Source organism: Acinetobacter sp. 10FS3-1 (genome assembly GCF_013343215.1).
Lineage (GTDB): Bacteria > Pseudomonadota > Gammaproteobacteria > Pseudomonadales > Moraxellaceae > Acinetobacter > Acinetobacter lwoffii_C.
Genome location: NZ_CP039144.1, coordinates 57,672 through 288,357, shown reverse-complemented (window position 1 = coordinate 288,357; position 230,686 = coordinate 57,672). Strand labels below are relative to the sequence as shown.

Below are 230,686 nucleotides of genomic sequence, written 5' to 3'. Positions count from 1 at the left end.
CTTGTTAAGCGTGTTCCTCCAAAGTATAGGTTCTAAGTGAATATTCAGAAAATGATTGCTTGGCTAAAATTTCTAGCCAAAAAATACTGTGTTAATGGTTTGAAAGGTATTTATGCTGAAAAGCTTGTTTCCGGTTATTTAAAACTCTTTTTTTCTCATTCTAAGCGTTTAAATAACGTCACCCTGCCCTACGGCTCCTATACTTCCCAGATCGACAATATTTTAATCAATGAATATGGGGTCTTTGTGATCGAGGTGAAAAACTATAAAGGTTTTATTACTGCCACCCAGAATCACGATAAATGGTTTGTACGGTACTCACCGCATAAAAACGCCAAAGTCTTTAAAATTAACTCTCCTTTCCATCAGAACATAGCTCACTGTAGAGCTGTAGCTTCGGTTTTACGTTTACCGCACTCGGAACCAGTTAATGTCGTATTCTTTACTAACCGGGCTGATATTAGCTTCGCTAACGGTGAATACTTCCCAAATATTTGTGTCGGTAGAGAAATAGTTGATTTTATAAAATCATTCTCTACTCCACGTTATACCCCAGAACAGGTTGAAGAATTTAGTCAGCTACTATCGTCGCACCGGCTGTCACCTTCACTATCAACAGATTTTTATCATGTGAACAACATTAAGAAGCGGATAACCGATCAGGAAGAAGCTCGCCAGGAACGTGAACGCCAGAAAATCCGCGATATTAACCGTGATGTACATGCAAAGGCTGATGCTAAAAGGTTGAACCATTTACGCGGTCAATATTCCCAATCTAAAGAAATACTACAGCCTAAAACTGACGTTCAGTTTCGTTGTGGACAACGCAATGAATAAGATCAGAAGGCTGATCTTATCCTGGATAAACAAATGGAATAAAATAGCACACTATGGCAATACGTTTAATCTACACACGCATAATCCTGACCAAGAAAAAAACCCGCATTAATGCGGGTTTTTTTCTGCTCTGGTGAGCTTAGTAGATGATATTAATGGCAGCCTTTTTCAAATCATCAAAAACGATTTTTTCAGCTTCATCAGCAGAGTTAGCTTTAATGGTATATACCTGATTCCAAGCAAAACCCAAGCCGTTTTCAGCCAATTCGTTTTCAAATGTACCATTTACGGTCACGAACCACTCTCCACCTGGCGCGACACGAGTATGGACACTGTTTTCAAAAGGTGCATATAAGCTTTTATCGTTATCGCCTTTCGCTACTTTAATCAGAGTTTTGATATCTGTTTCTTCACTACGAGCAATAAACTCCGGCTTTTCTGAAATCGTAACTTCACCGGCATAAAGGTTTGCATACATAATATTTTTACTCACAAACTCGTAATACAATATAATTCATTTGTATCATCAAAACATGGCATTAGTCAATATTATAAAAGACTGAATGAATCAGTCCTTTAGTTGAGTTTTTTTAATTAAAAATTCTTAATTCTTACATGCTTATTCGCATTAAGACAATACTGTAATACCGATGATATGTAGTGGCATGAGACAGAAGATCATCTTTTAATTTTAGTATTGAATCTACGGCGTTTTGATCATCATTTTTTTTTGCAGATAATATCATTCTATCCAAAATTTTATTCAAACCATTATGCTGTGTATCAAGTTGAACAATATTGGCGTTTAACTCATGGATTATTTGTCTGGTTGCTTCTGCTGATTGTGCTTCCTGGTGAACATTCGCAAGACCGGCATCAACAATTTTTGCAATTGGGTGAACAATCAAACCTAGCACAATGATATTGACTACAAAAAGAATCATGGTTGTAATTGTGATCGGTAGAATCCAGTCAAAGACCATATTGTTATGTTTACTTGCATGGATAGCAGAAGCCAGGTCCGTCATTGGTGGGAATAATTTGCCAAAGTCGAATATCCCTGCATAAACAATTAGAGCTGCTGTCACCAGGCAGATCAAAAGCGAACATAAGATTCGTTTCACTAGATTTCGTTTAGTACGGCTCTCTACTAAGAGCTGTAGTTTCTCAATCTGAATATTATGACGGCGTTCATGCAGCTCTTTGACATTCTCAAGGTTCTGGATATCCCCTTTCAAAAAATCATTAACCGTTGTGTAGCGTCTTTTTAATTCATCGACAAGAGCATTAGCTTGAGAACTATTAAATTTTTGATCAGCCATAACCTTAGTAGTCCTCACGGTTCAAGTATGCTTCACGACCACGATAGTTCAGTTTCAGGAAATACGCGATAAAGAACAGAACACCACCGGTTGCAATCACAAAGAAATCTTTTACTGCATCCAGACGACGACCTAAGATCAGGTCTGCTTGACGATTAGCAACACAATCCTGGAACTGTTTAATATTGCTCATACTGGTTTGACAGAACTCGGCAAGCTGACGCATATACACAGGATTCTTCACATAGAAGTAGTTTTGCATACTTGAGATAGTGGTGAAGTCATTAAATAGGTTCCACGCTCCCAAAAAAATCATAATCGCAGCAATCACCATACCGATTCGGAAGTAACTCTCTGCTGACTCATCATCTGTTAGGGCTAACAACTTGTAGATTTTAAGCTGCATACCGAAGAAACGATCTTCATGGTCATGGCGTTGGTGATACCCGGTATTTTCACCTAATAGGTTTTCATCATCGGAATACACAAGATCATCTTCTGCTTGTTTGGCAGCTACAGGAGTTGGAGCCGGAACAGGCGTTTGAAGTTGAGCAAGCGGAGCCGGTTCAATATTCACTTGCGCTGCTGATGGTGTTACAGGTTCTTGAGCAGTTTTAGCAACTTCAATCGTTTGCGGTTGTTCCGGTGGAATGACTTGTGCATATTTAGCACCCATATTGAATAGGAAGCTTGATTTCGCTTCTTCTAGTACGGGAGCGACTTCTTCTACGGCGTTATTTTCCTGTGGAGTTTCCTCTACAGGCTGAATAGCCATAAAGTCGAGCTGCTTATTCACCAGATTACCGATCTGTTCTTCTACTTCATTTCGGGCTTGAGTAATGGTGTGCTTAATATCTTCTGGATAATGAAGTTCGAGGTACTTAAAAATGATGCTTTCTAATTCATTTTGCATCTGCGGTGAAACACTACCATGCAATGTAGCTTCACGAATTTCAGCACTCATATTTTGGACAACGTAATCTTGGATTTCTTTACGTTTTTCAGGGCTAAAAGACCTGATTAGGTTTTGGATATTCGCATTCATAAATTAGTTTTTTAAAAACCCTGGACAAGTGGTTTATTTTTTCAATTATAACAGTATTCAAATAAAGCTCGTCATATATTGATCAATTTATTGACTATTTTGCTTCTCATTAGTTTGGTTTTCTGTATATACAGAAAAAGATCACACAGTATTCAATTGATAGAATCTGATTATTCAGGCATAATATCTACATCAGCTTCTAAGTGTCTTAGCAAATCCATTTAGTTGCAGAGCAATACCCATAAAAAAAGAAGTCTATGACTTCTTTTTTTTTGCCTGAAATTTCTTATGAGCAAGTAACGCCTGGTGCTTGCTGACCTACAGCTATAAAGTTCCCACGCCCTTGAGCGATCTTGAAGTTTTCAGCTAAAGCCTGATCGCGTAAAAGAATACCCTGCATTTGAGCAATCACATTACCGGCTCCTGTACGAGCAGCACAAGTAACCGCAGTATTGTAGGTTTGCTGAATACTAGCTACGTTCATGTTCTTAGGGTCAGAGATCATTTGAGATACGGCAGCGATATAAGAAAAGCCGTAATTCTTTTGAGTGTTATTCAAAGACGGCGTATTCAATAGACTTACAGCATTAGGCATAGCGTTTTGGATTGCACGAGAAACAATTTCCTGGTTTGCGGTTTCATTCGCCACCTGGTTATTTTGATGTTGCTGCTGTGGGTTATATACCTGAGGTTTATGATTCTGGGTTTTAGGTGGTGGTGTCACCTGACCTTGATGTTGAGGTTGTTGTGGGTGATATTCCCCCGGTGCGATCTGAGGACGCGGTTGTACCGGAGCCGGATGTGTTTGGCTTGGTAAAGTTTGAACCTGAGTATGACCTTCTGCCTGAGCTAATGTTGAACCAGTTGCAACTTGAGCCTGTGAAGCCTGTTCAATTTGTGGAGCTTGAGCAGCTTGTGTTGATTGTGTTGATGACGCTGCTTGTGAAGGTTTCTTTGCTATCCAACTACTCATATCAGCCGATACGTTAGTGGTTATAGCAAAAGTTGAAATTGCGCTAACAGCTACAAATAACTTTTTCATTTTAGTATTCCAATTTAACTAATTTGGATTGTGTATATAAAGCCAAGTAATTTTAAGCAGTTTTGGTGTTTTGGGATAGGTAAATTACAGGCGAAAAAAAAGGAACAATTAACTTGTCCCTTTTTCCCGGCTTAACACCTTTTGAAAAACCCCCTGGAGGGATGATTTTCAAATACTTCTTACCCACTTTTGGGATGTGATTAACACTCTTTGAAGTAATAATTGCCTACCCACCTAAGGGAATATTGGGCTAGTGCCGTTTCAAATCATTTTTTGATTTATAACGGTAACTGCTTTCTATTATGCACAATAAATGTTTATTTTCCACCTCTAAAACAATAAAAATTTAAAAAAAAGCCCATAAATCAGGCGAGTTATGGGCTATTTTTTATTTAACGAAATTTGCCGTAACTTGTACATTTTTCAGCAATGATTTTGGAAATAGTTTCTATATTAAAATTCTCTTTTTTCAGCAGCTTTTGGAGTTTTTCAATATCGTCATTGGCTTTTAGATAAAACCCTTCCTTTTGATTAAAACCGATCACACCAATATGTTTACGAGTTACATCAAATAGGGTTTCGCTATATATATCCCACTCAAATTCGATCTGACCATAACCCTGCCCGACCTTTCCACCAATAGGATGTTTGGATGCAGTGAATATAGACCAGACAAAAAATATAAAGTCTTTTTCAGAAGGATTATTTAGACGCATGGAGTGTTTAAGCACTACATTTTCGGCTAATGCCACTGTGTTATTTACTTTACGATGTGGACCTACACCTCTCTCGGCTTTTTCTAACTCACTCATTTTCGTTTCAAGACTTTTAATCGACTTTTGAATGAGTTTTTCTAGGTTTGGGTCAATGTCTGGCTTATTGAGTTTGGCTTGTAGAGCCTTAATCTCATTTTTGGTATCGCTCTTAATATCAGCCGATGCCACTTTCGCCAGTAATATTGAATCCAGTTCTGAAATTGTAGATGGGTCGATCTGTTGAAGTACATGCGGGTCGCTTTTCAGGATATTGGTACTACTTGAGCTGCCAATCTGAATCACGGCATCCTTCTTATTCGCTACGGCGTTATTCACGACCAGACGACCACCAGAAAGCCAACGTCCAAATACTGCAAAAAATGGATTCTGTTCTTTGAGATTACGGTTAATTTTCTTACGTTCCATCTGGGAAACTTTAGAAAGCTGATTGTGCACATCCAGACCTAAGCCCATAAAGTGATGTTCTGCCACATCGAAACTTTGCCCCTGGTGATTTGCCATAGCAGCAATTGCATTATGGACAGAGTGACGCAGCCAACCACGAATTGTTGAGCTTTGGATGATCGGCAGACCTTCCATGCTGTGCGGGAACACATTGTTCTTATTCGGGAGCTGCACAGTGAACGGTGTAACTGTCGTGATATTGCCTTCAAAACTTAAAATAGTGTTCATTTGCCAAATCCTTTTTTATTGCCTTTCTTCTTCACGTTGTTGAATGGGAGTGTATAGATCAATCGTTTCGGGATAATCACAGACGACTTGGATTGGGTATGGTATGGCGGTGAATAACGACCATAATCTTTATAACCATCCACTCGTTTGATCTGATCTGGTGTTAATCCGATATCTTTGACGACACGCATTAAACGACCATCAGAAATTACACTCTGGTCACGTTTAAGCTGAACAAAAGAGATCGAAGCGATTTCTCCAAACCCGGTATTGGTTAAACGACCAACGCCATGAATTTTCTTTAATAGAGCTTCGGCTTTCTCTTTGTCACAGGTGGCATTAAAAAATGCAGTTTTGGTAGCAATGGCATGAACTGATGCCATTTTGGTTTCACCCATTACTTTGTCATTGGTCCAGGCTTGCATATCCATGAGATTATCAATCATGGTGTCTGACTTGGACGTAACACCGCAACGAATGTATTTAGGCTTATCCTGAAAATACATAGCTGAACACAGATAAGTATCATCTTGCTTTTCTAAAACGGTATCCAGGATATCCAGAATTTCGTCATCGTTATCTATGAACTCACTTAGGAACCAGTAGAACAATGAATCCAGATGCAAAGGAAATTTGCCAGGAACAATGGGTGTCCTCATGGTGAGTGCAATACGGTATGGTTGGAACATACTCACCTCCTAAGTCTTATGACTTTAATTTCTCGATACGCAACATGCCAAAGCCCCACGTTTTACGACGACCAATTCCATTCTGGTAAGCGGTCAATAAAAGCTGTGGGTCGGTAACGGTTGCAGTGACACGAACTTCGTAGCTGAGAAGCGTTAAAGTCTGCCTGTTCTTGCGGAAGTAAATAGTTCGATTTTCGTTTTCAGTAAATTCGACCCTATCAAACTCAATACCGGTAGTTGAAAGCATGCGGGTGGCATACTCAAGCTTTTCGATATCGGAAAGGTACTTGCGGGGTAAAACCTCATATTCACCAAGTTCATTTTTTTTGAATGATCGACGGCGTTCATACACCGCAGGGAAATTAACGACAATTTCTACCTGGTCCAAAGGTTTCAGCTCAAAATAGGATTCTTTGTAATGCAGAGTGTTTGGCTTACAGCTCAGACGCGCAAAAATATAATCATCCAGTTCGACAAACTGGACCTTACGCTCTGAGATATTTTTTTCATCGGTAGGCTTGGTGAGCCATTTATTGACAGAGTTCTTTTTGTTCAGCTCGGCTGATTCAATCAGGCTATCTTGAACAAGAACCTTAAATAAGCTTTCGTGTGCATAGCAAACCTTCCCGCGCTGTTTTCTGAACGCGATTAGAAATGCTGAGAACACACATCCTTGCAGAATATTGTTCATCAAAAAAGACCATTTTTAAAACAAGCTGATTCTTTTCCACATCAGGCTTGCCGTCACATCACTGACGATTATTCTGTAAATGGGTATGCTACGCATTGCCCTCTAAGAGAATAAAATTCCTTCATAGAAACTTTCTTCTCAGTTTTGACCGCTTCGGCTAATTGCACGAATAGACCTCTCGTAAACATACGCTGTTCTGGTGAAATCTCAGAAGATTCAAAAAGAATCTCGGCTGTTTTCTCTACCATAAAGGCGTAAACAGAAGCCTGGTCATTACGCTGTTTGTAGGTTCCGTGGAACTTGAACAACGTCTGGAACACAATATTTAACTTTTCACGATACAAGTCAATATATTTTACATTTCTGCTTTGGAATTGCTTGTTGTCGTGTTCAATGATGTTAAGAATCGCTGTTAGATTGAACAAATCATAGAACAATGAATTGGCATCAGACTGATGATCGTCATTCATGTGTTCCAGATAATCATTCACCCAAACATAGTGATCTGTATTGCCGTTTACCGGCTGCAAGTGCTCAACCAGATTGTCACTATTGATGATGAACGTCTCTAAACCTTCCAGATCAAAATCATCACGGTTTATTTCCATGCTGACTTCATTCTCGCTATACGCTTCCCACTGAGCATCTTCAACTACAGGAGGTGGTGCAGAGAAGTTTGCCGGCGCATCAATGCGGTAATCAGTTTCCAGATTTTCAGCCTGTTCAGCCGTTGCCTGAGCAACTTCGTCTGCCATTCGGTCAGCATCCGAAAGAATATGCTCTTTAGGAAATACGATTACATTGTTTTTCGATACTGGAACTGGTGGTTCCAATGATTCAGGTGGAACCACTTGGGTATTTTCTTCTACTAAATCTGTATCCGTCTGACCCTTAGCTTCTTTCGCTTTTAGTTTCTCAGCTTCAATTTTTGCATTGTACTCGTCCAAAAGTTTTTTCTCTTTTGCAGAGAGCTTAGGCATCGTAACTTTAGATGGGTCTTTAGGTGGACGACCACGTTTTTTAGAGTGGACAATCTGAGCTGCCGGGCTTGAGAAAATCTTGGTTGCAGATTCACCTACAACAACCTTCTTCACCAGACGCGAATGTGAGCTGTAAGGATTTTCAATAAACATGGATGCTGCCAGTTCTTGCCAGTATTTTTGTAGGTCATCAGACAAGAATCGGCTGATCTGGGTTTCAACAGTCAAGTGGTCATATTTTTTAGAAAGACCAACTTTCTTTTGAGCACCAATAAACTTGCTATAGGCTGCATCAATACGAGCGCAAAGCTGCTCCACTGTACAGTAACGAATACAGCTAAAGATCAGCCAGTCATTTTTGAAGTTGCTGACATTGGTGGTCGCTTTGATGTGCTTCAAGATGGCTTTATGTGAATCAAGGAATGACCGCTTGATCACCACGTTAAATTTGATTAGTTTTTTCTTCAAACCACCTGGGGTTTTGATAGAACGTGTAGAAATATCTACGCTGTATTCGCAACCCGGCGTTTTACTCAGGTCGGCAACAACTTTACGGATTTTATCTCGGACAAAGTGAGCATCATTATCGGCATAGTGCGAATCCTGGATTACGCCCATAAACCGCTTGAGGTCATCTAATGAGTATTCAAAACTTGAGTGCTCACGCAAGACCGAATTGTTATAAATATTCGACTTGATAAACAGGTACATTTGGCGAAGGTTGTTACGTTGTGGCAAGAAATGTAAGAAGTGCCAGTCAATGCGCGTGTATGGCATGATCTGTCTGAGTTTACCGCCATCTTTCATTTCGCTCATTAGCATCAACAGCAATTTACGAAACTCTGCGCCAATCGTAAAACCTAAAAATTCTTTCTTGTCATGCTGCCAGTAGAAACAGTTTTCAAAAGCGTTAATTTCTACAGAATGTTCATCAAGGTCTTTCTCTTGACCCACAAAGGTTGTCAAAAGATTGATCTGCTCGCCTTTTACCTTATCCGTCTCACGGTTGAAGTATAAACGGAAGCAGAAAGTACGCAGTTCACTGGTAGCGCGACCAAATTTATCAGCTTCAAAGTCCTCAGAAATAGACCCGAAGTTCAATAGGGTGCGAACAAGTTGATATGGTAGGAAGAAGTAATTTTTTTCTACTGGATTTGTAGCAATGACCGCCTTAACCGCATCACTTGTAGGCGCGTGATCTTTTAAAGTTTTGGCTAATTTGTCAGTGTAGTTTTCAATCTGGTGATAGACTTGCGCAATCATAGCCACAACTAACGGTAGGCTATCTTGTTTTAATTGCTGAAAGCTATTGAGAACAATATTCGGTACAGAGATCGCAGCCTTGTCAAACTGTTTAGCGGATTCTTGATTTGATTTGAGACGCTGATTCAGCAAAAGAGGATTTTGCTCATAAACGGTCTGGAAAGCATAAGTATGAACGCTCTCCAAAGATAAGACTTTCTTTTGTTCTGCATTGGCAATCTCAGAAGCCACTCGTTCTAAATCTAAAACGACTTCTTGAGGTTTAGCTTCTGCAAGACCGCGTACTACAGCTTGCTTTAACATAATTATTTCCTGACCCGGATTCTCTCAGTAGACCATTAAGTAGGTGTCCAGCCCACAAAACGTCTTTTTTAACTAAGATCGCCAGATATATTCACACATACGATATTTCATAAAATAGAGATGATTTCACATGCGCTAGACCAGTCGCAATGTAGTTACTTTCTCTCAATTTCTTACGATGTTCTTACATCACGGATAGTTATAGCAAATAAAAAATAAAAAGTGGAGTAGGAAATATATAAAAAACTCCATTTTCCATCGAAAAATATGGGTTTTTACAAAAATATTGCTGTTTTGAGTGATTTGTATATACAGAATAAAAAAAGGCGGGAATCCCCACCTCTTATTTTCAAATCTGGATTAAGCAGTAGCGACTACCGAAGCATCAATGTCGAGCATGCTGTTTTGACCACCAACCACGTATTGAGAACGCGCAATATTGCGGATTTTTTCAATGTCTTGCGGGTTTGAATAGCTCTTTTGGGTATTTTCCACCAGGACACGGTAAAGTGTTTGTTGGAAATCTGGGTCCATACCACAAAAGCTACTAGCCAATGTCATAGCAAACTTCATTTCACCGCTTGTATATTGGCGTGTGCTCAAGGCATTAAACGTGCGGTAGAAACGAAACGGTAAACGTCGAACTTCATGCACGATTGATACTTTAAGAAGAGCTTTTAAAACTACTTCATAAGTATCTTTAGACATTTGCAGACCGGTTGCTTGGCACATTTCATCCCAAGTAAATTCGTTGTAGTTAGATTCATTGTCTAACATGCGTTGATACAGGTAGTTCCAGATCACAACACTCTCAAGGTATTTAAAACCCCGAATAACGTAATCTCTACCGTTGATCTTACAACGAATATCTTTTTTGACTTGCACATTGTCCACGCTGTACGCATTTGACAGTTCATAAGGTGAAGCAAGTGGGCTTTGTTCTCCCCCCGCTCCGTAGCTACTACTAGATGCTGCAAGGGAAGAAAACAACATAAGTTGTGTCATGTTCTTTTCCTGTTTCCTGTCTGTAAAGACAGTTGATCTGCCTAATTGTTTTTATAATACTAAAATTAAACTAAAAAAACAATTTTGTTAAAATAATTTTGTAACTAACAAATAAGTGTAAAACCATACAAATCAATAACTTAAATAATTCATAAAACCAATAATACTAAATTTCCGATATATTACTAAATAAATACACAAAAATAGGCGTGTTTAGAATAAAAGCTCTTAAATAAAACTACTATTTAAAATAGTTTTCTTTTCATGTATTAATAATACGTTTTCAAATTTAAAGCCCATAGAGTTATCCACAAAAATAAATTTAAAATCATATTTATATATACTTTTAAATTTATATGTATATCGACTGAAAGAGTGGCTTGAGAAAAATAGTGTAGTGCATTTTGCTATGTAAAACATTAACTTATAAGTGTTTTGGAGTAGAGGGCTTATCCACAGGAATTTACAAGCCTTCACTCCAAAATTAGCAAGCCTTCACTCCAAAAGAGTGTTCTAAGCCTTGTCTGATAAGGGTTTAAGCATTGCATGAATTAAATTTGAATTATTTGAATGATCATGTAAAAAGGCTCGATAATTAAGGTGTATGATCTGGCTTCTAGCCCAAGTATTTTCGCGCTATTCACGCTTTTTCAACAACTTAGAAATTCTGTGGATAAGTATGCTGATATAAACTCAAAATGGAGCAGAGGGTTTGCAAATTTAAGCCAAAACTACGGTGTTATGAAAAACCATAAAAAACCCTCTTCTCCATTTTTTCAGAGCCTTCTCTCCAAAAAATCATCATAAGGCTTGATATACGTGGATTACAGATCGAACAAAGATACATAAATCATATAGGGTGTATAAATGATAGTGAGAAGTTGATGAAATATTTGTCACTCTTTTTTTATTATTCAAATAAACAAATCAAACTAACAAATAAATAATCTGGTTTATATAATATCAAATCTAAATATTAATATAAACACATTAATCAATATTAATGAAAGAATTAATAATATCTCTATTATAACCAAGTTTATATATTTACGAGATAGTCTCTCTAACTGACAAGTTCAAATACCGCAGTTTGTTTTTCAGAAGGTACAGTAAACATATTCACTATCAATTAGACCAACAATGCTTGTAACCCTATCAACAGCAGCTTTTCCTTTGTGAAATGTTTTTACTGTTATAAATCAAAAAATGAATGAGCTTATTTTGACTACCCTTCCCTCTTTTAAATCTATGCTCTTTCTCTTTAAAACAAAGCTTTTCTATAATTTTTCATAAATTGAGTTTTTCCGCTAAATCCTGTATTTTTAAACGGCGTAAGCATGTTGAGTATTTAACCAACACCCACTGAAAAATAAAAAATTTCAGCTCACTGTTTTGAATGCTGAAATGAGGTTTAACCTATGGCTAAGAATGATTTTGTAAAACCTCTTGATCATCGTAAGTCTGAAATACAACGTCTGATTGTCAGCGTGAATGAGTTTTATAAACACGATGGCGACGATGTGACTTATGTGCACGGTATTGAGGTTCGCACCAAAACCCCTGTTCGTATTCGCTTATCCTCTCTGGAAGAACTTAGTGAGAATAACAACAAACTCAAAAGCACCTACTTTGGCAACAAGACCCCAGAAGAACAGATGGACTTAGTTCGTGGTCGCCGATCTCGTCAAAGTATGGAACGTCTTTCAAACAATGATTCTGTTGGTATTCGGAATGCCGAATTTCCTGACCGTGGACGTATTCTGGCATTTGATAAATGCCGTTTGAAGGAAGATGAAAACTTAGGGAAATACATGGCATTTACGGCTGACCGCGTGAATGAAATGTCTGGTGAACTGAGTGCTCAGGTCGTACATGGTTTGACTACCGTTAAAATGCAGCCATACATGAAGAATGGTGAAAAGCATCTTTACGCATCAGCGATCATTCTCGATAACGCCCACCGTTTACAGGCTCCTGATTCTTTAAAACTAGAACCGGCTCAAGCCCAAGCTGTTGCAGTTCAAAACTTGCAAGCCTTGTTATCAGGTTTGAATAATAAATCTGAATCTCAAGACGTAAAAATGCCTTTTGCTCGTCTGAATATCCGAAACATGGAAACTGGCAAGGTTCAAGGTTCGTTCCCCCTACTCCCCTCTCTGGAAACAGCAAAGCATGAGGACGTAGTTCAGGACCATAAGCCTGATACGATGCAAAAATACAAAGGAACCTCGAAAGAAGCTAAAAAAACTACAGTCAGCTATAAGGTTGCTGCTGACCCACAGGATAGTATTGCTGATCTATTGGCATGTAAGGACTACACAAGCCAACAGTTCATTGAGAAGTACGGAAACAACGCGACTTTTGCTCAACTTGAAAGCAATACGGATATGCGCTCTGCGTACCGTAATGTGCTTAAACAGGATGTAGCACGTATCATTGTTTCATCACTGATCGGTGCTAAATCTATTCCTACGGTCACAACTCAGCAGTTGAACCCACATGAGCACAAATCACTGCGGAACCTATATGCAGGTCTAAAAAACGGCAACTACACTGCTGAACTGTTCTCTGGTCAAACAATTAACCTGGGTTCTCGTTATACAGAGACGTTTGCAACCAAGTATCTGAACGACAATGCACCGCAATCTTCATTCCGTGATATTACCAATACCAAAGTGGACTTTGTTCGCGGTAAAGGAATTGATGGTATTGAAGAGCCAGATCGTAAACCTCGTGGCGGTAATTTCCACAAGCTAACTTATGATTTTATTCTTAATGCAGATGACAATGCCTTGAACCTGGTAACAAGCTATGCGAAGCCAGTGTTTACCCCGGCGTATGTCGCAGTACAGCCGTTGTCAAAACTTTCAACTGACAACCTGATTGCGGTCAACATTGAAACTCAAGAATTGGCTCGTTCTCATGCTATGAAAAAATCTCTGGCAATGAGCGATCTGACAGTTGAGTTCGTCAATGAGCATAAAACCAATGTTTATCGCCCTTCAAATCTGAATGAATTTGAATACGACAAACTTGAAAACGTCAAAGACCTGTATCTGGCTCAACGTCAAGCAGCAGAAGTTCAACGCGAAATGTCGAATGATGTAAAAGCTCCGGCGGTTCCAAGCCTGAATGACACACTTCAAATGCAGCGTGAAAAGGAAAAACAATCCCAAAACCAAGTGCAGCACGACGATTCGCCTATGCACTCGATTTAACTGTTAAAAATGAAGAAATTGTGCTAAAAAATGAAGCTGTATTTTTTCGGAAGTACAGCTTTTTTTACGTGCCGTGAGCCGTATTTGAGATAGAGATAAAAATGACGACTGAATCCGAAGTTAAAATGAAGTGGATTGATATGTCGAGCGCGGGAATTTATCTGTTCCCTCAGACGCTTGCCAATCAGAAAAAAGTTCTACTTCTCCTTGATTGCAATAAAATTCTATCTGCTGAAAGCCTTGCTACTTATGGGTTTGAGCGCGTTTATATAGAAAACCAAGACCAATTAACTGAACGCCTGTATATGCGGGATAAGAGTTCTGGAAGTATTCAACCTAATATCTTCGTCAAGGTCGGTGTATCGCATCAGATTATCCGTATCATCAGCGCAAGTCAGGAATATCTCACTGAACAGTTCACTACACAGTTCTCACGCTATACAAAATTTAGCCTATCCCAATTACTGAATACTAAGACCCCGCTTGGGCGTAACAGTCTGGGCGATATGGTTTACGCATCACCATTTGGTCGTTTTGCGGTGAATGAAGAAACCGGTACGATCTCAGTTGAAAAACGCGATATCAAAGGGAATATCATCAGTGACCCTCGCTTCTTACGTGCCAAATTGCGCGGTGAAGTGTATAGCTGCATTCAGGGATTCTTAGACTACAAAATCGAGCAGAAGAAGAACATCAGTAATGCTGATCTGGTGAGCTATACAGCTTTAATCACCCAGAAAGGCAATGCGTCTTTCGATGTTTCTCAAGTAACGTCTACTCAATTGGACTTGGTGCAAGATGCCCTGGAAATGGCGGTCGTTGCCAAGTATTCCATCCTTGATATGACTTCAAAAGAACATTTCGATGTTGCAGTACAGGTCTTTGAACAACTGCCAATTCGTAATCTAACGAATAACGTGGTGTTGAGCCTACAACAGATTACTACCCCGCTCCCTCTGGCTTTCATTGGTCAACGCCTGTTGGTTGATCAAGAGCAGCTTGAGGACCCTGATACTCAATTTTCTTTACTGGAACCTAGTCTGGGGCATGCAAGTCTTGTTGCCATGCTTTCAGCGCATAAGAACATAGATATTTTCGGTTTTGAGATTGATAACCACCGTTTGTCTCGTCTGCAAAAAACCGACCTGATCAAATCCATCCAGGTGTATTCGGGCGATTCCAAAGAAATCAATTTTATTGAGCATAACGGTTCCAAGCTATTTGACTTCGTAATCTCGAATCTGCCATGTGACCGTATTGAACGTACTGAGATTGGTAGACTACGCAGCCACCCGAATGAAACCTTCAAAACAACTCGCCTAGATTATTTGTTGCTGTTCCGGGCTTTGACAAGCCGTGAAGATGAAGGACGTTCTGTATTCTTCTTCTCGACTGACGCACCAATCAGCCACGGCGAGATTAAGGCATCAACTCAACTGATGCTGTACTACCTGTATGAGAACTATCATGTTGATGACTTGGTAGAAGTCAGTGGCGAGCTATATGCGCGTCAGGGCGCAAAGTACAACATCCGTATTCTGGTTGTTGGAAAGAAACGTGATGTACCAATCGCTGACCGTGATCTGTTAATTAAACTGGTTCCTACTCAGCTTAAATTCTTCAACGACTATCAAGACCTATGGCTGTGGTCTAGCCGTCTGATTGAAAAACGCTATGGTGAAGAAGAATTTGATCTGACCAAAGCCAAACAGATCAATGTCTACGGCGATTCAGAGACGAATCAAAACTTTAATGATCGCTATGTCCATGATCTCAATGATGATGAATCATTGGAACAAGTCGCTACCATCACACCGATTATTAGCCCAGATCAGCGCGAGATCGAGGATTACGACGATTCAACGCTACAAAACATCATGGGTAATGATGCCGAAGAAGCTGCTGCACAACAGGCGATTCAACCTAAGAATCAACCTGAGAAGGTTATCCCGGATGTATTCGCAACTGACGATCTCGATGACGATATTGACTTACTGGCAGACAAGGACGATGAAGCTAATGGATTTGCTGTAGGTAAAACATCACGCGAAGATGCGTTTGATACGATTGCTGCCACAGAAGAAAAACCGGTTGAGAAAACTGGTAATCCGTTCTTTGATGAAGAAACGGATGAAACTGATGGGCCAGGCGAGGACTTCAAATTTGAAGATGACGATGCTCCACCACCGGACGACGACTTTGACCCTGCTGCACTAGATAATGACTTTGACCCTGCTGATCTAAAAGGACCAGGGGAATCAACTGGTACTGGTGGTTTTGGCTCCGGCTCCACAGATAAGCAATTTTCTTATACTGAATCTCTGGATGATCAAGAGGACAAAGAAGAGAGCATTTCTACAGCGAAAGAAAGCACATCAACAGGCTCTACATCAACTGTAGTTGGCTCTTCTACAGTGATAGTCGTTGAAGAAGATGGTGAAGCGACTGAAACTGCTGCGGAACCTACCGAAGAATCAACTCCGGCTATCCCTGTATTCGGTTTTGATGAAGAAGAAATTGATCTGGAAGCGTTAGAGACCAGTGAAGTCACAGAGGAAATTGTAGAAGAATCTCCTACGACTGAATTGTTCACTGAGGAAACTGAAACTACTGCTGAAACCACGGATACAGAGGACAAACCGGAAGCTGAACCGGAAGCTGAGACAGACGATAAATCAACTGTAATTGAGACGGATAAAGAAATTGTCCGTGTCGTGGGTGATACCAACAAGCCAAGCTCTACGATCATCAAGTCTCTGGATGAAGCGGTACTGTACGAAGAAAACAACTACCAACAGAAATACATTTCAGAATCACGAGTATCTGAAACTATTTCAATGATTCCGAAAAACTTGGCTCCATCATTCTATCGAGCGCGTGATGCCCTGGTTGAATATCTGGAATTATCAACTCAGTCTGAAATTCAAGAAACCCTGACTGATGAAACTGGTACTGAACGTATTTTTGTTGGCTCCAACCGTTTCTACAACAAAGACTTTGCTGAATACGTTGAACGCACAAACTTCCAAAGCATGATTGATGCTTATGTCGGGTACATGCTGCAATACGAGTCTCACGAAGAACTTGCTGAATGCTTCGCGTGTGAACAGGTAGATGCACTGGCACTGGCTATTTCACAACATAAGTCTAACCGTGCGATCTGGATTGGCGACCAAACCGGTTTAGGTAAAGGTCGTGTAGCTGCGGGTCTATTACGGTATGCGAAACTGCAAGGTCTACGCCCTGCCTTCTTCACACTGAATGCTCAGTTGTTTGGTGATATCTGGCGCGATATTACAGCGATCAAGGCTGACAAGCTGTTTACTAATCCATTTATTTTTAATGCAAACGCAAGTATCAGTGAGTTTGGTACAACTAACGAGCTGTTTAAAGGCACGAACATTCCGAAAAGTCTGGACAAAATCTCAGACAAGCATGACCTAGTGTTGGCGACCTACTCTCAATTTGGTAAACCAGGTCAAAAGCCTGACTTGCTGATTGATGCGGTAGATGAAAATACATTCCTGGTACTGGATGAATCTCATAAGGCTGCCGGTGAAAAATCGCATATCAACAAGATTTTCACCCAAATCATCGGCAAGGCAAGCTCTCTGGCATATTCGTCTGCGACCGGTATTAAAACTGCGAACAACCTGCCGTTCTATTACCGCCTGTTCCCTGCATCAATTAGCCGTGAGGTCATTATGACCACGCTCAAAGACGCAGATGAAGCGGTACTTGAACTGGTATCACACAACTTGTCTATGGATGGCTGTCTGGTCCGTCGTGAACAGGACTTGTCAAAAATCGAGTTTGTGACACCGGAGCCAAACAAGGAATATAACGAATACGTTTATCAGCTCTCTGATGCGTTATCAGCAATTCTGCTCGATATGAACGAGTTGTCTACAAGCCTGATGGATGATCTGAACGATCACTTTGTTGATGCCGGCGACCCTGAACAGTTCATCGTTAATATGTTCCGTAAAGAACATCCAAACGCAAAGTTTAATTTTGATGATGCGAAGCTCGGCTTGAAAGTGAACATGCTTAATTTCGCTTCACGTTTATACGATGTGCAACGTCAGTTCCTATTGGCGATCAAGACTGGTTCCGCGATTGAGACTGCGATTAACTGCCTGAACAGTGGCAAGAAGCCTGTAATCAGTCTTGAAAGTACCGGTGAAGCTGTATTTAACCGTCTGATGGCTTACAAGCTGAATACCCCAGACGAAAAAGGTCAAACACTGGCTGATCTGGAAAGTGAAATTGCTCGTCTACAGATGCAAATTAAGCATGCAGAAGAAAGTGACAAAGTAACGACCAAGCTGCAAAAAGAACTTGATGAATACGTGAATCGTCGTAGTGAACGTATTAAAGAATATCTGTCTGACTTTGATCATCCACCGCTATTCAAAGAAATTCTGTTGATGATGCTCGACAACATGAATAAAGCGAAGATCACAGACCAGGACGGCAACTACATTGAACTGGTCGTGGGTGATGGCAACCCTGTTTATGATGAACAACGTGAGCTGATTCGTAAGAAGATCAATGACTATCCTGATCTGCCGTTCATGCCTATCGACATTATGCGTAATGAAATCCGTAAAGCCGGATATACGATTGATGAAATCGCGGGTACTACTGTTCGTTTATTGCAAAACCATGAAACCGGTCGTTGGCATGCTGAAACACGAAAGAGCAATGATATTGGCGACCGTGTACGCATTGTTGCTGACTTCCAAAGCGGTAAACTGGATGCCCTGATCATTACTCGTTCTGGCTCCACTGGTATTTCCCTGCATGCTCTGGAAAGCAAGAACCCGGACATTCCATCCGACCACTTGCGTCAGCGTGTTTTGATTGTGGCACAGCTTCCTTTAGAAATTGTGGAGTTCATGCAAACTCTGGGTCGTGTTGATCGTCGTGGTCAGTATAGTTCACCTCAGATCATCACCCTGTCCTCATGTATCCCTGCGGAAAACCGCATTAACATGATGCACATGCGCAAACTGGCACTGTTATCAGCGAACACTACGTCTAACCGTGAATCTCGCTATAAAGAGACGGATGACATGCCTGACATGCTGAATGAAGTCGGCAACAAGGTATGTATCGACTACTTGACTGAAAACCCTGAAATCGCTGCTACATTCGATATCGACATGAGCGACGACAAGGATAAGAAAAATGAGCGTGATAAGAGCAAGTACATCAACAAACTGCTCTCAAAACTCATTATGGTTCCAATCCATCAGCAAGAAATGATCTTCCAGGACTTGTCAGCTAAGTTCAACGAATACGTGAAAGAACTAGAAGCTGCCGGTCGTAACCCGCTACGTGTACAAGTGCTAAACTGGAAAGCCAAAGACCTGAGTGTGCATCAGCTTAAACGTGGTGCGCTCGATGTGTCTGTACGCAACCACTTTGGTCTTGAAACTGCATTTGACCATGAGCTGACCTACAAACAAGTGGGCTACAGTCAGGACATGCGCCCAATCCGTACCCATAAGTTCCCTGAAATCTACAAGGAAAGTGAAGAAGCAATGCTGAAACAGCTTGCGGTACTGCTTTGTAAGGAGCCTGATCAAGTTACTCACCTGTCTACAGCAATTCTTGAATATGCAGACAAATTAGATGCGCTGATTGTTGAAAAATATGTAGCAAGCTGCCGTAGCTCAGTGATCAATGCAGAAGGTGAATTTATCATCCTGGCGGGTAAAGAAACTGCTCGTTTAGTTCAGGAATACTTCAAGCGTGATACGGACCCAAATAATCATCGTGACTTGAACATCAAAGCGACTAAGCAATCTATCCGTGATGCTCTGGAAGTCATCAACAACCAGAAATTAATTGAATCTTTTGAGAATGCGCAACTGATTATCAAAACACTGAAAGACTTTGCTCGTTGTTACCGTTCAGAAGATGCCGATACAGCGAACCGTCATGGTCTGGTACTGCCAATGTACTGCCCGACCCTAGATGGCGAAAGCATGATTGCCGGTGGTGTTCTGGCGCGTATCTTCTTCCCGCCGATTCGTACCAACTCACTTATTCCTAGTGCATTCAAAATGGATGTGATTTTCCCAGGCGAAGATGAACTGGTACAAGTCAGCCTGTCTTACCTGTTCTCACAATCAAGTGCTGTAGTTCAAAGCTGCAAGTATGTGGAACCAAGTAAGGACGCTAAAGAGATTCGACTACAGATCATGGATAAACGTGCTGCGAAGGATAAACAGCGTGAATACGATGAACCTAAACAACCGGTCTACATGGTCTATTACAACATTGAGGACACACAAGAGACGCTGCTTAAAACAAGTTTCGACAGCGCACATGAAGGTCGTGTGAACCGTACTGCAAACATTGTGACTGGCAACCTGTTCAAAGCTAAAACGCTGATGGATAAGAACGTACCTCACTGCTCGGTGATCTATACGAATCAGTATGGTATCCGTGAGCGTGGCTTCCTGGTATCACCGAAATTCACCTATGCAGCTCTTGAAGATTCGATCTACCGTACTGCAACCACGGAGCAAATCAGTGTTTATCTGGACGCTCTCAAAGAGCATGCTGTGAATTATGAGCAATATCCGAAGATTGTATTTAATGCACGTAATACGAGCGTAACGATTGAGTTCCAAAGCCAAGTGAATGCAACCATGACTTTGAAAGGCGCAAGCTCTGAAATCAATCGCTTCTTAGAAGATGACACGATCTTCAAAACAGAAATGATTGATAAGCCAAACTCACTGAATATCATGATCTCTGGTGATGTGATTGCGCGTGGTGCACGTACCTTGCGTATTGCGAAAGTCAATTGGAATAACCTACCGAAGCTCATTAACCTGATGGGTGAGAATGGTCACTTTATCAATGCTGAGATTAGTCATTTCCATCCAAAACCTCTGCAAACCGCACGAGAAAGACTAGACAAGATGCTGAACAAGGATTTTGCGATCTTGTCTAAGAATCACATCGTCAGTGGCGGTACTGGTGGCAGCAAACTAGAGGAAGTGAAGCAAAGTGAAGATGGTGTCACTGATGCACTGGTGAACAATGTGGAAAGCTTGTTTACCACCTGATCTGTTTATACTGTAGAAACAAGAAACGCTTAATTAATTTAAGCGTTTTTTTATTGAGCCTGTTTATAAAAAAATAGAAAAGTTAATCCTGAAATTTAGCTTAAACATAATTATATCAATGCTTATTGATATAAAAAGACAACTATAAAAATAGGAAAATATTTTTATAGTAAAATATAAAAATAGTTTTATAGGAAACTAGGACAATGGGTTTATATAAAAATATAAACCTATTTTTTTCTGACCTTAGCTGAAAGCGGTTTAAAGCATGAGAAGTGACTAATATTGATTTCAGCAAGGTTATAGCGAACCCTGTCCGGGGTATTTAGTTTTTCGTCATAGTACACATTCAGACTTTGAATAAACTTCAACAGATTCTCTTTCAGATTAATTAACTCGCTAACAAAATCATTCAAGCTAAAAGTAAAAGCACTCCATTGAGGTGATTTTGCATCATCCTCTTTTGCTTTTGGCTTCACTTCTGGTTCATTCAGGGTCAGTTCTACCCGCAAATTAAAATTACGATACTTGTCATATCCAAAGAACACTCTGGTATAGATGGTCGATAGCGGATTTAACAGAGTGGCATTTTTTTTCAGGAATTGTGCGATAGCTTCTTCAATAGACCGTTGATCATCATTCAGCATTGCATAAGCCTGCCGCATTTGCTTCATGCGAGTTTCGGCAAGTCTGCGTAATTCTGGCTTGTAGATAATCGGTAGGCTATCGCGGTCGTGCCATGCAAACAAGGTCTGACGACTTAGTTTCCCGCCCTGTTTGTTTTTTAGTTGTTCGCAGATTTGAGACTGCCAGTTTTTTCCAAACAACCCTAATCCGATCAGTTCAATTTCAGAAGTCTTTACAGCATTTTGCTGATTCAGTTTGATCATGTTCCCCACGGCGATTTTCCATGCCCTATAAAACTGACTATGTATTTTGCATACATTTGTCTGCATTTAAACAACTATTTGCTTATGTGAAAAACTGGATAGGCGCAACCCCATTAGTGCAGAAATAGATAAAGCCAAACTTCAACCTGGTAAAAAATTTTTACTACGGCGTGAACTCTCCGGGAATACCGGATAGTTGCTTTAGGTAGGTGAACAAGGAAGGAATACTGCTTAGTTGGTTTAAGCAAGGTTAATCAAGCCTGATAACCAACTGATTTACAGTTAAAAAAACATAGATAAACAAGGAGTTGTTTAAGCAAACCAAACACTCTGCCCTAGTAAAAAAATTTAACTACCCCAAGACAGCAACAAAAAATCCATTTTTCTTTTATTAAATTCATTGAGAAACCTGTTAATAAATTAATACCTTATTTATTGATTTGTCACGGATAAAGTCGTCGCAAAGTTAGGCGAAATAAGGTATACAGAGGTATGGAAGGTTTTGTATATACAGCTCATTTTGCGTAGTTAATAAGCACTCTGAGCAATGCGCTAGTCAAGGCAAATTAGTAATATAAATCCTCTATCCGTGAGCAGTTAGCCACGGACCAATTTAGATCAAAAACAACCTATGTAGAAATAGGTGAAAGGAACCAAAATGCCAAAACTGCAATACGGCAATGTTGCGTCCGATCAACTGTACCTGGTTCGCGTTCAGGCGGGGCTTGAAGGTACTCAAGTTGATGGTGGCGATCTTCTTATTACTCGTACTCACGAAACAGTCAGCGAAAACTCAATGCGCAACACAGTTCACTTCACGCTTAATGGTGTGGTGAGCAATCATGCGTATAGCGAGTTCAACCATTTGTTTGTTTTCGTTTCCCCTCTGGAACAGACAAATGAAAAGAACAAAGGATTGTTGGCGGGTTTAAATCCATCAGACACCTTCTTTCATCAAAATGCGAATGACAACCTACGTCTTCATCAACCAACGCTCGTAGCACCAAATGGAGCTGAAATTCCTGCGCATATTCTGGATAGCGGAATCAATGTTGTTCGTTATGATGCGCCGGAAGTAATTAACGGTAAAACCTTGCAAGCAACCCGCGATATTGCTGTTGGTAATGTGCTTAAAGAATTAGGTGCGCCTGTTAATAAAATCGGCATGTGGGGATGGTCTGATACACCGGACCCAACACCAGAACAGCGTAATGCACTGATCGAAAGCCTGGGCTATGACAAAGAACATATTGCTACTGTGCACAACGGTTCACCAGAAGAAGAAATTGAAGCACTGATCGGTCGATATGTTTACCACAACAACAGGATTTTAAACGGTGAACGCTTAGACACTCTGGATTCAGGCTTACAAATTCCACATATCGAGCAGATTACACAAAATAGACAAAGCATCTTATCGACAATTGAAAAAATGCCGAATGAAGAAGTCCGTCAGAAGATGACTGACCGCTTCAACCAGATTGATCAACGCTTTCAGCAGAAACTAGCTGATTATGAAGCTGCGAATACTCAGCAATTTGGAACCATCAACAACTTTGATGATGACGACGATTTTGAATTTACTGGCTTCAACTCTCCTTCTAGTGATCAGCTAGATAACGATATTGGCATGGTGCAACCGCCCCCTCTTCCTGAGGAAGTCAAAGTGAGTGTACCTCCACCACTACCACAAGATTACTTGGATAGTTTAGACGCACGTTATGAAGATGTGGGTATACCTATGCCTGATCAATCGTTGGTGTCGCAATCCAATTCAGTTCCCCCACCACTGCCTGTTCAAGAGGAAGAACCGAATATGGCTATGGAAAACCAAGACCGTGAGAACGGCAATGTTCAGCCACAGTCTGCACCACAAGACTACGACCCATTCTGGGATGTAGGCATACAAGACCCTGTAGAGCCGTCAAATTATGATTTTGAAATGGGAAATCAGGATTTTGGCGAACCACCTCCGGGTCAAAGTAGCTTTGAGGGCTTTGATGAAGCGTATATGTCGCAAATCAACTCTCAGCCTGAACCTAACGATATAGGAGTACAACCTATGGCTGAAACCCAAAACGATTCAGTATTTGAGGGTACAACTGTTGATTTAAACAGCTTAACCCCGAATTACTTGCTGCACCCTACTCGCACAATGGCTGAAATCCATCAAGCATTTGACAGCTTTGCACAAGCACCGGCAGCACAAGTCAAAGCTCATTTTGATAAATGGAAAAAACAGGACATTGAAGAACTCAACAATCTGGTAACGAATGATGCTCGTGCTTTATTTGATCAAGAGCTGAATACCCACAATGCCGGTAAATCTTTGAATGAAGCAAAGTTCCCGACATTAAGCGGAGCTTGGTACAACAGTCCGAATGGTAGTGATGCTGCACTTAAAGGTTTGGATAGTAATGCGTTCCAACGTGTTCCTGTTGTTGCTTTCCAAAGCATCAATCCAAAAACTCGTGAGCTGCAAGAAGTAACTCGTTATGCAATGCAAGCGGTAGACCCTGCTCACCCAGACGTTGCGAAGTTCATTGATGCTCGTCAAGCAATGGTAAATGATAAAGTTGTCAAAAATACGGCGACCAACGCTCTGAAAAAGACTGATCTGGATAACCTGATTGCTACGGCTCCTGAAAATGGCATTTATCTAGGTATTGCTAAAGAAGGTTTACCGCTTAAATCAGCTTTGAATGTCGTTCAGCACCCATCTATTGCCGGTCGTGCAGAAGAAGTGAAATTGGGTGAAGATAACGAAATCGCTGTAGCACCAGATGGTCTTTCTTTTAATGAAACTCCACGCGAAGTTTATGGTATTCGTGGTACAGACCCGGAGCATCCGGTGACTGTTGAAGAACTGGAAGCAGCAGAAAATGACCGTAAGCGTGATTTTGCTGTAGGTATCACAGAAGGCTTAGATATTTCTAAACCTGAATTAGATGATAAAGAGCCGGAACAAGACCCTGCTAAAGCCCCTGAAAATGCTGTTAAACCTAAAGCAGAAGTGGATTCAGAGAATAAAGTAGAAGAAAAACCGGCTGTGAAGAAGCCGAATGGCCGTAATAACTTCAAGAAGAATACTGGTCCAGGTGTTGATACTGGCATGGCAAGTAATTTTGCCGGCAATGGTGGTCAAGGTGGACAAAAAACAAAAGGAAATAACTCAAAAGATTTAACTGATGATCTTGAAGAGCAACCTCGTAAACCTCGTAAAGCGGGTTCAACTGAGATTGAAACTCCAAGTGCTCGTTATCTGGTTGAACAATTGCTGCAAGCTGCTCAAAAGGCGTTCTTAGCCATCCTGAAAATGCTCGCCAAACTGCTCAAATTCCTCTTTAATGGTGCTAAAGCGGGTTATTTTGCGGGTAAAGCAGCTCTTCTTGGTCACAAAGGTTTAGACAACTTCGACGCAAAAATGAAACGCGATAATGCGATTATGAAAACTTTGGATACCTTGAGTTTTGATCGCACGAAAAATACTAAGTCGAAAAATAATGGTAAGGGAATCGCGGTCGCTAATTTACCGAACAGCTTAGGGGATAAAGACCCTGAAAAAAGCATATCGGCGCAACTCGACAAACTTAATGCTAAGTTTGCCGAAGGTACTGGACGTAAATATGACACGCTTGCTGCAAGTATTACGGACGGAAAAGTTGTGCCTGTAGAGCCTGTGAACGATGTTCAATTGGCTGAATTTGATAAGTTGGCGGGTACTGACACAATGTTCACTACTAAAAATGGTGAACGCTTTGTGATTTTGGGTGATGCACCGACCGAAGAAGGTGATAAACCAAAATATGAAGTAATCAAGCTTTCTGATTCAACTATTATTCCTATTGAACGTAATTCACCTGACTTCCAACGTCATGTTGTTTCTGTCTATAAAGATGAAGTAGCAGATCAATTGGAAGCCGTAGCCTATGATTCAAAAGTATTGTCACCTGACGTTGCTACAAATCGTAATGACTACAAATCTAAGCCGGATGCGTTCTTTAAGAAGTATCCAGATGAAAAAGAAAAACTGATCACTACAGATAAAGCAGTTCTGGAAGATCGTATTGGTCGTTTGCTTCAACATAAAGACACTGGCATGCCTCATGTCATTGTGGGCGTGGATACTTTTGCACGTAAAGATGGTTCACGCGCTGTCACCTACCAAACAGTTGAAATGACTACGGATACTCCTGCTGATCTCAACTTTTTGCGTGATGCAAAAATCCATACAACAAAGCCTACTGATTTTGCTAAAAACTCACTGTCTGCTTCGGATGTACTGGACCCGAAACTGAAAGATCGTTTAGTTGATCTGCAAATGAACGGTTTTGAAATTCAACGCAACGGTATTGGCTTAGACCTGGCTGACCTAAAAACTTTAGGTGCTTCCTTCCTTGAGCTTTCAAAAAGTGGTATCCATCGTTTAACTTCTTCTGAGTTAGATCATGTGATCAACACATTAGATGATCTTGCCAAGATTCATCCAAATGTTACTGCTTCTTCTAATGAAATTAAGTTTGACCCGGCTGCTGTTCAAGAGAAGTTACAAGAGAAAGAAGCTGTATATATTCAGGAATACTTGAGTAAGCAGAACATCGACATTAATGACCCAAGCATCAAGCAAGGCATTAACAGTCGTATTGGCTTCTTCGGTAAACAACCGCGACCAAAACTTACTCCTTTGGATACCCCATTGGATACGCCAATTCCTACGCTATCTGCTGATCAGGAAGTGGTTGCTCCAACGATCAAGTCAAATAAACCTGATCAAAAAGCAGTATTCAATCTCGATAATGATGGTATCGGCTATGCTGCCCCTGTTGTAGCAGCAGCAGTACCAGTTATGACGAATGCTGCACCTGGTCCTATTGATATTGACCCGGATGTGAATGTTGCGAATGACACCTTTATTCAAAGCAATGACACTTCGCTGAATTTCACAGATGAAACCTTTATTGGTCCATTACCGCAAGAAATAGAATTTAAAGATATTGCGATCAATCCGCATAACCAGGTATTTGTCCAAGCTTATGACAATTCAATTGACTACGACCGTGAGTATGACGGCGTTAAAGCCTTTGAAATGCCGGAATTTGAGCCTAAAGACCAAACCAATGAAGCATTCATTAATGATGTTTGGAATGATTCCCCTCGTGGTGCTATCAATGAGCAAGTTCAAAGTAAGGAAGTAGAGCTTATTCAGGTTCCTGACTTCAAATTTGAAATTCCACAAGCAGAAGCTCCGCAAGTTACTGATGCAACATTTGATAACTTTTTGAAAGATTTTAATGCTGCGAATCCTGTTGAAGCGGTTGCCCCTGCTGTTGAAGCTAAAAAAGAAGCTGAAATTGATTGGGGGGTGGATGCTCTCAAACTTGATCTGGCTGACTTGGCAAAACAAAACTTCGCACCAGAATCAAGTGTAAATACTCCTGAAATCTCGTATAGCACCGAAGATTTATTCAATCAGTTGCTTGAAGAACAGCCAGAAGTCGTTGCTGCGGAGCCGGCAGAAGTTCAACCGGTAATGCTTACACCTGAACAAGAGATGATTCTCGACAATGCTGTTGAGGATATGAAGGCACGTATCGAGGTTGATAAACAAGAAATGCTGATGGAGCTTGAACAGGAAGCTCAAGCACTTCAAGTTGAAGAACCAAATCTGGACACTGTTGCACATATTGTTGAGCAGCAAGAAGCAGCTATACAAAAAGAAATGGGGCGTGGACCACGTACCGTTATCACCGGTGAAGCTGTACCGGTGAAACTGAATTTCAGTCTTTCTGAAATTTCAACTATGCCAACAATGGGTACTTCGGACCTTATTGCTAATATCCGTAGTCCAAACTTTGCAGAACAGATGCAGCTTAAAACCCTCTCTACGTTTGCAGCTCGTAATCCAGATGTACAGACGTTGACTGCTGACGAGCTGAAAGCTGCAACTGAGCATGTCCGTTTAAGCGATACATCAAATCTGCTTCGATTACATCGAGACGAAGTGAATAGTTCGGGGTATGAGCAATCTGCTCTGTTTGCACCTGGCCTACGCAGTATCAACGGTGTTGAAGGTGATCAAAGCCTAATGGCTCGCCGTAACCGCCATGAGCCATTTGAAGCATTAAAAGAACGCATATTGCATGAACTTGAAGCAAGTGATAACCACCCTGCTACAGTTAAAATGTGCGAGCAAGTGCTTCAAACACGTATCAATAGTGATGTGACCAAACTTGGTCGTGCATGTGAAGCTGTAGGTCTATCGCTGAATAAAAGCTTCACGCAAAGTAATAACTTTGAAAACGTGGCCCAATTCCGCGAAACCTTCAAATCACAGTTCCCTGACACTGATCTCAAGATCAATGACTTGGTACTGAACGATAAAACTGGCGATATGATGACAGTGGTAGGTCGTCGTCTGGAAGATATCGAGAACAACGGTGTAAGTTCTAAAGCGGAACGTCTGCTTGTCGCTAAAGCGTCTGCAATTGGTCTTGTAGGTACACCAGAAGCCATTGACCCTGCTGATGTGAAACTTGCAGCAGAAGCCGGTGGTCGCTTAACTAACCGTCAGATCGAGCGTTTTGAGAACCTGAATCTCAATGACATTAATGGTTTGGATATCAAGTCTGCCCCAAGCAAACTTGATCTTAGCCATAACGCAGAGTTGGATGGTGCTAAAAACAACATTCTAGCTATGCTGACTAATCCACAAGAGCATCCAGACGATTCACTTGCATGTGAATTACAGGATATGCGCGATAGTCTTAACCAGGACCGTGACCGCTTCTTCGAGATTCAGCGTGAAGTGATGCACAACCCGGCTGTAGTTCAGTTTATGGCGAATGTACAAGAGCGTCTGGCTGAATCCAAAATGGATGCTTCGCTTATTTCTATTGTACTCCCTGTTCAAAATGAACAAGGCGCACTGTTGAAGTATGAAAATGTGGTGAATTTTGACACTCTGAACATGCTTCGTGAAATGAACTCGACCAATAAGGCTGATGAAAACGGCTTCTACAAACAAACAGACTTTGCCAAAGTCCTGATTGAAGCAAACGACCCTAAACTCAACGCGCAAGTGGCTGAGTTAGGGCGTGTGAGCCGTAACATTGCTGACACTATGGGTAGCATTGACGAAATTCGTGCGGAAATGGTTACTCAGGTGTTTAACGATGCTGAGAATCAAGGCAACTTCACCAAAGAAGATATTACTCGTTTGCACCAACAGGTGACTAACGATACGATCAGCACTCGTGAAAGTTTGCCGGCAATTCTGGGTTCAGTTGCACAGTACAGTGAGGTAGCAAATACCATTGAACAAAACCGTAACAACCCTACTCCAATGACCAATGAGGAAATTGTGAATGAAGGTAAGGGGAAATTCGGCAAGTTTCTGGATAAGGTCAGCTCAATGTTCAAACGTAGTGACAATGAGCAAGAAGAAGCGATTACCGCTAAGTCGAATGATCTGTTTGCTCCGAAGGCAGAAGTGAAAGTTAAGGTTGAAGTCGAGAAAGACAAACGCCGTGACAATAACAATGACAGTGCATTGTCTATGTAATTTCTAAGACATTAGAAGTATGGGGATGCAATATCCCCCTACTTTCGCTATAAATTACGGCGATAAATTCAGGAAATTGAAATGGTAGATTTTTTAAAGTTAGCAAAAGGTCAAAATCAAAACCGTGGTGCAGAACCACTTGTAACCAATAGCAATGTTATTGGTGGTAGTGATTTATTCAAAAACTTTGACCAAAAAATGTCGGAAATCAATCTAGGCGGGTTTGACGGCAATCTTCGCACTGCGAATACTTTAGATAAGCAATCTAAAGTAGCTCCACAGCCTGAGTATTATGTTGCTGCACTGGAAAAACAGGATATTCAACAAACTACTAATGAAATCGAAATCAGCATGGATTACATACGCCAGAATGAACAATACATTCAATACAAACAGCGTATCAAAGACCTGTTGCGTGAGAATGATTGTGAAAATGTTGGCGAGTTATTAGCTAAACATGGTGATAGCCGTAAAGTTCTGGGTGCAATGGCTACATTGCAGCGAACTTTTGAAGCTGACCCTAAAATGAAACAGCATTACCAGAAAACGCTTACAAGCTTTAAGCAGCTCAACCACCGCTTTAATTCAATGCGTGGTCATATTAATAGAGGTGAATTAGATGGTCATGGTGCTGTACAGAATATTGCGACCACTGAGTATAATGGCAATGTGGCACAAGCAGCAAAAGCCTATCAAAGCGATATGGTTGAACTGAATGAAATGCGTAATAATGCAATCAGTAATATTAATGAAACGATGATTCCTTTTGTTGATGATCATGGTAAATATGTTGTAGATGATTTGCATGCTGATCTGAAAAAGGACCAGGCTTCTGTTCAAGCAGCAACAGTGGCAGCAGCCAAAAATGATATGAATAAACCTGAACCAAAACCGGAAACTACTGTAGAATCAACTCCACCTACCCCGGAAGCGCGTGTACAAAAACGCGAGAATGAAAATTCGGGTCCAAGTTTATAAGTGTTTCGTGAAGTCAAACCATGTTCGAGCTTTTAGCCGAATTTTGAAAAAGAGACAACAATATGAATCAAGCTACTAATGCTGAAATTTTAAGTCAAAAGTTCTTCATACACGAAGCCACTGGTGATCGTGTTGTTTTGAACCCTTTTGAACAAGAGCGCAGTATTCTCAATCCACACGGATTTGTAGATATGCAGCCTATGTTTGAACTATTCAAATCCCTTTATGAAGAAGCTGAACGTGAAAACTTCCACGCTCACTTTGAAAATAATCGCAACTTCCTAACAATCAGCAGTCAGTTTGAACCTACTCTACAGGCATCAATCAGTCTAGTTGAAATCACTTATGGCTCTATCCGTCAGATTCCAAGCCGTAATGACCTGGAGCCAATCGTGCGTGAGAATGTACTTGGTGTGATGACTTGTGCTTATTACCGCAAGTCTGACGTTATTACAGTGCTTGCATCAAAAGATGGTAAGGACCGTACACTACTCCCGCACTCCTTCCTTCGCTCTCTTAGCAATAATGGCATCTTGAATTTGCCCCGCAAAGAATTTGAGCAAAAGCCAATTTTAAGCCTGGTTTAAAACATTGAAACCTACAGCTCTGTAAAAGGAGCTGTACTTTTGTGCAACAAAAAATTTTGCGCCCCCCGCGAAAGCCTTTTTGTTTTGTGAGTTTTTTGTTTTAATATACGGTGAGAGAATCTATGTCTATTTTTATAGTCAGGTGAAACCACCTTTTAGGGGTTTTTGAAAAAGCAATAAGAGTGCAATTATGGGCGCATTACAACAAGTAGCTGATACAGAGATAAAAGAGTTTAGTTTCGATTTGAAGCTAAACCAAGTAGCTCATGCTATTCGTTTTATCCAAGAATGCTGCGACAACAAATATCCGTTTTTAAAAAACCAGAATCATTATTTTGATAAAACCGGTAATGGTGACTTTACTCTCTCCAAAGCGAATTGCTTTAAATTCGTTGGTGATGTTTTTGGAAACATATCGCAAGCTGTGTTGATCGCTGAAAGTCAGCAAATAACTAATAAATTTGACTTGTTTATTACTAAACAAGAATTTGAGCTGCGTAATTATCCAGTCAACTATTCCTTTTATCTGCAACAAGTCAGCAAGGTATCAAACTACCTCGTAGAAGGCTGTCAGCCGATCTTCCCTGACGAAGTTGTAAATCAAATTTGTTCTAAAAAAGTGAGTGAGATCACTGAATCACGCATTGATTTAGAAAAAATCGGTGAGCAACAAATTCACCAAATTCTTGATGCTGTTAATTACTTCTGTCGCCTGATGAATCTACTGAATAGCATTCAGTTCCTATTTATTGCGTCAGTTGCATTATCAGTGAATAGAGGTTTCGCGGTTTTAGTAAGTGAATTTTCAAAACTCGAAACGAGCGAATTGCAGAAATTCGGTATTAAAGAAGAGCAGTACAAAGACCTATTTTTGTTCTCCACTAACTTGATGCGTTTCTTCAATCGCCTGTTTTCAGTCTTTCTACTAGACCATGAAAATACGTCGAAAATTCACTTATATATGAAAAACTTTAGATCAATTGGGTGATTGTATGAAACAACAACCGAAAAATATGCGTGAAGCTCGGCTTCAACATCAAACAAAAAAATCTGGCAGCCGTGTCGGTGTGGGCTTTAGGAAAAAAGCTGCTGCTTCTACTGTTGATATATCAACTGGTAATGATAAAGGCTTTATAAAAACTTACTTGAATCGTGGCACGGTGATTGGTGCATTTGTAGGTACAGCTTTAGCGATTTCAGTACCAACAATTGCCGAAGAAGTTAAATACCTTGATACCCATGAAAACATTGTGGCTAAGACGAATCAAACAGGTTCTCAACCAGGTACAGGTTCAACCAACGTATTGACCACTGGTGGTACTTCTGCTGCCGATGGTAGTGAAACTGCGCAAGCCAACCAAAATCAGGTTGCTCAGGTGATTGGTACTACTGATTCAACTGTAGCTGCTGATGTAAAAGCTTGTGCTGAAGGTGAAAACGGTTTGGTTAAGGCTGCTGCTGATGCCCTAAACATCCGTACTCAGGTGCTTTCAAAATATGTTGATGTGAACCAGATTTTCCAACCTAAGAAACAAGGTGGCTGTTTTGCTGATCTAGGCGATATCCCTGACCTGTCTATAACAATCCCTACTTGGAGTGGTATGGCAGACAAGTTGATTGGTGCGCTGAAAGACTATGCAAGCAAGAAGGTTTGTGACGCTGTTTATGAAGCTTCTGAACAGGTGATTGGTCCAATTCGTGAATCAATGAATGAAATCCAGAACTATTCTCAATCTTATGATTTCGCAAAAGAGTTTGCGGAAGTGACTGGTGATAAGTGGGGTATTGATTCAGGTATCTTCATGCCCGATAAGACCACAATTACCTATGACATTGACGGTTATACCATCAAAACTGACCCGTCTAATGGTGGCAGTGTAACTGGTGGTGCAGGTGGCTCTGATGGTTCAAATGGTCCTCAGACTGATGACCCTTATGCGGAAGCTGCTAAAGCGAGCACTGCATCGGTTAAGAGTAATAGTACAGCCAACGCTTCTAACTTCTTTGGCAACTAATCAATAAGAGGGTCTACTATGAGTTTTCACCGTTCTCGTAACCGTTTAGCTGAACAACGTCAAAAGCGTTTACAGCAGCAACATAACTCAGAAAAGCTCTCTGGATTGGGTAAATCAACTGCGGTTTTATCTGTAGGCTCATTGATTGTTGGTGGCTCCTTGTTTCTGGGCTACCAACAAAATGCGTATGCGTTTGCTTGGCTAACACCAGTGAAAGAATTTCTTTCACAACAGCTATACACCAATAGCTTGAGTGCAACGACCAAGCAAACACAGGTAGTTGGTGTAGCGGTAAATGACACCATTAACCGTAATGCAAGTTCTCTGGCTGCTACACAGCAAACCATTGATCAGGCAATGGCAGTCAAAGATATGATCATGGACCGCAGCCTGAAAGGTGCTTTGCCAGATTCCGCAGCCTGTACCCAAACAGCAGAACGTAGAGCTTTTGATTCGCAGTTAAAACTTAAAGATATGATTGTCAGTGACTTTAACAAAGTGACTGCTGCACTACCGAAATTTAACTCTGTAGATAAAAAATCTGCGCCATTGGCTTTCCATCTTGAATTTGCCTGTAGTGCTACAGAAAGTGCACAGGGCTTATGTAACATGGGGATCAACGGCGATCAGTTCATGGATGTGGATTACGCCATGTTCTCTGCTAAAGATAATCTATCTCCTACTAAATTTGATGTAGCCAAAAACTACCTAAACTTTATGAATAACGTAGGACTTCCTGAAAATATTGCTACGTGTAACTTTGAAGATTCGTGTGTGAATGATCAGGTGCGTTCAACGATTCGTGCTACAGCCGGCTCGCTTGCTAACTTTGTTTTGAGTAACCAAATGCAAAGTCGTATGACGTATAACGCTGATTACAAGCCGACTGTGGAATAAGGACAAAAGGCGACTGATATGAGAAAAAAATCAACTCCAAAAAAACTTAACGCTTGGTCGAAGTTATCACCGAAATTGCGTCGAAATATCATAGCTGCTTTTGTGATTTCATCGTCTATTCCTGTGGCTTACACCGCAGACAGTAAATTTATTAATTCGCAAGCGAACAATAATGCTCAGTCTAAGGTCTACAGCAATACTGTGGAACAAGCAATCAACACCATGACCACTTCAATGTCTATGATTATCAAGCAGAATACGCAAGAGATCACGAAGGCGTTGTCAGTAACTACCAAGCAAGAACAGGTGGTGGGTGAAGAAATTACGGATTCACTTGTGCGTAATGCTCAATCGTATATGTCTGCTGTTCAAGCTGTAGACCAAAACAATAAGGCTAAAGAAATAGCATTTAAGTACGGAACACTTGGACAAGGTTTTAAAGCATGTACTGTTGTAGCGCAGAACAAAGACTTGGCGAAAACACCACAAATCGTTAATCAGTCTGCTGCTTCTATGGTAGGCAACACTGGCAACCAACCAGGTTCACTTGCACAAGATTCAACGTCTGAACGTAATGCTCGTATTCAAGAGCACCGTGAGAAATTCTGTACAGTAACAGAAGCTCAAACAGGGGTATGTCGCTTATCCGATTTACCAGGTGGTGACACAAACTCTGCCCTATTGTTCCAGTCTGTTTACCCAGATTCAAAAGAAGCGGAAGCGCGTGTTGCAATCCGTCGAAACATTCTTGGTGAAAAAGATTTAGCAATTCCTGTGGCTGGCGGTCGTACACCTCAAGGTCAGGAGTATCTATTAGCTTTAAACCATAAGGCTTCAATGCTTGCGTTCCCTGCTTATTCTCTTGCAATTATCGAAGCTCAAAACCTTAAACAGTTTGGTGATGAAAATGGTGATTTAAAGTCTGCAAATGACATTCTTGAGAAAACAGTAGCTCGTTACTACGGCGGTAAAGAAGCTTTGGAATGGCAAAAATCTATGCTCGCTCAAGAACCTCGTGGTTTACTTGTTGAAGCTGCACGTATTGAAGGTTTGGAAGTTTGGATGGACCAACAATCCTATGAGCAAAGTTTGCGTATGGAAGGTCTATTGGCAACATTGGTATTAGCAACTGCTGAACCATTCAAGCATAAGACGAAGGAAGCGGAAAAACGCGCCCTTGCTTTCCAAGCCAAAATTTCAATGCCTGATCTTTAAGAGGGGGATGACTTATGAAGAGTATCAAACAAAAACCCACTCAGAACATGAAAGACCGTATGCGTGAGCTACGCGGTGTTCGTAACGGTGAAGGTCAGCAAAAATCACGTAATCCATTCCGTCGTCTATCTGTCATGGTGACTTCGGCACTATTCTCAGCTTCCATTTTTGCTTACTACTGCCCTCCATTCAACGATATTACTTTCAAAACGTACATTACGCAGCACTATACCAGTCTGGCTTCACAAAACTTGCAATGGTTGTCTAAGCACGATCAGCAAGTTTCCCAAGATTTGACTGAACAGCGTAACGATATCATTGATGCGATCAAGGTTCTGACTAAGCAAAAGAACGTAGTTGGTACGGCTATCACCGATACCATAACACGTACTACACAAAGCCAGGCATCAGCCTATCAAGCGTTTGAAGTCAATGAGAAGCAAAAAGAACTCATGTTAGAGTATGGTGCAACCGGTCAAGGTTTTAAAAACTGTACGGTTCTGGCACAGCGTAACCAAGCTGCTGCAAACCAGAAAGCAGCTCGTGATTCTGTGGTTACTCGTATTTCTACTGAAATTAAAGCTGCTCCGGGTACTTATGCTGACCCAATCAAAGCTCAAAAAGAAATGTTGGCAGAACACCACGAGAAGTTTTGTACACCTGACCAACAGGCATCGAACCTTTGTGGTTCTGGTTCTGCACCAGGCTTGAGCTTACAGGCAGCAACACTGTTCACAGAAGCAGTTGAAGGTAATGACGTTCATGCTGCGCAGAATGCGTTGATCAACAACATGGTTGGATTGCCTGACCGTCCGATCAATGATCGTGTGGCATCTACGCCTGAGGGTGAAAAATACCTGGCAGAGAAATTGTCTAAAGATGCAAAAATCTCTCCGGCAATCAATTCTCTGAAAGCAATTCAATCTGAATTTACTTCTATTAAAACAGATGATGCGCACAGCTCTAGTGGCGTACCTGTAATTGCTCAATTCCGTAAGGAAGTAAACCGCTATCTAGGATTCGATGAAGAATATAAAGAGTGGAACAAAGCCTTAACATCACAGGAAGAGCGCGGTGTCCTGAAAGAAATCCTACAGGTTAAAGCGTTAAAACTGGCGATTGGTGAGCGTATGTATCGTTCTAATGAGCGTAAAGAAGCTCTACTTGCTTCACTTGTTTCAATGGAACAAGAATTAGCAAGCGGTGATTACGATCTGCAAGCGATCAGCAAAGTTTCTGATGCTGAATACAAGCAACGTATCGCGCTTTCTGACAATCTAAGATCATCAGTTGATAAAAAAAATGAATAATCTTTTTTAAAAAGTGGGGGCTTCGGCTCCCATTTTTTTACCTATAAGAAGCGGTTTGTCACTGGTGAAAAAAAATATATTGGCTAATGTGCAGCATGGTATTTTTCCACCATTTGTATATACAGAACATTCCTATATACTGTGATTGCGACCCTTTAGGCGCACGTTTAAGAACGATAATTAGAGGTTTATATGGCAGTTAAGAAGTGGATTGACCTCACTCAATTTGGAGTGCGGGCTGTCGTTTCATCAGCGACACAGCAACGTGAAAAGGTAGGCTTACTGGTAGTTCAGGACCCTGCACTATTTACGCAAAAAACCAACATTAGCATTGGTGATTTCCTTAAAAATGCTCAGTCAAAAGGCGCAACTATCGTTGAATCTGAATTTCCAGATTCCGATATGACTCTGATGCTTGACCCAAAGCAAAACTCATTCAGTACCAAGCTGCTCAAACAACTCATTCCAGGTATCGAAGCACAGCATCTTCGTGATATGGATACGAGCGAAATCTATATCAACCATGATGCCAATATTGCAGAAGGTCGTGTTGCACATTGGACTAACATTGTGTCGCAAGGCAAAGATGCACCTAAGGTCGGCTATGTTGATTCCAAAGCTGCCCCTCTATCTTCTTCTTTAGTACAGGCTTTTCAGGAGCATGATCACGAGAAGAAAGCAGAAATGTTTTTTGAACATTACGAAGCTGATGCTTTCCCTCTGGCGCAGCTTGAAAAGTACGGCTATACCTCTGACAAGAGCTTAGTTGCATACTACCCAACAGAAGAAATTGCGATTGCTGCCGGTGTGGATTTAATGAACTTAAAACCGGTTCAATTGCCAAATACAAGTCTACCAATCAAGAGTAACAGTCAAGGTCAAATCCTTGCGTTCTCTGATATTTCCCAAATTCCCGAAATGCTGAACTATGACGTATCGGCACATAAGGGATGGAGTTCACTTTATCAGTTACCAAATGCTGTGACGTTGAATCACAATGCCCTCGTCTACTTTGATAATCAGTTCCGTGCTTTAAACAAGTACAGCCAAAACCTGAATGAAGAGAATGTGGGTGTGATGCTTTCTGGCATTGCTGAAACCAATAGCTACGTCAATAAAGTGCTGTATGAGCGTTATCCTGATCTAAAACAACAGTTCTCTATGAACAGTCGTTTTGACGTTGTGAAAAAAGACGGTCAATTCAAAGTTCAGCATGCAATCTCGGATGCAGACGGCAAATGGTCTGTGACCGCAGAAGAGAACGTAAACCGCACTAACTTCTCTGCTGCACTGAATGATATGTACGTGCGTTTAAGCGAAATTCACGCACCAATTAACGCTCTGCGTGGCAACTTGCGTAGAGACTTCAAAAATGTGGCAAACAACCTGACTGTTGCCTACTCTAACCTTGAAACAGAACTTGAAGCTCAACTAGCTTACCAAAGCTCTTTAGTTGCTGAACCAAGTGATAATCTGGAAGATGGTCTGGACCCGAAACAAGCAACTGCAACTGTTGAAGATATTGAAGATACTGCATCTGCGGTACTTTCAGGTGAAATCACTGTTGAACCTGGTAAACCACTGCATGAAGCAATCAAAGTGGTGGAGCCGGAAGTTATTGACGTTGCGCCCAATGATATTGCCCCAGAAGTCCTAATCGACGGCGTTGAACCAACTCCATTGTTACGTGATCTGCATCAATTAGATCAGCATATCCGTCTGCAAGCGATTCCAAACATCCTAAATCGAATCAAACAGGGTGAAAAAGACCGCGACTTACTGGTTAATGCGCGTCAGAAATCTGTCGTATCTAACATGATTGTTGGTATGGGTGGTGTGCCAAGCCAGATTAATAGCTTGGCTCCGTATGCTGCACACATGCTGCACCCAACTACTGATCTTGTATTTGCACAAGGGCGTTTACACGCGGTAGAGCAACAGAACTCAACCAACCTCTCTTATCTGGCGTATCTAAATGATCTGCGCGAGCACATCCATGATTACAAATCAGACTTCGTTAAGCCTGAATATGTAGATAACCTTTTACTGCATAAAGCAATGACCGAACATGAGATTGAAGCCGGTTTTGAAGATGCCAAAAATGAAATTAAAGCTAACTTCACCAATGAAACATTTGGCTTCGGCAATATCGTTCACGAAAATGCTGATCTGGTTCAGTTCGTTCAAAATGTTGAAGCGCGTACTATCACTCGCCAAAACATTGCGTCTGAACCTCTGGCTCCAATCAGCTTTGAAACATTGCCACATTCAGGCATCACCGTGGTTAAACTTCCTGATTTTGACAATGCTCAACCTCAAGAAAACATCAACACTGCGGTAGCTGATTTTGTTATTCAGGAACGTCTACGTGAATACGCTAAATTGCTGCTGCAAAATGGCGCAGAGCTATATGCTGAATTGGAAAACTCTTCTCCAAATAACATTCTTGCTGATACACGTATCTTCGACAACCTGACCAAAATTGCGCGTGATGCTCACATGATTGAACGTGCATCAGGTCAAAGTATTATTCCGATGCTGTCTAGCAATAAAGCTGTACAGGACTGGTTAAAACTACAAAGCAAAGAACAATACGGTATAACTAACCCAATGCTCGGTGTTGGTGATCATATTCAGTTCAAGGCACAGGCAGCAGCAGACATTTTAAGCCACATCGTTCCAGGTGTGATCGCTTACGATCAGTCCTTGAAGAACCCAACACTTGATGTAACCCAAGTGAAAACTAGCTATGTTGAAGCTCAGGCAGCATGCGTGAATTTTAATGAAAGCTACTATCGCTTAGGTGCGAGCGCGACACATCAACAAGGTAAAGCCCTGCACTATGTTCAGAACTTTATCCCTTCGCTAAATCACGATGACTACCCTGCTGACCGTAAGCATGTCTGGGTGATGAACCGTGCAAACAGCGATAAACCATTCCAGATCAACAGTATCGAATTGGGCGACATTAAGCCTGACACTCAAGAAGAGTTGAGTGTACGCAATCTGCGTGATGCTGCTGCACTCGGTTTTGCTGCATATAGCCGTAATAAGCTCTATACAGATTTAGGCTTTAGCGGTGATGTGGCAACCAACATGGAAAACCTGATTGCCGTCCACAAAAAACAGCTAGAAGCAGAAGATGAAGAAGCATTAATTGAAGCTGCTGAACGCTTGTTTAAGAGCATCAATGACAAGACTGCGAACTATTACAAAAATGGTGTGCCATCTTTAGATGACTTTACTGTAGACAGTGCAAACCTGAAACTCAGCCTGATTTCGGACCCAAGTGTTACTACGCAATTCGATAACGCCCTGGACTACCAGACTGCTTTAACTGCGATTCAAGCTGCTGATGTGTTGTTCCATAAGAATGTATCAATTGAACCTTATGACAACTCTACAGGCAAAGTGCCGGATTACATTGCCAACACCTTGAACTCTGATAAACAATTCAGCCAAGTCTTTGAATACATGCAGCCGACGATTCGTGAACGCCGTTATGAAGTTCAGCCGAACCCACAAAGTCTGTCTGATGTTACCCATGACTTCATTGGCACTGCGGTAAATCAGTTCAAAAACAACTTAGGCATGTTTGAAAGTTCTGAATTTTCGTATCAACAGAACTTGGATGTGGTGACACGCACTAATGCAAATCTGTCGTACATGCGTATTCTTCCGGCTGATCTAAACGATATCGCTAAACAACTGGCATACCGTGATGGTCCGGGTGCAAACCGTAATACTGATACTGACTTGGCGTGGGAAAAAATCAACAGTGCTCGTTTAGGTACAGTCGATAACCTACATGAAATGTCTTTTGATGCGCTAAACAAAGAGATTACTGCAAAAGTGGTTGAACTTGATGTAGCTCGCCCAAGCAGACGTTTTGAAGAGGATGACCAGGACGATTACCTGGACAAACGCGAGTATGAAGATTATCTCGAAAGAACTGGTCAGGAAATCCCACCGGAACCGTATCGCCCGGTAGATGCTGCAATTCCTCTGTCTATGACAGCGAAGATTGATTTGCACGACCTACCTTATCCTACGGCGGGTATGCTTAAACGCTTGGATAATACCGATCTTGAGATTCGTTCTAGTGAAGTCTTTAAGGGCTTAGATGATGCGTATGGCAATATTGCCTTAGCTTCAATGCGTGAAAACGTGTTTGCTATGCCACCTCAAATGATCTTGGATGCCATCAATCTTTCTGATCAGAAGGAAGCGAAAAAGCAAAACCCTGATCATCCTAACAATCATCAGTTCAACCGTGCTGACCTCTTTGTTTATGAGATTCCACCAAAAGGCAAAGAGCATGGTGCGTATGTGTTGTTGCCGGAATTTGTGAAACCGCCTGAGGATGCAAAGCTTAAAGGTAATTATCAGGTCAAATACCTTGAAGAGAAAAATGCTCTTAAAGCGCAACTTGAAAATGAAATTGCGACCAAAGGCAAGGAAGTTGCCCCTCTCCGTGCAGCTCTCTCAGATCAAGCAGCTTATAACACTGGTATCTACTACTCTCTAGGCACAGATATTGTTAGTCCAATTGCTGACAACAGCAAAGCTTTGATGACGATTGTGGACGTTCAACATGAGCTGTCGGCGCATACTGTTCGTTTTGGTCAAGCCAACATTGCCAGTGTTGATGACTTGCATAAATTCTTAATGCAAGACGTTCAAAACCAAATGGAAGCTCTTGGCAGTCCTGATGACTACAACGTGGTTCGCTTGACTGGTAATGAAGAACTGGTTGGACGTTTCCTGGTGGTTCCACCTGATCTACCAGTGGAATACACCAACCGAATCGACACAGCTTTTTCTTTTGGTCATGTCTACAGTAAAAAAGAGTTTAAAGACCAGGTGGTTGAATCTAATCGCCGTACCTCAGACAGTGCTTATTTCGCGGGTCCACGCGCAGTTAGCCAAGTCCTGAACAATGCTAATAATCTGGCAAACATTCAAGGCACTACGCTTCCGGTAGCTCGTACACACCGTATTGGCCCTTATCAACAGGTAATAGCATCACGCTTGATTAAAGAGGGCTATGAAGCGACTAAGGCTGCTTTACTGCCAAGCATGGCTGATCATAACCGCAAACCGCCTGAAAGCGTCCTGAACCCGCACAATGCTGTTATGGCATACCAACCGGCAACAGAAACCAAGCATGCGTCAATTGCTGTGCTTCCGTCTGTGCACGAGTTCAACAAGCAAAAGTTGTCTGATGGTTTTGTTTTACTATCTGTTCCAACCGCCTTGCCAGACGCGCCACATAACATCCGTAATGTGATTGAAGGACTGGATACGAGTATTCTAAATGACAAGAATGCCACACTGAATATGATTGCATCAGACTGTGAAGCCGGTGCTGATCTGGAAGAGCAAAAACACGCGGTTGAAGTGATTGAAGCAACAAACAATCAGGAACATATTTCACCGCCTGTACCGCCAAAAGAACCTAAGGAACCTGTAGTAAAACCACAACCACAGCCGGAACCTGTTGTAGAGCCTAATGAGCCGAAGGAGCCTGTAGTAGAACCTACAGAGCCGAAGGAACCTAAGGAGCCGAAAGTTGAACCTCCTAAGATTCCGCAGCCTACTTCTGAACAGCAAGAATCAGCTACTCCGATTGCCCCTGCTCCACGTAAATCTTCAACGCCAAAAACCCCAAGTGGTGATCAAATTGAAGATACTGGCTACAAGATTCCTGGTGCGAAAAAAGACCTGTATAACGTCACATTGACTGTTTCTCAGATCGAAGCTATGACACTGAAACAAATGGAAGGTATTTTGAAACTGAATAAAATGTGGAAAAAGACCTCCGTTGAATATGCTCAGGAAAAAGGTATTGATGTTCGCGCATACTTGATCACTGACTGTCTGCGTAAAATCATGCCTTCACAGCCTGATTTTCCAACTGCTGTAAACACTAGCCCAGAACAGATTACTCGTGTAGGTGTAGTTTATAACCAGGTTGTAACGGATATCCGTAATGCGGTGATCGACAAGACCAACCTGACCGATATTCGCAAGGCATTAAGTGATGTGTATTCATCATGGGAAGCAAACCCTAAATTCCATGAGGAAGTTCAACGTAACTTCAAGGCTCCGTACAGACAGATTCAGCAGTTCTGGAAAGAACAGCAAAGTTTTGATGTGGTGCTAAAAGCACGAGATCGCCTTGCTGATCAAGACCCTGCTCGTCTCAAGGATGTTGATACTCTTGCGCAGAATTTTAGCAAGATCACTGATCTTTCTTATGAAATGGGTAAAGCTTATTCACAGGTATTCCGTCATTCAAGTTTCCGTGATCGTTTACCAAAGGGTGTTCACTATTATTCACTGCTTGAAAACAAACAGCTAAAAGCTTCTTTGAATGATGATCAGTTGAATATGGTGTACAAAGCACTAAATCCGAAAACTGAAACAGAAGAAACACTACGCAAAAAAGAATGGCAAGAACGCCGTCGTAATGCTCGTGAAGAACTAAACGAGATTATGAATAGCATCAACAACGAAATGAAGGAAATGTCGTCGAAGAAATCCCTTATGCCGACTGTTGATGACCCGAAACTTATGGTGAATGACTTTAGCGACCGTAATGGGCGTAATGTCACAGCAGAAGAGCTGCAACACCGCTTTGGATTCAAGGCATGTGAGTTTGGTAACTATTTGAACCAGAAAGACCGTCAGGAAGCTCTTAACCTAGCTTATGACGGCTGTGCTGCCCTTGCTAAGATGATCGACATTCCTGACCGTATGGTGGGCTTTGACGGCTTAATGGCACTGGCAAACGGTTCTCGTGGAAGTCAAAGTGCATTGGCGCACTATGAAAGCGATTTCCGTGTGATCAACTTGACCAAGAAGAAAGGCTACGGCTCATTTGCTCACGAATGGTTCCATGCTCTCGATAATGCCATGATGGATATTGAGGTTCAGAAAAACCCTAAACTTGAACGCTTTATGCGTAATCGCTTCTTGTCCGAAGAGCTAGGAAGCACTCGCTCGGAGGCTGTTAGTGATGCAGCAAAAGTAATGGGTGTGATGATTGAGAATATTCGTCGTCCAAACTACGAGAAAGTAGACCTAGATGGCGTGATTCGTAATTTGCGCGAGAAGGAAGAACATTACAAGATGCGGGTAATTGCTATGGCACATAAAGCGGGTGCTCATTCACCTGAATATGGCAAAGCTGCTGCTGATGAAATCGTTAAAGTGTTCAAAGCGCGTGAAGCAAACCGTAAAAACTATTTCTACGATAGCTTAACGGAGCATGTCATGGACCAGAATCTTAATGATAAATCCAAGCGTAACATTAAGATGGAAGAGTACCGTGAAAAAGCGGTTGGTTGGATTTTTGGTAACAAGGATACAGCCTATAACTATGAACTGCCTGAATATCGTAAAACTATGGCAGAAGAGTACGAAGCTGCGGGTATGGATGAAAAAACATTGAAAGCAAGATTCAATGCGTTTAGCCAAACTGCACGTTCTCACATTGCAAAAGTTGTTATCCCAGACTTGGTTGAGGATGTGGATGCACTTGCAGCAACACGTTTCTTACTGGAAAAAATGCGTGATCAGTTCCCTGAAAAAACCATTCAGGCTGAAAACGGTAAGGGTCATGCACTGGACGTATTCAATTACATGGCTCACCGCCATACTGTACTGAATACTACTGTATTCCATCGTGACGCTCTTTATCTCGACGCTATGCAAGGACGTAGTACAAACTACTGGTCTACCATTCTGGAAGAGTTTGCTCGCTGTGGTGAAGCTGTCACTATCGAAGGGCAAAAAGAAAAGAACATGGGTAACAACGACTGGTTGGTACGCCGTGACCGTGGTGATAACAACGCTCTTGGCTTTGAACAAGAGAGAATCATGGGTAATGCTCGTCCAATGGGTACAGAGCGTGAACAGATCGTTACTTCCTACAAAGATTTCATCAATGTGGCAATGGACCACATTAAAGAAAACTTGCCGGAAATGCGTTTACGTGACCATCTGCTTTACATCAAACATGAACTTTCTGAACTGCAAAGCCTGGATGTGCGTAATGTTGAGCGTGAAGAAGAACTGCGCGGTAAGCTCGATGTGATTGAGAAAATGACACCTCAAGAGTTCGATGCTCATTACAAGAAGGAATATGAGAATTTCTTGAAGCAAGACCCTCAACGTCTGGCAATGGCAGAGCGGTTAGAGAAGGTATCAGCAGCGAAGAAAAAACCAGAAGAAGAACAGTTGGGAATGGCACTTTAATTCCTAGTTGTCACAAAAAGTCACCTTAGGGTGGCTTTTTTTATGGAGTAAAACCCTTCACTCCAAATAATTTGTAAAATACTGATATTTAAAGGGAAACTATCTACATTGATTTTAAAATTAAACTAAAAACCCTTCACTCCAAAAGTTATGTAAATTAATGATATTTATGGAAAAAGTACCTACATTATTTTTTATTATTCCTTCTGTTGTTAGGTGAATAGCAAAGTAAGTTTCTTGATGAATTAATTTTTTTTATTAAAAAACCCTCTACTCCAAAAACTTTATAAGCACATGATAAATATAAGAAAACTATTATCATTAATTTCTAAAATTAAATTAAAAACCCTTCACTCCAAAAAATAAGTAAACTATTGATATTTAAGCTAAAAGTATCTACATTGTTTTTTTATTCTACAATAGGGAAGTTGGAGGTGGTGATTTATGGTAGACCCAGACTGGTAGCAAATTCCAAAAAATAAATTCTCTAAGCTTATAAAAACCCTTCACTCCAAAAACTAAGTAAAGTTATGATATTTATAGGAAAACATTCTACATTAATTTTAAAATTAATTAAAAAACCCTCTACTCCAAAAACACTGTAAGACAATGATAAATAAAGAAAAGCATTGAATATTATTTTTTCTTGTTTAAGAAATGGAGAAATCTTAATTTTTAATGCTCTACTACGGCGAATTTCCCCCGGTGAAAAACGAGAAAAATAATCAAAAAACTTGTCTGTATATACAACTTCTAACCTATGGGAATGCAGGGTTTTGATATAAACTTGATGGCATAGGCTCATTTCGACCTATTTGATAAATCAATTATAAAAGTGGTGAAACGTATGGCTTCACAAGATCAGATTACCTGGCTTGACTTGAGACGTTTCGGTGCTGATTTGGCTTTGTCTGAACAGAACAAGTACCGCGAGCGTTTGAGTGTCCTACTCATTAACGATGTTCAACAAGCTATTGCGCTTTCTAATCAAAAGCCCGATGACTTCTATGCAGCATTGAAAAACAACGGATTCAAAATCATTCCTTCTGAAATTCCAGAACATCGTAACCGTATGGCGTTGGTCTATAACAACCCTAATGGCAGCTCTGGTCTGAATCCTCGTAACTTCCAGAATGTCTTTCTAAATATGGGGCGTGGTGATATTAAGAGTATCCCTCGCAGTGAGATTACCCCTTTTACGGCTCCGCAACAGTCTCATACAGAATGGCGCAATCTATTCCTGAATAACCGTACTGCGTACCAAAAAGACAATAAAGATTACTATGTGGTGAGCTGTAATCAGGAAAACACGCTCAAGCAAGAATATGATGATTTTGTTCAAAACTCATCTTCTCTGTATGTACGTGCACACCAGATCGACAGTATGCCAATGGAAACCCTTTCTGAATTTGGTTACAAAGGCAATGCCCTAATCAAAGTATATCCGTCACAAGATGCTGCTTATGCTGATGGTCACGATGATTCTGTCATTCGCAAAGAGAAGCTGTCTCCATTTATGCAAGCGGTGTCTGTTCAAGAGAACGGAACCATACTGGCATTTGAAGATTTACGCGAAGTACCTGAAATCTTCAATCATTTACCTAGTGAACACCCTACCTGGGGTGATAAGGCGGTCCTATTCGCTGATGCAGATTTCACGCTGAATACTCTCAACCGATCTGCACATAACACGCTGAACCAAAATAATGTCCGTGAAAATGGTCTGAGTAAAGAAAGCATTGAAGCTGAACTCGAAAAACTCAGTCAAGACTTGCGCGACCTAAACCGTATTTCCCTGTCATTGCTAAGCTTCCGTGAGCCGATAAAAGGTCCTGGTGCAGACGATAACCTGTATTACTTACGAAAAAATCAAGAAGATCAGCAATGGTACTTCCTGACACGCGATAAGGACGGCGAGTTTGAAAAAGAGCTGCTTAATCCGAACAACCTTTTCCGCTTAATGAAAGAACGCCAAGACTATGTTGAAACGTATGTTCACAACCTCTCTGGCAACCACCCTCTTTCTGCTGAAAACAATAAATATAGCGTTGCAGATGCTCTACAGTTTGCTCGTGATTACCAAGCGGTCTATTTGAAACAAGAGCCTGTTCAGGAAGCTCAAGTGGAACCTGTTGCGCCAACTCCGGTTGCAGAGGAAGAACCGCTTGATTTTAACCTCGATACTGCGCCACCACCTTATGTAGAGCCAGAATTACCGGTAATCGACAATGATGCTATTGATGAAATGGAACCAACATCACTTGAGGAATTGATTGCCAAAACCAATCTACGCCCTGCTTCTGAAATGTCGGCTCCACAAGCAACCATCACTTCGGGTCCAACAGATGCTCAGGTGAATGAAATTGTTGAAGGCATGTATGCTCAGATTGAAGAAGAAGTTGAGCAGCTTGAAAATTCAGACGTTCCGGCTCCGGCACAAGCTTCACTGGATGTAGACGTAGATCAACCAATCAGCGTAGAAGCGATCTCAAATTCAATCGACAATGATGCCCTAGCATTCATTCAACAAGTCGGTGCAGAAGAGCGCAAGAAAACATTACTGGCGCGTGAAGAGTATATCCAGAACATGCAAGCTGCCTTGAATGGCGCATTTGGCAAAGTGGATGTGAATGCCACTCTGGATGAAGCTCTTGAACAGATCGCTCCTATTGGTAGTCAGGGAAACGATTTAGACCAGGACAACAACCCCGAACCTAATGCTTCTGCCACGGATAGCACTCTGGAATCCGAAGTTGTATCTATTTCTGGTGAACCGGTGACGTTTGCAGAAGAGCATCAAGAGTTTGTTGAGTACATTGACGATGAAGCAGTAGAGCCGATTTCATCAGACGTAATTTTGCCAGTCACTCAAGATGGCACACAGCTTGATACTGTGGCTGAATCTGGTGCAGACACTCTGGTTTTTGAGAATCCAAACGAGCTATACAGTGAATTGGAGTTGGTGGTTCAGGAAGCGACCTACGTTCCTCGTCAATTCATCAAATCTGATGACCCAAATATGGTAAAGCAAGTACAAACGGCGCAAAGCTATCGCTTGTATGCAAAGCTATTCCTGTTACCTGAAATCGAAAAAGAGATTAAGTCACTTAAAGACCTGTCAGTAACGCTGAAAAACGAGCGTGATGCGGTCTATGAACGTGAAATGGTCAATAACATGGGTCTGACAAAAGACCTCTACCCTTACACCATGCCAGAATCTCGTTCACTGGTTGAAATTCAGGATGAATGGAAAAAAGTTCAAAATCAACTCTCGATTTCCCTAGAGAACCAAGATGCAATCCTTAATCGTATCAACCGCATTGAAGTGGCTTTTGATCGCTCTTTAGAATCTTCGCGCCTGGTATATTCGGAAAACGAGAAAGAAGATCAGCAAGCACTAGATGATCGTGTGACTAAGGCATATCAAACCTTATTCTCCAATGAATCATATCGTCAGCCGGAGAAACTGGATTTACTGGTTGATCATGCGACCCGCACAATGATGGAATCTCAATATCCATTACGCGATATCACTGTTATTAATAAATCGCGTCTGCCACGTTTTAATCGTGCATTCGGTCGTCGCTATCAGAACAGCCGTTTCCTGAAAGCAAAACTGCGCATTAAGAAGGCTAAAAAGCACCACACCATTACCAATGAAATGCCGGCTTTAAAGATTCTCCATAATCAAATTGGCGATCATTTAAAAGGCTTTGGAAAAGCTGCGGGTATTGTTTCTGATGTGGCTGTGATGCTTAAAGGTCTGGAAAATATTACTGGTGAAAACCAATTTGATATTGATACCCCAACAAGCAACTTAACCCGCATGATGCGTGGCTTTGCGGATAAAGACCTGAATGACAGTGCTTCTACCAACTACATGAATGGTATTAAGCGCGGTAGTCAAGAAATTAAAGATACCTATGGTTTTAGATACTCTGACCAGGCATTTAAGGATGCTAAGGATAAGCTGAACTTATGGACTGCTGCTCAAGTTGAGGAATCAAACCCTAAACTGAAAGAGACGCTTCTGTTCAAAGATGGCAGAACAGTAGGTGATTTTGTTCAGCATGAGAACAATATCAATAACCAAGTTGCCCTAGCAGCTTATTTCACTACTAATTTCGTACCACCTGTACAACCTTCCCTAGATGGCGTTAAGTCAATTGGTTGGGCTATGGGTCGCCCAGGTCAGGTAGATCAATTCAAGGTGATTCCATACGATCTAAATGCTGATCTGGATACAGCCAAGTATCAGCCGATGAAATCCCGAAATTATGAAGTTGCTCTGGAAGAATCCTATGACCAGTTCCGCTTGAACTATGTATTCAGCCAACTGAATATTGAAGCGGAAGAAGCACCAAAGATCGAGCAGATTGCCAAACTCATTCGTTCATCCAAGCCTGAGAATGAAGCTGAATTTAAGGCGTTATCTAAAGAGCTGTGGTTCGCAGAACTTAGTTATGACGATTTTAAAGATGCGAATTTCAAACTGATTGAGCCTGAAACAGACGAACAGAAAGCTGATGTAGCCCATGATCTGACTGTAGGTAATACAGTGATTTCAGGTCTTTCAGGTGATGAAGTAGACCGCTTAACTCGTACAACGGTACTGGCAAAAATCCTTGCTGATGGACCAATTGAACGTCTGGACTATGATGTTCTACCTGAAAGCAGCATTGCGACTGTATACGCTAAAACTTTAGAGCCAAGCCAGGAGTTCAAAGCCCTACGCGAATACTTCCGTCCTAGCCTAGATGATCTCAGCATTAAGTTTGAGAACCCAACGCAGTACGTGAATGATATGAGTGAACGTGCTGTACAGGCTTGGAATGATTTAATTACTATGCTGCCACAAATCCAAAGCGACAAACTGGATATTGTCTTGCCAACAATGAGCAGCAATATGGATAGTCCAATCTATCGCTTGCTGCCAGAAACGATTAGCTACAAAGCATTAAAAGGGTTGAATAGCGATCTTGGTTTAGGTGCTGCTGCTGAAAACTGGAAAGTCAGTGAAGCGACGATTTACCTGACTGACTACATTGAAAACTTTGTCGGCTCGAAAAATATGCCGATTAGCCAAAATGATGCCCTTTTACTTAATGTGAATGGCTACATCAAAGCTCTGGCACGACATAACGGACGAGACGAGTACATTGATAAACCAATGATGTATTTCCCTCGTCTGGATAACAGCCAGTTAAGTGATGAATACAAGGCAAATATCAACTTCACACCAAAGCTGTTTGATTTTCTGAATAAGCAGAACAAACAAGTAGCGTCTATATCTTCATTCCCACAAGCACAAAGCTACAATTTGCGTAGTATCCAAGCTGATTTTCTGGCAAACCTAGACTACGGCGCAATAAAGCGTGATATCGCATTATTGGATACTAAACCGATGTTTGGGTCATTCAGTCACTTTGATAACTACACACAAAAGCCGGAATTTAAGAATGCGCAGTCTGTAGATGACCTAATCGACGCACAGCTTAAAGAGCCATTTGTGGGTGTGCCGATGGTGCTGTACAAGTCTCGCGGTTTTAATGCAAATGACTTGTCTCACTTACGCGCAGTACCAAGCTATGTGAAAATCCCGGATTCTAGTAATTTAGAGCCATTGGGTTCAAAAGCGGTGCTTGCTCAAAACTTACGACCAAATGCGTTCAATGAAAGATTTGACCTAGATCAGCATATTGAGGAATTGAAAAATGCTGAACCAGTAGATATTCCTCGCACTATCTTTACTGCATCAGCGATCAATCTTTTCAAAGATGAATTGGACAACAAGAACCATCCTTTCTATGACCCATTCACAATTAAAGCTGATCTGGATGAAGTTGCTATTCACGAAGATATGTCGAGTAAGATGATCACTGATCATAATAGTCTTAAAGACTACTACCGTGAAAGCCTGATATATCAAGCAGAACTATTGGCAAATGCTGTGGAGAAGATCAAAGCTGACCCGAATCATCCAAAACACAATATGCCACAATCAGAACTGGAAACTGCGAATGTGTACCTGGTGAATTATGCTGATGACAAGTTCCCAATACTTGTTGTTGACCATAAAGACACGAATCGCCATGCGATTTCTGCAAAGGGTTCTGTATACAGCGTCGGCTCAGTGGATTTAGGTAATAAAGCCAACCTTGAGCTACAAGCTGACAATATCACCAAAGCAACTGGCTTCGGGGCTATTGTTGAATCTAACAATCTGGTAGAGCGTTTGGTTCTTGATACCACAGAAATCACGCTGTCGCCGTTGAAGGCTCAAGACTTGGACCCGAATACAACTGAACTGGTTAAAGCTCGATGTGCTAGTGATCTGCAAAACAACATTGCTTGGCATTTCGCTAATATTCTTAATAGCAAAAAGTCTGCTTTAGGTCACGCCCTAGTAATGAAGCCTTCAACAGATACGGAGCTTGCACGTTTCAAATTGGTTGATGTACGCCAGTCAGACGCTCACAAGGCGGTGGAAGATGGTTGGAAAGTGATTACAAGCCACGGCTTTGATGATTCGGGTAATAAGTATCAAGAAGTTAGTCAGGCTGAAAAACTGAATACCATGCTTCAAGCATCTGATCTACTACCAAAAGATTTTGAAGCTACTCGCCAATTGTTGTCTGGTAAGGATAATGCAACCGGAAATGATAACCGGGGCTATTTCGGGGATGTAGGAACCAAGCTCAGAGGTGCACATAAAGACCGCTATGGCTATAACTTCTCTATTGACAATATCCGTCAAATGTCTAATGCCGAAGCTCAATCATTAGTGAACAAAAGTAAAATCTGGACGAAGCCAGACTTCAAAGAAGTTGCAGCGCGTACAGGTGATATGAAATTCGCTATCGTTGCTCAGGCTTTCTACGATATGTTGCCTGGAAAACCTAAATTGCTTGAGAGTGCTGAAAAAGACATTATGAAGCGCGTTTATAGTCTTGGCTTCTACAACGACATGGTATCAGGTGTTCGTAACGCGACAAACCTATCAAACAGCCTGACTGATTTCGCGTCAAAAATATCTCAGTTGTCTAGCGAACTGAATAACTCGTATGGTAGGTCACTTGGGGTACATAACCTTGAAAGATTGTACTCAACCAAAAAGAGCTATTCGGACCATTCCGTATCAAATATCTTATTGGATGCTCCTAGCTACATTAACCCACTATTTAGTGAACTGCGCGAACCAAATCTAAAAAGCTATCCGTTTCATCCACTTTTGAATACAGCACTTCAAAAGGCTACAGGAAAGCTGCTAAATCCGAAAAATAGTAAGTATGAGTTCCAGAACATCTATGAACACATAAATGACTTCTCTGAGGACCCTGTAAAAGACAAACAGATCAGCAAAGAATTTGCTCTGTATATACAGACCGGTGAGCTGACTACTAACCTGGTAGATAAGCTTGGTTATTATGCTGCCAAAGAGATTAAAGAAAGCAACGTACCTGTCCGTAGCTACGAAGAAGTGTTGGCTGAACTCCCTGAACCTACTCAGGAGAAAGAAGCTACACCGAAGCAACCAAAGGAACCTAAACCTTCTGCACCAGAAAACTCACTTGATCGTGACAGCAAGACAATGGCAGTAGTAACGCCTGTCGATGGTCGTGAAGGAGTTATTCATCAGGAAGTGAAATCTTCTCGTTGGGGTATGCTCTCTTCTACTCGTATTGGTGAAGATTATCGTCAAGGCAAAAATGCTGATGCGTTTGATCTGCGAAATACCTTCGGTATGAACGCCGTTGAGTTTGGTAACTCTACCCCTCTGTATGTCCGTCAAGAAGTAGCGAACCTTGCTTTTGATGCAATGCGTGATCTGGCGAAAGTTTTGAATCTGGATGAATCTAAGATTTCCTTAGGTACTGGACTGGCATTCGCTTCTCGTGGTAGCAAGGGCGCAGCAGCTCACTATGACCTGGCAAACAATATCATTAATCTGTCTGGTCAAAATGGCGCGGGTTCACTCGCCCATGAATGGTTCCATAGCCTAGACAATTACCTCGGCAAACTAGAAAAGAACTACCTCCTAGATAAGAAGTTTGATTTGCCAACCGCTACCGTGAACGCTACTCACTTTTTATCCGATATGGTTGCTCGTGGTTATGAACCACGCACACCTATGGCGAAAATGATGGTCGATATTATGGAAAGTATGCGCTTCAAATCTCCTGAACAGCCTAAAGCTGCTCCGGCAGAGGTAGAGCCAGGCAACCAGAAACTATCGTACCTATTGAGTGCTAAAAAGAGCGAGCTACAGCTTGAGTGGTATGACAAAGCATCCAAACTGCAAGGTACTGGACCAACTTTCAGTGTTGCCGGTGTGGAACCGAAAGGTAACGACCTTGAAGAGTATCTGAAATGGACGCTCAAAAAGTCTGAATCTATCGCGGAGAACTATAACAACAAAGTTGAGAAGGTATTTGCTAAGGATGCCAAGCATTGCAAGGATGATACTAATCTGAGTGGGTTTAAATATGCTTCTGATCAATTCTCTACCCTCATTGAAAAGAGTACACCACAGTTCGGTATATCGTCAGTCACTACCTTTGTTAAGACCCAATACCCACATTACAGTGAAAAGCAACGTAAAGAAGTAATTGATGGCTTGGTGAAGGATATTTCCTCTCAATCTATTGCTGATCAAATGGGTGGATTGCATTGTAAGTTGATGGCTGTCCAGTCTGCGCTATACATGCGTGATCAGATACTTAAATATGCTCCTGATCACCTCAAGAGCGAAGATAAGGTTAGTGAGTTTGTACGCAGCCATAGCGTTACAAATTTACTTGAGCTGCCTAAACCTACTCCGGCTGCGGTAGCGGTTGTTGCTTCTGCTGATGCTCAAGCCGTGGCTGAGAAAATTCCTACTGAGTTCTATCGTTTCGCTCAACGCCAGGACAAACGAGGTGGCAAGGACTATTGGGCTACGCCGTGGGAATTGTTTGCTCGTACCGGTGAAGCGTATATAAATAAAAAGCTTGAAGATTTGGGCTTTAAAAACACATTTTTGGCATCAGGTAACAGCACAATAGAAAGTCCGATCTTACCGGTTGGTCCTGAGCTAGAAGAAATCGAGAAAAAGGTGGATGCTCTGGTTGAATATATTGGTCAGCACATTCTACAATCAAGCAAAGTTAATGTTGCGGAAAATGAACTTTCTCAATCTAAAGAAAACACTCTTGATGCTGAAAAAGATAAAGAGTGTAAGAACGAGAAAGGTCAGGAGTTAGAACGTGAAGATGGGCTTACAATGTAAGCCCTCTCACACAGTAGAAGCAGTTAAAAACGAGGGTTCTGTTAGACCCTCACCTTTAAGGTACATATATGGAAAATAATACTCAACAAACGTCTGAAACACAGACGATTGAATCAATTGAATATGTCCAAACTGAACAGGACAAAGCTGTAATCAGCTCTTTACAGCACATTACGAACTCACTCATTACTGAATATTTAGGTGAGCATGAAGATCACTGCTTTATCTATAATAATCGTAAGATGCGTAATGCTAACCGGATTCAAAAGCTCATTTTCCCTTTTATTATACGAATGGTTGAGCATAAATTAGGGGCATTTACTGGAACCAAGCAAGATAACTTTATTTTTCAGTTCACGCACGAAAAACGTGCCGGTAATATGGTGAGCGTAGTAGGCATTAACCGTGAAAACCCACCAATGTTTATGTTGGTGTCATCAGCTCTTATATTTGTCTTTAATACATACTTCAAAGAAAAAGCGCATCGTGTAGATTTGCACAATTATATTGCTGCAATCAATCCATAAACAAAGGGGTGAAATATTCCCCCTTTTCAATTAAGTTTATTAAACGATCTGTCAGACGTTAAAGATAAAATTATATGAATAAACCTATTGTTATTCCTGATAAATTGAAAAATACAGTTAGTGTATTTTTAAATAAAGGTGATATTAAACCATCAGAAGCTCCTTTGCTATTATCCCTTGCTGCATTTCAAGAAATGTATATTAAGAATATTACTGTTGGTTCAAATGAAATAGATGAACGCATAATTAAAATATTAAAAGATTCTATTAGGCTAGAGTTTAAAAAAATATTAATTGAGGTTAATGATATTTCTTTCAACGAAAATTATAATACCCTTCGATATAATAAACCCACTCTTCGTCTTGTATATAATGATATTGAAAACGATGAAATATTTGAGCGTATAAACAGTATTCTTATTCAAGAAAATGATATTGATTATGAAAAGGTATTATCGCTTTTCTTATCTAAGAAAATTGGTATTGGCTTGGAAATTGATCTAAAGAACCTCAAAAAAGTTAAGGATTTAAGCTCTATTTTCAACCTCATACAGCAAGAAACCAAAGGTGTTTCTGTTCAGCGTTTGATTGATGCGGGTGAGTTTATTAAGGGTGTGCGCTTCTTTGAGGTAAACCCTTATGAAGAGTATATACCTAAAAATAAAAGCATTACTTTGATGTGTATTTGTATGAATAAAAATATAGAAAGTTTTATTCTAAAAAATACAATAAATCTTGCTAGAAAAGAGCTTGTTTATCTATATAAAGGAAAAGACCTAACAAAAGGCTTAAACGAAAATGGTGATATAATTATAGGAATTAAAATGAATAAAGTTTATAATATGGAATATGGTCAAAAAGCCTATATAAACTTGGAGTAAGTTACCCATGACGACCGAAGATAAAAAATATGCGCCATTGAGCTATGTATTGTTAAAAGAGTTCTCAGCAGAACCATTTATTGCTCAAGTATCTGTAGATGCACAAACACTTATTCTAAGTAATCGTGTGAATCTCTCACAAATTTTGGCTGTGGATGAAGTTATTGAAACTCCACTTGGTAGTCGTACCGATTGGTTGACTAAGTACCCATTAACTTATCGTGCTTTGGCTAAGTTCATTACAGAAGTTGAAGGAACTGATCTCAAAATAGAGAACCAAGCTTTAAGTGAACGTGCTGCTGATATTAAAGCTACAGATAGCCTTCTACAGATTCGTGCCTTGCATTTCCTTTCTACTCGTCACAATGCTGAACTCATTGCTGCCGAAAAAAAAGTACAAGAAAGTATCAGCGTTGCTTTGATTGAAAGTGCGGTACTTTATGCCCTACAAAATGACGATCTAATATGCGATCTTCATAGCCACTTCACTACGCTTTATCACAAAGCGCAAAGAGAAGAAGCAGAAACTTTCTCATTTGATTTAACGGAATAGGCTTATTCCTATTGGTGCTGATATGGATTATTTAATTTCACCGTTTGGATTTCCTCCTGTTGGTTATGAGCTACCTAAAGAAATAGACGACCAAATCAGCACTGAAAACATAAATGCTGCATACAAAGAGGTCTACGAGCTTCTTCAAAAGGTATGTGAGCAAAACTTATGGCGTAACCAATTCCAAGACCAAAATCGTGTCGAACAAACACGATTTTTTTCAACTGCAAAATACTATTATCTTTCTGGGTTCCAGATTCGCGGTTTAGCTGAACTGCACCTGGCTCTTAAATATCACTTAGATACCTGGGTAAAACTAGAAGAATCACGGACTGGTTATTCTGGTGCTTATTGTTTTGATCTACAAACACGAATTGATACATCCGAACCAATAAAAATTGTTTCTTCAGCAAAAGAGCCTGTTCTAATTGCCACTTGGACCAAAGCTGAATTTCATGCTGATCTATCAGTTCGTGAAGATGAAAAGCCATATACACATGCAAGTTATCCCCTGCACTATGTAAAGTTATCTCAAAATAATTCATTTAATCTGGTCAGCTACGAAGATTATTTTCCTCTATTTAAAGAATTAGGGGTTCAGGATTTCAAGACCAAAAAATATGTCTTGAGCTTCTTTGAATCTTATATCTTCGATCAGAACAAAATATTACGTGTAGACTACTCAGAAAAGCGTCTGACCAATGCCAAAATTATGATGATGCACATACTTGGTCGATTCCTCTGTATCGAAACACAAGTGGTCTGTGATTATCTGGATGCAAAGCTTTATACCTGGAGTGCGGAAGTAACTGGTGACTACACTATGTTCTTCTCAGCAGCTCTAAATGCTATTTTTGGTTTTATTGATGATCTGATCATTTTAAAAGAAAAGGCTACAGCCAAAGTTCACGGCACTAATTCTGAAAGCATATATCAATTATTTAAGGACGATTATTTTTATAGCTTTGAAAAAATGGAAAGCGCAGAGATCGTTGATCAGCTAAATGGTGTGAATTATCAGCCTGTAGATGATGATACTGACAGCTTTTTCAATACAACTGAAACAGAATCGGACTACAAAAAGATAGTTCCTGATCTAACTTTTGATTTAGATACGCCTATTGATTTTCCACAACAAGCAAATAGTGATGCAATTCAGTTTGTCCATGTTGAAGAGCTTAATAAAACAAGTAACTCTTTCAGTTTAGAACCTAAAGAGGAAATACCTAAAAAGCCCTTACTGCCAGATTTTAATTTTGATGATACAGCTCCTAAACAGCCGGTAAGTTCAGGCAGTCAAGCTAAGAAAATCTCAGCAGATGATTTTGGTATCTTGGACCTTGAAGATATAACTGAATGTGTAGTGATCGAAGTGGAATCCTCGGAACCAAATCAGTCAGCAGAACAAGAAAAAAATATCCCAGCTCTCGATTTTTTTAGTGTAAATAGCTCTACACGCAGACAGATTGATACTGCCAATGAAACTAAATCTACAGAAGTTGATAGCAGCCCTCCCCCGATTACAGTAAAAAATATTCCAGAACTAAGCGAAACAAGCATAATAAAAGCAATGCTTAACTCGCCTTATGATGAATCTGCAAATATTCGTATAGCCAATGCCAAAGGTAGTGTTGATCTAGTTCTAAAGCAGAAGGAACAAGAGGTAGAAACTCGTGCTAATGATTTTGATAGCACGTTTGACTTACGTTCTACAGAAACCTTTATCACTCACGACACAACTGTTCAGCATGACGATATTGTTAAAAAAGTAACTGAATCTCGTCAGTTAGTAAGCATTGAAGAGAAAAGAAAAGCGGTCGTAGCTATGCACGATGCTGTAAAAGTAAAACATCCTTTTGTACCGCGTTTAACTGATGTGGCTGCATGGACTGTCCTAACAAAAAAATGGCTACACTTGCTTTCTTTCGTTGAAACCAAAAGTATAGTCAATATTCCAATTGCGAACCGATCTACTTATTTTGATTTAATGTGCTTAAAGCAAAACGTACTTAAATCATGGAGTAAGTTGGAAAGTGGCTATCTACAGCATCAGTATTTAAAGAGCATTGCTTTTGATGTTTTTAATACGATTTACGAAACTTGGGAATATCGACAATATCTTGATGATATGTCTAAAACAGTAATTGATAAGGCAGTTTCTATAACTAAGATACGTTGTGCTTATAACCTGACTACGCATGAAACTATTGAGTGGGCGAAACTGACAGAAGAGCAACTACAAGAAAGCTTGTTCATAGAATCTTTCCAGTATAAATTCGACATTGTTCTACCAGAAATGCGAAAAGATAAAATTTCAGATTTAAAAACGGCATTTACTCAACTCTATGACAATGTTCAGTCTAATTATTTAAAGGTATTTGGCAAGTATCCAGGTGCAAGCCATATTTTCCGTCTAGCAGCGATAATCTTTGATTTATTAGTTTTGAATGCGCATGAGACAGCAGATTATTCATTAGAATTTCAGGATGATATTTTCTCTGTATTATCTGAATTTAAGGCAGACTTCCATGATGCACGTAAGCTCGATGGACTGAACGAAGATAAATTTTATGTCCAAGCAATCTTAATGGATATTGAGCCATTTGTTCGTAGAAGGATATCCCCCGAAAAACTTTTGTCATTCGCATAAAAAAGAAGCCCTGAACTTTCAGGGCTTCTTTTTTTGGTTAAGGGGATGGACTTAACCATTCATCAGGCTTGTTGTAATTTTCAGCATTATTCGCATCAAACTCTACCCCTGCTGTGCTATCTGGACCTTCACCAAATCGAACCGAGTTCTCATTAGTATTACCAAGATCAAGGTCACGGCGTTGACGGTTAAAGGCTTGAGTAGAAATCAGGCTTAAAGCATCATTTTTAGCTTGAACTGGAACAATATGATTGTCCATAAAGTCATTAGCGATCTCAAGCGGTAAGTTGTTTTCTAACGAAGCGGTTAGATTCTTACGTTGTTGACTTAAACAGTCCTGGGGGAAAATTGGCGTATCAGGCATCAAAGGTTCAGCAGCAACTAATTTGTCACCACAAGGGAATGTACTACCTGTAAAATCACGCAAAAAAACAGGGATACTTGTTTCATAAGTTGGTTGTGACATAGCAAAATCCTAAAATTAATATTTACATAGATATGTTTGGTGTTGAGACTTGACGGTGCTCATTTTGCTTATCTCTGGAAACATTATTTTCTTTAGCAAGCGTTTTGTCGAGTGTTTTTTGCTGTTGTGCAGTAATAGTATTCACTGATTCTTGCATCAAATCCAAAGTCAAACGCTGATCATTCGTAACAGATTCCAAACCGGCTTGAATCTGGTTTGTGAGACTGGCTTTCGTAGTACGATCAACAGATAAACCTTCAATTTGACTAATAGCATTAACTATTTTGTCTGTTACAACTTTTCTATTTGCATTGGAGAAGGTATAGGAATTGCTTGTCTCTGGATTCGGTTCTGCTAATAGTACGGCTGAGTTAAATGCTGCGTGGATGGCTTTACTAACTTTAGTCACTTTTTTATAAGTCAAAATTTCACGGTCGTTGATCTCTATTTTGCTCGGACTAAAGCTTTTATCCCACTCTTTTTCTGTTTTGAGATTGTTAGTTTCTTGCAAGATAAATTTGCGCAATTCTGCGCCTTTATGATTCGAGTTTTGGGCTAGATTCAGTATTACAAAAGCATCAAGCTTATGCTTCAAATCAGGATTTCTACTGGTTTGACTATCTAATATCTGCTTTACGCCTAGTAAACCGCCTGTTAGGTCAGCCGGTGATTTGTAAGCACTCATTTCTATTATCCTGCAAAGGTTAGCAAACTAAGCCTTTCTCTAAATACATCACTAACAAGCTCTTCAAAAAGTAGCACATACTATGTTGTCAAACTGTCGTAACACTATAAACCCTGTTTTGACTTCTATTTCAAGCTGTTAGGCGTAAACAATTGTAAAAATACAAGTGTGAAATCTAACATTTCCTTGTGCTATTGATTCCATGTAATAAAACAAAAGCAAGACAGTGGTAATTCAGGTTTTATTTTAATACGTTTTTGTAAGTTATTGATAGTGGTTCAACTAATCAGTAAACAAAAAAATAAAAAGGCTATACTTTGGAAAACACATATTAGTTAAAAGAAGTAAGTGTTTTTTCAAAATCTTTTTTAACAAAAGGAGCATAAAAAACACATCTTTAAGTAAGTAATTGAAAATACAAATTATATCAACCAAAAAGCTTAATAAAAACATTTCCGAATAGGTTGTTAGTAATCTAATAAATAGTATTAATATTTTTTTACCTATTTATTTTGAGATAGGCAAGTACACATATTAAACACCCTTTAATATTTAATATAAATTTGTTGAGAAAAAAACCATACAAAAGTTATCAGTTTTATTAGTAAAGCTTGGTGAAAATTGTTCTACCTCTGATAAGTAGAAATGACGTATATTAGAGGGGTCTATGTACATTCGATCTGTTAGACGAATGAAAGAAAATTGGTACAAAAACCAAAAATTTAAACAAATATCGTGACTTCATCCGATATGCCTTAGGACGATACGAAATGTCTATATATTGTCAGATCGCATCGAACCCTGACTGTAGTAATGACCAAGCCATTACGATGTTGGGGTCGATATTCGGGAAGAACTTTATAGATGCGTTTATATCTGGTTCCAGTCCGGCTAATGCACAGCCAGAAGTGGGAACCTTAGCACCTGTATTAATGGGTGGTATTGCGTCTATTGCGTTTTCTCTCTCGATAGTAATTGCGTCTTGCTTATTATTAACAGCACTACTCAACTCCGCACAAGATGGTGAAGCTTTTGGCACAGGCAGTTCCAAAGCAACCATTGTTATGCGTTTCCTATTTTCCTGGCTAATGCTTTTACCTACGCCTAGTGGTTATAGTGTTATTCAGGTTATTTTGATGACGTTTGTTTTATGGAGTAATGGCTCCACCAACAAGCTCTATCAAGATTCAATTAAAGAAGCATTGTTCTCCACAAGAGGTTTAAGTCAGCCAACTGACGCAACTCGTGATATTTGGGGATTACGTGCTACCGCAATTCAAGCATTGCGTCAGATTCACTGTGTCTCTGTACTTAATGCTGAATTTTATGGACAAGAGCCTAAAACAAATGTCTGGTTAGCCCGATCTTCAACAAATGCCAATATTTCTGTACCGCCGGGATGGACGGCTAATATAATTCCTAGTGATCGTGTCATGGGAACTTTCATGTACGGACATTATGATAAAGCCTATAACAAACAAAGTGTTGATGCCAGTGATACAAGAACTTTTACTAAAGCCACATTCTTCTACGCAACATCCGATAAAGGCGGGAAAATTGGAACCAGTACATCAGGAATCTGTGGTTATAGAACTCTGACAATTCAGCGATTTGATACGCAAGTACAAAGCTTTATTGACAGTATTAATAACCCAAATGATAAAGATTTAACTTATGACGGCGATCTGAAAAAAGCAGTTGGTCTGAGTTCTGATGAACAAAAAACTGCTTTAAATGCGATTGTTACATTGAACCAATCTATCCAGGCAAAAAAATACAACTTTATGATTTCGTATTTGATGCAACTGGAAAAATGGTACATGGACCAAAACATCATTGTGACTGCATCTGAAAACGTGGGGGAAAATCCATTTAAGAATGCAAGCATAGCGTCCTTAGATAATTTGGTGGACAGTAATATCACTCAAGCCAATACAATTGTTAAAAACCTTCTAAGTTCAGGACATGATGCTGCCTTTGGTGCTGCGCTTGATGCACTTTCAAATATGTTGGTAGGAAAAGGTTGGACACAGGCTTCGAGTATTCGCCAACGTGTCTTAGGCTTCCAGAATGAAATGCAGAAAGCGAATAAGGCGCAAGTTTTCACTTTCTCTGACCCTGTTTTGAATGAAACTGTCGTTTCGGGGGAACAAGGTAAAGCGATTCGTGCTTCTGTTGTGGAAGCTTTTGACGCATTTACAGCTAAAATCATTACCCGACAAGACTGGAACGTGGGATTAGGAGAACTTGGTGCTTCTCAGGGGCTTTCAAATGCTACTGATGCAGCAGCAGCCCAACGATCAGCAGAAAACTACATTGCAACAAACACCACTTGGATTAATGATCTTCAAACCGCAGTTGTTTATGCGCTATTACATGGTGGTAGTGGACCTAGCGAAAAATATGCACAGCAAAAATCAAACTCAGTAAACCCTTTGTCTAAATACAATTCTGAGACTGATGTAATTGCTAATATGCAAAAAGCCGGTGAATACATGATGGCTGCATCTGTAGCTGCCAATATGTTGAAAATCAGTGTTGAATCAGTTTATTTATCTGGAAGGTTATTACCAGGATTCTTCTTTGAAGATAAAAAGAATCAGGTACTTGATGCTGTTTATCACTTTGTTTCTAGTATCGCCTATCCAATTCTAACGACATTAATGATGGCATGTATGGCTTTAGGTCTATACATGGCTGTAATTATTCCATCAATGCCTACCCTGTTCTTTACCACGGCAGTCGTTGCATGGTTTATTCACATTATTCAAGCTATGGCGGGTCTACCGTTGTGGTCATTAATGCACATGATTCCTGAGCGAACCTTTGCCGGCAGCCAGACACAAGGCTATGTGACGATCATTGCGTTATTCTTACGTCCGATCTTGACACTTGTAGGTCTGTGGTTCGGTTTCATCTTATCGAACCCTATCCTGTTCTATGTTACTGATGCTTTCTGGGGTTCACAGTTACTTCAATTTAACTCGACACAGGGGGGTGATATTTCAGCCGTATTCTTCGGCTTTGTTACCTTCGCCGGTTGGATGACAGCTTACTGCACATTGATATTAGCTGTTTGCTATATGATCTTCGGTCTCTGCTCGCAACTACCAAACACTGTACTTGAGTGGTTGGGTAGTAGCTTGAACGCGGGTAACTGGGGTGAAAGCAACGCGCAAACTTCTATTCAAGGTATTTCTGGAAATACGCCTAAAGGTGGTGGCGGTGGTAAGGAATTGAAACGCCCTAACTCTAACCCTAAAAATGGCGGTAATGAACCTTCTGGCGGTGGTGGTTCAACCGCATATAGTGGAAAATCCCCTGCTAACGGCTTAACACAAATGCCAGTTAGCCATAGTCTAACAGGTGGCGGTAAGGGCGGTTCGGGAGCCACAGGTGGAGCCGGTGCTAATGGCACAACTTCAAACCCTACTGCGGGGGGAATTGGTGGAGCCGGAGCTACAGGCGGTTCGGGTGCTACAGGTGGTGCGGGTGCTACAGGTGGAGCGGGTGCTAATGGCACAACTTCAAACCCTGCTCGCACTCAGTCATACGGTGCTAACGGCGCGACTGTTGTTGGTGGTGGCGGTAGTTATGCGGGTGGAACAAGCAATGTCCAGTCAAGCAACACTGCAACGATGACAACTAGCTTAAATAGCCAAAAACCAAAAGGCATGAGCTTTAATGCTTCTGTAACCCCTCCTATGTCATCTGGCAAAACTTCATCTAGCGGTGGAGCCAGGGGGAAAACAGGTAACGGCAAAAAAGGCGGTTAATCTGTAAAATATAAAAAGGTCACTTTTTAAAGTGACCTTTTTTTTACCCAGATTATTAATTACAAAGACAAGTTCTGTAATTTTTCAAATAAAGGTTTATTGCTGTTTTCTAAATAGGCAAACGCTTCAACAGAGTTGGTTGTAGGAACTTGGTTTTTAGCAAAATCTACTTTTTTTGCAGCTTCTTTTAAAGCATTAATGAAGCCCTGTTTCTGATAAATTTTACCATTTTCCCAACTCCCCAGAACATTCTTTAAAGCGGTAGTTTGTGTACTTAAAATGGTATTAACAAGAGTGAAGGTAAATACAGTCTCACCTAAATTTTTAACCTTTGCTTTGGATTTTTGAAGTTCTTGATCTTTAATTTTTAATTGAGCTTTTAAAGACTGAATTTCATCATCCTTTTGAGAAAAAGCATTAGATAAATTTTGATTATCGTCCACTAACTCATTGTACTGTTGACTAATAGTTGAAATATGTTCCTGTAGAGACGCATTATTATTTTGCGCTTCACGATGAAACTGAGCCAATTTTTTAGCTTTAGCCAAAAGGACATTATAAGCATCGACTAATTCATTGTATTCATCATCATTAGCCTGTGCTTGCTTACGGACACTACGACCATGTTCGTAATCAGCATGAGCATTAAGAATTTCCATAGCGCAGTTATTCACCGCTTCTTGAACGGCGAAAATATTATTAGCATAGTTAAAGTTTGACATCTTAATCTGGCTCCATTTATCTTAACACTTTTACTGATTTCAATTGCAAATATACTTAACTGTTGCAACGGATTTAATTATAAAAAAAATAACCTAAAACATGGCATAAGTCAACACATATTGTTGTTTCAGTTGTATAAATCTAAATCTATCTTATTTAACAACGTAGATTAATTTTTTTTTAAATATAGGGTAATATTCAAACATACGAAATTTAACTAATTAGTTGTGTATTGGGACTTAGAGACGATAGCTGTTGCTTGAGTTGTAGCCCACTAAAGATACGGATTATAAGATGACCACACATCAACTTAGTATAGGAAGTGGGCTTAAATTTAGCACCTTATTTCTATCTATATTTATAGCTTCTTCAAGCTTATATGCTGCTGAAAATACGACGAGTTCTGTCAATACGGTGACAAAAAAGGTCGTAGAAAAAGCAGCAGAAGAAAAGAAAACTGAAAAAGCACCAACTACAGTGCCATTTACAGGACAGTCCAACAATAACTTATTCCCACTACAAACTCACTCTGTACGTCAAGGCGCGGGGCGTTTCGGTGAAAACCGTAATGGTCGTAGTCATGGGGGTGTAGATATAAACTATGCTACGGCGAATAAGAAAAATGAAAAGATGGTTGCCATCAATGACGGTAAGGTAACATTCAGGGGTGGTACTATGAATGCCCTGGTTATCACTTTGGATAATGGCGATCAGATTGCTTATCTGCACAACCAATCGAATTTAGTTAAAGTAGGGCAACGTGTAACTCGTGGTCAGGACGTTGCTATCATGGGTAACAGTGGTACTGGACCTGTGCATCTACACTTTAGTTATGCAGTGCCAAACAAACGTGCTTTTGCTCACCATTTAAAGTCAGATAATGTGGCTAACTCTTATAAAGGGTCAAGCTCACTCAAAGCTCTAATTAATAATGGGCATGACTATACCAGCAAGCAAATGTCCTTAACAAACCCTGCTCCCTACTTGCCTGAGGATGTATTATTTGTCTTTGGTAATGCAGCCGACCAAGCTATGAACCCTTATTTGGGTAATACAATGCGTACCCAATGGAACGCATTGTATAGCGGTGTAACTGGTACTACGCTCCAAGTTCCAAGTTGCATTCAAACTCGTGGTGGATGTACAAAAGTAATTCATGGCAAAAAATTTCCGAAGGTTGCCTTAGCTGGTGGACAGGTGGGAAACATGGATGCTTATGCAGCAGCTAATACCGCAATTGCACAAGGTATGGCTGACGGCTCTATCCCTGCTGAAATGGCTAACCAAGATTATGTATCCCCTGCTGATCTATCTCGTTATATGACACCGCGAACTATTTTTGGTGGTAATGCGGAAGAAGTGGCTCTGGATACAGGTGATTTTAACCTATCGCCTTCTGAGCAGATCACTAAGCTAGGTTTGTCTCGATTTGGTAATGAGGGGTGGGCTAAAAACCTATCAGCAATGTCTATGCGCGGTATGCTAACTGAATACCTCAATATGACTACTGCTAATAATTACCTCACTAAAGAACAATATAGACAGCAAGAACGTATTGAAGCTTTGATGGCAGCTTATGTTGCACAACGAGCGCAGCGTTTCTCTGGTTATGTTGATCGAGCGTATGCTGCTACTGAGGAAGCTCGCGTAAATGCTGCTGTAAGCGATATGCCTTTAGAGCGATTATTTACAGAGGATTTTGACTATACAACCGTGACTGATTCGGAAGATTTCAGTCAAATCTTAGCTTCTGCAAAAGGTGAAGTACCTCGTGTTTGTAAAGGTGGTATTGCTCAACACCGAAAATTACAACAATACCCTGACCTACTACCGGAAATCGAGCGCGTAGCATTAAAATTTGGTTTTAACCCGAATGACTTGGCTGCGGTGATCGGTTTTGAATCTGGTGGCTTCAATCCTAGAGGTATGAATCCGAATGCTTCTGCTACTGGTTTGATGCAGTGGACACGAATGGGTATTGCTGACATTTCACAATCATTATTCCAGAAAGTAGGTTTATATCCTAAATATGCACCATCAAAAAATAAAAAGGGTCATTGGGGTTTTGGTACAACTACTGAATCACATCGAAATACAATTCTATCAATGAGTGTCACTGAGCAAATGTCTCTAGGTGAAGCATATTTGACAGTAAAAGTAGCCCAGAATAGGCGGTGGCGTAATGAATATGGCAATATTGCTTTAAAAGATATTCGTCACCTGTACCCGCTTGTTTTAGGCTCCGCAACATACGTTAGCCCAAGTGAGCAATATCGAATTAACCGGGGTATGGATACTAATGGTGATGGCAAGATTACCCCTGCGGAAGCAGCAACAAGCCCTAAGTTTTATCCATACTTATGTCAATATTTCCCGAAATATCCTTAATAAAATTGTAGTGTAGCGGTGCAGATATGAAAAACTTAAAAACCGTAGTAACAATGGTTTTGATCGCAGCAAGTTCGCTGTCAGTTAGTGGCTTACAAGCCGGTGAAGCAACGCCAAAAACAAGTTTCTATCAATTTCAGACTGGTGATTTTAAGGATTACCATGCTTTTAAGCAGAAATATACCAACATTAACCTGGTGTTAAATAAGTGCTCGTCAGTTGATATGGATTTAACCTCTGAGAAGCAATATCGCTGTCTACAGAAAATCAACTCTGAATTAACTAATGCTAATTCAATGCTGTACTCGAAGTTAGATCAATATGATAGAAGTGATTACACGACTGGTATTGATTTGGGCTTTCAAAAAGCAATGAAAGGCTGTGAAAGTGCTTACCCTGCTCGAATGCAGAAACGCTTTAAGAACCAGATTTTAAGTTGTAAGTTACGTTTGCAAGTTGAACGCATCAATTTTATTGCTTTCCGTTCATTGCCTTACAGTTCATAAGGAGCACCTAGAATGAAACTTAAATTTTTTATGAGCTGTGCCATTGTCGGTTTGTTCTCTACTGTAGCTCATGCTGATTGTGCGTCTGAAAAAGCTCGCTATGATTCAATCAAAAATCAATTTGGTAGCTGTATTTCTACTACATTGAAACAAAATGGTGACGACAGTAAAAATACGATCCTGAATTGTTATGATTCAGCGCAAGATGCGCTAACCTCTCAGATTAAGAGTATTCGCACATCAAAGAAACAGGCGATAAATGAAGCTGAATGGAAAGAAATAAACCTGAATCATCAGAAGGGTGTCCAGGCTTGTACAGAAATTTCAAATTCAGTGCCATATTCAAATTTCACTGGCTATTTAGATATTGAATGTGAAGCTAATTTCTATTTCTCTTTAGCCGAAGCAGCAATTGAAATGCACTATCCTAAACCAAAAAAATAAAGCATAAAAAACCCGCATGATGCGGGTTTTTTATTATTTGGACTCTTTTAGTTTAATTAAATTGCGTTTGTATAGATCACGCATGATTTTCTCAACGTCAATTAAACCTTCGACCATTGCTACACTCATAAGGGTATAGAAGTCCTTATAAGACAGATTACGCTCATTATTAATGAGGGTGCTTCTTAGGTTAGAATGCAAAATTGCATCAATTCCAAAATTGGATTGAGTTATACGCCCCTCAGTTGTTAATCCCGCAAAGCGGTAGATCACATTGCGCTTTAAGGTGCGTTTTGAATCTTCTGTATCGCCCCCCTCCTGCTCTCCTGAATTGTCACTGAGATCGGAGGTTTCATTTTTTGTGTTCTCTTCCGCTTTAGCCTTAGCATCGGCAGCAGCCTTAGCATCGGCAGCAGCTTTAGCATCAGCAGCAGCTTTAGCTTCTGCCTGAGCTTTAGCATCAGCAGCAGCCTTAGCATCAGCAGCAGCCTTAGCATCAGCAGCAGCCTTAGCATCAGCAGCAGCCTTAGCATCAGCAGCAGCTTTAGCATCAGCAGCAGCTTTAGCATCAGCAGCAGCTTTAGCATCAGCAGCAGCTTTAGCTTCTGCCTGAGCTTTAGCTAGTTTTTCAGCGTCATCAGCAGCAGAAGTCTGAGCATTTTGTTTAATCTGTTGTGTAACAGGATTAGTTCGAGCACCACTTAATAAGCCACCGCCAATAGGCTGAACATTAGGTGTTCCGGCTTTGCCTTTATTATTGGTAGTCATATTATTCCCCTGCTTTTGCTTCTTGATGTGTTAATTCGTTATCAGTATCAGTGTTTTCATCTTCCTTAGACAGATCAGGTAAAACACCATGTTCTAAGTAATAGAAAATTTCTTTTATTAAGCTTTCTTGATCTTCAATACATGGCGCAACTGCGCGTTTAGGACCAGTAAAGTAAGGTTTACCTGCATCAGCCATGTCACCAAGCACACCAGAAAAAGTCATTCTACGATACTGTTGACGCTGCGGAATGACTGTTTGAGTGCAAGGTAATCCTGTCATATTTAAGACTTCCCGAATTTGTTTCACCATTGGGTCACGTTTATCACAAATATTAATCATTGAGATAATAGGAATGCTTGCCGGATTTACACCTAATGTATTTGCAGTATTTACCAAGCTGCTTACAAGACGACTTAAAGCCAAAATATCGTAGTTAGATGGCAAAACAGGCACAACGGTTAAATTAGCCAATAAAATAAGCTGTGTTAAGAATGGGTTTTCAATCCCCGGTGTATCAATAACGATAAAATCATTTTCTTCACGTAAATATTCAATTTCTGATAATAAAGCAAGTGGAACACGAACTTGCATTAATTCATCACCTGTATTACGCCCCGCTTTAGGTTCACTAACAGAGCGTCTCAAGTTCAGGCTCATCTTATTATAAGATTCTTCACTATTAATGATTGGGTCATGCTTAACTTTCAAACGACCATAGCCATCTTGCATATAATTTTGGAAATAAGAATTACAAGCAGATTTAAAATTACCTTGTTGATCGAGATCAACTGCTTGAACGCTATAACCATTGGAAATAAGAGTAGCGACCAAGTTCCCTGACGTTGTGGACTTACCACAACCCCCCTTCGGTGAATGGACAACAATTACATATCCCGGTCCATTAATTTTTTTACTAACTAAATTTTTCATAACAATACCCTTTGAAAATAACTTGCCTTAGCTACAAGTTGTTAAGGGCGATTATGCACTAAAAAATAAAACACAACAATATGTATGTACTTAATTTATGAAAAAAATTCATACACAAATAAAATTTAAAAAAATAAAAGTAAAAACTATAAAAATAGTTTTTATTAACTAAAATCATATATAAAACAGCTATATAGGATTTAGAAAAAAGTTAAAAATAAAACTATAAAACTAGGTAAATATAAAAATAGGTAAGTGTGAAAATAGAAAACTATGTGTGCTGTATGTGTGATTTTTAACCATTGAAAACTAGGTAAATAGGTATATGTGAAACTATAAAAATAGTTAAATAGCAAACTGGGTAAATAGTAAACTATTAAAATAGTTTTGTGCTCCTGTAGAGCTACTTGTGCTTGAGTGTTGCTATCAAACCCATGCTTTGCTTTATGAAAAAATTACAGGGAGTTTCTTCTTGTATTAAGGGATTTTGAGGTGATCTTTTAAAAGCCTTTAATGGGGTTTGTGCTTTGAAAATACTTTCTTAGCTGATCGCAAACTTCATTGATCTCGAAGTCTGCGAATTAAAATCTGCTCAATCGTGTGAGGTGTTTTTATTTGGTTGTATGCAGAATACTTTGAATGGGTTTGTTCAATCAGATTTTGCCTTGAGGACGTAAAGAATGTTGAGCACGGTTTTGTATTTTTGTTTACCAACCCAGGAAGCCAAATTGAAAGTTGGGTGTGAGTCTTTAAAAATAGACAACTATGAGGCTAGGAAGCCACTTAAATAGAAAGGTGGGTAACTACAAAAATAGCTAAATATAAACCTGTGAACCTACATAAATAGGTATCTATAAAAATAGATAACTATGAAACTAGGAAGCCACTTAAATAGGAAGGTAGGTAACTACAAAAATAGCTAAATAGAAAACTATGAACCCACATAAATAGGTATCTATAAAAATAGCTAACTATGAAACTGGGAAGCCACTTAAATAGGAAGGTAGGTAACTACAAAAATAGCTAAATAGGAAACTATGAAAATATATAAATAGGTATTTATAAAAATAGATAACTATGAAGCTAGGAAGCCACTTAAATAGGAAGGTAGGTAACTACAAAAATAGCTAAATAGGAAAATATGAAAATATATAAATAGGTATATATAAAAATAGATAACTATGAAACCAGAAAGCCACTTAAATAGGAAGGTGGGTAGCTACAAAAATAGCTAAATAGTAAAATATGAAAATATATAAATAGGTATATATAAAAATAGATAACTATGAAACTAGGAAGCCATTTAAATAGGAAGGTATGTAGCTACAAAAATAGCTAAATAGGAAACTATGAAAATATATAAATAGTTATCTATAAAAATAGATAACTATGAAACTAGGAAGCCACTTAAATAGGAAGGTAGGTAACTACAAAAATAGCTAAATAGGAAACTATGAAAATATATAAATAGTTATCTATAAAAATAGATAACTATGAAACTGGGAAGCCACTTAAATAGGAAGGTAGGTAACTACAAAAATAGCTAAATAGGAAACTATGAAAATATATAAATAGTTATCTATAAAAATAGATAACTATGAAACTAAAACAATCTTCGACATTGAAAAAATAGAAAAATAGAAAACTATAAAACTATGTTTTTAATCAAAATTCCTCGTAGGCTGATTGCAGATAACTATGAAACTATGAAACTATGAAACTAGCTTTTTATAGGAGTAAATTAGTAAACTATAGTGCTAAAGAATAAAAACCTATTTTTATAGTAAACTAGGTTTTTTGGATTCATAGTTTGGATTGTAGCTCTATTAGTCTTGAAAAATATAAGGGGGATATAGACCTATAAAAATAGTTTAATAGGTCTATAACATATTAACAATTAGATACTTAACGATATTTTGTTTTTAATTTTTTCTGGATTAACCTTAAAGCCAAAAGTTTCAGAAAGGTAGTTAATGCCATCAGTTACAAAATCTAAATTTTCTCTAAAATCTTCTAAATATGTCATGCTTAGAATAGGTACAATCTCTTCTGAACTCTTATCAATTACAAAATAACTGTAGATATGGGGAATGAATGAAGCGTTAAAATCTTCATTTGATACAAAATCAAAAGTAAAAAGAAAAGAACCAGAACACTCAGTAAAATGTTTACTTTCTCTGATAAACCCAGTAGTCCAGTAGGTTTGATATTGAAGTGTGTTAGGTTCGATATCGAGACAAACAATCATCTTTTCATTGAAGAAATAAACTCCTTGCTTGTACTCATAGTTCTCTGGATTTCCAGAAACATATAAAGATTTATCTTCTAATAAGACTTGTTCTAAAAGGATATAAAACTCAACAAGGCAAGGTATTTGGTTTGCAGTTTGTGAATTTTTTTTAGCAAATAATCCTAAAATACCATTAGGATTTGCATAACTTTCGATACACATTTTTAAAATTTGATCTTTATCTTTCATGGTAATCACTTGAATTTAATTGTGATGTTTGGATTTTTCAGGGCTTGGATTAAATCAAATACGCCTTGTAAATGAAGATTTTTCTTTGCTCTTGTTAGGGCAACATAGATCAGTCTAGCTTCTTCTTTTGACATTTGAAGCTCATTACCAATTAACTTATATTGAAAATCATCTTCGATACTTACACGGTCAAATTCAAGACCTTTTGCTTTATGGGCTGTAGTTACTAGGATATTTGATTCAATATTTTGCGACTTATTTATCAAGGATTTGATTTGTTCTGGACCATATTCATCAATAATTTTAACCAGTGTTTTTAAGTTTGCATCACCACTTTGCTCGATATAATCAAGTAGATCAAACCAAGATTGAAAGCCCATTAAGTCACCACTATCAACCGGAATATTAGCTTTCAATTTCTGAGCATCTTCTGTAAATTTCAAAATGGTATTTGTTTCAAAAGCAATTCTTGCCGGAATATTTTTCGAGCTTAATTCAACAAATTTAGCAAATGCTACGGCATTTGTTCTACACAAAATTCCATTAGAATTTTCAATATTCTTATCATTAAAGACTTTAGAATCTATTAGTTTGTTCCCTCGCATTGGTCTAGTTTCATTTAGTGCACGTTGCAAAATGATATTTGATACGGTAGCTATGCTTTCACCAAATCTAAAGCTTTGAGTTAAATATTCAGATTTTAAAGGTAGATTTTGCATGCTATTTACAGCTCCCCGCCATTCATAAATTTGCTGCGAACTATCTCCCACGTACACTGCTTGAGATTGCTGTTGTCCAATAAGAACTTTAAATTGTGTAGCTGATAAATCTTGAGCTTCATCAATTAATAAATAATCGTAATTTAAAATAGGGTTAGACAGACACCATTCTTTAAAATAAATATTATGATTTATTGCAAAACTACCTTTTTCAGATAAGAAATCACACCACAATTGATAAACATATTTGGTGAGATAATCTGCGATATCTGCATGCAAAATTTCAGGTATATGATTTGGCATTACACCTAGAACATTTTTATAGGTAATCTTAGTTCCACTGTAATCACAGTAATCATTAATAGCTTTAAGGATAAGGCTACTTTGTTGGTTGGGTGTCAATGTAAATTTGTCAGAACCATTTTTCAGTTCTATTTGTTTTAGTCCAAATTTATCGGAAATATGACTAGGCAATATTCGTGGGCGTTTAAGTTTTTCAGTCAACCATCTTGGGGTATTCCGAAAAGCAAAGGAGTGAAAGGTTGCGCACTGGACATTTTTAGGAAACTTTGTTTTAGCTTCATCAGCCAGTCTTTTATTGAATGCTAGATACAATCCTTTCCTAGAAGGCGATCTGTCACTGATCATTTTTAATGTCGTTGTTTTACCCGCGCCGGCAAAAGCCATAACTTTAAAACTCTCGCCGGACATATACCGGTCAACAACGCTTAATTGTTCTTCTGTGGCTTGTTTTTGCATGGTTGACTACTCATACTTATAGAAGTGAAAAAAGCCCTCGGAAGGGCTTAAAAGGGCATTCTGCATTAGTTTTTAGCTAACATTTTTGAACCTGGCATTGATTCAATTTGTAGAGCTTGAAGATCGCTTTTAATTTGAGCCATTTCAATACGCATTTGAGCAACTTCTTCACGTAGCTCTTTAACTTCGCTATTTGATGCTGTGGTATTGGCTATTTGCTCGTCATTGCCGATAGATTTATAACGTGTACTTTCACTGATTTTTGACCAGATATCGCTAGATTTCTGGGGGGCTTGAATATTTAAATCTGGACTTTCAATAGAAGTACGTTGAATGTTTTGGGTATTATGTGATGCTTGAGTCACATTCCCGGCTGTACTGATTTCTTTAAATGCAGTGTAACCAGTTTGGCACATAGCCCATGTTAAACACCCAATTACGAGTGCTTTCAAAGTAGTATTATTGGCTGTATTCATATTAGAAAGACCTCTTTTTGCCTTTTACGCTTTTATACGGCTTATCTGTGATCGGGATAGATTGGCGGTGAATCTCATTAAAAGTTAAATTGCCATTTTTGTTATCCATGCGGATTAACCATAAATGTTTTGCTTTTAATTTTGCATCTTTAAGTATTTCACGGTGCGTTTCTGCGAATGGGATTTTGATGGCAAGACCGGCTACATAAAAGCCGTTGGTTTTAAGCTCGCTAAGGAATAAAACCACACCATCTTCAAGAATAGTGGCTGATTGAATCTTAATATCACGCATCCAGAAGTAATCTGGTGTCTGGATAATTATTCCAAAATGTTCAGACTTACTTCTATTGTATGAGAAAGCGAATTGATTTCTTTGAGCAATATTTAGTTGTATATCTTCTAAACCATTACCTTTGCTGACTACTCGGCTAAATGAACTTAACCATGCCAGACAATAACGCCAAGCTGATAGTCGGGCGATCAAATCAAGAGTGTCATTGTCAATTTGTGTCCGAAGATCATTCAGCTTTTCAAGAGCTTCTTCTGAATATTTGCTTGATGCCATACGTTGCTAACCTTTAGTTTTCTTCTACAAAACAACCTAGATCGGCTGCAAGATCATCCGGGTTGATTCCCAGTTCGCGCAATTGGGCTTTTTTTGCTTCTTCTAGGCTCATAACATTTGTTGGAACCTGGAAGTTATTATTTGCTAATTGAGCTTGGTTTATAGAGTTACCTGGGAAGAACACTGACTTCACTAGGGTTGCAGCAATAACGAATAAAAATACAGCCGTAAAACCACTAATTGAATAGGCGAGTTTTCTCTGTTTGCTGTTTAAATTACCGAATAGTGATGATTCTTGAGAATCACCACTATTTGTTTTGGCATTAGTATTAGTGGAAGTGTGAAAAAGGGCAGTTTGCTCGTTATTCGCTTCAATTGCTTCGGCAATACTTTTAGCGTTGAACAAATTATAGCTTTGTACTAGGTATCCACTTAAAGCACTTGAAAACACATCAAGCCAATTGCTTTTAATTTGACGCGCAATATCTTCTGGCGAAGCCCAAATTGCCGGATGTTTTGAGGTCGCAGCCTTAACCGGTAAAACACGTAATTTTGGAGCAGCTAACTCGATCAATTTGTCTTGAACCGACATGCGTTCTGCAATATCGAGACGTTCACTCAGCTCATTGACCTTAGCAACCAAGATAACTTTACCTGAGATTAACTTCTCATTTTCTGAGCCACCTAAGAAGCTTTGAAAACCCTCAAATTTCAATGAAAAGTCATAAACATGAGGATGATCTAAAGAAATATCTGTAAGGTTGCGATTTAGATCATCCTCATCTGAATCGACAAAGATGGTGAGCTTTGTTGCTATGGGATTACCATTTTCATTCTTTTCAGTAATTAACTGGAAGTTTAAGAGTGGTAAATGTTGGAATACCTGATGATTAGATTTCATTGATAACCTCTTATTTGCCGAAAACCATTTCTAAATTAATGGATTCAGAGAGGGCATCAACTTTTTTGATTTTCCCGGTACGTTTATTGATGTAAAAGCCTGTTGGAACTGATACACGCGCACCTTTTCCATCAAAACCCGCCACTAAAGCAAGGAGGTGTTCAAGGTTGGTATCAATATTTTTCCGGCTTTTATCAGTAGGGTCTACTTGATAAGACGCATCACGGTTAAAGTTTTTTTCTAATGAATCAGCCTTAGGTGATTGAAGGATAGAAGCAGCCATTCGATAACCGCTTTCGCTTTGTCCTAACGCCAGGGTAGGGAGCCACTTAATTGTGAAACCTTTATCAACATATCTGCGAGTTTCGTAATAAGCTTGGTGACACCATTTGCAGCGTGGGTCATAGAATACATAAAGAGTATCCGTTGCATTCCCTTTGCCTTCCTTATAACCGGCAGCTTGATCTAATAATTTAATAATTTCTGGCACTGGACCATTAAACTTGCCAACGATTTCAGCAGTAAAGTTTTGCTGTATAGGCTGATTGGCATGTTTACCATTCGCTGTTGTAGTTTGGGTGGCTTTACCTAGTACACGTTGTTTAAATTCAGGAGAAGCGTAGTTAAGTGCTTTTAAGTTAATATCATCAGAGATATTTTTGCGATCTGCCGTTTTCCAGAGGTTGCCTTTAATTAACACCTTTTCATCAGGAGTGGTGTAAAAAACAGCAACTTTGCCAGACTTAGAAGATATGGTCCATGCAGTTAGTCCACCGTCAATAACTTGATGATTTTGCACTGTTCCCATTGCTTTCATACGGTTTTGCAGTTCAGCACTTGGAGCAGCATAAATAGTTGACGCAAACAATGACACTGACAACGCTAATAAAGCGTTCTTCATTTTTAAGTTATTCATTCTATAAAAGTCCGTTAAATACAGGAACAAACAGATATACTGTTAATTGAATAATAACAGTTTTTGATCACATTGAATAAGAAAAAAGAGCTGATAAAAAAAATTTTATCAGCTCTTATTAATTCCAATAAAAACAAAAAGTTAAGAGAACTTAATGTTTTCTTCTACTGGTGAAGATGCTTGTGATTCCTCCGACTTAATTTCATTAGTACCTAAAGAATCAAAACGTGTTACATCGAATGGAGAAACGTCAGCAATTTCACCTTTATGATTGAAGATCATTTCATTGATTGTGCCAACATTCAAATCAGCGAATTGCTCATTGTAGGAATAGAATTGAAGCTGATGCTCCCAACCTTTAATAGCTACTACAAAGTTAGGCTCGTGCATTGCTCTACCCATAATAGATTCAACAACATAATGAGCATTTGCACCTAAACATTCTGAGAACAAGGAAGGACGACCTACGTTTTCAATCATAGCCCATAAGGTACGATCATATAGCTTTAACCAACGAATTGAAGTTGGAGCTAGTACCCCTAATTTACGTGCTTCATAGATTACATCAATAATAAAAGTTCTAGCATAAGCATGTTTTTTAAGAAGCTTTTTAATTACCGGATACTCAATATAAGCTTTAATGTGATCTTTCAGATCGTCGATTGGAAAAGAATCAAAAGAATGAGGTGTCTCATACATATACGTTGATTCATCTTTTTCATCGTAAGCAAATTCTGGCTTATTTTTAAGGTCAATTGCTGCAATACTCCAATACATATCTTCAATTTCTTGGGTAGTTTTAGCGATTGCATAAAACTCTTCATCTTCCATTGTTTCTTGAGTGGAAGCTGCACGAGCAATGTAATAAGCCAAGATAATAACTTCACCATCTTCCAAGTGATCTACGTCAATCCAAAGCTCACCTAACTGCTTTTTCATAATTGTAGTTAGCTTTTCAGTGTTAGCTACAGGAATAACCTCTGTTTCATCAGTATGTTGTTGAGTTGTACCTTCTACAACATAGTCAATCTTACGGTGCTGAATCCCTTTAATTAACTTATGCTTAAAAGCAAATTCACGAACACTGTCCATTCCTCTATACCAACCACGCATATTGTCTCGGTCTAATAGATTTAATGGACCAAAAACAGATAGGTGAGGGTAAATCGGGGTCATTTCTTTAATGAAAGATTCCAGGCTGTGCGGTCTATTAAATTTACCGCTTGGGTGTTCATTCTGGATTCGGAAGAAGGTTTTACCCAAATAAAAGACAGCAATAATCGCGTAAATCCCATTCCACCAGAAACTTGCGAATTGGATTTCAGACCATGAAACTGTAGAAGGGTCACGAGTACACGCCCAGAATTTATATGAGCCGGCAGGGTTGCAAATTTCAGCAGTTGTTTGGACTAAATGATAAATGCCTGGTACAGCACCACCAAACAGCTTTGCCAGAAATACATTGAGTACCCAGATAGGGGAGGTAAATATGCCACGAATCCAAATTGTAGCTATTGTTAATTCAGTATGAAAGCGGAACCAAAGAACGATTGTCACAAACGACAGCATTCCGATTACGCATAAAAATACCACGATACCGTCATCTTGTTTAGGTTGTTGTGCGCCACCTTGAGCCATTACCTAACCTCATTGCTGCAAATTAAAGCCTTTCCAAAAAGAATTTGCTTTTTGACCGGCACTTTTATTGCTTTTGTCATCATCTTTTGGAGTTTTCTCTACCACGGTTGCAGGTCTAGAAATTGTTGAAGTCAGCTTATCATCAGTAGTTTGAGGGGTAGACGTATTTACAGCTTTGGTTGGAGCTGTTTTAGTATTTTGGTCTTTTTTCTCACTTACTGCCTGGTTAATAACTTCTGTTTCAATCACTGGAACCGGCATCTTTTGTTTCGTTGCAATAGCGTCTGACTGATCACCTTGTTTGCAAGTACGACTTACAAAGTCACTAAAACTTTGGAAGTTGGCATTAAATATTTCATTTATTGAAGTTTTATAAATATCAAAATAATACTTTTCTTCGGATTCCTTTATATCAACCAAGTTAATTAGAGTGAGAAGAAAAGGGTACAATCCTGATAAATAAATTTCGTTCTTTATCTCATTTTGCAGATTGACCAAAAGATATTTCTCGCTAAAAACATATCTTTTGCATGTCTCAATAAAAGCATTAAAACCACAAAATAACAAATAGTTGTATTCAGTGGTTCTTAGTTTTCCTTGCCTAAAACTAAGAATGTGATCGACAAAAATTTTATTTTCTTCACTGATCGGCATACTAAATTGATGTAGCCTTTCATTCGATGTATTGCCTACAAAGCTCGTGGTGAAGAAGTTGCAATCTCTGTCGCGTCGATTCATAAAACCATATGCAAGCAAACTATTTAAAAATGATCTTTCATTGTTGCTTTGTTCATTAGCCAAAATAGATTTAGCTAATGAACAGCAGTCATTTGGCAATCGAGACAAAGAAAGCGAATACCGAAGATGCTTAGTGCTCATAGATATGCTCTCTTTGAATTAAGTATTAGGATGCAGTTTTTTCTTGTAGTGCATAAATGTGTCGAGCCATCTTATAGAAGCCACGCGCATTAGCGAACTCGCTATCATCCACAAAAATTAGGTTTGGCATACATTCTTGAAGTTCTTTTTTCAGGAATGTAGCACCACCACCAACACAAATTACACCGGCTAAATCATTACCATCCCCAATATTCTTGTCAGAGAAGTTTTTGATATTGTTAGCCATAGTGAGTTTTTCTTCGGCAATGATATCTGACACATCAATACTGTTACCGGTTAAACCGTATTGACCTGTTCGGATAGCTTTTTCCAAAAATTTATTATTAATCGTGGCATTGTTACCTAGCTTATGTTTGATACGCTCACGGATATTATCGAACAAGGTTAAAACACCAAGCTCTAAGGTTTTGGTACGTTCACGATAAAAAGTTTGACCACCAGGAGCCGAAACAAGACAGTCAGTAGTACGACCACCGATATCCAGAACACCCGCGCCAAATTCTAATAAGTCAGCACCAATTTCGGTTAAACCACCTTCATCAGTCATGCAAGCATCAAAATATGCAGCTTGAGCTTCACAGAACACTTCATGTTCAATGAACTTAAACTGATTTCTGCCCTGACGTTCATCCAAGTGATTGTAGACTTGATCTTCATTTTTTAGAAAATCAATTTTGTTTTGAATCAGTGAAGTATTGCGTCCAGGACCGGAATAAAACAACTCCACTGGTAAGCCTGTGGCTGCAAATACTCTGCGATCTGTAGTAGGCAAAATACCTTTGCGCTCAGCTAAGGATAAGCATTGGTGAATTAATGCTTTATTGAAATCGCTTAACGGATAGTCGGCTGTACGAGTATCAATAGGGTGGGTAACGATATCGGATACAGTGAAGCTATTTTGATTAACAGACACAACCTGACCATCGACGTTATCTTGTTTGTCACTTGTTAAAGTGATACCGATAGCAGCCTTTGATGGGATTTTAAAAATAATCGGCTCGTTAGTCAGTGGGTGTAAGCCACCATAAATTTTAATATGGGAATGTCCATCATCTATCCCTAGCAAATGGACATATTCTGATTTATTGCCGTGTTCATCAATGAGGTAAATAACACCATCCTCAATCACAGCGTTAGTTTTTGTAGACATACTTATCTCGATACCCGAATTATAAAACCAAATTAGAAATTGAAGTTACGGTTAGCTTTTTTGGTGCGCTTATCCGCCCCAAAGAAAAATTTACGCAGCCCTGCGGGAACGTAACGGAATTGGTATTTAAAAAATCGCGTAATAATGACAATAATAAGCATCATTGAAAGCGCGATTAGCCACCATTTAAGGTGAGGAAATCTGAACAGAATGATCATAATAGGGAAAATAACTGTCGCATCCATCCCTAACATGAGAACCGGTTGTCGCATTTGCGACCAATGATTTACAGCCATAAATGCCCCTTTTATGTAGTAAGACGGCGGTAGCCATCATCATTAATGATTCCTTGTTGCAGAAAGATTGCTGCTTGTTTTGCAAAACTTAAACTTGCATACCCTTTACCATCAGATTCGTGCATGATGCGAGTGATTTCATTGTTGATCGCAATAGGATTGCCTAATGATTTCAACTTCACACGTAGATCAGCAGAAAGGTAAAGGTACTCACGAACACCAAACAGTCGATTTGTTTGAATGTTTTTCACAAGACGCTGAGAAATAAACACTCGTCCACAGTCAATTAAGTCGAAGCAAGCGCGAACTTGAGCTGATTCAGGGAATCGAGACACCATTCGCGGAATGATTGTTGAGACTTCTGTAGAGTGGACGGTTCCATATACCGGGTGTCCAGTAAGCGCAAGTTCAACAGCAGCTTCAATCGTTTCTTCATCACGCAACTCACCTAGCAATACAGCAGCCGGTTTACGGCGCATAGCTTCGCGGTTTGCATCTTTAAACGACTTGAAATTTTCTGGAATTTGGCTTTGGCTGATGATCGAATGCTTACTAAAGATCGAATCATAGTTGAACTCAATCGGCTCTTCGTGAGTAAGAATATTCCCTTTGATCAGGGTGTCACCCTCTAAGATTTCACGAATGATAGAAGCAATCGTTGTAGTTTTTCCTGACCCTGTTTCACCGGCAATAATTACGATGCCGTTTGTAGGGCAACAAGAATAGACGAACTCTTTATCTAAACCGATTTTTGTATAGTGCAAAGGTTCAGATGGAATAGCTCGCATTACAACCTGGAAGCTTTCACGCCCGGCAATTGTGATTGCAGATGCGTTTACACGAAAGCTCACACGAGCCGGTGCGCCCATTTTTGTCTTTTTACTCCTATCAACATCAAGCATGGTAAAGCACGAGTTTACTGGTTTACCACCATTAAGCTCTGATACTGCACTGGCACGAGTAATGTGCAGCAGAATGAAATCGGCTTCACCACGGTCAATTGTACGGCGTGTAATACCGTATAAATCACCGTTCTTTTTGATGATGATTGGATACAACTCTGAAATGTAAATATCAGATACGTCTTGATGCTGAATTTCACGGAATAAAGCGTCAACATGATCTGATGTTTCAAACCGATCTGGGTCTTGATATTCAGATTTCCAATCTACAGCGTACAGACCACTGTTGTTAATCCTATAGAGGTTATCACCCTCAGAGGTCTTTAAAGCCACCTCATAATTACGATGGCTTGTAATATGAGTTTCGCCTAGATATTCACCATCTTTATTCAAGCCGTTAGCAGAGGATATAACCTCTGCTGCATTAACAACGGCAGTTTGAGCAGAAGATGATGCAGTATCCAATGATTCACTTAGTGTAATCTTCATCTTTTAGCCCAAAACCTATTTTTAATCTTCGGCTTTATTCACGCGAATTTGAACTTCACCTGGTTTAGCCTTAATTGGAGTAATCCAAGATTTCCATGTATCAATATTGCTATTGAAGGATGGCAACTGAGTGATAGTTAAAAGGTTTTGATCTAAAGATAGAGAGTTGCCTGTAGATGCAACAGCAAGTGTTTGACTAGCAAAAGCCGGCATAGTCAGCTTACCCGCCATAACAAATTCATGGAATTTGATCATGCCAGTGTAATCACGATTCAACTTATTGAATGCGTATTGGAAGATATCAACACCTTGAGCTTGACCATCTTTAAAACCACGAATGATCTCTTTTTTGACCTTCTCGCGCTCAAGGCGGTTTTTAGGTGCTAAATCACCGGAAATAGTTTCATTAGTACCAACTTTATAGCGATCTTCTGGGAAGGTCAGGTAAGTACGCCAGTTTGGGGGGAGCGTGGCAAAACGAGCTTGTTGGTCAATCTTGTACACTGCACCAGTAGTTTTGATTGTCAGACTATCCGGGTTCTGGATAATGTCACGACTTTCAGTGATTACCGGTGGAACAATTTTGGATTGAATCATTAATGGCTGAAAGTTGTAGATCGCATCAAACTGGCGTTCATTTAATGCAACAGCTTGGCGAACTTCGTTCATTTTGCTTTCAATACCACGAGCAACAGCATGGTTATAGGCATGTTCCATGATGATTCTTAGGCGTTCTTCTTGCTTTAACTGCGTAGCAACCTCATTCACTGTAATAGGATTGTTTGCTTGCATTAACAGTTCTTGCAGTTCCGCATGACTATTATCTACGATCATTTCTTATGCTCCGTAAATCATTCTTTGACGTTTATTTAGCAAACTGAGGTTTGATTAACGGTAAGAAAGCAAGATGGTTTTGTTTTGGTGATCAAGAGTGATATCAGCCTGACCATCAATGAACGTAGCAATGTCTTTAACCAGTTCAGTACCAGTAACTTTACGGTTTGTGAAATTTACGACTGGAAGCGCACGTTTTTTACCACTTTCAAGGTAGCGATAACCAAAGTGTTGAGCGGTGCTTGTAAGCAGTAGCTCTGGCGCACCGATATAGTCAACCAGGATAATGTCGTGATTAATTTTTGATTGTTGAACACGCAGTTTTTCTACTTGAGCTTTTTGAGCATTTTTAAGCGTTTGTTGAGCTAACAAAGCCTTTTGAGATTCTTCGGTAACAATGCTTAAAACGCTAAGTTTAGCAGCATCATTATGAGTGATCAGTGCAGAAGTATTTGATGTGGTTTGGCAACCAACAAGTGCTAGAGATGAAACCGCAATAGCGAGGGCTAACGTGGTTAAATTACGTTTGTTCGGCATTTTAAGCTCCGGTTTTTCATTATAAATTTGGGCGTAAGGCTCCAACCATCCAACGCGGTTAGCATTAACTATGACTAGGTGCGTTGGTGCATGACTAAATTGAGATTTAGGCAAGCTGACAAATCTTAATCTATTTTCCTTGTTTTTGTAGAGAAAAAGATTAAAACAGGCATCTTTATTTTTACTGAAATCCTCAGTGCCTAAAAAACAACTAATCGACGCTATCAGCATATAGAATAAACCAAGCTTTTTCCAAAGAAAAAGCACAATTTATGCCGAGATATACAAAATAAATGCAACCTCAGACATAATTCGCCATTTTTTTAGCAAAAAAAGTGCAAAATAAAGTTAATTTTCATGTAGTATTTTTTTAAACAAAATTGGTAAAGCTGTGCGGATTAAAGAATTTTTTATGAATGAGGAATTTGGGAAAAAAGCTTAAATTCCTGTTTAAAAGATATTCAGAAATTTCATTTATAACAGTATACTCAAGACGGTTTTAAGGAGTTGCGACCTATTTATCATAATAATTGACCTTCAAAGACGCTGTTCTTTTGGATTTCTTTTTAATAAATGATAGATTAGCAGTTCCAAATTGTTCGTGCTTTTAGCCGAATCCAAGAGATAAATATTAAAATTACTGGTGGTTTACTGTGACTGACGCAGAAATCGTTGAGGTGGTTAATCCTATCGACACTAAGGAATTTAGTGTAGAGGAATATCCGCAAAGACTTAGAGACTATATGCTCCATAAGTTCACTCAGTTGGAAGATTCAACTCAGATGGACTATCAGCGTAAGTTTGAAATTAACTTTAGCAAGTTTTCACACTTGCCTATTGTTGATGCTTTGTCTGCAACAGTTTCAGACGTATTTGATCGCTACAATCAATCCGAACTCACTTATGCAACTTTCCGTATATACAGAGCAGCCCTTTGTTATGGTATTGCTTCGTATTATGAAAAATGGCGCAGAAATGAATTAGATCAAGAAGTCAGCGCGTCATTATCAATGATGGTATTGAATGACATATACCAACTAGCTATCCGAAAGATTGACTTCACCGATGAAGAAGTTGCTGCATTTGATAAAAAGCCGGAAACATCATCATTAAAGGCAAAACGCTTTGAGCAGGGCTTTTATGAATACCTAGTAAATATCCCTAAACGTCAATTGACACGGACACCCAAAAAGCCAAAGCCAGTTCCATTAGTCAGTCTGAATTACGATAAGCCTATCCGTATCATTGATTTATTAAAATGCTTTGTTAAAGCGAACATGCTTGTAGGTCTACGACCGATTGAATGGTTAGAAGCTACTTTCCTTTGTGACATTAAGACAAAAGATTTAATTATGCGCGTCAAAAATGCAAAGCATACACATGGTCGCGCTAATGGCACACACCGTATTTTGGTTCTCAGCGATATTGATGAAACCGAAACCCGCTATTTGATGGAATACTACTGTTTTTACCAAGTTAGTCTTGAAAGGAAAGCTATGGATTTCCTTTATAAGAATAACGAATTTTTCTCTCAACAAAGTTTATTCGCTGATTCTGGAATCAAATCAAATGACGCAGATCAGCTAACAAATATCCCTGTTAATCTGGCTGCAACTCATACCCAGACGTACCTAAAAAATACGACATTAGAGCAAATGATTGATGCCAACGGCGTACCTCAAGCGGGGTGTGCCGATAAGTTAAATCGTGCACTGCAAAATGAGTTGTACAAGAAATATAAGGAATACCTTACTTCTATTGGTCAGGAATTAATGGATATTTCTAAGCGTCCAACGCTATATAGCACTCGCCATCAATGTATTGCGAATGCCAAAGCGGGGGATAAAGAACCACATGAAATTGCCGGATTCTTTGGTCACGCGAGCATCAAAACTAATCGTGATCATTACGGTAAAAAAGCTCACGGATGGAGTGGTTGGGGAGACTTTAAGTTCAGCCCAACCGCCGAATCAATATTACAAGTGTCGGGTGGATATGAGTTTTTAGAAACTTGTGAAAACGATTACTACTCTACGATTGATCAAAATTTAAGTGAAGCAAACGTGGTAAATGAAACCACAACTCACTATGATAAGCGGAGCGAAAACAATGGTCTAAATTTATAAATCTGTTTTCACACTGATCGGAGCATTTAGCCCGGTTAATGGTGCTTTTAGCCCAGGATTGAATAGGTCAAAAACTATGTCAAAAGACGAAAGTTCAATAAACGAAATGCGTCTAAGCGACCCTAAAGAAACTACATGGGGTAAATCCCTAACTTACAGTGATCTTGACCCGAATGTTAAGCGTCGATACACCAAATTCCTCACTGGTATGGGTGCTGCATTCCGATGGTTTGGACTGTTAAACGTCATAGTTTTCATTGGTTGCATTTGCGTCTTTCTTTTTATTAAGAACCAATACGAAGTAATTATTTTTGATGACGGCACAGAAGCAGTGTGTGTGCTTGAGCCAAATACAGGGGAGTTAAAACAGCATGTCTACCAATAATGACAGCAATGAAAACCCACTAAATCATGCAGAGCAAGCTCTTAATAACGAAATTGAATTAGCTGAACAGGCTCAAGCAGAAGCAAACGAAATCGAAAACGAAAACGACGATCAGATCGTGGACGAAGAACCTCAAGAGCCTTTATCTTATGAAGAAGCACTTGAGCAGCTATCTAATCTTGAAAAACAGCTATTTGGAGCTGCATCACCGGCTATTTTAACGGTACACAAAGAAAATTTACGTGTTGAACAAAACCTTTATCAATCGCGTAAAACAGTTCGATTGAGTATGGTTATTGCTGCTGCATCACTTATTGGTAACATCGTATTATTGTCGGCTTTCTTCCAGTATCCAAAATATAAAACTGTTCAGACAATCGACAATAGTGTGATATGCGAATTGAACCCAGATACCAACCCTGAGTTTTCTCATGTTGCCCTGGAAGATTTCGCTAAAAACTCTGTACTCGCAGCTTACTCATTCGACTATGTGAACTATGCTGACATGCTTCATACAGCAACGTCTAAATACTTCACCGAAGAAGGTAAAGAGCTGTTCAACAGAGCGTTAAACAACTCTGGTTTTGTAAACCATATTTTAGCCAACAAGCTTTCTATTAAAGCTGTCGTCCTCTCTGCTCCAAAGTTAGAGAATCAAGGTCGTGACAAGTATAACAACTTGTATTGGATTGTCCGTGTGCCGGTCAAAATTGACTTCTATGCCGGTTCTGCAATGCCTAAGGCAAGTGAGCGTTATATCGCTCAAATTCGACTTGTTCAAACCAAACGTAATGCGTTCAACCCTCGTGGTGTTGGCGTGAAAACTCTAACTCTGCATCCAGTGGATTAAGGTGGATGAATATGTTTAAGAAACTTTTATTATCTTCGGTTGTTGCGCTTACTACTGCTACTGCATTTGCGGAAGAGCCACAAAATACATTCCAATCAGCTTCACAGCTTATCAATGTGCCTGGTAGTTCTTTTGATACAACCGCAGAAATTGATCGCAAGGTGCAAGAGATCGGTAAATTGCAGCTTTCGCCTGAACAGGTCCGTTTGCTCAAGCAATATATTATTGATCAACAACGCCATGTTGCTTCACCGTATCCAACAACTGCAAAACCAGTAACGCGCAGTGTTGGCTTGTCACTAAACCCTGGTGAAGCACCCCCGGCATTACGTTTAAGTGCAGGGATGTTGACAAGTATTGTATTCACAGATAATGCAGGGCAGCCGTGGAATATCGAAAAAATCTCGTTAAACCGTGCCTTATTTAATGATGGTATTGGTGCAGCATCAGCAAGTTCAAAAGAAGATATGGTTGAAACAAACGTCCTATCTTTAGAACCACTTACGCCAGTCGCATACGGTAACGTAGCAATCACTTTAAAAGGTTTAACTACTCCAATTATCTTCTTACTTACTACAGGTCAGAATGATGTTGATTTCCGTGTAGATGCGAAAGTACCTGGTATTAGCCCAGATACCAAATATAGCGGATTCTCAGGTTATTCAGCTTCTCGCATTTCAACAACTATTGATGATATGGCTTTAATGTTTGTTGATGGTGTACCGCCAGCAGAAGCCATTGAGCAGCAAACTAAAAACCCTGATGTGAAAGCATGGGTCTACGGTGATGATGTGATTATTCGCACTATGAACCAAGTGATCTATCCGGCTTACCGTACTTCTGTACGCGCTTCAAACGGCATGACGGTTTATAAGTTTGATGGTGATGTTCGCAATATCACATTAAGCAAAGAAGGTAAGCCAGTGACCATTTTCGTTGAACAGCCATAAGGGGAAAAACAATGGAAGGAAATAAAACAAATCTGCCTGAGACAGCCCCGAATGCTGACAATGCTCAAGTGACAGAGAATGTTCATATTGAAAATCAAACTGCTTCACCAGTGGATGTAGGTGCTGATGTTAATACAGCGCATTCACAGGAAATGGCAGACGTATTGGCAAACATTAATAATGACCTAGATGAACCTCAACAGGGTTTGACCCAGGAAGAAATTGACGAGAAGAAGCAGCAGCAAGCAATTGAAGCTCGTACACAGGCATTTCGTAAAAAGACATTGGGTGACAACGCTTCGCGTGTTGCATCTAACGGTATTAGTCGTGTGGCAATTGCCGGAGGTATCGCTGCTGTTCTTCTTGGTGGTGGTGCTTTACTTTACTTTTCTGGGAATGATGAACAGGTACAAGCTGATATGGCGGGTGCTGTTGATCTACCAAAAGCCAATGTTGCCGGCAATGCAACATTAACCAAAGAGCAAGCTGAATTTGAACGTCGGAATCAACAGGCTCAAGCATCAAACGCTGAACAAAATGGTGAAACATATATTCCATCCGTAATCGTTGAGCGTGACGCTGATCAACAATATTTAGTTGGTGATGGTGTGGTTCCAGGCGTAAAAGTTGAAGTGGATGCTAATGGTCGTCCAGTGAATCCAAATAACTTTGCTGCTGATTTTGACCCTGCTTTAGCACATAACGGCGGTGCTACAACTGCTGCATCGGATGGTTCTCGTCAAGAACCTGTAAATAATTTCCAAAATGGAAATGGTCAGCAACAAGCTTATGGAAATAACCAACCGGTCAATGGTGGTCAGCAAGCACAAGCAGTTCCAAAAACTCCAACTGTTCCACAAGACAAATATGCAGGGAATATTTCTGCATTAGAAGCTGCGGGGAAGAATGTTGAAGATTGGCAAAATGGTACTGCTGATTATTGGTTGAAGAAAGCTGCTCAAACAGAAGAGGTTGCTCAAACTGCATTTACAGAGCAATTGAACAACTTACTTTCATCTAAGCCTAAGCGCGACCAGGCTTCGGTAGGTAACAGTAACCGTCATGTTCAATATAATTATATGGCGCGTGATAAGGAAGGTGAAAATGGTAGTGGCAGCTCTTCAAATGGCAAATACTCAAATCAAACAGAGCAATACCAGAATATTAATAGCAGCAATGGCCCGTATAGTGTAAGTGATTCAAAGAAAGTTTTAATCCGTGCGGGTACATCCTATGTTACTCAACTGGTTTCTGAGGTAAATACTGACGAAGGTGCGGAAGTTTTAGCACGTATCACAAGTGGTCCTTATAAAGATGCTCAATTAATTGGTACGGTTCGACAAGCCAATAAGAACATTCAATTTGTTTTCACTCGCCTAATTCCTAAAAAGGGTAAAGAGTTAAAAATTGAAGCTATCGCTCGTGAAATTGGTACGAACAAAATGGGAATGGCTGATGACATTCAAACGCATACGTTTAAACGCTATGCTGGAATGGTGTTAGCGAGCGGCATGCAAGGCTACGGTGAAGCTTGGAGTGAGATCGGAACAACTGTTAATAATGCAAACGGTTCAACAATCCAAGTCAAAACTAAGCCAGATGACAAGGAAATTGCTGGTCGTATTGTAGGTCAAATGGGCGAATCTGTTTCACAAGACATTTTGAAGCGTACTAATCACCCAACAACTTACATCACTTATTCAGGCAAAGTATTTAATCTTTACTTTAACCAGAACGTAACCGAAGAAGCTAACCAGTAACGACTATTTAAGCGTTAAGCAAACGACTATTTAAGCGTTTAGAAAGAATTTGGAGAAATAAAAATGGCAATAGACACAAAAGCTGCCGTTAAAACCGCAGCAGATAAAACCAAAGGTACTGCTAAAGGTACTGCCGGAGCCGGTGGTGGCGTAAAAAAAGGTGGTAACAGTGGGGGTGTACCTAAAGCTGTTTATATCGTAGGGGCTATTCTCGTCTTGCTCGTTATTGGCGTGATTATAATGGCGTTCAGTGGTAAGAAAACTGAACAACAGCAAGAACAAGCTACTCAGCAGACCTATACAGATGCAACGGCTACTGCTTCTGCTAGTCAGGGTGTTGATGTTTACCAGACCAGTGAACGAGATATTGTTACGCAAACTGCCGAAGTAGATTACAGCAAAGAGCTTATTTACTTTACTGACCCTTCTACCGGCATGAAGATGGTTGAAACACCAAATGGTCCACTTTTGGTAGGTTCAGCAGAAGGCGCAGCATATATCCAGGATTACGATGCGAAACGTGCTGAATGGTTGGCGCAAAACCAAGCTGCTACAGAGGGTCAAGCAAATGGTCAAGGTCAATTAACTGCTGCTCAACAGCAACAGGAACTTGTGAATCAACAACTCGCTATTCAACAAGCGCGTATTGATGCACTTGAGCAAGAAAAAGTAAATCTGCAAAGTACGCTTGAGCAATTGGAAGCTTATGCAGACAAGCAAACTCAAACGATTACAAACCTGACGAACCGTGTAACTCAAATGCAGCCTGTATTTGAGCATGCTGCTCAACAATCAAAACCAAAAGTACAAGTGGCTTTAACAGGTAAGAACCGTTCGGTAGAGGTTGACGCTGTTTCTGGTGACATGGCATGGGTAAGCCATGAAGGTAAATCTATTCCTGTACGTGTGGGTGATTTATTACCTGGTTCCAACGTGCGTGTGAAAGCGATTGACTCACTACACAACAAAGTGATCTTGGCTAAATAAGTTGAATAGGTAGGGGGAAACCTCTACCTCACTTCAAAAGGAGTGCTATATGTCTCAAGCAAATGCTCCATCCGCACTATCTACAGTATTGAGCCTGATCGACCAGATACCATATATTATGATTATCGGTCAGGGCGCATTTATGTTAATTGCGCTGTGGTGTTGTTATTCAGCTTTCTTAGACTCAGCTTGTATGAGCAACAAAGGGCAGAAGTATTTCTCGTCCAAGCAACAACCGACTATTGGTAGCGTGATTGGAAAGGTTTTACTCGCTGCACTTTTATTCGTTACGGCTGATGGGTTGTTTACAATCGGTGTGGTAACTTCAATGCTTGATGATGGGTCTTTTACATCAAACTCTTTAATTACTCTGGAATCGTATAGTAATTCAGTAGAGAATTTTGAAGCTCGTGCCGGTTTAACTCTGATTACTATGGCTGCTCAGGTCGTTGGTATCTTTGCGGTATTACATGGTATTCGTATCTGGATTCAAGTTGCTGATGGTGTGTCTCAACACACGATTGGTCGTGGTTTTGCATTCATTTTCTTCGGCGTATGTTGTTTCCAAATCCGATTCATGCACCAACTTTTATCGGGTGTTCTTGGTTGGGATTTAGCACAACTATTCGCTATGTAGAAATTTGAATTGTTGTCTAAAGTGTAAGCAAAATAAAGTGATTCAGTTGCTTTATTTTGTTTACTTTAAAAAAAAATGTGATTATCATTGCGTCAAATTACCAACATTCTTGAGTAATAATTGCGAAAGCAAATTAAGGTGCATTTAGCCCTTATTTTGAAATATAGAAAAAAGTGCTTTTTGGAGCAACCTCATGTTAGCTAAAATCAAAAACAGCTACGCAAAATTCCTTTGTTTTTTAACTCTGCTTTCTTTAGGCCCAACAACTGCTGCTCTTGCTTCTAATGGTGTAGGCGCATCAGACTTTGGCTCTAACAATGCGCAAGCACAATATGGTGCGGGTGCGAACTTAACTAAAGTTTCTAACAACGCAACCAAATCGTTTGAAATGGTGTGGATTGTTCTTTGTTCTCTTGCAACTTTGGTTGGTCTGGGCTTCGCTTTCAGTGGCTTTATGAAGCTTAAAAAGTCTCAAGACCCTTCTTCTGGCATACAAGCATCTAGCGGTTGGTGGTTAATCGGTATTGGTGCGTGTCTAGTTGTATTGCCGTGGGTTCTATTCACAGCAGCCAACACGATTACAACTACTTCGTAATCTGTTTCTGGTCACGAAAAAGCGGGGTTCAAACCTCGCTTTTTTTTACTTTAAACAGCAGTTATTTAGCATTTTTTTCGCAAAAAAAGTGCTTCTTTACTGTTATAAATAAAGTATTATTGAATGCACTGTATTAGTTAAAGCAGTTTTAGATAATGACACAACAATTACATCAGGTTAAACAACCTCGAATGGGTGTATTGCGCCACTCCAAAAATCCTGATCTCTGGAAAAGAGACGGCGTAATTCATCGTGGCATGAAAGAATTGCCTGAAATCCAAGCTATCTTAAAAACACACGATCATCGTTGCTATTTCTGTGGATTCCATGACCCTCTTTTTATTGAGCCGCATCACCTGAATGGCGACCATACAGATCATTCAGAGAAGAATGTTGTACCGGCATGTACGCTGTGTCATGCACCACATCACTTATTTGCGATAAGCCAGAACCAAAGTGCTGTTTTCGGTTTGTTTAAGGATAATATTACCCAAACAAACCTCAATCATTTACAGCGTTTACTTCTGGTTCTAAATCATCATCAAAGCGACAAAATACGTGCTGTCTACAGCCGTAAAGGGCGTTTAGGTAGTCTATGTTTTGATGACCCTATTTCCCTGCATGAACGTCGTCGATTCACTGATTTTACTGATTACGACTTCCAAACAATGATGTTGGAGGACGTTAAGAAATACAAAGAAGCTATGCAACGAATCAGTGAGAAGAGTGCTAAAGCTCCTATTGGTTCTAAAGAAGAGCCTTTGGATTTAGAAGTTTATTTCAAAGGTGAATTTGACGATCTGGAAGCCATGAAGCGACAGCCTGGCGAAGATGATGAAGTCGTAAATGAACGTCAGGTTAAATTCCAAGATCAGTTAGCCGAATACAAAAAATGGTATCGGGAACGCATGAAAAACAATAAAAACTTTAGTGTTTTTCAGTTGGCTATGGCTCTTAAAGAATGCGAAGATGAAGCTTATAAGCAATTTCACTTCGGGCATCACAACATCCTTCTTTGCTTTACTGAAAATATCTTTACCTCAGAACAGATCGAATATTACAGCTCACGTTCTGATTTCGATATTTCAGAAGTAATGCAGACTTTTGATGCTTCCAAAATGATTCCTGATGTAGATGATCAGCTCCGTAAAATGAAAGTTGATCTAGGTTAAGGACACGGTATGAATACAGAAACTTCACTAGAAAGTTTCTTGGTAGAGCCGTCATCCTTAGCTGTAAAGCTACAGGGTATGGCTTTGTGCAAGAACACACAAAATATTGTTCATTCAGCAGTATTCTTTGAGAAGGACGTTCTAGGGCACGAGGAATTTGCATATCTACAGCATTTGTTTGTTCCCACATCAGCATCAGGTTCAGGCTTTCGCCGGGTTCCATATTTAGCGAACTCGGTTGCCCCTTATTATGATGAATCATTTTTACTGCAAGCCACGTACACCAAAGCGTTTGACGTACTATCTCATGCGGAAATCCCCTCATTAAAACCAACAGGTGAGAAGGTGAAGATCAGTGTTATAGAGCTGAAAAAGACCTTATTACCAACGGAAGTAGAGGTGAATCTCAGTGATGATTCAGGCGAAGATTACACGCAGTCTAAATGGCAAAAGATTCTGACGGTATTAGGTCTGGCAATCAATGAACCGGTAGTCGTTTCGGCTCCGGTGCTTCTGTATATACAGGAACAGCTTAGTGGTGAATTTGAGATACATCACCATAAAGAAATGTCGATGTACAAGAAAGAAATTGATCTGGTATCAGACTATAAATTTAAGTCGCCTTTTGACCTACTGGTTCTCAAGAACCTTGATGGTATTAAGACAAATGTTGAGTACGCATATAACCAATTCCCAAATATGCCGAAAAACCAAGCTCAATCAGCAAGTGCTTTAGAGCAAAACAGCTTTTGTTTCTACTACTTGCAGTCTTTCTTGCTGCACCAACAACTACGCCTAAGTCTAGTGAAGAAGCTCATGTCTTATGAATTTATTGATTCATTCGATATTGATTGCTCAACACTGTATGACGGTCAGCTTTTTACTAACACAGGGCTTAATTTTTATGTGTTTTCAAAGGATTTGAATGGTGAAAAAGCAGTTCTGGATAGCAGATTGTCCGGGCTATTCTGGCACTTGTATGAAGAAGGTTTCTTAATTTTAGGTGAAACACGTATTAAGGGGATGGATAGTAGATTAAGTTTTACGCCTAGCCTTCAACCTAATGCCTTCACCGAATCTACAAAAAAACAAGTTGATCTATTTGCTGCTAGTAAGGAGATCAGCGACCAGGCAAAAATCTACATTTTGCTTTTATTGATTTTATCGGCTAATGAGCCTAAGCCTATTTTTGATGAAATTTCTGAACTTATTAACAATCAGGACTATACCGCAGCAGTTAAGTCGATTATTCAACATTTGAAAGCTGCTTAACAGAGTAGATCAGTCAGACTACTAGGGAGTTTAACTACCGTGTCAAAAACTAAGAATAAGGGTGTTTCAAAGTTTGAAACAGCAATGTTGCTAATAGGTTCGGCACTCAAGCTGAACGTCGAAGATTATTGTGATCTGGAAACGATTGATGGTCCGGTATCACTTGTTACCAACAAGGGCGCTTTAGTCTCAGTCATTAAATACGAGGGTACACGTACCCTGGTATCTACGGATGATCTCTATGATCACGTAACTCGTATAACAGAAACGATGGCAACCTTCTTTGAAGAACGTGGTCATCATATCCAGGTCGTATTTAAGCGTGATATTAACCCTACAAGCGATCTACACCGTGTAGCTGATATTCAACGTGATTCAATCAAACAAACCAAACTCAACATGGGTTTTTTGATTGAGGAAGCAGTAAATGTCTATGCCAACCAAGTATGTGATGAATCTTGTTATTTTGTCCTAACAACTGAGCCAATGCGTTTAGACCCTAGTGAGATTGATCAAGATAAAAAGAAACGGTTTGATGAATTGCGTGGGTATGATCTGCCATCTATGCGTGATGCTCAAAACTTGTTGATGTGTGGTTCTGCTTTACGTGCTCAACATGAAACGTATGTAGACCAGTTCCTACAAATCGTGACGCATAAGAGTTTTAGTGCTCAAGCTGAATTATTGAACGTAGTAGACGCATTGCGTGTGATTAAGCAAGCGGTAACACCTAACTCTACACCTGTAACTTGGGAGCCTGAAATCCCTCTAGCGAGTAGCCGTCTGGCTTTACGCTGGAAAGGTCCCGGTCCTGAGGATGATCTAAGTGCTGTAATATACCGTACTATTCCAGATCAGATTATGACGCATGGTATCGTTTCTGGTGAGAAGCGTTCAGCATCATATCCTGTAGGCTCCGTGATTACAGATGATATTGTCTATGCGCCATTGATGATTGATATTCCACCGTCATCACGAGTGACCTTCCAAAACCTGTTTGATGCCCTGAATAGTGCTGTCACTATGGACGAAGATGGTGAGCCTAAAGTAATTCCTTACTCTCTAAGCTACAACATCACTGCTGATGGCATGGCGGGTACAGCTCTACGCGCTCAATTGGCTTCTATTCTGACTTTTGCTTCTTCCTCTAATGCAAACTTGAACGCAGCAGCGAAGGCATTGCGTGAGTATGAAAAAGAGGGCGGTATCATTGTCAAATTCCAGATGGGAATTATGACTTGGGCGAAAAATACAGAAGAAGGTCTTGCTGTATTGATTAATCGCCGTCAAAAGCTGTCTCGTATTGTTCAGGCGTGGGGTTCTGCGCGTGTAATGGAGCAGGGTGGCGACCCATTACTGTCATGGCGTTCTAATATTCCAGGTCTAAGCCACAAACACCACGCGCCACCATGTCCGGCACGTATGTTTGATGCGTTCTATTTACTTCCGTGGACGCGCCAAGCATCACCTTTCGACATGGGTACGGTATTCCACCGTACTATCGACGGTAAGCTGATCTGTCTGGAAAAATTCTCTGGCAAGCAAAATACATGGATTACGATTTACTCAGGTAAACCGGGTTCTGGTAAGTCAGTGGCAATGAACAATGACATTATCGAAGCCTGTATGATGCCTGGCTTGAAACGTCTGCCAATCATTTCCATTATTGACGTAGGGGTGTCGTCTCGTGGTCCTATCGACCTGTTACGTGACCACTTGCCAGAAAATCAACGTCACTTAGCGGTCTACGCTCGTATGAAGAACAACGAAGCGTTTGCGATTAACCCTCTCGAATGTTCTGTAGGCTTCTGTGAGCCACCGGCAAACGAAATGGCGCAAATGGTATCGTTTGTTACTTCACTGATCACCCCGGTTGAAGCTCATGGTGAGCCAGAAGAAGGCATGACAAGTTATGTGGACCAGATTATTCGTATTGCATTCCGTCAAAAACTAGATGGAACCACTACTGGTAATCCGCATTACTATCAAGCGTATCGTAATCAAGAGCTAGATAAACTCTTGGTGAAATACTCATTAGCCGACCCAACAGATAAAGGCACTACAAAGCCGACTTACTATGCTCTTCGTGATGAAGCACATCGTTTGTCTGAAATGTACGAAGGTGGAGAGCGTCTTGAACTTCAACGTGCGCGTGACCTTTGCCACCGTTATGCAATGCCGGTACTTGCTGACTTGACCGCAGCAGCACAGCACCCAGATATTAAAGCTAACTATGACACGACACGTACCAAACGTGGTGAAGCATTCGCAGCTTACTTCCAACGCAACATCACCGAAGCCGTTACGATGTATCCTGTGTTCTCACAGCATACTCGCTTCGACTTGTCATACGCTCGCGTAGTATCTATCGACTTACAGGACGTTATTGGTTCGTCTGGGAACACTAAACAAACTTCATTGTTCTTCCAGATCGCACGTATCTACTCTAAGAAGAAAGTTGCTTTCTCTTCTGAGGATTTACCTTTAATTCCTGAAAACTATCGTTCTTATTACGACCGTCTAATTAAGGAACTGGCAGAAGATCGTAAGATCATTGCAATGGATGAATTACACAACGCTGCAAAAGATAAAACTCTGTTTGCTGAGTTGGAACGTGATGGTCGTGAAGCACGTAAATGGGGTACTGAGCTTTGCTTGGCATCACAGATGCTTGATGACTTCGGTATGTTGATCAATATTGCCACCCGCTTCGTGATTGCCGATTCCGGTACTGCCGAAACTCGTCAATGGATGCGTGAAAAAATCTCGCTTAAACCAGAAGAAGAACGTGCACTGTCTATGTTCGTCGGTTTGGGTCCAGGTGGTTTGACTTACCTTTCTCGTATCGTATGTAAGACAGAGACATTTACTTCTCTACTAACTCTTACTATCGGTCCACAACGTCTATGGTCGTTGACTACAGACGCAGATGACCGACTCATGCGTGAAACGATGTACCAGGTATGTAATAACGACCGTCCATTAGCATTGCGTCTGTTAGCGAAAGCATATCCAGGTGGTGCTAAGAAAGCGATTACTGCTGAACGTCAACGTCTGAAAACAGAGTCTACTATGGGTTCGGAGAAGTTTGACGAGAACAAAGCATCAGCTTCGATTACTACGCTTATGGCAAACCGCATCATGGATGGCTACATTCGTGAAGAACGCGAGCGTTTAGAGCGTATGAACCGTGAAGCTAAACGTCCTGATGAACTGCTTACTCCACGCGAAATCGCTGACGCAAAACTTGAAGAGATCAAAGAACGCCGTTCTCGTTTGATAAATTCTGGCAAAGGTTCAGGTTTAGTTAAGTAATTTTACTGAGGTGGAGGGGATACCCTCTCTGCCTTTTTGTCGTCTAGCTAAGCGACTATTGGAGTTCTCGAATTGATAGCTACACTAATTAATCAATCAGAGATAAAGCAAATACTTATAAACGAGGTAATAGCCGGTCTTGGTTGTTATCCAATGAGCTTTAACACCATAACTTTACGTTTATTGATGCTTGCTGATCTGCCACACGATATTGAACAGGATGGAGTGATCACTATTCCAACTAAAAACTATATCGCGGTATATGGTGCAAGGAATGGCAACAATAGCGGTGCTTATCTTTCTATTAAAAAAGCAGTTATGGATTTAAAGGAGAGCAATTTTTTTAAGTCGGTTGTGTATTCAAGCGGAAATGGAAAAAAAGCGACCTTTACTCAAATTGGATTCTTCAAAGAACAGTTACAAGACCTGTCAAAATTTTTAAAAATTTCTGATCTGGCAAAGCTATGTGATTTTTCTTCACTAAGAAGTAATCACTCTCTACGTTTTTATTTGTTCCTGAATTATCTCTTAAAAAATTTCAAACCTTTGCATCACGGAAGGGTAACAGTCCATCTAAATGCTAAAGAAATTCGCACTTTTCTAGGTGTATCGGATGAAGATTACAAGGTAGTTGGTAACTTTTGGAGCCTTGTACTGCGCTTGTGTGAGCAAATCAATCTACAAACAAATATCGAAATTATTGAAAGTGGCTTCATTGGTCAGACGTTGCACAAGGAAATGTATCTGACTTTCAGATTTAAGCAGAAAAAGGATTAATATATGAGCTTCGTATCTAAAGGGTCGTCAGAACGCTTTAATCCTGGTTCAATCCGGCGTGATACCCGAAGCATAGGGCAGATTATCGACGAAGAGCTGTTTACGCTCGACGGTTCGATGTGGCTCCTGTTTTTGGGTGTTGCTATCATGTTTATTGGATTCTTTTTACCGTTCGGCGGTGAAATCGGTTTAGCAATCTGTTTCCTTTTAATTAAACGCTATGGTTTTCCAAAGAAGCGTTGGACAAATTTTCCCTGGCGTGTACCTATTCATGCCAAATTGCCTGATGGTTCCAGAAATGAGGCTATTTTGCCGTTTAAAATGGTTGATAAGCCTGAGAAATTCTATGGTGAGGGCGTAACTTATTTAGGGTTTGATCATCAAAAGAAATTACCGGCATATTCCTCTAATAGTGATGACCGTACACACATGGTTGTATTGGGTACAACCGGTTCAGGTAAAACAGAATTTTTACTTGGCTTAGTTGTAAATCAACTTGTCCAAAATGCGGGCTTTATTTATTGTGATGCTAAAGGCGACCCTTCATTACAACGACATATTTACCGTTTGGTACGCCGTTTTGGGCGTGATGATGACCTTTTAACGATCAACTTCATTACCTCTGGTCGTGACTTGATTAAGGCGCAACGCGATAAGATCACTAATACTTTCAATATGATGTCAAACACATCAAGCGGTATGCTTGTTGAGTTGCTGAATAACCTTCTCGACGATGGCGGTGGTGGGGGTGATATGTGGAAGGGTCGTGCAATGGCATTTATCGCTGCATTGACACCACCTTTAACGTATCTACGTGACCTCGGTTATATCCAGTTAAGCCCTAAAACGTACCTTGAATACATGGAATTAGCAGCTCTCGAAGAGCTTGTTTTTAACCATGAAGGTAAATACGGCAAAATGTTCGATAAGGTTTGTCAGTCTTTGACGGCTTATATTCGCACATTACCAGGTTATAACACCGACCCGAAAAAGCGAAAGAAGCAAGAAGCTAAAACACTTGAACAGCATGGCTTTATTTCCATGCAGCTTACTCGTGCGATTAACGACCTGACGTTCTCTTATGGTCACATTTTTGGTGTTGAACAAGGCGATATTGATATTTTCGACGTAGTATTGAATCGTCGTTGCTTAACAGTACCATTACCGGCTTTGGAACGTACACCAGAAACATTGAAAATGTTGGGTAAACTGATTGTGGGTGCGATTAAGCAGATGATGGCGGGTTCACTCGGAAACCGTATCGAAGGGCTTAAACGTGTAATCTTGGATTCACGACCAACGAACTCGCCAAACTCATGCAAACTCATTCTGGACGAATGGGGTTATATCGTAGTTAAAGGCGCGTCCGTGATGCCTGCTCAAGCCCGGTCACTCAATTTCTCTATCGTATTTGCTGCTCAAGACTTCTCTGATATCAAGCGTGGTTCGCAAGAAGAAGCCGAAGCAACATGGGCGAACTCTACTGTAAAAGTAATTGGTCGTCTTACTACTGGTGAAGATGGTGATTCATATAAAAAGATCGCAGGTTTTGCAGGGCAGGAATTACAATCAGAAGCAGTGTCCACAGAACGTCAAGTGGGTGACTTCTTCGATAAGCATGTTGTTAGTAATAATATTCAATACCACAAGGTTTCTCGCTTGCCGAATGAGGACTTAGCCGGTCAAGAGAATGGTGAATTTACACTCTTACTATCCAAAAAATCTGATGGGGGTAAGATTTCCAGTGTTTCTATATCACGTATCTACGGATTCTATACTGCCGGTCCAGAACCTAAATCACTGCGTTTGAATGACTTGGCTCCAATTCTGACAGTAGAGAAAGAGGATATTTTTAACCCTTATGATCAGATTTCAGAGTTTGTACGTCAAATCAATATTGACTACACTTTGCGTTCAGATAACACCAATTTGACGACCGAAGCTGTAAATTCTGATCTAACTGAAATCTTCTTGGCTGCTGAAAATAACTTGAGTTTGTTTCAATCAAGCCCAAGTCAGGCAATTATGGAAGCAGTGGCTTCATACCAGATGCCAGAAATGCAGTTGAAGATTACCCTTTCTAGTAGTGCACAGCTTTCTGAGGATATGTCTGTAAACTTTGGTGGCTCTGATCATGGTTCAGCTATGGTATCTGAACACCGTGAAAAACTTGTTGAGATCATTCATGTAGGCAAAAACAAGCTACTTGATCAGCAAGAAAAAGAGCGTGAAATGCGTCAGCTTCACGATATTCTGAAACACGGCTCTGAACCGTCGTCATTAGTGCAAACAGGTCACTACGACACGCTACAAGAATATACTGATATTCACGGTAAAGAAATTAACCTGGCTACATTTGATAAACCCATAACGATTTTCAACGTAGATGCTTTTTATGACGATATTGCTGCGCAATTAAAGTCTGTGAATCTGACACCAGAACATATTTCTAAGTATCGCCTGATTCAAGGTGACTTTGAAAATGCTCATGGTGATACGCTTGATAAAATCGAGACGCGCATATTGGCTGCTGCTCAAGATTTTGCTCGTGCTGAAACATTAGAACAGCAAAACTTGGCAGCTACGATAGGTGAGAACGCTGATCACGTTGTTAGTACCTTAAAGGCTGCAACGCTTGTTAAAGAAGTGCACAAAACACAAATGTTCGCCCATGATGATAAGATTGAATTAGATAGCGTAATTCAAAATCTGTCAGACGCATTGAATCACTTGAATCAGTATGACTGGCAAGCATTGAAATCTCAGGTAGTCATCCAAAAGAAATAATACCCAATAAAAAAACCGCTCAAATGAGCGGTTTTTTTGGCTTGGTCTAAACCTTAATTTGATCGTTAGAATCCAATTCAGTCTGATTAGCTTTCCGTTTCTTCTTCCGATGTTTCTTAATACCGAAGTAATCTACTTCAACTGCCAATGATACAAAGCAATAAACCAATACCATCAACCAGATAAAAAGAACTGCCCGGTGAGATTCGTATGGAACCAACGAGTTTTCTATATTATTCGCATCTAGGATTCTTTTAACGCCGTAGGATTCAGCATATTCAGTGCTGAAACGCCCAAAGGAATATTCCTTGATAATGCTCTGGCTATATTGTGCAAGTTTCTCATTGTACTCAGCCTTAGGCATTTCATAGCGTTGTTTAAGTAATAGTTGGGCTAATACAAAATCCTTCTGTTCTGTAGACCAATATGTGTTTTTGATTGCCAACTGTTCAGCTTCTTTGAAGTCGCGTTTTTCAACAGCAGCTTCAATAGGGTGGGTAGGCTGATTAAGATTGTCAAAAAACTCAATAGCCGGACCTGTAAGATACATTAAGAGAGTGATGTAAAAAGCGGGAACAACCTTTCTAACTTTCTCTTGGGTTTCTGGATTAGTCTTGCGGTCTGGTTGTACTAAGTAATGAAATTTATTACCAATAATCAAATAAAGCATAAAGCCAAAAATGATCATTAAATACAGTTTAAATAAAACCTGATTTTTCGGTGATAAGACACTCTGGTTGATATCCATATACGGTAAGTAAATTGCCGGCTCCGTGAGTAAGCTCCATCCCTGAGGTCCGGCAAATGCCATAAGTGCGAAACTGGCAACTACTAGACCAATGTACTTGTAGCGATTCCACAGATCGCTAAACAGTAACTTTATTTCATGCCCTACAAATGGACGCTTTACAGCTTTGTAGAGTTGCTTATTTTCTCTACTTAAAGGCAGACCAAGCTCAACAGCAAGTAGTAACAGGATGATGCTCACATGGGTCTGGACAAACATATTGCGAAGTACGGTTTGCTCAAGTGGGGCAGACTTAGCAGTACCTAAAAGAACATCAGCAATTTGGTCAGGGGTATTCAACTCAAAATCAATACAGCGATTAAGAAATTCTGGAATCTTAAATGCTCGTGAAATTTCCGTTTTAAGTAGAGATCGAGGTGAATCAAGAATAGTTTTCTCTACAGCACCTTTCTTGATTACATCAAAAATATATTCCTGAAATTTCGTGTCAGTATCGTAGTCACCTGAACGATACACACACTTAGAAGCAGCAGCCGAAGCATTAATCAGCTCTAGTCGCTGTAAAATGGCTCCAAGCGTATCGCTACGCAGTTGACCGTCTCCAAAGAGGTAGTTCACAACACTTGCATAGTGTCGTGGTAATGTAGCAATCGCTGAATCAATGCTGTCTGCTGTTAAAGTCATATAAATTTTGCCCCGATCTGTCATTTCTTAATTTATTGATTGCTACCGTTCTCAAAAGTCTTTTTCGTGATGTATGACTGGAAAGCTGTAAACGCCATAGTAAAAGAAATAAGAACTAACAAAAACTGTAAGAATGATTTGTTCTGGTGAAATCCTGACTGATCTTGTGCAAATAGGGCAGTTTTAATTTCTTTAATTGCAATTCCTGGATAGTTAATGTCTACTTGGCTCCAAGATTTAACATCATCAATGTTGTCTACTGGCACGAAATCTTGAGCTAGATTACGAAGCTCGGTTTGAGTCGCAGTATCAAGCTGCTGACCTTTATTCATTGCTAGTAGCACCTGAGCTTTCATAAAACTCTGTTTTTCATAGGCATTGAAATTCTGTTCAATATAAGCAAATGCTGATTCTTTTTCATTTGCTTGAACCATCTGGGTCAGAGGATTCTTTTGTTCAAATGCTTGCATACTAAAATGAGATAAGCCTAGAGCACCAAAGAAGAGAATGCAGCAGCCAACCGTTTTATTGAATGCGTCATATACATGCTCAACACGTTTAAGTGGATGCAATTTATCAGTAAGGTAAAAGCCTAAACCAACCGGTAACAAGAACATGGCAAGCATTGAAGAACTGATAGCTAATAAATACAACGAGCGATATTCAGTAATAGGCGTAATCAACTGAGCTGTCATTGTTAGATTAAAAGGAGTGTAGACACCCTGCACAGCAGCAATAATAAAGCATGCAAGACCACCGACCAGTAAGGTACATAAGCTGATAAGGAAGCGATTTAAAGTTGGAGCTGCATAAGCATACACAGTGTCAGTTAAACAGGCTTCACCCAAACCAACAGTAGTTTTTTCAAGCTGAAAGCCTTTATTCAGCTCGATGATTTCTTCAAAGGTGTTAGAGATAGTGCGAGTCGCAATCGCTCGAAAAACGCGGTTAAGGTGATGGTCAATATTTGAAGAGTAAAGACCATTAAGAACAGCTAAAAGTTCATCAGGAGAGTTTACTTTCAAACGAATAAAATCAGCAGAGTTGTTATTGAACTGACGTACACAGAAATCAGCGACAGTTTCATTGCGACGAAGCATGGTATTAATAAAGTTCAGCATGATCTTACGCTGTTCTTCTCGCTTCTTGCTAAACATTGTATTTTGATAAAAGTAGTTTGCTTTTTGGCGTACTGTTTTGTTGTCACGCAAGGCAAAACGTGAAATCACGGAATGATCACTTGTGAAGCAACTAAGAACCTTCTTAGAAAACTGTGGGATTTGTAGCACTGCATCTACGTCATTCATATTCTAATTCCTCTTGCCAATGAATAAGGTTGGCTGCCCTTTTTTAGTTGATAAAATGGTATGTAAATAACCAATTTTCACATTAAAAATATATCATTAAAACATGGCATAAGTCAATAAATTGGGTGTCTACTTTGCACTGCATATACAAAAAAACGCAAAAAAAAACCTTGATAGAACAACCAATTGCATTGTTTATTCAGAATAAATACGGAATTTATGCAGAATTAAAGCAATGATCGCCATAATTTATATTTTTTTATACAGGTTTTACCCTTTTATATACAGTTATTAGACATTATCTTCCATTTAACACGCAGAAAATAATCAGACATTGCCATATTTTATACATTATTTTGACAAAAAATTCACGAATTTTTAGCATAAAAGAATCATAAAAATAAGCTAAAAATATTATAAATATAATATCTATTTATTAAAAATACTATCTGAAATGAATAATAAAATCAATAAAATTTATAATAAAAAATCCGAAAATATAAATTATTTTTAATGCAAAATATTGATTTATGTGGCTGTTGTATATTAATTAAACTTATATCGAGTGGTATATTATCATAATAATACACAAAAGGATTATCATTATTAGGATTTAACCTTTAAAACGTAACAATTCAAATTAACTTGATATAATGAAGATAAAAATTCCTATAGAAAAAGCATTAAGGTATCCAAAGGAGAAGAAATTAAAACCACAAAGTTTTACCCCAAAGATTATGAAATAGGAACTTTACAGACATAGGAAGAAGTATTAATTAAGGATAGAAAAAACATTATAAGTCCTTAATTTTTTTACATATTAAAAAATGACCAATTTTTCAAAAATACAGGTTTTGATGTGGTAACAGACCTTCAAATTACAGGTTTTGATGTGGTAACAGAAATTAAAAAAACAGGTTTTGATGTGGTAACAGAAAAATTTTGATGTAGTAACATAGTCCAGGTATAAAAAATGATCAAAAGTACGGACAAGACTATATAGATGATTTGGGTAGGGTATGGGGTTGTTATATGGGTATTATATTTGGGGTATTTTTTGATTTTTGGTGGTATTTTATCATTTACACAAAAACAATAAAAACAAGTTAAGTAAACAAAAAAAACTAATAATCTTTTTATATATAAAAGTTGGTAATTTAAAAAACCACATACATTCATATAAATAATTTTTTAAATAAAGATTAAATTTGGATATGAATAAAACTCTAATTATATAAGATTAATATTATATATAACTTTAAAAAATAAGTATTATATAAGAGTAGTAAATATAACTATTTAAATAAGAAATTAAGTGTAAAAACAAGATAAAAAAAGGGTAATAATAAAAATAGTAAAACATTGAATTATATTTATAGTTTGAATAAATAGAAGGGTTTTATTGTAGTTATAAAAATTTAAAAAATAGAAATAAAATACTGTACAAAAAGTAATCTACTTAAAATTAAAGGTGATTGTCTTTTTCTTCCCTTAAATCTGAATCCAATCTGACAAAAAACAGGAGTAAAAAAAACCACAAAGAATCAGAGGGAGTTACATCAAAAATTGAACTGGAAATAGGACTAAAAACTATAAGGAATCTAAGTTAAATAACCTCGAAAAGTGAACTGGAAATAGGACTAAAAAAACTACAAAGAATCAGAGGGAGTTACATCAAAAATTGAACTGGAAATAGGACTAAAAACTATAAGGAATCTAAGTTAAATAACCTCGAAAAGTGAACTGGAAATAGGACTAAAAAAACTACAAAGAATCAGAGGGAGTTACATCAAAAATTGAACTGGAAATAGGACTAAAAACTATAAGGAATCTAAGTTAAATAACCTCGAAAAGTGAACTGGAAATAGGACTAAAAAAACTACAAAGAATCAGAGGGAGTTACATCAAAAAAATGAACTGGAAAAATCAGAAAGAGTCCAAGTCAAATTACATCGAAAAGTGAACTGGAAATAGGACTAAAAAAACTACAAAGAATCAGAGGGAGTTACATCAAAAAAATGAACTGGAAAAATCAGAAAGAGTCCAAGTCAAATTACATCGAAAAGTGAACTGGAAATAGGACTAAAAAAACTACAAAGAATCAGAGGGAGTTACATCAAAAAAATGAACTGGAAAAATCAGAAAGAGTCCAAGTCAAATTACATCGAAAAGTGAACTGGAAATAGGACTAAAAAAACTACAAAGAATCAGAGGGAGTTACATCAAAAAAATGAACTGGAAAAATGAACTGGAAAAATAGGACAGGAAACGGAATAGGATACGAGTAAATGTTGAATCTTTTTTTTAATAAAAACTAACGTATACCATGTACCAGGATAGTGTTAAAAAAAGCCCCACTAATTTAGAGAGCTTGTTTCTTGTAGGCTAATAATATTTCTTTCCCGGTAATGGTAATCTCAGAGCGAAAAAAAGACCGCTTTCACGATCTTAATTTTCAGCCTTATTCATCTTTATAATATGGTTTTGCTATCTCGCCTAAACCATCATTGCCAAATTTATTAAGCAATCTCTGGTATTCGTCATAAACAAACAAGATAAATTCTCGAAGCTCTTTTTCATCAGCAATAATGCCATTAAAACCAGTTGCCAGATCAATAGCACCCGCAATCCCGCTTGTTTTTACTTCCGCATCAAACTTCAAGTTGAAATTGTGCAAACGGTTAAATTCACTAACTAGCTTTGGTTGGGAAGCATAAAACAGTAAGAGGTAACTGAATGATTTGTTATTGGTAATATCCTTCAAAATTTCTTCTGGTAGTCCCTTGTCTAAGGTAGGTTGAACCAGCATATAGTTTTATCCTCAAGTGATGGAAGCAATAAGGCCTAATGACTAGCATCAGGCTCCAAAATTATAAATTAATGTGTTGGGGCAAAAACGTATTTATACCCGCCAATGGTACTGATGATCAAATCAGACATATCGGATTCAGTTGGATGTAGCTTTTTCAACAGAGTAGCTAAACTGGTTTTATGTTTTGAAAGGTCAGCTTAATTCACTTCTACTTTCATTTTCTCTTTAACAAAGCTGTATGCCTGATCTGCTGTTAGGGCAGTGTTCACCAGATACGCCACAAGTACGGCATTAAATTGAAATCCCGCTTCTTCGGCCTTGTGATCTAGGAATAACTGGCACAAACATTTTGGGAATCCCTCGAAAATTGAGCAGTGATTACGGACGCTCTACCGCTTGAGCATTCTGCTCGTTCTCAATATTTTACACCCAATAAGAAAGACAGTCCTTAGACTGTCTTTTGATAAAAGTAGCTGCCTACTGCCATGATACCCGCTACCACGAAACCAAGCATGAACTTGTAGTATGTAGACTGGTCTGTACCATGTTCTGCTACCCACTCACGATGTTGAGCTACTGTAGTAATAGTATCTGGAACTGATGTATCGTACATACCGCCCCAAACCAAAAGAACAAAAGCGATAGTTGCGCAAACGATTGTGAATAGTGGAGAAGCGATTACATTTTTCATTTTATTTACCTTAAATTCTAAACCTTTAATCCAGTGGTTTTTCTGGTTGAGCTTTCTGCTCTCTATGTGTTCTATTATGGTCGAAAACCTGGCATAAGTCAATATAAGTGTATGTGAATCAATACCTTACAAATATTCAATCATTTTTTTATACTAAAAAATCTAACGCCTACCATGTTGCCAGGCTGCGATATAAATTGATGAAGCACCCGGTTAAGAGTGCTTATTGGCAACCACCTTATCAGAGGGCGTTAAAAAAGCCCCTTACGGAGCTTCGTGTTTTATGTTACCTAAATTTCTTCTCGTGTAACTCTTTTAGATCAGCTTCCAGGCTTGCGAACACATCCTGGTTAATTCGCTTAAATTCTTTAATGACTAAGTAAATTGAAAGATAGATTCCGATAAATGCTAATCCAGAAACAATTATTGATGGAATATATGTTTCACCTTGATTCTTTAGCTCAAGGGCGTGTTCAAAGATACCGACACAAGAAACTAAACAGATAACAAAAACGATGATGCTCACTACGAAACGTACAAGGGGGTGGGATACGATATTCGCCATAAATGTTCACCTAATTACAGCCGTTAATCCGGTGGCTTTGCCGTTTGGACTTTATGCCCTATGTGATAAATTATCTTTTAAAACATGGCATAAGTCAATGTTGTTGTGTGTAATCTAATCACAAGATGCAGAAAAGCATCAAAGGTCAAGGTCGCCTATTTAGACCGTATAAGAGTAATAAGTTATGAAATCATTTGAAAATCAAAACGGCAAACAAGAGGCATCAGAAGTTAGTAAACTGTATTACGAATGCTTAGAAGTTTCCAAAGAAAACGCTGAATCTGGCTCTAATGCTGCCATGTTCTCTTATGGTGATGCTGCCAAACGATTTGTAAGAGAGTTAAAAAAGAAGTTTCCTGAATGGCATGCCAAAGCTGTTGAATTGGCTGACACGGCAGAGTACACACGTTCAAGCCGTGGTTATGGACAATACCGCCAAAATCTCTACTATCTATCTTTCGGTGATACTGGTTATTACACTGACCCTTTCCCTGCACGACTAAAACGCTCAGTGTTGATTCAGGAAGCAGTATTCTGTTTATTGCTGCGCTACATCACGGCAGACCGACCGAAGGATAATCCTACTGCATAAGACTGAACATAAATAGCCTGGTTATGATGCCGGGCTTTTTATACCTGGTGATTTTGAGATTGAATTATTTTTTTATTTAAAAAATCTAACGTCTACCATGTTGCTAGGAGGGTAAGTGATCGGCATTACTACCGATCACTTTTAGGACCTTATTAGTTGCTGTCGTCCTTTTGCTTTACGCCCATAATGCGGGTGATTTGATTCAGCATGGTTTCCACACCTTTGAACTCGATGTGGAATTTGACCGTTTCAGTAGTGGTCACGCTATCAGAGGAAAGCAATTCAGTGACAATTTCAGGACTGAGTTGTGCTTCCGCTTGTTCAGCATTTGGAACAGGCTTGCCCTGTGCGGTAGTAGTGGTAGTAGTAGTGTTTTCAAGGGAGTAGCCTGTGGAGATCGAAGTTACGATAACGGCAATCAACATCAGAACTTTGGTTTTCTTGTTCATGGTGGTTTCCCAATTCTAAGCCTTTACTACGGTGGCATTTCCGCTCGAAACTAGCTGTTCCTATATTGGTTATTATACAATCAAAACATGGCATAAGTCAATCAGCAAAAACACCTCAAACCCACTGTTTATAGGGTATTCATGAGATTAATTACATCAAAATGTAAGTTGATCTGTGGTGATAAACCCACTAACTACGGCGCATATTACTGGTATTCGTGGAATTATTAAATCATTTTTTTATAATGTAAAAAATCTAACGCCTACCTTGTTCCTGGTTTGATCGGTTCCGGCTACCAACCACGGCGTAATAAAAAACCCCGCATAGGGCAGGGCTTCTGATCTGGACTGTTTATTTCTTTTTTTTGGGGTTTTGGGGCTTGATACGAGGTTTACAATGCTCATTAAGAGTTAGATGAAGTTCTTTTAGAAGGCGTTTTTCAGCCATCTTTTGTTTAAATTGCTCTAAAGCACCCATGAAATGAAAGACCCTTTAAATGTATCGCGGAATATTTATAACGAAAGTACCTTATGAGAAGTTCCTTTCAGTTGAATAGGTCATTTCACATTCGCCATTTTTCTCGATATGGCGTTGCAGCATGATTTTAAGTGCATATTTAATCAGTGCATAGTAACAAAATGGAATATCTCGCTCTTTTTTTACAAGTTCAATGAAGTTCTCATTGTTCATAGTGACGGCGTTAGCCAATTCACGGACACTCATAGAACTGAACATTTCAATACCGTTGTCCTTGACGTATTCGTAAACATTGTCGTAATTAAAAGCGTCAGCTTCATTGGCAAGCTCGCGCAGACCGAATTTAGCCAGACGGAGTAATTGAAGCACACTTGCTTTGTCCTTGATCTTAGTTTCGATCACACCATTAAGCTTAGTATCTGCTACATCCTCAGTGCGAATGTATACGCGCACGAAGTTTGGGGTTTTACGTTGCAGCAAGAACAAAAGGTTCCCACTGATTTTTTCGTCAGGCATTGCGCAGCCTTGAGATGATAAATCCCAGATTTGATTCTTCTGGACCGCTTTATCGCGTTTAGAATGGATACGGCTCACGTTAAGTAGTGAGATTGGGTTGAATGATGGCTTATTAGCAGCTTGGATAGCTTGAGTATTCATAGTATGTATTCCTGTTCACTTGCCGTATTAATCAGGTCGGCAATCCTGTTACAAATAACTGTTGTGTACATGCCGGTTATTATTATTTAAAACATGGCATAAGTCAATATTAGCCTAAATATTTTGTATATACAGACGGCGAATAATTCTAAAAAGAAATATGGTGTCTTATTTAATGTGTGTATGATGTGCTTAAAGGGTATCAGGGGAAAGGGTGTGGAATTAGACAAATTAGAGGTTCTGGACGCGGAAATCTCACAAATAAATGAACGCATTGAGTATGCCAGAAAAGGCCAGGGATTGAGTGTTGTATTGATGCTGGCTTATGGGATGTTGGTATCACTTGGACAATTTCAATTTAATGGGTTGGTCTTTGGTTCCATCGTCGCTGTGGCGTTAGGTTTATTTGCTTGGGTGCACATAATGGCACGAGAGCTATCATTGAAGTTTAATGAATGTGAAGGCTACTTATAAAGGGAAGTTTACTACTACGGCGTTCTGGTTGATGTGAATAATAAAGGTGCTTTGATAGCACCTTATTTGTTTGTATATACAGAACCTTTAGAGCCTGATGATCAACGGCGTTTCCCGCGTGGTTTCTTGGACCCAGAAGGGAGCTGTTCAGCATAAGCCTGTATTGGATTGTAAGGAAGCACAGCATCCGGTTTAGCATGTTGTTCTGCTCGTGCTTTCTGGTGGTTCTTTAGAGCTTCACTGAGAACGTCACTCATGCTCTTATTAGACATTATAGGCTCCATATCATTTGATGAATCATTGGCTGAATTATACACGTATGCTTTGGGATATATAGAAGGGTAAAATGCTTAATTTCTATTTTAATGAAACATGGCAGAAGGATAACTATACTCGACTGCAACTTATAATGAATTACTTGTTCCAGATAATGCCCCCATCCATATAAAAGAAGATTATAGATTTGTGTCTGAGCTATCAGCCAAACGTACCGCGTTGAAATGCAGAATGTTGGCAGCTTTGGTCAAGGGAGCGAGGGCCTGAACAATCGACCGAATCAGGACCCACAAAAAAGCACCCCTAAAATGGAGTGCTTTTTATTACCTGTAGGACCTGTATGGAAGGTCTGGCAGTTATACCGCGATAGGTTGGATGCGAAAGCTCTTCAACTCATTTTTGAGGAACGGAAAAATAGGATGCGCAGTTTCGATAATCGCTTCTTCACATTCCAGATCGGCAAGGGTTTCAGCCAGTTTGTAAGAGTTGCTTTGAAGGCAATACAAAGTGGTTTCTGTAAGAGCTGTTTTGATTAATTGGTTAAGAGCTTCATTACAGTATTTAGGAGCTTGAGAAGTAAGGTTGACTGTCTTTAAAGTCATACTGATATTCAATCCTGTATTTAAAGGTTTCGCACTACCGATAATTTTGCAAGATAAATGCCAATGGCATTGTGTTTTGTAAGCTTATGGAAGCGGGAACTCAAAACAAAATAATGCAATACGCCTATCCTTAGCGTTATGCGAAAACTAATTATATTCAGGAAGCGGTTTGAATGAAATACCTTGTATCGGATGAAAAGTACAACAGATTCGTATATACAAGGTAACGAGCAGTATAACCTGTGGGGAATTGTGAACACCTGTGGTCTTGTAGGCTTATAAAGGTCCTAATGCCGGCGACGACCACCGATTGACCACTACGGCGCATCTACTGGTCCTAGATAGGGCAGAATGATTAATGATTGATGATGGGTCAGGTGGTTTGTGTACGATGGTTTTTAATAACATTGCGCATAGGTCAATAACCCCATTACAATGATGTGTTACTTTGCAACTGATTTTATCCTGATTATTAATCAGCTCTACTGACTAAATATGGCATAAGGTCTGCATGTATCCATGAAAGCAAGGACCAGATATAGACTATTTAAGCTATGGGTCCTGTACGATTAAACAGAACAAGAGAAGTCTATGAGCCGTTTCATTGACATTGAAGAACTATCAAAGAATGCAAAGTTAAAGCTGCCACCGCAGATTGCTCAAACTGGTTATTATGGCATTAAGAGCTTGCCTGTGGGGAAGCCGAATACAATGCTGTCTGGTTATAGCGGTGTAATAAAGACCTATTCGGTGAATGGCATTGTCTATAAGGGTCCACATGAGATTCGTATGTTAGAAATCAAGACACAACAAGCCGATGATGTACCAATCCTGTATATGGCGATCTTAAAGGAATATCTGCTTTAAGGTCTGGACCATTCCAGTTGAATTAAGCATGCCAATAACTGCCAAAACGTACTGATGATGCGCCGTAGGTAGCAGGGATTGGTGTTTGTATATACAGAATAAATGGACACTGATATGACAACTCAAACGACAAAACAACCTAAAACTGAAAAGTACCCATTGCAGCTTGAGAATTGGGGCGACGACAGCTACATGATCATTAGCCGTGGTCATCATGATCTGGACGTATTTAAGCGTCTGGTGAATCAGGAATATGAACACTTTGGGAACTTCTTTGAAGCTGCTTATCACGGTTATTTCAAGGCAACACCGCATGACTTTGGCACTGCCTATTCACCTGTAGGTCCTAATACTCGTGGTGCTTTCCCCGCAACTATCGCACAGGAAGGGTGGCAAGCTGAGTTTGGCGATAAAGAATGGGAACGTGTGGTCTTTAAGAATGGTGATCTAGTGGTTCCACTGCATGATGAATTTGGTCCAAACCCGCCGTTGGAAACGTGTTATGGCATTTCCTACAAAGGGGAAACTGGCTTTATCACAGTGATGCCGGAAGCAGATGATCGCCCTCGCAAATATAACCGCGTTACAGCGCAATATCGCCTTGCCAATGCACAGGAACGCGCCGTTGGTCATCGACTGTAAATCCACCTGATAGAAATCCAGATTTAAGAGATTTTCTTTTAATGAATGTTGTGTCAGATAAAACTCAAGTAAATACAAGCGATCTTAGTATTGGCTTAATACAGTAATACAAGGTTATTCAAATTGCTTGTATATAGCACCACAATAAGAGGTAGGAATATTTTGAACCACTCCCAGAAGCATGCTTTAGAGCATAAATATACTTATTACGTGCACGGTAAAATAGCGAAGCTGCGGTATAAGGCAATGCTCGTATTTACAGCCTGGTCCGTAACATTGTTATTCCTCCACGGCGCACAACAACTGCTGAATGGGTCTGTGCTGTTTATTGTGGGCGACGAAATCTCTGATCTGGAATTTCTGCCCTACATTGTCAGTGCTCTGGTGACTTTAACGGTGGTGATTACGCTGCTTGCCATCCGGGAATATCGCAAGATTGTGAAAACAGTTGATGGTATATCACAGGGTAATTTACCTCCTGTGGAGGATAAGCCCCCATTCAGCATCTTAGGCGTTGTGATGATCTTTGTGGCGGTATTGGCTCTAATGATCTATGTGGGCGTTCTGGTGCATTCTATGTGGTCTAACTGGTCTTGGAACAGCTTTGCACTGCCAGCGTTGATCATAGCAATTGTGGCAACTCTGGTAGGTCATAGTGCGGGTATCAGTGCCTACGCATTACTACGCCGTCATAAAGGAGCTGCTGCATAAAGATAAGGAGCTGCTGCATAAAGATGAAAAAGTATTATGGTTATTTAGGTTCAGCTCCGCATCTGGCATTTACCTCAATTTTGATCGGGTCGGTGTATTGGCAGCAGTTTATGACCTCGATTTATAAAGATGATATTGCTCTACCTGGCATTGCTGCAACCGCAGTGGTTTTTGGATTGTTTCTAGGGTACTACTACAAAATTGCAGTGACGAATGACTCCCCGGAGCCACTGCGATTAAAGCCCTTGTCATTGAGTATACTCATTCTCAACCTGGTTCTTCTGGGGATGTCCTTTCCGATTATAGTGTTTGTATTGTGGTTTTCAGCAACAGGGCAAGCAAGCGACCATTCTAAATATGTAATGAGTGTGACTTATGTGCTTTCAATCGCCGTAGGCATATTTGCCATATTCTCGGCTCCACGCGATAAAATGAAACAATAGAGAATCTATGAACAAAAGGGCTTATGTCGGTTCCGCTCACTACTTGGCATATACATCAATGGTGTTGGGGGCAATTCCAATGATGTATTCCATTATTACGTCTGCCAATGGTTCTTATAGGCCAATCCAGATCGTATTTCTTTTGATTCTAGTGGGGATAATTCTGACATATTTCTATAACCTGTTCTCAACCATGTACCAGGACTGTAGCCAATATCATAGGCCACAGCCGATTCAACCGCTTTTATTGAGTGCACTACTTGTTTCGATGTTTTTCACCGGTATTTTGAGCCTGTTATGGTCAGTCATGATTCTCATGCTAGTAGACCGATATGAACCTCAGCCTGTACCATTAGAGGATTGGTGCATCACCTTTTTACTTTTGGCATCATTGATCACTGGTATAGTGGCCCTGGTCAAAATGGTGAAATCATCCAAGATATATCATGTAGAAAACGAATAGCTATAATTGACTTATGCCATATTTTGCGTAACAATTTGTATATACAAAAAGGCATTATGCCAACACGGAAATCTACCGGATTAAAAGAGCCTTGATAGATAAGATTATGTCTGACTATCTTGTGTGGAATTACGACAATACAAGGTTTTAAAAATGAATTTTGCCGTTGGTGTTTTAATTATTTTTTCACTAGGACTTGTCGCCGTATTCGGGATGGGGCCTGTTTTAGAAAGTGAAGGATTTTCTGAAAATGAGATTCGTATGGCTAAAGCAGCCATTATGTTTATTTTCATATTAATACCGCCACTGCTGGTCATCTTTGGGCGCAAAAGTAATGGAGAAACGCAACTTGAACAAGTAGGTAAGCCTGTGACTTCGTTCGTGGGATTAATTTTTTATGGGTTGTCTAGCCCTGTGGGTATGATTATTTTTCTACTCGCCACTATTGCAAGTATTTTGGTTTGGAAATAGCTACTTATAAGGAATTTGGGGAATGAATAGTCATGACCAATCAGTAAATATTGATACAGCGCAAAATATGAATGAACGTATGTACCTATTCTCAGCAGAAATGAATTTACGCACCATGAGCGTTATGGCTATAACGGCGTATTTTATGATTTTTTTAAGTGGTGCAATGAGTGTGCTCAATGGTAACTTAATTGTGCCAGGGGAGAAAATTAGTCCATTCTTTATTAACGCAACACTGGTGATCTCGTTATTGGTGATCTTTATCTCTTTAGGAAGGTATATTCGTACAGTAGTTAAAGCGGTTGTAGGTAAAGGTGGTGCAAGCTACTTTGCGCCCCAGGCCACTTCCATGCCGTCTTACCTCAAGATAGCTGTAATTCTACTGATATTGGGATTCTTTATTGTCATACAAAGCTCATTCATTATTAATGCGCCGTATACCTTAGATAATATGTCTATCCTAAGCTATATTATGATGTTTATAGGTTTTATATTTGGGGCAGTTGGACTGCTTCAAGCGATTGGACTACATAGACGTTATCTTAAAGAGCAATCCGTCTAAATAAAGTTATTCTGATGAAAAAAAGGCACAATTAATGTGCTTTTTTTGTGGACTGAAATAAAGTTTTTATTTAAAAGAATTAATTATCTAAACATGGCATAAGTCAGTATACAATAGGTGCATCGAAATTATAGGCTACTGGTATCAGAATGAGCCACGAAACAGAGCAAAATTATGAAGAAAATGAAGCAAAACTTAATCAGCGAACCAAGACGCTGATCGTTAAGACTTTAACGGCGCAGTTTTTGATCTGATAACTGCACAAAGAATTATCTTGTTTACGTCTTCCATATTTACCTGTCTCATGACTTTGGCAGCAATATGTGTAGCGGTCGGGAAGGCTAATCGCTACAAGGCTGAACAAGCCAGTAAATCAAAATAATCACGAGGTTGAATGAATGCGTCAGGATATAGAACAAACAGAAGCAAATTGAGCACCTACTTTGTCTCGGTATTTCAGTGCTACATTTTCCAATCTTCACCTTTTCTAATCAGGAAATAGCCTTAGTTCCAAAGACCCTTATGTTCGTGGCAGCATTGATCATGCTTACATCTACAATCTTTGCCATGTATCGCGCTATACAAAGCTCTAACCGATATAAGGCTGAACAAGCCAATAAATCAAATCCTCTGGTATGAATTATATGTAGTTGAGAACCAAGCATCATCCTTTGATGCTTATGAACCAATAGCATTTAAACTTGTTTAACGCCGTTGGTATATGCGGCAAAAACTGGTAGGCCAAGACCAAGTATGCTTTGACAATCAAGCCGTGAACTGGATATTAATGTCCTAAACTTAAAAATTCTAGTTGTAAACTACATATGTATTCTTATGAATGAAGATCAATATAAATATGCTTGGCTTGTCAGTTCTTCGCGCATCTGGCGAATCCGGGTCAGTTCTTCTTGGCTGTGCGGAGTACCACCACCATTAAACGCTAAGTAGTAGTCCAACAGGTCGGCTTTCTTCTGCATGTAGTAAATCTGGAAGCGTAGATGCTTAGTCGTCATTGAATAAGCCGTATAGTTGAAATACTGGTAATCCAGACCATCTTTCAGTTCTTCAACGTCAGGATTGGCAAACACACTGAACTTACCACCTATGAAGTCCAGTACCGCAGTTAAACGCTGTAAACCATCCAGACACACCATGCCGTCTAAATCGCTATCAGCAGCTTTGTCATGACCGGCAAAATCAGGACAGTTAAATGTGATTGTCCGTGCCTGTTCACCTACTGCACCACGAATCCACGATTCAATAAAAGCGATCTGCTGTTCACGGCTCCATACATGACCACGTTGGAAATCTGGGTTCAGGGTCAAGCCGTAGTCATTATCGTAATACTCAAGCTGACGATGCAATTGACGTAGCTCAACATCAATACCGTGTTCAGTTTTCGGGATTGGATGAATCAAAGAAGCAATGCGTTGATTGCGTAGGTGGAGCTGCTTGCGATCTGCCAGGTTTAGGGCGGTAGTTTGTCGAGTAACCATGATCAAGATTCCTTTTGGCACACACCTAAGCAGGGTGCGCCGTTGTACTTGTTATTAAAGACTTTGAGTGTTCAAAATGAGGGCTTGAACATCCTCAGGATGTACCGCAGCAGCCATCAATCCCGGAGCCATTGCAGCAGCGCGTTTGCGCATGATTCCGTAGCCAGATTCTTTCGGCAAACGTGCAGTAATGGTTTCTTTACTACCGCTTTTGTAATAAACGATGTGGAAGTCTGCATATTGTGGTGATTGGTGCTGAGTATTCATTGGAAAATCCTTCAATTCTAAACCTTTAATCCAGTGGTTTTTCTGGTTGAGCTTTCTGCTCCTGATGTGCTTAATTATGGTTTAAAACATGGCATAAGTCAATGTATTGTATATTTCTGATTAAAAAATATCTTTTATTGGTGATTGAACATCATTAAGTAACTGATTGGTGAGTTTTAAAGCTGTGCTTAATGAGCCTTTTGATTCAACTAGGATTTTGTTTAGCTCTGGGATAAGAGCAATACAGATATTCACTTTCAGGGCGGTGACTTCTTTATTTTCTTGACCTTTAGTTGTGACTGTAAAGGAAGGGATGATACGTGCCTTGCAGATCATCAATTTTTTTTGATGATATTTGTGGTAGTCAATATGGCGTTCAAAAATCTGATTTACGCCGTGGCTGATCTCTTGAAGGGTTAATGCTTTTAGCGGGGCTTGGCTGTATTCCTGATCTTTAGCTAAAGAATACGCTAGGAACTGATTATAAGTCTCTGGTGTGATTTTATAGTCGATGGATGGGCTAATAGGCTCACCAGTATTCAAGGCTTCTACGAATGCCACGTAAAGCACAGAAGCCAATGCAACTTTTTCTTCAAAAGAGAAGTCTTGAAATTCGCTAGAAATAGCACTCTGGAGAGTGTGCTGCATGGCGATATTATCTCTTTCAGATATTGTAGGTCTGGTTTTGTTCTCTATGTTGCTCATGTCTATAACGCCTTAGATAAAATTGATTGGTAACAATATGATCTGCCAGGTTAAAACGTGGCATAGGTCTAAATTTATTTATAATGCTTTATGGTCTAGCTTTAGGCCGGTGCGTTCCACATCAGCTTCAAATTGCTCTTTGGTTTTGGTTGGTAGGTTATTTGAATAGAACTTCTTTTCTGCCGGGAAGTTTTCAAAGAGATAACGCCACTCATACTGCCCCATGTAGACGATACTGCCAGTTTGATTACCATAATGATCAAATATGGCGTAACTCGCTTGATATACGCCGTCTATAGGCTTGACGTTGTTGTAATACTGGTGAAGCTGTAGTGGGTCAAATTGATCAGCCGAACCCTGCTGTTGAGTATAATGCTGCTCTAAAATCTTCTTAAAGTCGTCCAGAACTTCATCCGGGATAGTCTGATTGTGTTTGCGTAAATAAACCCAAGCATCCGATATATGTTTATTAATTTCAACGTCCATAAAATACCGATTATTACTCTGCAATGATGATTAAAATGTAGTATAAGTCAATGTGTTTAAACTATTAGAAATAGTCGTAAATTACACCTAAACCCAACTTTAATACTGTCAAAATATTCAATCATTTTTTTTATTTAAAAAACCTAACGCCTACCTCTTTTCACCGGGCTTTGGACACCCCAACCGCAGGGTGGCTGCGGTTGGGGTGTCTGGGAGAAATTATTTTCTCGCGTAAGCAGTAAAGAACTCGTCTAGGTAGCTACGGAGCAGCTTGCCGACCTTCGCACCGTGGGCGATTGTTTTGACATGAGGATTAGCTTCTGATGCTGTCAGAGGGCTGCGTTTGCTACTGTCCTTGCTTACCCAAGAGTTGTACAGCTCTGTTTCCATAGGGGTCATTTCCAAGTTGCAGATAGCAGCGTTAAACACGCTCTCTTGCGCTTCAATCTGGATAAGGTTCAACTGGTCATGCACGAAGTCTGCTTTTTCCAGGTCGGTGCTCAGGCGGTTTAGCTCGTCCAGTTTCAGGACAAAGATACCATTGGCAGCAATTTGTTGATCGCTGTCTGTCGGGGTGAAGAATGAAGTGTATTCAAAGTTGATGCGAGATACTTCTTCGCTGATGTGTGGCACTGTCACGGCTTCTGCGGTGCAAACCAAAGCTGCTTTAGCTTCTACCCAAGAGCGTAGAACTGAGTTGATTTGAGTGCATTTAGAGCTTTGGTGATAGTGTGCTGATAAGTCTGTAAAATTCATTTTTTATACCCTGTATCTTAAACCTTTAATCCGGTGGTTTATCCGGGTGAGCTGTCTGCTCTGTATGTATTCTATTATGGTCTAAAACATGGCATAAGTCAATATAAGCCTTATCGTAAATTATTGATAAGGAAGGGGAATACACCTTTAAGAAGAATAAACATATTCAACCATTTTTTTATTTAAAAAACCTAACGCCTACCATGTGCCAGGGCTTTAACATCCGGGCAGTGGAGCCGCCCAGACTAAAGCTGCTGATCTATCAGTGATAGATATTGGCATCCGTTGAGAATTGACCATTATTGCCGGTCGCTGATTTGATCTGGTTGGCTTCAAAGGCTACGACTTCTGAGTTCGCCCAAACACCATCAAAACCGCAGCCTTTAGAAATATGTGTGAATGACTGACCGCAATTCCCCATGTCGGTCATGTAGATAATGCGTACAGGTTCATCAAAGCCGTAAACTTTGGCATGCTCTGGAACCTCGCCAAAATGCTCATTGATGAAGTCCATGTTATAGCAGCCAATCGCCGTATCAATATTTTCATATAGGTCGCCCACGCAATTTAAGTCCAATACGTTGTCGTGGAAGTTGCCACCATTTGCGATAAATTCATCCCATGCGTTTTCGTATGACAAACCCTGAGCAAACAGGCGAGCCAATTGCCCTGCATGCTCGTCTTTAGCTGCGATCTGATCTGCAAGCCAGTCTTTGTCTACGGTGAGAAATTCTTTATAAATGCCGAATTGAGCTGCGATTGGCTCTAGGCATTCTGGACAGTCGAAAACAGGCTTTTTCAAGTTGATGAAAACAGGGTAGAGAAGGTCGCCATAGGTTGCAGCTTCCATCTGCTCTGTAGAGAAATAGAACCCTGCACCGTAATGACCATCATTGCCAGTATTGTTAGAAAGGCATAAATGATCGAATGATTCAAAGCTGTGGCGTGTGCCGTGATATACCACCTGTGGCTCACCGTTTTCGTCCACGATTTTAGAAGCCTGAGCCGGGTTAAACTCCCAATCACCAAACCACGCTTTAAACGCTGCTGTGCGTACTTGGAGCCACTGAGATTCAGTCAGGTTAGTTGGATTGCCATTAGGAGCTTTAAGCCATAAATCTGTACCGAAATACGCTGAACGAACATCGGTTTCAGTCGCAAAAAGAGAAGAGATTTCAAAACGTGCATTCATTGCTGTTTACCCTGATCTAAACCTTTAATCCAGTGGTTTTTCTGGTGTGAGCTTACTGCTCTATATGATAGGAATTATACCGTTAAAACATGGCATAAGTCAATATTAAAGAAACTAAAACCCTTGAAATATATAGATTTAAAACAAAAAAACCGCAGTGACAAAGCTGCGGTTCTGGGTGGGATATTGTCTGGCCTGAATTAATGAATGACGCGCTGTTGTAGGCGTTGTTCTTCGGCTGTGGCAGGGCGAATAAACTGCACACCTGTTTGATAGCGGTAGCCATTCAGTACCACTGTACGACCGTGAATACATGGTGTTTCACTGATCGAGTGAACTTGTGAATCTGCAATGCTGTCTACCATTACAACTAAATCGCCAATTTTATAATCGTTTTTAACTTGATTCATGTCTTAACTACCCTTGTCTAAGCCTTTATTACGGTGGCTTATCCGTGTGAGCTTTGTGCTCTTTGTATATACAGAATTATAGCTAAAGAAAATGGCATAAGTCAATATTTAGAAGCGATTTTGGTTCCCTCATTTATGAGGGTAGCATACTTCAAACCCTCGCCGTTAAAGGCATTGCCTTTAGGATTCACAGCAGCCACCTGGCGAACCACCAGGACATTCAATCATTTTTTTTATTTAAAAAATCTAACGCCTACCTGGTTCCCAGGCTCGGCAAAAAACCGCCCCACCGAAGCGGGGCAAGCGGGTTAAAGTTAAACTTCGTCAGCGAAGAATTTAGACTGATAATCACGGAGCAAAATGGTTCGCTCGTCAGTCTGCTTGCCATCCTCAAGCACTTGAACCGTTACCGTTATGTCTGGTTGGTTATAGCTATACGATTTAAGAGATTCAAGAAAATCAAACTGGTGGCTCATACCTAGCACAAGATCACCGGCTGTAAAGCCTTTTTCCTGAATCATCACGGCACATACACCACCATTACCTGTAATATCAAGAGTACGGTCTTGTCTGTCATAGGAAAGGCATAAACATTCACCAGAACCCATATCATTGCCGTCTAATACGTCTATTTGGTCTGGGTCCTCGTATGGCTTGTTTGTCTGGTACAGGCGAACATTATCCAGTCGAACTACTGCATCAATCAGGTCGTCTGCACTGTCAAAAGTGATCTGAGAAACAATCAGTTTAAAAGTCTTATTAGTCATGTCAGCTATCCCTTATGGCAATTCAGCAAGAATGTCTAACACTAAATCTTCATAGCGCGTATTAGCGTCCATAACCGCTTCAAGGAAAGGTTGGTAAATTGTATCTTCACGATTGCCCGGAACCTTTTCATAGTCATATTCGTATTCACCTAACACCTCTAAAGGATTATCGGAATACTCACCGTTGAAGCAGATTCGTTGGGAAATTTGGAAGTCTGGGAAATTTTTGTCGAAGTAAACAAGGAAGCCTTCTTTGTCAGCCGGATTCTGTAAAATAGCGTTTAGAATTTTAAAAAGGTCGTTGTTTACCTGTGTGCTCTTTACGAAATATTCAACAGCTTGAACTTCAACGCCTTGCGCGTTTAAGTCAGCAATGAAAGAAACTAGACCCTTTATTTGAGCAGCTTTGTAAGCGTTGTTTTGAACTAAATGTGACATGATTTTTATACCCTTTAATTTAAGCCTTTGATACGGTGACTTTTCCGTTTGGCGTAGTTCGCCTGAGCCTTCATTATAGCCTCAAAACATGGCATAAGTCAATGTAAATGATATGGAAATCATAAACTTAAAATAGGTCAGCATTTTTTTATTATATAAAAAACCTAACGCCTACCTGGTTCATAGGCATAAAATAACCGCAGTGGTTAGCTGCGGTTATTCAGTCATTCCAGGAGGATTACTTGAACTTTCTCTTCTTGTCATGCCTGTATACAGGCGTGATTGCACTGGTAGCCAAAACTTTTGATAGATTCTTTTCAATAGATTCTCGTAATCCATCAAACAATTGAACTTCATTGGATGTTTTTAAGTAGTCTGCGATCTGCTGCCCCATATACTCAATAATATCTTTGGCGTTCCTGATGCGAAATTCAGGGCTTTCAGCCAACTTCAACAGCTCTGCCTTAGTCGGGAATTGCTTGCTTCCATTGATTTTAAGTGCCAGTTGATCATCAATATTTTCATAAATAAGCGTATGAGTAATATCAAAAGGTGGTGACACGTAAATATCGCTCATATCTGGCGTGTATTGCAGGGCAAAGTTTTTAAGGTGAGCATCACCGTTCCCGATCAGGCAATTGAAAACGATGTACTTATACATTTTGGCGATTTCTGCTTCGCTCTTGGTGTATAGGTAGGTAGCTTTAAGCAAGGTTTCGTAGCTGCCTTTGTACTTCTCATTCGGGTCATTAGACCTTTTTAACAAGGTCGTGAAATCCTCATAGCCCAACTTAGTTCCATCAGCATCCTTATCAAATCGCTCGATAACATAGGTTTCCAGATTGTCCGATAGGTAAGTTTTTGGCGGTTCCAAACCACAATGTCGAGCTGCTTCCATGCAAACAAATTCATTGACCGTCAGTAAATCAAAGTCTGCATCATAAGACTTAACAATGAGGTCTTTTTGCTGAACAGTACGTTCCGTAACGCTAGTCACATTCGGAATGCTCACTTTAGGTTGAACGCCGGCTAAAGAGTTGCGTAAGTAATATTTCTCTAATAACTGAGGAAAAAGTGGAGCCTGGCTATTGTAGTTAAGAATCTCACTCAGATTAACTGATTCCACATCAGGCAATTGGAGTTCACTTCTATAGGACAGCATACCAATACCATTCGCTTCCTGTAGTGCCAACAAGTACATTTCATTCACATTGGCATATCTGGCAAGTTTACTGGCAATAAAATGACGATTATGACCCTCTGGTAAATTCTGGGAAAAAATAGGGTGCAACACCCCATGCGAATATCCTTGCATATCTGGTAAGGTCATGGTCAGAGAGACAAAACTTTGCTCTTGCACTGGCTGATAGTGATAATGAGAGCCATGCGTCAGCAAGCCTTGTTTCAAATCATCCGTGAATACTTCAATGGACCTGATCTCATTGGGTAATTGAAAGTTATCCATCAGTCATCCTCATTGAATAGCGTGTCGATCTCATTCCAAGCCGGCAAAGTTCGTTTTTTAGGGGTAACTTCAAACTGCAATCCAACTGCATCAATTAGACGTTCAAAAATATCGAATGAACCTGTGAAATGACCATTTTCTATTTCAGAAATAGTGGATTTATTAACCCCAGACTTTTTCGCCATCATTTGCTGTGTATAGTTTAATTTCTGCCTTGCTTCACGTATTTTTGCACCAATTTCTGCACGACTAGCCATAAAAGCACCTCATTTGTTCGCCATATAGCGAAAAACATGAATCTCTATATTGAAGTTTGCCATATAGCGAACAATTTACTACATTAATCTAATATTTGCTATATAGCGAACTTTTCTGAAATAAAGCTAATATTTCGCCATATAGCGAAGTTGCAGCAGAAGTCGATAAAATAAAGACCCCGCCGTAGCGAGGTCTTTTCTGATCTGTGAGATTCACTACTGGTATTCCGATAGCGTTCATTTGCCATATACGGAACATCAATCAGGAAGATTTTTAATTTGCTTCTCAGAGATTTTTTTTGAATAACGGCTCATTACTTCAAAAAGATCAATTTCATATAATTCACCCAATGCAGCAATAAGCGTTTCTATTTTTACTCGGTTATTGCTACCAACAAGCATGTATTCCTTATTTTCATCAAACTCAACATTTCGTAATGTCGTTCTTGATATTATTTTTGGTTTACGCTTAGATTTGGCTTTAGTTTTTAAATAAAGGTGTTGTTGATTTACATCACGAAAGCCATGTTCACCGCCTAAAACTTGATATATTTGTGATGCTTTTGCTTTAGTGAGATCAAGAGTTGTTTCAATTACTTTCTGATGCTCATCATAAGTCACAAATGGCAGTTTTTTAGTTTCAGCAACTTCGGCTTGTTTGTCCATTGGTAAGCGTGAAAGTGCTGATAAAAGCGTTTTATTGCCTGCAAATTCGACTACTAGCCTAGCGTCAAGCTGATTTGTTGCAATTAAAGGAATATATGCAAACAAGCCACTTTTTAACTCGGATAAGTCTACACCTCGCTTATTTAATTCATTCCAAATAATTGACATATACACCAAATAATCACTTGTGATTTTGAGTGATTTTGATAGTTCAGCTTTTAATTGCTCGATAGATGCAAGCTGAATATCATGATTACTCATTAATACTAATTCATTCATCATTAGTCACCAATTTTTCCAGGTCTTTTTGTAATTCAGCAAAGCGTTTTTCAGCTTTACGCTTGGCTGCTTTTTCACGTTCATGTTGCTGTAGTTCTGCAAATTTCTCAGGATTTTCGATTTTTAATCTCTTTCTTTCTTCTGAACGTTTAGCAATCCGCCTACGCTCAATTTCAGCAATAATTTCAGGATTTTCATCACGATACTTCCGCATTCTTTTAGCAATTAACTGCTTTGTTTTAGGATTTGACCTATACTTTTTATGGGATTTCTGGGATGATTCTTTGTAGCTCGGCATTTGCATTCGCTCATTTTGAGCAATGCGCTTAGCTTCCATTTTGTTAGGGTCGGCTTTAATTCGAGAATATTGTTTAGCTGATTGTTTTTTAGCATAATCAGGGTCTTTTGCCATTTGATTTGCATAGGATTTGCGATCAATATCTTTCACTTTTAAAGCATGGCATTCATCACTACACGTATTTTTCCGCGTTCTGAGTTCCCGAATATCTTTTTCACAAATCACACAATACGCCCACAATCCATGCGGTTTTTCAGGCGTAGCCCATACAATCTGATCTAATGATTTTTTTACCATTTTTCAAACTCAATGCGTGTCATAATTGCCTTTAAACCACTTCCAAATTCCCCAACTTTCAGGGATTTTAGTGTCATCACTCAACCTAACAATTTTGCCTGTTATTATTAGTTGACTAACGACACTTTGATAAATGCGCCAGTACACAATATTCTTAACTCCTGTTCTTTCTGAAAACAGTTCAAAAGAATGGAAAAAGGGCAATGTTGGACTGATACGCATTGGCTTGTTGGGGTTGTTGTCAGGATCAGTATTGCGCCATGTTGCCAACTCAACATCACTTAATAATAGATCGAGCACTAAGTTGTATTGCGATACCATCAAGTCCATCAGCATTTCAACATCATATGGAACAGGGACTTTTCCTGCTTCCCAATATTGAAAAGAACGCTTCGTTACTTTTGCGATTTCCGCTATTTCAGCAACAGTTAATCCTAAGCCTTGCCGTTGAGCTTTTAATTGTAGATGATTCATTTTGAAAGCCTAAAAATGCCCTCAAGTCAGGGCTTGTTGATTATTCGTATTGTGAGTCAAGTTCTTTAACAACATCTTGGATTGCTTTGCATGTACTAATCCAATCATTGAATAATTCTTCTTCTACTTTGCTGAGGTCATAACCATACACATTGCAACGGTCAATGTGTGCTAAATGAGTGTTATAGTCAGCATGTAAACGGTTTGTTTCACGCTTAAATTGAACTTGCACAGTGCGATTATTTTCTAGTGTCACAACAAATGTCATAACTTCTTCAACATAGTCAACATCAATAATCTTTAGCACTGACTTGAAAGAACCATCATGGTTATTAATAATTTGAATTTCTTTAACCATTTCTAATATGCCGTCACGCCCCATATTGTTGCCGAACTGATCAACAAATTGGACATTGTGAAGTTTTGAGCCAGCTTTATAAGGGTAGCCTTCAAAACAACCAAAAGTTTCTGTTCCATTGCGAAGATTGTCTGTTTCCACAACTAAACGAACTGTTTGACCATTTAATACTGTAAATAACTTTTTCATCTTATTTCTCCTATCGCTCAATAGCGATTTAAGTTTACTTTTAAGAAAGCTTATCTTAATGAAGATAGTATATTTCGCAATTGCGAAATAAGCAAGATTGAATTTCACTTAAAAACTAAATTCAACCACGTATTTCGCATAGCCAAAATAATTACACTAGATAGGTATATTTTTTGGAAGAAAATAACCAAAAAAAATTGACTAATGCCATATTTTAATTATAAAAAAAACCTGCCGTAGCAAGTTTTTTTATAGGTTATCCTTTTAAACTACCGAAGCAATCTAATTGGAGGAAATCGGTAAATAGTTAAGTATATTAAGCAGCACCATAGAAATCTTTAAAAGACAATAACTCCGGTGATGGTAGGTGATTGCAGCAGAACAGCACCGTATTTAATGGGAGCTTCTGCTCGTGAATGGTATTCGGGTCAAGCATCTTCTTCATATGTTCTTGTTTCCCCCATAAATTAGCTTTGTAATGTGGAAAACAGGGTGATGTAGCTTGGTAAATTCGGTTATACGCATTATTCACAATAATTTCTTCTTGGGAGCCATCAGGTGAAAGAGGTAAATCTTGATAATTCAGAAATACATGCGATTGCATATAAATCTTTCTGCTGTAACGCATGACAACAGGCATAACCATTGGATTGAACAATGTTTTCAAGTCAGCGAAGAAGTATCTCCGAAATGAACCATTCAAAATTTTACGATTAGCGTGATCAAGTATATCTACAAATGTTTCCAGTAGGTCAGCAGTCGCCAATGTTTTTAAATGTTTAAAGCTAGTTGTTTGGTTGGTGTCGGTGCTTTTAATCACCCCAATTTTATTATTTAAAATAATATCAGCGAAGTTGAAACTTTCATCATTAATATCGTCAGTTAAGCGATCTATGAGATTATTGTCATCAAGGATTGAGAAGGCTTTAAGCAATCCATCAACGGCATATTTTGAAGTAGGATTCAGACTGGTTTCACTCAACTTGATCGTTTCATTAAGCAACTTTCGCAGAGTTAAATGAGGTACGGTTTCGCTAATCTGCTGCTTTAAGAGAGGGTAGACTATCTGAATAATATTGAGCTTGTCACGTTCATTAGATTCCGTTTCCATGAATACAGAACAAACTATTTTTAACGCTTGCAGAAGTGATTTACCACGTAGAGGATTGTAACGGACTACCTGGTATGCTGCGTTGCCAGTCAGGATTTTTTCAATGTCTAGTACAATCATGTTTCGTCGATAGGTCTTAGAGCGAGCTACAATTGTTTCAATGGCTTTCTTTGATGTACTTACTTGTTTATGCGCAATAATCATCCCAACGTCTTTATGCTTAAATGCGTTTTCTAGCATCAGCATTAAACTATCAGATATTAAAGTCTGTTCTTCTATGAAATGTAGATGGCTGCTTGAGTGTTCATCATGAATCAGGTCCACTAAAAAGGGGCGGGTCGTATTGTTAGCCATGAATTTTCCTTATTGAATCTGTAAAATGGTTTACTACACATTTCTATACATTAGAGCTTAAATATAACTGGTCATCATTAACGAAAAAAGGATGCTCGCAAATGATCAGCTACTCCGTCCATTAAAACCCGCTTGGGTGATCAAAATTTATAACTCCTATTGGTCGCGTATTCTGTTTCGTGGTACAGCGACCGCCGGTGGAGTGTAGGGTTTAAGCTGATCTAATACTAGGCTGTCGAGCTTCTGTTCTAATGCAGCATCATTCAATTTTAACAAGGTATAAATGCGCTTTTCTTCTGTTTGGTTCTGCAACATCAGTACCATTGCCTGATTAAGCCAGAATGCCTTTGTACCATAGATAACTTTGTGGCTAATACCACCAGTTTTAGCTATTTCAGCTTGCACCTTAGAACGCAGTTCATGGCTTGGAAAATCTTTTTTAGCAACAAGGGTAGGCGTGACCTGTGGATGCGTATAGTAACCATTGTCACCGGTGCATAGTTCCAGACGTTTGCCAATCAACGCCTTTAACTTCTCGCGCATTGCATGGACTGATTTAGCGAACTCAAACTGTTCATTGAATGGAAAAGTAAGCTCAAATTCAATGGTGCTGTTCAACAGGTCATTTTGATCTACTGCAATTTTGATCAAACTATTAAAATATAGCTCGAATGCCTGGTTCAGTTGGTAAAAGAAGTGGTCAACATTGGCTTCATACCATTGCTCATGTACCAGGAATTGACGGAGCGGAATAGGATACTCAAAACCGATCTCTTTGGCTGTCAGCAGCATAGACATGGCTAAAGGAAGGTAATGTATCGGTGCTGTGTCAGCAATGCCGTTTAATGGCAAAACATCCTCAAAAGGAATAGAGGATATCCCATAAACAGCTTTGACCTCACTTGTCTTGAGGAAAGGTACACTCTGGAACAAGAATGGCACAATATGGCACTGATCACTATGTTTGAAATTGCGATAGGTCAGGTACGAAGGAGCTGTTTTGTTCGTCCAATCCTTGAAGGTGGTGGTCACAATGTTACTAATGAAACAACGCCACCAACATGAGTAATAACTATTACGTGGGTATGGGTCCAGATCGGACAGATCAATACTGGAATACTGCGGTGCTTTGGTCAGCATTGCTTTGTATGAATTAAAACCGGAGCTTCGTGCAAAGGTTTCCAGGAGTGTTTGCACCCCAAAACTTTTACGCGCTGCTTTAGATGGCTCAAAGCCATCTTTGTTGTAATTTGGGTACACGATAGGGCTTTGTGAGCACCAGAACATTGAATCTGGATTGAAGTCACGTAGCACATTTGCTAAAAGACGCGCAAAGTCGTTGAGTTCCGCCGACGGAATAAAATTGAAAAACATAACTCACCTATAGTTCAGGCTTGGCAAAAGTTTAAACAAACCTGATGCGAGCTAGGTTTTGTTTAAAATTCAGTAGGGCGTATCAAAATAAAACGCAGGTTTCTTCTACTCTTTTGCAGGTATGGACAACCTAATCCGTGATCAAATTATATCACTATATGTTGACTTATGCCAATATCCAACATGAAAAAACATTTTGCCAGGTAATAAAAAACCCCGCAAAAGCGAGGTTTTGAAAACTGTATAAATTAAAGATACTCGATAGATCACACGGAAAAAGTATTTCGTGCGTATCGCCTTACGCTCATGGAACGCAATGTGCCACCTCTTGATCTTCTGCATCGTCCTCAACAGCATCTTTAGCTGCCTGGTCGATTTCCCCCATGACTTCCTCAATCAATTCGTACAAATGTTCAGAACAGCCTTCTTGACCGGCACAGTAACCGTCACCATATTCAGTTTCAGACGAGTGCATTTTAGATTGGGAGTGCCAACCCGCAGCGACCTCACTTAACTTTTTGCTTACTGCTTCTTTGATCGCTTCGATATGTTGTTTTGTTAATTGAGACATAATCTAATTTCCTAATCTTAAATATGGTGATTTTCCATTTGAACTTATTGTTCGATATAGTGTAAATTATATCAATTAATAATGGCATAAGTCAATGTGTGAGCTATGATGAATATTGGTAAGGAAATCCGTGAAAAGCTGTCAATGTGCGGTAAATGCGTCAATTGTAAACTTATTGTTTGGGATAGTTCTCTTGAAGAAACCGATATAAAAAGAGTGAATGAGTTCAAAAGCACGAATGGTACAAAATATTTTACGGTGCGTTGTTCCTGGATGAAATCACAAATCCTTAATCCACAACAGCTAACTTTATGTGAAGGTCGGCAGCAGTACAAACCCTAAAATAACGCCGTATAACAGTTGAGCTTGCGATAATCTGTATATACAGATTATCACTTGCATAGCATTATTAATTGGAATGAATTTCATAGTATCTATTTCGTTTTAGTATTTGGTTAAATCGTTATTAGTAGTTAAAAAACATGGCATAAGTCAATGTTATATTTATTTGCTAGTGCTATAATCAAAATCATAATTAGACGGAATTTAGACATTATGAGTAACAGCAAAGCTAACCTGGAAATAATCGAATTGCATAAAGTCGCCTATGATGGTGAACCAGGCTGTGATAAATACAACATCAATGCACAGTTAGAAGAATGCAAAAAGATTCGTAGTGATTACGCAATCCATGAGATTCAATTTGATCGAACAAATTGGACCAGGAATACAAATATTCCTCATGCTCTACCTGAACTATGTAAATTGAAGTTTGTAGGTTACTCAGTGGGTCCTAAAGATGCAGCCCATGAGATTAGCAATAGTACCTATACCTGTAACCTGTATTGGTCAGCAAGCGAATGTTTATTGCTACAAGTACAAAAGGCAGGGGAGCTGCCGAATATTGAAATCTGTTACAGCTTAAAAGAATTATTAGAGCAGCTTGCTTATTACCATACCGATCTTGAATTTAAGCAGGGCAATATAGCTGAAAATATTTTAAAGAACGCCGTGCAATACAGTGAATGGAACTTTGATGGTGAATCAAATTTAATCTATGGCAATAATGATGTGACAAATTTCTCGCAGTTCTTAGACTTGGTGAATCAAAGTCTATCTCTTGGATTTAAGCCTTATATTTATAAGGTACGGATGAAGCCAAAACCGCTACCAGATCAACGCGGATTAATCCTTTTTACTGCAAAACAAATTGCTGTAGAGCACAGAGATATTTCTGATTTTAAACTCGCTCAACAAGAGATTGTCACCAGAAAAGAAAAAGTTAATTCAAACATTGCCACCACCATTTTGTTTTTAACTCAAGATTCTAAAATTATCGAAATAATTTCTGATGCTCACCGTATTACAGGTATTCAGGCAAGTACAGGTATTAAAATTGAGCGAACAGTATTTAATGATGCAACTTATAAAAAAACGAGCAGCCTAGATGATCTGGAAACACAAGGTTCGTATTTCTATATAGGTACACCTATATACAATGCCATGTTGGTTTTCTTAAAAACTCAGGAGCCACCTGTTTACTTGGATTATGTCTTAACCAATGATAATGAGCGCGATATTGAATTTGATGGACGCTTAATCGGTTATGCTTGTGAAGTCGAAGATGAAATAACCACACTGTCACGCCTTTACCAGACGCGCCGTGGCAATCTGATCTGTCATCAATTGGTAAAAAATCAGGACGAAGAGCTGCTGCGACAAGAAGCCCTAGTGTCCAATGACCATGAAGAGATCGTGCAGTTCTTTGGTTGTAGTGCGAACATAAAACGCATGTACCGTGAAGCAGGGATTAATGCCAATATCACTGTCGAATAGTAGAAATTTGAATCTGGATGCAGGGATTAAACCGATCTCTGCATTCTTCGCCGTCACCTGGCATCCCACCAAAATATTCAACCATTTTTTCTATTTAAAAAATCTAACGCCTACCTATTTCCCAGGCTGCGAAGCAAAAAAAAGACCAACCGAAGTTGATCTTTTGGGGGAGGGAGGTTTACAGCCAGTATTTGTGATTCAGAACGAATTTGCGTTGTAAGTAAGCCCAAGCAGTCATACCTAAGCTAAACACGCCACCCGCTAGGCAAAGGTAGTAGGCAGTCTGGTCGCCTGGCTCACCGTGTTCAGCGACCCAAGAGCGATACTGTGCTTCTGTAGCGATCATATCAGGAACGCTTGTATCAACCACGCTTGCAGCTACTAACAGGACAAAAGCCAATGTAGCAAACAGGATAATAAAGAAAGGTGAAGCAGTCAGACGGTAAAATTTGTTGTTGGTAGAAATCATTGATTTTTGCATTTTTAAACCCTCAGTCTAAACCTTTGTTACGGTGGTTTTTCCGGTTGAGCTATCTGCTCTTTATGTTTGTGATTATGGCTTAAAACATGGCATAAGTCAATATTGTGATAAAAATGCTTAGTTTAAATAGTTGATTAGAAAGGCGAATATACCTAGCAAGTGAATAAGCAAATTCAATCATTTTTTTTATTAAAAAAACCTAACGCCTACCAGGTTCCAGGCTGTGATCGTCAAAAAAAGCACCCTTATTTGGGTGCTTGGGGTGGGGTGGTTTAAAGTGCGTGTTCTGCTAGAAAGTTTTCGGGTTTGACCCTTGACCCTGCTGCGGTGTTTAACTGACCTAGCAGCATATCTGCATGTGCTTTGAGCTTCTGGTCTGCGCAGTTATCACGAAAGCGTACAAGCCGATTCCATACGTCTTGTGGTTCTGGTTTTTGAATTGTCATGTATTTCGACCTATACCTTAGATTCTGGGAGGTTAAGTTGTGATTACAGCTTAACTTTGATCAATTCTGATGCGTGTTCGGTAAAGTCCTCGAACTTGGCATTAGGGTTAAAATATTGCTTCACAAGCTCATACAGTGTTTCTGCAACGATTTTATCCGTATAGGTGTACATGATTTCGCTGATAAAGCCTGTGCCAGTGATCGTCGTGATGTCCTGTGTTTTAACTTCAACGAAGGGCATATCTGCAAAATAATCAGCACCCACCTCATAATCTAAAACATTCGGGTAAAGCGTTTCCACATAGTCGATTTCTTCATCCGTTAAATCAGATTCACGGAATAAAGCTTTAATTAAGTGCACCTGAGTAAGATTCAAGAATCGTTTAATCTCAGCTCGTACAACTGCACTTTCAGTAGAAATTAAATCAGGAAGGTTGATATTTACTTTCAAATCGTATGCTATACGATCTTGAATCTCTAAAAATGCTGCATGAAGTTCGGTTGTAATGGTATCTGTGACTTGGTTTGAATCCATTAGAAAAGACAAGTCAGCATGGGCTACGGCTACACTTGGAATGCTCAAATCTTGGCGAGCAATGTGTAATTTAACTGGTGCTTGTGCTTGGATAAACTGGTTAAGATTCAAGTTCGACATGATTTTGTATCCTATATTCTCAGCCTTTAATGCGGTGGCTTCTCCGCTTCGGCTGAATGCCTTTGTATATACGAATTATATCTGCAAAACATGGCATAAGTCAATGCAAATCAAATACTTAAAATTTGGAAGCATTTTTTTATACTTAAAAAACTTAACGCCTACCTGGTTCCAGGCGGGGCAGTAGTGATCTGCAAAATCCAGGTTAAAAAAAAACCCTTACCGAAGTCGTGGTAAGGGTGTTAAAGAGAGGTTCAGGGGAATCATTAACCTAAACCTCTGAGGGTATCCGTAAGGATTAAGAGAACAGGATGATGGTTTCTTTCACATCCATCTTAGGCATGATGCTATAGAAAACCGATGATGCGTATTCGCGGTCACTGGCAAACAATTCGCTCAGATTCATTTTGATGGTTTGAGTGATCTGCTCTGACTTGTTAATGTCGAATAAGGACAGGCTTAAACCAAACAGGTCAGTGATTTTAACTGCACCGCGTTTGCCGATTTCAACAATCATGTCACGACCCATCAACGAGCCAATGAAGGTCATTTTGCTGTATTTAGCGGTATTCGACACAGCAACATCATTAATCTTCAAGCCATTTGTTTTAACCCAATTGATCTTAGTGCCTTCTACAGCTTTAGACTTCAAGAACTTCTTAATGTCAGCTTGAGTAGCACGTACAGACAGCAGATCAATCATGTCGATGTTTTCCCAGAAGAAACGATTATCCGCTTCAATCATCGGCTCATTGATGTTTACAGAAATAAACTTGGTTCTGCCATTAGCTTTAATTTCAGCTTCAATCACCGTATGGAAATTAAAGTTCAACTTCACTTCATCTTCTAATTGGTCAGTTGTGTAAAGCAGACCAGAAGTATGCACATAATTAATGGTCGAGAAGTCCATAAAGCGATAATTAAACACCATGCTCATTAATGGAATGCTTGAATTGCGCTGATCACCCTTAGTAACGTAACTTCTAGGAAAATTGCCGTCTGGAACAATCGACACTTCGTTATCAACAGCCATCGTTTTGAGTTGGACACCACGAACCTGAATGGTTTTGAAATAAGTAGGTTTCTTTACTTCCGCAGCAAAATAAGCGTTCACAACATTTTCAACGCATTTAGCGTTACGTGCCTTGAATACGATGCTATGGGTCACGGTATAGCGGGTATTAATTTTATCTTCTTCTACGGCAACAGTTTCAGCAGTAGGCAGTGATGCAATATCCAGTTTATAAGCTGATGCCAACATTTCAGGCAACGACTTGTACCAGTCATTCTTCTTGAATAACTCAACAGTGCGGTTGATACCTTCTTCTTTGCTGTCTGGCGCGTAAGGGCGTGTGTAAGTGCTGAGAACCGTAGTCGCAGTGATAGAGAATGAAGTGAAATCAGGGGAAAATGAACCAGTGACCTGATCAACAGTTTCACTTGTGAAATGATCTGGGAATTTGTTGCGCAGAATGATTCTGCGGTTTGTAGTCGCAATAAATTTGTTTAAAGACTTTTGAAGCAAAAATGCAGTGTGACGGTTTGATAATTTAGCCATGATTTTTATACCCTGTATCAAGTCTTTATTACGGTGACTTATCCGTGTGAGCTTTCTGCTATTTATGTGGTTAATTATGGCTTAAAACATGGCATAAGTCAATGTACAACGTAAGACATGCAAAATAAACCTGGATAGCCGAAGCCACCTGGCATGTGTCTGGCTCACCAAAATTTCGGGAACATTTTTTTCTACTGAAAAAACCTAACGCCTACCGTTTTCCCAGGCGCAGGGCGGTGGTGATCTGCCACGCCATCTACTACGCAATAAAAAAAGCACCCGAAGGTGCTTTTTCTCTTTCCGGTTCCTAGTAGTTAGGAACCACGTTGCGAGTGAGCTTCACGTAGTTGCCATTAATCAGCCTTGCGTCAAAGTGCTCATTAGCACACCCGCAGCAATCATGCTCGCATGAGCATTGGCTTGTCATGGTGTAGTAGATACCCTCAATTACGGCATCCATGCTCACACCTTCCGGTGGCTGCACTTCCGCAATAATGCTTTGACGCGCACCGCCTTCATCATCGTAGTTAGCAAAAGGCAGCATTTTGAATGTGTCTGCCGGAAGGGTAATAGAACCGATCACGGTATTGTCATTCATGTGCGAATAAGCAGCGTTATAATTGCCTTGTTCACATACAATCAGCTCAACCGCTTTAGTGTCGTTGCCAAGCGACAGGTAGTTCGCAACCAACTCCAAGTACAGCTCATTTAGAGCAGCATAAAGATCAAATGAAGTCTTGTCGTACTTACGGATACGGCACTCTGGGATAGAGGTAAGGTCGGCAATGACGGTTTTCTGGAACCCTGCTTTATTGATGGTGCAGTCATCACCGTTGCTCTTACGACCCGATAAGAAAGTCATGCTCATGCTCGCCATTGTGAAGCCATCTTCAACAATGTCTTTGATGCTCAAGGTGTTCAGTTGCACCAATGATCGGTCTGCATTCTCAGGCGATTGAGCCAGAAGCAGCACTTTTTCAAGGTGGTGCAGACTTGCTGCGGTCTGTAAAACCGAAACGAAAATCTTAATGTCCATCCACGGCACGAAGTCGCTAATATCTTCTGCACGTACACGGAAGCGTTTAGGGTTTTTCTGACACAGGTATGCAGCAAAGCTGTCGCTATCACTGAAATCGAAATCTTCAAGCGTATCGCTGAAAACTGGCAATGCACCTTCGATAGTTTGGTCTAAAGTAAGACCAAGTTTAAACATGGTTTGATTTACCTTGTCGCGCATGTTTAACAGAACGGATGTGAATTGAATATCCGCAGAAGCACCCGCCATAAGGCTGAAAATAGTGTTGTTAGTGTTAGCAATGAAGTCGTCTTGGAAAATAAACATGATTTTTATACCCTTTAATCTAAGTCTTTATTACGGTGACTTTTCCGGTTGAGCTTTCTGCTCGTTATGTTGTGAATTGTAGTGGTAAAACATGGCATAAGTCAACATAAATGAAAAAGAATTTAGCCAGTACAAACACAAAAAGCCTGAATGATCAGGCTCTCTGGGTAAGGTAGAACTACAGGTATTTTAATTTAAGCATGGTCACAGCAATGGGCTTGAACTCACTATTTAAGAACAACAGATCAAGAACGCCACTGCTACTAGCTGTGCGTAAGACAAGAGCATGCTGTGGAACCGCAGCTTTACGGTCTGCTAAGTGCTCATTACATAGAGCTTCAAAATCTTCGTCAGAATACTGGTCGCGCTCCGCTTCCATTTCATCGCGGTATAAAGCGTTTAGAACCTCTGGCGTTTCCTGAGTAGGGAAAGCAAAACCAGAATAGCGGTTGCTATCTTCTAAAGTGATGATCTGACCACGCAAAGCAATTTCACAATTACCGATTAGCCCGATAGGGTCATTGTCTGGTTGAGTAATAGCGTTGAAAAAGTTAATCGTCTTTTCATCAAATGAAGCATTGTTGCCATTAGCTAAAAAAGCGTTGATTTCAGCGATCTGGTCTGCGGTGAGGTTATTAATGTGCATAGTTTTCCTTTACTAAAGCCTTTGATACGGTGGCTTCTCCGTGATGGCTTAATGCCTATGAATACTTAGAATTATACGCTTGAAACATGGCGTAGGTTAATGTGATTACTGGTAAAGCTGGCTCCCAAAATTCGGGAAGATTTTTTTCTACTGAAAAAACCTAACGCCTACCTAGTTCCGGGGAGCATTAAAAAACCCCGCCTTAGCAGGGTTTTGACTTGGTTTGAATTATTCTTCTTCTTCCACTTGCCAACAGAAGTCTTTAGGACTGCCCTCAATATGGAAGCACTCTGTATCAAGACCACCATCACGCTCCATCCATGTTACTCGGTCACCTCCCCAATCAATCCAATAACTTTTCGCCCTAGACTTTTTGTTCGTCTCTTTTTGCACCACAATGGCATTATCACCGGCATAAGGTCGTGTCACTTTCCAACCGGCTTGACCATCAGCAAAAGAGATATTGAATACAGCATAACCATCTACATTGAGCTGTCCTACTTTGCAGGGAAAATACAGCATATCAATATTGCATTGAGCACTTTTAACTTTAGGTGTTTTTACTGGTTCAGCAGCACTAACATGAGTTGCGCAAGCAAGAATAAAAGCGGAAACGATTAGGTTTAGTTTCATTGGTGTTCTCAAGTAATAAAATTGGAAAAAATACACCTCGCTAAGAGGTGTATTTTCATTTGGACGATTAGGCTTTCAGAATTTTCGTCAATTCGCTGTAACTATAGCAACTCAAAATATCCAGTAATACAGCAAGGAATACTTCATTTTGCGCTGAATCAATATTGAGCGGAGTTTTTAACCAATCTTTCAGGTCATGCGCATTAAACACATTAAACGCATCACTCACAGTTTTTGACATGCTGAACTCGTGATCTGCCAACCACTTCGCCAAGCCATAGACATTGTTTTCATGGGTTTGGTTAGCAACTGCAAGGGCATAACCATGATTAGGAATACTGCGGAAGTAATGGCGCAATACTTCAAATTGCTTGATCACTTCATCACGGAACTGGCTAACCAGTTCAGTAGTAGCCAGTTTTTTCAGTGCTTTGTCTGTCATAAACAACACACCTGATGCCGTGTACTCGTAATCAAGACCGAAATCATTAAAAACATAGTGAGCAATAGACAAGCTACGACTAAGATCAGCGTCCAAAACAAGGTTAGTTTCTTTAATTGAGGTACGCTGTTGAATAGATTGAATGATGCTGCCAATCGCATCACGGATGGATTCAGCAGAAAAAATGTTTGGTGATTTTAAAGTAGTTGCTGACATGATTTTTTACCCTTTAAATACTGCCATTATTTCGGTGGCATTCCCGCTTGAGCTATCTGCTCTTTATGCTTAAATTCTAGTCTAAAACATGGCATAAGTCAATATTTGTGATACTATGACGCACTGGCAGCCTGAGTTTTCGATTCAGGATTTCAAAGCATTTTTTATATTAAAAAATCTAACGCTTACCACGGCGCAGGGCATTTAAGGAGAATACATTGAGTTGGTTTACAAAAGGATTAGGGGTGTGTCTGGTAATAACTTCGGCTCATACCTTTGCTAAACAAGATAGTGAATGTTCATTTCATGTGGTGTCTACAGATGAAGTTCTTGCCCTGGTAAATAAAAATGGGATTCCATTTCCCCAAGATCAGACTAATCATGCTGATGAATTATGCAGAATGATGAAAAACAATCATGCAGCTATTTATTTACAGCCATATTCCTCAATTATTGAAAACCAACGCTTTACTGGCTTATTTGCGCAATTAGTTGATGCTAATCTAATTGAGAAGGGCATTATGCTTACTCCAAACATATACAGTAATGCTTTAAACGTGACTGAACTTGATAATTATGAAATTAAGCAGATCAGTAGTGTAAATAACCAGGGTAAGCAGAGCCAAACAACACAAGTAATTTCCGGCTCCAATAAAAAAGTTGTACTTGATCAGGTATCTCAAGCAATTCTAAGCTTAGAAAAAAATGAATTTGCTGCTCTAAACAGAGTGAGAGAAAAACTTCACAACTTTGACCGAAAGGCTACTGTTGTTCCTGAACCCAAAACTAAAGATTGTTTGATGGATGCAGCAATACCAAATCCAATACTTTTAAAGGAAGTCCAGGAATACGGATTTACATTCTCGAAGCCTAAGTACCAAGAAGTATGTGAAGCCTACAGGGTCAATAATGTTCAAACATTCCTTATGGATTCCACTGTGAAAAAAGGTGGTAGGCTGTATACAAATATTCTGATGTTTAATGGACTGAATGAATATATTTCTAATGGTATTCCTGTTTTCACAACTAAGACTGTAAGCAATATGAGCATGTCGAGATTGAACGAAACAAGTGAAGAGGTGGCAGGGAGCTTGTTATATGAAAATGCTATGAGAGGTTATGAAAATCAGAAGTTGGATGAACAAATGAAAGAAGTGCAAATGGTCAGACAACGACTGGCAAAAGCCAAGCTCAAGTAGACCAAATAGGGTGAGCGTAAAATTGCGCTCACCTCAAACGAAAGCGTAGAGCCACCGCAATTTTGGCTCATTAACCCAGATATAAGAAGAGTATTGTATGAAAGCAAAAGCTATTTCGATTATAGGTATCCTGATCTGTGCAGTGGTCTTGGCTTTTACCTGGAACTGGAACAAGGAAAGTTCTGCGGAATTTGCCAAATCAGAAATCGACGATGAAGATTACTACTCACTGGTGGTCAAATACGAATACATCCAGGGCAGTAAGCAGGGGGATGACTTCCAGGCGAATCTACGCTCATTATTGAGTGATGGTATGATCTCAAGAGGTGAGTTTGAGAAGCTGACTGGTGATAAAGCCAGTCTTTCTATCTATGTGGAACCGGAGAAGGCTAATCTCTATAAAGATGCCAAAACAAAGCTAATCGTTTTAAACAAAAAGGATATTTAGAATATGGTTATTTATGAACATGATCAGACTGCGGTAGGGGAACTTGATCAAAAATGGATACCTGTATTGAGAGGTGAAATATTCTGTTCACCCGCTTGTGGTGGTAAGTGCAAAAAATCTGCTTACGACAAAGCTATACAAATATCTAATGAAATAGCTGCTCAACTTGGCGAAGGATGGCTACCTAAAGTCTATGAAAATCTTGGTTGGCATTGGAAAGTAGAAAAAGGTAACTTACAGGTAAGTTCTGCAACTAATGGTTATAACGCCGTTATGCAATTTAAACTTGATCAAAACTATCACTTCAATGCAAAAGATTTAGACCCGCGTAAAGCTGTTCAGAAAGTGCGAGCGCAGTTAGAAGACGTTATTGGGAAATTAGAGCGTCAATTTTCTTCATCAGCACTTAACCCTATTTCAATTTCTACAAGCTGTTCCGAATAACCACAAAATAATAAAAAGGGATGCTCATTTCTGAGTATCCCCCTGATCTGGAATATCCTGGCGGTTATAAGTCTCTTTCCTTTGCTTCCATCCGGGCTTTGAATGCTTCAAATTCAACTCTAGCCTTTTCCTTCTTACTGTTTAACTCTTTCTGACTGTCGTTCATTACCTTGAACAGCACAGCAAAAACCAAGACCACATAGACCAGGTTAAAGATAATCTCTAAATAGTCGCGTAGGAACGGATTAGTCAATACAACGAACTTGAACATGATGAACTGCTTAAAGGTCATCCAGATCAGGCTATAAGCCATAACGCTGAATACAGGTTTTGCAATACAGCTCTGGAATCTTTGCTCATACGACTTCGAGATTATTTGCATTGCCCGATACAATAAGAACAATAAGCCGATCACGAATGAAGTTACGACAAAAGCTGCAATTGCCGGACCCCAACCTAACCACTGAAATTCCATAGCAGCGTTATCCTTGTGAGATTGCTAGTACAGTGCTGTTTGCCGGCTTTTTTAAATATAGATGGAACAATGTCGAAGCAATATTTTCATCATCAGGCGACTGAATTTGAGAAAGTTGTTTAAGTTTCAAGTACATTGCTTCTATCTGGTTTAGCTTGTTCATTAGGTCCGTTAATGTATCAAAATAATGAATAGCTTGTTTATCTAAATTAAAATCAAAGTAATAAGAATCAGAATTAATGGATGTTCTTTCCATATTGATTTTCATATATTTTATGAGTGATTCTCTGGTGATTTTGTTACCGGTAATTAGTTCAAAATCGTCAAGCTTCGCTGGTCTATTAAAAGCCATATTGACCATATATAAATCAACCACTGGCTGATCAATCATCTTTCTACTTCGATCAACTTCAACCCTGTGAGTTGGGGTATTAAACAAAGTTATTAAGTGTTTCCGGATTGCATTGAGCGAATCTTGAAATAACGACTCAATCGCAAAGTTTTCTTTGTCGGTATAGTATTCGCACATCATGTTCATACAAAAAATATTGATCAACATTGCAAAATTCTCTGCAATTAAATCAATAGGGTATTTCCACTTGTTTTCTTTGTCATTAAATCCTTCCAAATGTTTATTGTGTCTAAAATTGGGAGGGGTTTTGAACTCTTTGAAATAATGTGCATACAAACGATGAATACCCATCATAAGAGTTTCAATATTAGGATTGTGACCACGCATAATTCGGTTATAGTACGCTGCAAAATTTCTAAAAATCCCGCCTTCATCATATTGAACGAATTTGTTGAATAGTTGATTGTTTGCATTATTAACAAGTTCAACAATAGATCTCTTGCGAAAGTAAAAACCGCCTCAATATAAATTTCATGAGATATCAAAAATTAAATCGTTTTTCAGATTCTGAATTCAAACGCTTGGTTGGCGTACCTCGACAAGTTTTTACTGAAATGGTTGAGGTCTTAGAAAAAGCTGAATCACTCAAAAAGAAATCAGGTCGTCCTCATACTTTAGATATAGAGGATCAGTTGTTATTGACTCTCAATTACTTACGAAACTACAGTACTCAACTGGAATTGGCGGCAAATTACCATATCGCTGAAAGTAATGTGAATCGAACCATTAAAAAGGTTGAAAATGCATTGATGAAATCAAGACGTTTTATCCTGCCAAAACGAAGCATTACCACAGCAGACGAACACTTTAACTGGGTCATTATTGATGCTACAGAATGTTCAATTGAACGCCCGAAAAAAAAATCAGAGTAAGTTCTACAGTGGTAAAAAGAAGAAACATACGCTAAAAGCCCAAGTGATCTATCATCCGAAGAGTAAACAAATCATAGGGCTAGATATATCGAATGGCAGTCAGCATGACATTAAACTGGCAAGAAAAACGGTTAAGAAATTTAACCATTGTGAATATGTTATTACCGATTTAGGATACTACGGATTAGAGCAAGACGGCTTTAAATTATTGATGCCAATAAAGAAACAGAAGAATTTCCCCTTATTTGATGTTGAGAAAAAGTACAATAACATGATTGGAAAAATACGAGTTGTGATCGAACACATCAATAGTCAATTGAAAACATTTAGAATATTGAGTGAGCGCTATCGAAATAGACGGAAAAGATTCGGCTTACGCATTAATTTAATCGCTGCATTAGTAAACCGAATAAACTCGCAATAAGGACTTTCGCAAGAGGTCTAATGTTGTCTGTAAAATGCTTTAACATGGATTCAACACTGACAGTAAAGTGCATCAAATCTTCACTAGAGATTCCATCTGCTGCATTATCAGCGTCATCGACCTTTGTTATTCCGTCAAAAAACTCTTCTATTGGCAGCTCTTGTAAAATTCGTTGCGCAAGTGGTCCATGAGCATCACGCACTGAAATAAAACAATTAGCTCCCTGAGCAACTAAGGTTTTATACCGCGCCGTTTTTTGAAATTCTTGTAGTTGTTTAATATCCATAGGACACCTTCTGAATTAGGACTTGCGTAGTTGGCTTATAAGTAACTGGTACTGAACAGGTGTAACATCACGAGTGGTAGTGCTTCCAAAACTCTTAGCTTTATAGTCCAGATAAATGTTCTCAACCATATTAATCAAACCATACATATCTATAAGAGCGTTAAAGTGATGGTCTAAATTGTGCATAAACTGAATGGAGTATTTTTTGTAGCCTGAATTAAGGTTGGAATAAACTATATAATTATCTACAAAATCTTTATCACTGTGCATGTGGCTCACGACATAATGAAGCGCATGTGCATTAACTGCTCAATATGCCTAAAATCATATCCTCAAAACATGGCATAAGTCAATATAATCAAAGAGGTTATAACTCATTTACCTCGAAACTCTGAACCCATAGTTTCAGCTATGATCGTAAACACCAGACAAATTGAAAAACACAACGAGCGAGCCGTTAGATACCCACCCAATGTTGCTATAGGCAATGTGATAAACACAGATACATCCGATCTGGACAAAAGAAAGTATATGCCACCAAAAGCCATGTTAAGCATGATTTGACGCAATGGAATCAAATATAGCTGCTGCGGATTAAGCCCATGTAAACTAAGTAGGTATCGCCAACTGTTGCCACGGCTAAAATGCAAACGACTATCTGCCGTCTCAAGAATGTCGAAGCTCAAGAACTGGATGCCACGTTTCTGAATGAACCACGGAGCCACGAGAACCCAGAAAGCGAACATGAAGGCAATGGGAAGGGAATCTGCAAGAGGGAACAGCACATGGTCAAATGCGAGCCACACCATGATCATAAAGCACGAAAGCAATGCCAGGTACAGCCGATGTAGGAATACACCGATGGCAATATTATTGTTTGGCATATTGATTGATTCCCCTAAAAATCAATCTTCAATTAAAGCATTAATTTCTGCCTGGAACAAAATTGGGGATGGGTGAAATTATTAAACTTACTATTATATATTAGCTTACTTATAGCAAGTTATTGATAGCCAGGCACAAAAAAAGCACCTAGTCAGTGCTTCATTTGATCTACAGCTTTGTTGATGATCTGGTGTAGATACGTCATTCAAAATACTTTTCCATTGTAAAAAAATCTACATCAAATAATTCTGCCATAGCATTAATAGCCCAACCTTTCGGTTTCCCATTCCCGGCAACGTACTGTTTCAGCAAATTAGCATCTAAATCAATTTTATCTGCTACATCCTCAATAGTTAAATCTTTTGATCGGCATAATTCTTGTAAAGTCATTTTTTTAGTCTCCATTTTTAATTTACTTGAATGACTTATATAGGGGGGAATGCTGTAAATTCAAGGCTTTGAATGCAATGAAACCTGAAATATTCAACCATTTTTTTATATTAAAAACCTAACGCCTACTGCTTTCCTGGGGCTATAAAAAATGCCCTAAAGGTACTGTGACCTATAGGACATTGAATGATTAAGCTGCGTTTGCGTAGACAGTTTTCTTATCAGTACCGTCAGCGAAAAACTGGTGATCTTGGTCAATTAGGTTCGCTTTTACGTTTTCGTCAGAAGTCAGTGTTTCGTATTCGTCACGGTAAGCGTTATAAAGCATGCTATTCAGATCATCCATGAAGTCGTCGATTTCAGATTCAAAAGCTGAAATATCGTGCTGCCAGTCAGTACCTAAACGCTTATGTTCAATGTCACAAGTTCTGCCGTTGACTACTGAAAAGCTATAGCCATAGAAATAGCGTTTGCAAATATCTTGCAGTTGTTCAGCCATTTCGTGAGCTTTGGTCCATGTAGGGAACTCAGCTTTAATTTGCTTCACAAAGCCTTTGTTATAGTGGAATCGTGCGCTATTGAGTTCAGCGTAGTCACCTTGACAGTAAGCCAAGCTGAAATAAATTTTAGGGTCCTCAAAGCCAAGAGTTTCCAGAAATACATCAAGCGAAGATTCATTAAGCTGCTCGTACCACAATTCGTCGGAAGTATTGATATCACGGCAAACATCTAATGCTTTAGCCTGAGCAGCCGGAGAAAGTTGTTCAAAAGAGAAAGTCGCTTGTGACATGATTATATACCCTTATTCTAAGCCTTTAATGCAGTGGCTTTTCTGCGTGAGCTTTCTGCTCTGTATATACAGAATTATGGATTAAAACATGGCATAAGTCAATATAAAACGAAAAGTTTTTATAATTTCTTCTATTTTTTATGGAAATTAATTAGAAAAGTTTGACTGCTACCTGAACAAAACCTGGAAGTGAAAAACAAAATCAGAATTTGCACATTTTTTTATTAAAAATCTAACGCTTACTTTGTTATGTGAATCTGACGTTTATCATATTTAGATACTGTGTTGTCAACTTATTAATCAATAACTTAACAACATTGACGCAATGGATATTCCAATACTCATCTGCAAAGCATGGCATAAGGCGAATATTGCAAAACGTAAAAAATGGGAAAAATAGTTTGTTTTTCTATGAAAAATGAGATACGTTTTGTACGTGTTTTACAAAGGCGAATCAAAAATGGTTCATTCAAATTTATTTTTGGAAGCAGTAGAATCCCTGGCTTCGATTTCTGCGCTGTTGCACGATTGGGGCAAGGCTAATGAGCTGTTCCAGAATAAACTTGTTGAATTAAACCTTAGTGGCGACCCACTGCGCCATGAATGGGTGTCATGTCTGATCTTGAAAGGGTTAATCCTTCAATCTGGTAACACTAAATCAGATACGCTGTGGCTGAACCTTCTGGTGAACCAGTCTTGGAATGAACAGGCAATTAAAGACCTGGTACTGCAAATGTCAGATCAGGAATCGCCTTTAAAAAGCCTTCCTCCAACGGCACAGCTTATTGCGTGGTTGGTTGTGACCCACCACCGCCTACCTGATCTGAAAAATGAATCAATCAGAGATAGCTTTGCCGGAACACATATCAGCACCTTGTCTGGAATGCTGAATATCATTACTGCGAATTGGGGTTACAGCACCAAGTTTGATGCTGACTACAAGACCCGCTTGCAGCATTGTCTAAATTTCAATAACGGTTTGCTTAGTCAGTCTGAACAGTGGATGGACAGCCTTAAAACTCAGGCTACTCGACTGCTAGAACTGGCTCCAACCATCCAACAAGCTCTCGATAATGGCTGTTGGCGTGTCCTGTTGCACCATGCGCGTCTGTGCATGATGTTGGGCGATCATTACTATTCTTCGTGCGATAAAGATAAGAATTGGAAGTCTGCGGTATCCCTGTTTGCCAATACCGACCCTAAAAGCCACGAGCTGAAACAGCAGTTGGATGAACACTTGGTTCATGTAGGTCGCCATGCAGCCGACATTGCCAAGCAATTACCCTCTTTTATTGATGAAATGGGAAGTGCTCAAAACCTTATTAAGTTGCAAAAACGCGCTAAAGGGTTTGAGTGGCAAGATACTGGTGTCGATACCATCCGTGCATTAAGAGCTGTTAATCCAGGTGCGGAAAATCTGGGTTGGTTTGTGGTCAATATGGCTTCGACTGGTAAAGGTAAAACCATTGCCAATGCTAAGTTCATGCAAGCCATGTCACACAATGAACATTCATTGCGATATGTATTGGCATTAGGGCTGCGCACACTGACTTTGCAGACTGGTGATTCTTACACCGATGATATTGGTTTAACCAAAGAACAGCTTGCCGTTGTGATTGGTTCCAGTGCGGTACGTGAGCTGCACGAGAATGGTAAGGAACAAAACACTGCCAAAGCAGTTCCCCAAGAAGAGCAGAGCGGTTCCGAATCAGCAGAGAACCTGATGGATGCTGATCTTGTATATACCCCGGTGTCGGCTCCTGAATCTTTGCAAGTATTCTTTAATGGTCGTCAAAAAGAACAAAACCAGGCGTTTTTGTATAAACCGGTACTGGTCTGCACGATTGATCACATTATAGGTGCGACTGAAACGGTACGTGGTGGCAAGTACATATTGCCGGCTCTACGTTTGCTTTCATCCGATCTGGTGATTGATGAAGTAGATGATTTCAGCACTGAGGATTTCATACCGATTTCGCGTCTGGTTCACCTGGCAGGGATGTTGGGTCGTAAAGTCATGGTGTCATCTGCGACTATCCCGCCGGCACTGGCAGAAGGATTATTTAATGCCTATCAGCAGGGTTGGGAGTTATATAGCAAGTTCTCTGGTAAACCCAACCAGACTGTTGCTATGTGGGTAGATGAATTTACCGCAGCAACCAAAGTCATTGACCAAGAGCCATGCCAGACCTATGCGCAAAGCCATAACGAGTTTGTAGCTCACCGTGTCATTGAGCTGCGCGACCAAAAGGTAAAACACCGTTCTAAAATTGTTGAATGTACTGATCTGCAAGCTGCCAAAGAACAGAAGCTATTAGATGACAGCTTGGCGCAACAGTATTACGAGCGTATCAAAACCCAGATTCAGGATTTCCATTTACTGCACCATACAGTAGACGAGCCGACTGGCAAGAAAGTTTCATTCGGTATCGTCCGTGTTGCCAATATCCCGCCATGCGTAGCTCTAACCCAATATTTGCTGAATGCGGATTGGGATGCAGACATAACACCTCGCATCATGTCTTATCACAGCAGACAAATCCTGTTGTTGAGAAGTGAGCAAGAGCGTCACCTGGACAGCGTACTCAAACGTAAGGAAAAGAAGGGTCAGCAACCGGTAGCATTTTCTAACCCGGTGATTCGTGCACACATTGATGCTGCACAGACAGAGAACGTCACTTTTGTCGTGGTGGCAACACCGGTGGCAGAAGTGGGGCGTGACCATGACTACGATTGGGCTGTAGTGGAACCTTCATCATTCCGTTCAATCATTCAGTTGTCCGGGCGGGTCCTTCGTCATCGTCCAGTTCAGGAAGATATGACGGATGCCAATATCGCTTTAATGCAATTAAACGTGCGCGGTCTAAGAAATGCCAAAGTTGCTTATACCAAGCCAGGCTTTGAAAAGGACAACAGCAAGTTCAGGCTGAAAACCAAAGACCTGAGCAAGCTCATAAATACGACCAATACAGCCATTAATGCTGTACCTCGTATTCAGAGCCAACAGGTTCTTAAACCAACAGAACAATTAGCTGATCTGGAACATGCGGTCATTGCCAATGTCTTGACCAACTATCAAAAACATGGAGCCAAGACAATGAATGCTTGGCTGAATGAGACATGGTTTTTGACTGCTCTACACCAAAATTTTTTCCCATTCAGAAAAAGCAGTCCGTCCATTCTGCTGTACGCAATTTTCGATGGACCTCAATTGCGGTTCTGTGAAAAGAACAAGTTTGGTGAATTTATTGATCGAACCGGTGCATACAAGATTTCAATGTACACCCTAAATCCACTGGAAAAGGAACGGTTATGGTTAGACAGGGACTACTACGACATTCTGCGCTGTAAGGCGTTAGAAGCAAGAAATGAAGTCGGCAACGTAGATGAAATAACAGAAAGGCTATCGAAGTGGTATGGCGAAGTCGTGCTGCCGAAGTACGACGAATCTAAAGCACTCATTTATTCAGACCAGTTCGGTCTAGTAGTTAAAAATTAAAGGCGTATATACAAATGATAAGACCTCATTTTGAAGGTTTTTTGCAAGAGCAAAAATCAGCTTGGCTGAATAAGAAGGCTTTAGGCAAGGAACCAAAACCGGAGTTAGTTCAGAAAGCCGAAGATCGTTACAGTGAAAAGACCTGGTGGGAAACATCCCTTCAAGCTGCTCGCCCGGCTGCTGCGACCCATATCAGCACATTCACTCACCCGGATGCCAAAACAACCAATCTGGTTGTCGGTATCAGTATTGTAAACAACGGCTTAATGGCGACCTCAAACGTCAATTGCCGGAATAGCTATGACATTTACGGTAATGCTGGAAACGATAGCCTAATAAGCGAAGTGTACCGTTTCCTCTATCTGCAACTACCGGATGGTTTAACGGTGGCAGGGCATCTGACCCAAGACACTAACGATATTCAGTCTTTCTTTAATGGTTTAGGTATTGATTACAGCTATGCCAAAGAACGTCTGGAAAGCATGCTGAGTGACCGCAGACCAACCAAGACACACCAACTGGTGAAACAGGTCTATTTCCCGATCTCAGACAATCAATATCACCTGTTGTCGTTACTGACTTCTTCGGTGCTCCAAACAGAACTATTGAAGCGTATTAATGAACTTAAATTCAGTGATAAGAGTAAAGAACTGCGCATACTGCGTAGAGAAAAGAAATTCACGGACCAAAAGATTGAAGAAATCTTTGGATTGACTGAGGTGTTTTTCGGTGGTTCTAAACCACAGAACATCAGTGTGGCGAATAGCGTGAATAACGGTAAGGCTTACCTGTTACCAAGTCTGCCACCGAAGATTGAAAAACGTGCCCTACGATTACCTAAAAACGATTTCTTTGAGACGCTGTTTTATATGAACTTCAAGGAAAGTTTTACAGCTTGGCACGAGCTTATGGCGGGTAACTGGAACAACATTCGTATCCGTAACGGCATTATCAAAACTATTCAATTCATCATTGACCAAATTCTATTTAAAGCCCTGACTATCAGTGAGCAAATGCCGGAAGGATGGACTGATGATGAAAAATACCAGGCTCTACCGAAGTACCAAAAGATATTCCTAGACTGTAAGTATGAGGATAAGGAATTTAAGGATGAAGCATGGCGAACCCAAATCAGTAACGCCGTAGGACACTGGATTATCAAGAGCTACGAAAAGAGCGTTAAAGAATCCTTCCTCCTTGAATCTAGTGAATATAACGAGGTTAAAGCCCTGGTTGAATCGACATTACGAAAAGAAAAGGCGGTGTTCTAATGCGTAGTTTTATTTTAATTCCGAACATCGTGATCGAGGGCGCAAATGCAATCAGCTCTCCGTTTACGGTCGGATTCCCGGCTATGACAGCATGGTTAGGTTCCGTCCATGCTTTACAGCGCAAATTGCGTGAGAAGGGCTATGAAAACATTGTCCTGGATAAGTGTGCCGTGAGCTGCCATTCGTTTGATCTTCGCTCCTACAAAGATAAAGGAGAATTTAATTCGCACTTGAAGGGTAAGCGATTACCGGTCAATAAGGACGGCAAATTGGCTTCATTTGTGGTGGAAGGTACTTGTGATCTGGAAGTTTCACTCTTAATCGAATACCACAACCTCAATGGTGAGGAGGTCGAATCGTTCTTGGAAGATATTGGCAAGATCATGAAATTCAAAATGAACCTGGCATCTGGGAGCGTGAAGAGCTTAAACCAGATTCAATTCATTCATTTTGACGAGGATGAAGATGAAGAAGTGCAGTTAAAACCACTCTTGAGAAAGCTCATGTTGGGTCATGTGCTGATTGAAAGACGCGATCTGGTTGAGCAAAACATGAATAGCGGTATGGATGCTTTGGATGCGGTATTAGACCCGCTTAAAGTCATCAGCCAGGCTAGGTATGTGGAAACCCAAAAAGATCAAGAACCTCAGGCTGAAAGGGGTGAAAACGACGAAACCAAAGCCAAAGAGCGAAAAGTCGTCTGGACCTACACCACTAAACAGCCAGGTTGGATTATACCTATCGCCGTTGGATTTAAAGGTATTTCTCCATTAGGAAAAGCACTTAAACAGCGTGATCAAAATACCGAACACCGATTTGCTGAAAGCTTAGTGACTTTAGGCGAGTTTGTTATGCCTTTCAGAATCGAAAGCTTAGATCAAATGTTATGGAGATATGACATTGATCAGGCAAACGACCTATATCTCTGTCTCAACAACTAATTTAAAACCAATTGAATTGAAGGAAATTAGAAATGGCTAAAGCTAAAGAAGTAAACCAAAAAGAAGCAGTTAAAGTGGCAAGTGTGTTGTCATTCGAGCGTAAATTAGTGTCGTCTGCTGGTTATTTCTATGGAACCAACTGGAATGATCGCGCAATTGAAGCACTGCTGCCTTTGAGTGAAATCTCTGTGCGTGGTGTGATTGCGAACCGCCAAAAAGGAAAATACAACCAGGCAAAATTTGAAGCTGATGCGCAAAAAGCCAATTTACAAACAGTTGATACGTGCACACTTGGTAAAGAACAAGACACCTTGAAAGTGTCATTCACGTTAAAGGTGTTAAATGGCGTAGAACAGCCGTCTTCATGTAACAGTGAAGCTTTCCAACAGACCTACCAAGAAGCTGTTAAGCAATACATTGAAGAGTACGGCTTTAGAGAACTGGCTAAACGCTATGCTCAAAATATTGCAAGTGGTCGTTTCCTCTGGCGCAACCGTTTTAATGCAGAACAAATTGAAGTTCAGGTGAAAATCAATGATGGTGAGCCACTGAAATTCAATGGTTTTGCGTATGATCAGCATGACTTTAGTAAGGATTATCCAGAACTGGAACCACTGATCGTAGCAATTGAAAAAGCATTAAGCAGCGAAACAGAAAGCACTCTATTGACGATTGATACCTATGCTTTGATTGGTAAAGGTCAGCCTGTATTCCCTAGTGAAGAACTGGTACTGAATAAAGACAGCTCGAAGTTTGAGAAAAGCAAAATCCTGTATGAAACTGATGGTACTGCTGCGCTGCATTCTCAAAAGATCAGTAATGCAATCCGTACAATTGATACTTGGTATCCAACTTTTACTGAAAAGAACATGGCTATCGCTGTGGAACCATACGGTACTGTAACCAACTTCAACCTAGTAATGCGTACCCCGCAGCACAAGCAAGACTTCTACACCTTGTTTGATAAGTTCGCCGTAGGTGGGGAATTAGAATCCGCAGAACAGAAGCATTATGTTATGGCGGTCCTAATTCGTGGTGGTGTATTTGGACAAGGAAAGGATGCCTAATGTTTTACCAACAAATCACCTTGATTGACCAATGCGAAGTACCTAGCTTCGCAATCTGGTCCAAGTTGTATAAAAAACTGCATCTTGCCCTGGTTGAATCCAAAGAGCGAGAAGGGGGCGTACATATCGGCGTTTCATTTCCCGGTTATGTTTACGATGGTAGCACCCCGAAAGGAAAGAAATGGCTTGGGAATAAATTACGTCTGATTGCGCGATCTGAACGTGAACTACGTGATCTGAATATTGACCAATGGTTGAAAAACCTGGTTGATGGGGATTATGTGCATATTACGTCGATTAAAAGCGTACCGGCAGAAATTAAGGGCTACGCTTGTTATGGTAGAAAGCAGACGTTTAACCAATCTTATATTGCACGTTTACAACGGCGAGCTAATGCAAGAAATAAAGGAGAATCTTCTTTAGCTTCGACGACATTAACTGACTTACCGTATGTTCAGCTCGAAAGTTACAGCACTCCGACTGAATTAGAGGGTCAGCGTCACGGATTCACGCTTCATATTGAAAAAAAACTGGTAGATAAAAATGAGAACTTCGTTTTTTCTACCTATGGTTTAAGTTCGGAATCAGCACTTCCAGAATTTTAACCATATAAAAATCCACTCTTTAAAAACTTAGTTAATACAACACCTTATAATAAGGGGTTAAAAATTGGGTAGTTTTGTTATCTGATTCTTAACCCTTTATTATTAATGGTGTTTTCGTTATATTTTCACAGTTCACTGCCGTATAGGTAGCTTAGAAAGACTAAACGTAGATTTTTTAAGTAATATTCAAGTTCACTGCCGTATAGGTAGCTTAGAAACGAAACATGCAATTTGAGGGCTTCTGCGCGCAGTTCACTGCCGTATAGGTAGCTTAGAAAATGAAAATTTGATGGCTGTTTGATGATTGGGAGTTCACTGCCGTATAGGTAGCTTAGAAAGGATGAACAAACATGCTTTTCAATTACTGCAAGTTCACTGCCGTATAGGTAGCTTAGAAACATATGATTGTTTATATCGTTCCGTTTGACGAGTTCACTGCCGTATAGGTAGCTTAGAAATTAAAAGCATTTAAAAGCTTTTCTTTTATTAAGTTCACTGCCGTATAGGTAGCTTAGAAAAGCAGAAAAAGCAGAAAGGAAAATAGCACTAGGTTCACTGCCGTATAGGTAGCTTAGAAACCCCCTTTCTGCAACGTCACCCCCTTTTGTCTGTTCACTGCCGTATAGGTAGCTTAGAAAATGCAATTATTAATTCATACAAACGGATTGCATGTTCACTGCCGTATAGGTAGCTTAGAAATTATGCTTGGTGGACAGCAATTTGTTTTACTTGGTTCACTGCCGTATAGGTAGCTTAGAAATTTTGCCTGGTACACATACTTAACCTGGGCCAGTTCACTGCCGTATAGGTAGCTTAGAAAAGGGGCCAGCCGAACAAATTAAATTAGCAAGAGTTCACTGCCGTATAGGTAGCTTTGAAAGTCAAAAGTTATGGAAAAGTTTTGAAGCTTGGGTTCACTGCCGTATAGGTAGCTTAGAAATTTGTAAAACAAGTTGACTGTTACTTCATTCACTGCCGAACAGGTAGTTTATTCAATCATTTTTTCTACTGAAAAAAATCTTACGCTTACCTGGTTACAGGTATTAAAAAGGGTCCATAACGGCCCCAAGCTAGTTAAAATTCAATATCAGCATAAGTGTAATACGTGCCATCAGCTCTAAACTCGCACAGATTGTTCAGTACGAAGCTTCGGCGGTACTTAGGGCATTTCAGTTTACTACGATTGCTATGCAGCTCTCTGATGAAATGGCTGTTATTGATACACGCATGCAAGTCCTTCTTGATCGCTGCACGAGCATTGGCAATGTCTTGAATGAACCCTTTATGCTCCGCATCCATTACGTTCTGAATGGCTATTTGCTGAATGTCATCAGGCAACTGATCTAAGACAAACAAGCCGTGTGCAGTTAAAAAATCTTGGTGTTGTGCTTGAATATTCATTTTTATAAACCCTATCTCTAAGCCTTTAATCCGGTGACTTTCCGGTTGAGCAAGCTGCTCTTCATGCAATTAATTATCTCTTAAAACATGGCGTAAGTCAATGTTTGGAGAGGGTGTATTATCTATGCTCTTTTTTTGCCTGTCAAAAAATATCATTCTATTTTTTTATATTAGAAAATCTAACGCTTACCATTTTCACAGGCATGGCAAAGGAGGAAAGACTATGCTTTCCTCCTTATGCTACTGGTACTTTGCTCAACCGATCTGACAGGGCTTATGAAAAAACCCTGTGGTAAACCGAAAGATGGTGGAATGTCAGTATGCTCTTCGCATAGTGTTTGTTAGAGCAGAACAGTTCCTTATGCACAGCTTGGAGCTGATTAACTATGCTCTTAGCTCTGTCGTCTGTGGTGGTGATATCTACGCCACGTTCATTCAAAATCACAATCTCACCTGATTTATGGATATCAACAATAGCAAGTACAGGGTTGTGATAGTCACCGATATTGGCATACAACCTGATTAGCTTGTATGAGCGATAAAATGAGTAATAATCGGTAAATTTAAAGCGCGTAGTGGTCAGCGCAGTAATTTTAGCCCCTTTAACAAGGTGGCTCTTTAAAACCGCTTTAAGTGCAGTATTCGTGTGAATGCCTTTAAATAATTCGCTCAAATCTACTGTAGGTGTGCGCCACGAATGCCATGTCAAATTATGTGCTGCCAGTTTATTGCCATTTTCATCATAGCTATTGGCAAAGCCAAGTTTTTGCGTGAGGGGGTTTAAAGAACAATGGTGAACTTTGCCGTGATGCTCAAATTTAAAATTGATCGAGGTTATTTCTGAAAATGTATTTTTTTCTTTGGCAGCCATCTTCTTTCTTGCTTGAAGGTCAGCCTTGATAACTTTCAGTAGGTCTTTCTCGGCTGTAGGTGGCAGTTTATAAAGTAAACTATGTTTGTAGCTGACCCATACTTCATATTGGTCATATTCTTGATGACGTTGTGCTTCTTTGCACATTTCATCCAGTTTAGAACTGTGGCAATAAAGAGAGCTTGGGTCGAACTGGAACGCTTTAAGCTGCTCCGGCAATAAGTCATCAAATTTAATATCTTCAACAATCGAATTGAATGCTTTTTGAAGCACATAATTACTCACATGATCTAAAGCAGTGATTTCTAGTTGAACCTCAATTACACCGGATTCAGGGTGTGTTTCAAGCTGTGCAAGTTGAATTGTGTGGTGAGGTGATACATTCACTTTACGCGCAGCGTCTTGGCGTTTTTCGATTTCGGGAAGGATTGAATTTTTTGCGAGGTGTTCAATGTGAAAGTAAAGTTCTGCATTTTTCATAACTGGAATCCTTAGCCTTTAATCCGGTGACTGTCCGGTTGAGCAAGCGGCTCTGATGCTATCAATTATACCTATAAAACATGGCATAGGTCAATGTTGTGAGGTTTGTATGCCTTAACTGGCAGAGCTTTCAGTCCTAACCTTAAATTTTCAAAGCATTTTTTTCTATTAAAAAATCTAACGCATACCATGTTCAACGGCTCCAAAAAAATGACCCCCGCGTTAGCGGAGGTCATTCAGGAATAGAGCGGGGGTTATCCCCGCTACCAGATTAAACAGCAGCTCGTTCTTTCATGCTCAATAAGAAATACTTTTCAATCACTTTTGAGATTTGGTCAGCCACATCAACTGCATAGTCGATGATGTTGAAGCCATCTGGTGCTTCAAAATCGAAAGGCTCAGATGCTTGGCTTTGGTTCCAGTCATCAAACGCTTCAATCACTTCGTCGCTCACAACCTCAAGGCTGATTGCTGTTGAGATTAGGTCGGCTTGAAGATTGATCTTGATATGCTTCTTCAATGCGTCCAGATCGTCGAATTTAGCCAAGTCTACGTCTAAGGTGCTGTCAACAGTAAAACGCTCTTCATCAAGCTCTGAGTTGGCTTCTACGTTAATGATGAAGCGTAAGTGATCAGTTGAGGTGCTGTGAATGCTGTCAGCCACCGCCAGTACCAGAAGTGTGCCTACTTGTTCGTGGCTATGGTTGATCGGCAATGAATCAAGAAGAATACTTACTGCTGATTGGTTGGTGTGTAGTTTGATAGCTGATTCGATTTTCATAATTTTTACCCTTAGTTTAAGTCTTTGATACGGTGACTTTTCCGTTTGAGCTTTCTGCTCGGTATGATTGAATTATGGCCTTAAAACATGGCATAAGTCAACATTAATCAATTGTTTAAAAAAACAGAGCATATTTTTTTACTTAAAAATCCTAACGCCTACCTGATTCCCAGGTGCAGCAAAAAAAGCCCCTAGCCGAAGTCCGGTAGGGGTTTCAACAACTAATGATGTATTAGCGTTCCCAGATTGAAAGGCTGATCTGATTCAGGCTATTCACGATATTTCGACTGTTCTCATTGATCAGATTGAAGATGCGCTGATCTGTCTGCTTGTGGTTGACCGCAACAAAAACCACAACATTGTAGCCACCGCCATGAATGTTCGTAAACACTGGGGCATACACATAGTCATAGATGCTCACTGTTTCGCTGTAATGGATTTCGTTAGAGACAAGTTTTTTCAGGTCATCGAGGGTGAAGTCTACTGGTACTGAAAAATCGCATTCAATAGATTGACGGCTTTCACGCTGAATCTCTTTGATCAGCAGCGATCTAATAATGCGCTGCGCTTTTTCTGGCAACAGAGATAGCACCGATTCTTCATTGTTTGTGGCCACCATTGGCATGAGCATGGCTGCATTCATTTGGTCGCCATTAGTACCACCACATAAGTTATGGATGATCTCTTGAAGTTGCTCTTCAACCTCAGGCATTTGCTCTTTAACATCAGCCACAAGTTCCGGGATGGTGTACCACTCGGCGCGAAGAATACGAAGTGAAATTTTTTGAACTTTTGATGGTGTAACTGTAACCCATGACATGATTCTTATACCCTTATTTTAAACCTTTACTACAGTGGCTTATCTGCTTGAGCTTTCTGCTCCTTATGTCATTCATTATCTTATAAAACATGGCATAAGTCAATGTAGTGTGATAAAATATCTATCATATTAGGCATAATCACTTAATTTGAAATGAAAGCGAAAATCTTTAAATTTGCAGCACTATCATCCGTTGTACTCTTAATGACAGGGTGTATGGGCTTATCCGAAGAAGAAGTGAAGGAAGGGCGTTACTACATTAGCAAACAGTTTAGCGAGGAATATTACGACCATAAGTATTCTTCAATGCAAAGAGCTGTGACCCCCCCAGGTAATGTGCCTGACGATAAATTAATGATTGAGCCAGTGCGCTTTGATATGAAAAAGCATATCCGATCTAAATGTGAAGAAAAGGTTGTGGTCACAAAACATGATCTGGAAAAGGTTAAGTTTGGGCTTCGTGGTATTACTTACATGCTGACCGAAGAAGCAAACGTAGATAGAACCCCTTTTTACCAGTGTATCGAAAATCAGTTAAAAACAATCGACCTAGATAATGAAAATCTGCAAAACCTGGTCCAAAGTTCAGACTATCAAGATATGAAAAAACAGCCTGAATTTGAGAAGGAAATTCAGGAGATCAAAAAGGATGGTCGGGTAACGCTATATGAAGCACTAGCCATACTGTCGAGCATGCACAAGTATTCTAGTGCAGTAGATAAAGCCCAATATCAAACAACGATCAATAACCTGTAAGCCAGAAAGTAATTCACGGTGTCTGTCTGCGAAAGGCTACAATTTCAAGCGGGACTTAGGTTAGACTGCCACCAGAACAACAATATGAATCCCAGGGGGTTTTCTTGAAAAGAAATAAATTTATAGCTGCATCTTTGCTTGCTGCATCTATTATTAGTACACAGTTTACCCAAGCTGAATCGGCTGCATCAGGTGTCAAAGAGGTAGGGGATATTGTTACTGACACTAGCTTCGTTGGTATCAGCAAAGAAGCAAAGTACATGATCGAACATGGTCATTTCTATGTTTGGAGAATGATGTGGGAACCGCTCATTAATAATTACAATATCAAGGATCGTAAAAACATCCGACCGGAACTGGAACGCGACAATCTTGATAAGATGGAGAAGGTTGCCGATACCTGGCAAAGCGTTTATGCGCTGCATCAACTGGCGATCTACAACATGGCAAAAGCCACTGTAACCGAAGAGTATTTCAACAAACGCGACAATCCAGATCGCAAAGAAGCAATCCGTATCTGGGAGAAGTGCTTTAATCTTAGCCCGACAAGATGTGATAACACTGTCCAGATTTTCAGTTATTATGAAAATCTGGATGACACCGCGAAAGCAGTGCACTGGCTTGAGCAGGGCAGTTCTAAATCGAATAATGGCTTTTCGTCTTTATTACTTGCTAAGGGCATCCTTGAAGACAAATCAGGCTTTCCTAAAGACAAGAAAAAAGGGCTTGAATTGGCGCGTTTAGCCAAGCAGCAGCTCGCAGCGCGTGGTGTGACTAAATACGACCAAGATGTTAATTACATACTGTCTAAATTCGACAAATAACCTGGCTCCAAATAAAAACCCGCTTATATGCGGGTTTTTTCATGCCTGACTACTTAAAGTAGATCAAGGTCGTCGCGGAACTCAGGGTGCTTATCAATCTCACGATTGCCTTTAAATGCCATTCTCGCCGTCTTAGTGCGACCAATACGAAGAATGACTGCAAAAGTAATTGAACCAACCACAGACATCAATAAGTACATTGCAAAAGCACGAGTAGCATAAACCGCATATAGAAACGAAGCATGCGATACCAACAATCCCATTACCGCCACGTATAAACGATCTACCAGATTTAATTTCATTATTATTTTCCTCAATTCAAAATTGTTAGCCTTATGATTCACACTCACAAAACGATTTTTCAAAGCTGATTTTCTTTTGATATTTAACCAGATTGGATTTGCAGTAGTTCTCTAAGGTTTCGATCATCATGTCATACAAGATTTCACCTACATGCGCCGTAGCGATTACAGCAGTCTTATCTTCAACTGTAACTTCTTCTGGCTTAATGACTTCGTTATCATCGGCTTGATCATTCCACCACGCCACAAAAGCTTTGTCTTTAAATAGTGGGTTAGCAGTGTTGATTAGGCAGCCAATCAAGTCTTTCTGAACCAGGTAGGAAAGGGAATTAACCCCTGAATGCAGTGTGGTGTAATCAATTTTTTGGTGACGTTCAATGCTTTCTTCAAGCTGATCTGGTTGATAGCTTTGTTCAAAATGACATACCTTGCCTTCTGATACCATAACCCCTGAAAGCACAATCTTTTCAACTGAGCCTGCCAGGTGTGGAGCCATTTCAGCAATAACATTGATTTGCAAAAAATCTACGAAGTGTTGTGGACGACAGGCACTCTTGTTACCAACAAAAATACGTTCTAAACGCTTTGCTTTATTTTCCAGTTTAGCACTTGCTTTAAGATCATTGATATTCATTTTTAAACCCTACTTCTAGCCTTTACTACGGTGGCTCTTCCGCTTGAGCATACTGCTCTTTATGCTTATAATTATAACTTTAAAACATGGCATAAGTCAATAAATAGCGTATTTATTTTTTGTAAAACCAATTGATATTAAACCATTTTTTTACCTCTATTCTTGATCTGGAAAAACGGCGAAAAGCACGTTTAGAAACATTGTTTCTGTTAGCAAGAATAAATTAAAACCACCCATGTTGAATGTGGGTAAATGCTAAATCGCATAAAAAAACAAAGCCCCGCGAGTGCAGGGCTAGGGCATATCAGAGTATATGACCAATCTGGAAAAGCTCGTCACGCCGGGCATGTTGTTCTGCTAGTGTAGTTAAACTGGCATTCGCAAATTTAATCACATCAGCACCGAACTTAAATGGTAATTCCTCAAGGCTTTTGGCGCGGTGAATATCACCATCATCCAATAAGACAAAATTACCGCCATAGGTGAGAAACAACTCAGTTTGATAAACGCTGCGAGTTGCTTGCGCCAATAGTTTACCAACAAAGGCAATATCATCAGAACCCGGAGTATCCGTGCCGGAGTAAACCGCCCGGACCCGCTTAATCTGGTATGGACCTTTATGATTCAGTTCATTCGCAGTATGCCACTGCTGAAACAGATCATCTTCATTTTTGATTTCATCATCCAGGTATTTATAGACCGGCACATATAAAACACTCGTGTCGATACTTAAATCGAATGCTTCCCTGATCTGCGGTGTTAGCAGTTCTTTCAGCAGATTATCCAAATGATCATCGGAACTATAATCATCACCCTCATAGCCATTAAAAATGATGCGGTCGCCATCTTTAATGATTAACTCAGGAGCTTGCCATGAAATGATATCTGGTGTGATTTCAAGAGAAGTCGGCTCGGCTTCACGATGCTTAAAATCAAATATACGTTCAATGGTGATGCCACTGGTATTGTGCTTATGCAATTGCGTTACGGAACCGGAGAAAACTCTGTATATACAGGTTAATTTAACTTTAATGCGCCGTGGTTAAATAAGGCATAAGTCAATATGTAGTGGCTAATATTTCATTCGATTCAAGATACAAGTTGTTTTGCTCGATCACTTCTTCAAATTTTTTCTGGAATCTACGGTCGTAATCAAAGGCACTTTTAAGAACTAAAGGGTCCTTATCATTTGGGTTGTATCGACAAGAATTGTAGGAATAGAACTCGTCGAATTTGCAGTATTTTGCAAAATCGCTTAACACATGCCCCACAGTAGTACGTGTTTTGTCTTTAGGGTGTATTTCAGCAAATACAGAAGGAGTAGCTACGGCGAAAACCATTGCCAGGACAAGGGATAATTTTTCATTCTTCAATATCCATTTAATTGTTAATTATAAATTTCATGTTTTCTTGAATTGTATAGAAAAGAGCCTGGAAAAACCAAGCTCTTTATAAATCTGGATGGCTATTTCTTTTCGTGCGGTAGACGGTAATTTGGGTCGTAATACTGGAAGCCTTGATGTTGAATATCCGCACCTAGATAAATTTTAAGTTCGCGCAATTCCTCGTTGATCGTATCCTTAAATGTGTTTTGTGCATTTGGACTGCTGCCCCAACTATTCTTATAGTTATTTCGCACGAATTCAACAATGCCTTTACGCAGAGTGGCATCCTTCAAGTCACCTAACCAGGGATGTGAATACTTGCTTGTATCCTTTGATGTTGGCTCCACAATGAGCTTATTGCCATACGGCGCATAATAGACTGCCATACCATACTGATTACCCGCCTTGTCGATTAAGGCAAAGTCACCGTCTTGGTTGTAAGTGCTTGCATAGGCATGGATAACACTGCCATTTAGAATTGAAAAACCTGGAACACTAGATTTGATTGAACTAACCGGGTCGCCTTTGATTTTTAACCCGGATTTTTTGAGAACTGATGTGAGCTTGTTCTTGAATGCTGCATCGTTTTCAAAAGGAAAGCGTACATCAAGCGTGTTACACAGTCGGTATGAGTTATCGTAGTTTGGCTGCACGGCACATACCTTATTAACTTCATCAAGAACCTGTTGTGTAGGGGTGGCTGCAAAAGCGGAAACGGTGCTTAGGGCAAAAAGCGCAGCAATAACTTTTCTCATAATTTATGCTCGAAGTAATGGATATTATCTGGGTGGTGTTTAACTAAACGACCATAATACTAATGACATGATGATACTAAAATTGAATACAGCTTGAAAGTTTAACGGTCTGATCTAATTACACTATTCCTGGGAATTGGTGTTTATACCTTGCTAAAGCAAGAGTTCAGCCTATGGAGCATACAAGGGTTATTTCTCTGGTTTTTAATGCTTTTGGGCGTTTTAACGCTATATAGCTTGGTACTTGATCACGCTCCCGATAGAGCGGTCTTGCCGGTCGGATGCTTTCAAGTCCATAAAGGAGTTGCGCCCCCGGCTCTGGTAATCAAAGAACCCTAAAGCAATCAACGGCGCAATGGCTTGTTTAAACTGGTCGAGGTTGGTTACGCCAGGCGTATGACTGTCACGAAAGTCGATAAGGATAAGATGATTATTCACAAGGAACCTGTTTGTATATACAGACTTAATTCATCAGCATTCGTTTTTGGCGAAAACTGAACGATTCGTCCTTCTTGAGACTATCCATATAGCTGTCGAGTTCCTTTTGCAGCTTTCGATTCAAGCACGTTGGCTTGTCATTTTCACTGAACACTTCTACCCGGTGTTCTATGCGACCAAAAAACCGGGTCGTCTGGATATAACAGATAAACTTTCCACCAATGGTACGGTATAGGTCTATCTGATTTTTAAAACTGATATCTGATGCGATCTGCTCACCGCAGAACATTAAATTAGGCTCACCGTCATGCTGTGCCACGTATAGACCAATCATCTGAGTGCCGGTGTCAATCTCATTCATAAACACCTGGTTCCGCAGCTCGATATAGCTATTAATGCCATCATCAACAAATGCGTAGTTTTGCGGGTTCTGGGTGTATACAGCCGGGTAGAACGTACCGTCTGGCTCGTGCACACTGAGATAGTCGTGATTAGAAATAAGATCATGGAGCTGACTGCCGACGACATGCACTTCCTTGATCATCTGCAAGCTATTTAGGTTGGATACCAATTCCGTTTTAGTGCTGCCGTCAGGAAAGACCGTAAAGATGACAATGTAATGGTCATACGCCCACCACGCGCCGGCATAGGCTTCACGCGCTGTAATCGCGCCTAGCTGATAACCTGTGAATATGAGCTGCTGTCGCTCGGTAAAGCTATCCAGTTCTACAATCTGGTAATTAGGGTGTTCAATTTGGGCTTGGGTGAGTTGGGTATTGATATTGAATTGAGTTAAATCATCGGCAAGTGTCAGTGTGTTGCGCAGATAGGCAACTGTTTTGGTGGTGGACATTGATCACCCAATTATATTTGCTTTGTTGGAACCGACTTAAATAGACCGGCAAGTGTCAGTAATATAAACAAAAAAAGGGCAGTTTTGACTACCCTTTATAAAAAATAATTGAATTTTCACTTAATCGCTTTCAGAACAATCTTCGCAGACCTCTTCGCCTTTATAGTTCTCAGTCATCATACAAGGGAGATACCAATATCCGCAGTCCACACAGCAGAGGATATGGAAATCGAGCTGCATGCAGAAGTTTGTATCATCTGCGAGATTTTTATCCAGGTTCAGTTCATTCAAGGCATCATTCAGGCTAATGCACTTATTTTCCAAGTGATCTGCAACTATGCGTTCAACTGGAATCTCTCCGCGTAGTTCTGTCATGGCATCATCCTTTAGTAATTATTGGTTTCCTGGTTCAACGACCATCAAAAAGATGCGATAGAATGCAAGTCCAAGCGGAATCAACCCGACTGGAACAATAATTCTACCAAATTTAAGACGCTCGGTAGCAGACTTAAACTCTTTCTGGCTTTCAACTTCTGATAGGTTTTCTGATTGCTCAATGTGTTTCAGTTCACTGTTGCCGTGCATGATACATGCCAGACCATATCCGCCTATCCAAACACCTAAAGCTAACTATAGTGCTGTTACTGACATACTCATTTCTGGACCCGCTTACTGCGCGGGTCAGGCTTTATCGTTGTGATTAAGAAAACTGGCTGCAAAATTCTTCTACATTCAAATCTAAGCTGATTTCTTCAAAGAATTGTTCTAACGCCGTGGTTAAATTCTGGTTGCCAAGATCACCAAGCGGTATGTGGTTGTCATTGAAGGTTGTTACTTGCCACAAGCCTTGTTCTTTCGCACTTGGAGATAAAAGAACCTTACCATATCCTGTAGCTGCGATAATGCCTGAGAACTGCATAGCTGCAATTATTTCAATCAGTTTTGCTTGGGAGTTTTCCAAGCGGTCAGAATGCTCGCTGATTTCATCTAGGTTGAACTGACTAGAAAGAACATCACTGTTTAGGCATCCTAGAAAGGTTGTAAGGTGGATACGAATTGCTTGGACTGACATAATTTTAACCCTGAACGATAAGCCTTTTATTGCGGGGGCTTTTCCGTGTGAGCTATCTGCTCTGTATATATGAATTATACTGCTAAAACATGGCATAAGTCAATAAAAACCAACTTACGCCGTGGGTGCTTAGGAATTTTTAGAATGGTACATCAGAAGTTTCAGCCTTTTTATTTATACTATTTCTACGTTCCCGAATTTCTTCATATTCTTGTTGGCGTAGGTTCTTGCGATAAAAAAAGAGCAAACAGGTTGCTCTTTTTAGGTGGGTGAGGATTACACCGGAATTGCTGCACCCGATACGCTGATTGGTTGCTGATCTAGCTGCTTCATAGCAAAAGGAGCCTGTTCGTCATTTTCATTTTTTAACTGTATATACGTGGCAGCATGATTCCACGGCCGCTTCGATATACCCTAATGTTGCTGCAAACCAGGCAAGATTGTATTGATAGTGCTGCTTATGAATATTATCTTCAATTTTGTCCAGGTTTTTTTGAGCATTGCTAAAGTTAAATAATGCGTAGTTCATCTGATCTAAAGTATTAGAGATAGATTCGTTTGTGGGTTGAACATGGCTCAGGAATGCTTCATTAAAATTATTTGTATGCAGTAAATCACTGAATAACTCATATTCATGTGATTTTCGGTTATTGCCATTCATGGTTAAGTCATAAAGTACAGACTTAAACATTTCTTGCAAGGCAGTTTCACCTTTGATATGAATATCCAGTAAGTGTGGATGGCGTAAATCGACTGGTTTGGCTGCACTATGTTTGCAATTATTTAATACACCCAGACAAGGTTGTTCCGACAAGCAGAAACGCATTTGATCAACGGTGAAGCTCATTTCACCTTTTTTTTTGGCAAATTTAATAAACTGATCAATTAGGTGCATACGCGGTATATTGAGTAAGCGATAGTAATGAATAAAGGGCGTTAAGTTCACTTTATTCTCGCTTGCATCCAGATTAATACTAATATTTTCTGGGTTGAAAATCAGGTTTTCATAGATACCTAAAGGTAAGGCATCAGCTTTGCCTAACTCAGAAAATAACGCAAATTGGGCGTATTTTAACACCTCAGTTGCAAAGTCTTTTCCAAGTGCATGCAATTGGTTGTAGTTAAGCTCGCCAGAATGGATTTGGGTCAGATCAAAGCTGCGAGCGATCTTGATTTCGCAGTCCTTCATTTTGACCTGTTCATCGTCTACGCCATTTTCATTAATGCTTTTGAATTGTGTGTTCACGAGCAAATAGATCGTCATGGTTTCCGGCTTCAAATTAATATCTTCTACCACGGCGAAACATTGCACACTGGTTTGTGGACCAGATTCTAAATTGGTGTTCGATGGTGCTATACCAAATAAAGCCTGTTGGTTGTTAGACCAAATAGAGCTAGTAAGCACTTTGAGTTTTTTTCCAGTTGAGATAAAGCTTGGCATATCGCTCTTATCCTTCAATCATTAGTTATAAGGTAAGGTAGTGGCATCTACCCTAATCATTAGTCATTATTTAAAACGGTGCTTCGCAAGCAGTTTTGAGAAGTCGTCTTGGTTTTTCAAAATACGCAACGCAACCATGTTGTGAATGCGAGTTTCAATTGATTCAATGAAGCGCAAACCATAAGAACAACGGAATAATGTTCAGGTTTATGTTTGGGTGTCCTTTAGGCTTAAGGCTATGTTCAGACTTTACCGCTAGTTTGAAATGACCACCAATGTTTTCAAAATCCAGAAGAGCTTTGTCATCATCATGGGTTTTGAATACTACTTCACCGGTGAGGTCATTAAAGGTATATGTGCTCTCAGAAAGGTGTTCGCATATCTGGTCCAGATCAGTGCCGATCAAGGCTTTAGAAGCCCATTGTTCAGGTGTAATCACTGGCGCAAAGAAATCATTGTTCAATAGTGATTTGATTTGAGCAAGGAACTGAGCCATTGATAAATCAGTTGTTCTTTCTATCTGGTAAACCGGAGCGTCAACTGCTACCGGACAAATATGTGCTACTGCTGACATTTAAAATTTTTTCCCCTAAGCACTCATAATTCGGTGAGTGCGACCGTTTTGGCATATTGAGCCGATTCATTAGTATGTGGAAATTATCGCCTCAAACATGGCATAAGTCAATACAATCTGTTCCAGATTAATCACTGAGTTGTAATCCGCGCCATCGGCTATATCCCTAAATATTCAATCATTTTTTTTACTTTAAAAAATCTAACGCCTACCAAGTTCACCAGGGCTTCACAAAAAATAGGTAAAAAAAACCCCTGACCTAAATAGTGGCAGGGGGGTTAAAGAGAGGTTCAGGAGAATCATAACCTGAACCTCTGAGGGTATAGGGTGAGGTTTTATTCATCGTCCTCTAAGATGGTATCCACTAGCTCAAGCTGACTTGATTTAACTAAGTGGTGTAGGTCTAGCTCACCATTCACATCAGCGATTACTAGGTATTTATGCTGTTGAGAAAACTCAACCATGTTTGGCTCAATATTGCGGAGAGCGGTAATGTACAGGGCATTTTCAGGGTTGATAATGCCGTCTGCTAATTTCACGCCGTCCACCCATACAGCAGTTGACTTGAACGCAGTATCAAGGTCATTGCAAAGCAAAGCTACAGGAGCTTCTTCTTCATCCACAAAAACGACTTGGCTTTCATTCTTGCCGTTCCAATCAAGGTTTGAGCAAATATGACGCTGTAAAATGTCTAAATCAGAGAAAATTGCGTATTGCATAAGAAACTCCTAAACCTAAGCCTTTACTACGGTGGCTTATCCGTGTGAGCTATCTGCTCTGTATGTGTTTAATTATGGGTTAAAACATGGCATAAGTCAATATAAAACATCATTTATCTACATTGCCGAAGCAATTAATTTGCATACTGACCTGGCATGTGTTCCTGAAAAATCTGAACTATTTTTTTATATTAAAAAACCTAACGCCTACCGTGTGCCAAGCCTTTTCAATCAAAATCTAAGGTAATAAAAAACCGCATCTATTGACGCGGTTCCGGCTGCTGATCTGGGCTTAGAACCCAATATCGAATAGGTTTAATAAGCGAATTTTAGCTTCTTCACCAAAATAGGGTGGTGATGTACTGAATCGGATTTAAACGCTCTCCGAAAGATGGATTAAGTTGTCGAGTGCTACATTGAATTTAGACATGATTATAATTCCTGAATATTGCCTTTAATCAGGTGGCGACCTGTAGTTATGAGGTATCTCAGGCAGGGTATCCCGCCTGAGTGATCGGTTTAGTAAGTGAAGCGGGTAAGGTACACAGCTTGACGGATTTTGTTTACTCGCTCAGTTGAGATAGCTTCATTCATTTTTTCAAACAGTAGCTCTGCTGCTTGATATACAGCACGATCAACTGTCTTGAATAAATCATCTTCAAAACTTGTAGACGGACGTTCAAGATTGGCTAAATTAAACTTTGCCTTACCAATTAGCATATTTGCATGCTCAATCGCTGTCGTTTCGTCTGACAGGTCAATGTTCGGGTAACACGCATCCACAGCATCCAAGAAATTGCTCTGGCGCACAGGAGCAACCAACTTGCTTTGAGGAAGGTTCTTCGCCACCTGAACAAATAATGCTACACGCAGACTGTGGAGCGTAAGAGAAGCGAGCTTACACGCATTATGCGTAGGGTAATCCCTTAAAGCAGTCCAATAAAACAGTGAACTACTGCGAGCATGGAACGGTAGATCAGCTACCTGTCCGGTGATTTCAATGTAAATGTCATCAGTATCGAGCACATCAACACTCTGTTTTTTCTCTGCAATAATTTTGCTGAAAATTTGAGTTTGAGTGAACGCACCATCAAAAAAATTAACCTTTGATGCAACTAGCATAGGAAAGCTGTATTCATTGCTTTGCGAGTTTTCAGCTTGATTCTGGATAGCTTCTAAAAACATTATTTTACCCTCAATCTAAATCTTTAATCCGGTGACTTATCCGGTTTGGCTTAGTGCCTTTGATGCAAAGAATTATAATCATTAAACATGGCATAAGTCAATGTAAATGAGTGCTATCAATCTGCAATTCGACAAATTAAAACCTAACCTTGTCAGGGTAGGGTATTGTTTTCCATTCTTAAATATTAGACTGCCTTTGGTTCAGGTGATTGCTCTTCAATCCATGTGTGAGCTAGTCCGGCAATGTATTCCTGATGCTTCACCACACCTAAATTGTATTTAAGGGCGATACTTTCTACAGCCTTATCCAGTTTTGCTGCTTGTTTTTCAAAATGTTCTTTGATCAGTGCCACGGTCTTAGCCACTTCATTCTTTTTATTACCATTAGAAATGTGAATAATTTTTTGAAGTTCGCTTAAAAACCCTTGCTTTCTGATCTGGCGATGTTGGTTGTGCTTATTTTTGAAGTAAACCTTTCCACTAGCTTTGAAGCATTCCAGAACCGTCTCAGCAAGCTCAACATAGCGCACATGCGGGGCTACAAAGATTTGAATGCCATCTTCACTTGAAGAGAATTGAGCAATCACCCGGTAAATATCCTTGTTTGATTCATCAAGGGCTTTGGCTTGAGCCTGAATATCTTGGATGACTTCAATATATTGTTCAGCATCATTCTGAAACATTATTCCAAAATTTGAATGCGAAGTTTCATAGAAAAAAGATTGTGCCGGCATATTTTTTCACCCTTTCATCAAGTAATTATCATAGTAACCATGCGGAGTACACTGCACCGCATGGTATGGAGTTATTAGGCTTTTATGGCTGTAGGAGGTCTAAGTATTCGTGAGCAACCAAGTATTCGGCTTGCTCATAAAACAAGCCCCCTTCATTATAAATAGCATCCACTTTACGGATAAATTCATCAGCTTCGTGATCTTGCAAGAGGTGTGAAACTTCGCTATCTACGTTGCATTGTAGGTTTACAGTGCTTAAAAGCGAATTGGTTGTAACGGTGCAAGAGTTACGAGCAAAATTGATCATGTCCAAGCGTATTTTTTCTTCATGCGTTGTCATATTTCTATTCCTTATCTAAGCCTTTAATCCGGTGGCTTTTCCGGGTGAGCTTTCTGCTCTATATATGCTTGATTATGGCTAAAAACATGGCATAAGTCAATATAAACCTGTCTCCAAGAAAATCGGGAACATTTTTTTCTACTGAAAAAACCTAACGCCTACCTGGTTCCCTGGCTGTAGGTATTAAAAAACCCCGCATTACGCAGGGCTTCCAGATTGGCTGCTTATGCAGCAGCCGATTTGGTGCATTCCTCAATCGTGACCTTGTAGCCCAGATCATGCTTATACTCCTTGCTGATCTGCTCAATCACATCAGCATCCACACCTAGCGATTCACCACTGCTACGAAGATAGCTACGAATCTGTTTGATTTGCTTGGCTGCAAAGTCTAAAACACTCTGTTGGGCTTCAACCGTCAGGGATTTAAAACCGCCTACTTTGGCAATGTCATAAATGCGTTTAAACGCATTCAGGTTTAAGCCAAGTAACAGCTCTATAGGAGTGATAAGTTGCATAGATCGCTTGTGCAACTGTACAGCGAATTGCGGGGCAATGTCGGTATCCAATCCAAGCAGTAACAGACCATGTAAAAATACAGTCTGGTCGTCACGCATGATATGGGTCGCATTAGGACGGCTTAAACCTTCATGCTTTTTGTAGCAATCAGCAAAGCACAAAATATCAGATAGGGTTTGATGAATTGAAGAACTAACTTCATACGCGATTTTATTCGCAGTTTCCAAGTCAAGGCGTGAAGCTATAGGTGATACTTCGTATACACCTGACTGATCGCGCTCAGAAGCGTGATAGCGATAAGTTGAAAGCCAAGCATTCGCAACTAATGTGCTCATGCGCGAATTGAAAGAAGAGAAGCCAAACGGCATAGTGTTATTGTGTAGCATATTATTACCCTCATTCAAGCCTTTACTACGGTGGCTCTTCCGTGGGGAACACTTCGTTCCCTATGTCGTTAATTATGGCTTGAAACATGGCATAAGTCAACATTAATTAACTTTTAAAAATTTATCTATAAAGTGAGATTTGCTACACAGTCCAATCACCCGGCTCCAAAATTCGGGAACATTTTTTTATACTAAAAAATCTAACGCCTACCATTTTCTCCGGCTCCAAAAAAAATGCCTTCATGTTGAAGGCATCCTGAGTTCGTCTTATTGGGCGTAACCGTAAACTCTTTCCTTAACTACGAGTTTTTCGTAGTTAAACATAGTGCAGATTGCACTGTATGTTGCTTCTGCCAAAGTGTAGCCCTTAGCACGAAAGTTAGCATAGTCAGCAGCAAGGTTTTGTGCCAGGTGATCAGGAACCTGAGCGACAATCGCATTGTCGTATTTACGGATGATCTGAGCAAGTTTGTGACTATTAGCGAAACGTAAAATTAGATCACTTGGTACTTGAGCTGTTTCTAAAGCTTGTTTGACTTCTTCAATTTGATTCAATAAAGACATGATTTTATACCCTAAAATTAAGCAAATAATCAGGTGGCTCTACCTGTTGAGCGTTCTGCTCTGTATGTGGTTTATTATGGCTTAAAACATGGCATAAGTCAATGTTTATCAGGAGTTTATAAAAGAAGCCCCCTGTCAGGAGCTTCTTTCTGGAACCCCAGTCCGCCAGGCAGGGTGGGGTTGTTAAGCTGCGGTCTTTGTCGCTAACTATTTATCAGCCACAATTATGTTTAACAGGTAGGTTACAGCATCAATATATAAGGCTGAAACGATCTGGTATGTCGCATCAACGATATGGGTGCTATCCACCAAGCCTTCGGTATCTGGCTTCAATGGTCTGTCGCGCTGCCATTCCTCATAGGTTTTATTGCTTTGCAGTTCACTGTAGTCTTTGCCAGAATTAATCTGAGCCATGATCATTAAATATTGCATACGCGCCATGCTCTTTAAAACCAGATTGCACAGTGCATCACGGCGTTCTTCCTCACTTGGCAATACAGCTATTTGAGTGAGTGAATCTTTATAGATTTCGTCTTGAGCACGGAAATTAACGACCTTCTGGCGAGCAATGCCTGTAGCATTGGCAATAATGTCAAATTTAAAGCCAACCAGAATGTTTAAATCTTGAGGTGGAACCATAGCATTAATCCTGGCAAGGACGTTTACTTTGGTTGAGTGATCGGTAACGCGCTTAGTAGTGAAATCCACAGTGAATAAATGCAAATCAAGTAAATGTGTGATACCTGGGTTACGGCGAACCTGACCGATAGCTGTTGAAAGTAACATAATTTTTAAACCCTTATTCTAAGCCATTATTACAGTGGCTTTTTCTGTTTGACGTTGTTCGTCTGAGCCTTCATTATAGGTTTGAAACATGGCATAAGTCAACATAGTCAATATAGAAATCATAGACTTAAAATAATCAAAGTATTTTTTTATTATATAAAAAACCTAACGCCTACCATGTGGCTAGGCATAAAAAAACTCCTACAGTACAGGAGTTTTGGGAATCCCCGCAGTCCGGGGAGTGATTTACTAGGTAGCGTTTGGATAAAAACGAGCTTTGTGCTCTTCTTCAACAAGGTCTAACAGGTAGTTGGTCATTTCAAAATAGCCACAGTGTACGATCTGGTAGGTCGCATCAACTAAATTTGTATTGTCTATAAGACCCTCTGTTTGTGGGTGTAATGGCTTTTTAAATGTGTAATACCATTCCTGGAAGGTTTTGTTGCTAAACAGGTCGTTGTAATTTTTTCCTGAATTGATTTCACTCTGAATTATTATGAATTGTGCTCTTGCTATTTCTTTGATGACCAAATCACAGATAGCATTACGGCGTTGAACCATGAATTTTAGCGAAGCAATGTCATGAATGCTTTGTGCTGTAATTGAGCCATTAACACAGATATCCAGTACCTTGTGACGAGCTACACCGGTAGCGTGAGCAATGATTTCCATATTAAAGGCTGTTATCTGGCTCATATCTTGAGTTGGTATCAAAGCATTAAACTTATTACGTGAAGTAACTTTGGTAGCGTATTCCTTCTGGCATTTTTTTGTTGCAGAATCCACCTGGAATAATTTTACAATCATTATATTTTTGATGGTTGGGTTAAAGGCAATGCGGCTAACTGCCTGTGATAGTGAGAATGACATGATTTTTATGACCTTATTCTAAGCCTTTACTACGGTGGCTTTCCCGCTTGAGCTTTCCACTCTATATACTACTAATTATATCCTTGAAACATGGCATAAGGAAATTATAAAAATGATATAAACGTCATTTTGTGTCGCTTTTAAGAGAAAAATAAAACCCTCAATCAAGAGGGCTGTTGTGACATTTCAACATAAAAATCCCGGAACTGTTTAGGAATGTGAGTTAAAGCATCTAGTGTATAATCTTTTAAATTAAAAGAATCATATATATTCTTTAAATCAGAAATTTTTATTACCTCACCACCTCCATTATATTCAGTTGATTGTGACCAGGTGCAATTGTGCGGGAAGAAGCCATAGCGTTTTTTATCCGCAGTATTTCGGGCTTGGATGCGACCAAAACTATTAATGCCTTCAATTGCTGCACCCTCTGGAACTATTGCTAATACGCGGTTGTAATCTTTTTCAAAGAACCATTTTGTTTGACGCAAACCGAAAGTGAAAAACAAATCCAACTGAACGATATTCAGCAGAAGAATGTTCTTCTGTACATCACTCATAAGCATTTCTGTCTTTAACTCTGCCATATATCCACCATAAAAAATAGGAAACTATAAAAACATAAAACTATTAAACTATTAAACTATAAAAATATATAACTATTTTAATAGTTTTGGTGTTTTCAAATATATCAAATAAAAAAGTTTCATATAGTGGCTTATTACAACAAAAATGAAGTTATATCTGTAATTGTTTGTATTGTTATAAATATTATTTGAAACATGGCATAAGACAATATATAATGTATAGGAATCGTTATGATTAAACGGAAAAGCCACCGTATTTCTGGCTTGTTATGGGGAAGAAGAAATGTACGAAGGTTTTATAAAAAACTTAGAAAGCGAAAAACGTCACTTCAAAGGCTGCGCTATTGTGGCTTTGAGCTTAATGCTATTTATGGGGGTAAGTAGCTTTATGGAGTATGCTCATAAAGAACATGCTTCAATGCAATTTATCGCAATATTAAGCCTGGTTTTTCTGGTTATCTTTATTGCGTTGATCATTAATATCAATAAGAGAATTGATAAAGCCAAACAGGAAGCAATGGCTAAACCGTGGATAGAGTGGCACAACAGTTGATGTGAATAATAAAAAGGAAGCTAGATAAGCTTCCTTTTTTTATTCTGCAATTAACTTGGTAAGCTGCTTGCGGTGTCCAGATCAAAGAACAACAGCACTCCAACTTCTGCTGTAAAGCTGATCGGGTCTGGTTCATGCGGATTATCATTAGCACCACAGATCGCACCATGCGAACCATTTAATGAGACTTCGTAATTGCCTGAATGTAATTCACTAAGGAGCTGTTCAAGGCGATAAATACCCTGCAAGTTAAACAAGGGGGCGGAAAGCATTGCTGTTAAATTCAGATCGAAAAATTCTAAAGAAAATTAATTCATTTTTTTTACTAAAAAACCTAACGCCTACCTAGTTGCCAGGCCAGGCAACAAAAAAAACCGCAGGAGCGGTCTGGATGGGTGGCGGGTTTCCCCGCCGAATGGGTTATCTTAACAGTTTAAATAGGTGGTCGATGTTTAAGACTTGGTTACGTTGAGCGTATGAAGGCGAGCTTTTTCTTTCGTCATAAGTACCCCACAAAAGGTCGTACAAAAAGTCGTATTGGTGTTGTGCAAATTCTTCTATCAGATCAATGACCTGAGCGTGATCATCACGACTTAGACCGCAATAATGCGCAGCACTGGTGTCCATTTCTTTGAAGTAATGAACGCTATTAATGATCTGCTCAAAAGCACCGTAATTGATTGCAAGGGTCATTTCCAAATTATTAAATGGCAATTCTCTTTGCACGTTATGACATGGCAGTAAAAAATGCTCTTTTTCTAAATTGATGACCTTCACACCATGCTCCACAACATCACTGGAACGAAGCAAACTCGAAAAATCTTTAAAATCTTGCGTACCTTTTTCGGCAAATGTGAGATGAAAAAAGTTTTTCATGTAGATAACAACTAATTGCGTCCACGCATTCGCCATAATATCAAGAGACTGCAAGCTCACGCCTGGGAAGCCTTCGCTCGCTTTATCAAGCAAAGCTTCATATTCTTCGCGGGTAGGGGCAGAAGTTGTACCGATTTTTGCACCAGCATCGACTAATTGAGCCAATATAGTGAATTTGTTGGTTTGAGCAAAACGTGTATTTTTGTTAAGTGCTGCAAGAGAAAGATTTTGTACTGACATGATTTTTATACCCTAAATTTAAGCCAGTAATCAGGTGGCTTAACCTGGCGAGCTATCTGCTCTGTATGTTGTCTATTATCGTTCAAAACATGGCATAAGTCAATATAATTCTATAAGAAACAATTATTTGCGTATATTTTTTTATTAAAAAATCTAACGCCTACTATTTTCTAAGGCATTGTAGAAAATTGAATTTAAGTACCATAAAAAGGTATACCCGCCGGAGCGGGTACTGTAACCAGTTATTCAATTTCAGTAAAAACCGGGTGATCTGGGTCAGTGGTATCAGTAATCTGGTCAAGGTGGAAGCGTTTGGCATGACGTTTGATATGGTTCTCTGCCAACTTCTGCAAGTGCTCTACACGCGCCTTGTATAGATCAAAAGTCAGTTTATTGTCTATCACGGCTTCAAGCAAAGGTCTATCGTACAGACCACGATCAGCAGCAAAAGGAAGGAAACCCATTAAAGTTTTGATGGTACGTGGAGGTTTACCATCAGGATATGCCCTATATACCGTTTGGCGTTTAGACCACTCACCGCTAAAATAATCTTCTGCATAAGCTACCCAATGTTGAGCGTATTCGTTCCAGGCATCTTCAATGGATATGATATGGCTTTCATAAACGAAGCCGAAGCCGTCTGGCGTGTCATTAAAGCGAATGAAAAAGGCATCATTACGCATGCGCCAGGTGCTCATAACTTCATCAGCAAGGCTTCTGATGGTGTGGTCTGTAAATATGCCACGCGCTTGAAGCTTCTCTAAACCGGTTTGGTTTAAGCCAAAACAAAGACCAGATAAGGCTTTATCTAAAGATGGGTATGGTAGGTATGACATGGGTTTATCCTCAGTATATCAGCTTTTAATGCGGTTGCTGTTCCGCTTGAGCGATCTACTCTGGTTTAAAGTATGGGTGGGTTTACCCGCCAGGGCGGGTACAGGAACCGTTTATTTGTATTCAGCGAAAACAATATTGTCTTGATCAGACGTATCGACAATCTGATCTAGGTGGTGACGCTTAACAAAGTCTTTAAGGTATTGCTCTGCTGACTTGTGTAAGTGCTCGATGCGCTTTTTAAAGCCTTCAAAAGTAAGTCTGTTTTCAAGTACAGCTTGCAGCAGGGCATTGTCATTTACAGCGCGATTATCGTCCTTGCTGAAAATAAATAGACCGCGAAGGCTGTTAATTGAACGAGGGCGATTAGCACCCTTTCCATTGAAGTATTCTTGAGCTTCCTGGTTCCAGTGTTGAGCAAAGTCATTCCAGGTTTCTTCAATGGATTTAACAGAGTTTTCCAAACCAAAAACAAAGCCGTCCGGGGTGTTTGCAAAATACATGATGAATGCAGCATTACGCATAGCCCAAGTTTCAAAGATTTGATTCGATAAGCTGAGAATGGTGTGACCCTGGTATAAGCCACGCGCTTGAAGTTTCTCTAAGCCAACTTGGTTCAAACCAAAACCAAGACCCAAATAAACTTTTTCTAAATGTAAGTAATGATATTTTGTCATGGGGCAACCCTAAATTTAAGCCATTAATCAGGTGGCTTTACCTGGTGAGCTTTCTGCTCCGTATGTGGTTTATTATGGGCTTAAACATGGCATAAGTCAACATAGAATCAACCTCTACGACAACAAGTGTCGTGCTATCCACCTGGTAATAAAAAAGCCCCGATGAACGGTGCTTTTTTACTCTGGCTGTAGGCATTTTTTTTATTAAAAAATTTAACGCATACCAAGTTGTTTGTATTTAAAAAACTACTGTTTAAACAGTGGCTTTGATCTGAATTTAACCTGGTTAAACCCGCTTTTGTATTTCATTGGCATAAATAGCGACAGGTGCAAAGCGTTCCACTAGGCTCCGGCGTTGCTGATCTGTTAGCACTACCGGGTTAGGGTTATTCAGGTTTTTTAAAATATGGATTTCTGTACCAGTGCAGTAATGGAATAACAGTTTAGCAAGGTCAGTAAGAACCGTATCATTTACGACAGCCATAACAAAATCGCCATTGTTAAATCCCTCCATTGACAATTCATCAAAATTGATCTGAGTTTCACCCATGACGTAGTTATCAACCAGTAAGAAGGTATGATCAAAGCCATTATTGGCGAGTTTAACCAGGAGTGCTTCACTATGCTTCTGGTTTAAAACAACAGACTGTCCATCTTGAAGGTCAAAGATCATCTGTAGCTGATCACGATTAAAAGTCATATTTTCATTTCCAAAAAATGAGCCTAAATTCTGGTGGCTCTACCATGTATATTTTTCGTATTTAAACGACATGAAAATACTACTTAAAACATGGCATAAGTTCAATCAATAGAATGTCAAAAACCGCTCTAAAGGTGGAAGGTTTGTCACTGTAGGGTGAGAAGTGAATCCTTTTTCCACCATAGGAAAAACCTTATTTGTTTTTTAAGCGAAACCATACCAATAAAAAGGAGACTAATGCTCCTTTTTATAGTTTTACCAAGCAAATGCTTATTAGATATGATCAAGCTCAGTAAATACCGGTAATTTCACAAACAAGCTATTACCAAGTGATTCACGGCTGAAATTAAACCAATGGCTGTCGTTATCAAGCTGACTGATACGTGGAGCATAACCACGCTTCATGGCAGTGATAATACGCTGAACCAGGTACTCACGTTCACCAAAATCGCCGTATTGGTTAAAGTCTATGCTTTGACTGTCATAATTCAATGCAACATACGGTCTGCCATCTTCGTTGTAACTGATCTCACGGCCATTAGCATAAACACCAGATTCCGCAATCGCTTTGATCTGGTCGATCACCTGATCAATATCGGTTGTTGGCATGCTTGCAAAGACAAATTCACCTGTCTCTTTATCCATGACTTCAATAAATAAAGGACGCTCGAAAGCTGCAAGCTCTTTTTCATTAGCAAAGTGATGTAGCTCGTATGGAGCCGGCACTTCGCCATAGTGATTCATAATAGTCTGCATATCTAGTTCAATAAGAGCTTGTAGATATTCTGTGCTGTCTAATGGTGATTTAAGACCACAGTAGAATAATGCGGTGACTGGAACCGGCTTTGCGCTACAAGCAATATCCTGGTCATGTTGTTCAACATATAGGGCTTCTTTCGCCACTGCACGACCATTGATAACCAGAGTTTCGTAATGTGGATGTAGTGAGTAGCCAGTAAAGACCCATTCTGGTTTTTCTACGGTCTTGTCGCGGGTGTAATTCTCATAAGCGACCAAATGGCGCACTTTGATTAGATCAGAAGGGTAGTTTAATTCTGTTGCGATTGCTTTCACTTGAATAGCGTGGACATGACCTTTTACAAACAGGTTAAGCAAGCCTTGTTTATGGTATGCGGACTTGTCTTGAGCAACATGGTATTGGTGATCGCCTAATTGAGCCAAATTAGAATAATTAATCTCGTGGTCTTGTGGAGCCTGGAACATTCTTTGGTATCCGAAATAGCATTTATGTTTGTATATACAGCTCATACGAATAACTTTGCGTATTGCGAGCTGAAAAGAGCCATTAGTTTTATTGCATAATCGTGTGTTCGTCAAATGCTTTAAGTGCCTTTTTTAAAAGCAGATTAAAGCGTTATCACACCTAACTCTAGTGTATTAGCAGTAATTCCAATAGTAAAAAATCCCTCCATAAAGGAAGGATTTTTACTAGGCTGTTGATGCTGAATTAACTGTTGTTGGCGTGGTAGGTAGTAAATAAATCCATCACCATTTCTTCAATATATTCTTTGAAGCTAATCACATCAGGATGGTTTTCATCAGCCATTTTGCAGTATTTATTGCCGGACTGATCTACAGCAATAATGTAATCTTCATCATCACACGATTCAGAAATCACACAACAGCTTAAATTAGTTTTATGTTCTGGGTCATGGTTTAATGATAAATATTCAGCACTATTTTTGAATCTAAATTCTTCACACCCTTTATTTTCTTCATCTTCTAATGGAGTTAAGGGTTCTGGAACCTTAATAATATCTTTAAATTTTGGTGAGAGAAGGTCAGAGTATTTCTCATTCTCAATATCCTGAAGCGGCGCAATGCGGAAGAAAAATAGCTCAACGTCTCCGGTTGCTTGGCTACCGTATAAACTCCAAGAAAGTGAGTTGTTTTTCACCCAATAGAGCTTAGAAGGAATGCTCAAGTCAAAATCGCTTGGATTAGCAAATTTGATCTGGTGAACACTCCATTCCTTATTGAGAATAAGTAGGTTTGCAGTAGGTAATACGCCATCTGCCAAAGCTTTGTTTAATCGTTTAAACAAATCACTTAATTCGTCTTCATTAACAATCTTACCATCTGCGCTAATTTGATCTGCTTTAAAGGACATAGCCATTCCGCAAACATGGATGAAATACTTTGCGGTATCACCTTTCTTTGAAACAAGCTGACGATAATGTTTGAGAATCCCCTGAATATCTAGGGTAGGAGCCGTTAAAAACTTAGGAATATTATCTTCATCCTCTTTATAGATAAAAAAGTAATCCCCGAAGCCAAAGCCTATTTTCATGTCTTTAACATTCTGTGGGCTATAGATATCAAGCACTTTCTTTCGTTGTTGTAATTGCTCGTGAATCACTTTGAGCAGTGTTTGGTGATAAGCTAGATCAGTAGTAGGGCGATCTAGCTCTTTGCAGTAATAGACTGTGATCGGGATAGCTTTTTTATTGTGCGCAATAATACCGATATGGTTTTCGATCTTTAAATCATCTTTATAATCATACGAGAATAAGTAATTTTGAACACTATTGTCTAAAAGGTGTTCTTCTGGGATAGGGAATGCAAAAGGGTTTAAAAGAACTTTCTCATTAGCCCATATACCATTCATGTATTTTAATTGCCTATACCCCATTAAATGTTTGGCTTCGATTTCAACAGATTTGATTCGATAATGGTTCAAAACCTTTTCTACTTGTTTTTCATTTAGATGACCAAAGGACACCAATGGAATACAGCCTACAGGCAGTTTATCAAAAAAATTAGCATGTGTTTCAGGGATGCTTGTGTCATATCCTGGAATGAGGATGTTATAGATTCCAGGCGAATAAAAACCGTCTGATGTATCAGGTGTAGTGTTCATATAAGTTTTCCGGGGATATAAAACCAAAAGACCACTCAAACGAGCGGTCGAAGATACTACAGCGCAAGTAGTATTTGTTTATGCGACAGCCTGTTTTTCCAAAATCTGCGGAATAGCTTGGCGAACAATGATGCCCCATGCTTGCTGATCTTGTAATAGAGTTTGTGTCACACCGCGTTTCAGAACTTCGGAACTCAGATTAAATTCTGAATTACGAATACCATGTTTACGCATATTAAAGAAAGATTCTGGATGGAACTGGTTGCCATGATTATCAGTCAAGTACAATTCTGGTTCCAACACATCATCAATAGTGATATTGCTTACAGTTTCCTGATCTGCAACCAACTTACCTGATTCCTGGTCAATGAACGCCGTAAAAGGGGCAGTACGCAAGAAAATCTTGAAGAAGAAGTTGTGATCATTCAATGAGGTTTTCACTACAACGCATTGAGTGACAATCACAGATTTAGAACCACCGTCATTGTCAGAGTGTTGAATACGACTTACTGCGCCGTGGAAATTCCCTTCACGGATAGCTTTATTGATTCCACTGAAAACCGTTTCCAGATTCAATAAGTTTTGCACGTTATTGATGATATCAGTATGGGAATCCACTTTATTCAGGAAATTGTCTGAATGCTCGGTTGGAGTAGTCGAAATGACAAAAGCATAATTCGAGTACATAGCCGGAGTGATCTTCAAGTCTGCAACATTGAAGTTGTTAATAGTCTCTGCATCTACAGTATTCGGGAATACAAAGTACAGTTTACTTTTTTCTTGAGCTGCTACTTCTGTCATATAATTTTCTCTATATATTTTAGCACCATGAACTATGAGTGCATTAAAACTTTCATTACCTTAAATCTAAATAAAAACATGGCATTAGTCAATAAAAGGACTGTAGTTTAAAGTAACTAAAATCCTCAATTAATCCATAATTTTCTCGAATATTAAGGCGTTTTTCACGACTTAATCACACCTTTTATAAAAAGACGTAATTTTGAATCTTCTTAGTATTACCCCACAGGAAAATACTTAAAAAACAGAGCAAATAGCGACTGCCAATATAACCAACATGGTAATAGTTTTTCCATTCAATTCATAATGGCTGTAACCATCAATAACCACTACTTAGACCAATTTAAGGGTTTAAGACATAAATTAGCCATAGAAAAATTGCAAAATTCCTTTAATAACTCATACAGATTATCGGTATTTAGGCTTTTTGTGAGCCTTCATGTGCAAACTTGGAAATATTGTATAGAATTAAACTTGTTACACCTGTATGGCGATATCACTATGATTATATGCAAGCCTGATACCCTGATAAAATTCCCGCATGATTTATCGTTGGTAGAGCAGCGTGTTCTCAACCTGGCTATCCATGCTTTCCAGAAAGCAAATGACAGCACTTTAGATCAATATAAGCTTAATATTGGCTTGTACGCTCAACTGTATGGTATTGACCGCTCGACGGCGTATAAGGGCTTAATTGATGCGATAACCTCATTGTCGTCAAAGACCTTCTACAACCTCATTACAAATAAGCATGAGCTATTTTTCGATGACATGCGTTATGAGCGTGTAGGACAGGGTGGAGCTGTATTCTTCAAGTTCTCAGAAGCATGCTTGCATGAGTTTCAGCATTCACCAAAAACAGAGATCGACCTCAACCTGACTGTGAAGCTGCAATCAAAATATGCCCTGCATTTGTATGAACTATTCCTATGTAGCAATAAAGCAAGTGTGAACAGTTTGACCTTTAGTATTCAGGATTTTCGTGATCTGATCGGTCTGGGAATGAACGAGTATAAGATATGGAGCAACCTTAAAACTCGTGTAGTGGACGAATCTGTAGGCTTAATCAATAAGCATACCGATCTGCATGCTGACTATCACCTATACCGCGAAAACCGCAGAACAAGTGACATTAGTTTTGCAATCCGTAAGAAAACTCCGCGTGTTAAATATGCTCTACATTAAAACCATGTAATATTCCACAGACTGTAAAAAGTTCAATATAAAGCCCTCATTTTGAGGGTTTTTCTGTATATACAAATACTAATCACACAAATTAGTGTAATTACTTAATTTTTTGTTCTAGGTCTTATTTAACTTTGTTAGGAAAACATTTAATATCCTGCTCGTTAATATTTACCAGACGACCGTTTTTTTTGTTTCATCATTCAAGCAAAATGGTAATAGCGGTTGATTGGGAATCAAGCACTGGATTGATAAAAGGGTAGTGTTTGAGAAACGGAGAAGCACAGTGCAAAAGCGTTTTGTAGATTTAGATTCCCCACGCCTAAAAGCTTTAGCCGGTATGCAAGCAAGTGTTGATGCTGCAACCTGGGAAAAGAACCTAAAATTTATTGAATATATAAAAGCAAAAATTGCTGAACATAAGGTGGCTCACCACCCGGCAATTGGAATCTTAAATAGCGGTAAATTGGGTAAAGAAGCAATGAAGCTTATTCACCTAGAATACCGTCATGCAATCGTGCAGATATTTACTGATGCACTGTTAATGGCACAATTCCAAACCAAGCAGCTAGAACCTCGTTTAGCTCCTGGTTCAAAAATGTATCCGCGTGTCTTATTAAGTTTGAATATCTTAGATGAATTTGGTTTTCGACCAGGTTTTGACAAGGATAATTATTACAAAGGTAATCCGGCATACGCACACTATCCGTTATACGAAGATATGGTGGACGAATTTAATGTCACCATTGAAGAACGTACTACCTTCCAACCTTCTGCAATCTCTGATCAAGTACGCGCTGCTCTTGAAGAAAGCTATGTAGATTACAAACTGGTAGCTGCCTTGCTCGCCGTAGCGGAAGAAGAGGTGATTCTTTATAGCCCACCACTACGCCAAGCGACTAAAGCTTTAGGTATTGATGTGAGCACTGGCTATTATTTCGTACACGGCGTTTCTTCTGATGCCGAAGCGGAAGCTGCCGATGACGACCATGAAGAAGATTTATGGCTGATTCTGGCACAAGCATGTACTGAACAGGACTATGACTATATCACTGAGGCTTGTTTGAAATACTGCGATCTGTGGAGCCAGTTCTGGGATAAGCAATTAGAGTTGGTAAAACAATTTGAGATTGAAGCTGCATAAGTAGTTTTAATTCTTGGACCAAAAAAGTGTGATCTAAAAATCACACTTTTTTTGTTTATGCAGCATTTGGATTTGCTTCAAGTTTTAGCTGGTCATATAGACGGTTAAGGCGTTCCAAGTAACGCTCAATAGGTTCATTACTACCTTCGATACGCTTCATGATGATACCGCCCTCAAACGCCACAATAACGTCTTGAGCAAACGATTTCTTTTTGTCTAATGGAATAAGGTCATCCATTGCGATAACAATTTTGTCCTTCCATCGTTGGAAAAATCCAACAACATCATTTTTAGCTTCTTCTGGTAATTTTTCATTCAGAAGATTTGCAAGCAAGCAGCATTCGTTATCTAAGAAAAACTGTGCTGTCCATTTTAAAATTTCTTGAACGTCTTTGTTGTCGTTGATTTTAATGTATTCAAAAAAACTCAGCTCAACTGTTTCAATTACTTTCTTTAAAATTTCTTCCTTGCCTTTAAAATGGTTATACAAACTTCCTTTTAACATACCGGTTGCGGTGGCTATGTCATTCACACTGGTTGCGTTAAAACCCTTCTCTTTAAACAGTGTGATAGAGTTTTGTATAATCCGTTCAGGGCTTTTGGTCACGAGATATACTCCATCAGAAACAAACAAACGATTGTTTTGGGCGATTCTACTTTGAATTGCTTGCTTATTCAACCAATTAGGGGTAATCCATATTCTTTATATGGTTTGAGGTAAACTAAATAGTTCTATAAGTTCTTAAAACCTAAAGAGTAAGCTGCTTGTCTTTGTTTTAATTAAAGAAGCCCTCCGAAGAGGGCAACTTTTTAGGTTTGGGTCCGTTTTGCTTTCGCTTCTTTAATCAAGCAAAGGTTTCCATCCAATGACTCCCTCAATGGGGTGTCTTTGGTTATGCCATTGGCAATGATGACTGCCGTACTGCTTAACGTAGAATCCCTGATACGGTATAAGTGAGCCATCTGGTTTACGGACTAGAAGTTTGACCAGGCTGCTGCTAAAACCTCCTTTGATTTCTTTCATAACTGGCACGTATTCACTTGCACTAATATAGGGTCTTGGTTTTCGCTTTGGGAAGGTAGAGGATTCAGTAAGAGAGCGATTCCAACATTCATGTCCTGGCATGGTGTTTTCGATCAATTTTTTAAGTTTATGATCAAGCTCTATTAAGGTTCCTATGATCGGGTTCACTACACCGTTCATGTCATTTCCTTATTTAATTATCGTTAAAACTTCATGCTTTCTAGTCAATGTTAGTAAAGCCGACCAATTTAATAAAGGATGAAAAGCCTCCAATTTAACATGAAAAATGTAAAAAAATCTTATACTTGAGAGTTTCATCACATTAATAACAATAAAGTGAGCGGCTTTACTTGTTTTTAGGGAGTTAAAACTCCTGTTATTGGCTGATTAAGGTGGGATTTACTGGCTCTGAGCAGAGAAAAATGAGCCAAAAATGGCGAGAAAAGTACAAAATACAAGTGACTAGGCGGGTTGGGTCAGGCAAAATGTGCCTATTGTTTTCATCATTTTTTAGTTTTAATAAACCATTACCACTTTTGATTTACCAGGGATGACAAATGTTTAAAAAGACAATTTTATTACTTGCTATGGGGCTGTCGGTTACGACTACTTTTGCTGATGAATACAAAATAAAAGAGAATAAATATAAGTCGCCAAAAGATGCTCATGCGCTTTATTTAAAGACTTTGGAGAAAGAAAAAGCTTTCCACTATCAGAAACGAGGTCTTGAGGAAGCCAAAAATAAAGGCTCGAAAGAAGCTCAAATCTATCTCGCTCAACAATATTTTCTAAACCCTTATGAGGGTACTGCATCCTTCCAAAAAGGGCTTAATGAGATTGAGCCTATTCTTAACATAAAGGACCCGGTATTGAATTTCTGGGCTTATCAAGCCTATTCACGTATTGGCAAGCAAAACGAAGCTCAAAAGTATATTGAGATAGAAAAAAAGCGTAGCCGACCAGTTACTCATTCTCAATTTATCGCCAGTGGTAGTCATGATTCAAAAGAAATTGCGTGGTTTAACTGGAACTATGCGCGTTATACCGGAAATGGTTACTTCAATGCGCCTTATGAACCTCAAAAGGTGTGTGACGAAGTAGAAAATAAATACAAGGCGAACAAGGCGAATGACCATGAAATTTATCTGGTTGGACGCTGTTACTTCGACGGCGTTGCTCGCACGAAAGATGAAGAAAAAGGATTGAAAATATTTCAAACCTATTATCGAGATGTTGGAGCTGCTTTTGATACTTTAGCTATTCTCTCTACTACTGGTGTTAAAAACACGAATTTGGACATTAATAATGCTATCTTCATGTTCAGACAAAACACTTCCTCTAACAATCCAAAACATTTGCCTGAAACCGCGTTTTATCATGGCATGGCTTATATGTTTAAAGGTACTGGCAGTAGAACCAAAGAAGCTTATAATCAATTCAAAACTGCTGCCGATATGGGGCATAAAGAAGCACAATGGTTGATCGCACAAAATGAAAAAAAATATCCAGGAAAGAATAACCGTGATCTATCTGAGTTCATCCCATACCTCCCGCAAGAAAATACTGGAAAACCTAGATTCCCACTATTGGATTTAAAAACAGGGGTGAAGGCAACGGCAGCATTGAATGCTGCAAGAGCGAAGGCAAAGGCCGATGCTGCGAAGCAAGCAGATACAGATAAATTTGTTAAGGAACTTATGGATACATGCAGTTCTGTTGCAACCTATTCAATGGAAATGATGTACGACCGCCAATCTGGGAAGTCTAAAGCGGAACTGTTGAAAGAAGCACGAGAATATAAAGTGCAAACCTTTGGTGGTTTAGGTACGCGAGAAATGATGATTAATGAAGCGTTCAAAAAGCCAATTGGTAATACTTCAAGTGAGCGTGAATATTATTCAGATTTACTTTTGGCAACTGCATGGAACGCTTGTCAGGATGTTGTGGCAAAAAAATATGGTGTCTCTATCCCTCCATTTGTTCCCCCTAAACCTTAATGCTAAGGTGATCGAACCAAAACAACCCGCTTAATGCGGGTTTTGTTTATTTACCATTCTTGCGCTTGGGCATAAGCGTCTAGCAGTAGGAATCACCCTCGTTAAAGGGGGTGAGGATGTCAATATTAGGCAATGTATAGCTGATTCGGTCGTTTGTCCTGAGCATATTCCACAGTCAACATGCCGATAAGCTGTGAAAGCACCTGAGAATGTACAAACTGGCTTACTTCATGTGTCACATAAGCTACGTCTTTACCTACCTCAACCTCGTGCGGTTCCAGAAGGTCTTTCTCTGCTGTAGCAGTACCTAACCATGAAGCCACCACTTTAGACTGTGTGATCTGGTCATAACCCAGATTAATCAACAGGCGAAGCAAGTATGCCTGAACCTGAACAGCAAACATTTTTACGTGGTACACAGCCAGGTCTTGAGACGATAGCTTAACGTAGTGCTTACCGCTTAAATGGTCGTCAATCTGTGATACAAGCTCGTCAAAACGGAATAAACGATTGAAAGTAAAATGAACTGGTTTAGCCGGGTCAATCGAAGGCAACACCACAGTACCCGCTACATCCAAGTGTGAAACTATTTTGCTTGGAACCGTTGCATCTTCTTCATCACAGCACACCGCTTTAATTGATACTTGGGTAAAATACGGCGTTAAAACATGATCGCCATGCGTCAGGTCTTTGCTTTGAATGTTGCTGAACAACTCGTAAATACGGACGTTTGGAGCTGACATACCAAAGTTTGCTGAAAGTAGTGCTGATGTTAATTGCATTTGAAAAATCCTTAATCTAAACCTTTAATACGGTGGTTTTCCGTGTGGACTTAATGCCCTTTGTATATACAGAATTATACCCTTTAAACATGGCATAAGTCAATCCCTATAAAAAGGTCAGCCTAAACTAACCTATTTAGGGAATCGCAGTAATCAGGCAGATTCCAGGCTTTCTTCTATTGTAGTTTCATCCGTCACCATGTTATTCACCCATTCTGTTCTATATGCTTTTTCAAAACGTAGAGATAGTGTTTCACCAAACTCTCTATATCGGTTTTAAAGGCTTCAATTTCTTCTGGCTTGATGCCACTTCCTGATTGATCAATAAGCTCTAAGCAGCTTTGGCTTGGGCTTTTTTCGCTTGCGACATAAGCCATACCCGATAAATAAGCTGCGAGGGATTCAGGGGCTTCATCTGAGCGCGGGGTGTGCCAGACCATTGCCTGATCTTCAATTTTCCCAGAATAGTGAGCTTCAAGAACCCAATAGGTTTTTTGGGGCTTTTGAAGGTTTCTTTGCACCCATTTCAGTTCTGGATTGTCGATGACATGAAGCTGATCTAAAGGCTTAAATGCGAGCTTGTATGAGCTACCAGCCAGATCAAATACCGGGTCTTTTGAGGTCAGGATTTCCCCTTGAGCCAAAATATTCTGAATGCGATTGAACTTCTCAATTTCGTAAGGCTTTACATCACCATGTTTATCCAGATAGATACTGGCTCCATTACACCGTATTGCTAAAAACGGACTGTTATCAGGTAGTACCTGTAAACGGTTGTCTGGGGTAGACAGATAACCCAACTCAGCAATTTCGTGAGCTGCTTGAATGAGGTCGTCCAGATTATCGAAGGCATGTGAAACGGTCCTAATGAGCGAATCATTGACCCCTTTGGCGATTAGATAGGGAAGTTTTTCATAATCTAAAAAATACTGCTTGATTAGGGGTAGCCAATCAAAACGCATCAGCTCAAAAGGATATTCACGAGTTACATCCGTGTAGGTCGCTTTACCGATCTGGATAATGCCCTGTATATACAACGGCTCTGCTTTATGGCGAGCCATACTTGGATTATATAGAATAGTGATGCGCGTAGGTTCGTATTCACTGGCGTTTACACGGCTCGACAGATAAATACCCTTATGTTCTGGTTCTGTCTCAGTGCTTGAAAAAAGATGCTCTACCTTAGATTTCACTTTCCCCAACAAAGAAGTCTTTTCAACAGTCGGTGTGAAAACTTCCAGGCGGGATTCGCTAAAGCCGTGACCCTCCCAACGCTGCATGTACGCATTGTATTTATACAGAGGGTAGACTTCGCGTGTTTCGATAGTGAATAGATCAACTGGCAGCTTGTTTTCTAGTAACCACTGTTTTACTACCTGTTCATACTGCTGATCGGACTGCTGATCTAATTCATGCGTGAAATAATAAGGGAACCAACCTTGTTCCTGTACCAGATATTCAGGTGTTCTATTCAGGAATACACTCTGCCTGTTTTCTATTCCAGAAGGGATGTTGTAATAACGTCTATCCAAATAGATTTCATGTCTTTTAGGGGTAACTGGGTCTTTGGTTTTGGTATCCATTACTTAATCTTCCTGATGTAATCTGCCTGTGGTACTCACCACTTTGAAATCAATCGCCCATACATATACAGATTCATCCCATTTACCACCTGTAGATCGCCACAAGGTCTTGAATGAATCAATCGGACAGTTACGAGTGATGCCACCTTTATATTCGTAATCGCGGTAAGCAGTGTGCGAACCGGCATACCGTGAGGATTCTAACTCAACAGGTTCAATACCCTCGGCAATTGCGTCCTGAGCAGAGATATTCACGACTTTCTCAAGGCGAACATTGGTGATCTGTAGCTGAATACGAGCAGCCCATTTAGGCATGTGAATAGATGGGGTAAAGCGAACATCCTGAACAGGGGGAATGCTGTCACGATCAAAGTGGTCACTGACACAATTCGGATAATCCGCACGGTACACTAAGTTACGGCGTGGACATGGAATCTTGCCAGGGTCGCCTACAACCGCATACGTCTCACGGACATACAGCTTATCGCCAATCTGACCAAAAGGACAGAATGAAAGGACATAGCCCATATCATTTTCTGTGAGCTGATCAAGTGGATGGCATTCACCTAGCTTGGAACCGATGTAAATGTCACGGATATTCGCGGGTGACAGGGCGCGTCTAGTCTGGGTCTTTCTCCCTGCTAATAGGCTATTTACCATATCTGCATTAAAGAGAATAGGGCGTTCATTATAATTCATACGTTACCGAATATTCTTTTTGCTATATCTGGACCATGTTTAAATAATCATGGCATAAGTCAACATTGTTGCCAAATCATAGCATAAAAACTAAATAGAAATAGGAAGCGAAAAAAGAGTCGCTTACTTTGCCACTCCATATTCATTTAACCGATTTGCTAAGGCAGATCGCTTGTCATGGTTCCGCCCGAAGTGTCTGAAATTATGGATTAAAAACATGGCATAAGTCAATATTGTTAAACTGCTAATCTACACTTCAAATCATTTTTTTATTTTTAAAAAAACTAACGCCTATAGATTTTTATGGGGCTTTTTCCAGGCGAAAAAAAACCTCTGTATAGGGTCAGAGGTTGTAAAGAGGGAAACTGCTTAAATTCGGGTGGAGCGGGAGAGGATGGTTAGTCCTCGTCCTCAACTTCTTCACGGAACAGGATCACACCACCCATGTAGTAGTATGTTTTGTTCTCAGAGTGGTCTACATGCTTCTCAAACGCTTTGTTTGCCAGTTCATCTTCGACCGGTACTACCATGCTATCCATGCGGCCTATAGCGTCCATATTGAACCATTCTGTAGGGAACACTAGGACTTCGCTGCAAGATGGCTCAAACACCCCTGCACCGCAACCCATAGTACGGATTTCAATACCCAGATCGCCCAGATCAAATTCGTCAGTTTGGATGTGCCAACCTTTGCGATCTGAACCAGGTACGCTGATTTCGGTCACGTAGGTAGTGCTCTTATCCAAAGCAGCTATAATGTGAGGATAGAACTCGTCTTTAACGCCAGTGTATTGACAACTGATAACTTGATATAATGACATGATTTTATACCCTTAATTTAAGTCTTTATTACGGTGACTTTTCCGTTTGAGCGTTCTGCTCTCTATGTAATCTATTATGGGTTAAAACATGGCATAAGTCAACACGAGAAACCAATTTTTTTATCTTAAATTATTAATAAGTAAAGGGATTATACTACATAGACAAATAAAGGCATTCCACCATTTTTTTTATTAAAAACCTAACGCCTACCTTTTACCGGGCAAAAAAAAGACCGTGTGCTTTTGGGGGTAGCTACGGTCTGAAATTTGAATAAAAAGAACCATTAGGGTTGTGGTCTAATGGCTGATAAAACTGGTTCAGCTTCTTAGTCTTAGAGAATCTGGTGGAGCCGTATCCTTACAGCTCATAAAGTTTAAATGCGCTTGCCTGGGGTTCGCTTGGAATCATCTGAACCAACAGTAGTGTTTCTGAAACGCAAACCAGGGTCGCCGATCATTTCCTTGCAAAACAAATACTTACCATTAAATACAGGGACTATTATTGATGGAAACGGCAATCTTTCCAATTGCCGAATGTGTCAAAATTTAGTCAACTATTGCCGACCCATTCCAATTAAAACCTAAGCATTTTGGTAGAGTTTTCCATTCAAAACATTCACCCATTATCACGGTATTGATCATCGGGAATTTCACAGCATTCACTAGCGCAGCAACATCAATACGCAGTGATTCTGGGGTAGCATCGTATTCGTGTTGATTTATAGCACCACAAAATTCCACCTCACCAAAGCCCACAGGGTTCGTTTGGTAGTGGTCGCCAGTCCATACGCAACTAGGCAAGAAAGTATGGCAAAAATAATCATTTCCTGATTCGTCAGTTAAAATTTCCATATCGTTCTGAGTGATGAACTTTTTGAGTTCATAGTGATTTGCAAAGCGTTCACCATGCTTGGTATTAGGCAGACTGAAACTTATATCCATTGGTTCCAGAGCATGATCTGGATAGATCAGTTGCATCAATTGTGAATAAACATAAGCAACAGCATATTGCTGATATTCATGGGCTGCCGGTGTGCACACTGCAATCGAGATTTTATCGCCCTGGGTAATTGCCATTGAGCCATTGATCAGTCGGTTATGGTTAATAAGACAGGTCGGAACATCAAAGCGAAGGTAAAGAGGTGGTAACGGAAAATTCATTGTCTGGAATCCTAATATCAAGCCTTTAATGCAGTGGCTCTACTGCTTTGATCAAGTGATCTGGATGATAGAATTATATCTGTAAAACATGGCATAAGTCAATATTAGAGAGGGTGAAGCAAAATTGAAGGCATTAAAGACCTCGACCGTGGCAAGGTCACCGAGATTTATTCCATTAAATGATATTGATTATAAGTATATGATTTAAATAATATTATATGGTTTTTGATGGAGTAAAATTTTGATCAATTTAGATCATTTAATGTGGTTTTGGTCACTGTGTTTTAGACATTTTAGTTTATAAAAGCCCCCAACCGTGGCAAGGTCACCGAGATTTATTCCATTAAATGATATTGATTATAAGTATATGATTTAAATAATATTATATGGTTTTTGATGGAGTAAAATTTTGATCAATTTAGATCATTTAATGTGGTTTTGGTCACTGTGTTTTAGACATTTTAGTTTATAAAAGCCCCCAACCGTGGCAAGGTCACCGAGATTTATTCCATTAAATGATATTGATTATAAGTATATGATTTAAATAATATTATATGGTTTTTGATGGAGTAGAATTTTGATCAATTTAGATCATTTAATGTGGTTTTGGTCACTGTGTTTTAGACATTTTAGTTTATAAAAGCCCCCAACCGTGGCAAGGTCACCGAGATTTATTTCATTAAATGACATTGATTATAAGTATATGATTTAATTAATGGTATATGGTTTTTGGTGGAGTAAAATTTTGATCAATTTAGATCATTTAATGTGGTTTTGGTCACTGTATTTTAGACATTTTAGTTTATAAAAAACCCGCTTGGCGCGGGTTATGGTTTAGCAGAGACTTTCGCGTACTTCTTTCTGCCAAAGCTGCGTTCTGATCTGGTCGAAATACTCCTTTGGGGCAAAGCGTTTCGGGTAGAGGTAGACGTTATTTTTGCCTTCACATACAGCTACAGCACCGGATTCTGTTGGTTTGTCGAGTTTACGAAAGCGTTTCCCTGCGGAAGTGATCAGAAACTTAGGTGTGCAACGTACCGGTACATCCACAAAATAATTACCTGTCGCATTGTGAAGCACATGCGGTTCAAATAAGTGGCTTTTCATTTTGTTTTCCCATTAATAACCCATTAAAAACAATTGGGGTACTGCTTATTTAGGCGAACTAATGCGCCCTAAAATTTAATGCAATTTGCATAGTTTTGAAGCTTAAAAAGCCATGATAGGGTGTTTTTTTGAGCAGTTTCAATAGTAGAAATTTGTCTGGTTCGTACAAACCCAGTATAAACAACCTGAGAAGCGCCCAGAATGGGCTTTATGATTTTTACCGATATAAACTCAAAATATTTTTTCTATTAAAAAATTCTAACGCCTACCAGTTTTCACCGGACAAAAAAAAGACCTGGCTATCTCCCGAAACCAAATCTTTATAAATATTAATGGATTTAAAGGGTATCAAATCCATGAAGGTAGGGAAATGATAAGCAAATTATGGCATACGTCCAATGGTTAAAAATTCCAAAGAAGCGTTATAAATCAATTAAAAATGAGCTAAAAAATAAACTAAACATAACCCTACAAAGGTGAAAGCAAGCTGAATCGCATAGTCCTCAACAGCTTTTATTCCCATGTCCAGAAAGCCTTTAAGCTCTCCAATAATCCGGTGTAAATCTTGTGCAAATTCAAGCGGTAGAAGGTTATAGTAGTCGGCAATTACCGCACCCAGAAAAAAGAAAATAGTTAAACGAATCATGTAAACGCCCCTTATGCAGCAGGACGTTCATCAGAAGTGGCAGTAACCGCCAAATCAATTATATTTTCAGCTTCTACAAACGTGAAACTTGGTGAAGTTATGCTGTCAGTAATGCGTAAAATCTTTTCTTTCGCCCATGATTCAGGCACAACGTAAAAGATACCATCCAGATCGAACAGGTAGCTTTCCTGTGAGCCAGGTGTGCCGATCTGGGTATAGTTGTCACAGTTTAAGGTTTCAATAACACGCGCAGTTTCACCATCAATGGTGACTTCACCGACTTTACGGAAAAGCTGCTCTGCGTAATGGTTTTGGATAAACATTAAAGCGTTGGTAACAAGAAAGCGTTTTGACATTTTTTTAACCCTCTTTATTCAAGCCAATAATACGGTGACTTTTCCGTGTGAGCTTAACGCTCTATATGTTATTAATTATCCTATAAAACATGGCATAAGTCAATGTAATGTCATAATCAAACATTTATCTATAAAGTGAGGTTTACTGCATGGTCTGAATACCTTGCTTCAAAATTGGGGAACATTTTTTTCTATTAAAAAATCTAACGCCTACCTAGTTCACTGGTGAAACAATGAGGACTAATGGAATAGTCTTCATTAATTTAATCATGCAAATTGAATATTGACCGCACGAGGTATGTGGCGAATACAATTTTGGCAAACTTCATCACGCACTGGTGCAATGGTAGTAAGTTTGTATTTGGAAGGTTTTAAACCGTTTTGTGACCATGCTTTGCAGTAGGTGTCGTTTCCACTCCAAACATGAGATTTACGACCTTCTGCCAAACCAATAAGAAAATTCTGATCAAAAGGTTCTTCATTGGCTTTCCATTCAGCAAGGTTTATACGTCCGGCATGAAGGATGTTTTGAAGTAGTGCTCTTGCGCGTTGCATCGTCAATGTTTCAGTCGTATAAGACCAAGATTGAGCTTTTTGATCTTTTGGCACGTAGTACAAGCCCATTCGATTCTGATGTAGGAAAATCTTTATTTCACCGTCATAAACAGCACGAATTTCCTTTGGTTGATTCTTATGTTGATTCCCTGGAACCCGATGTGTCGAATTTTGATGGTTGCTTAGAATATCACCTAAATGCTCATAACAAAGTTGAAACCCACGCCATTGTCGCTGCATTACTTCATCATTAAACTGAGTAGGTGTAACCAATTCAAAGCGTTTGGGGCTAAAAACATTGGGGTATTCGTTTTTCATAGCCAATATAAAAAATTTAATGAGTTCTTCATTTCTCATTTGTTATTTCCTGTATCAAGCAGGGCGTAATGCACCTGAAAAAAATGGCTCTGTGGAGCCATAAAATTGTTAAGATTTTTGGTATTCAGCAAGCATTTCTCTTACACGCATGATCTCAGTGTCAGCGTGTGCAATACCACCTGTATTCATGTTGAGGTACAGGTTAAGTATGTCCTGAGTATTATCATATTCAAATACATTAATAGTGAAAGTTTTACGACCTAGATCAAACTGAGTCCAACGCAGATCGTCAGCACCGATCTGGTTATCAAACACTTTGAATTTGCCTTGTACAAAGTTCTCAATCGCTGTGAAGCGTTGTAAACCGTCAACACAGATCAATTTCTGATATTTGGTTGGAATATCAGTCTCACGGCGTTTAACCGGGCTATAGAAGTACGGCATGTTGAAAGTCAGGTTGAAAGCTGAACGTGGCAATAGGTTGCGCAGCATACATTCTACGAAGTAAATTTGTTTTTCCTCAGACCACACTACGCCACGCTGAAAGTCTGGAATCATATCAAGTTCAGATTCATCTTTTAGCAGAGCTACAATCAGCTCACGTACATTGCGCATAGAGAAATCGCAAGTATAGCCAGGACGATCTAGTGGTTTGATAATCGAATTTACGCGCTCGCGGTTCGCTTCACGAGCCAATTCTTCTTCTTTTGAAATTTGTACTTTAGCCATTTTTCCCTCGTCCGATTAATCAGGTCGGCTCCTGAATCTATGCAATATTTAGAGTTTAGTTTTACACTAAACTATTTAGTAGTTTCCCATAAAACATGGCATAAGTCAATGTTGATCTAAGTTAAACATATTGTGTATAAGGATGTAGTGTAATAGTCAACTATATGATTTATAAATATTTTACAGGAAAACGATAATTTTCAGCCCTTATCCTGATTAAGTAATCAGCTCAATGACATTAAATGATGGAACCCAATCACCGGTAGGCAACTCTATAGATTCGGCAATCCATTCTGGGTTGATCATTGGTTCCCCAAGCGCAATACAGTCAACTTTATGCAAAGGGAGTATAAATCCAGGGAAGCTTCCTGGATGACGTAAGGCACTAATCATCAGTTGATTAAGCTGCTTCTTGTTTCCTACTAATGAATCGACTGCTATGGCGCAATACGAACATTCTTTGGTAAATTCATTCATGTAATCAAGAGAAGCAAGGGTAGTGGTTGAGCGTTCTTCATCATTAGTCAGCGCATGACCAAATACCTCACCAATAAAACCACAATGTCCTAAACCATATCCAAGCTGTTCCAAGTAGAGTTTGTATTCTTCAATATTGCTGAATGGCTCTGTACGATCGGTCAGTAGTGGAACAGACAATGATTCGCGCAATTCACCGTGTATATCTTGAGGTTCAATGAACTTTAAGAAAAACGCAAAGAGGTGAGCATTGGCAACGGCGACCCCATGAGCTGAGTTTTCATAGATTACTGCCACTGTATGACTATTGGATTCGTACAGGCGATCTGTGGGTTCAGAATCATATTCAAAGTTTGCTAAACACATATTAAATAATACGGCAACTTCATTTTTTGAAGTCGGTGCTACGATTAGCTGAGAAGCTAAAGATTGAGTATTCATAATTTTTACCTATACATAAGCCTTTAATCCGGTGGCTCTGCCGGGGTGAGCTATTTGCCCTGTGTGAATGAATTATATGCTTAAAACATGGCATAGATCAATATAAATACAGCCTATATATTTTCTTGCAGCAACAAAAAAAAGCCTTTCCGCGAGAACAGAAAGGCTTTCTTCTGAATAGTAGTAATGCTTAATGTGTGTTGAACACTAATACATATAAAGGGTGGAGCATTTATATCAAAGGGAATATTTAGCTTCAATAGCCGTTGATATAAAAACAAAATACAAACGGTTGTTTGTTTATATACTGCTCAATTATTGGGTATTTTTTAATCATAGGTACTTAATCAACACTTCATACTCAAATTCTGGAATTTCTACGTGATGATCGTAATACATGATTTCCTCATGTGAAATCCAGAAGGATTTTAACGGCTCCTTGATATCTGAATAGTCGCCCATGTCACGGTCAGCATATTTTTCACCATCCCAATAGTTGAACAAGTCAAACATATTCTCGTCAATTTCAATCAAGCCTTGCTCAATATTGCCATGCTCAATTTTAAAAGCTTTCAATGCGGAAGTTGCGGTATCACCATTACGGCGTTGGTAAGTTACAAGAACAAAGATTGGTTGAACTGGTGCAGTTGCATTTGATGTAGTCATGGTTTATTTCCTCTGAGTATTTCGTTTAATCAGGTCGCTTCCTGTGGTGGCTAAATGCCGGTTAATTGGATTTTAAATCTGATCTGTTACCACGGTAAAATACGATATAAAGAGCCATCAGCTTTAGGCATAGACTTGATGCAATACTCCTGATCTTGCATCAATTTGAATAGTCATATTGTTTTTCCTAAGTATAAGCCTTTAATGCAGTGGCTTTTCTGCGTGAGCTTGCTGCTCTGTATATACAGGATTATTATTCAAAAAATGGCATAAGTCAATAAAATATCGGGCAATATCTAGGTTGCATCTAGCATGAAATTATTCGGATTCAAACTTTCTTTTTTTAAGCTTATAGGTGACACCCGCCTTAATTTTATGGGCTAATTGGGGATTGCGACCGGTGAGCTTCTTGATCTCCACAGGGGGCTTATTTGGCTCCTTACTCATTATGGTGTCATTTGCTACATACATCACTGTACCTTTGCGAGCTGCTGCAATTCCCGCTTGTTGGAGCACACGACCCGCCATCAATGCTATTTCTTTTTCTTCATCCTGCATGGTTGAAACCTCTAAATTTGGATGCCAGGACTGTCATTCTAGCACTAAAAAATCAACACATTTTTTTCTACTAAAAATCTAACGTCTACTTCTTTACCGGGCATAAAAAAGCCCCGAAAACCGGAGCTTTTGCATCATTTCAGGATTCGATGACCTGCTTCCACTTCATCTGGTCGAGCTTTGCGAAAATCATCCCATGAAAACAAAGAACCTTCACCGCCATGAGGTAGCTTGTACCAGATTTGGAGAAAGGGTTTCTCTGTCGATTCTTCAAACTCAAGAATTGCGTCGATTGCATCTGCATCGGTAAATACGAGTTTTTCACCCTTTTGGTACATAGAGTTCAATCCTTCACGCTGCATGAACTTGACGTTTAAAGTGCACTGGTTTTACTGGAACAGTATTCAAATCAAATAGTTCAATCAAGCGTTTACGGCGAGCCTTGTCCGTTACAGTTCTTTTGACGAAACCCAGTAAATTTGAGCGTGTGATTTTAGCCGAAATATAATCCCAATGGGTATCATTTCGATCAACCAGATCGCTTTCGGTAGTTCTTAATTGACTACGTTTTTTGTGCCAGTCGATATAGGCTTCACGATATAAACGTGCTTCATTGCTGCTATCTACATGAATGCAGTTGCTAATTACCTGATCTACAGTTGGATTCTTGATTGATTCATCTGGTGCAATAGAGTAAGTAACCATGCTTATTATATCCTCATGGAAATAAAAGTAATTCAAAGCTATTGTTGTAAATCAAATTAAATCAAATGCTTAAAATTTTATACATATTTTTTTATTTTAAAAATCTTAACGCCTACCTGGTTCCCAGGCATTAAAAAGCCCCGCAGTAGCAGGGCGGTGAATCAGACTGACATTTTCAATATTGAGCACTGTTGAATGATGTTCATAGGTACAAAATCTTGAACTGCATTCATTTTGAATTGCATGGTCAACAATTCAGGAGCGACTAGATAAGAGCCATTGAAATTAGGAGCATCAATCACACTCTCAAAATTAGCTTGTTCTTCAACAGTCGAATGGTCACGATATGCAGCGATCTGATCTGCCGTTAAGTATTCAGTAGGGGGTACATTCCAATAGAAACCTATGTCTGCGCCGTGGTTATAAAATTCGTCGATATATTCTGGAACAGAACTGGCATGCGCGAAAATATATGGGACAGTGGTACGCTTGGTCTTAAAGGCATGATAAGACGCATATTCCTCGGACCCACCGATATACATAAACATCATCTGGGAAAGGAATTTCTGAAAAGTCTGCTGATCAGTGATGGTTTGTTCTGGATTCAAGGAATCATAGCCAAAATGCTGCATAGCTTGAACAGACTGCTTCGGCATGACTTGGCGCAATAGGTGATTAAATAACACCGCATTTGCCTTCTGTACGCCTTCTGGGGTGTTTTCAAAGATCACCATGTACGTTTCAGTACGAGACTTCTCAAAACTGCGGTCTAAAGGGAATTTGCCGTTCTTAGTTTTGAAAAAATCAATATCAACCTGACATGCAATTTCATTCTGAACATTTGAGGTTGAGCTGCATGGAATTATTCTCATTGTGCATCCTTCCGAATCAGCCTTTAATACGGTGGCTTTCCGTGGTGGCAATATGCCTTGTATATACATAATTATATTCGCAAAACATGGCATAAGTCAATGAAAGCCAAACACTTAAATTTGGAAGCATTTTTTTATACCTAAAAAATCTAACGCTTACTTGGTTCCCAGGCATTAAAAAACCTGCATTTAGCAGGGTAAAGGGTTAAGCAGCTTGTAGTATGGTCAAAGGCTCTGTCAAAGGTGGTTTATATACCAGAAAATTGATCTGGCAAGGGGTAGCTCAAACATGAGCTTAACTGTAAAGTATTCTAAATAGTTAAAAATCCACAGGAAACCAGACATTTTTACCGGGCAGTGTTTATTACACTTTTGCGGTATATGTTGAGAATTATAATACTCATTATTGGCTAAATTAAATTTAATCACATCACTAAATTTTTCTTGTGTACATCATTATCAAAAAAACATAAAACATGGCATTAGTCATTTGATTTTAATTGTGTTATATAGTGGTTTATTAGTGGGATTGCGGAAACTGAAAGTTAAATTGATATGCCTTTATCAAATCTGAAAGCCAATAGAATTAATATGTCGGAACCCGATATACTATCTGTGCGTCTATCCAGAATGTCGCTGATGAAGCCTAGTGAGTGTTTATATGACAGCCATTTAATTGTCGAAGCTGCCGGGCTGTTTAATGGGTATTTTTTTGAATGCCTGATCTCTAAACAGGATAATAAAGCACTAGAATTGAAATGTTATCCTGAGAGAATTTTTAACGCTCAAGAAGCAAGACATATTGCTAATGGGGTTTATAAACAAGTTCTATCTAAATTGAAGGCCGATAAGGTAGTAGACCGCACGTTAATCGACTGGATGGACTACGGCACAAAAAAATACCAAGAATTAGAAAGCTTGTACCGCAGCATTAGAGGCGGGGTTGAATATACGCCGTGCTTTACCGAACTCAAGGTCAATATCTATTACAAAGAAGATATCAGTAAGCCTGAAATCATTTGCTATGGGCGGTTTAGGCTAGACCGACAAAACTTCATGTTCATCTATGGCATGGATATTGATAAAAAAGAGCATTATCTCTTTCATGGTGGCGATCTGGGTAAAGCACAACAGGAAACTGTTAAGGCTTATATCGCCAGACATATTGAATGTGTACAACATGCCGATTATTCGGACTTTACAGACAGTGTGTATGAGAAAGGCGAGAACTACACTAAATGCTTTACTGATCTGTACATGGAAAAAATATTCAGTAATTTACCGCATAAAGTGATCTTGAATGTTCCCTTTATTGAAAAAGATGAAGCCAAAGGTTTAGGTGCAAAATGGGATACAGCAATCAAGAAATGGACCATAGAAGATACTCACCCTAACTTTGCCCTTTTTTCAAAGTGGATTGATAACAAGCAAGACGAATCGGGTGAAGGACCAGATGATATAAGTGCTTTCACTCGCAATCTGGATATACCGATTACGCCACAGTATGTACAGCTCAACGTCAGCATCCCGGAAAAGGAAGATGCAAAGAAAATAGGGGCGTTCTACAGCAAAGAACATGGTTGGCGAGTGAATACACGCACTACCTCCTTGTCAAAGTATAAACACTGGCTACCTAAAAATAATCCACGTATAGATTTGGATATACCACTTACTCTAACCTATGAAATCCAGAAGCAGTATGACCTTATCTGGGACCCAAAAACCCGAAAATGCTACTGCTATGGGTCACACCCTAAACTCAACTCCATTAAAGAATTTATCGTAGAGAATGAAAATACACTCCGTTTGAATGTGTCATATCACGAAGAAGTAGCAGTAAGTGAATTAGGAGCATTTAAGAACCGGCATGGAACATGGTTATTTTATACGACAGCAAATAGCGATCTGGAAGCAATTTCGTACTGGCTCCCGGAGAATAATCAGCGAGTTTTCCTTGAAGGGTTCTACAGCCCTAAAACCGTCAACCGTTTAGGAATTATGTTTGACCGGGATAGAGAAAAATTCTTTGTCTATATGAGCCATCATCTAAGCAAGGATGAACTGGAAAAATTTGCACAGCCAAAACCAGTTAAACAGATGCCACCACCTAAAGAGCCAAAAAAAGCTACACCAAAACCAGTTAAGAAAGCTGTATCGGTCCAAGTGAAAACGGAAGCTGTATTTGAACCGCTAGATGAACCAAAAGTTGTATCAAACCCGGCTCCAACTGCATCAGTCTTTGCACAAAGAGAAGCGGTCACAAAGAATGATTTTAATAGTGCAGATATTCACCCAGATCACCTATTGAACTATTACTATAGGGAAGAAAAAAGGCTTCTGGAATTGGGTGCATATTACAGTGAGAAGGAAAAACGGTTATATATCCCTTCTGATCACCCAAACCCGCACGTATTTGATCATTGGTTGCCGGTGAATAATCCGAAGGTGTACCTAAATATGCCTAAAGGGAGCCACGAGATCGTAGAGAAATATAAAATTTCATGGGATGAAGAAGAAAAGAAGTTCTGGGTATATAAATCACATCCAAAATTTAAGGCTTTGAAAGTATTTACCCGGTAAAAAAAGCCCTCATTCATTTGAGGGCTTTTTTATTCAAGGCTTAGGCGTTATCAACTGTCCATTCTTCACCATCCCATTCCTGTTGATATTCTTGGGCGACTGTGGCTAGACCACATTGAAGGCTGACAATCAAATCGAAGCATTGTTGGGTCAGCTTTCGTCTTTTGAAACCGTGTCGAACATTGCTCAAGACGACTGCCATAAATGAGCTACCATTGATGCCAGAAAAGATATCGCGCTGTTCTTCTACCATACGGTTGATCTCATTGAGTAAGAACAATTGGTAGAAGTTAAAGTCTGGTTCTTGTTCCTGATCTTCAAACGCATAAAACACCAATTCATCACTTGAAGTTAGTTCAAAAATCTTGAACTGGCGAATATACGCATCCATCAATTCATAGGTATTAACCAGATTAAAATGCACTTCATCAAGCAAAGTGCTATTTAGGTTTATATCGTTGAGGTCATGTGCGAACTCGTGCATTTCAGCCCATTTAGGACAGTTTTTAACATCCGATTGAGCAATCACTTTAGCCATGTGATTGTCGTAATCACTAGACCGATTGTATGGTTTAATTTTAAGCTCTGCGAACTGATCTGGTGTGTAACCTAATACCGCAGATAAAACAGCTCCAATACGCATTTTAGGGAAAGATTCAATTGCGTTGCTTGCAGGGCGTTTAGGAGTAACCGATTCTTTGAACATCATGTTTATTTATCCTGAATTATTAAAATTTGAAAAGGAGAAGGGGGCGAACCCCCGGTGATTAAATTAGAGAGGTGATCATCCAAGCGGCACTATGGCTATAGTCAATCGGCTTGCTGTCTGGTTTGCTTGTAAAGATATTCTGGAAGCTCAAAATACCCATGCTGCGGAAGTAGCCCAGATGACTGTTAAAGGTCAGTGCATTTTCACCACGTTCTGTAACTTTGATACTTTGCTGATCTGCGCTAACTTCGTAGTAATCTTTAAGGTATGGGTGACGGCTGATATATTGATTGAACAGCTCGACAGCTTTAGGTTGGTTTTCCATAACCATATTCACCCATGCAGCAGATATGTTTGTGGTGCTGAAAAGAACACCGCGAGAAACCTCAGATTTGAAATCGTTAATTGAATCAACCAGAACACCTTTAGTTTTTTTAGCATTAGTTGAAACAAGAACAACGGTGGTTAAAGTAGGCATTTTATAATCCTGTATCTAAGCCATTAATGCAGTAGCTTTTCTGCTTGGAATGAAGTATTCCGAATACAATTATTATTACCTAAAACATGGCATAAGTCAATGTAAGGCGGTGGTTTAAAAAATTAATTTGCATGTTTTTTTATTAAAAAAATCTTAACGCCTACCGTTTTTCATGGGCTAAAGGTAAAAAAATAGGGAGCTGCTTGCCCCCATTGTTGTGTGGTGTGAATGGTGTCTGTACGCTCTGCCATTGTGCCTAAGTGATCGTATAGGCATTTGCTAATTGGGTGGCGTTCATCCTCCACAAGAGCGAAATAGCGAGCTTTATCCTTCGCATTCACCTGACGCAATACTTCGATCATGCCAATGGCACTGAAACAATATGCCAAAAAAGGGTGCTGATCTAGCACCCTTATTCCCAAGTCAATGATCAGGGAGTAAAGAACAGTTCTTCTATCGCTCTTTGTGCTATAGCCCCGCTAAAACCGTGATAGGCGATCTCAGTTTCTTTGCGGTCATAGAACTTCAATAAATACTGCTTTGCGTTAGGGTGATACAGTTTGGTCTTGATTGAGGAATAGAACAAATCAAATGGGTTTTGCTCTTTATATAAGTGCTCCAATTGCAGCTTGAACTCAGATAGGTCCACTTGACCCTCAATATGCTGCTGATAAATCTCGTAAGCATGCCCCATAGCCAGTACAAGCTCTTGCTTAATATTGGAAACAAGGTTTGCCTGACGTTCAAGATCAAACTCTTTGTCTAGCCATCCATTGTCATCCAGATTTTGAAGATGCTGAATCAAATGGGCTACAAACAAGAAATCAAAATTGATTACGGCATTGATCTGGTCATAAGCCTGAGTAACAGGGCGAGTGTTATTCACAACTTCATTGGCTCTGACAAACAGGTTAAGGTGTGCAGAACGACTGCTTGAGAATAAGTTGCCTGTTAATTTCAGGAGGTCTTTATGGGTACTGGTGGAAACCTTAGACATAGCCTGGTAAAAAGCTGCGCCGGACCGCTCAGTGAAAGGCTTGCGGTATTTAGCTTGCAAGAAGCCTAATAAAAAGTTTTCTAAAGCTTCACGGTTTAGGTGGTTTTCAACAGCGTACTGTCCTAATGAGAATGGTTTAGTAGCTTGAATTTCTGCGATTGCATTCATTGTTATAAATCCTGTTCTAAGTCTTTAATTAGGTGACTTTACCTGGCGAGCGATCTGCTCTATATGGTAGGAATTATAACCTTAAAACATGGCATAAGTCAATGTGGGGTTCGGGATTTTGAGTGTATTTCTTATAGTAAAGCATTTATATTGCACCTGAACTTGGAAATCAGGGTGTTAGTGGAATAAGAAGGAGGCCAAAGCGATACCGGTAAATATAGTGTTTAACGCTAATAGGGATGAATACAGACGATTATTAGACTTGAATTGCTTGACCTTGACCTGTGATGAAGCTTGATTTGTATAGGTCATCATATAGGTTCTAGTCACCACAACCATTGAAACCATACAGCCGATCAACCACAACAAGCACATACCACTCATTAGAACAGCATCAGCACCTATCTTGTCAATACTGATGGAATGTACCGTGAAAGTAGTTGCGTGAACACCTATGCAAAGCAGTAGATAGAAATTCAGCAGCAAGCATTTCATTAGATACTACCCAACGAATTTTGAAGGTTTTGAGCCGTTAGCATATCGCCGTGATCTATAACTTTAAGGTGTTTAGTAGCAGGGGGTTGAACTGTCTTGGTTGTGCGCTTTAAACCGATAAAGTTATCAGCTTGTTTGAGCCATACTTTTTCGTCCAGACGTTTTTTCTGAATTTGCTGTTTCAGGTAGGTATTTGAATTAACTGATTGAACCGGTTGTTTGATTTGCTTTACGGACGGCGTGGTAGCGTGGGAAGCCACTGCTAATAAACTTAGACAAATGCCAAAAAGTATTTTTTTCATTTACTGACCCTGTATTAATTATCTAATGTGCGATAAACAATCTGCTGTTACACAATGTATAAACAAAGTTTGCATAGGTCAATTGCCAACCACCCCCATGTTTTACTAATAAACCATTTTAAAACAAAAAGATAAGTCTGTTTATGTGAAACAAACAAATGATTGTTTGTTGTTTTTTTAATCAGATATAAAATTTACACAATGTTACAAGACAAAAAAAGCACCCAAATGGATGCTTTTAAATTAATCAGGTATTTAATCGCAGGATGATGACCCTGAATCGCTATTTGACCCCCAATAACCAGAATTGGAACTTGAGCTACTTGATTTCACAGGAGGGTGATTACACACCGGAGAACTTTTATGGTCGTGGTGATCGTCCATTAATTGAGAAAGAATCACCGCATCTGTGAAAGCATTATTATTACTATTGCTTACTGTAGTGTTGGAAGAAGCGGTAGGTGGAACGTGTGATCTGGTTGCATTTGATTTGGGCGGTCGAGCTGCTGGCTTTTGTTGTTCTTGTTCTCGCTGTTTCTTATTGCGTCGTTCTTCGGCAAATTCAGTAATATCCTTTGAAGATAGGACATACCAACCCGCAAGAACGATCACTATCAGGGCTAACCCTAAAGCCAATGAGTGTGAATCTATCATCTAATCATCCTCAATCCATACCATGAAATACGGTGGTATCCGTTTTGGTTAATAAAAAAGCCATTCCCAATATTGAATTGAAAATGGCATAAGTTAAATAGAATTTACAGGGTGGTTAGATCGTCATTATCCTCGTAACCTTCATCTTCACCAGTATATTCAGCATAGGTCATGCCGAATATCTGTAAGCATGTATCGTTGATATCATCTTGGTCAATGTCGATCATTAGAAAATCATCTACGCTATCTGTTTCTGGGTTAAATCCATCTTCAAATTCGTATTTAGCGATACAGGTATATTGATTGCCTGGCTCAAATGAAAATAATTCAGCTTCAATCTTGTATTGGCGCACCAGTGCTTCAATCGCTGCATGTGGGGCTTTCCAGTGAGTATTGAATACAACGGTGGTAAAGCCATCTTCTCGCTCGTCCTGGCGAACTTCGGTATCATAAGGACGGCAACGAACACCCCAATAAAATTCAGCAGAACCGCCCTCTGGAATAGGAGCAATACGAGCAAAATCCAAGTATGGTTTTTCGTAATCAAATTCAGGCTGAGTGAACAAGTGAGCAATCTTTTTGAATGCTTCGTTTGAAAGAATAAGTTGGTTGGTGCAGATATTAGCCATGTTTATTTTCCCTTTGAGTATTAACCTTTAATCAGGTGGTTATCCTGTCGAGCTATTTTGCTCTGGTGTGAAAAAATAATATCAATAAAACATGGCATAAGTCAATATAAAATGACATAATCTCCACATCGACAAATAATACATATTTAAGTAAGCAGGATAATAAAATGATGAACTTGATCGAAAAGATTAAAACAGCATAAACTAAAAAAGAGCGTGTTGAATTGCTCAAGACTGTTATTAAAAAACGTGAAGAACCTCGTCACCCGGTAGATATTGAAGCCGATATGCTGATGGAACGCATTAAAAAATGGGGTGAACGCTATAATGGTTATGAGCTAAACCCTGAGTTTCAACGTGGTCATGTTTGGACCAAGCTAGATCAACAGAAATATATTGAAGCCCTAATGCGTGGTGTTTTGCCCCGCCAGGCTAAAACCATTACTTTGAATATTTGTGGTTGGCTTTGCAACGCCTTACTGCAATCGAAGCATTTAAAAATAAAGAAATCACGATTTTCGGTGGTATTGATATTGATGATTTGGCAGATACAAGTTTTGCCCTAGATAATCATAACATCCATGTTGCAATTTATGATTACCAGAATTATAAAGACGTACTCGATCTATATATTGATATGAATGACACTGGCGTTGCTCATACCCAAGAAGAGATTGAACGTGTTAAACTAATTCGACAAAAGGTAGCTGAGTAATCAGCTCCTTTTAAAAATCGCTTGAGCAGTTAGCCAAGCAAAGAGCCACAGGCTTAAATAGAACATAATAAGGGTGTAGGTATATGAGTATTCATATATTGATTGGATATGTCGCCAATACACTTCGACATATTAATACTTTGGGTTTTTCCAGAATAAACCTGAATCTCAATTATTCTGTGCACAATGGAAAAAATATAGTTAGTGATCTGGTAATTGATTGTTTGGCGAATGATTTACCTGACGACTTTCATCCCGCAAAATATTTATCTGTATGTTATTTACCGTACTACCAAATTAATCACTCCAAAAATATAATCTCAATTATCCCTCGTAAAACAATTTCTTTTATTAATGTCAAACAGGAGGTTATTCATAACCTCAAACTAAGACTGTTTGATATTAGTACCCCAATTTTTATTAATGATATTCAATTAAATGCTGATTTAAAAGACATTAACTGGACTTTCCAGGATAAAAATGCCTATTACCTGGTAAACAGCGTATTCGATCAGTGTTCGCAACCAGTGGCAGATAAACGTCAGCATTACATCAAAGAATTGGATTTACACCTGAGTAACCTTGTGATCTGCAACGGCGTTAATCGCTCGGATATTCTGGATATCACGATATATGGCTTTAGCGGTATCGTTGTTCCAAAGTTCCCGCTTCCTGTAAACAAAGATAATCTGATCGACAAGAAGACAAGTCCTCGATGGCAGCACATACATAGCAAACTTTGTAGCGCATTGCTGAAACGTATTAACTCATGGCAACGTGGAACGAATCATCCAATTCTAAGCCGTATTAACCGCACCATTCTCTTTAATGAACTCACTCCACTGCAATTAACTTCATATCAACTGCTTGCAGTTATGGATGCGCCGTTATTTACAACCGCCAATGGCACAAAGCTGAATATGCTTAATCTGTTAAAGCCATATAGAGTTCATTTTCATCTGGATAAAACCAAATGGAGTAAGCGCAAAAAAAACGATATTAATTACCAAATCAATTGTGCTGAGTTCTTTGGCAATCTTTCTTCAAATAAAAACCGCCATTTTGTACGTCTGCTTAATTTACCGCAGCACCAGGTCGCAATATTCCTGGAACTAATCGAAAAATACTTTAATACGATTTCCGGCTGCTACAAGTACAAAATCGCATTTTCAAAAGAAACCCAAAAACACCTTGAGCAACAGCGAATCGCATTCCAAAGAAACATGCAGCTTTCAAGCCGTGTGCAATGGGTGTTCCATTTTGACAATACCGAAGTGATTTATGAGTTTGGCTTTAATGGTTTAAGTAAAGCCAAATCAGTAGACCTTGCTGCATAAAGGGGAAGTGTGATGGTAACTAAAGCACCAACCATAATTGAATTTGAAAAACTAAATGTCTTTGTGGACCGTAAGCAAAACATTGTTGCTTACGTCTATGGCTATGTGAATAAACTCCCATTCGAGGGGGTGGCTTATTTTGAGAATGAGCTTTACAACACCATTGACCTGTTCAGCGTATCCAAGTTGAAATCAGCCGATAATCGAATGATCAAGATGAAGCTTAAACGTGCAGTCATGGTTATGGAGAGCCAGGATAAGGATTCAATGACCAGAATTGATGAAACAGCCATTATGTACCATAGCAAGCTGTATAAAGAGCTTGATGCGAAGCACAATGGTCATCCAATAGCATTGAATGTGCCGGAAAGGGATAGCTCTCTGGTACAGGAGCTTGGTGGTATCTGGAATCCAGTTATTAAGCGATGGGTAGTTCTAAGTAAAAACCCAAACATCAAAAAGTTTAACCAGTGGGCGGTAGGAGCTGTTTATTAATTTAAACAGCCATGCTTTTCATAAATTGTGGCCTAAGCAATTCATCCTCTTTCAGAATGAAATTGGTCCAGTTGTATTCAGTAATCGTTAAATAATGCGATACGCCGTCAATATCAATCGTAATGCAGCAATCTAAGAGCTGCTTTAACGTCACCTGTTCTCTAATGACACAGAACGCATGATCGGTTAATAGAACGATTGTACGTGGGTCATCCGTTGAAAACTCACTGCGAGCCTTACGGAAAGCTTCTCTTAACGACATAATGATGTGACCCAAGAAATTTACTTCAACAGATTTGATTTCTTCGGGGCGAGAGTGATCTACAGGTTCAATCGCAAAACTTACACGTAATCTGGATTTTTTGGATATTTTATCCATGTCTGTATAGCGCATATTCAGTACCAAAAATCAGGTGGCAGCCTGTAACACTTACAATATATACCTCAACGACTTGTAAATTGAAGAAATAAATTCAGGTGGTGTCATTTTGACACCATTAAACCTTTATAAAACAAAGATATAAAATAATAATTGAGATTATGATTTACTGTACGGAAAGTAGTGAGGATAGGGCTATGAGCCGTAAAGAAATCAAAAGAGTGCCAATTCGGGTATCGAAAGAAATATACGAGAAACTTAACTAGGCAGCCGATCTGTCTGGTGTGCCATTAAATAGTTTTTTGATTATGACCATGAACCGCCGTTGTGATGAAATACTGCGACAGCACTTCAACAGCCTGTTTGATCAGCCATATAACGCTGTAGAAAGCGTCTGGCATGTGAAAGACTTTGGTACAGCTAAATGGCTTATTGACCAGATCAATACGCCGTCCAAGCCAAATGAGAACCTGAAAAGGGCATATCAGAAATATCAGGCATTAAGGGATGGTTAGGCTCTACAGATAGAGCCGTAACCCACTAGGGGGATACGGCTTATAGCTTACGGAAGCTAAAGAAGAAGCCGTAAGCAGCGAAAGCAAAGACAAAGAAGTGATTGAAGTAATCACCAACCACTACATCCACATGGCATAAGTCAACTTATTTTTAATTTTTGAATATGCCTGATTTTTTCCTAGTGAAAAACTAACGCTTACTTATATTTCACCGGAGAAAAAAGACCGGCATCTAGCCGATCTGTTTTTATTTACCATCACTTGTTAGTTGTGGTGGTTTTCTTAACTGGTTGAGCCTGTGCCTTTTTAGGCTCTTTGTAGTAGTGCAAATAGCCTGGTTCGTAGCTGTAGCTTGTAACAGCAGCATCACAGTCGAGTTCGTCCAATTCTTCTATATCGTAGATTTCAGACATACCGTGATTTTTCTGCATATATGCAGCAGCTTGTTTATCTGTCAGTTTCTTTTTAGAAACCAATAATTCTTCTTTCCATTCCCCAAGCAAGCCTTGAGAATTAAAGGCATAGCAAATCTCACCAGGAGCTTTTGATTTTGGAGTTTGAGCATTTGTTGTTGTAAGACCGACTAAACCTAATCCCAGAATCACCGCAACACTTTTCATTAACTTCTTCATTTTTAAATTCCGACTAACGAGTGATTATTAATTGTATAGGTTATTATATGCTAAAAAAATGGCATAAGATAATGATAACTATGGCTTTTGGTCGTATGTTTTACATAAAAAACACAAGCAAATGTGACTTAATCCACGCATTACTTATAAATCACAGGAGGAAACAGCATTTTTGAAGCGAAGAATTTACTAATTATGAATGGATTATGAATAAAAAGAGGTATCCAAAAATGCCCTAAAGTGATCTGCCACTCTTATGCAGCCAAACTGGTATTCTGATACTTCTTATAAGCCGTTTTAACGAAGCTACGAGCTATTTCAAGTAGATATAAGCTGTTGCTTGTAGTGTCTACCAGAATTGAATCTGTAGCGTTATATTCAAAATACAAGCGTAATGAAACCCCATTACAATCTAGGACAACGATTGTTGCCTTGTGACCTGATCTAAGATGAAGTAGGGCATTTCCCCACTCATTTTCAATATAGGCATGGGTATATTCGCCATTGTTGGTTAATTCAAGTTTAAAACCATTTTCCTGTAGCTGCTCTAGGATATGAGCCACCACATTAGCTTCTAAAACAGTCGTATTACTTGGCTCAACTGATACTATTACGCCAAGTGCTTTTTTAATGTTGAATAACATATCCATAACCACATCCTCCAAGCCTTAAAACAGGGGCTTTACCTGTTAGGAATTTCATTCCTATACTGTTCATTTTATATTCAAAACATGGCATAAGTCAATATTTTTTGATTTTATATATATGATATTTATAGGAATAATAAATTATTTTTTATATTAAAAATGTAACGCCTACTGTTTTTCTAGGTTCTTTAAAAAAAGAAGCCCCGCATTTGCAGGGCTTTTCGGTTCTGGAAGGATTAGCCTTCTAGGAGTGGGATAAATCCATTCTGATTAGCAAATACTTTTAGCTTTTCTGCTGATTCTGCTTGGACCTCTTTTGCTCGTTCCATGAACAGCTCATAGGTGAAGGCTTTATTGTTCAGAGCATCAATTAGTTTCTGATCTGAAAGCTGAATCCAGTCCGTTAATTTAAGATCGGCGTTGGCAGCATTTTCATCCCCAGTTTCATACACGTAGCTATCGTATTTCTCAGCCCATTGGTAGATGCCATTTCCCCAGGCTTTTTCCAGATCAAAGCGTACTGTGAGGTAATACTGCAAGCCCTGGTGAACACGGCGAATTTGTGGGGTAACGAAATCATTGCGTAGAAATTCGCAAGGCAGAACATTTGCTTGATTACCATTTACCATAATAAATGCGATTTGACCCACTGTTTCGCTTAATGGAGTGCAGTTTAGATTGATAGCTTGATTCATTTTAGATACCCTTTTTTCTATGCCAAAAATACGGTGGCATTTCCGCTATAACAGTTTGTTATCTAAGTTTTTATTCTATCATTTTAAGGGTGGAATGTACAGTTTCAAATTAGAAATTAACCACCTAAAACATGGCATAAGGAAATAATAAAAACCTAAAATGAGGTGGTTGGCTCTTCGCTGTAGGTGCTTCTACCGTGGTTGAGATTTCTTTCAAATCTATCCAGTCTGTAACCTTCAAAATGGGTGCAACTGCTGACAGCCGTAACAATAACTCTGGTCAGGTAGGTATTAGTCTGAACTTTTAATTCACTCCGACTGGAAATCAAAAAGCCCTGCAATATGCGGAGCTTTTCCCGGTATTTGTTCTACCATCCTTAAACGGCGCGTCTAACAGATCACGTAACAAGTCTAAGTATTGTTGTTCAGCATAAACCATAACTGATTCCAATTTGGGAAAAATTATGCCTGGGAATCTTTGGCTTTTTCTTCAAGACGTTTTCCATGCTTTACGATATTGGCTTTGGCAATTTCAACCGCCTGATCTACAGCATGGTCCATATCTTTCGCAAAACGCCAAACCCAAGACGATGAACTCCAAGAATAACTGAATCCTTTAACTTCACCATTCACAAATTCAACCGAATTTATGGATTGAGCTGTTTCAATTTTTACCAGGTACGCAAAAGGATTATGCAGACATAGATCAATGGCAAACTCTTCGGCAAACTGCTTGATATTGCGTTTCTTGCAGCTCTTGTAGAGGTCTGCAAAGCCATTCCATTGATCATTTAATGCCTGTACTTCTTTTTTGGTTAAACCCTCAAGGAAATCTTCAATGAAGGTTTCAGTCTGGTGGTAGGCTTGAAGCGGGATATACAGAACATCAGGAATACGCGCAGCTTTAGTAGCCATTAAGTCAATTTTATCGGTCAGTTGCGGTAATTCGTGAGCAATACCCATATCTATTTTCCTATAGTTAAATTAAAACCCCTCTATGTTTCTACAGAAGGGCAAAGGTTGATTTTAAAGTTGTGCAGTTGCCTTAATCGTTTCAAGATACTGCGGGTTAGTTTTCTTACGGATGCTGTTGTAATGCGATTTGCTGACCACAACTTCAAATTCAAGTAGTCGTTGCTCCCAGATACTTTCGATCTGATCTACAGGGTCTAATTTGCAATGACGGTCGAAACTATCATAACGGTATTCTTTTAATGGGTCAGGCAGCTTGTTTACTGGCACATTCAACAAGAAAGCTAACTGTTCTGCTGAACCTACTCTGAACATGATGGTCTGGAATCGTTTTGAACCTGTTTCGTAGCAACGTAATACAGACGAGCCAGGGTCACGCTCGCTGATATGAGTGCGGAGCCATTGTGATTGTGGGTAGCTCTTAATCTTAGGGTCATATTGTTCTGACACCATCAAGGACCACGGTGTTTCTCTACCTAGATGATTTTGAACCTGAATAGACTGGTAGCCCATGATCGTTTCTAGGTTTTCTAGGTTGTCATAGAACTTCTTTTTCAGGTATTTGCGGATTTCAGGCAGCTTCTCACTCATGTACGATTTGGTGTGCATGTCTAGCATAGCTGCATAGTTCTTTCGTGCCACCCGGTAACGCAGTTCTTCCAACTGGTCCGGCGTACCAACCATCGTCAAATCAAACGCAAGAAGCTTTAATTCATCCGTATTATTAAACTCACCGTACTTATATTTAATCTTTTCGGTAAACGGCACGTATCGACCTGATTCATCAGGGCAGAACACCTGACCATTATGTTTAACCAGATTCAGCAAGCGTTGATCTACCAAGTGGGAGAATCGTTCTTCTAAGCGTGTATTGTAAGCACTGTAGCTCTGTTCGGGGAATAGTGCATGAAACACACTATGACGTAATTCATCCACCGTAATCAGCTTTTGACTTGATTTGTATTCGATGGCTTTATCAAAGATATGGTTTGTACCATGCGTGGTGATTGGCTCTGCATCCAGAAGATCAGTAGCGAAGCCATATTTCTTCACCAATAGCTCAAACATGAGCACCACATAGACCAGTGATTCTACCGGTAGCTCAGATATATCGCACAAGACGCTTGGAGTGGTCTGGTTGGCAAATGCTTCGGCTGTTTCAAAGTTATAAAGCTGAACGTCCATCTTGCCATATTCGGTCTTTAATAACTGATAGGGTAAGTAATATCCGGCATCCGTATTATTCTTATTGGAAGGGATAAAACGATCACTGATATGACGGCGCAGATAGTTATATTCCATCGTGTCCGATACAACCACGAGGTTTTCACCGTTCTTATAGACGAACCCAAATACGCGATCTACGAAGCAGAAATAAACACCATCTTCAAACTTATGCTGATGGGCTTGAAGTGAGTTGAAGTCACGCCATACATACACCGGCGAGAATAATTCGAGTTTACTGCCTTCGACAGCATTTTTCCCTTTATTGAATACCAGAACATCGAAGTCCTTAGAGCTTTTCAGGGTCTTTGTATATACATCAACTACCTTGCCGTGGTCATCCAGGAGATTACGCATATCCGGGGAAATACCCTGATCAGCCTTCTTAAAGTAATTCTCAATCAAACCAGATATATGCTGCATCTGTTCAACGATCTGGGATTGCTGAATCAGCTCTTTGACTTCTAGTAAATCTTGGCGAAATTTAAGGACTTTATCGAATTTATTATCAATGGCATTAATACGAATATGCGCTGCACTGCCAAACTGACCATACAGGTCTTTGACCATCACCATAGCTGTAATGCCTGAATCGTCGAATTGAAGCGTTTTTAACACATTTTCCAGACGATACTTAAAGCTCATTTCATACGTGTAAATGTAAGCGTCATGCTCTTCAAGCAAGGCTTGAAACTTGGCTACCGACTGGATGGCATATTCGGACATATTCATAATTTCTGAATCCTGTATTAACCCATAATCAGGGGGCTTCCTGGTGAGCTTAACTGCTCGATATAGTGGAGATTATAGCGGTAAAACATGGCATAAGTCAACATGATCTCTCTTAGAGAAGCCTCGACATTTTTTTACTAAAAAAATCTAATGCTTACCTCTTTGTATAGGCATTTTAACGGTTTTAGGGCATAATGCGCATCGTTACTACTGGTTAAGAGTACGCGAAAAAATGACAAGCGAATTATCGCAAGCAGCTTCTATTGAGCTACCTAAGAATAAGCTCAATCTTGAGCAAACCCACGAGAAAATTCTGGTTCATCAGAACTCAATTTTTTTGGGTCGAAAAATTATTATCGTCTGTCTTGCTTTGATGATTATTTCTGTGACATTAACATTGTGCGCCGTAGTTGAAAAACGTAATAAGACCAAGAAAAAGCAATCCCTGGAAAATCAGCCAGTTTATGTTGAGCATGCAATAAACCTAGCTGCCACCGGCAATGAGGATGCCCTGATCTGGTTGGGAATGTCAGGCAATGCAAGTAAAACGGAATTTCAGAAGATTAAAGCTCTGGCATACAACACAGATAATCCTCAAGTAATTGAAGCTCTACTTAAAACGGATGAAACCCTAAAAAAAGAGAATCCAGAATTTAAAGGATTAGATCACTCGGAAATCAAAGCTCTTAAAACTAAAGGCATGGAGCTTGGAAGTGTGAAACTGATCGAAGAGAAATATATTGAGGTCGCAAAATGATTAAGTTCCTCGAAACACCAATGCAGACCTATGAACACGAAGATAATGTACCTCAAGAGCTGCAAGATCAGTTAAAAAAAGCAGAATACAAATCGCGTGAGATCAAATTTGCCTACAAACTACTTTTAGTGGTGGCTATTCCCTGGATTTGGCTTTGTATCATGTCGTATTACATGATCGCCTTTATTGATCAATACGACTATGCGAAAGCAGAAAAAAAACGTCAGGCTGTTGCTGAGAAGGTTCGTAAAGATATGGTCAAGCTTGATCAGCAGGGGAATCGGTATGCAACTTTATACCTGGTAGAACATGGAAGTTTTGAACAACGCAGCACAGCCTTTAACGCTCTGAAAGACATACAGGACAAAGATGCGCAATACTTCAATCTCGTGTACAGCAGCAAGTATTCTGATGTGCCTGGCTACAATATTCTGGAAGATCATGAATACATCCGTAATCTTATGAAGTATGTATCAAGTGGATACTTTAAAGCAGTTAATGAACTTGTTGATCTGGAAACTAAACTCAGGGATAAGAAGAAGCCTACTGCAAAGGAAATCGAATCTTTAAAACTGATTGAACAGTTCAAACAATCATTAATATAAAAAAAGTGTGAGTTCTAAATAACGAAACTGGTAAATCTTGTTCATAAATTTTGTCGCATAGTTGAATGCAAATTATTGGGCTTGTCGCAACATTGAATAGTAAATTTGTCGCACAGTTCTTTGTAATATTGGAACTGACAAAAAGCCCTTTCAAAAGGGCTTTTTTATTGAAAGTTATTCCACCGGTTGACCTTCGCATCCTCTAAAATCAATTTGACTTGCTTGTATTCTTCCAACCGCGCCAGGTCTTTTTCTGTTACCTGGGGCAACCGGTCTAAGTTCATATTGTCAGCAACATCAGCTAATTTTACAGCTACCCCAATGCGGTTTGCTGCGGTGCGGTGAGCTGCTGAAACTCTGGATTCGCCCGGTCGCTTAGTCAGTGACAAGATCGCATCAACGACCGTCACTGGAAATCCCAACTTTAGCAATTCATCTGCTGTGGTGTCGGTATCTTCTATGAGGTCGTGCATCCACGCTGCCATTTTTTCCTCTGGGGTATTAACAGCATTCGCCACACGCTCAGGATGTTTAATATAAGGCTCGCCGGCTTTATCAAATTGTCCATAATGACGTTCGATAGCCAGTTGTTCAGCAAGTTTTGCGGTAGCCATAAAATCCTCAGACTGCATGTGTTATTGAAAGCCCTATTCGCTGTTTTAAATCAGCAAACATAGCTTTTAAAAATTGTGTTTTCTGGAAATCGCCTTTAAGAACCTGGTCATCAAACAGTTTGTTCAATTGGTGGGCAAACCAAAGATCATATTCAGCGTCAAATAATTCAGGAGCCACATAATTAGCATTCTCACGATACCAAAGCTGCTTAGTCTGTACACGCAGAAAGTCACTGCTTTTGGTCAAACCTAACAGTTTTAGCTTCTCAGGATTCTGAGAAAGGTTCGCGTAGAAGGACATAGCATCCTGGCTTGGCATAGCCACGGTGAAATCTAGCTTCCGGGTCATAAAGTCCATGAAGTTTTCACTGACAGAGCTGTGCAAGTTCACATCCATGAAGGATGCCAACTGGATAAACATAGTGCGATAATGAGCAAAATTCTTTTTCATCTGATAAACCTTATAGCCTTTAATCGGGTGGCATCCCGGTACGGTGAAAATACCTATTAATTATTAGTCATTATCTTATAGAACATGGCATAAGTCAATGCAATGCGTTATTATAAACCTCACAAGATATTGCAAGCCCTTTAGGTTGTATATGGAACAAGAACTACAGCGCAGAGTTGCACCTACACGCGACCACCGCGAAATCCCACCATTTAATGATATTAAACATGATCTGGAAATCCCGGAGGATGCGCGTTTTATTGGGTGGTATATCAATAACCCCCAAAACCCGCTCCATTTTGTCAGTAGGGATGTAACCACAAAAACTAAGTTTATGAAAAAGCTCATTAGTGTGAGTGTTGAGCAAGGTAAATGCTTCAAATTGGGTGAATACCAGAAAGCCTTAGATTTTGTAGATGCACTGCCGTTTGCAGCTCAGGTCACAGTGATCTTCGGGTATGTAAAAAAAAGTGATGAACTGCCGGCTGATACCATGAAACGTGCTTATATTGACCCAAACGCAACAGAGTATCTGGTTTTTAGTGCACTACCGCTTTATTACAATGGCAAACCACAGTTTTCAGAGGATGATAATGAGTAATCAAGCTGCTGATCAAGATAGTGTTCTTGCCAAAATAAAGAAGTGTTTAAATCTCAGTAAGTCAAGCAACGCAAATGAAGCTCAAGTGGCCTTGCGCCAGGCGCATGCTTTGATGAAAAAACATAACCTTTCCATGAATGATGTAGAGCTGAGTGAGATTGTCACTGCTCAGGTGAATGCTGACACCAAAACAAAAGTACCCGACTGGACGGCAGAATTAATCCGGGTCGTTGCCGTGCTGCTTGAATGTGAGGTGATGTTTAATCGCTTTATGGGTAGCAATAAGAAAATGATTATCAACTTTGTCGGTGCGAAGGAAAATACGGAAATTGCGGTTTACACCTTCACTGTGTTGTACCGTGCTTTAAAAAAGCAGCGCAAAGACTTTATTGCTGAACAGGCTGCTCAAAAACGCCTTTTACACGCAAATAAGGTGCGCATAGGGGATGCTTTCTGTCAGGGATGGGTCATTGCTGTAAGAGAAAAAATCAAGGACCTCATACAACAGGAAAAGACACCGGAAGAACAGGCTTTTGCTGATCGCGTTAAATCTTACGTCCACCAGAAAACAAAAAGTGCAACCATGACACCAAACTCACGAAATAAACAAGGTTTGACAAAATACGCTCAGGAAGGCTTTAGGGAAGGCAGAAATGTAGACCTTCATATCGGTGTTCATGGTAAAGGCAAACAACAAGCCTTATTAACCCAGGGAAGTTAAATGAATATTATTGATGGCTATATCGTGGATACCATGCGTCAATTCAGAAAATATAAATTCACAAAAACCGATGTAACTCAGACAATGGATAAGATTGTTGAAGAGTATCGGATTTCACATACTGTAAAAAATGGAAAGTTACCTGGTAATTCAGAGGCTCCATTCCAAGAATATCTGCAAAAGCTACCACTTAATGCCAAAGTGCCACGCGGTAAATATTTTAAGGATAAATCACCATTCAGACGACATACATTGTTGGAAGAAATGTGGAGAATTAATTAAGCATTTTTTCTACTGGAAAATCTAACGCTTATTTGGTTGCCAGAACCCACAGTTGAAAAATAAAAGCAGAAATAAAAAAGCCTTGTGATCGACAAGGCTTTTTTGTTGGGTGACGTTTATGCTGCTTGTTTCAGCTTACGCCCAAGTACCACAACTCGGATGTTTATAGTCTTTTTCAAAAGCATTTTTTATATTAAAAAATCTAACACCTGCCTTTTAACAAGCCAAATAAAAAATGGAAGCCTTTACCGACTTCCATCCAAATCCATCAATTATTCTTCTGGAAAGGTGTATAGGTTTGCAATCAGACCTGTTTCCAGGCGATCAAAGTATTCCTGGGTGATCTGTTCTGTATAAACGATTTCAGCTTCAAAATCATTGTTTGAAAAAGTTAAGCCAATCTGACGAGAAGAGACTAGATTGTAAATATGATCTGCACACCGGAAGTCAACATACCCTCTAGCGATTAAAAGAAAGAAATCTTCTGAATCCGTGTCCAAACCCTCAATTGGCGTATTTAATTGCTTTGCAATATCACGCAAATCAAAAACCAAACATTCATTAAATTGAAGGCCATCATCGTCCACTTGGAAAGTCACTTGCAAGAAAGGGAACTGATGTAATTCTTTGTCGATAATCATAGATGTTATCCTAAATCTAAAGCCTTTAATCAGGTGGCTCTACCTGTTGAGCGATCTGCTCTATATGTTGTAAATCATATCTTCAAAACATGGCATAAGTCAATGTATAATATGTGCCAATCGACCTGTGTGGCGAATTATATCTCAGGAAAATATTATGTTATTCTATCCCATTAGGCGGTTATTGAAATCAAAGCTGTAGCCAATGGTGAAGGTGCTAAGTCCGTATTCAAGCTATGGGATTATGTGCAAGCCAATAATCCTCATAAAGCTCAAACAGTCAGTATTAATTCAAATTAAAGAAGGAGAAATCAAGGCATTAATTAGGCTTAGTTTTCATCTTTTTTGCAATTGTGATTGAAGTTGATAAACCTAAAATCAGTTTTCATATAGAGCGATCTATATGGGTATCCATTAATAAACATGAAGAATGAACAATGTTGAAAGTTAAAAAACTTATATTAAGTACGGTTCTCGCAACTTTAGGATTAACAGGTGCTCACGCTGCCGCCCCAACTAAAGCTCAGATTTTACAATGGCTTGTAAACGCTCAACAATCAACAGCAGAGCCGAAAAAAGCCATCCAACTTGTAAAGACAGAAAAAATCACGCTTGTTAATGGAGAAGAAGCGTATATATCTGGGGTGGAATTTGAAAATGCTGCGCGTAATTTTTGGGGTGGTTATATTTTAACTCGTCCAGACGCTAAAAAAGCTCAAATCCTAGATGAATTTGGCGGTCAGTCTAACACCTTCAAAGTGCATAAAACTAACTATAAAGGGAAACTCCTGGATATTGTTGAATTAGAACAAAGCAGTTCAGGTGGTGGAGCAATCTCTGGGGCAAATAGTTTAGTTGTATTCAAAGGGGATAAGCTGCAAGTTCTGGCTTCTGGCGAAAATTCTGGAACCATGATGTACGACGACTGTAGAAAAGATAAATACATCGAAACGGAATTTAAAATCAAACCTAATAGCCAGACAATCACTAAAATCACAACTACATCGAATGGTTGTGAGGAAGTGAAAAAGCAAAACAAGAAAGTTAAAACTGAATTAATTCCAATTGCAGTCAAGTGATCTTGATTGAAACAAAAAGCCCAGATAGATAGTCTGGGCTTTTTTGCATTTAACTAGATATAAAAAAAAACCGCAGATCAGTTAGAAATCTTGCGGGTATAAAAAGGTGCATCACTAACTCTCTCCACTGAAATTAGCAATGCTTACGGCACAAAATTTAATGGAAATATCCATCTTTTCCAAGTGCAAAAAACTATATATTTCGGCATTTAAAAAAAGAAAAAACCAGAAATCCTTTTATTATGATTTTCTGGAAGTGCATATATATTTAAAAGTGTTAAGTTTTTTAATTAAGTGTCTGAAAATAAAAAAGATACCGATAAATCGGTATCATTACAAATGAGAATCATTATCGTTTAGAATGGGATGTCATCACTTAAATCCACCGGAGCCGGTTGTGGCGGGGCATTGCGACCTTTATTGCCATTTTCACTGCCACCGTAACCACCGCCAAAGTTCTGATTACCATAACCGCCACCAAAGCCACCGCCTTGACCGCCATTGTTGCCGTAACCACCGCCAAAGTTCTGACCTTGACCACCGTTACCGCCATTGTTGTTATTGTTGCCACTATTCCCGCTATCAAGCATTTGCATTTGCTCACCACGGATTTCGGTTGTGTAACGCTCCTGACCATTCTGATCAGTCCACTGGCGGGTACGCAGAGAACCCTCAATGTAGACTTTGGAACCTTTGCGAAGGTACTGCTGTGCGATCTCGCCTAAACGGTTATACAGCACGATACGATGCCACTCGGTTTGCTCTTTACGCTCACCAGTGTTTTTGTCAGTCCAATTATCAGAAGTTGCGATTGAGAATTGAGTAAGACAGCCCCCATTTGGGAAAGTTTTTGTCTCTGGGTCACGACCCAATACACCTATCAGGATGGCTTTATTAACACCACGCATATTTTGTATCCTTTTATGTTTAGGAGAACGACTAAATGTTCGTTCTTGATGTATAAATTATCGGTCAAAACATGGCATAAGTCAATATAGAAATAATCTATTTTTAGGTTAGATAAATGCGGTTTATAATTAGGATAAAATTTGAAAAACAAATGAATTTAAAAGGTTTTTTACCCATTAAACAGCTTATTTCTACTTAATTTATTTGCTTGTTTAATAGCCCAATAATTCTCGTTGGTCATGCAGTATCGTTTCTCTTGCCTGGCAGTTATATAATGATAAAATTCTCAAAATATCAACGCATTTTTTTATACTTAAAAAACCTAACGCCTACCTAGTTCTATGCAATCAGGAGACGTAAAAATAACCCTTCCAGGGCTTAATTCATAAAGAGCTATCCGATCAGTATTTTCGTGACAATTAATCCCGAACAAATAGCACCGGCAATGTACCAGATATAGCGGTGGCGATCTGCACCAAGCGTTTCATCTAGGTATTCAAAAACACTCATATTTCTGGCATCCAGATAGCGAAAAAAATAAAATCCACTACTTACCAGTGCCATGATGCCAAAGACAAAGACGATTAGTTTGATTTCAAAGCCATTCCAGGAAAAACCAAAGACGTACATTAAGATGGCAATGATGCCTAAAAAGATCACTGCACGATTAAATAAATAACGCTTGAACCGTTTTTTTGAATCCTGACCGTCCATTTTTATTCCTTCGTTCTTTTTAAAGCCAATTTAGGACTAAATAAAGGTGTTAGCAAGTGCATTCATCCAACGATACGTGACCGGAAAGGGGCGTTGCTACGATTCAAACGGTTTCGCTTGGTGGTGTTGACTACTCCAACAAAGCGATCTACATAACCTTTGCAATTGGCATGTCCAGGTTCAGCACATTTCTTCATGAGGGAATCTATAGAGGTGGATATGGCTTTAGAGCGGTTATTCTCTATAAATTTGATACGCACAGCCAAATCAAGCAAAGTTTCATGGATGACTTCATTTATAACTGGACGTTCTGTTTGGCAAAGGTATTTTTCAACATCCTGTTTAAACAGCAATATGCCATTGTTATCAAGTATCTGAACCCCATTCGCTTCCAGATACATATTTTCTGGTCCGAACTCAAGGAAAGAATGTGTATCACATACGCTTACTACATCATTCAGAGTTTTAATTGAGTTGTGGAATTTTACATTGGTTAGGTGAATGACAAGTCCATTGATGTTAGGAATAATGATAAAAACTTCTTTAATTCCATTCTTCAACATTCCATTGAACGAGCTTCTGTCATTAATCTGATTGGGAAGTAAAACACGCAAATGGGGAGTGTTTTTAAGAAAATAAGACAATTGCATTAAATTATACATTTTAAATAATTCGCTCTGACAGATACGATTTTAAATTTCAATCTGAATATATAAATTAAACATCAAATAAGCAAGGCAAAGTATTTCTCTTCTATGAGAAATAACTCGCATACTTAAAGCTTAAAATGTGATTTAGACCGACCAGATCAACTTGTCTCCGACAAAAACCGCATTAAATTGACCAAAAATAGAGAGTTACGATTGATAAAAACGGCAATTCAATACTAATTAAAAACACCTATTATTTAATATGATTAATCAATATGAAAATAAAAGAGTGGATATTTATAATACCCACTCTTTATAAATATTAATCATACTGCTGCATTATTAATATAGGTTAAACGGAGCTGTTTTAAATTTAGTTCTGGAATAAAAGGCTCCAAAACATCCTTGATGGTATCCATTAAAACAGTATGTGATTGTTTGCTTACTTCGCGGAAACGGTTGAAGATAGAATCAACTGAATGTTTTTCTAAATCAACAAGGTAAGAGTAAGCTTCAAAAATAGTGTCACCCAGAACACCCGCAATAAAGTCAGCAGTAGCCATAGTTTCAGCTTTTAACTCTGCTTCTGTTCTGGCTTTAGAATTAGCAAAATCAGCTACAACATAACCATGTAGACAGTGAATATCGCGCTGCACAACAGGGTAAACATTACCATATAAATTAAAAGTAGTTTCCCCATTATAACCAAGTACAAACTGCATAAATGGGGTGTCATCCATAGCTTCCTTAATGATCTGGAATGGCGAATAGGTGTCTGATTCAGCGTGAGTGATCAGGTCTTGGAACCCACCCACATTCTCAAGGAATAGATCAACGACTTTGATTTTCTGATCTACCGTCCATGCTGAACATTCAAGCAGTGATTTAAGGTGTTCAATTGTTTGCTCGAATGGTTCAGAACCAAAAATGGTGTTTTCAACTTCATCATCATCCATATCTTCCATAGCCATCTGTAAATCAGCCATTACACCAATATTGGAATTTCTGAAATGGTTTTTCAGTTGTGTAATTGGTTCTATACCTTTGGTTGGAAGTTGGCTTAACTGGCTATAGTTCAACTCGTCTAAATAAGCTTCCAGATATGCCATATCATCGTCAGATAATGTTTCACGGTTTGAAAAATGAGAAAGGGCAGTCTGGGTAGTGGCGACAAGGTGAGTTACGAAAGGAGTGTAAATCTTTGACTGGAACCATTGGTTCACCACCGGATGACCAAAGCCGAACTCAGAAAGATAATTAGATAGGCTGAAATCTTCAATCAGCACTTGCTCTTGAGCAGCTTCACGGATGTTTTCAAGGGTATTGAATAGAGTTGAGCCAACTGCAACATAGTTGCGCATGTGGTTCTCGAATGCGTCTGCACCAATATGGTTGCCTAAGAATAAAACGCGGTTTTGTTCTGGTTGAATGCGAAGAGTAGTCATTATTTGAATCCTTTATTAAGCCTTTAATCCGGTGGCTTATCCGGGTGAGCGGTCTGCTCTATATGCTAGTCATTGTCTTATAAAACATGGCATAAGTCAATTAAAATCAAGCCGGTTGATACAGATATATTTGCAGCAATTAAGGTCAGGTGATACCTGAAAAGGGGTTATTGATTTGAGATTGTTTTTTTCTACTGAAAAAACCTAACGCCTACCTGGTTCTTTGGTTTTTCTTGGAGCAAAAAAAGACCGGCATATAGCCGATCTTCAATCTGATCTGTTTTAAGCAGCTTGTTGAAAATGAACTCTGGCATCCAGGTCTTTTAACAGACCATAAATTGCCTTACCAATACCATCCACGGTATCTGTCTCACGTTCAGATAACCAACGGCGCACTCGCAGATTAAAACGTACCATATCTTCCAAAGACCATTTGAGTTTCAGGTACTCGTCTTCAATTGTCTTTGCTGTCATATAAATGACCTGTTGATTCACCGGAGCTTCACTATCATTCACCACACCACTACGCAGCTCTGCGGAAGGTGTAGATAGAATAGCATCGACATTATGACGGCTAAAAACCACTGCCAACAATAGGCTGACCAAGTGAATAGCCTTCTGCGGGGTATAGTTCTGACGTAAATCAGGAGTAAGCGAAACCCCATAGGAGAATAGCTCTGGGCTTGCTCCTTGCTCTGCATTGTTAATGTGGTTGGCGGTAGTCGCCCAAATGCTTAAATTCATATTCTTAACCCTTTAGATTACCAATTAATCCGGTTGGTTGACCGGTTGAGCAGTTTGCTCTATATGCCTGAAATTATAGCCTTAAAACATGGCATAAGTCAATTTAAATAAGTGCTTTAATTTTTCCCAGGCAAAGAAAAACCCCTTCCGAAGAAGGGGCGTTTGAAGTTGCTTCGAGTTTTTAGTAGTCTGAAGCGCAGACTCTAGGATAAACTGGTTAGCTTCTAGCTTTTGAAAGTCCGAAACCAATAGGACTTAAAGGTAACTGGTTATTCAAAGAAATCTTATTCAATTTCTTATCAAATCTTTTTAGAGGATTGTTCGTCTCTCTATGTGCTCTATTATTACCTTAAACATGGCATAAGTCAACATGCTAGAGGGTGGTATTTTAAAAAACCCGCCTTTTTAAAACTCTTTGTCTAAATAATCATCAAATTGCAGCATTTTTTCTATTTTCCCTGGCTTCAATCCGCTCTTGTAGGGGTCTATGTCTCTTTGAGAATGGACATGCTACTACTAATCGAACAGATAGTGGTCCAGTAAGTACCGCAGTAATCAGGTGCATCAACCATCCAAGATACGGTAGAAATCCAAATAAAGTCGTACACGCACCGAATATACCTGGAATTTTAGAATAACCGTGGTACTGAGCCAGAATGACTGTGATGATATGCGAGACAAACAGATAGACAATAAAGTTGTTCTTCGTTATGTCTAAAGCTTCGTAACCAAGTACCGGGATTGCTAAAGCACAATGACCCAAAAAATTAATGATTAGGCAGATTTTGAATAACTGGTAGGTGGAGAAATTAAACCACTCCATCGGTGTCTTGAGATTAGTTTTCATAATTTTAACTTTACGAAAGCCCTGACTGGTGCTTAAAAAATTATTTACTTCTAGTGCATAGTACATGAAAAATTATTGATGCGTCATTCAAAAAAACTGATGAAAATAGTAGGGATGCTTAACAAACTGCTTAACAGAATATACACTGCATGGAATACAAACTCCGATCTGTCAGACGGATACCAAATAAGAAGTACCACTATGAACAGTCACATTGAAATCCTGGTAAAGCCGTTACCCCTACAACAGTCATTGGATGAAGTAGGGAAGATGATTCAACAAATAAAATCACTCAATATTCAGCAAAAATACGAGCTATTAGAAAATCGGATTCAAGCCTTACAGCTACTTGATATTAAAATCTATAAAAATCACTTCGATAATTTTATGGGGATTCAGGAGCCGATCACTCCATTAGATCATCACATCACTATTGAGATTCTGGAAAACCTTACAGAACAGACTAGAGACTATGTAAACCACTTATCGTCTGTGCATGGTCTATTACATGCAACGCATTCCAATACAAATTATACAGCTCTCACAAAGAATACTTTTGATCTCTACAGTGAGATTTCAAGTCAATCTATCCTTATGCGTGAATTGTTTGAGAAAGCGACTAAGAAGTTAGAGCAGATTAGCCGTGATTATAAAGGCTCTTTTACAGTGGATAGCCGTGAAATTGAGTATTCACGATACTTACTCACCATGACTGGAAGCATAAGCCGTATAGAAAAGGAAGTGAAAAGCTACGCCGATCAATTATATGAGACGGCAATGCGATTGACAGCTCGCCTAAAAGAGTTGAATCAGGATATGCGAGCAATCAACCAGAAAGTTGAGTGTATAAGCCAGATTACCGATTACCTTCATGCTAACTGTAGTCGAAAGCTCGCAAAAATTAAATATGCTCGTAACCTGGGGGCTATTATGGGAGGTATTTTCCTCATACTGATGGTGATCATTTCGTTCTACGAACAGTCGGCCTATAAAATTCTCTTTATTCCTTTCATCATGTCTACTTTTTATATATACCTTAGTTACCGTGAGCACAAAAAGTATCAAGCTGCCATGCACAAGTCATTAAGCCAGTTGAAAGAAGTAATGAATAGTGCAATACAAGCCCAAAAAATTAAGACTTTATAAAAATATTAAAGCCCTCCGAAGAGGGCTTTTACTATGCTGCGGTATGAAGTTCTAACTCGTGCTGTTATGTCTTTTCGGTACGGACATTTACCACTTGCCAGACAAAGTGGAATCCTAAGAGGGGTTTAAAATACCTCGTCGCGGATGCCGGGCAATTTGGTATTCATCATATATGGTGGCGACCTTTCCCAAATACTCAATAAGATGCCGATTAGTGATTTGCGGTTGCGAATTAAGTTCTTCCTCAAGGTAATCAGCATGAGTTTTGCGTAGGTAATAGCGAAGGATAACGACATGACTGGTCGATGCTGGCTTATCCAGATCAGATTTCTTAATCTCAGCCCAATAGGATTTGTAAGCTAAACCACTATTGGGATTATACGCCCAAAGCAAAGCTACCACGGTTAATGCTGAACATAGACCAATAGCTTTAAACTTGATACCGTTTAATAGATGGGGCTGTGGTGCTATTAGTGTTTCATTCATATTATTCTTGCTCTTGTAATCAACAGGCGAAACTCAACCTGACAACTTAAATATAGCAAAAAAAAGGCGCATTACGCGCCTAGTTTTTCAAGAAAATATAATTCAACTCTTTGATTAAACGCCGTCTTGAACGAGTTTAAATGCAATTTTAGGCACACTAGCAAGGTGCTGAATTACAGAGATCGGACTGGTGTTGTCTTTGCGTGAGACACCAAGCATGAACAGGATTGTGAAATTCTCTTCATTAGCAAAGTCACGAATCTGCCATACGCCCTGATACTCAGTTCCATTGATCTGAACACCGGTAAATTCTTCTTGTAATTTACCCATAGCCTCATTAATCAGGTTATGCGCAGTAGCACGATTGATTACAGGGTTGTTGGAACCATAATCTAAAGATGCCAAATCAGCCTTGAAGAACCAACCGTTTTCTTTCAGCTCAACACGTACTACGTGTACACCAGATTTTATGCTATTGCCTGTAACTACGTTAAATGACAGTGGTTCAGGGCTTTCAAAAGTCTGGAAGCCAAACCCCTTAACAGCTCGAATCAGGTTTTGTACTTTTGTTTCATCACTACTAACTTTAGCGCGAGAGAACGAAACAATATTGTTATCTTTTTCTGTCATTTTTAAACCTGAAATTTCTTTTTACACACTTACATTTATATCATTGAAACATGGCATAAGTCAATAAGTCGAAATTTTCTGAATAAGCAGCTTATAGAATATTTATTTTTTAATTATCTGTTATAAATCAAAAAACGCATTTATACTTTTGCGCGTCATTAGGAGTATTTAACCCATGCACACAAAGCAAGAAAAAGACGGCGCAGAGTACCAACAAATACTGCAAGCTCGTGAACTGTACGAAAAGGGTATTCGCTTATCTATGGTGAAGCCAAATAAAACTAATCTCAAAAAAGCCGTTTCCTATTTCACTCAAGCTGCTGATCTTGGTCATATCAATGCGAACTTCATTATTGGGGATGCGTTTTGCAAAGGGAAATGGCGCACAGAATTAGACCAGACCGAAGCTCTTAAATATCTGGATACCGCAGCCAATCACAATCACCCGGAAGCTATGGTTGGCTTCGCTGATATACACCATAGAAACGGCAATCTATTTGAAGCCCTAGATGAATACCTATTGGCATTAACATACGGCAATCAAGCTGCTATAGATCGCATTCAAAAACTGATTGATAACCCTATTGGTCAAAACTACTTAGCAAACTTGTTTCAGCGCGAAGAAAAAACCCAAGAATCAATGGTTCAATTCTTTATTGGACGCTGTTATCTACACGGTTTTTGCACGGAACCTAATCTGGAACGTGCGATTGGTTGGTTGAAAGAAGCTGTACGATCTAATAGTGCCTATGCAGCGCATACACTCGGTTATCTGTACGAAACAGGCAACGGCGTGGATAAAGACATTGATATGGCAATCGACCTATACAAGATTGCAGGGGAGCAAGGGTTTTCCAAAGGGTATCTATCCATTGCGATCTACAATAGTCAGCGAATCAATGAGCCACATATGGCAAAAGAGAACCTTCAATCAGCCTTTGAATTTTATAGAAAAGCAGCAGAGTTGGGTGATCTGGTTGCAGATAACGAAATGGGTATTTTGCATATTCAAGGTTTCGAGTTTGGCTTCCCGAATTATGCTGATGCAGCACTCTGTTTCCAGGCAGGTGCAGACAAAGGCAACCCAGATGCAATTTTGAATTTAGCTAACTGCTACTATTCTGGTGTAGGCGTGGAACGCGACCTAATTAAAGCTGAAAACTACTTTAGCTTGCTTTTATCACATGAGGATGGTCTTGCAGCTCAAGCAGCTTATGGTCTGGGTGCAATCTATACGCAAAATATTCAGAAGCGTATCCGTAAAATTGGTCGAAGCTATTTAGAAGCTGCTGCTAAAGCGAATATCCAGGGTGCTAAAGATTTATTAAATAAATCATTTGGCAATAATAAAAAAGTCGCATGAATTAGTTTTTTTTACACAAAAAAGCATGTCATTAGGCATGCTTTTTTATATTAAATTAATAATCAAAAAATATGGAAACAAAAGAAAATTATTATATATTTTTCCGCTTTAGGTTAGTATTTTTACTCAAAAAACAGATAAGAAAAAACCCATGAAATTGCTGTCAAATAAGGCGATTTTGGCAAATTTCTCAGTTAAATTATCAATCAATAATGCTATAATTTGCACTTAATATTGATTCGATCAGATTTCAATATTGGTGGTTTAATTAAGGTATATTTAATCCTTTACAGTGTGGATAAAAACTTAATAAAACTTGAGATAGATATATATATATTAAGAGATAGAAATGCGTTTAATCGTACACAGACAGAATGGTTTTAGTATAGGTAGCGAAAAAGGTTATGTAGTTCCTATTGCCTTTGAAAACGATGATTCAACAATTACAGCGATTCAACCTGGTCAGTTCCCAAATAATAACCGTATCTGGATTAGCCGTGGCTTTGGCGTAATCGAAAGTGAATTTGGTAATGAGGACATTTTCTATCTCAATACATACCATGATACATGCGAGAAAAAAGACGATACACCTCAAGAAGCTGAACGTATTGAGCGTGAATTAGAGATTATCCGTAACAACCCGAATAATTGCCGTTACTTCTCATTAGGTAGTAATGCGTCACGCCTAGATTCTGGCTACGTGCAAGCAGTTCATTTGCCACGCCTTCCTGATGTGGGTACAGGTCGCCTAACGTCACACTTGATGCCTAAGCTACCGGCAGTGGGTATTCCGTTCTTTGCTATCGTGGACAACTTTGTATATGGTCCATTCCAGATTCGTCGTGATACAACTATTGGCATTGAAGATGACATTATCTTTGAGACAGTCAACAAAATCACACCGCTTGGTTTGCAAAACAACCATATTGCAAAGTTCCCTCTAAAAGCCCTAGAAGATAATGAAATTCTTTTGCGGGTTAATTCTGGAAGCTTGCAAGCAGTCTACATTTCAAATCTACACATCGTTAAATCAGCGATTAATTTTGAAGTTATTGACTACATTTCTGACGTAAACCTGATTCAATATTATTTACGCAGTGAGTTTGCTAAAGATAATTCAATCTCAAAAAGCCATGCCAATACATTACGTACAGCGATTGAATCATCTATTCGTAAAAACCACATTCTAAAAACAGAACGTGTAGAACGCTTATTCAAAGTGCTTGATCAATTCCTGACTCAAGACACACAAGAATATGACCTGATTAAACGCTACTTGAACTCTAAAGAAGGTAGCCAGTTCCTAACAAACTTCTTGGAAACAAACGGTAGTGTGATCTTGAAAGATCATATTGATGCGTTGACCAACAAAAATAAGAAAGAGTTGGAAGAGCTGCGTACTGCGCATGATGCACAGATCACTGCAATGCAAACTCGTTTGGCGAATGAAAAGCAGATTGTTGAACGTAAAATTGCAAAACTGCATGCTGATTATGAATCCAATCAGAAAGAAATTAATGAGCGTCAAAGTCAGGCAAATACTGAAAGTTTGACGCAAGAAGTTGAGAGCTTGCAGCACCAAATCGCAGAGCTTACTTCTACATTGCAAATCCTGAAACAAGGGCATGATCTTGAACAACAGATTCTACGTTTAGAGGGTCGTCGTGAGACTTTGGACCAGGACGTTAGCCATAAACGTGACCAAATCAAGGAAATGGATAAGGCACTCGAACACCAAGCACGTTTGATTCAAAACCCAAGTCTATTAACTGACAAAGCTGTTGAGGATGTTACATTGCGCGGTCTACGTGGCATTATGACTGGTAGTAATTTCAACAGCAAAAATGAACCCTTCATTTTGGAACCTATTTCCCCGGCTGTTATTCATTTAGAGGGCGAAACACGTTCTTCGTATATCAGTGAGATTCAAACTCGAATCAACAAGCAAGAAGGGCGTATTCTCACTTATAACGAAACAGCCAACCTGATCGTGAGTGTAATGCAGAACTATCTCACTATTTTTAGTGGGTATCCTGGTACTGGTAAAACTTCAACTGTTAGCAACTTCGCAGAAGCTTTAGGCATTAACGGTTCTGGAACCAATAAGTGTAATTTCTTGAATGTTGCGGTAGCTCGTGGCTGGACTTCAAGCAAAGACTTGTTAGGGAATAAAAATGCCCTGCGCCAGTCTTATGAAGAGGGTCGTACTGGCATCTATAGCATGCTTAAAGCGATTGAAGAATCTAAGTATGGTTCTGAAAACAACAACCTGAACCACGAAATGTTAAACATGATTCTCCTGGATGAAGCGAACCTTTCTCCAATGGAACACTACTGGTCAGATTTCCTGTCGATTTGCGACACCTTCCAGGAAGGTAAAGTTCTAAATCTGGGTGGTCGTGACAAGCAATTCACTCTGGAATTACCGCCTAGCTTACGTTTCATTGCAACCATCAACACAGATGCAACTGTTGAACCATTATCTGACCGTTTGCTTGACCGTGCCGGCGTGATCATGCTTGGTATTGAAGATTCAAATACCAATGAAGCGATGGAAGTCGAGAACCTTCTATTTAATGGAGCCGTACCTTATAAAGAGCTTGCAGAAGCATTTATGATTGATGCCAATCCTATTAAATTTCAGGAATCAGGAAAACAGGATTCTGAATTGAGCATTCTGCAAGAAACAGGAAAACTAGATTCGGAATTAAGCATCCTTCAAGAAATCCGAAATGCACTACAAATGGAAATTGCCAATACACCGGCAGTCCATATCTCTAAGCGTAAGAGCAATGCTATCCTGCGCTACTGTGCCGTAGCCAATGAACTGAACTATCAACAAATGTCACCGATTGACTTTGCTGTAGCCCAACATATTCTTCCTAAGATCAAAGGTCATGGGAAAGGATTTAAAGATCGTCTGCTTGCATTAGACAAGGTGTTGAACGATTCGCGCTTATTACAGTCAAAACGTCTGTTGAAGCAAATTCTGGACAATGGTTCAGAGTTTGGTGACACATTCTCACTGCTGTAATCGTTCAGTTTAGGCATATCGCTCGTGTGCTGCATGAGCGAATAAGGGTACTTTATGAAAGTAGTTGTCAAAGTAATTGGTGGGCGTAATGCCGGTAAGGAATATGACCTTACCCAACCACCAACGGACGATGTTCACTACGTCTTATGTGAAGATGATGCACTCCAATTTATAGTCCAGACGATTAAAGATCGCCCAAGTATTCATTTGGCTCTACATGAGATTTTTATACCGCCTACAAGCGTGTATCCACCAACTGATACTAAGCCTTACTTTGAATACCGTTGGGAACCTAAACGAATTGGGTACGGTGAATATCGTAATGAAGCATTTTTCCATAACTTCTGTGGTATCGCAGAGTTATTGATCGTGGACAAGTATCAAACGTCATACGATTCGTTTGATCTTGATATCTTACAACCGCTTCAACCAATTGAAGTCTTGGCACGTAAAATTAATGCTGACCGCATTAGTGCAATGTTGGACTTTTTGGCTCGTAATGATGGTCGTGATCTGGCTGCACTGGCACGTATCACACGCAAATATTCGGGCTTTAAAGAGGGTGATAAGACCCTGACATTTACTCTGGACCGGATTGAGCAATATCTTAATTTTCTGGAAGATGCGTTACCAATTATTGTGCGAAAGCCAATTGCAAAACTGGTGCAAGTCAATACGCTTAAACCATATTCTCGGTTCTCGAATATTACAGAGGATTCGATCAATCACATCATTAGTTCACCAGAACAAATCTATGAGGTGGATAATGAAGAGGATTCATTATTCAGCATGGATGA

At 39.5% G+C, this 230,686-nt stretch carries 220 protein-coding genes and 1 CRISPR repeat array (1 of these 221 running past the window's edge); of the genes, 75 read left to right on the top strand and 145 right to left on the bottom strand.

Translation table 11 applies throughout. The features are described 5' to 3' along the window. Window positions 1-36: 36 nt before the first annotated feature. A complete protein-coding gene (locus tag E5Y90_RS15410; RefSeq protein WP_163146372.1) occupies window positions 37-837 on the top strand; it encodes an NERD domain-containing protein in 801 nt (266 codons plus the stop codon). A 139-nt stretch (window positions 838-976) separates the two neighbouring features. On the opposite strand, the gene E5Y90_RS15405 is transcribed toward E5Y90_RS15410, so the two are convergent. The 9 genes from E5Y90_RS15405 to E5Y90_RS15365 all read right to left on the bottom strand — a co-directional run bounded on the left by E5Y90_RS15405 (window position 977) and on the right by E5Y90_RS15365 (window position 10,514). After that, complete coding sequence (locus E5Y90_RS15405) at window positions 977-1,330, bottom strand: hypothetical protein (protein WP_163146371.1); 354 nt, start codon at window positions 1,328-1,330, stop codon at window positions 977-979. Window positions 1,331-1,448: 118 nt separating this feature from the next. Next, a complete protein-coding gene (locus E5Y90_RS15400; RefSeq protein WP_163146370.1) occupies window positions 1,449-2,159 on the bottom strand; it encodes a hypothetical protein in 711 nt (236 codons plus the stop codon). A 4-nt stretch (window positions 2,160-2,163) separates the two neighbouring features. Further along, on the bottom strand, window positions 2,164-3,204 hold the full coding sequence (locus E5Y90_RS15395) for a hypothetical protein (RefSeq protein ID WP_174660638.1): 1,041 nt from the start codon (window positions 3,202-3,204) through the stop codon (window positions 2,164-2,166). Window positions 3,205-3,490: 286 nt separating this feature from the next. Then, window positions 3,491-4,246, bottom strand: coding sequence for a hypothetical protein (locus E5Y90_RS15390; RefSeq protein WP_163146368.1), 756 nt, complete (start codon window positions 4,244-4,246; stop codon window positions 3,491-3,493). 392 nt (window positions 4,247-4,638) lie between these two features. After that, window positions 4,639-5,694, bottom strand: a complete 1,056-nt coding sequence (locus E5Y90_RS15385; RefSeq protein WP_163146367.1) for an RAMP superfamily CRISPR-associated protein — start codon at window positions 5,692-5,694, stop codon at window positions 4,639-4,641. Next, a complete protein-coding gene (locus tag E5Y90_RS15380) occupies window positions 5,691-6,383 on the bottom strand; it encodes a hypothetical protein (RefSeq protein WP_163146366.1) in 693 nt (230 codons plus the stop codon). Before E5Y90_RS15380 ends, E5Y90_RS15385 begins: the two co-directional genes overlap by 4 nt. A 16-nt stretch (window positions 6,384-6,399) precedes the next feature. Continuing rightward, window positions 6,400-7,074 carry a type I-E CRISPR-associated protein Cas6/Cse3/CasE gene (locus tag E5Y90_RS15375; RefSeq protein ID WP_163146365.1) on the bottom strand — a complete coding sequence of 225 codons (675 nt, stop codon included), beginning with the start codon at window positions 7,072-7,074 and terminating at the stop codon, window positions 6,400-6,402. Window positions 7,075-7,142: 68 nt separating this feature from the next. Further along, window positions 7,143-9,620 (bottom strand): hypothetical protein, encoded by a 2,478-nt coding sequence (locus E5Y90_RS15370; RefSeq protein WP_163146364.1) that lies wholly within the window; start codon window positions 9,618-9,620, stop codon window positions 7,143-7,145. A gap of 360 nt (window positions 9,621-9,980) precedes the next feature. Next, the gene (locus E5Y90_RS15365) at window positions 9,981-10,514 is read right to left on the bottom strand and encodes a hypothetical protein (RefSeq protein WP_174660637.1); all 534 of its coding nucleotides are present in this window, start codon (window positions 10,512-10,514) and stop codon (window positions 9,981-9,983) included. A gap of 1,529 nt (window positions 10,515-12,043) precedes the next feature. Between E5Y90_RS15365 and E5Y90_RS15360 the strand changes: the two genes are divergently transcribed. Both E5Y90_RS15360 and E5Y90_RS15355 read left to right on the top strand, forming a co-directional pair. Then, on the top strand, window positions 12,044-13,843 hold the full coding sequence (locus tag E5Y90_RS15360) for a hypothetical protein (RefSeq protein ID WP_163146362.1): 1,800 nt from the start codon (window positions 12,044-12,046) through the stop codon (window positions 13,841-13,843). 101 nt (window positions 13,844-13,944) lie between these two features. Beyond that, window positions 13,945-20,931, top strand: a complete 6,987-nt coding sequence (locus tag E5Y90_RS15355; RefSeq protein WP_163146361.1) for a strawberry notch C-terminal domain-containing protein — start codon at window positions 13,945-13,947, stop codon at window positions 20,929-20,931. 230 nt (window positions 20,932-21,161) lie between these two features. On the opposite strand, the gene E5Y90_RS15350 is transcribed toward E5Y90_RS15355, so the two are convergent. Beyond that, window positions 21,162-21,830 (bottom strand): hypothetical protein, encoded by a 669-nt coding sequence (locus E5Y90_RS15350; protein WP_174660636.1) that lies wholly within the window; start codon window positions 21,828-21,830, stop codon window positions 21,162-21,164. 649 nt (window positions 21,831-22,479) lie between these two features. Between E5Y90_RS15350 and E5Y90_RS15345 the strand changes: the two genes are divergently transcribed. From E5Y90_RS15345 to E5Y90_RS15280, 14 genes are all read left to right on the top strand, one after another. Continuing rightward, window positions 22,480-29,382 (top strand): hypothetical protein, encoded by a 6,903-nt coding sequence (locus E5Y90_RS15345; protein WP_163146359.1) that lies wholly within the window; start codon window positions 22,480-22,482, stop codon window positions 29,380-29,382. Between the two features lie 81 nt (window positions 29,383-29,463). Further along, the gene (locus tag E5Y90_RS15340; RefSeq protein WP_163146358.1) at window positions 29,464-30,360 is read left to right on the top strand and encodes a hypothetical protein; all 897 of its coding nucleotides are present in this window, start codon (window positions 29,464-29,466) and stop codon (window positions 30,358-30,360) included. 62 nt (window positions 30,361-30,422) lie between these two features. Further along, window positions 30,423-30,947, top strand: a complete 525-nt coding sequence (locus E5Y90_RS15335; RefSeq protein WP_163146357.1) for a hypothetical protein — start codon at window positions 30,423-30,425, stop codon at window positions 30,945-30,947. 190 nt (window positions 30,948-31,137) lie between these two features. After that, on the top strand, window positions 31,138-31,935 hold the full coding sequence (locus E5Y90_RS15330) for a hypothetical protein (protein WP_163146356.1): 798 nt from the start codon (window positions 31,138-31,140) through the stop codon (window positions 31,933-31,935). Between the two features lie 4 nt (window positions 31,936-31,939). Next, on the top strand, window positions 31,940-32,962 hold the full coding sequence (locus E5Y90_RS15325; RefSeq protein ID WP_163146355.1) for a hypothetical protein: 1,023 nt from the start codon (window positions 31,940-31,942) through the stop codon (window positions 32,960-32,962). Between the two features lie 18 nt (window positions 32,963-32,980). Next, a complete protein-coding gene (locus tag E5Y90_RS15320; protein WP_163146354.1) occupies window positions 32,981-33,859 on the top strand; it encodes a hypothetical protein in 879 nt (292 codons plus the stop codon). 18 nt (window positions 33,860-33,877) lie between these two features. After that, window positions 33,878-35,074, top strand: coding sequence for a hypothetical protein (locus E5Y90_RS15315; protein ID WP_163146353.1), 1,197 nt, complete (start codon window positions 33,878-33,880; stop codon window positions 35,072-35,074). 14 nt (window positions 35,075-35,088) lie between these two features. After that, complete coding sequence (locus E5Y90_RS15310; protein WP_163146352.1) at window positions 35,089-36,384, top strand: hypothetical protein; 1,296 nt, start codon at window positions 35,089-35,091, stop codon at window positions 36,382-36,384. A 192-nt stretch (window positions 36,385-36,576) separates the two neighbouring features. Further along, on the top strand, window positions 36,577-44,646 hold the full coding sequence (locus E5Y90_RS15305; protein WP_174660635.1) for a hypothetical protein: 8,070 nt from the start codon (window positions 36,577-36,579) through the stop codon (window positions 44,644-44,646). Between the two features lie 847 nt (window positions 44,647-45,493). Beyond that, window positions 45,494-53,914, top strand: coding sequence for an LPD1 domain-containing protein (locus tag E5Y90_RS15300; protein ID WP_163146350.1), 8,421 nt, complete (start codon window positions 45,494-45,496; stop codon window positions 53,912-53,914). A 68-nt stretch (window positions 53,915-53,982) separates the two neighbouring features. Then, a complete protein-coding gene (locus E5Y90_RS15295; RefSeq protein WP_163146349.1) occupies window positions 53,983-54,441 on the top strand; it encodes a hypothetical protein in 459 nt (152 codons plus the stop codon). A gap of 74 nt (window positions 54,442-54,515) precedes the next feature. Continuing rightward, the gene (locus tag E5Y90_RS15290) at window positions 54,516-55,322 is read left to right on the top strand and encodes a hypothetical protein (protein WP_163146348.1); all 807 of its coding nucleotides are present in this window, start codon (window positions 54,516-54,518) and stop codon (window positions 55,320-55,322) included. A gap of 7 nt (window positions 55,323-55,329) precedes the next feature. Further along, entirely contained in the window at window positions 55,330-55,875 is a 546-nt protein-coding gene (locus E5Y90_RS15285; RefSeq protein WP_163146347.1) for a hypothetical protein, read from the top strand. A 22-nt stretch (window positions 55,876-55,897) separates the two neighbouring features. Next, window positions 55,898-58,525, top strand: coding sequence for a hypothetical protein (locus E5Y90_RS15280; RefSeq protein WP_163146346.1), 2,628 nt, complete (start codon window positions 55,898-55,900; stop codon window positions 58,523-58,525). 37 nt (window positions 58,526-58,562) lie between these two features. On the opposite strand, the gene E5Y90_RS15275 is transcribed toward E5Y90_RS15280, so the two are convergent. Both E5Y90_RS15275 and E5Y90_RS15270 read right to left on the bottom strand, forming a co-directional pair. Next, window positions 58,563-58,991, bottom strand: a complete 429-nt coding sequence (locus E5Y90_RS15275) for a hypothetical protein (protein ID WP_163146345.1) — start codon at window positions 58,989-58,991, stop codon at window positions 58,563-58,565. 22 nt (window positions 58,992-59,013) lie between these two features. After that, window positions 59,014-59,676 (bottom strand): hypothetical protein, encoded by a 663-nt coding sequence (locus E5Y90_RS15270; protein WP_163146344.1) that lies wholly within the window; start codon window positions 59,674-59,676, stop codon window positions 59,014-59,016. Window positions 59,677-60,446: 770 nt separating this feature from the next. Here E5Y90_RS15270 and E5Y90_RS15265 point away from each other — a divergent pair. After that, window positions 60,447-63,452 carry a DotA/TraY family protein gene (locus E5Y90_RS15265; protein ID WP_163146343.1) on the top strand — a complete coding sequence of 1,002 codons (3,006 nt, stop codon included), beginning with the start codon at window positions 60,447-60,449 and terminating at the stop codon, window positions 63,450-63,452. Between the two features lie 59 nt (window positions 63,453-63,511). Here the strand turns inward: E5Y90_RS15265 and E5Y90_RS15260 are convergent, their stop codons facing one another. Next, window positions 63,512-64,174 (bottom strand): hypothetical protein, encoded by a 663-nt coding sequence (locus tag E5Y90_RS15260; protein ID WP_163146342.1) that lies wholly within the window; start codon window positions 64,172-64,174, stop codon window positions 63,512-63,514. Between the two features lie 295 nt (window positions 64,175-64,469). Here E5Y90_RS15260 and E5Y90_RS15255 point away from each other — a divergent pair, with 295 nt between their 5' ends. Genes E5Y90_RS15255 through E5Y90_RS15245 form a run of 3 tightly spaced genes read left to right on the top strand, consistent with a single transcriptional unit; the run spans window position 64,470 to window position 67,513 of the window. Then, a complete protein-coding gene (locus E5Y90_RS15255; RefSeq protein ID WP_163146341.1) occupies window positions 64,470-66,563 on the top strand; it encodes a M23 family metallopeptidase in 2,094 nt (697 codons plus the stop codon). Window positions 66,564-66,589: 26 nt separating this feature from the next. Next, entirely contained in the window at window positions 66,590-67,069 is a 480-nt protein-coding gene (locus E5Y90_RS15250) for a hypothetical protein (RefSeq protein WP_163146340.1), read from the top strand. A 12-nt stretch (window positions 67,070-67,081) separates the two neighbouring features. Next, entirely contained in the window at window positions 67,082-67,513 is a 432-nt protein-coding gene (locus E5Y90_RS15245) for a hypothetical protein (protein WP_163146339.1), read from the top strand. A gap of 33 nt (window positions 67,514-67,546) precedes the next feature. Here E5Y90_RS15245 and E5Y90_RS17395 read toward each other — a convergent pair whose 3' ends face one another. The 15 genes from E5Y90_RS17395 to E5Y90_RS15170 form a co-directional block, all read right to left on the bottom strand. Then, the gene (locus E5Y90_RS17395) at window positions 67,547-68,281 is read right to left on the bottom strand and encodes a hypothetical protein (protein ID WP_180192490.1); all 735 of its coding nucleotides are present in this window, start codon (window positions 68,279-68,281) and stop codon (window positions 67,547-67,549) included. 1 nt (window position 68,282) lies between these two features. Beyond that, window positions 68,283-69,212: a ParA family protein gene (locus tag E5Y90_RS15235; RefSeq protein ID WP_163146338.1), complete on the bottom strand. Its 930-nt coding sequence runs from the start codon at window positions 69,210-69,212 to the stop codon at window positions 68,283-68,285. 1,897 nt (window positions 69,213-71,109) lie between these two features. Beyond that, entirely contained in the window at window positions 71,110-71,691 is a 582-nt protein-coding gene (locus E5Y90_RS15230) for a hypothetical protein (protein ID WP_163146726.1), read from the bottom strand. 5 nt (window positions 71,692-71,696) lie between these two features. Next, a complete protein-coding gene (locus E5Y90_RS15225; protein WP_163146725.1) occupies window positions 71,697-73,169 on the bottom strand; it encodes a 3'-5' exonuclease in 1,473 nt (490 codons plus the stop codon). Between the two features lie 65 nt (window positions 73,170-73,234). Further along, complete coding sequence (locus E5Y90_RS15220; protein ID WP_163146724.1) at window positions 73,235-73,645, bottom strand: hypothetical protein; 411 nt, start codon at window positions 73,643-73,645, stop codon at window positions 73,235-73,237. A 1-nt stretch (window position 73,646) separates the two neighbouring features. Beyond that, window positions 73,647-74,210: a hypothetical protein gene (locus tag E5Y90_RS15215; protein ID WP_163146723.1), complete on the bottom strand. Its 564-nt coding sequence runs from the start codon at window positions 74,208-74,210 to the stop codon at window positions 73,647-73,649. Window positions 74,211-74,223: 13 nt separating this feature from the next. Beyond that, window positions 74,224-75,111: a hypothetical protein gene (locus E5Y90_RS15210; protein ID WP_163146722.1), complete on the bottom strand. Its 888-nt coding sequence runs from the start codon at window positions 75,109-75,111 to the stop codon at window positions 74,224-74,226. A gap of 10 nt (window positions 75,112-75,121) precedes the next feature. Further along, the gene (locus E5Y90_RS15205; RefSeq protein ID WP_163146721.1) at window positions 75,122-76,027 is read right to left on the bottom strand and encodes a hypothetical protein; all 906 of its coding nucleotides are present in this window, start codon (window positions 76,025-76,027) and stop codon (window positions 75,122-75,124) included. Window positions 76,028-76,168: 141 nt separating this feature from the next. Further along, window positions 76,169-77,665, bottom strand: a complete 1,497-nt coding sequence (locus tag E5Y90_RS15200; RefSeq protein WP_163146720.1) for a hypothetical protein — start codon at window positions 77,663-77,665, stop codon at window positions 76,169-76,171. Window positions 77,666-77,674: 9 nt separating this feature from the next. Then, the gene (locus E5Y90_RS15195) at window positions 77,675-78,544 is read right to left on the bottom strand and encodes a hypothetical protein (RefSeq protein WP_163146719.1); all 870 of its coding nucleotides are present in this window, start codon (window positions 78,542-78,544) and stop codon (window positions 77,675-77,677) included. 25 nt (window positions 78,545-78,569) lie between these two features. Further along, a complete protein-coding gene (locus tag E5Y90_RS15190; protein WP_163146718.1) occupies window positions 78,570-79,715 on the bottom strand; it encodes a ParM/StbA family protein in 1,146 nt (381 codons plus the stop codon). A 32-nt stretch (window positions 79,716-79,747) separates the two neighbouring features. Continuing rightward, window positions 79,748-80,011 carry a hypothetical protein gene (locus E5Y90_RS15185; RefSeq protein WP_163146717.1) on the bottom strand — a complete coding sequence of 88 codons (264 nt, stop codon included), beginning with the start codon at window positions 80,009-80,011 and terminating at the stop codon, window positions 79,748-79,750. Between the two features lie 11 nt (window positions 80,012-80,022). Then, the gene (locus tag E5Y90_RS15180; protein ID WP_163146716.1) at window positions 80,023-81,402 is read right to left on the bottom strand and encodes an ATPase, T2SS/T4P/T4SS family; all 1,380 of its coding nucleotides are present in this window, start codon (window positions 81,400-81,402) and stop codon (window positions 80,023-80,025) included. 21 nt (window positions 81,403-81,423) lie between these two features. Further along, window positions 81,424-82,236 (bottom strand): type IV secretory system conjugative DNA transfer family protein, encoded by an 813-nt coding sequence (locus E5Y90_RS15175; protein WP_163146715.1) that lies wholly within the window; start codon window positions 82,234-82,236, stop codon window positions 81,424-81,426. 54 nt (window positions 82,237-82,290) lie between these two features. Continuing rightward, on the bottom strand, window positions 82,291-83,004 hold the full coding sequence (locus E5Y90_RS15170) for a DotD/TraH family lipoprotein (protein WP_163146714.1): 714 nt from the start codon (window positions 83,002-83,004) through the stop codon (window positions 82,291-82,293). Between the two features lie 422 nt (window positions 83,005-83,426). Here E5Y90_RS15170 and E5Y90_RS15165 point away from each other — a divergent pair, with 422 nt between their 5' ends. From E5Y90_RS15165 to E5Y90_RS15105, 13 genes are all read left to right on the top strand, one after another. Beyond that, window positions 83,427-84,899 carry a hypothetical protein gene (locus E5Y90_RS15165; RefSeq protein ID WP_163146713.1) on the top strand — a complete coding sequence of 491 codons (1,473 nt, stop codon included), beginning with the start codon at window positions 83,427-83,429 and terminating at the stop codon, window positions 84,897-84,899. A gap of 76 nt (window positions 84,900-84,975) precedes the next feature. Continuing rightward, complete coding sequence (locus E5Y90_RS15160; RefSeq protein WP_163146712.1) at window positions 84,976-85,284, top strand: hypothetical protein; 309 nt, start codon at window positions 84,976-84,978, stop codon at window positions 85,282-85,284. Continuing rightward, the gene (locus E5Y90_RS15155) at window positions 85,271-86,134 is read left to right on the top strand and encodes a DotI/IcmL family type IV secretion protein (protein WP_163146711.1); all 864 of its coding nucleotides are present in this window, start codon (window positions 85,271-85,273) and stop codon (window positions 86,132-86,134) included. The genes E5Y90_RS15160 and E5Y90_RS15155 overlap by 14 nt, the downstream gene beginning before the upstream one ends. 11 nt (window positions 86,135-86,145) lie before the next feature. Continuing rightward, entirely contained in the window at window positions 86,146-87,084 is a 939-nt protein-coding gene (locus E5Y90_RS15150) for a DotH/IcmK family type IV secretion protein (RefSeq protein WP_163146710.1), read from the top strand. 11 nt (window positions 87,085-87,095) lie between these two features. Next, window positions 87,096-88,844: a DotG/IcmE/VirB10 family protein gene (locus E5Y90_RS15145; RefSeq protein WP_163146709.1), complete on the top strand. Its 1,749-nt coding sequence runs from the start codon at window positions 87,096-87,098 to the stop codon at window positions 88,842-88,844. A gap of 63 nt (window positions 88,845-88,907) precedes the next feature. After that, window positions 88,908-89,831 (top strand): hypothetical protein, encoded by a 924-nt coding sequence (locus E5Y90_RS15140; protein WP_163146708.1) that lies wholly within the window; start codon window positions 88,908-88,910, stop codon window positions 89,829-89,831. 49 nt (window positions 89,832-89,880) lie between these two features. After that, complete coding sequence (locus E5Y90_RS15135) at window positions 89,881-90,468, top strand: hypothetical protein (RefSeq protein ID WP_163146707.1); 588 nt, start codon at window positions 89,881-89,883, stop codon at window positions 90,466-90,468. Between the two features lie 193 nt (window positions 90,469-90,661). Then, on the top strand, window positions 90,662-91,063 hold the full coding sequence (locus E5Y90_RS15130; protein ID WP_163146706.1) for a hypothetical protein: 402 nt from the start codon (window positions 90,662-90,664) through the stop codon (window positions 91,061-91,063). 155 nt (window positions 91,064-91,218) lie between these two features. Further along, window positions 91,219-92,235 (top strand): hypothetical protein, encoded by a 1,017-nt coding sequence (locus E5Y90_RS15125; protein ID WP_163146705.1) that lies wholly within the window; start codon window positions 91,219-91,221, stop codon window positions 92,233-92,235. A 9-nt stretch (window positions 92,236-92,244) separates the two neighbouring features. After that, window positions 92,245-93,507 (top strand): hypothetical protein, encoded by a 1,263-nt coding sequence (locus E5Y90_RS15120; protein WP_163146704.1) that lies wholly within the window; start codon window positions 92,245-92,247, stop codon window positions 93,505-93,507. Between the two features lie 39 nt (window positions 93,508-93,546). Then, window positions 93,547-96,822, top strand: coding sequence for an ATP-binding protein (locus tag E5Y90_RS15115; protein WP_174660634.1), 3,276 nt, complete (start codon window positions 93,547-93,549; stop codon window positions 96,820-96,822). 72 nt (window positions 96,823-96,894) lie between these two features. Continuing rightward, a complete protein-coding gene (locus E5Y90_RS15110) occupies window positions 96,895-97,599 on the top strand; it encodes a replication initiation protein (protein ID WP_174660633.1) in 705 nt (234 codons plus the stop codon). A gap of 3 nt (window positions 97,600-97,602) precedes the next feature. Continuing rightward, the gene (locus tag E5Y90_RS15105; protein WP_163146701.1) at window positions 97,603-100,386 is read left to right on the top strand and encodes a TraM recognition domain-containing protein; all 2,784 of its coding nucleotides are present in this window, start codon (window positions 97,603-97,605) and stop codon (window positions 100,384-100,386) included. A 46-nt stretch (window positions 100,387-100,432) separates the two neighbouring features. Here E5Y90_RS15105 and E5Y90_RS15100 read toward each other — a convergent pair whose 3' ends face one another. From E5Y90_RS15100 to E5Y90_RS15075, 6 genes are all read right to left on the bottom strand, one after another. Then, entirely contained in the window at window positions 100,433-101,818 is a 1,386-nt protein-coding gene (locus E5Y90_RS15100; protein WP_163146700.1) for a hypothetical protein, read from the bottom strand. A gap of 32 nt (window positions 101,819-101,850) precedes the next feature. After that, the gene (locus tag E5Y90_RS15095; protein ID WP_163146699.1) at window positions 101,851-103,125 is read right to left on the bottom strand and encodes a hypothetical protein; all 1,275 of its coding nucleotides are present in this window, start codon (window positions 103,123-103,125) and stop codon (window positions 101,851-101,853) included. A gap of 2,461 nt (window positions 103,126-105,586) precedes the next feature. Beyond that, window positions 105,587-105,934: a hypothetical protein gene (locus tag E5Y90_RS15090; RefSeq protein ID WP_163146597.1), complete on the bottom strand. Its 348-nt coding sequence runs from the start codon at window positions 105,932-105,934 to the stop codon at window positions 105,587-105,589. 200 nt (window positions 105,935-106,134) lie between these two features. Beyond that, complete coding sequence (locus tag E5Y90_RS15085) at window positions 106,135-106,281, bottom strand: hypothetical protein (RefSeq protein WP_174660632.1); 147 nt, start codon at window positions 106,279-106,281, stop codon at window positions 106,135-106,137. A gap of 104 nt (window positions 106,282-106,385) precedes the next feature. Then, complete coding sequence (locus E5Y90_RS15080; RefSeq protein ID WP_174660631.1) at window positions 106,386-106,550, bottom strand: hypothetical protein; 165 nt, start codon at window positions 106,548-106,550, stop codon at window positions 106,386-106,388. Between the two features lie 364 nt (window positions 106,551-106,914). After that, on the bottom strand, window positions 106,915-107,193 hold the full coding sequence (locus E5Y90_RS15075; RefSeq protein WP_163146599.1) for a hypothetical protein: 279 nt from the start codon (window positions 107,191-107,193) through the stop codon (window positions 106,915-106,917). A 184-nt stretch (window positions 107,194-107,377) separates the two neighbouring features. On the opposite strand from E5Y90_RS15075, the gene E5Y90_RS15070 reads away from it, so the two are divergent. Then, on the top strand, window positions 107,378-107,785 hold the full coding sequence (locus E5Y90_RS15070) for a hypothetical protein (RefSeq protein ID WP_163146600.1): 408 nt from the start codon (window positions 107,378-107,380) through the stop codon (window positions 107,783-107,785). 152 nt (window positions 107,786-107,937) lie between these two features. Here E5Y90_RS15070 and E5Y90_RS15065 read toward each other — a convergent pair whose 3' ends face one another. From E5Y90_RS15065 to E5Y90_RS15060, 3 genes are all read right to left on the bottom strand, one after another. After that, the gene (locus tag E5Y90_RS15065; RefSeq protein ID WP_163146601.1) at window positions 107,938-108,234 is read right to left on the bottom strand and encodes a hypothetical protein; all 297 of its coding nucleotides are present in this window, start codon (window positions 108,232-108,234) and stop codon (window positions 107,938-107,940) included. A 352-nt stretch (window positions 108,235-108,586) separates the two neighbouring features. After that, on the bottom strand, window positions 108,587-108,712 hold the full coding sequence (locus E5Y90_RS17615) for a hypothetical protein (RefSeq protein WP_257234947.1): 126 nt from the start codon (window positions 108,710-108,712) through the stop codon (window positions 108,587-108,589). Window positions 108,713-108,763: 51 nt separating this feature from the next. Then, entirely contained in the window at window positions 108,764-109,369 is a 606-nt protein-coding gene (locus tag E5Y90_RS15060) for a hypothetical protein (protein WP_163146602.1), read from the bottom strand. Between the two features lie 216 nt (window positions 109,370-109,585). On the opposite strand from E5Y90_RS15060, the gene E5Y90_RS15055 reads away from it, so the two are divergent. Then, a complete protein-coding gene (locus E5Y90_RS15055) occupies window positions 109,586-109,843 on the top strand; it encodes a hypothetical protein (protein WP_163146603.1) in 258 nt (85 codons plus the stop codon). A 101-nt stretch (window positions 109,844-109,944) separates the two neighbouring features. Here E5Y90_RS15055 and E5Y90_RS15050 read toward each other — a convergent pair whose 3' ends face one another. Beyond that, the gene (locus tag E5Y90_RS15050; protein ID WP_163146604.1) at window positions 109,945-110,115 is read right to left on the bottom strand and encodes a hypothetical protein; all 171 of its coding nucleotides are present in this window, start codon (window positions 110,113-110,115) and stop codon (window positions 109,945-109,947) included. A gap of 360 nt (window positions 110,116-110,475) precedes the next feature. Then, window positions 110,476-110,721, bottom strand: coding sequence for a hypothetical protein (locus E5Y90_RS15045; protein ID WP_163146605.1), 246 nt, complete (start codon window positions 110,719-110,721; stop codon window positions 110,476-110,478). Between the two features lie 591 nt (window positions 110,722-111,312). On the opposite strand from E5Y90_RS15045, the gene E5Y90_RS15040 reads away from it, so the two are divergent. The 7 genes from E5Y90_RS15040 to E5Y90_RS15010 all read left to right on the top strand — a co-directional run bounded on the left by E5Y90_RS15040 (window position 111,313) and on the right by E5Y90_RS15010 (window position 114,880). Beyond that, window positions 111,313-111,588, top strand: coding sequence for a hypothetical protein (locus tag E5Y90_RS15040; protein ID WP_163146606.1), 276 nt, complete (start codon window positions 111,313-111,315; stop codon window positions 111,586-111,588). Between the two features lie 114 nt (window positions 111,589-111,702). Continuing rightward, window positions 111,703-112,230 (top strand): hypothetical protein, encoded by a 528-nt coding sequence (locus tag E5Y90_RS15035; RefSeq protein WP_163146607.1) that lies wholly within the window; start codon window positions 111,703-111,705, stop codon window positions 112,228-112,230. 246 nt (window positions 112,231-112,476) lie between these two features. Continuing rightward, a complete protein-coding gene (locus tag E5Y90_RS15030; protein ID WP_174660630.1) occupies window positions 112,477-112,941 on the top strand; it encodes a hypothetical protein in 465 nt (154 codons plus the stop codon). A 23-nt stretch (window positions 112,942-112,964) separates the two neighbouring features. Then, entirely contained in the window at window positions 112,965-113,384 is a 420-nt protein-coding gene (locus E5Y90_RS15025; RefSeq protein WP_163146609.1) for a hypothetical protein, read from the top strand. A gap of 7 nt (window positions 113,385-113,391) precedes the next feature. Next, complete coding sequence (locus E5Y90_RS15020; RefSeq protein ID WP_174660629.1) at window positions 113,392-113,847, top strand: hypothetical protein; 456 nt, start codon at window positions 113,392-113,394, stop codon at window positions 113,845-113,847. Between the two features lie 153 nt (window positions 113,848-114,000). Then, window positions 114,001-114,318: a hypothetical protein gene (locus E5Y90_RS15015; protein WP_163146610.1), complete on the top strand. Its 318-nt coding sequence runs from the start codon at window positions 114,001-114,003 to the stop codon at window positions 114,316-114,318. Window positions 114,319-114,340: 22 nt separating this feature from the next. Then, window positions 114,341-114,880, top strand: coding sequence for a hypothetical protein (locus tag E5Y90_RS15010; RefSeq protein WP_163146611.1), 540 nt, complete (start codon window positions 114,341-114,343; stop codon window positions 114,878-114,880). Window positions 114,881-115,725: 845 nt separating this feature from the next. On the opposite strand, the gene E5Y90_RS15005 is transcribed toward E5Y90_RS15010, so the two are convergent. The 18 genes from E5Y90_RS15005 to E5Y90_RS14920 form a co-directional block, all read right to left on the bottom strand. Further along, complete coding sequence (locus E5Y90_RS15005) at window positions 115,726-116,376, bottom strand: DUF262 domain-containing protein (protein ID WP_163146612.1); 651 nt, start codon at window positions 116,374-116,376, stop codon at window positions 115,726-115,728. A 54-nt stretch (window positions 116,377-116,430) separates the two neighbouring features. Next, entirely contained in the window at window positions 116,431-116,643 is a 213-nt protein-coding gene (locus E5Y90_RS15000; protein ID WP_163146613.1) for a hypothetical protein, read from the bottom strand. Between the two features lie 120 nt (window positions 116,644-116,763). After that, window positions 116,764-117,348, bottom strand: a complete 585-nt coding sequence (locus E5Y90_RS14995) for a hypothetical protein (protein ID WP_163146614.1) — start codon at window positions 117,346-117,348, stop codon at window positions 116,764-116,766. A gap of 78 nt (window positions 117,349-117,426) precedes the next feature. Then, window positions 117,427-117,834, bottom strand: coding sequence for a hypothetical protein (locus E5Y90_RS14990; protein ID WP_163146615.1), 408 nt, complete (start codon window positions 117,832-117,834; stop codon window positions 117,427-117,429). A gap of 219 nt (window positions 117,835-118,053) precedes the next feature. Beyond that, complete coding sequence (locus tag E5Y90_RS14985) at window positions 118,054-118,590, bottom strand: hypothetical protein (RefSeq protein WP_163146616.1); 537 nt, start codon at window positions 118,588-118,590, stop codon at window positions 118,054-118,056. Between the two features lie 262 nt (window positions 118,591-118,852). Further along, window positions 118,853-119,782, bottom strand: coding sequence for a hypothetical protein (locus E5Y90_RS14980; protein ID WP_163146617.1), 930 nt, complete (start codon window positions 119,780-119,782; stop codon window positions 118,853-118,855). A 200-nt stretch (window positions 119,783-119,982) separates the two neighbouring features. Next, window positions 119,983-120,192 (bottom strand): hypothetical protein, encoded by a 210-nt coding sequence (locus tag E5Y90_RS14975; RefSeq protein ID WP_163146618.1) that lies wholly within the window; start codon window positions 120,190-120,192, stop codon window positions 119,983-119,985. A gap of 314 nt (window positions 120,193-120,506) precedes the next feature. After that, window positions 120,507-120,959 carry a hypothetical protein gene (locus E5Y90_RS14970; protein WP_163146619.1) on the bottom strand — a complete coding sequence of 151 codons (453 nt, stop codon included), beginning with the start codon at window positions 120,957-120,959 and terminating at the stop codon, window positions 120,507-120,509. Window positions 120,960-120,971: 12 nt separating this feature from the next. Continuing rightward, entirely contained in the window at window positions 120,972-121,397 is a 426-nt protein-coding gene (locus tag E5Y90_RS14965) for a hypothetical protein (protein WP_163146620.1), read from the bottom strand. Between the two features lie 238 nt (window positions 121,398-121,635). Next, window positions 121,636-122,862 carry a type II toxin-antitoxin system HipA family toxin gene (locus E5Y90_RS14960; RefSeq protein ID WP_163146621.1) on the bottom strand — a complete coding sequence of 409 codons (1,227 nt, stop codon included), beginning with the start codon at window positions 122,860-122,862 and terminating at the stop codon, window positions 121,636-121,638. Next, on the bottom strand, window positions 122,862-123,119 hold the full coding sequence (locus tag E5Y90_RS14955) for a helix-turn-helix transcriptional regulator (RefSeq protein ID WP_163146622.1): 258 nt from the start codon (window positions 123,117-123,119) through the stop codon (window positions 122,862-122,864). The genes E5Y90_RS14960 and E5Y90_RS14955 overlap by 1 nt, the downstream gene beginning before the upstream one ends. Before the next feature lie 258 nt (window positions 123,120-123,377). Further along, complete coding sequence (locus tag E5Y90_RS14950; RefSeq protein ID WP_217485957.1) at window positions 123,378-124,067, bottom strand: hypothetical protein; 690 nt, start codon at window positions 124,065-124,067, stop codon at window positions 123,378-123,380. Beyond that, complete coding sequence (locus E5Y90_RS14945) at window positions 124,057-124,659, bottom strand: hypothetical protein (protein WP_163146624.1); 603 nt, start codon at window positions 124,657-124,659, stop codon at window positions 124,057-124,059. The genes E5Y90_RS14950 and E5Y90_RS14945 overlap by 11 nt, the downstream gene beginning before the upstream one ends. 9 nt (window positions 124,660-124,668) lie before the next feature. Next, entirely contained in the window at window positions 124,669-125,133 is a 465-nt protein-coding gene (locus tag E5Y90_RS14940; RefSeq protein WP_163146625.1) for a DUF1870 family protein, read from the bottom strand. A gap of 40 nt (window positions 125,134-125,173) precedes the next feature. Next, complete coding sequence (locus tag E5Y90_RS14935; RefSeq protein WP_163146626.1) at window positions 125,174-125,680, bottom strand: hypothetical protein; 507 nt, start codon at window positions 125,678-125,680, stop codon at window positions 125,174-125,176. A gap of 316 nt (window positions 125,681-125,996) precedes the next feature. Further along, window positions 125,997-127,145 (bottom strand): hypothetical protein, encoded by a 1,149-nt coding sequence (locus E5Y90_RS14930; protein WP_163146627.1) that lies wholly within the window; start codon window positions 127,143-127,145, stop codon window positions 125,997-125,999. Window positions 127,146-127,301: 156 nt separating this feature from the next. Then, the gene (locus tag E5Y90_RS14925) at window positions 127,302-128,519 is read right to left on the bottom strand and encodes a hypothetical protein (RefSeq protein ID WP_163146628.1); all 1,218 of its coding nucleotides are present in this window, start codon (window positions 128,517-128,519) and stop codon (window positions 127,302-127,304) included. Window positions 128,520-128,823: 304 nt separating this feature from the next. Continuing rightward, window positions 128,824-129,090, bottom strand: coding sequence for a hypothetical protein (locus E5Y90_RS14920; RefSeq protein WP_163146629.1), 267 nt, complete (start codon window positions 129,088-129,090; stop codon window positions 128,824-128,826). 105 nt (window positions 129,091-129,195) lie between these two features. Between E5Y90_RS14920 and E5Y90_RS14915 the strand changes: the two genes are divergently transcribed. Both E5Y90_RS14915 and E5Y90_RS14910 read left to right on the top strand, forming a co-directional pair. Beyond that, a complete protein-coding gene (locus tag E5Y90_RS14915) occupies window positions 129,196-129,432 on the top strand; it encodes a hypothetical protein (RefSeq protein ID WP_163146630.1) in 237 nt (78 codons plus the stop codon). A 213-nt stretch (window positions 129,433-129,645) separates the two neighbouring features. After that, window positions 129,646-130,926, top strand: coding sequence for a hypothetical protein (locus E5Y90_RS14910; RefSeq protein ID WP_163146631.1), 1,281 nt, complete (start codon window positions 129,646-129,648; stop codon window positions 130,924-130,926). Window positions 130,927-131,104: 178 nt separating this feature from the next. On the opposite strand, the gene E5Y90_RS14905 is transcribed toward E5Y90_RS14910, so the two are convergent. The 7 genes from E5Y90_RS14905 to E5Y90_RS14875 form a co-directional block, all read right to left on the bottom strand. Beyond that, on the bottom strand, window positions 131,105-131,407 hold the full coding sequence (locus E5Y90_RS14905) for a hypothetical protein (protein WP_174660628.1): 303 nt from the start codon (window positions 131,405-131,407) through the stop codon (window positions 131,105-131,107). A 489-nt stretch (window positions 131,408-131,896) separates the two neighbouring features. Next, window positions 131,897-132,508 (bottom strand): hypothetical protein, encoded by a 612-nt coding sequence (locus E5Y90_RS14900; protein WP_163146633.1) that lies wholly within the window; start codon window positions 132,506-132,508, stop codon window positions 131,897-131,899. 298 nt (window positions 132,509-132,806) lie between these two features. Continuing rightward, the gene (locus tag E5Y90_RS14895) at window positions 132,807-134,066 is read right to left on the bottom strand and encodes a hypothetical protein (RefSeq protein WP_163146634.1); all 1,260 of its coding nucleotides are present in this window, start codon (window positions 134,064-134,066) and stop codon (window positions 132,807-132,809) included. Window positions 134,067-134,373: 307 nt separating this feature from the next. Beyond that, on the bottom strand, window positions 134,374-135,279 hold the full coding sequence (locus E5Y90_RS14890; RefSeq protein WP_163146635.1) for a hypothetical protein: 906 nt from the start codon (window positions 135,277-135,279) through the stop codon (window positions 134,374-134,376). 307 nt (window positions 135,280-135,586) lie between these two features. Next, window positions 135,587-136,054 carry a hypothetical protein gene (locus E5Y90_RS14885; protein WP_163146636.1) on the bottom strand — a complete coding sequence of 156 codons (468 nt, stop codon included), beginning with the start codon at window positions 136,052-136,054 and terminating at the stop codon, window positions 135,587-135,589. A 228-nt stretch (window positions 136,055-136,282) separates the two neighbouring features. Beyond that, complete coding sequence (locus E5Y90_RS14880; protein ID WP_163146637.1) at window positions 136,283-136,687, bottom strand: hypothetical protein; 405 nt, start codon at window positions 136,685-136,687, stop codon at window positions 136,283-136,285. A gap of 67 nt (window positions 136,688-136,754) precedes the next feature. After that, a complete protein-coding gene (locus tag E5Y90_RS14875) occupies window positions 136,755-137,345 on the bottom strand; it encodes a hypothetical protein (RefSeq protein ID WP_163146638.1) in 591 nt (196 codons plus the stop codon). 218 nt (window positions 137,346-137,563) lie between these two features. On the opposite strand from E5Y90_RS14875, the gene E5Y90_RS14870 reads away from it, so the two are divergent. The 3 genes from E5Y90_RS14870 (at window position 137,564) to E5Y90_RS14860 (ending at window position 139,436) form a co-directional block, all read left to right on the top strand. Then, a complete protein-coding gene (locus E5Y90_RS14870; protein WP_163146639.1) occupies window positions 137,564-138,544 on the top strand; it encodes a hypothetical protein in 981 nt (326 codons plus the stop codon). Between the two features lie 97 nt (window positions 138,545-138,641). Beyond that, window positions 138,642-138,992 carry a hypothetical protein gene (locus tag E5Y90_RS14865; RefSeq protein ID WP_163146640.1) on the top strand — a complete coding sequence of 117 codons (351 nt, stop codon included), beginning with the start codon at window positions 138,642-138,644 and terminating at the stop codon, window positions 138,990-138,992. 3 nt (window positions 138,993-138,995) lie between these two features. Next, window positions 138,996-139,436, top strand: coding sequence for a hypothetical protein (locus E5Y90_RS14860; RefSeq protein ID WP_163146641.1), 441 nt, complete (start codon window positions 138,996-138,998; stop codon window positions 139,434-139,436). Window positions 139,437-139,500: 64 nt separating this feature from the next. Here the strand turns inward: E5Y90_RS14860 and E5Y90_RS14855 are convergent, their stop codons facing one another. Then, window positions 139,501-139,911 carry a hypothetical protein gene (locus tag E5Y90_RS14855; RefSeq protein ID WP_163146642.1) on the bottom strand — a complete coding sequence of 137 codons (411 nt, stop codon included), beginning with the start codon at window positions 139,909-139,911 and terminating at the stop codon, window positions 139,501-139,503. Between the two features lie 7 nt (window positions 139,912-139,918). Further along, window positions 139,919-140,617, bottom strand: coding sequence for a hypothetical protein (locus tag E5Y90_RS14850; protein ID WP_216075463.1), 699 nt, complete (start codon window positions 140,615-140,617; stop codon window positions 139,919-139,921). A gap of 179 nt (window positions 140,618-140,796) precedes the next feature. Here E5Y90_RS14850 and E5Y90_RS14845 point away from each other — a divergent pair. Continuing rightward, window positions 140,797-141,619, top strand: a protein-coding gene (locus tag E5Y90_RS14845; protein ID WP_163146644.1) for an IS5 family transposase whose coding sequence is annotated in 2 segments (ribosomal slippage) — window positions 140,797-141,177 and window positions 141,179-141,619 — 822 coding nt in all. Because the reading frame shifts where the segments join, the coding sequence is not laid out codon by codon here. Here E5Y90_RS14845 and E5Y90_RS14840 read toward each other — a convergent pair. From E5Y90_RS14840 to E5Y90_RS14825, 4 genes are all read right to left on the bottom strand, one after another. Then, a complete protein-coding gene (locus E5Y90_RS14840; RefSeq protein ID WP_163146645.1) occupies window positions 141,576-141,905 on the bottom strand; it encodes a hypothetical protein in 330 nt (109 codons plus the stop codon). The two genes, E5Y90_RS14845 and E5Y90_RS14840, sit on opposite strands and share 44 nt — an antisense overlap. Before the next feature lie 374 nt (window positions 141,906-142,279). Beyond that, a complete protein-coding gene (locus tag E5Y90_RS14835; protein ID WP_163146646.1) occupies window positions 142,280-142,789 on the bottom strand; it encodes a hypothetical protein in 510 nt (169 codons plus the stop codon). Window positions 142,790-142,991: 202 nt separating this feature from the next. Beyond that, a complete protein-coding gene (locus tag E5Y90_RS14830; protein ID WP_163146647.1) occupies window positions 142,992-143,180 on the bottom strand; it encodes a helix-turn-helix domain-containing protein in 189 nt (62 codons plus the stop codon). Window positions 143,181-143,370: 190 nt separating this feature from the next. Then, window positions 143,371-143,970 (bottom strand): hypothetical protein, encoded by a 600-nt coding sequence (locus E5Y90_RS14825; RefSeq protein ID WP_163146648.1) that lies wholly within the window; start codon window positions 143,968-143,970, stop codon window positions 143,371-143,373. Between the two features lie 460 nt (window positions 143,971-144,430). Between E5Y90_RS14825 and cas3f the strand changes: the two genes are divergently transcribed. The 5 genes from cas3f to cas6f are packed head-to-tail and all read left to right on the top strand — an operon-like array spanning window position 144,431 to window position 151,353. After that, window positions 144,431-147,469 (top strand): type I-F CRISPR-associated helicase Cas3f, encoded by a 3,039-nt coding sequence (cas3f, locus tag E5Y90_RS14820; RefSeq protein WP_163146649.1) that lies wholly within the window; start codon window positions 144,431-144,433, stop codon window positions 147,467-147,469. Window positions 147,470-147,483: 14 nt separating this feature from the next. After that, a complete protein-coding gene (gene csy1, locus E5Y90_RS14815; protein WP_163146650.1) occupies window positions 147,484-148,740 on the top strand; it encodes a type I-F CRISPR-associated protein Csy1 in 1,257 nt (418 codons plus the stop codon). Beyond that, window positions 148,740-149,681 (top strand): type I-F CRISPR-associated protein Csy2, encoded by a 942-nt coding sequence (gene csy2 / locus E5Y90_RS14810; RefSeq protein WP_163146651.1) that lies wholly within the window; start codon window positions 148,740-148,742, stop codon window positions 149,679-149,681. Before csy1 ends, csy2 begins: the two co-directional genes overlap by 1 nt. Before the next feature lie 32 nt (window positions 149,682-149,713). Then, window positions 149,714-150,748: a type I-F CRISPR-associated protein Csy3 gene (csy3, locus tag E5Y90_RS14805; RefSeq protein WP_163146652.1), complete on the top strand. Its 1,035-nt coding sequence runs from the start codon at window positions 149,714-149,716 to the stop codon at window positions 150,746-150,748. Next, entirely contained in the window at window positions 150,748-151,353 is a 606-nt protein-coding gene (gene cas6f / locus E5Y90_RS14800; RefSeq protein WP_163146653.1) for a type I-F CRISPR-associated endoribonuclease Cas6/Csy4, read from the top strand. Before csy3 ends, cas6f begins: the two co-directional genes overlap by 1 nt. A gap of 129 nt (window positions 151,354-151,482) precedes the next feature. Then, a CRISPR array of direct repeats spans window positions 151,483-152,293; the repeat unit is 29 nt; unit sequence AGTTCACTGCCGTATAGGTAGCTTAGAAA. A gap of 134 nt (window positions 152,294-152,427) precedes the next feature. Here cas6f and E5Y90_RS14795 read toward each other — a convergent pair. The 4 genes from E5Y90_RS14795 to E5Y90_RS14780 form a co-directional block, all read right to left on the bottom strand. After that, a complete protein-coding gene (locus E5Y90_RS14795; protein WP_174660627.1) occupies window positions 152,428-152,754 on the bottom strand; it encodes a hypothetical protein in 327 nt (108 codons plus the stop codon). A 274-nt stretch (window positions 152,755-153,028) separates the two neighbouring features. Then, window positions 153,029-154,105, bottom strand: a complete 1,077-nt coding sequence (locus E5Y90_RS14790) for a hypothetical protein (protein ID WP_163146655.1) — start codon at window positions 154,103-154,105, stop codon at window positions 153,029-153,031. A gap of 271 nt (window positions 154,106-154,376) precedes the next feature. Next, window positions 154,377-154,886 carry a hypothetical protein gene (locus E5Y90_RS14785; RefSeq protein WP_163146656.1) on the bottom strand — a complete coding sequence of 170 codons (510 nt, stop codon included), beginning with the start codon at window positions 154,884-154,886 and terminating at the stop codon, window positions 154,377-154,379. A 232-nt stretch (window positions 154,887-155,118) separates the two neighbouring features. Continuing rightward, window positions 155,119-155,706: a hypothetical protein gene (locus E5Y90_RS14780; RefSeq protein ID WP_163146657.1), complete on the bottom strand. Its 588-nt coding sequence runs from the start codon at window positions 155,704-155,706 to the stop codon at window positions 155,119-155,121. A 216-nt stretch (window positions 155,707-155,922) separates the two neighbouring features. Between E5Y90_RS14780 and E5Y90_RS14775 the strand changes: the two genes are divergently transcribed. After that, on the top strand, window positions 155,923-156,462 hold the full coding sequence (locus E5Y90_RS14775) for a hypothetical protein (protein ID WP_163146658.1): 540 nt from the start codon (window positions 155,923-155,925) through the stop codon (window positions 156,460-156,462). 104 nt (window positions 156,463-156,566) lie between these two features. Further along, entirely contained in the window at window positions 156,567-157,286 is a 720-nt protein-coding gene (locus E5Y90_RS14770; protein ID WP_163146659.1) for a hypothetical protein, read from the top strand. Between the two features lie 53 nt (window positions 157,287-157,339). Here E5Y90_RS14770 and E5Y90_RS14765 read toward each other — a convergent pair whose 3' ends face one another. From E5Y90_RS14765 to E5Y90_RS14665, 21 genes are all read right to left on the bottom strand, one after another. Continuing rightward, window positions 157,340-157,588, bottom strand: a complete 249-nt coding sequence (locus E5Y90_RS14765; RefSeq protein ID WP_163146660.1) for a hypothetical protein — start codon at window positions 157,586-157,588, stop codon at window positions 157,340-157,342. Window positions 157,589-157,619: 31 nt separating this feature from the next. Further along, window positions 157,620-158,222, bottom strand: a complete 603-nt coding sequence (locus E5Y90_RS14760; RefSeq protein WP_163146661.1) for a hypothetical protein — start codon at window positions 158,220-158,222, stop codon at window positions 157,620-157,622. Window positions 158,223-158,526: 304 nt separating this feature from the next. Beyond that, window positions 158,527-159,201 carry a hypothetical protein gene (locus E5Y90_RS14755; RefSeq protein WP_163146662.1) on the bottom strand — a complete coding sequence of 225 codons (675 nt, stop codon included), beginning with the start codon at window positions 159,199-159,201 and terminating at the stop codon, window positions 158,527-158,529. A 79-nt stretch (window positions 159,202-159,280) separates the two neighbouring features. Beyond that, window positions 159,281-159,562 (bottom strand): hypothetical protein, encoded by a 282-nt coding sequence (locus tag E5Y90_RS14750; protein ID WP_174660626.1) that lies wholly within the window; start codon window positions 159,560-159,562, stop codon window positions 159,281-159,283. A gap of 125 nt (window positions 159,563-159,687) precedes the next feature. Then, window positions 159,688-160,362, bottom strand: coding sequence for a hypothetical protein (locus tag E5Y90_RS14745; protein WP_163146663.1), 675 nt, complete (start codon window positions 160,360-160,362; stop codon window positions 159,688-159,690). 228 nt (window positions 160,363-160,590) lie between these two features. Next, entirely contained in the window at window positions 160,591-160,800 is a 210-nt protein-coding gene (locus E5Y90_RS14740) for a hypothetical protein (RefSeq protein ID WP_163146664.1), read from the bottom strand. A gap of 25 nt (window positions 160,801-160,825) precedes the next feature. Then, window positions 160,826-161,653, bottom strand: coding sequence for a hypothetical protein (locus E5Y90_RS14735; protein ID WP_163146665.1), 828 nt, complete (start codon window positions 161,651-161,653; stop codon window positions 160,826-160,828). 120 nt (window positions 161,654-161,773) lie between these two features. Continuing rightward, on the bottom strand, window positions 161,774-162,028 hold the full coding sequence (locus E5Y90_RS14730; protein WP_163146666.1) for a hypothetical protein: 255 nt from the start codon (window positions 162,026-162,028) through the stop codon (window positions 161,774-161,776). A gap of 18 nt (window positions 162,029-162,046) precedes the next feature. Continuing rightward, window positions 162,047-162,238 carry a hypothetical protein gene (locus E5Y90_RS14725; protein ID WP_163146667.1) on the bottom strand — a complete coding sequence of 64 codons (192 nt, stop codon included), beginning with the start codon at window positions 162,236-162,238 and terminating at the stop codon, window positions 162,047-162,049. A 115-nt stretch (window positions 162,239-162,353) separates the two neighbouring features. Next, window positions 162,354-162,725, bottom strand: coding sequence for a hypothetical protein (locus E5Y90_RS14720; protein ID WP_163146668.1), 372 nt, complete (start codon window positions 162,723-162,725; stop codon window positions 162,354-162,356). Window positions 162,726-163,083: 358 nt separating this feature from the next. Next, a complete protein-coding gene (locus tag E5Y90_RS14715) occupies window positions 163,084-164,166 on the bottom strand; it encodes a hypothetical protein (RefSeq protein ID WP_163146669.1) in 1,083 nt (360 codons plus the stop codon). A gap of 163 nt (window positions 164,167-164,329) precedes the next feature. Next, window positions 164,330-164,740 (bottom strand): hypothetical protein, encoded by a 411-nt coding sequence (locus E5Y90_RS14710; RefSeq protein WP_163146670.1) that lies wholly within the window; start codon window positions 164,738-164,740, stop codon window positions 164,330-164,332. Window positions 164,741-165,075: 335 nt separating this feature from the next. After that, window positions 165,076-165,459: a hypothetical protein gene (locus E5Y90_RS14705; protein ID WP_163146671.1), complete on the bottom strand. Its 384-nt coding sequence runs from the start codon at window positions 165,457-165,459 to the stop codon at window positions 165,076-165,078. Between the two features lie 519 nt (window positions 165,460-165,978). Then, on the bottom strand, window positions 165,979-166,644 hold the full coding sequence (locus tag E5Y90_RS14700) for a hypothetical protein (protein ID WP_163146672.1): 666 nt from the start codon (window positions 166,642-166,644) through the stop codon (window positions 165,979-165,981). Between the two features lie 185 nt (window positions 166,645-166,829). Then, window positions 166,830-167,327, bottom strand: coding sequence for a hypothetical protein (locus tag E5Y90_RS14695; RefSeq protein ID WP_217485955.1), 498 nt, complete (start codon window positions 167,325-167,327; stop codon window positions 166,830-166,832). Window positions 167,328-167,460: 133 nt separating this feature from the next. Next, window positions 167,461-167,718 (bottom strand): hypothetical protein, encoded by a 258-nt coding sequence (locus tag E5Y90_RS14690; RefSeq protein WP_163146674.1) that lies wholly within the window; start codon window positions 167,716-167,718, stop codon window positions 167,461-167,463. Between the two features lie 224 nt (window positions 167,719-167,942). Beyond that, complete coding sequence (locus tag E5Y90_RS14685; protein ID WP_174660625.1) at window positions 167,943-168,620, bottom strand: hypothetical protein; 678 nt, start codon at window positions 168,618-168,620, stop codon at window positions 167,943-167,945. A gap of 267 nt (window positions 168,621-168,887) precedes the next feature. Beyond that, the gene (locus E5Y90_RS14680) at window positions 168,888-169,184 is read right to left on the bottom strand and encodes a hypothetical protein (RefSeq protein WP_163146676.1); all 297 of its coding nucleotides are present in this window, start codon (window positions 169,182-169,184) and stop codon (window positions 168,888-168,890) included. A 207-nt stretch (window positions 169,185-169,391) separates the two neighbouring features. Then, entirely contained in the window at window positions 169,392-169,970 is a 579-nt protein-coding gene (locus tag E5Y90_RS14675) for a hypothetical protein (RefSeq protein WP_163146677.1), read from the bottom strand. Between the two features lie 249 nt (window positions 169,971-170,219). Continuing rightward, window positions 170,220-170,840 (bottom strand): hypothetical protein, encoded by a 621-nt coding sequence (locus E5Y90_RS14670; RefSeq protein ID WP_163146678.1) that lies wholly within the window; start codon window positions 170,838-170,840, stop codon window positions 170,220-170,222. A gap of 164 nt (window positions 170,841-171,004) precedes the next feature. Beyond that, a complete protein-coding gene (locus tag E5Y90_RS14665; protein ID WP_163146679.1) occupies window positions 171,005-171,427 on the bottom strand; it encodes a hypothetical protein in 423 nt (140 codons plus the stop codon). 283 nt (window positions 171,428-171,710) lie between these two features. Between E5Y90_RS14665 and E5Y90_RS14660 the strand changes: the two genes are divergently transcribed. Next, complete coding sequence (locus E5Y90_RS14660) at window positions 171,711-171,980, top strand: hypothetical protein (protein ID WP_163146680.1); 270 nt, start codon at window positions 171,711-171,713, stop codon at window positions 171,978-171,980. Between the two features lie 50 nt (window positions 171,981-172,030). On the opposite strand, the gene E5Y90_RS14655 is transcribed toward E5Y90_RS14660, so the two are convergent. The 8 genes from E5Y90_RS14655 to E5Y90_RS14620 form a co-directional block, all read right to left on the bottom strand. Further along, window positions 172,031-172,252 carry a hypothetical protein gene (locus E5Y90_RS14655; protein WP_174660624.1) on the bottom strand — a complete coding sequence of 74 codons (222 nt, stop codon included), beginning with the start codon at window positions 172,250-172,252 and terminating at the stop codon, window positions 172,031-172,033. A gap of 148 nt (window positions 172,253-172,400) precedes the next feature. Continuing rightward, a complete protein-coding gene (locus E5Y90_RS14650) occupies window positions 172,401-173,096 on the bottom strand; it encodes a hypothetical protein (RefSeq protein WP_163146682.1) in 696 nt (231 codons plus the stop codon). A gap of 242 nt (window positions 173,097-173,338) precedes the next feature. Further along, window positions 173,339-173,932, bottom strand: coding sequence for a hypothetical protein (locus E5Y90_RS14645; RefSeq protein ID WP_163146683.1), 594 nt, complete (start codon window positions 173,930-173,932; stop codon window positions 173,339-173,341). A gap of 111 nt (window positions 173,933-174,043) precedes the next feature. Then, window positions 174,044-174,607, bottom strand: a complete 564-nt coding sequence (locus E5Y90_RS14640) for a hypothetical protein (protein ID WP_163146684.1) — start codon at window positions 174,605-174,607, stop codon at window positions 174,044-174,046. 286 nt (window positions 174,608-174,893) lie between these two features. Then, a complete protein-coding gene (locus tag E5Y90_RS14635; RefSeq protein WP_163146685.1) occupies window positions 174,894-175,307 on the bottom strand; it encodes a hypothetical protein in 414 nt (137 codons plus the stop codon). Between the two features lie 273 nt (window positions 175,308-175,580). Further along, on the bottom strand, window positions 175,581-176,531 hold the full coding sequence (locus tag E5Y90_RS14630; RefSeq protein ID WP_163146686.1) for a hypothetical protein: 951 nt from the start codon (window positions 176,529-176,531) through the stop codon (window positions 175,581-175,583). Between the two features lie 244 nt (window positions 176,532-176,775). Beyond that, a complete protein-coding gene (locus E5Y90_RS14625) occupies window positions 176,776-178,188 on the bottom strand; it encodes a hypothetical protein (RefSeq protein ID WP_174660623.1) in 1,413 nt (470 codons plus the stop codon). A gap of 78 nt (window positions 178,189-178,266) precedes the next feature. Beyond that, a complete protein-coding gene (locus E5Y90_RS14620) occupies window positions 178,267-178,989 on the bottom strand; it encodes a hypothetical protein (protein ID WP_163146688.1) in 723 nt (240 codons plus the stop codon). 501 nt (window positions 178,990-179,490) lie between these two features. Between E5Y90_RS14620 and E5Y90_RS14615 the strand changes: the two genes are divergently transcribed. Beyond that, window positions 179,491-180,174 (top strand): replication initiation protein, encoded by a 684-nt coding sequence (locus E5Y90_RS14615; protein ID WP_174660622.1) that lies wholly within the window; start codon window positions 179,491-179,493, stop codon window positions 180,172-180,174. Window positions 180,175-180,460: 286 nt separating this feature from the next. Continuing rightward, window positions 180,461-181,318 carry an iron-containing redox enzyme family protein gene (locus E5Y90_RS14610; protein ID WP_163146690.1) on the top strand — a complete coding sequence of 286 codons (858 nt, stop codon included), beginning with the start codon at window positions 180,461-180,463 and terminating at the stop codon, window positions 181,316-181,318. Window positions 181,319-181,373: 55 nt separating this feature from the next. Here the strand turns inward: E5Y90_RS14610 and E5Y90_RS14605 are convergent, their stop codons facing one another. Continuing rightward, window positions 181,374-181,997, bottom strand: coding sequence for a TetR/AcrR family transcriptional regulator (locus E5Y90_RS14605; protein WP_163146691.1), 624 nt, complete (start codon window positions 181,995-181,997; stop codon window positions 181,374-181,376). 162 nt (window positions 181,998-182,159) lie between these two features. Further along, complete coding sequence (locus E5Y90_RS14600) at window positions 182,160-182,522, bottom strand: hypothetical protein (RefSeq protein WP_163146692.1); 363 nt, start codon at window positions 182,520-182,522, stop codon at window positions 182,160-182,162. 377 nt (window positions 182,523-182,899) lie between these two features. Here E5Y90_RS14600 and E5Y90_RS14595 point away from each other — a divergent pair, with 377 nt between their 5' ends. Continuing rightward, window positions 182,900-184,339, top strand: a complete 1,440-nt coding sequence (locus E5Y90_RS14595) for a hypothetical protein (RefSeq protein WP_163146693.1) — start codon at window positions 182,900-182,902, stop codon at window positions 184,337-184,339. Window positions 184,340-184,464: 125 nt separating this feature from the next. On the opposite strand, the gene E5Y90_RS14590 is transcribed toward E5Y90_RS14595, so the two are convergent. The 16 genes from E5Y90_RS14590 to E5Y90_RS14515 all read right to left on the bottom strand — a co-directional run bounded on the left by E5Y90_RS14590 (window position 184,465) and on the right by E5Y90_RS14515 (window position 196,815). Beyond that, window positions 184,465-185,121, bottom strand: coding sequence for a hypothetical protein (locus E5Y90_RS14590; RefSeq protein WP_163146694.1), 657 nt, complete (start codon window positions 185,119-185,121; stop codon window positions 184,465-184,467). 206 nt (window positions 185,122-185,327) lie between these two features. After that, window positions 185,328-186,704, bottom strand: coding sequence for a hypothetical protein (locus E5Y90_RS14585; protein WP_163146695.1), 1,377 nt, complete (start codon window positions 186,702-186,704; stop codon window positions 185,328-185,330). Window positions 186,705-186,707: 3 nt separating this feature from the next. Continuing rightward, window positions 186,708-187,403 (bottom strand): hypothetical protein, encoded by a 696-nt coding sequence (locus tag E5Y90_RS14580; protein ID WP_163146696.1) that lies wholly within the window; start codon window positions 187,401-187,403, stop codon window positions 186,708-186,710. A 398-nt stretch (window positions 187,404-187,801) separates the two neighbouring features. After that, a complete protein-coding gene (locus E5Y90_RS14575) occupies window positions 187,802-188,128 on the bottom strand; it encodes a hypothetical protein (RefSeq protein WP_174660621.1) in 327 nt (108 codons plus the stop codon). Between the two features lie 642 nt (window positions 188,129-188,770). After that, window positions 188,771-189,385: a hypothetical protein gene (locus tag E5Y90_RS14570; RefSeq protein WP_163146698.1), complete on the bottom strand. Its 615-nt coding sequence runs from the start codon at window positions 189,383-189,385 to the stop codon at window positions 188,771-188,773. Window positions 189,386-190,219: 834 nt separating this feature from the next. Then, window positions 190,220-190,492: a hypothetical protein gene (locus E5Y90_RS14565; RefSeq protein WP_163146581.1), complete on the bottom strand. Its 273-nt coding sequence runs from the start codon at window positions 190,490-190,492 to the stop codon at window positions 190,220-190,222. A 433-nt stretch (window positions 190,493-190,925) separates the two neighbouring features. Beyond that, complete coding sequence (locus E5Y90_RS14560) at window positions 190,926-191,138, bottom strand: hypothetical protein (protein WP_163146580.1); 213 nt, start codon at window positions 191,136-191,138, stop codon at window positions 190,926-190,928. An 11-nt stretch (window positions 191,139-191,149) separates the two neighbouring features. Then, window positions 191,150-191,494: a hypothetical protein gene (locus E5Y90_RS14555; RefSeq protein WP_163146579.1), complete on the bottom strand. Its 345-nt coding sequence runs from the start codon at window positions 191,492-191,494 to the stop codon at window positions 191,150-191,152. A gap of 267 nt (window positions 191,495-191,761) precedes the next feature. Beyond that, window positions 191,762-192,406: a hypothetical protein gene (locus tag E5Y90_RS14550; protein ID WP_163146578.1), complete on the bottom strand. Its 645-nt coding sequence runs from the start codon at window positions 192,404-192,406 to the stop codon at window positions 191,762-191,764. A 69-nt stretch (window positions 192,407-192,475) separates the two neighbouring features. Further along, a complete protein-coding gene (locus E5Y90_RS14545; protein WP_163146577.1) occupies window positions 192,476-193,096 on the bottom strand; it encodes a DUF262 domain-containing protein in 621 nt (206 codons plus the stop codon). Between the two features lie 216 nt (window positions 193,097-193,312). Further along, window positions 193,313-194,014, bottom strand: a complete 702-nt coding sequence (locus E5Y90_RS14540; RefSeq protein WP_163146576.1) for a hypothetical protein — start codon at window positions 194,012-194,014, stop codon at window positions 193,313-193,315. A 333-nt stretch (window positions 194,015-194,347) separates the two neighbouring features. Then, entirely contained in the window at window positions 194,348-194,680 is a 333-nt protein-coding gene (locus tag E5Y90_RS14535; RefSeq protein WP_163146575.1) for a hypothetical protein, read from the bottom strand. Between the two features lie 318 nt (window positions 194,681-194,998). Continuing rightward, window positions 194,999-195,238 (bottom strand): hypothetical protein, encoded by a 240-nt coding sequence (locus E5Y90_RS14530; RefSeq protein WP_163146574.1) that lies wholly within the window; start codon window positions 195,236-195,238, stop codon window positions 194,999-195,001. A gap of 134 nt (window positions 195,239-195,372) precedes the next feature. Next, window positions 195,373-195,576, bottom strand: a complete 204-nt coding sequence (locus E5Y90_RS14525) for a hypothetical protein (RefSeq protein ID WP_163146573.1) — start codon at window positions 195,574-195,576, stop codon at window positions 195,373-195,375. Between the two features lie 13 nt (window positions 195,577-195,589). After that, on the bottom strand, window positions 195,590-195,943 hold the full coding sequence (locus E5Y90_RS14520) for a hypothetical protein (RefSeq protein WP_163146572.1): 354 nt from the start codon (window positions 195,941-195,943) through the stop codon (window positions 195,590-195,592). Window positions 195,944-196,104: 161 nt separating this feature from the next. Next, window positions 196,105-196,815, bottom strand: coding sequence for a hypothetical protein (locus E5Y90_RS14515; protein WP_163146571.1), 711 nt, complete (start codon window positions 196,813-196,815; stop codon window positions 196,105-196,107). Between the two features lie 555 nt (window positions 196,816-197,370). On the opposite strand from E5Y90_RS14515, the gene E5Y90_RS14510 reads away from it, so the two are divergent. Continuing rightward, a complete protein-coding gene (locus E5Y90_RS14510) occupies window positions 197,371-199,395 on the top strand; it encodes a DUF5710 domain-containing protein (protein ID WP_217485953.1) in 2,025 nt (674 codons plus the stop codon). Between the two features lie 40 nt (window positions 199,396-199,435). On the opposite strand, the gene E5Y90_RS14505 is transcribed toward E5Y90_RS14510, so the two are convergent. The 7 genes from E5Y90_RS14505 to E5Y90_RS14475 form a co-directional block, all read right to left on the bottom strand. Next, entirely contained in the window at window positions 199,436-200,104 is a 669-nt protein-coding gene (locus E5Y90_RS14505) for a hypothetical protein (protein WP_163146569.1), read from the bottom strand. A gap of 58 nt (window positions 200,105-200,162) precedes the next feature. Further along, complete coding sequence (locus E5Y90_RS14500) at window positions 200,163-200,582, bottom strand: hypothetical protein (protein WP_163146568.1); 420 nt, start codon at window positions 200,580-200,582, stop codon at window positions 200,163-200,165. A 170-nt stretch (window positions 200,583-200,752) separates the two neighbouring features. Then, window positions 200,753-200,992, bottom strand: a complete 240-nt coding sequence (locus E5Y90_RS14495; RefSeq protein WP_174660620.1) for a hypothetical protein — start codon at window positions 200,990-200,992, stop codon at window positions 200,753-200,755. 20 nt (window positions 200,993-201,012) lie between these two features. Then, window positions 201,013-201,747 carry a hypothetical protein gene (locus E5Y90_RS14490; RefSeq protein ID WP_163146566.1) on the bottom strand — a complete coding sequence of 245 codons (735 nt, stop codon included), beginning with the start codon at window positions 201,745-201,747 and terminating at the stop codon, window positions 201,013-201,015. 494 nt (window positions 201,748-202,241) lie between these two features. Continuing rightward, window positions 202,242-202,544: a hypothetical protein gene (locus E5Y90_RS14485; protein ID WP_163146565.1), complete on the bottom strand. Its 303-nt coding sequence runs from the start codon at window positions 202,542-202,544 to the stop codon at window positions 202,242-202,244. A gap of 255 nt (window positions 202,545-202,799) precedes the next feature. Next, complete coding sequence (locus E5Y90_RS14480) at window positions 202,800-203,198, bottom strand: hypothetical protein (protein WP_163146564.1); 399 nt, start codon at window positions 203,196-203,198, stop codon at window positions 202,800-202,802. Window positions 203,199-203,302: 104 nt separating this feature from the next. Then, window positions 203,303-203,827, bottom strand: a complete 525-nt coding sequence (locus E5Y90_RS14475; protein ID WP_163146563.1) for a hypothetical protein — start codon at window positions 203,825-203,827, stop codon at window positions 203,303-203,305. Between the two features lie 466 nt (window positions 203,828-204,293). Between E5Y90_RS14475 and E5Y90_RS14470 the strand changes: the two genes are divergently transcribed. From E5Y90_RS14470 to E5Y90_RS14460, 3 genes are all read left to right on the top strand, one after another. Continuing rightward, entirely contained in the window at window positions 204,294-204,542 is a 249-nt protein-coding gene (locus tag E5Y90_RS14470; RefSeq protein WP_174660619.1) for a hypothetical protein, read from the top strand. A gap of 83 nt (window positions 204,543-204,625) precedes the next feature. Continuing rightward, entirely contained in the window at window positions 204,626-205,879 is a 1,254-nt protein-coding gene (locus tag E5Y90_RS14465; RefSeq protein ID WP_163146561.1) for a hypothetical protein, read from the top strand. Between the two features lie 12 nt (window positions 205,880-205,891). Next, the gene (locus tag E5Y90_RS14460; protein ID WP_163146560.1) at window positions 205,892-206,374 is read left to right on the top strand and encodes a hypothetical protein; all 483 of its coding nucleotides are present in this window, start codon (window positions 205,892-205,894) and stop codon (window positions 206,372-206,374) included. A gap of 1 nt (window position 206,375) precedes the next feature. On the opposite strand, the gene E5Y90_RS14455 is transcribed toward E5Y90_RS14460, so the two are convergent. Next, a complete protein-coding gene (locus tag E5Y90_RS14455) occupies window positions 206,376-206,768 on the bottom strand; it encodes a hypothetical protein (protein WP_163146559.1) in 393 nt (130 codons plus the stop codon). Between the two features lie 299 nt (window positions 206,769-207,067). Between E5Y90_RS14455 and E5Y90_RS14450 the strand changes: the two genes are divergently transcribed. Continuing rightward, a complete protein-coding gene (locus tag E5Y90_RS14450; protein ID WP_163146558.1) occupies window positions 207,068-207,268 on the top strand; it encodes a hypothetical protein in 201 nt (66 codons plus the stop codon). A gap of 257 nt (window positions 207,269-207,525) precedes the next feature. Here E5Y90_RS14450 and E5Y90_RS14445 read toward each other — a convergent pair whose 3' ends face one another. The 5 genes from E5Y90_RS14445 to E5Y90_RS14425 all read right to left on the bottom strand — a co-directional run bounded on the left by E5Y90_RS14445 (window position 207,526) and on the right by E5Y90_RS14425 (window position 212,170). Then, a complete protein-coding gene (locus E5Y90_RS14445) occupies window positions 207,526-207,900 on the bottom strand; it encodes a hypothetical protein (protein ID WP_163146557.1) in 375 nt (124 codons plus the stop codon). 254 nt (window positions 207,901-208,154) lie between these two features. Next, on the bottom strand, window positions 208,155-208,544 hold the full coding sequence (locus E5Y90_RS14440) for a hypothetical protein (protein ID WP_174660618.1): 390 nt from the start codon (window positions 208,542-208,544) through the stop codon (window positions 208,155-208,157). 239 nt (window positions 208,545-208,783) lie between these two features. Then, on the bottom strand, window positions 208,784-209,242 hold the full coding sequence (locus tag E5Y90_RS14435; protein WP_163146555.1) for a hypothetical protein: 459 nt from the start codon (window positions 209,240-209,242) through the stop codon (window positions 208,784-208,786). A gap of 462 nt (window positions 209,243-209,704) precedes the next feature. Further along, a complete protein-coding gene (locus E5Y90_RS14430; RefSeq protein WP_163146554.1) occupies window positions 209,705-210,205 on the bottom strand; it encodes a hypothetical protein in 501 nt (166 codons plus the stop codon). 63 nt (window positions 210,206-210,268) lie between these two features. Next, window positions 210,269-212,170 carry a hypothetical protein gene (locus tag E5Y90_RS14425; RefSeq protein ID WP_163146553.1) on the bottom strand — a complete coding sequence of 634 codons (1,902 nt, stop codon included), beginning with the start codon at window positions 212,168-212,170 and terminating at the stop codon, window positions 210,269-210,271. Window positions 212,171-212,402: 232 nt separating this feature from the next. Here E5Y90_RS14425 and E5Y90_RS14420 point away from each other — a divergent pair, with 232 nt between their 5' ends. Continuing rightward, complete coding sequence (locus E5Y90_RS14420; protein ID WP_163146552.1) at window positions 212,403-212,927, top strand: hypothetical protein; 525 nt, start codon at window positions 212,403-212,405, stop codon at window positions 212,925-212,927. Beyond that, entirely contained in the window at window positions 212,924-213,532 is a 609-nt protein-coding gene (locus E5Y90_RS14415; RefSeq protein ID WP_174660617.1) for a hypothetical protein, read from the top strand. The genes E5Y90_RS14420 and E5Y90_RS14415 overlap by 4 nt, the downstream gene beginning before the upstream one ends. Window positions 213,533-213,696: 164 nt before the next feature. On the opposite strand, the gene E5Y90_RS14410 is transcribed toward E5Y90_RS14415, so the two are convergent. Both E5Y90_RS14410 and E5Y90_RS14405 read right to left on the bottom strand, forming a co-directional pair. After that, the gene (locus E5Y90_RS14410; RefSeq protein ID WP_163146550.1) at window positions 213,697-214,146 is read right to left on the bottom strand and encodes a guanosine-3',5'-bis(diphosphate) 3'-pyrophosphohydrolase; all 450 of its coding nucleotides are present in this window, start codon (window positions 214,144-214,146) and stop codon (window positions 213,697-213,699) included. A gap of 7 nt (window positions 214,147-214,153) precedes the next feature. Further along, entirely contained in the window at window positions 214,154-214,597 is a 444-nt protein-coding gene (locus tag E5Y90_RS14405) for a hypothetical protein (protein WP_163146549.1), read from the bottom strand. Window positions 214,598-214,748: 151 nt separating this feature from the next. On the opposite strand from E5Y90_RS14405, the gene E5Y90_RS14400 reads away from it, so the two are divergent. From E5Y90_RS14400 to E5Y90_RS14390, 3 genes are read left to right on the top strand one after another with little or no spacing between them, the layout of a single operon-like run. Next, on the top strand, window positions 214,749-215,198 hold the full coding sequence (locus tag E5Y90_RS14400; RefSeq protein ID WP_163146548.1) for a hypothetical protein: 450 nt from the start codon (window positions 214,749-214,751) through the stop codon (window positions 215,196-215,198). Beyond that, the gene (locus E5Y90_RS14395) at window positions 215,191-215,919 is read left to right on the top strand and encodes a DUF2786 domain-containing protein (protein ID WP_163146547.1); all 729 of its coding nucleotides are present in this window, start codon (window positions 215,191-215,193) and stop codon (window positions 215,917-215,919) included. The genes E5Y90_RS14400 and E5Y90_RS14395 overlap by 8 nt, the downstream gene beginning before the upstream one ends. Next, entirely contained in the window at window positions 215,920-216,201 is a 282-nt protein-coding gene (locus tag E5Y90_RS14390; protein WP_163146546.1) for a hypothetical protein, read from the top strand. A gap of 272 nt (window positions 216,202-216,473) precedes the next feature. Here E5Y90_RS14390 and E5Y90_RS14385 read toward each other — a convergent pair whose 3' ends face one another. Then, the gene (locus E5Y90_RS14385) at window positions 216,474-216,842 is read right to left on the bottom strand and encodes a hypothetical protein (RefSeq protein WP_163146545.1); all 369 of its coding nucleotides are present in this window, start codon (window positions 216,840-216,842) and stop codon (window positions 216,474-216,476) included. Between the two features lie 437 nt (window positions 216,843-217,279). Here E5Y90_RS14385 and E5Y90_RS14380 point away from each other — a divergent pair, with 437 nt between their 5' ends. Beyond that, window positions 217,280-217,921, top strand: a complete 642-nt coding sequence (locus E5Y90_RS14380; RefSeq protein ID WP_163146544.1) for a hypothetical protein — start codon at window positions 217,280-217,282, stop codon at window positions 217,919-217,921. A 356-nt stretch (window positions 217,922-218,277) separates the two neighbouring features. Here E5Y90_RS14380 and ssb read toward each other — a convergent pair whose 3' ends face one another. The 6 genes from ssb to E5Y90_RS14350 form a co-directional block, all read right to left on the bottom strand. Continuing rightward, window positions 218,278-218,829: a single-stranded DNA-binding protein gene (ssb, locus tag E5Y90_RS14375; protein ID WP_163146543.1), complete on the bottom strand. Its 552-nt coding sequence runs from the start codon at window positions 218,827-218,829 to the stop codon at window positions 218,278-218,280. Between the two features lie 394 nt (window positions 218,830-219,223). Continuing rightward, on the bottom strand, window positions 219,224-219,544 hold the full coding sequence (locus E5Y90_RS14370) for a hypothetical protein (RefSeq protein ID WP_163146542.1): 321 nt from the start codon (window positions 219,542-219,544) through the stop codon (window positions 219,224-219,226). 62 nt (window positions 219,545-219,606) lie between these two features. Further along, a complete protein-coding gene (locus E5Y90_RS14365; protein ID WP_174660616.1) occupies window positions 219,607-220,194 on the bottom strand; it encodes a hypothetical protein in 588 nt (195 codons plus the stop codon). A 326-nt stretch (window positions 220,195-220,520) separates the two neighbouring features. Then, a complete protein-coding gene (locus tag E5Y90_RS14360; protein ID WP_163146540.1) occupies window positions 220,521-221,639 on the bottom strand; it encodes a hypothetical protein in 1,119 nt (372 codons plus the stop codon). 282 nt (window positions 221,640-221,921) lie between these two features. Further along, entirely contained in the window at window positions 221,922-222,383 is a 462-nt protein-coding gene (locus E5Y90_RS14355) for a hypothetical protein (protein WP_163146539.1), read from the bottom strand. Window positions 222,384-222,813: 430 nt separating this feature from the next. Beyond that, a complete protein-coding gene (locus E5Y90_RS14350; RefSeq protein WP_163146538.1) occupies window positions 222,814-223,296 on the bottom strand; it encodes a hypothetical protein in 483 nt (160 codons plus the stop codon). 135 nt (window positions 223,297-223,431) lie between these two features. Here E5Y90_RS14350 and E5Y90_RS14345 point away from each other — a divergent pair, with 135 nt between their 5' ends. Then, window positions 223,432-224,376, top strand: a complete 945-nt coding sequence (locus E5Y90_RS14345) for a hypothetical protein (protein ID WP_163146537.1) — start codon at window positions 223,432-223,434, stop codon at window positions 224,374-224,376. 114 nt (window positions 224,377-224,490) lie between these two features. On the opposite strand, the gene E5Y90_RS14340 is transcribed toward E5Y90_RS14345, so the two are convergent. Both E5Y90_RS14340 and E5Y90_RS14335 read right to left on the bottom strand, forming a co-directional pair. Further along, window positions 224,491-224,862, bottom strand: a complete 372-nt coding sequence (locus E5Y90_RS14340) for a hypothetical protein (protein ID WP_163146536.1) — start codon at window positions 224,860-224,862, stop codon at window positions 224,491-224,493. Window positions 224,863-224,976: 114 nt separating this feature from the next. Next, window positions 224,977-225,492: a hypothetical protein gene (locus E5Y90_RS14335; protein WP_163146535.1), complete on the bottom strand. Its 516-nt coding sequence runs from the start codon at window positions 225,490-225,492 to the stop codon at window positions 224,977-224,979. Window positions 225,493-225,667: 175 nt separating this feature from the next. Here E5Y90_RS14335 and E5Y90_RS14330 point away from each other — a divergent pair, with 175 nt between their 5' ends. The 3 genes from E5Y90_RS14330 to E5Y90_RS14320 all read left to right on the top strand — a co-directional run. Next, entirely contained in the window at window positions 225,668-226,855 is a 1,188-nt protein-coding gene (locus E5Y90_RS14330) for a tetratricopeptide repeat protein (protein WP_163146534.1), read from the top strand. A 349-nt stretch (window positions 226,856-227,204) separates the two neighbouring features. Continuing rightward, window positions 227,205-229,889: a hypothetical protein gene (locus tag E5Y90_RS14325; protein WP_163146533.1), complete on the top strand. Its 2,685-nt coding sequence runs from the start codon at window positions 227,205-227,207 to the stop codon at window positions 229,887-229,889. Window positions 229,890-229,943: 54 nt separating this feature from the next. After that, window positions 229,944-230,686 carry the 5' end (the start) of a DUF2357 domain-containing protein gene (locus tag E5Y90_RS14320; RefSeq protein ID WP_163146532.1) on the top strand. It continues 1,957 nt past the right edge of the window, so only the first 743 of its 2,700 coding nucleotides appear in the window; it begins with the start codon at window positions 229,944-229,946; the stop codon falls past the right edge of the window.

Excerpts from the sequence above, each read along its gene's own strand:
- E5Y90_RS14590 (WP_163146694.1), bottom strand. The coding sequence starts at position 185,121 with ATGCAATTAACATCAGCACTACTTTCAGCAAACTTTGGTATGTCAGCT.
- E5Y90_RS14550 (WP_163146578.1), bottom strand. The coding sequence starts at position 192,406 with ATGAGAAATGAAGAACTCATTAAATTTTTTATATTGGCTATGAAAAAC.
- E5Y90_RS14705 (WP_163146671.1), bottom strand. The coding sequence starts at position 165,459 with ATGCAATACGCAATTTTCTCTGATTTAGACATTTTACAGCGTCATATT.
- E5Y90_RS15370 (WP_163146364.1), bottom strand. The coding sequence starts at position 9,620 with ATGTTAAAGCAAGCTGTAGTACGCGGTCTTGCAGAAGCTAAACCTCAA.
- E5Y90_RS15380 (WP_163146366.1), bottom strand. The coding sequence starts at position 6,383 with ATGTTCCAACCATACCGTATTGCACTCACCATGAGGACACCCATTGTT.
- E5Y90_RS15330 (WP_163146356.1), top strand. The coding sequence starts at position 31,138 with ATGGGCGCATTACAACAAGTAGCTGATACAGAGATAAAAGAGTTTAGT.
- E5Y90_RS14880 (WP_163146637.1), bottom strand. The coding sequence starts at position 136,687 with ATGAAACTAAACCTAATCGTTTCCGCTTTTATTCTTGCTTGCGCAACT.
- E5Y90_RS14415 (WP_174660617.1), top strand. The coding sequence starts at position 212,924 with ATGATTAAGTTCCTCGAAACACCAATGCAGACCTATGAACACGAAGAT.
- E5Y90_RS14350 (WP_163146538.1), bottom strand. The coding sequence starts at position 223,296 with ATGTACTATGCACTAGAAGTAAATAATTTTTTAAGCACCAGTCAGGGC.
- E5Y90_RS14525 (WP_163146573.1), bottom strand. The coding sequence starts at position 195,576 with ATGTACCAAAAGGGTGAAAAACTCGTATTTACCGATGCAGATGCAATC.
- E5Y90_RS14670 (WP_163146678.1), bottom strand. The coding sequence starts at position 170,840 with ATGTCATTCTCACTATCACAGGCAGTTAGCCGCATTGCCTTTAACCCA.
- E5Y90_RS15320 (WP_163146354.1), top strand. The coding sequence starts at position 32,981 with ATGAGTTTTCACCGTTCTCGTAACCGTTTAGCTGAACAACGTCAAAAG.
- E5Y90_RS15130 (WP_163146706.1), top strand. The coding sequence starts at position 90,662 with ATGTTAGCTAAAATCAAAAACAGCTACGCAAAATTCCTTTGTTTTTTA.
- E5Y90_RS14485 (WP_163146565.1), bottom strand. The coding sequence starts at position 202,544 with ATGAAAAAAATACTTTTTGGCATTTGTCTAAGTTTATTAGCAGTGGCT.
- E5Y90_RS14695 (WP_217485955.1), bottom strand. The coding sequence starts at position 167,327 with ATGTTTCAGAATGATGCTGAACAATATATTGAAGTCATCCAAGATATT.
- E5Y90_RS15145 (WP_163146709.1), top strand. The coding sequence starts at position 87,096 with ATGGAAGGAAATAAAACAAATCTGCCTGAGACAGCCCCGAATGCTGAC.
- E5Y90_RS14560 (WP_163146580.1), bottom strand. The coding sequence starts at position 191,138 with ATGATTCGTTTAACTATTTTCTTTTTTCTGGGTGCGGTAATTGCCGAC.
- E5Y90_RS14430 (WP_163146554.1), bottom strand. The coding sequence starts at position 210,205 with ATGGGTATTGCTCACGAATTACCGCAACTGACCGATAAAATTGACTTA.
- E5Y90_RS15300 (WP_163146350.1), top strand. The coding sequence starts at position 45,494 with ATGGCTTCACAAGATCAGATTACCTGGCTTGACTTGAGACGTTTCGGT.
- E5Y90_RS15100 (WP_163146700.1), bottom strand. The coding sequence starts at position 101,818 with ATGACTTTAACAGCAGACAGCATTGATTCAGCGATTGCTACATTACCA.
- E5Y90_RS14930 (WP_163146627.1), bottom strand. The coding sequence starts at position 127,145 with ATGGCTAACAATACGACCCGCCCCTTTTTAGTGGACCTGATTCATGAT.
- E5Y90_RS14825 (WP_163146648.1), bottom strand. The coding sequence starts at position 143,970 with ATGTCACAAGCGACTTTCTCTTTTGAACAACTTTCTCCGGCTGCTCAG.
- E5Y90_RS15040 (WP_163146606.1), top strand. The coding sequence starts at position 111,313 with ATGAGCCGTTTCATTGACATTGAAGAACTATCAAAGAATGCAAAGTTA.
- E5Y90_RS15355 (WP_163146361.1), top strand. The coding sequence starts at position 13,945 with ATGACGACTGAATCCGAAGTTAAAATGAAGTGGATTGATATGTCGAGC.
- E5Y90_RS15335 (WP_163146357.1), top strand. The coding sequence starts at position 30,423 with ATGAATCAAGCTACTAATGCTGAAATTTTAAGTCAAAAGTTCTTCATA.
- E5Y90_RS14640 (WP_163146684.1), bottom strand. The coding sequence starts at position 174,607 with ATGACAAAATATCATTACTTACATTTAGAAAAAGTTTATTTGGGTCTT.
- E5Y90_RS15265 (WP_163146343.1), top strand. The coding sequence starts at position 60,447 with ATGTCTATATATTGTCAGATCGCATCGAACCCTGACTGTAGTAATGAC.
- E5Y90_RS14540 (WP_163146576.1), bottom strand. The coding sequence starts at position 194,014 with ATGAATACTCAATCTTTAGCTTCTCAGCTAATCGTAGCACCGACTTCA.
- E5Y90_RS14700 (WP_163146672.1), bottom strand. The coding sequence starts at position 166,644 with ATGTTTTTAGAAGCTATCCAGAATCAAGCTGAAAACTCGCAAAGCAAT.
- E5Y90_RS15215 (WP_163146723.1), bottom strand. The coding sequence starts at position 74,210 with ATGGCATCAAGCAAATATTCAGAAGAAGCTCTTGAAAAGCTGAATGAT.
- E5Y90_RS15010 (WP_163146611.1), top strand. The coding sequence starts at position 114,341 with ATGAATAGTCATGACCAATCAGTAAATATTGATACAGCGCAAAATATG.
- E5Y90_RS15015 (WP_163146610.1), top strand. The coding sequence starts at position 114,001 with ATGAATTTTGCCGTTGGTGTTTTAATTATTTTTTCACTAGGACTTGTC.
- E5Y90_RS14400 (WP_163146548.1), top strand. The coding sequence starts at position 214,749 with ATGGAACAAGAACTACAGCGCAGAGTTGCACCTACACGCGACCACCGC.
- E5Y90_RS14650 (WP_163146682.1), bottom strand. The coding sequence starts at position 173,096 with ATGTCAGTACAAAATCTTTCTCTTGCAGCACTTAACAAAAATACACGT.
- E5Y90_RS14785 (WP_163146656.1), bottom strand. The coding sequence starts at position 154,886 with ATGAAAATCGAATCAGCTATCAAACTACACACCAACCAATCAGCAGTA.
- E5Y90_RS15075 (WP_163146599.1), bottom strand. The coding sequence starts at position 107,193 with ATGGCGAATATCGTATCCCACCCCCTTGTACGTTTCGTAGTGAGCATC.
- E5Y90_RS14395 (WP_163146547.1), top strand. The coding sequence starts at position 215,191 with ATGAGTAATCAAGCTGCTGATCAAGATAGTGTTCTTGCCAAAATAAAG.
- E5Y90_RS15140 (WP_163146708.1), top strand. The coding sequence starts at position 88,908 with ATGGCAATAGACACAAAAGCTGCCGTTAAAACCGCAGCAGATAAAACC.
- E5Y90_RS15060 (WP_163146602.1), bottom strand. The coding sequence starts at position 109,369 with ATGAATACTCAAGCTATCCAAGCTGCTAATAAGCCATCATTCAACCCA.
- E5Y90_RS15200 (WP_163146720.1), bottom strand. The coding sequence starts at position 77,665 with ATGGCTCAAGGTGGCGCACAACAACCTAAACAAGATGACGGTATCGTG.
- E5Y90_RS14475 (WP_163146563.1), bottom strand. The coding sequence starts at position 203,827 with ATGGCTAATATCTGCACCAACCAACTTATTCTTTCAAACGAAGCATTC.
- E5Y90_RS14905 (WP_174660628.1), bottom strand. The coding sequence starts at position 131,407 with ATGCAAAAATCAATGATTTCTACCAACAACAAATTTTACCGTCTGACT.
- E5Y90_RS15125 (WP_163146705.1), top strand. The coding sequence starts at position 91,219 with ATGACACAACAATTACATCAGGTTAAACAACCTCGAATGGGTGTATTG.
- E5Y90_RS15280 (WP_163146346.1), top strand. The coding sequence starts at position 55,898 with ATGGATTATTTAATTTCACCGTTTGGATTTCCTCCTGTTGGTTATGAG.
- E5Y90_RS14970 (WP_163146619.1), bottom strand. The coding sequence starts at position 120,959 with ATGACTAATAAGACTTTTAAACTGATTGTTTCTCAGATCACTTTTGAC.
- E5Y90_RS14675 (WP_163146677.1), bottom strand. The coding sequence starts at position 169,970 with ATGTTACTTTCAACAGCTATCGGTCAGGTTCGCCGTAACCCAGGTATC.
- E5Y90_RS15305 (WP_174660635.1), top strand. The coding sequence starts at position 36,577 with ATGGCAGTTAAGAAGTGGATTGACCTCACTCAATTTGGAGTGCGGGCT.
- E5Y90_RS14410 (WP_163146550.1), bottom strand. The coding sequence starts at position 214,146 with ATGGCTACCGCAAAACTTGCTGAACAACTGGCTATCGAACGTCATTAT.
- E5Y90_RS14730 (WP_163146666.1), bottom strand. The coding sequence starts at position 162,028 with ATGACAGAACTACGCGGAGAGATTCCAGTTGAACGCATAGTTGCAGAT.
- E5Y90_RS14990 (WP_163146615.1), bottom strand. The coding sequence starts at position 117,834 with ATGGACGTTGAAATTAATAAACATATATCGGATGCTTGGGTTTATTTA.
- E5Y90_RS14490 (WP_163146566.1), bottom strand. The coding sequence starts at position 201,747 with ATGAATGCAATCGCAGAAATTCAAGCTACTAAACCATTCTCATTAGGA.
- E5Y90_RS15170 (WP_163146714.1), bottom strand. The coding sequence starts at position 83,004 with ATGCTGATAGCGTCGATTAGTTGTTTTTTAGGCACTGAGGATTTCAGT.
- E5Y90_RS15175 (WP_163146715.1), bottom strand. The coding sequence starts at position 82,236 with ATGATCGTAGATAATAGTCATGCGGAACTGCAAGAACTGTTAATGCAA.
- E5Y90_RS14620 (WP_163146688.1), bottom strand. The coding sequence starts at position 178,989 with ATGACAGAAGTAGCAGCTCAAGAAAAAAGTAAACTGTACTTTGTATTC.
- E5Y90_RS14500 (WP_163146568.1), bottom strand. The coding sequence starts at position 200,582 with ATGCCTACTTTAACCACCGTTGTTCTTGTTTCAACTAATGCTAAAAAA.
- cas3f (WP_163146649.1), top strand. The coding sequence starts at position 144,431 with ATGGTTCATTCAAATTTATTTTTGGAAGCAGTAGAATCCCTGGCTTCG.
- E5Y90_RS14915 (WP_163146630.1), top strand. The coding sequence starts at position 129,196 with ATGATGAATATTGGTAAGGAAATCCGTGAAAAGCTGTCAATGTGCGGT.
- E5Y90_RS14840 (WP_163146645.1), bottom strand. The coding sequence starts at position 141,905 with ATGGATATTAAACAACTACAAGAATTTCAAAAAACGGCGCGGTATAAA.
- E5Y90_RS15210 (WP_163146722.1), bottom strand. The coding sequence starts at position 75,111 with ATGAAATCTAATCATCAGGTATTCCAACATTTACCACTCTTAAACTTC.
- E5Y90_RS14585 (WP_163146695.1), bottom strand. The coding sequence starts at position 186,704 with ATGGATACCAAAACCAAAGACCCAGTTACCCCTAAAAGACATGAAATC.
- E5Y90_RS14995 (WP_163146614.1), bottom strand. The coding sequence starts at position 117,348 with ATGAGCAACATAGAGAACAAAACCAGACCTACAATATCTGAAAGAGAT.
- E5Y90_RS15285 (WP_163146347.1), top strand. The coding sequence starts at position 55,330 with ATGACGACCGAAGATAAAAAATATGCGCCATTGAGCTATGTATTGTTA.
- csy1 (WP_163146650.1), top strand. The coding sequence starts at position 147,484 with ATGATAAGACCTCATTTTGAAGGTTTTTTGCAAGAGCAAAAATCAGCT.
- E5Y90_RS15070 (WP_163146600.1), top strand. The coding sequence starts at position 107,378 with ATGAAATCATTTGAAAATCAAAACGGCAAACAAGAGGCATCAGAAGTT.
- E5Y90_RS15150 (WP_163146710.1), top strand. The coding sequence starts at position 86,146 with ATGTTTAAGAAACTTTTATTATCTTCGGTTGTTGCGCTTACTACTGCT.
- E5Y90_RS15080 (WP_174660631.1), bottom strand. The coding sequence starts at position 106,550 with ATGTACGATACATCAGTTCCAGATACTATTACTACAGTAGCTCAACAT.
- E5Y90_RS15000 (WP_163146613.1), bottom strand. The coding sequence starts at position 116,643 with ATGAATACTCAGCACCAATCACCACAATATGCAGACTTCCACATCGTT.
- E5Y90_RS15340 (WP_163146358.1), top strand. The coding sequence starts at position 29,464 with ATGGTAGATTTTTTAAAGTTAGCAAAAGGTCAAAATCAAAACCGTGGT.
- E5Y90_RS14985 (WP_163146616.1), bottom strand. The coding sequence starts at position 118,590 with ATGAATTTTACAGACTTATCAGCACACTATCACCAAAGCTCTAAATGC.
- E5Y90_RS15205 (WP_163146721.1), bottom strand. The coding sequence starts at position 76,027 with ATGAATAACTTAAAAATGAAGAACGCTTTATTAGCGTTGTCAGTGTCA.
- E5Y90_RS14875 (WP_163146638.1), bottom strand. The coding sequence starts at position 137,345 with ATGTCAGCAACTACTTTAAAATCACCAAACATTTTTTCTGCTGAATCC.
- E5Y90_RS14555 (WP_163146579.1), bottom strand. The coding sequence starts at position 191,494 with ATGTCAAAACGCTTTCTTGTTACCAACGCTTTAATGTTTATCCAAAAC.
- E5Y90_RS14910 (WP_163146631.1), top strand. The coding sequence starts at position 129,646 with ATGAGTAACAGCAAAGCTAACCTGGAAATAATCGAATTGCATAAAGTC.
- E5Y90_RS14680 (WP_163146676.1), bottom strand. The coding sequence starts at position 169,184 with ATGTCTTTATTGAATCAAATTGAAGAAGTCAAACAAGCTTTAGAAACA.
- E5Y90_RS14465 (WP_163146561.1), top strand. The coding sequence starts at position 204,626 with ATGAGTATTCATATATTGATTGGATATGTCGCCAATACACTTCGACAT.
- E5Y90_RS14405 (WP_163146549.1), bottom strand. The coding sequence starts at position 214,597 with ATGAAAAAGAATTTTGCTCATTATCGCACTATGTTTATCCAGTTGGCA.
- E5Y90_RS15310 (WP_163146352.1), top strand. The coding sequence starts at position 35,089 with ATGAAGAGTATCAAACAAAAACCCACTCAGAACATGAAAGACCGTATG.
- E5Y90_RS14855 (WP_163146642.1), bottom strand. The coding sequence starts at position 139,911 with ATGGAATTTCAGTGGTTAGGTTGGGGTCCGGCAATTGCAGCTTTTGTC.
- E5Y90_RS14655 (WP_174660624.1), bottom strand. The coding sequence starts at position 172,252 with ATGCTTTCCGCCCCCTTGTTTAACTTGCAGGGTATTTATCGCCTTGAA.
- E5Y90_RS14775 (WP_163146658.1), top strand. The coding sequence starts at position 155,923 with ATGGGCTTATCCGAAGAAGAAGTGAAGGAAGGGCGTTACTACATTAGC.
- E5Y90_RS14535 (WP_163146575.1), bottom strand. The coding sequence starts at position 194,680 with ATGACTACATCAAATGCAACTGCACCAGTTCAACCAATCTTTGTTCTT.
- E5Y90_RS14370 (WP_163146542.1), bottom strand. The coding sequence starts at position 219,544 with ATGGACGGTCAGGATTCAAAAAAACGGTTCAAGCGTTATTTATTTAAT.
- E5Y90_RS14480 (WP_163146564.1), bottom strand. The coding sequence starts at position 203,198 with ATGATAGATTCACACTCATTGGCTTTAGGGTTAGCCCTGATAGTGATC.
- E5Y90_RS15290 (WP_163146348.1), top strand. The coding sequence starts at position 54,516 with ATGAATAAACCTATTGTTATTCCTGATAAATTGAAAAATACAGTTAGT.
- E5Y90_RS15190 (WP_163146718.1), bottom strand. The coding sequence starts at position 79,715 with ATGTCTACAAAAACTAACGCTGTGATTGAGGATGGTGTTATTTACCTC.
- E5Y90_RS15255 (WP_163146341.1), top strand. The coding sequence starts at position 64,470 with ATGACCACACATCAACTTAGTATAGGAAGTGGGCTTAAATTTAGCACC.
- E5Y90_RS15195 (WP_163146719.1), bottom strand. The coding sequence starts at position 78,544 with ATGAGCACTAAGCATCTTCGGTATTCGCTTTCTTTGTCTCGATTGCCA.
- E5Y90_RS14390 (WP_163146546.1), top strand. The coding sequence starts at position 215,920 with ATGAATATTATTGATGGCTATATCGTGGATACCATGCGTCAATTCAGA.
- E5Y90_RS14685 (WP_174660625.1), bottom strand. The coding sequence starts at position 168,620 with ATGCTACACAATAACACTATGCCGTTTGGCTTCTCTTCTTTCAATTCG.
- E5Y90_RS14420 (WP_163146552.1), top strand. The coding sequence starts at position 212,403 with ATGACAAGCGAATTATCGCAAGCAGCTTCTATTGAGCTACCTAAGAAT.
- E5Y90_RS14325 (WP_163146533.1), top strand. The coding sequence starts at position 227,205 with ATGCGTTTAATCGTACACAGACAGAATGGTTTTAGTATAGGTAGCGAA.
- E5Y90_RS14950 (WP_217485957.1), bottom strand. The coding sequence starts at position 124,067 with ATGATGAATGAATTAGTATTAATGAGTAATCATGATATTCAGCTTGCA.
- E5Y90_RS14895 (WP_163146634.1), bottom strand. The coding sequence starts at position 134,066 with ATGGCTAAATTATCAAACCGTCACACTGCATTTTTGCTTCAAAAGTCT.
- E5Y90_RS15185 (WP_163146717.1), bottom strand. The coding sequence starts at position 80,011 with ATGGCTGTAAATCATTGGTCGCAAATGCGACAACCGGTTCTCATGTTA.
- E5Y90_RS14600 (WP_163146692.1), bottom strand. The coding sequence starts at position 182,522 with ATGAACGGTGTAGTGAACCCGATCATAGGAACCTTAATAGAGCTTGAT.
- E5Y90_RS14965 (WP_163146620.1), bottom strand. The coding sequence starts at position 121,397 with ATGTCACATTTAGTTCAAAACAACGCTTACAAAGCTGCTCAAATAAAG.
- E5Y90_RS14935 (WP_163146626.1), bottom strand. The coding sequence starts at position 125,680 with ATGAAAAAGTTATTTACAGTATTAAATGGTCAAACAGTTCGTTTAGTT.
- E5Y90_RS15375 (WP_163146365.1), bottom strand. The coding sequence starts at position 7,074 with ATGAACAATATTCTGCAAGGATGTGTGTTCTCAGCATTTCTAATCGCG.
- E5Y90_RS15065 (WP_163146601.1), bottom strand. The coding sequence starts at position 108,234 with ATGAACAAGAAAACCAAAGTTCTGATGTTGATTGCCGTTATCGTAACT.
- E5Y90_RS14440 (WP_174660618.1), bottom strand. The coding sequence starts at position 208,544 with ATGTTATTCAACATTAAAAAAGCACTTGGCGTAATAGTATCAGTTGAG.
- E5Y90_RS15090 (WP_163146597.1), bottom strand. The coding sequence starts at position 105,934 with ATGCTGGTTCAACCTACCTTAGACAAGGGACTACCAGAAGAAATTTTG.
- E5Y90_RS14450 (WP_163146558.1), top strand. The coding sequence starts at position 207,068 with ATGAACCGCCGTTGTGATGAAATACTGCGACAGCACTTCAACAGCCTG.
- E5Y90_RS14635 (WP_163146685.1), bottom strand. The coding sequence starts at position 175,307 with ATGACTTTTAATCGTGATCAGCTACAGATGATCTTTGACCTTCAAGAT.
- E5Y90_RS14570 (WP_163146698.1), bottom strand. The coding sequence starts at position 189,385 with ATGAATTTTCCGTTACCACCTCTTTACCTTCGCTTTGATGTTCCGACC.
- E5Y90_RS14690 (WP_163146674.1), bottom strand. The coding sequence starts at position 167,718 with ATGACAACGCATGAAGAAAAAATACGCTTGGACATGATCAATTTTGCT.
- E5Y90_RS14530 (WP_163146574.1), bottom strand. The coding sequence starts at position 195,238 with ATGCAGGATGAAGAAAAAGAAATAGCATTGATGGCGGGTCGTGTGCTC.
- E5Y90_RS14890 (WP_163146635.1), bottom strand. The coding sequence starts at position 135,279 with ATGTTTAAACTTGGTCTTACTTTAGACCAAACTATCGAAGGTGCATTG.
- E5Y90_RS14750 (WP_174660626.1), bottom strand. The coding sequence starts at position 159,562 with ATGGTTTTCGCCGTAGCTACTCCTTCTGTATTTGCTGAAATACACCCT.
- E5Y90_RS15250 (WP_163146340.1), top strand. The coding sequence starts at position 66,590 with ATGAAAAACTTAAAAACCGTAGTAACAATGGTTTTGATCGCAGCAAGT.
- E5Y90_RS15245 (WP_163146339.1), top strand. The coding sequence starts at position 67,082 with ATGAAACTTAAATTTTTTATGAGCTGTGCCATTGTCGGTTTGTTCTCT.
- E5Y90_RS15095 (WP_163146699.1), bottom strand. The coding sequence starts at position 103,125 with ATGAATGACGTAGATGCAGTGCTACAAATCCCACAGTTTTCTAAGAAG.
- E5Y90_RS15050 (WP_163146604.1), bottom strand. The coding sequence starts at position 110,115 with ATGTCTAATAAGAGCATGAGTGACGTTCTCAGTGAAGCTCTAAAGAAC.
- E5Y90_RS14660 (WP_163146680.1), top strand. The coding sequence starts at position 171,711 with ATGTACGAAGGTTTTATAAAAAACTTAGAAAGCGAAAAACGTCACTTC.
- E5Y90_RS14520 (WP_163146572.1), bottom strand. The coding sequence starts at position 195,943 with ATGGTTACTTACTCTATTGCACCAGATGAATCAATCAAGAATCCAACT.
- E5Y90_RS15180 (WP_163146716.1), bottom strand. The coding sequence starts at position 81,402 with ATGAAGATTACACTAAGTGAATCATTGGATACTGCATCATCTTCTGCT.
- cas6f (WP_163146653.1), top strand. The coding sequence starts at position 150,748 with ATGTTTTACCAACAAATCACCTTGATTGACCAATGCGAAGTACCTAGC.
- E5Y90_RS14355 (WP_163146539.1), bottom strand. The coding sequence starts at position 222,383 with ATGAATTTAAGCATTTGGGCGACTACCGCCAACCACATTAACAATGCA.
- E5Y90_RS15400 (WP_163146370.1), bottom strand. The coding sequence starts at position 2,159 with ATGGCTGATCAAAAATTTAATAGTTCTCAAGCTAATGCTCTTGTCGAT.
- E5Y90_RS14385 (WP_163146545.1), bottom strand. The coding sequence starts at position 216,842 with ATGATTATCGACAAAGAATTACATCAGTTCCCTTTCTTGCAAGTGACT.
- E5Y90_RS14940 (WP_163146625.1), bottom strand. The coding sequence starts at position 125,133 with ATGAATCATCTACAATTAAAAGCTCAACGGCAAGGCTTAGGATTAACT.
- E5Y90_RS14445 (WP_163146557.1), bottom strand. The coding sequence starts at position 207,900 with ATGAAGAAGTTAATGAAAAGTGTTGCGGTGATTCTGGGATTAGGTTTA.
- E5Y90_RS15260 (WP_163146342.1), bottom strand. The coding sequence starts at position 64,174 with ATGTCAAACTTTAACTATGCTAATAATATTTTCGCCGTTCAAGAAGCG.
- E5Y90_RS14565 (WP_163146581.1), bottom strand. The coding sequence starts at position 190,492 with ATGAAAAGCCACTTATTTGAACCGCATGTGCTTCACAATGCGACAGGT.
- E5Y90_RS14580 (WP_163146696.1), bottom strand. The coding sequence starts at position 187,403 with ATGAATTATAATGAACGCCCTATTCTCTTTAATGCAGATATGGTAAAT.
- E5Y90_RS15025 (WP_163146609.1), top strand. The coding sequence starts at position 112,965 with ATGAAAAAGTATTATGGTTATTTAGGTTCAGCTCCGCATCTGGCATTT.
- E5Y90_RS14835 (WP_163146646.1), bottom strand. The coding sequence starts at position 142,789 with ATGCCAAACAATAATATTGCCATCGGTGTATTCCTACATCGGCTGTAC.
- csy2 (WP_163146651.1), top strand. The coding sequence starts at position 148,740 with ATGCGTAGTTTTATTTTAATTCCGAACATCGTGATCGAGGGCGCAAAT.
- E5Y90_RS14460 (WP_163146560.1), top strand. The coding sequence starts at position 205,892 with ATGGTAACTAAAGCACCAACCATAATTGAATTTGAAAAACTAAATGTC.
- E5Y90_RS15030 (WP_174660630.1), top strand. The coding sequence starts at position 112,477 with ATGCTCGTATTTACAGCCTGGTCCGTAACATTGTTATTCCTCCACGGC.
- E5Y90_RS15155 (WP_163146711.1), top strand. The coding sequence starts at position 85,271 with ATGTCTACCAATAATGACAGCAATGAAAACCCACTAAATCATGCAGAG.
- E5Y90_RS15275 (WP_163146345.1), bottom strand. The coding sequence starts at position 58,991 with ATGTCACAACCAACTTATGAAACAAGTATCCCTGTTTTTTTGCGTGAT.
- E5Y90_RS15135 (WP_163146707.1), top strand. The coding sequence starts at position 89,881 with ATGTCTCAAGCAAATGCTCCATCCGCACTATCTACAGTATTGAGCCTG.
- E5Y90_RS14925 (WP_163146628.1), bottom strand. The coding sequence starts at position 128,519 with ATGTTTTTCAATTTTATTCCGTCGGCGGAACTCAACGACTTTGCGCGT.
- E5Y90_RS15315 (WP_163146353.1), top strand. The coding sequence starts at position 33,878 with ATGAGAAAAAAATCAACTCCAAAAAAACTTAACGCTTGGTCGAAGTTA.
- E5Y90_RS14515 (WP_163146571.1), bottom strand. The coding sequence starts at position 196,815 with ATGAGAATAATTCCATGCAGCTCAACCTCAAATGTTCAGAATGAAATT.
- E5Y90_RS15270 (WP_163146344.1), bottom strand. The coding sequence starts at position 59,676 with ATGAGTGCTTACAAATCACCGGCTGACCTAACAGGCGGTTTACTAGGC.
- E5Y90_RS15005 (WP_163146612.1), bottom strand. The coding sequence starts at position 116,376 with ATGGTTACTCGACAAACTACCGCCCTAAACCTGGCAGATCGCAAGCAG.
- E5Y90_RS14510 (WP_217485953.1), top strand. The coding sequence starts at position 197,371 with ATGCCTTTATCAAATCTGAAAGCCAATAGAATTAATATGTCGGAACCC.
- E5Y90_RS14790 (WP_163146655.1), bottom strand. The coding sequence starts at position 154,105 with ATGAAAAATGCAGAACTTTACTTTCACATTGAACACCTCGCAAAAAAT.
- E5Y90_RS14980 (WP_163146617.1), bottom strand. The coding sequence starts at position 119,782 with ATGAATGCACGTTTTGAAATCTCTTCTCTTTTTGCGACTGAAACCGAT.
- E5Y90_RS14760 (WP_163146661.1), bottom strand. The coding sequence starts at position 158,222 with ATGAATATCAATGATCTTAAAGCAAGTGCTAAACTGGAAAATAAAGCA.
- E5Y90_RS14745 (WP_163146663.1), bottom strand. The coding sequence starts at position 160,362 with ATGAGAAAAGTTATTGCTGCGCTTTTTGCCCTAAGCACCGTTTCCGCT.
- E5Y90_RS15325 (WP_163146355.1), top strand. The coding sequence starts at position 31,940 with ATGAAACAACAACCGAAAAATATGCGTGAAGCTCGGCTTCAACATCAA.
- E5Y90_RS14330 (WP_163146534.1), top strand. The coding sequence starts at position 225,668 with ATGCACACAAAGCAAGAAAAAGACGGCGCAGAGTACCAACAAATACTG.
- E5Y90_RS14365 (WP_174660616.1), bottom strand. The coding sequence starts at position 220,194 with ATGCAATTGTCTTATTTTCTTAAAAACACTCCCCATTTGCGTGTTTTA.
- E5Y90_RS15105 (WP_163146701.1), top strand. The coding sequence starts at position 97,603 with ATGAGCTTCGTATCTAAAGGGTCGTCAGAACGCTTTAATCCTGGTTCA.
- E5Y90_RS14345 (WP_163146537.1), top strand. The coding sequence starts at position 223,432 with ATGAACAGTCACATTGAAATCCTGGTAAAGCCGTTACCCCTACAACAG.
- E5Y90_RS14725 (WP_163146667.1), bottom strand. The coding sequence starts at position 162,238 with ATGCACGGCAACAGTGAACTGAAACACATTGAGCAATCAGAAAACCTA.
- E5Y90_RS14710 (WP_163146670.1), bottom strand. The coding sequence starts at position 164,740 with ATGTCAGCAGTAGCACATATTTGTCCGGTAGCAGTTGACGCTCCGGTT.
- E5Y90_RS14960 (WP_163146621.1), bottom strand. The coding sequence starts at position 122,862 with ATGGATAACTTTCAATTACCCAATGAGATCAGGTCCATTGAAGTATTC.
- E5Y90_RS15045 (WP_163146605.1), bottom strand. The coding sequence starts at position 110,721 with ATGACTTTAAAGACAGTCAACCTTACTTCTCAAGCTCCTAAATACTGT.
- E5Y90_RS14665 (WP_163146679.1), bottom strand. The coding sequence starts at position 171,427 with ATGGCAGAGTTAAAGACAGAAATGCTTATGAGTGATGTACAGAAGAAC.
- E5Y90_RS14545 (WP_163146577.1), bottom strand. The coding sequence starts at position 193,096 with ATGGCTAAAGTACAAATTTCAAAAGAAGAAGAATTGGCTCGTGAAGCG.
- E5Y90_RS14900 (WP_163146633.1), bottom strand. The coding sequence starts at position 132,508 with ATGTCGAACTTGAATCTTAACCAGTTTATCCAAGCACAAGCACCAGTT.
- E5Y90_RS14645 (WP_163146683.1), bottom strand. The coding sequence starts at position 173,932 with ATGTCATACCTACCATACCCATCTTTAGATAAAGCCTTATCTGGTCTT.
- E5Y90_RS15225 (WP_163146725.1), bottom strand. The coding sequence starts at position 73,169 with ATGCAAAAACAAGCCACAGAAGAACAATTAAGCGTTGTTGACCGGTAT.
- E5Y90_RS14765 (WP_163146660.1), bottom strand. The coding sequence starts at position 157,588 with ATGAAATTAAATCTGGTAGATCGTTTATACGTGGCGGTAATGGGATTG.
- E5Y90_RS15160 (WP_163146712.1), top strand. The coding sequence starts at position 84,976 with ATGTCAAAAGACGAAAGTTCAATAAACGAAATGCGTCTAAGCGACCCT.
- E5Y90_RS14955 (WP_163146622.1), bottom strand. The coding sequence starts at position 123,119 with ATGGCTAGTCGTGCAGAAATTGGTGCAAAAATACGTGAAGCAAGGCAG.
- E5Y90_RS15360 (WP_163146362.1), top strand. The coding sequence starts at position 12,044 with ATGGCTAAGAATGATTTTGTAAAACCTCTTGATCATCGTAAGTCTGAA.
- E5Y90_RS15395 (WP_174660638.1), bottom strand. The coding sequence starts at position 3,204 with ATGAATGCGAATATCCAAAACCTAATCAGGTCTTTTAGCCCTGAAAAA.
- E5Y90_RS14435 (WP_163146555.1), bottom strand. The coding sequence starts at position 209,242 with ATGAATCAAGCTATCAATCTAAACTGCACTCCATTAAGCGAAACAGTG.
- E5Y90_RS15345 (WP_163146359.1), top strand. The coding sequence starts at position 22,480 with ATGCCAAAACTGCAATACGGCAATGTTGCGTCCGATCAACTGTACCTG.
- E5Y90_RS15230 (WP_163146726.1), bottom strand. The coding sequence starts at position 71,691 with ATGAAAGATAAAGATCAAATTTTAAAAATGTGTATCGAAAGTTATGCA.
- E5Y90_RS15035 (WP_163146607.1), top strand. The coding sequence starts at position 111,703 with ATGACAACTCAAACGACAAAACAACCTAAAACTGAAAAGTACCCATTG.
- E5Y90_RS14945 (WP_163146624.1), bottom strand. The coding sequence starts at position 124,659 with ATGGTAAAAAAATCATTAGATCAGATTGTATGGGCTACGCCTGAAAAA.
- E5Y90_RS14795 (WP_174660627.1), bottom strand. The coding sequence starts at position 152,754 with ATGAATATTCAAGCACAACACCAAGATTTTTTAACTGCACACGGCTTG.
- E5Y90_RS15235 (WP_163146338.1), bottom strand. The coding sequence starts at position 69,212 with ATGAAAAATTTAGTTAGTAAAAAAATTAATGGACCGGGATATGTAATT.
- E5Y90_RS14505 (WP_163146569.1), bottom strand. The coding sequence starts at position 200,104 with ATGATGTTCAAAGAATCGGTTACTCCTAAACGCCCTGCAAGCAACGCA.
- E5Y90_RS14340 (WP_163146536.1), bottom strand. The coding sequence starts at position 224,862 with ATGAATGAAACACTAATAGCACCACAGCCCCATCTATTAAACGGTATC.
- E5Y90_RS15385 (WP_163146367.1), bottom strand. The coding sequence starts at position 5,694 with ATGAACACTATTTTAAGTTTTGAAGGCAATATCACGACAGTTACACCG.
- E5Y90_RS14850 (WP_216075463.1), bottom strand. The coding sequence starts at position 140,617 with ATGATGGGTATTCATCGTTTGTATGCACATTATTTCAAAGAGTTCAAA.
- E5Y90_RS14615 (WP_174660622.1), top strand. The coding sequence starts at position 179,491 with ATGATTATATGCAAGCCTGATACCCTGATAAAATTCCCGCATGATTTA.
- E5Y90_RS14860 (WP_163146641.1), top strand. The coding sequence starts at position 138,996 with ATGGTTATTTATGAACATGATCAGACTGCGGTAGGGGAACTTGATCAA.
- E5Y90_RS14920 (WP_163146629.1), bottom strand. The coding sequence starts at position 129,090 with ATGTCTCAATTAACAAAACAACATATCGAAGCGATCAAAGAAGCAGTA.
- E5Y90_RS14425 (WP_163146553.1), bottom strand. The coding sequence starts at position 212,170 with ATGAATATGTCCGAATATGCCATCCAGTCGGTAGCCAAGTTTCAAGCC.
- csy3 (WP_163146652.1), top strand. The coding sequence starts at position 149,714 with ATGGCTAAAGCTAAAGAAGTAAACCAAAAAGAAGCAGTTAAAGTGGCA.
- E5Y90_RS14830 (WP_163146647.1), bottom strand. The coding sequence starts at position 143,180 with ATGACTTTACAAGAATTATGCCGATCAAAAGATTTAACTATTGAGGAT.
- ssb (WP_163146543.1), bottom strand. The coding sequence starts at position 218,829 with ATGCGTGGTGTTAATAAAGCCATCCTGATAGGTGTATTGGGTCGTGAC.
- E5Y90_RS15220 (WP_163146724.1), bottom strand. The coding sequence starts at position 73,645 with ATGAATACAGCCAATAATACTACTTTGAAAGCACTCGTAATTGGGTGT.
- E5Y90_RS14975 (WP_163146618.1), bottom strand. The coding sequence starts at position 120,192 with ATGAATCAAGTTAAAAACGATTATAAAATTGGCGATTTAGTTGTAATG.
- E5Y90_RS14360 (WP_163146540.1), bottom strand. The coding sequence starts at position 221,639 with ATGACTACTCTTCGCATTCAACCAGAACAAAACCGCGTTTTATTCTTA.
- E5Y90_RS14625 (WP_174660623.1), bottom strand. The coding sequence starts at position 178,188 with ATGAACACTACACCTGATACATCAGACGGTTTTTATTCGCCTGGAATC.
- E5Y90_RS14455 (WP_163146559.1), bottom strand. The coding sequence starts at position 206,768 with ATGCGCTATACAGACATGGATAAAATATCCAAAAAATCCAGATTACGT.
- E5Y90_RS14715 (WP_163146669.1), bottom strand. The coding sequence starts at position 164,166 with ATGCCAAGCTTTATCTCAACTGGAAAAAAACTCAAAGTGCTTACTAGC.
- E5Y90_RS14885 (WP_163146636.1), bottom strand. The coding sequence starts at position 136,054 with ATGCACATTAATAACCTCACCGCAGACCAGATCGCTGAAATCAACGCT.
- E5Y90_RS17395 (WP_180192490.1), bottom strand. The coding sequence starts at position 68,281 with ATGACTACCAATAATAAAGGCAAAGCCGGAACACCTAATGTTCAGCCT.
- E5Y90_RS14780 (WP_163146657.1), bottom strand. The coding sequence starts at position 155,706 with ATGTCATGGGTTACAGTTACACCATCAAAAGTTCAAAAAATTTCACTT.
- E5Y90_RS14720 (WP_163146668.1), bottom strand. The coding sequence starts at position 162,725 with ATGTCAGTCCAAGCAATTCGTATCCACCTTACAACCTTTCTAGGATGC.
- E5Y90_RS15020 (WP_174660629.1), top strand. The coding sequence starts at position 113,392 with ATGAACAAAAGGGCTTATGTCGGTTCCGCTCACTACTTGGCATATACA.
- E5Y90_RS15120 (WP_163146704.1), top strand. The coding sequence starts at position 92,245 with ATGAATACAGAAACTTCACTAGAAAGTTTCTTGGTAGAGCCGTCATCC.
- E5Y90_RS14865 (WP_163146640.1), top strand. The coding sequence starts at position 138,642 with ATGAAAGCAAAAGCTATTTCGATTATAGGTATCCTGATCTGTGCAGTG.
- E5Y90_RS14335 (WP_163146535.1), bottom strand. The coding sequence starts at position 225,492 with ATGACAGAAAAAGATAACAATATTGTTTCGTTCTCTCGCGCTAAAGTT.
- E5Y90_RS15390 (WP_163146368.1), bottom strand. The coding sequence starts at position 4,246 with ATGAAAAAGTTATTTGTAGCTGTTAGCGCAATTTCAACTTTTGCTATA.
- E5Y90_RS15295 (WP_163146349.1), top strand. The coding sequence starts at position 53,983 with ATGGAAAATAATACTCAACAAACGTCTGAAACACAGACGATTGAATCA.
- E5Y90_RS14735 (WP_163146665.1), bottom strand. The coding sequence starts at position 161,653 with ATGTCCACCACCAAAACAGTTGCCTATCTGCGCAACACACTGACACTT.
- E5Y90_RS14630 (WP_163146686.1), bottom strand. The coding sequence starts at position 176,531 with ATGTTCCAGGCTCCACAAGACCACGAGATTAATTATTCTAATTTGGCT.
- E5Y90_RS14595 (WP_163146693.1), top strand. The coding sequence starts at position 182,900 with ATGTTTAAAAAGACAATTTTATTACTTGCTATGGGGCTGTCGGTTACG.
- E5Y90_RS14380 (WP_163146544.1), top strand. The coding sequence starts at position 217,280 with ATGTTGAAAGTTAAAAAACTTATATTAAGTACGGTTCTCGCAACTTTA.
- E5Y90_RS17615 (WP_257234947.1), bottom strand. The coding sequence starts at position 108,712 with ATGGGTGCTTTAGAGCAATTTAAACAAAAGATGGCTGAAAAACGCCTT.